The organism is Pseudoxanthomonas composti (assembly GCF_004122095.1).
Lineage (GTDB): Bacteria > Pseudomonadota > Gammaproteobacteria > Xanthomonadales > Xanthomonadaceae > Pseudoxanthomonas_A > Pseudoxanthomonas_A composti.
On sequence record NZ_SAWZ01000004.1, the window covers coordinates 55,897 to 281,883 of the forward strand.

198 protein-coding genes, 1 tRNA gene and 2 pseudogenes (2 of these 201 cut by a window edge) are annotated in these 225,987 nt (G+C 68.7%); 99 read left to right on the forward strand and 102 right to left on the reverse strand.

Features of this window, described 5'->3' with window-relative positions; translation table 11 throughout:
• Positions 1-900, reverse strand: partial view of a bifunctional 2',3'-cyclic-nucleotide 2'-phosphodiesterase/3'-nucleotidase gene (locus EPA99_RS08695; protein ID WP_129470835.1) — the 5' end (the start) only. 1,098 nt of this gene lie to the left of the window's left edge; the window shows 900 of its 1,998 coding nt (coding positions 1-900); the start codon lies at positions 898-900; its stop codon lies off the left edge, out of view.
• A 207-nt stretch (positions 901-1,107) separates the two neighbouring features.
• On the opposite strand from EPA99_RS08695, the gene fabV reads away from it, so the two are divergent.
• Complete coding sequence (gene fabV, locus EPA99_RS08700; RefSeq protein WP_129470836.1) at positions 1,108-2,313, forward strand: enoyl-ACP reductase FabV; 1,206 nt, start codon at positions 1,108-1,110, stop codon at positions 2,311-2,313.
• 89 nt (positions 2,314-2,402) lie between these two features.
• On the opposite strand, the gene EPA99_RS08705 is transcribed toward fabV, so the two are convergent.
• The 4 genes from EPA99_RS08705 to EPA99_RS08720 form a co-directional block, all read right to left on the reverse strand.
• Positions 2,403-3,287, reverse strand: coding sequence for an ABC transporter permease (locus EPA99_RS08705; RefSeq protein WP_129470837.1), 885 nt, complete (start codon positions 3,285-3,287; stop codon positions 2,403-2,405).
• Positions 3,284-4,111, reverse strand: a complete 828-nt coding sequence (locus EPA99_RS08710; protein ID WP_129470838.1) for an ABC transporter ATP-binding protein — start codon at positions 4,109-4,111, stop codon at positions 3,284-3,286. The genes EPA99_RS08705 and EPA99_RS08710 overlap by 4 nt, the downstream gene beginning before the upstream one ends.
• A 5-nt stretch (positions 4,112-4,116) precedes the next feature.
• On the reverse strand, positions 4,117-5,184 hold the full coding sequence (locus tag EPA99_RS08715; protein WP_129470839.1) for an ABC transporter substrate-binding protein: 1,068 nt from the start codon (positions 5,182-5,184) through the stop codon (positions 4,117-4,119).
• A 131-nt stretch (positions 5,185-5,315) separates the two neighbouring features.
• Positions 5,316-6,218 carry a TauD/TfdA dioxygenase family protein gene (locus tag EPA99_RS08720; protein WP_129471105.1) on the reverse strand — a complete coding sequence of 301 codons (903 nt, stop codon included), beginning with the start codon at positions 6,216-6,218 and terminating at the stop codon, positions 5,316-5,318.
• A gap of 299 nt (positions 6,219-6,517) precedes the next feature.
• Between EPA99_RS08720 and EPA99_RS08725 the strand changes: the two genes are divergently transcribed.
• Complete coding sequence (locus EPA99_RS08725; RefSeq protein ID WP_129470840.1) at positions 6,518-8,353, forward strand: family 43 glycosylhydrolase; 1,836 nt, start codon at positions 6,518-6,520, stop codon at positions 8,351-8,353.
• 13 nt (positions 8,354-8,366) lie between these two features.
• Here the strand turns inward: EPA99_RS08725 and EPA99_RS08730 are convergent, their stop codons facing one another.
• The gene (locus tag EPA99_RS08730; protein ID WP_164978611.1) at positions 8,367-9,299 is read right to left on the reverse strand and encodes a DUF3829 domain-containing protein; all 933 of its coding nucleotides are present in this window, start codon (positions 9,297-9,299) and stop codon (positions 8,367-8,369) included.
• A 427-nt stretch (positions 9,300-9,726) separates the two neighbouring features.
• Here EPA99_RS08730 and EPA99_RS08735 point away from each other — a divergent pair, with 427 nt between their 5' ends.
• Positions 9,727-10,326 (forward strand): nitroreductase family protein, encoded by a 600-nt coding sequence (locus EPA99_RS08735; protein WP_129470842.1) that lies wholly within the window; start codon positions 9,727-9,729, stop codon positions 10,324-10,326.
• A gap of 198 nt (positions 10,327-10,524) precedes the next feature.
• Here EPA99_RS08735 and EPA99_RS08740 read toward each other — a convergent pair whose 3' ends face one another.
• The gene (locus EPA99_RS08740; protein ID WP_129470843.1) at positions 10,525-10,908 is read right to left on the reverse strand and encodes a VOC family protein; all 384 of its coding nucleotides are present in this window, start codon (positions 10,906-10,908) and stop codon (positions 10,525-10,527) included.
• Positions 10,909-11,297: 389 nt separating this feature from the next.
• On the opposite strand from EPA99_RS08740, the gene EPA99_RS08745 reads away from it, so the two are divergent.
• Entirely contained in the window at positions 11,298-12,008 is a 711-nt protein-coding gene (locus tag EPA99_RS08745) for an outer membrane protein (protein WP_164978612.1), read from the forward strand.
• Between the two features lie 159 nt (positions 12,009-12,167).
• Here EPA99_RS08745 and EPA99_RS08750 read toward each other — a convergent pair whose 3' ends face one another.
• Together EPA99_RS08750 and EPA99_RS08755 are read right to left on the reverse strand one after the other, a co-directional pair.
• A complete protein-coding gene (locus EPA99_RS08750; protein WP_241688332.1) occupies positions 12,168-12,662 on the reverse strand; it encodes a hypothetical protein in 495 nt (164 codons plus the stop codon).
• 143 nt (positions 12,663-12,805) lie between these two features.
• On the reverse strand, positions 12,806-13,639 hold the full coding sequence (locus EPA99_RS08755; RefSeq protein ID WP_129470845.1) for an oxidoreductase: 834 nt from the start codon (positions 13,637-13,639) through the stop codon (positions 12,806-12,808).
• Positions 13,640-13,730: 91 nt separating this feature from the next.
• On the opposite strand from EPA99_RS08755, the gene EPA99_RS08760 reads away from it, so the two are divergent.
• A complete protein-coding gene (locus EPA99_RS08760; RefSeq protein WP_129470846.1) occupies positions 13,731-14,690 on the forward strand; it encodes an AraC family transcriptional regulator in 960 nt (319 codons plus the stop codon).
• Between the two features lie 24 nt (positions 14,691-14,714).
• On the opposite strand, the gene EPA99_RS08765 is transcribed toward EPA99_RS08760, so the two are convergent.
• Positions 14,715-15,539 (reverse strand): SDR family oxidoreductase, encoded by an 825-nt coding sequence (locus tag EPA99_RS08765; RefSeq protein ID WP_129470847.1) that lies wholly within the window; start codon positions 15,537-15,539, stop codon positions 14,715-14,717.
• A gap of 97 nt (positions 15,540-15,636) precedes the next feature.
• On the opposite strand from EPA99_RS08765, the gene EPA99_RS08770 reads away from it, so the two are divergent.
• The gene (locus tag EPA99_RS08770) at positions 15,637-16,533 is read left to right on the forward strand and encodes a LysR family transcriptional regulator (RefSeq protein WP_129470848.1); all 897 of its coding nucleotides are present in this window, start codon (positions 15,637-15,639) and stop codon (positions 16,531-16,533) included.
• Positions 16,534-16,691: 158 nt separating this feature from the next.
• Here EPA99_RS08770 and EPA99_RS08775 read toward each other — a convergent pair whose 3' ends face one another.
• Both EPA99_RS08775 and EPA99_RS08780 read right to left on the reverse strand, forming a co-directional pair.
• Positions 16,692-17,453 (reverse strand): hypothetical protein, encoded by a 762-nt coding sequence (locus EPA99_RS08775; protein WP_129470849.1) that lies wholly within the window; start codon positions 17,451-17,453, stop codon positions 16,692-16,694.
• A gap of 141 nt (positions 17,454-17,594) precedes the next feature.
• Positions 17,595-18,581, reverse strand: a complete 987-nt coding sequence (locus EPA99_RS08780; RefSeq protein WP_129471107.1) for an AI-2E family transporter — start codon at positions 18,579-18,581, stop codon at positions 17,595-17,597.
• Between the two features lie 208 nt (positions 18,582-18,789).
• Here EPA99_RS08780 and EPA99_RS08785 point away from each other — a divergent pair, with 208 nt between their 5' ends.
• From EPA99_RS08785 to EPA99_RS08805, 5 genes and pseudogenes are all read left to right on the forward strand, one after another.
• Entirely contained in the window at positions 18,790-21,300 is a 2,511-nt protein-coding gene (locus EPA99_RS08785) for a DEAD/DEAH box helicase (protein ID WP_241688333.1), read from the forward strand.
• A 175-nt stretch (positions 21,301-21,475) separates the two neighbouring features.
• Positions 21,476-22,735, forward strand: a pseudogene (locus tag EPA99_RS08790) (ribonuclease H-like domain-containing protein); the annotation flags it as partial.
• Positions 22,736-22,950: 215 nt separating this feature from the next.
• Positions 22,951-23,748, forward strand: coding sequence for a DUF4198 domain-containing protein (locus tag EPA99_RS08795; protein ID WP_129470851.1), 798 nt, complete (start codon positions 22,951-22,953; stop codon positions 23,746-23,748).
• Between the two features lie 23 nt (positions 23,749-23,771).
• The gene (locus tag EPA99_RS08800; RefSeq protein ID WP_129470852.1) at positions 23,772-24,680 is read left to right on the forward strand and encodes an EF-hand domain-containing protein; all 909 of its coding nucleotides are present in this window, start codon (positions 23,772-23,774) and stop codon (positions 24,678-24,680) included.
• 222 nt (positions 24,681-24,902) lie between these two features.
• On the forward strand, positions 24,903-27,248 hold the full coding sequence (locus EPA99_RS08805; protein WP_129470853.1) for a TonB-dependent hemoglobin/transferrin/lactoferrin family receptor: 2,346 nt from the start codon (positions 24,903-24,905) through the stop codon (positions 27,246-27,248).
• Between the two features lie 110 nt (positions 27,249-27,358).
• Here the strand turns inward: EPA99_RS08805 and EPA99_RS18940 are convergent, their stop codons facing one another.
• The 3 genes from EPA99_RS18940 to EPA99_RS08815 are packed head-to-tail and all read right to left on the reverse strand — an operon-like array spanning position 27,359 to position 30,787.
• Positions 27,359-28,474 (reverse strand): saccharopine dehydrogenase family protein, encoded by a 1,116-nt coding sequence (locus EPA99_RS18940; RefSeq protein ID WP_241688334.1) that lies wholly within the window; start codon positions 28,472-28,474, stop codon positions 27,359-27,361.
• A gap of 54 nt (positions 28,475-28,528) precedes the next feature.
• Positions 28,529-30,397: a M56 family metallopeptidase gene (locus tag EPA99_RS18945; RefSeq protein WP_241688335.1), complete on the reverse strand. Its 1,869-nt coding sequence runs from the start codon at positions 30,395-30,397 to the stop codon at positions 28,529-28,531.
• A gap of 3 nt (positions 30,398-30,400) precedes the next feature.
• Complete coding sequence (locus tag EPA99_RS08815) at positions 30,401-30,787, reverse strand: BlaI/MecI/CopY family transcriptional regulator (protein ID WP_129470854.1); 387 nt, start codon at positions 30,785-30,787, stop codon at positions 30,401-30,403.
• A 222-nt stretch (positions 30,788-31,009) separates the two neighbouring features.
• On the opposite strand from EPA99_RS08815, the gene EPA99_RS08820 reads away from it, so the two are divergent.
• Together EPA99_RS08820 and EPA99_RS08825 are read left to right on the forward strand one after the other, a co-directional pair.
• Complete coding sequence (locus EPA99_RS08820; protein ID WP_129470855.1) at positions 31,010-31,345, forward strand: hypothetical protein; 336 nt, start codon at positions 31,010-31,012, stop codon at positions 31,343-31,345.
• A 96-nt stretch (positions 31,346-31,441) separates the two neighbouring features.
• On the forward strand, positions 31,442-31,747 hold the full coding sequence (locus EPA99_RS08825; RefSeq protein WP_129471108.1) for a hypothetical protein: 306 nt from the start codon (positions 31,442-31,444) through the stop codon (positions 31,745-31,747).
• Between the two features lie 297 nt (positions 31,748-32,044).
• On the opposite strand, the gene EPA99_RS08830 is transcribed toward EPA99_RS08825, so the two are convergent.
• A complete protein-coding gene (locus EPA99_RS08830) occupies positions 32,045-33,118 on the reverse strand; it encodes a DNA topoisomerase IB (RefSeq protein WP_129470856.1) in 1,074 nt (357 codons plus the stop codon).
• Positions 33,119-33,247: 129 nt separating this feature from the next.
• On the opposite strand from EPA99_RS08830, the gene EPA99_RS08835 reads away from it, so the two are divergent.
• The 7 genes from EPA99_RS08835 to EPA99_RS08865 all read left to right on the forward strand — a co-directional run bounded on the left by EPA99_RS08835 (position 33,248) and on the right by EPA99_RS08865 (position 45,098).
• A complete protein-coding gene (locus tag EPA99_RS08835; RefSeq protein ID WP_129470857.1) occupies positions 33,248-33,625 on the forward strand; it encodes an I78 family peptidase inhibitor in 378 nt (125 codons plus the stop codon).
• Between the two features lie 209 nt (positions 33,626-33,834).
• Positions 33,835-38,292 carry a glutamate synthase large subunit gene (gltB, locus tag EPA99_RS08840; protein WP_129470858.1) on the forward strand — a complete coding sequence of 1,486 codons (4,458 nt, stop codon included), beginning with the start codon at positions 33,835-33,837 and terminating at the stop codon, positions 38,290-38,292.
• Between the two features lie 146 nt (positions 38,293-38,438).
• Positions 38,439-39,905 carry an FAD-dependent oxidoreductase gene (locus EPA99_RS08845; RefSeq protein WP_129470859.1) on the forward strand — a complete coding sequence of 489 codons (1,467 nt, stop codon included), beginning with the start codon at positions 38,439-38,441 and terminating at the stop codon, positions 39,903-39,905.
• A 141-nt stretch (positions 39,906-40,046) separates the two neighbouring features.
• Positions 40,047-41,144: an acyltransferase family protein gene (locus tag EPA99_RS08850; protein WP_164978613.1), complete on the forward strand. Its 1,098-nt coding sequence runs from the start codon at positions 40,047-40,049 to the stop codon at positions 41,142-41,144.
• A gap of 202 nt (positions 41,145-41,346) precedes the next feature.
• Positions 41,347-42,408 (forward strand): acyltransferase family protein, encoded by a 1,062-nt coding sequence (locus EPA99_RS08855; protein WP_129470861.1) that lies wholly within the window; start codon positions 41,347-41,349, stop codon positions 42,406-42,408.
• Positions 42,409-42,636: 228 nt separating this feature from the next.
• Complete coding sequence (locus tag EPA99_RS08860) at positions 42,637-43,824, forward strand: benzoate/H(+) symporter BenE family transporter (RefSeq protein WP_129470862.1); 1,188 nt, start codon at positions 42,637-42,639, stop codon at positions 43,822-43,824.
• Between the two features lie 224 nt (positions 43,825-44,048).
• Positions 44,049-45,098, forward strand: a complete 1,050-nt coding sequence (locus EPA99_RS08865; RefSeq protein ID WP_129470863.1) for a glycoside hydrolase family 5 protein — start codon at positions 44,049-44,051, stop codon at positions 45,096-45,098.
• Between the two features lie 184 nt (positions 45,099-45,282).
• Here the strand turns inward: EPA99_RS08865 and bphP are convergent, their stop codons facing one another.
• Entirely contained in the window at positions 45,283-47,172 is a 1,890-nt protein-coding gene (bphP, locus tag EPA99_RS08870; RefSeq protein ID WP_129471109.1) for a bacteriophytochrome BphP, read from the reverse strand.
• A 35-nt stretch (positions 47,173-47,207) separates the two neighbouring features.
• Positions 47,208-47,804 (reverse strand): biliverdin-producing heme oxygenase, encoded by a 597-nt coding sequence (locus EPA99_RS08875; protein ID WP_129470864.1) that lies wholly within the window; start codon positions 47,802-47,804, stop codon positions 47,208-47,210.
• A 202-nt stretch (positions 47,805-48,006) separates the two neighbouring features.
• Here EPA99_RS08875 and EPA99_RS08880 point away from each other — a divergent pair, with 202 nt between their 5' ends.
• Positions 48,007-48,450, forward strand: coding sequence for a PepSY domain-containing protein (locus EPA99_RS08880; protein WP_129470865.1), 444 nt, complete (start codon positions 48,007-48,009; stop codon positions 48,448-48,450).
• 221 nt (positions 48,451-48,671) lie between these two features.
• Here EPA99_RS08880 and EPA99_RS08885 read toward each other — a convergent pair whose 3' ends face one another.
• The 4 genes from EPA99_RS08885 to folE all read right to left on the reverse strand — a co-directional run bounded on the left by EPA99_RS08885 (position 48,672) and on the right by folE (position 52,359).
• The gene (locus EPA99_RS08885; RefSeq protein ID WP_129470866.1) at positions 48,672-49,532 is read right to left on the reverse strand and encodes a D-hexose-6-phosphate mutarotase; all 861 of its coding nucleotides are present in this window, start codon (positions 49,530-49,532) and stop codon (positions 48,672-48,674) included.
• A 16-nt stretch (positions 49,533-49,548) separates the two neighbouring features.
• Complete coding sequence (locus EPA99_RS08890; RefSeq protein WP_129470867.1) at positions 49,549-50,787, reverse strand: TCR/Tet family MFS transporter; 1,239 nt, start codon at positions 50,785-50,787, stop codon at positions 49,549-49,551.
• Between the two features lie 503 nt (positions 50,788-51,290).
• Entirely contained in the window at positions 51,291-51,716 is a 426-nt protein-coding gene (locus EPA99_RS08895) for a YchJ family protein (protein WP_129470868.1), read from the reverse strand.
• 40 nt (positions 51,717-51,756) lie between these two features.
• Positions 51,757-52,359 (reverse strand): GTP cyclohydrolase I FolE, encoded by a 603-nt coding sequence (gene folE, locus EPA99_RS08900; RefSeq protein ID WP_129470869.1) that lies wholly within the window; start codon positions 52,357-52,359, stop codon positions 51,757-51,759.
• A 251-nt stretch (positions 52,360-52,610) separates the two neighbouring features.
• Here folE and EPA99_RS08905 point away from each other — a divergent pair, with 251 nt between their 5' ends.
• A complete protein-coding gene (locus tag EPA99_RS08905) occupies positions 52,611-54,695 on the forward strand; it encodes a glycoside hydrolase domain-containing protein (protein WP_129470870.1) in 2,085 nt (694 codons plus the stop codon).
• A gap of 18 nt (positions 54,696-54,713) precedes the next feature.
• Here EPA99_RS08905 and EPA99_RS08910 read toward each other — a convergent pair whose 3' ends face one another.
• The 4 genes from EPA99_RS08910 to EPA99_RS08925 all read right to left on the reverse strand — a co-directional run bounded on the left by EPA99_RS08910 (position 54,714) and on the right by EPA99_RS08925 (position 57,071).
• Positions 54,714-55,265 carry a YdeI/OmpD-associated family protein gene (locus EPA99_RS08910; RefSeq protein ID WP_129470871.1) on the reverse strand — a complete coding sequence of 184 codons (552 nt, stop codon included), beginning with the start codon at positions 55,263-55,265 and terminating at the stop codon, positions 54,714-54,716.
• A 46-nt stretch (positions 55,266-55,311) separates the two neighbouring features.
• Entirely contained in the window at positions 55,312-55,845 is a 534-nt protein-coding gene (locus tag EPA99_RS08915) for a CcdC protein domain-containing protein (protein ID WP_129470872.1), read from the reverse strand.
• A 117-nt stretch (positions 55,846-55,962) separates the two neighbouring features.
• Complete coding sequence (locus EPA99_RS08920; protein ID WP_129470873.1) at positions 55,963-56,430, reverse strand: hypothetical protein; 468 nt, start codon at positions 56,428-56,430, stop codon at positions 55,963-55,965.
• On the reverse strand, positions 56,427-57,071 hold the full coding sequence (locus tag EPA99_RS08925; protein WP_129470874.1) for a DUF5671 domain-containing protein: 645 nt from the start codon (positions 57,069-57,071) through the stop codon (positions 56,427-56,429). The genes EPA99_RS08920 and EPA99_RS08925 overlap by 4 nt, the downstream gene beginning before the upstream one ends.
• A 210-nt stretch (positions 57,072-57,281) precedes the next feature.
• On the opposite strand from EPA99_RS08925, the gene EPA99_RS08930 reads away from it, so the two are divergent.
• From EPA99_RS08930 to EPA99_RS08940, 3 genes are all read left to right on the forward strand, one after another.
• Complete coding sequence (locus EPA99_RS08930) at positions 57,282-58,199, forward strand: type II toxin-antitoxin system RelE/ParE family toxin (RefSeq protein ID WP_129470875.1); 918 nt, start codon at positions 57,282-57,284, stop codon at positions 58,197-58,199.
• Between the two features lie 288 nt (positions 58,200-58,487).
• A complete protein-coding gene (locus EPA99_RS08935) occupies positions 58,488-59,783 on the forward strand; it encodes an aminotransferase class V-fold PLP-dependent enzyme (RefSeq protein WP_129470876.1) in 1,296 nt (431 codons plus the stop codon).
• Positions 59,784-60,503: 720 nt separating this feature from the next.
• The gene (locus tag EPA99_RS08940) at positions 60,504-61,877 is read left to right on the forward strand and encodes a hypothetical protein (RefSeq protein ID WP_129470877.1); all 1,374 of its coding nucleotides are present in this window, start codon (positions 60,504-60,506) and stop codon (positions 61,875-61,877) included.
• A 7-nt stretch (positions 61,878-61,884) separates the two neighbouring features.
• On the opposite strand, the gene EPA99_RS08945 is transcribed toward EPA99_RS08940, so the two are convergent.
• Positions 61,885-62,802 carry a pseudouridine synthase gene (locus EPA99_RS08945; RefSeq protein ID WP_129470878.1) on the reverse strand — a complete coding sequence of 306 codons (918 nt, stop codon included), beginning with the start codon at positions 62,800-62,802 and terminating at the stop codon, positions 61,885-61,887.
• 216 nt (positions 62,803-63,018) lie between these two features.
• Between EPA99_RS08945 and EPA99_RS18690 the strand changes: the two genes are divergently transcribed.
• Together EPA99_RS18690 and EPA99_RS08950 are read left to right on the forward strand one after the other, a co-directional pair.
• Positions 63,019-63,165, forward strand: a complete 147-nt coding sequence (locus tag EPA99_RS18690) for a hypothetical protein (RefSeq protein WP_164978614.1) — start codon at positions 63,019-63,021, stop codon at positions 63,163-63,165.
• A gap of 33 nt (positions 63,166-63,198) precedes the next feature.
• Positions 63,199-63,801 (forward strand): hypothetical protein, encoded by a 603-nt coding sequence (locus EPA99_RS08950; RefSeq protein ID WP_129470879.1) that lies wholly within the window; start codon positions 63,199-63,201, stop codon positions 63,799-63,801.
• A 134-nt stretch (positions 63,802-63,935) separates the two neighbouring features.
• Here the strand turns inward: EPA99_RS08950 and EPA99_RS08955 are convergent, their stop codons facing one another.
• Both EPA99_RS08955 and EPA99_RS08960 read right to left on the reverse strand, forming a co-directional pair.
• Positions 63,936-64,610 (reverse strand): DUF2306 domain-containing protein, encoded by a 675-nt coding sequence (locus tag EPA99_RS08955; protein WP_129470880.1) that lies wholly within the window; start codon positions 64,608-64,610, stop codon positions 63,936-63,938.
• Positions 64,611-64,732: 122 nt separating this feature from the next.
• Positions 64,733-65,032 (reverse strand): hypothetical protein, encoded by a 300-nt coding sequence (locus EPA99_RS08960; RefSeq protein ID WP_206733741.1) that lies wholly within the window; start codon positions 65,030-65,032, stop codon positions 64,733-64,735.
• A 111-nt stretch (positions 65,033-65,143) separates the two neighbouring features.
• Here EPA99_RS08960 and EPA99_RS08965 point away from each other — a divergent pair, with 111 nt between their 5' ends.
• The 4 genes from EPA99_RS08965 to EPA99_RS08980 all read left to right on the forward strand — a co-directional run bounded on the left by EPA99_RS08965 (position 65,144) and on the right by EPA99_RS08980 (position 67,515).
• Positions 65,144-65,389 carry a helix-turn-helix domain-containing protein gene (locus tag EPA99_RS08965; RefSeq protein WP_129470882.1) on the forward strand — a complete coding sequence of 82 codons (246 nt, stop codon included), beginning with the start codon at positions 65,144-65,146 and terminating at the stop codon, positions 65,387-65,389.
• A gap of 394 nt (positions 65,390-65,783) precedes the next feature.
• Positions 65,784-66,245 carry a DUF4265 domain-containing protein gene (locus EPA99_RS08970; protein WP_129470883.1) on the forward strand — a complete coding sequence of 154 codons (462 nt, stop codon included), beginning with the start codon at positions 65,784-65,786 and terminating at the stop codon, positions 66,243-66,245.
• Positions 66,246-66,301: 56 nt separating this feature from the next.
• Complete coding sequence (locus EPA99_RS08975; protein ID WP_129470884.1) at positions 66,302-66,724, forward strand: hypothetical protein; 423 nt, start codon at positions 66,302-66,304, stop codon at positions 66,722-66,724.
• A gap of 167 nt (positions 66,725-66,891) precedes the next feature.
• The gene (locus EPA99_RS08980) at positions 66,892-67,515 is read left to right on the forward strand and encodes a hypothetical protein (protein WP_129470885.1); all 624 of its coding nucleotides are present in this window, start codon (positions 66,892-66,894) and stop codon (positions 67,513-67,515) included.
• 19 nt (positions 67,516-67,534) lie between these two features.
• Here EPA99_RS08980 and EPA99_RS08985 read toward each other — a convergent pair whose 3' ends face one another.
• Positions 67,535-68,443, reverse strand: coding sequence for a LysR family transcriptional regulator (locus EPA99_RS08985; RefSeq protein WP_129470886.1), 909 nt, complete (start codon positions 68,441-68,443; stop codon positions 67,535-67,537).
• Positions 68,444-68,539: 96 nt separating this feature from the next.
• On the opposite strand from EPA99_RS08985, the gene EPA99_RS08990 reads away from it, so the two are divergent.
• The 3 genes and pseudogenes from EPA99_RS08990 (at position 68,540) to EPA99_RS09000 (ending at position 70,579) form a co-directional block, all read left to right on the forward strand.
• Positions 68,540-69,298, forward strand: a complete 759-nt coding sequence (locus tag EPA99_RS08990) for an SDR family oxidoreductase (RefSeq protein WP_129470887.1) — start codon at positions 68,540-68,542, stop codon at positions 69,296-69,298.
• 194 nt (positions 69,299-69,492) lie between these two features.
• Positions 69,493-70,125 (forward strand): annotated as a pseudogene (locus EPA99_RS18950) (LysE family translocator).
• Positions 70,126-70,246: 121 nt separating this feature from the next.
• The gene (locus tag EPA99_RS09000) at positions 70,247-70,579 is read left to right on the forward strand and encodes a hypothetical protein (RefSeq protein ID WP_129470888.1); all 333 of its coding nucleotides are present in this window, start codon (positions 70,247-70,249) and stop codon (positions 70,577-70,579) included.
• 497 nt (positions 70,580-71,076) lie between these two features.
• Here EPA99_RS09000 and EPA99_RS09010 read toward each other — a convergent pair whose 3' ends face one another.
• Positions 71,077-71,919 (reverse strand): endo alpha-1,4 polygalactosaminidase, encoded by an 843-nt coding sequence (locus EPA99_RS09010; protein ID WP_129470890.1) that lies wholly within the window; start codon positions 71,917-71,919, stop codon positions 71,077-71,079.
• A 303-nt stretch (positions 71,920-72,222) separates the two neighbouring features.
• Between EPA99_RS09010 and EPA99_RS09015 the strand changes: the two genes are divergently transcribed.
• Positions 72,223-72,477: a hypothetical protein gene (locus EPA99_RS09015; protein ID WP_129470891.1), complete on the forward strand. Its 255-nt coding sequence runs from the start codon at positions 72,223-72,225 to the stop codon at positions 72,475-72,477.
• 671 nt (positions 72,478-73,148) lie between these two features.
• On the opposite strand, the gene recD is transcribed toward EPA99_RS09015, so the two are convergent.
• From recD to recC, 3 genes are read right to left on the reverse strand one after another with little or no spacing between them, the layout of a single operon-like run.
• Positions 73,149-75,248 carry an exodeoxyribonuclease V subunit alpha gene (recD, locus tag EPA99_RS09020; RefSeq protein ID WP_129470892.1) on the reverse strand — a complete coding sequence of 700 codons (2,100 nt, stop codon included), beginning with the start codon at positions 75,246-75,248 and terminating at the stop codon, positions 73,149-73,151.
• Positions 75,245-79,090 carry a UvrD-helicase domain-containing protein gene (locus EPA99_RS09025; RefSeq protein ID WP_129470893.1) on the reverse strand — a complete coding sequence of 1,282 codons (3,846 nt, stop codon included), beginning with the start codon at positions 79,088-79,090 and terminating at the stop codon, positions 75,245-75,247. The genes recD and EPA99_RS09025 overlap by 4 nt, the downstream gene beginning before the upstream one ends.
• Complete coding sequence (gene recC / locus EPA99_RS09030) at positions 79,087-82,566, reverse strand: exodeoxyribonuclease V subunit gamma (protein ID WP_129470894.1); 3,480 nt, start codon at positions 82,564-82,566, stop codon at positions 79,087-79,089. Before recC ends, EPA99_RS09025 begins: the two co-directional genes overlap by 4 nt.
• Before the next feature lie 240 nt (positions 82,567-82,806).
• On the opposite strand from recC, the gene EPA99_RS09035 reads away from it, so the two are divergent.
• Genes EPA99_RS09035 through EPA99_RS09060 form a run of 6 tightly spaced genes read left to right on the forward strand, consistent with a single transcriptional unit; the run spans position 82,807 to position 86,887 of the window.
• On the forward strand, positions 82,807-83,601 hold the full coding sequence (locus tag EPA99_RS09035) for an ABC transporter ATP-binding protein (RefSeq protein WP_129470895.1): 795 nt from the start codon (positions 82,807-82,809) through the stop codon (positions 83,599-83,601).
• Complete coding sequence (locus tag EPA99_RS09040) at positions 83,601-84,353, forward strand: MlaE family lipid ABC transporter permease subunit (RefSeq protein WP_129470896.1); 753 nt, start codon at positions 83,601-83,603, stop codon at positions 84,351-84,353. Before EPA99_RS09035 ends, EPA99_RS09040 begins: the two co-directional genes overlap by 1 nt.
• A gap of 4 nt (positions 84,354-84,357) precedes the next feature.
• Complete coding sequence (mlaD, locus tag EPA99_RS09045) at positions 84,358-84,891, forward strand: outer membrane lipid asymmetry maintenance protein MlaD (RefSeq protein ID WP_129470897.1); 534 nt, start codon at positions 84,358-84,360, stop codon at positions 84,889-84,891.
• Positions 84,888-85,547, forward strand: a complete 660-nt coding sequence (locus EPA99_RS09050; protein WP_129470898.1) for an MlaC/ttg2D family ABC transporter substrate-binding protein — start codon at positions 84,888-84,890, stop codon at positions 85,545-85,547. Before mlaD ends, EPA99_RS09050 begins: the two co-directional genes overlap by 4 nt.
• Positions 85,534-85,854, forward strand: a complete 321-nt coding sequence (locus EPA99_RS09055) for an STAS domain-containing protein (protein ID WP_241688336.1) — start codon at positions 85,534-85,536, stop codon at positions 85,852-85,854. Before EPA99_RS09050 ends, EPA99_RS09055 begins: the two co-directional genes overlap by 14 nt.
• Before the next feature lie 25 nt (positions 85,855-85,879).
• Entirely contained in the window at positions 85,880-86,887 is a 1,008-nt protein-coding gene (locus EPA99_RS09060) for an MlaA family lipoprotein (protein ID WP_241688337.1), read from the forward strand.
• Positions 86,888-87,241: 354 nt separating this feature from the next.
• Here the strand turns inward: EPA99_RS09060 and EPA99_RS09065 are convergent, their stop codons facing one another.
• The 3 genes from EPA99_RS09065 to EPA99_RS09075 all read right to left on the reverse strand — a co-directional run bounded on the left by EPA99_RS09065 (position 87,242) and on the right by EPA99_RS09075 (position 90,570).
• Entirely contained in the window at positions 87,242-87,787 is a 546-nt protein-coding gene (locus EPA99_RS09065) for a glutathione peroxidase (protein ID WP_129470900.1), read from the reverse strand.
• A gap of 630 nt (positions 87,788-88,417) precedes the next feature.
• On the reverse strand, positions 88,418-88,804 hold the full coding sequence (locus tag EPA99_RS09070) for a hypothetical protein (RefSeq protein ID WP_164978615.1): 387 nt from the start codon (positions 88,802-88,804) through the stop codon (positions 88,418-88,420).
• Between the two features lie 170 nt (positions 88,805-88,974).
• Positions 88,975-90,570 (reverse strand): DNA recombination protein RmuC, encoded by a 1,596-nt coding sequence (locus EPA99_RS09075; protein WP_129470901.1) that lies wholly within the window; start codon positions 90,568-90,570, stop codon positions 88,975-88,977.
• Positions 90,571-90,650: 80 nt separating this feature from the next.
• Here EPA99_RS09075 and EPA99_RS09080 point away from each other — a divergent pair, with 80 nt between their 5' ends.
• The 4 genes from EPA99_RS09080 (at position 90,651) to EPA99_RS09095 (ending at position 94,335) form a co-directional block, all read left to right on the forward strand.
• Positions 90,651-91,274 carry a glutathione S-transferase family protein gene (locus EPA99_RS09080; protein WP_129470902.1) on the forward strand — a complete coding sequence of 208 codons (624 nt, stop codon included), beginning with the start codon at positions 90,651-90,653 and terminating at the stop codon, positions 91,272-91,274.
• Positions 91,275-91,297: 23 nt separating this feature from the next.
• The gene (locus EPA99_RS09085) at positions 91,298-91,843 is read left to right on the forward strand and encodes a nucleoside 2-deoxyribosyltransferase domain-containing protein (protein WP_129470903.1); all 546 of its coding nucleotides are present in this window, start codon (positions 91,298-91,300) and stop codon (positions 91,841-91,843) included.
• 78 nt (positions 91,844-91,921) lie between these two features.
• Positions 91,922-92,548, forward strand: coding sequence for a leucine efflux protein LeuE (gene leuE, locus EPA99_RS09090; protein ID WP_129470904.1), 627 nt, complete (start codon positions 91,922-91,924; stop codon positions 92,546-92,548).
• 347 nt (positions 92,549-92,895) lie between these two features.
• A complete protein-coding gene (locus EPA99_RS09095; protein WP_129470905.1) occupies positions 92,896-94,335 on the forward strand; it encodes an amino acid permease in 1,440 nt (479 codons plus the stop codon).
• Positions 94,336-94,550: 215 nt separating this feature from the next.
• On the opposite strand, the gene EPA99_RS09100 is transcribed toward EPA99_RS09095, so the two are convergent.
• Entirely contained in the window at positions 94,551-97,349 is a 2,799-nt protein-coding gene (locus EPA99_RS09100; protein ID WP_206733733.1) for a TonB-dependent receptor, read from the reverse strand.
• A gap of 210 nt (positions 97,350-97,559) precedes the next feature.
• Here EPA99_RS09100 and EPA99_RS09105 point away from each other — a divergent pair, with 210 nt between their 5' ends.
• Complete coding sequence (locus tag EPA99_RS09105; RefSeq protein WP_129470907.1) at positions 97,560-98,993, forward strand: glycoside hydrolase family 30 protein; 1,434 nt, start codon at positions 97,560-97,562, stop codon at positions 98,991-98,993.
• Positions 98,994-99,186: 193 nt separating this feature from the next.
• On the opposite strand, the gene EPA99_RS09110 is transcribed toward EPA99_RS09105, so the two are convergent.
• The 6 genes from EPA99_RS09110 to EPA99_RS09135 all read right to left on the reverse strand — a co-directional run bounded on the left by EPA99_RS09110 (position 99,187) and on the right by EPA99_RS09135 (position 108,127).
• Positions 99,187-101,163, reverse strand: a complete 1,977-nt coding sequence (locus EPA99_RS09110; RefSeq protein WP_129470908.1) for a S9 family peptidase — start codon at positions 101,161-101,163, stop codon at positions 99,187-99,189.
• On the reverse strand, positions 101,160-102,140 hold the full coding sequence (locus EPA99_RS09115; RefSeq protein ID WP_129470909.1) for an alpha/beta hydrolase: 981 nt from the start codon (positions 102,138-102,140) through the stop codon (positions 101,160-101,162). The genes EPA99_RS09110 and EPA99_RS09115 overlap by 4 nt, the downstream gene beginning before the upstream one ends.
• On the reverse strand, positions 102,137-102,784 hold the full coding sequence (locus tag EPA99_RS09120; RefSeq protein WP_129470910.1) for an FMN-binding negative transcriptional regulator: 648 nt from the start codon (positions 102,782-102,784) through the stop codon (positions 102,137-102,139). The genes EPA99_RS09115 and EPA99_RS09120 overlap by 4 nt, the downstream gene beginning before the upstream one ends.
• Entirely contained in the window at positions 102,784-104,247 is a 1,464-nt protein-coding gene (locus EPA99_RS09125) for an amidase family protein (protein WP_129470911.1), read from the reverse strand. Before EPA99_RS09125 ends, EPA99_RS09120 begins: the two co-directional genes overlap by 1 nt.
• On the reverse strand, positions 104,244-105,794 hold the full coding sequence (locus EPA99_RS09130; RefSeq protein WP_129470912.1) for an amino acid permease: 1,551 nt from the start codon (positions 105,792-105,794) through the stop codon (positions 104,244-104,246). Before EPA99_RS09130 ends, EPA99_RS09125 begins: the two co-directional genes overlap by 4 nt.
• Positions 105,795-105,892: 98 nt before the next feature.
• Positions 105,893-108,127, reverse strand: coding sequence for a TonB-dependent receptor (locus tag EPA99_RS09135; RefSeq protein WP_164978617.1), 2,235 nt, complete (start codon positions 108,125-108,127; stop codon positions 105,893-105,895).
• Positions 108,128-108,464: 337 nt separating this feature from the next.
• Between EPA99_RS09135 and EPA99_RS09140 the strand changes: the two genes are divergently transcribed.
• Positions 108,465-108,962 carry an Lrp/AsnC family transcriptional regulator gene (locus EPA99_RS09140; RefSeq protein ID WP_129470914.1) on the forward strand — a complete coding sequence of 166 codons (498 nt, stop codon included), beginning with the start codon at positions 108,465-108,467 and terminating at the stop codon, positions 108,960-108,962.
• Between the two features lie 292 nt (positions 108,963-109,254).
• On the forward strand, positions 109,255-110,457 hold the full coding sequence (locus EPA99_RS09145) for an MFS transporter (RefSeq protein WP_129470915.1): 1,203 nt from the start codon (positions 109,255-109,257) through the stop codon (positions 110,455-110,457).
• 6 nt (positions 110,458-110,463) lie between these two features.
• Here EPA99_RS09145 and EPA99_RS09150 read toward each other — a convergent pair whose 3' ends face one another.
• Positions 110,464-111,435 carry a threo-3-hydroxy-L-aspartate ammonia-lyase gene (locus tag EPA99_RS09150; protein ID WP_129470916.1) on the reverse strand — a complete coding sequence of 324 codons (972 nt, stop codon included), beginning with the start codon at positions 111,433-111,435 and terminating at the stop codon, positions 110,464-110,466.
• 89 nt (positions 111,436-111,524) lie between these two features.
• On the opposite strand from EPA99_RS09150, the gene EPA99_RS09155 reads away from it, so the two are divergent.
• Positions 111,525-112,484 (forward strand): LysR family transcriptional regulator, encoded by a 960-nt coding sequence (locus EPA99_RS09155; protein WP_129470917.1) that lies wholly within the window; start codon positions 111,525-111,527, stop codon positions 112,482-112,484.
• A gap of 10 nt (positions 112,485-112,494) precedes the next feature.
• Here EPA99_RS09155 and EPA99_RS09160 read toward each other — a convergent pair whose 3' ends face one another.
• On the reverse strand, positions 112,495-112,878 hold the full coding sequence (locus tag EPA99_RS09160) for a c-type cytochrome (RefSeq protein WP_129470918.1): 384 nt from the start codon (positions 112,876-112,878) through the stop codon (positions 112,495-112,497).
• A 244-nt stretch (positions 112,879-113,122) separates the two neighbouring features.
• Positions 113,123-113,425 carry an ArsR/SmtB family transcription factor gene (locus EPA99_RS09165; RefSeq protein WP_129470919.1) on the reverse strand — a complete coding sequence of 101 codons (303 nt, stop codon included), beginning with the start codon at positions 113,423-113,425 and terminating at the stop codon, positions 113,123-113,125.
• 107 nt (positions 113,426-113,532) lie between these two features.
• Here EPA99_RS09165 and EPA99_RS09170 point away from each other — a divergent pair, with 107 nt between their 5' ends.
• On the forward strand, positions 113,533-114,627 hold the full coding sequence (locus EPA99_RS09170) for an NADH:flavin oxidoreductase/NADH oxidase (RefSeq protein WP_129470920.1): 1,095 nt from the start codon (positions 113,533-113,535) through the stop codon (positions 114,625-114,627).
• Between the two features lie 335 nt (positions 114,628-114,962).
• On the opposite strand, the gene EPA99_RS09175 is transcribed toward EPA99_RS09170, so the two are convergent.
• From EPA99_RS09175 to EPA99_RS09185, 3 genes are all read right to left on the reverse strand, one after another.
• Positions 114,963-116,327 (reverse strand): Hsp70 family protein, encoded by a 1,365-nt coding sequence (locus EPA99_RS09175; protein ID WP_129470921.1) that lies wholly within the window; start codon positions 116,325-116,327, stop codon positions 114,963-114,965.
• Between the two features lie 157 nt (positions 116,328-116,484).
• On the reverse strand, positions 116,485-116,883 hold the full coding sequence (locus EPA99_RS09180) for an MAPEG family protein (protein ID WP_206733734.1): 399 nt from the start codon (positions 116,881-116,883) through the stop codon (positions 116,485-116,487).
• 109 nt (positions 116,884-116,992) lie between these two features.
• On the reverse strand, positions 116,993-119,128 hold the full coding sequence (locus EPA99_RS09185; protein WP_241688338.1) for an acylase: 2,136 nt from the start codon (positions 119,126-119,128) through the stop codon (positions 116,993-116,995).
• Positions 119,129-119,998: 870 nt separating this feature from the next.
• Here EPA99_RS09185 and EPA99_RS09190 point away from each other — a divergent pair.
• Positions 119,999-120,268, forward strand: a complete 270-nt coding sequence (locus EPA99_RS09190) for a type II toxin-antitoxin system Phd/YefM family antitoxin (protein ID WP_129470922.1) — start codon at positions 119,999-120,001, stop codon at positions 120,266-120,268.
• Positions 120,265-120,675 carry a type II toxin-antitoxin system VapC family toxin gene (locus tag EPA99_RS09195; protein ID WP_164978619.1) on the forward strand — a complete coding sequence of 137 codons (411 nt, stop codon included), beginning with the start codon at positions 120,265-120,267 and terminating at the stop codon, positions 120,673-120,675. The genes EPA99_RS09190 and EPA99_RS09195 overlap by 4 nt, the downstream gene beginning before the upstream one ends.
• Positions 120,676-120,792: 117 nt before the next feature.
• On the opposite strand, the gene EPA99_RS09200 is transcribed toward EPA99_RS09195, so the two are convergent.
• Positions 120,793-121,962: a class I SAM-dependent rRNA methyltransferase gene (locus EPA99_RS09200; RefSeq protein WP_129470924.1), complete on the reverse strand. Its 1,170-nt coding sequence runs from the start codon at positions 121,960-121,962 to the stop codon at positions 120,793-120,795.
• Between the two features lie 260 nt (positions 121,963-122,222).
• Here EPA99_RS09200 and EPA99_RS09205 point away from each other — a divergent pair, with 260 nt between their 5' ends.
• From EPA99_RS09205 to EPA99_RS09215, 3 genes are all read left to right on the forward strand, one after another.
• Positions 122,223-123,176 (forward strand): TerC family protein, encoded by a 954-nt coding sequence (locus tag EPA99_RS09205; protein WP_129470925.1) that lies wholly within the window; start codon positions 122,223-122,225, stop codon positions 123,174-123,176.
• A gap of 391 nt (positions 123,177-123,567) precedes the next feature.
• Positions 123,568-124,380 (forward strand): rhomboid family intramembrane serine protease, encoded by an 813-nt coding sequence (locus EPA99_RS09210; RefSeq protein ID WP_129471114.1) that lies wholly within the window; start codon positions 123,568-123,570, stop codon positions 124,378-124,380.
• A 229-nt stretch (positions 124,381-124,609) separates the two neighbouring features.
• A complete protein-coding gene (locus tag EPA99_RS09215) occupies positions 124,610-125,752 on the forward strand; it encodes a glycoside hydrolase family 18 protein (RefSeq protein WP_129470926.1) in 1,143 nt (380 codons plus the stop codon).
• A gap of 10 nt (positions 125,753-125,762) precedes the next feature.
• On the opposite strand, the gene EPA99_RS09220 is transcribed toward EPA99_RS09215, so the two are convergent.
• Positions 125,763-126,122, reverse strand: coding sequence for a DUF3817 domain-containing protein (locus EPA99_RS09220; protein WP_206733735.1), 360 nt, complete (start codon positions 126,120-126,122; stop codon positions 125,763-125,765).
• Between the two features lie 106 nt (positions 126,123-126,228).
• Entirely contained in the window at positions 126,229-128,490 is a 2,262-nt protein-coding gene (locus EPA99_RS09225; protein WP_129470927.1) for a TonB-dependent receptor, read from the reverse strand.
• Positions 128,491-128,679: 189 nt separating this feature from the next.
• Between EPA99_RS09225 and EPA99_RS09230 the strand changes: the two genes are divergently transcribed.
• Entirely contained in the window at positions 128,680-129,690 is a 1,011-nt protein-coding gene (locus EPA99_RS09230) for a TIGR00266 family protein (RefSeq protein ID WP_129470928.1), read from the forward strand.
• A gap of 74 nt (positions 129,691-129,764) precedes the next feature.
• On the opposite strand, the gene EPA99_RS18695 is transcribed toward EPA99_RS09230, so the two are convergent.
• Complete coding sequence (locus EPA99_RS18695) at positions 129,765-129,929, reverse strand: hypothetical protein (protein WP_164978620.1); 165 nt, start codon at positions 129,927-129,929, stop codon at positions 129,765-129,767.
• Positions 129,930-130,015: 86 nt separating this feature from the next.
• Here EPA99_RS18695 and EPA99_RS09235 point away from each other — a divergent pair, with 86 nt between their 5' ends.
• Positions 130,016-131,038, forward strand: a complete 1,023-nt coding sequence (locus EPA99_RS09235) for a patatin-like phospholipase family protein (RefSeq protein ID WP_129470929.1) — start codon at positions 130,016-130,018, stop codon at positions 131,036-131,038.
• Positions 131,039-131,398: 360 nt separating this feature from the next.
• Here EPA99_RS09235 and EPA99_RS09240 read toward each other — a convergent pair whose 3' ends face one another.
• From EPA99_RS09240 to EPA99_RS09255, 4 genes are all read right to left on the reverse strand, one after another.
• Positions 131,399-133,594: a TonB-dependent siderophore receptor gene (locus EPA99_RS09240; protein ID WP_129470930.1), complete on the reverse strand. Its 2,196-nt coding sequence runs from the start codon at positions 133,592-133,594 to the stop codon at positions 131,399-131,401.
• A gap of 443 nt (positions 133,595-134,037) precedes the next feature.
• A complete protein-coding gene (locus EPA99_RS09245) occupies positions 134,038-134,439 on the reverse strand; it encodes an NUDIX hydrolase (protein WP_129470931.1) in 402 nt (133 codons plus the stop codon).
• Between the two features lie 84 nt (positions 134,440-134,523).
• The gene (locus tag EPA99_RS09250) at positions 134,524-135,168 is read right to left on the reverse strand and encodes a Vat family streptogramin A O-acetyltransferase (protein WP_129470932.1); all 645 of its coding nucleotides are present in this window, start codon (positions 135,166-135,168) and stop codon (positions 134,524-134,526) included.
• A gap of 58 nt (positions 135,169-135,226) precedes the next feature.
• Positions 135,227-135,703, reverse strand: coding sequence for an Lrp/AsnC family transcriptional regulator (locus EPA99_RS09255; RefSeq protein WP_129470933.1), 477 nt, complete (start codon positions 135,701-135,703; stop codon positions 135,227-135,229).
• Between the two features lie 128 nt (positions 135,704-135,831).
• Here EPA99_RS09255 and phhA point away from each other — a divergent pair, with 128 nt between their 5' ends.
• A complete protein-coding gene (gene phhA / locus EPA99_RS09260; RefSeq protein ID WP_129470934.1) occupies positions 135,832-136,722 on the forward strand; it encodes a phenylalanine 4-monooxygenase in 891 nt (296 codons plus the stop codon).
• Between the two features lie 156 nt (positions 136,723-136,878).
• Positions 136,879-137,220, forward strand: coding sequence for a hypothetical protein (locus tag EPA99_RS09265; RefSeq protein WP_129470935.1), 342 nt, complete (start codon positions 136,879-136,881; stop codon positions 137,218-137,220).
• A 60-nt stretch (positions 137,221-137,280) separates the two neighbouring features.
• On the opposite strand, the gene EPA99_RS09270 is transcribed toward EPA99_RS09265, so the two are convergent.
• Positions 137,281-139,182 (reverse strand): sigma-54-dependent Fis family transcriptional regulator, encoded by a 1,902-nt coding sequence (locus tag EPA99_RS09270; RefSeq protein ID WP_129470936.1) that lies wholly within the window; start codon positions 139,180-139,182, stop codon positions 137,281-137,283.
• Between the two features lie 237 nt (positions 139,183-139,419).
• Here EPA99_RS09270 and adh point away from each other — a divergent pair, with 237 nt between their 5' ends.
• From adh to EPA99_RS09295, 5 genes are all read left to right on the forward strand, one after another.
• A complete protein-coding gene (gene adh, locus EPA99_RS09275) occupies positions 139,420-140,949 on the forward strand; it encodes an aldehyde dehydrogenase (protein WP_129470937.1) in 1,530 nt (509 codons plus the stop codon).
• A 200-nt stretch (positions 140,950-141,149) separates the two neighbouring features.
• Positions 141,150-142,178 (forward strand): alcohol dehydrogenase AdhP, encoded by a 1,029-nt coding sequence (gene adhP, locus EPA99_RS09280; protein ID WP_129470938.1) that lies wholly within the window; start codon positions 141,150-141,152, stop codon positions 142,176-142,178.
• A gap of 56 nt (positions 142,179-142,234) precedes the next feature.
• Positions 142,235-142,606: a DUF779 domain-containing protein gene (locus EPA99_RS09285; protein WP_129470939.1), complete on the forward strand. Its 372-nt coding sequence runs from the start codon at positions 142,235-142,237 to the stop codon at positions 142,604-142,606.
• A 296-nt stretch (positions 142,607-142,902) separates the two neighbouring features.
• Positions 142,903-144,105 (forward strand): amino acid aminotransferase, encoded by a 1,203-nt coding sequence (locus tag EPA99_RS09290; RefSeq protein WP_129470940.1) that lies wholly within the window; start codon positions 142,903-142,905, stop codon positions 144,103-144,105.
• A gap of 820 nt (positions 144,106-144,925) precedes the next feature.
• Complete coding sequence (locus EPA99_RS09295; protein WP_129470941.1) at positions 144,926-147,040, forward strand: TonB-dependent receptor family protein; 2,115 nt, start codon at positions 144,926-144,928, stop codon at positions 147,038-147,040.
• A 27-nt stretch (positions 147,041-147,067) separates the two neighbouring features.
• On the opposite strand, the gene lldD is transcribed toward EPA99_RS09295, so the two are convergent.
• The 4 genes from lldD to EPA99_RS09315 all read right to left on the reverse strand — a co-directional run bounded on the left by lldD (position 147,068) and on the right by EPA99_RS09315 (position 151,060).
• On the reverse strand, positions 147,068-148,204 hold the full coding sequence (gene lldD, locus EPA99_RS09300) for an FMN-dependent L-lactate dehydrogenase LldD (RefSeq protein WP_129470942.1): 1,137 nt from the start codon (positions 148,202-148,204) through the stop codon (positions 147,068-147,070).
• Positions 148,205-148,363: 159 nt separating this feature from the next.
• Positions 148,364-148,939 carry a methyltransferase family protein gene (locus tag EPA99_RS09305; RefSeq protein ID WP_129470943.1) on the reverse strand — a complete coding sequence of 192 codons (576 nt, stop codon included), beginning with the start codon at positions 148,937-148,939 and terminating at the stop codon, positions 148,364-148,366.
• A 109-nt stretch (positions 148,940-149,048) separates the two neighbouring features.
• Positions 149,049-150,584, reverse strand: a complete 1,536-nt coding sequence (locus tag EPA99_RS09310) for a carotenoid oxygenase family protein (RefSeq protein ID WP_129470944.1) — start codon at positions 150,582-150,584, stop codon at positions 149,049-149,051.
• Positions 150,585-150,604: 20 nt separating this feature from the next.
• Complete coding sequence (locus tag EPA99_RS09315; protein ID WP_241688339.1) at positions 150,605-151,060, reverse strand: DUF2141 domain-containing protein; 456 nt, start codon at positions 151,058-151,060, stop codon at positions 150,605-150,607.
• A gap of 20 nt (positions 151,061-151,080) precedes the next feature.
• On the opposite strand from EPA99_RS09315, the gene EPA99_RS09320 reads away from it, so the two are divergent.
• The 5 genes from EPA99_RS09320 to EPA99_RS09340 all read left to right on the forward strand — a co-directional run bounded on the left by EPA99_RS09320 (position 151,081) and on the right by EPA99_RS09340 (position 156,896).
• A complete protein-coding gene (locus EPA99_RS09320) occupies positions 151,081-152,271 on the forward strand; it encodes a sensor histidine kinase (RefSeq protein WP_129470945.1) in 1,191 nt (396 codons plus the stop codon).
• Positions 152,268-152,912: a response regulator transcription factor gene (locus EPA99_RS09325; protein WP_129470946.1), complete on the forward strand. Its 645-nt coding sequence runs from the start codon at positions 152,268-152,270 to the stop codon at positions 152,910-152,912. The genes EPA99_RS09320 and EPA99_RS09325 overlap by 4 nt, the downstream gene beginning before the upstream one ends.
• Positions 152,913-153,068: 156 nt before the next feature.
• On the forward strand, positions 153,069-154,079 hold the full coding sequence (locus tag EPA99_RS09330) for a class 1 fructose-bisphosphatase (protein WP_129470947.1): 1,011 nt from the start codon (positions 153,069-153,071) through the stop codon (positions 154,077-154,079).
• Positions 154,080-154,506: 427 nt separating this feature from the next.
• The gene (locus tag EPA99_RS09335) at positions 154,507-156,099 is read left to right on the forward strand and encodes an APC family permease (RefSeq protein WP_129470948.1); all 1,593 of its coding nucleotides are present in this window, start codon (positions 154,507-154,509) and stop codon (positions 156,097-156,099) included.
• An 89-nt stretch (positions 156,100-156,188) separates the two neighbouring features.
• Complete coding sequence (locus tag EPA99_RS09340) at positions 156,189-156,896, forward strand: 2OG-Fe(II) oxygenase (RefSeq protein ID WP_129470949.1); 708 nt, start codon at positions 156,189-156,191, stop codon at positions 156,894-156,896.
• 98 nt (positions 156,897-156,994) lie between these two features.
• Here the strand turns inward: EPA99_RS09340 and EPA99_RS09345 are convergent, their stop codons facing one another.
• Complete coding sequence (locus EPA99_RS09345; RefSeq protein WP_129470950.1) at positions 156,995-157,426, reverse strand: Lrp/AsnC family transcriptional regulator; 432 nt, start codon at positions 157,424-157,426, stop codon at positions 156,995-156,997.
• Positions 157,427-157,581: 155 nt separating this feature from the next.
• Between EPA99_RS09345 and EPA99_RS09350 the strand changes: the two genes are divergently transcribed.
• Positions 157,582-158,412 (forward strand): dimethylarginine dimethylaminohydrolase family protein, encoded by an 831-nt coding sequence (locus EPA99_RS09350; protein WP_129470951.1) that lies wholly within the window; start codon positions 157,582-157,584, stop codon positions 158,410-158,412.
• A 258-nt stretch (positions 158,413-158,670) separates the two neighbouring features.
• On the opposite strand, the gene EPA99_RS09355 is transcribed toward EPA99_RS09350, so the two are convergent.
• The 4 genes from EPA99_RS09355 to EPA99_RS09370 are packed head-to-tail and all read right to left on the reverse strand — an operon-like array spanning position 158,671 to position 163,437.
• Positions 158,671-159,507, reverse strand: a complete 837-nt coding sequence (locus tag EPA99_RS09355; protein WP_129470952.1) for an HpcH/HpaI aldolase/citrate lyase family protein — start codon at positions 159,505-159,507, stop codon at positions 158,671-158,673.
• Entirely contained in the window at positions 159,504-159,968 is a 465-nt protein-coding gene (locus tag EPA99_RS09360) for a MaoC family dehydratase (protein ID WP_206733736.1), read from the reverse strand. The genes EPA99_RS09355 and EPA99_RS09360 overlap by 4 nt, the downstream gene beginning before the upstream one ends.
• Entirely contained in the window at positions 159,965-161,836 is a 1,872-nt protein-coding gene (locus EPA99_RS09365) for an acetyl/propionyl/methylcrotonyl-CoA carboxylase subunit alpha (RefSeq protein WP_129470953.1), read from the reverse strand. Before EPA99_RS09365 ends, EPA99_RS09360 begins: the two co-directional genes overlap by 4 nt.
• Before the next feature lie 5 nt (positions 161,837-161,841).
• Positions 161,842-163,437, reverse strand: a complete 1,596-nt coding sequence (locus EPA99_RS09370) for a carboxyl transferase domain-containing protein (RefSeq protein ID WP_129470954.1) — start codon at positions 163,435-163,437, stop codon at positions 161,842-161,844.
• A 736-nt stretch (positions 163,438-164,173) separates the two neighbouring features.
• On the opposite strand from EPA99_RS09370, the gene EPA99_RS09375 reads away from it, so the two are divergent.
• Together EPA99_RS09375 and EPA99_RS09380 are read left to right on the forward strand one after the other, a co-directional pair.
• A complete protein-coding gene (locus EPA99_RS09375) occupies positions 164,174-164,758 on the forward strand; it encodes a TetR/AcrR family transcriptional regulator (RefSeq protein WP_129470955.1) in 585 nt (194 codons plus the stop codon).
• A 96-nt stretch (positions 164,759-164,854) separates the two neighbouring features.
• Positions 164,855-165,406: a DUF308 domain-containing protein gene (locus EPA99_RS09380; protein WP_129470956.1), complete on the forward strand. Its 552-nt coding sequence runs from the start codon at positions 164,855-164,857 to the stop codon at positions 165,404-165,406.
• Between the two features lie 16 nt (positions 165,407-165,422).
• Here the strand turns inward: EPA99_RS09380 and EPA99_RS09385 are convergent, their stop codons facing one another.
• Positions 165,423-166,499, reverse strand: coding sequence for a PA0069 family radical SAM protein (locus EPA99_RS09385; protein WP_129470957.1), 1,077 nt, complete (start codon positions 166,497-166,499; stop codon positions 165,423-165,425).
• Positions 166,500-166,556: 57 nt separating this feature from the next.
• Between EPA99_RS09385 and cls the strand changes: the two genes are divergently transcribed.
• The 3 genes from cls (at position 166,557) to EPA99_RS09400 (ending at position 169,121) form a co-directional block, all read left to right on the forward strand.
• Positions 166,557-168,008 carry a cardiolipin synthase gene (gene cls, locus EPA99_RS09390; protein ID WP_129470958.1) on the forward strand — a complete coding sequence of 484 codons (1,452 nt, stop codon included), beginning with the start codon at positions 166,557-166,559 and terminating at the stop codon, positions 168,006-168,008.
• 70 nt (positions 168,009-168,078) lie between these two features.
• On the forward strand, positions 168,079-168,348 hold the full coding sequence (locus EPA99_RS09395) for a hypothetical protein (protein ID WP_129470959.1): 270 nt from the start codon (positions 168,079-168,081) through the stop codon (positions 168,346-168,348).
• On the forward strand, positions 168,348-169,121 hold the full coding sequence (locus EPA99_RS09400) for a pyridoxine 5'-phosphate synthase (protein WP_206733737.1): 774 nt from the start codon (positions 168,348-168,350) through the stop codon (positions 169,119-169,121). The genes EPA99_RS09395 and EPA99_RS09400 overlap by 1 nt, the downstream gene beginning before the upstream one ends.
• A gap of 129 nt (positions 169,122-169,250) precedes the next feature.
• Here the strand turns inward: EPA99_RS09400 and EPA99_RS09405 are convergent, their stop codons facing one another.
• The 12 genes from EPA99_RS09405 to dnaA form a co-directional block, all read right to left on the reverse strand.
• Positions 169,251-169,649, reverse strand: a complete 399-nt coding sequence (locus tag EPA99_RS09405) for an ExbD/TolR family protein (RefSeq protein ID WP_129470961.1) — start codon at positions 169,647-169,649, stop codon at positions 169,251-169,253.
• Positions 169,650-169,832: 183 nt separating this feature from the next.
• A complete protein-coding gene (locus EPA99_RS09410; RefSeq protein WP_129470962.1) occupies positions 169,833-170,246 on the reverse strand; it encodes an ExbD/TolR family protein in 414 nt (137 codons plus the stop codon).
• A 3-nt stretch (positions 170,247-170,249) separates the two neighbouring features.
• Entirely contained in the window at positions 170,250-170,675 is a 426-nt protein-coding gene (locus EPA99_RS09415) for an ExbD/TolR family protein (protein WP_129470963.1), read from the reverse strand.
• A gap of 45 nt (positions 170,676-170,720) precedes the next feature.
• Positions 170,721-171,473: a TonB-system energizer ExbB gene (exbB, locus tag EPA99_RS09420; protein WP_129470964.1), complete on the reverse strand. Its 753-nt coding sequence runs from the start codon at positions 171,471-171,473 to the stop codon at positions 170,721-170,723.
• Between the two features lie 71 nt (positions 171,474-171,544).
• Positions 171,545-172,219, reverse strand: a complete 675-nt coding sequence (locus EPA99_RS09425; protein ID WP_129470965.1) for an energy transducer TonB — start codon at positions 172,217-172,219, stop codon at positions 171,545-171,547.
• A 159-nt stretch (positions 172,220-172,378) separates the two neighbouring features.
• Positions 172,379-173,557: a heme biosynthesis protein HemY gene (locus EPA99_RS09430; protein ID WP_129470966.1), complete on the reverse strand. Its 1,179-nt coding sequence runs from the start codon at positions 173,555-173,557 to the stop codon at positions 172,379-172,381.
• 159 nt (positions 173,558-173,716) lie between these two features.
• Positions 173,717-174,538: a M48 family metallopeptidase gene (locus EPA99_RS09435; RefSeq protein ID WP_129470967.1), complete on the reverse strand. Its 822-nt coding sequence runs from the start codon at positions 174,536-174,538 to the stop codon at positions 173,717-173,719.
• 36 nt (positions 174,539-174,574) lie between these two features.
• Entirely contained in the window at positions 174,575-175,279 is a 705-nt protein-coding gene (locus tag EPA99_RS09440) for a CPBP family intramembrane glutamic endopeptidase (RefSeq protein ID WP_241688340.1), read from the reverse strand.
• 115 nt (positions 175,280-175,394) lie between these two features.
• A complete protein-coding gene (gyrB, locus tag EPA99_RS09445; RefSeq protein WP_129470969.1) occupies positions 175,395-177,869 on the reverse strand; it encodes a DNA topoisomerase (ATP-hydrolyzing) subunit B in 2,475 nt (824 codons plus the stop codon).
• 202 nt (positions 177,870-178,071) lie between these two features.
• A complete protein-coding gene (gene recF / locus EPA99_RS09450; RefSeq protein WP_129470970.1) occupies positions 178,072-179,160 on the reverse strand; it encodes a DNA replication/repair protein RecF in 1,089 nt (362 codons plus the stop codon).
• Between the two features lie 97 nt (positions 179,161-179,257).
• Positions 179,258-180,355 (reverse strand): DNA polymerase III subunit beta, encoded by a 1,098-nt coding sequence (gene dnaN, locus EPA99_RS09455; protein ID WP_129470971.1) that lies wholly within the window; start codon positions 180,353-180,355, stop codon positions 179,258-179,260.
• Positions 180,356-180,578: 223 nt separating this feature from the next.
• Positions 180,579-181,910 (reverse strand): chromosomal replication initiator protein DnaA, encoded by a 1,332-nt coding sequence (gene dnaA, locus EPA99_RS09460; RefSeq protein ID WP_129470972.1) that lies wholly within the window; start codon positions 181,908-181,910, stop codon positions 180,579-180,581.
• 242 nt (positions 181,911-182,152) lie between these two features.
• Between dnaA and rpmH the strand changes: the two genes are divergently transcribed.
• The 5 genes from rpmH (at position 182,153) to EPA99_RS09485 (ending at position 187,470) form a co-directional block, all read left to right on the forward strand.
• Complete coding sequence (gene rpmH / locus EPA99_RS09465) at positions 182,153-182,293, forward strand: 50S ribosomal protein L34 (protein ID WP_129470973.1); 141 nt, start codon at positions 182,153-182,155, stop codon at positions 182,291-182,293.
• Positions 182,294-182,368: 75 nt separating this feature from the next.
• On the forward strand, positions 182,369-182,803 hold the full coding sequence (gene rnpA / locus EPA99_RS09470) for a ribonuclease P protein component (protein ID WP_129470974.1): 435 nt from the start codon (positions 182,369-182,371) through the stop codon (positions 182,801-182,803).
• 13 nt (positions 182,804-182,816) lie between these two features.
• Positions 182,817-184,532, forward strand: coding sequence for a membrane protein insertase YidC (yidC, locus tag EPA99_RS09475; protein ID WP_129470975.1), 1,716 nt, complete (start codon positions 182,817-182,819; stop codon positions 184,530-184,532).
• Positions 184,533-184,661: 129 nt separating this feature from the next.
• A complete protein-coding gene (gene mnmE, locus EPA99_RS09480; RefSeq protein ID WP_129470976.1) occupies positions 184,662-186,020 on the forward strand; it encodes a tRNA uridine-5-carboxymethylaminomethyl(34) synthesis GTPase MnmE in 1,359 nt (452 codons plus the stop codon).
• Between the two features lie 412 nt (positions 186,021-186,432).
• Complete coding sequence (locus tag EPA99_RS09485; protein ID WP_129470977.1) at positions 186,433-187,470, forward strand: energy transducer TonB; 1,038 nt, start codon at positions 186,433-186,435, stop codon at positions 187,468-187,470.
• Between the two features lie 1,155 nt (positions 187,471-188,625).
• Here EPA99_RS09485 and EPA99_RS09490 read toward each other — a convergent pair.
• The 4 genes from EPA99_RS09490 to EPA99_RS09505 all read right to left on the reverse strand — a co-directional run bounded on the left by EPA99_RS09490 (position 188,626) and on the right by EPA99_RS09505 (position 192,863).
• Complete coding sequence (locus tag EPA99_RS09490) at positions 188,626-189,807, reverse strand: ABC transporter permease (protein ID WP_129470978.1); 1,182 nt, start codon at positions 189,805-189,807, stop codon at positions 188,626-188,628.
• Positions 189,804-190,550, reverse strand: a complete 747-nt coding sequence (locus tag EPA99_RS09495) for an ABC transporter ATP-binding protein (protein ID WP_129470979.1) — start codon at positions 190,548-190,550, stop codon at positions 189,804-189,806. Before EPA99_RS09495 ends, EPA99_RS09490 begins: the two co-directional genes overlap by 4 nt.
• A complete protein-coding gene (locus EPA99_RS09500; RefSeq protein WP_129470980.1) occupies positions 190,547-192,010 on the reverse strand; it encodes an alpha/beta hydrolase in 1,464 nt (487 codons plus the stop codon). Before EPA99_RS09500 ends, EPA99_RS09495 begins: the two co-directional genes overlap by 4 nt.
• Before the next feature lie 100 nt (positions 192,011-192,110).
• Complete coding sequence (locus EPA99_RS09505; RefSeq protein ID WP_277751643.1) at positions 192,111-192,863, reverse strand: ferredoxin--NADP reductase; 753 nt, start codon at positions 192,861-192,863, stop codon at positions 192,111-192,113.
• Positions 192,864-192,977: 114 nt separating this feature from the next.
• Between EPA99_RS09505 and EPA99_RS09510 the strand changes: the two genes are divergently transcribed.
• The 4 genes from EPA99_RS09510 to EPA99_RS09525 all read left to right on the forward strand — a co-directional run bounded on the left by EPA99_RS09510 (position 192,978) and on the right by EPA99_RS09525 (position 196,417).
• On the forward strand, positions 192,978-194,033 hold the full coding sequence (locus tag EPA99_RS09510; RefSeq protein ID WP_129470981.1) for an ABC transporter ATP-binding protein: 1,056 nt from the start codon (positions 192,978-192,980) through the stop codon (positions 194,031-194,033).
• Entirely contained in the window at positions 194,030-194,842 is an 813-nt protein-coding gene (locus EPA99_RS09515) for an ABC transporter permease (RefSeq protein ID WP_129470982.1), read from the forward strand. Before EPA99_RS09510 ends, EPA99_RS09515 begins: the two co-directional genes overlap by 4 nt.
• A 33-nt stretch (positions 194,843-194,875) precedes the next feature.
• On the forward strand, positions 194,876-195,826 hold the full coding sequence (gene panE / locus EPA99_RS09520; protein ID WP_129470983.1) for a 2-dehydropantoate 2-reductase: 951 nt from the start codon (positions 194,876-194,878) through the stop codon (positions 195,824-195,826).
• Between the two features lie 63 nt (positions 195,827-195,889).
• Complete coding sequence (locus tag EPA99_RS09525) at positions 195,890-196,417, forward strand: hypothetical protein (protein ID WP_129470984.1); 528 nt, start codon at positions 195,890-195,892, stop codon at positions 196,415-196,417.
• 19 nt (positions 196,418-196,436) lie between these two features.
• On the opposite strand, the gene EPA99_RS09530 is transcribed toward EPA99_RS09525, so the two are convergent.
• Together EPA99_RS09530 and EPA99_RS09535 are read right to left on the reverse strand one after the other, a co-directional pair.
• Positions 196,437-196,796, reverse strand: coding sequence for a hypothetical protein (locus tag EPA99_RS09530; protein ID WP_129470985.1), 360 nt, complete (start codon positions 196,794-196,796; stop codon positions 196,437-196,439).
• Positions 196,793-197,581 carry a TatD family hydrolase gene (locus EPA99_RS09535; protein WP_129470986.1) on the reverse strand — a complete coding sequence of 263 codons (789 nt, stop codon included), beginning with the start codon at positions 197,579-197,581 and terminating at the stop codon, positions 196,793-196,795. The genes EPA99_RS09530 and EPA99_RS09535 overlap by 4 nt, the downstream gene beginning before the upstream one ends.
• A 70-nt stretch (positions 197,582-197,651) precedes the next feature.
• On the opposite strand from EPA99_RS09535, the gene hrpB reads away from it, so the two are divergent.
• Together hrpB and EPA99_RS09545 are read left to right on the forward strand one after the other, a co-directional pair.
• Positions 197,652-200,156, forward strand: a complete 2,505-nt coding sequence (gene hrpB / locus EPA99_RS09540; RefSeq protein ID WP_164978621.1) for an ATP-dependent helicase HrpB — start codon at positions 197,652-197,654, stop codon at positions 200,154-200,156.
• Positions 200,157-200,372: 216 nt separating this feature from the next.
• A complete protein-coding gene (locus EPA99_RS09545) occupies positions 200,373-200,768 on the forward strand; it encodes a hypothetical protein (protein ID WP_129470988.1) in 396 nt (131 codons plus the stop codon).
• A gap of 61 nt (positions 200,769-200,829) precedes the next feature.
• On the opposite strand, the gene EPA99_RS09550 is transcribed toward EPA99_RS09545, so the two are convergent.
• Positions 200,830-201,396, reverse strand: coding sequence for a pseudouridine synthase (locus EPA99_RS09550; protein ID WP_129470989.1), 567 nt, complete (start codon positions 201,394-201,396; stop codon positions 200,830-200,832).
• Between the two features lie 276 nt (positions 201,397-201,672).
• On the opposite strand from EPA99_RS09550, the gene EPA99_RS09555 reads away from it, so the two are divergent.
• From EPA99_RS09555 to EPA99_RS09565, 3 genes are all read left to right on the forward strand, one after another.
• A complete protein-coding gene (locus EPA99_RS09555; RefSeq protein WP_241688341.1) occupies positions 201,673-202,233 on the forward strand; it encodes a hypothetical protein in 561 nt (186 codons plus the stop codon).
• Between the two features lie 306 nt (positions 202,234-202,539).
• Positions 202,540-203,121 (forward strand): hypothetical protein, encoded by a 582-nt coding sequence (locus tag EPA99_RS09560; RefSeq protein WP_241688342.1) that lies wholly within the window; start codon positions 202,540-202,542, stop codon positions 203,119-203,121.
• Between the two features lie 12 nt (positions 203,122-203,133).
• Complete coding sequence (locus EPA99_RS09565; RefSeq protein ID WP_129470990.1) at positions 203,134-204,714, forward strand: phospholipase effector Tle1 domain-containing protein; 1,581 nt, start codon at positions 203,134-203,136, stop codon at positions 204,712-204,714.
• A 44-nt stretch (positions 204,715-204,758) separates the two neighbouring features.
• Here the strand turns inward: EPA99_RS09565 and EPA99_RS09570 are convergent, their stop codons facing one another.
• A complete protein-coding gene (locus tag EPA99_RS09570; RefSeq protein WP_129470991.1) occupies positions 204,759-205,619 on the reverse strand; it encodes a class I SAM-dependent methyltransferase in 861 nt (286 codons plus the stop codon).
• A 186-nt stretch (positions 205,620-205,805) separates the two neighbouring features.
• Between EPA99_RS09570 and EPA99_RS09575 the strand changes: the two genes are divergently transcribed.
• The 8 genes from EPA99_RS09575 (at position 205,806) to EPA99_RS09610 (ending at position 214,648) form a co-directional block, all read left to right on the forward strand.
• Positions 205,806-206,771 carry an aldo/keto reductase gene (locus EPA99_RS09575; RefSeq protein WP_129470992.1) on the forward strand — a complete coding sequence of 322 codons (966 nt, stop codon included), beginning with the start codon at positions 205,806-205,808 and terminating at the stop codon, positions 206,769-206,771.
• A 93-nt stretch (positions 206,772-206,864) separates the two neighbouring features.
• The gene (locus EPA99_RS18700; RefSeq protein WP_164978622.1) at positions 206,865-207,020 is read left to right on the forward strand and encodes a hypothetical protein; all 156 of its coding nucleotides are present in this window, start codon (positions 206,865-206,867) and stop codon (positions 207,018-207,020) included.
• 109 nt (positions 207,021-207,129) lie between these two features.
• The gene (locus EPA99_RS09580) at positions 207,130-209,313 is read left to right on the forward strand and encodes a glycoside hydrolase family 3 N-terminal domain-containing protein (protein WP_129470993.1); all 2,184 of its coding nucleotides are present in this window, start codon (positions 207,130-207,132) and stop codon (positions 209,311-209,313) included.
• A gap of 732 nt (positions 209,314-210,045) precedes the next feature.
• Positions 210,046-210,115, forward strand: a tRNA-OTHER gene (locus EPA99_RS09585).
• Between the two features lie 454 nt (positions 210,116-210,569).
• The gene (locus EPA99_RS09595) at positions 210,570-211,691 is read left to right on the forward strand and encodes a slipin family protein (protein WP_129470994.1); all 1,122 of its coding nucleotides are present in this window, start codon (positions 210,570-210,572) and stop codon (positions 211,689-211,691) included.
• A 67-nt stretch (positions 211,692-211,758) separates the two neighbouring features.
• Positions 211,759-212,976 (forward strand): RtcB family protein, encoded by a 1,218-nt coding sequence (locus EPA99_RS09600; protein ID WP_129470995.1) that lies wholly within the window; start codon positions 211,759-211,761, stop codon positions 212,974-212,976.
• A gap of 289 nt (positions 212,977-213,265) precedes the next feature.
• Entirely contained in the window at positions 213,266-213,796 is a 531-nt protein-coding gene (locus EPA99_RS09605) for a cupin domain-containing protein (RefSeq protein ID WP_129470996.1), read from the forward strand.
• Between the two features lie 54 nt (positions 213,797-213,850).
• Positions 213,851-214,648, forward strand: a complete 798-nt coding sequence (locus tag EPA99_RS09610; RefSeq protein ID WP_129470997.1) for a DUF2884 family protein — start codon at positions 213,851-213,853, stop codon at positions 214,646-214,648.
• Positions 214,649-214,716: 68 nt separating this feature from the next.
• Here the strand turns inward: EPA99_RS09610 and EPA99_RS18955 are convergent, their stop codons facing one another.
• The 7 genes from EPA99_RS18955 to EPA99_RS09645 form a co-directional block, all read right to left on the reverse strand.
• On the reverse strand, positions 214,717-215,325 hold the full coding sequence (locus EPA99_RS18955) for a M23 family metallopeptidase (RefSeq protein ID WP_338325384.1): 609 nt from the start codon (positions 215,323-215,325) through the stop codon (positions 214,717-214,719).
• Between the two features lie 22 nt (positions 215,326-215,347).
• Positions 215,348-216,337: a L,D-transpeptidase family protein gene (locus EPA99_RS09620; protein ID WP_129470999.1), complete on the reverse strand. Its 990-nt coding sequence runs from the start codon at positions 216,335-216,337 to the stop codon at positions 215,348-215,350.
• Positions 216,338-216,555: 218 nt separating this feature from the next.
• Positions 216,556-217,179, reverse strand: coding sequence for a flavin reductase family protein (locus EPA99_RS09625; protein WP_129471000.1), 624 nt, complete (start codon positions 217,177-217,179; stop codon positions 216,556-216,558).
• A 77-nt stretch (positions 217,180-217,256) separates the two neighbouring features.
• Positions 217,257-218,207 (reverse strand): diguanylate cyclase domain-containing protein, encoded by a 951-nt coding sequence (locus EPA99_RS09630; RefSeq protein ID WP_129471001.1) that lies wholly within the window; start codon positions 218,205-218,207, stop codon positions 217,257-217,259.
• Complete coding sequence (locus EPA99_RS09635; RefSeq protein ID WP_129471002.1) at positions 218,204-218,857, reverse strand: Hpt domain-containing protein; 654 nt, start codon at positions 218,855-218,857, stop codon at positions 218,204-218,206. Before EPA99_RS09635 ends, EPA99_RS09630 begins: the two co-directional genes overlap by 4 nt.
• Before the next feature lie 131 nt (positions 218,858-218,988).
• The gene (locus tag EPA99_RS09640; protein WP_129471003.1) at positions 218,989-219,744 is read right to left on the reverse strand and encodes an anti-sigma factor family protein; all 756 of its coding nucleotides are present in this window, start codon (positions 219,742-219,744) and stop codon (positions 218,989-218,991) included.
• On the reverse strand, positions 219,741-220,262 hold the full coding sequence (locus EPA99_RS09645) for an RNA polymerase sigma factor (RefSeq protein WP_129471004.1): 522 nt from the start codon (positions 220,260-220,262) through the stop codon (positions 219,741-219,743). Before EPA99_RS09645 ends, EPA99_RS09640 begins: the two co-directional genes overlap by 4 nt.
• Before the next feature lie 261 nt (positions 220,263-220,523).
• Between EPA99_RS09645 and EPA99_RS09650 the strand changes: the two genes are divergently transcribed.
• On the forward strand, positions 220,524-221,624 hold the full coding sequence (locus EPA99_RS09650; RefSeq protein WP_129471005.1) for a catalase family peroxidase: 1,101 nt from the start codon (positions 220,524-220,526) through the stop codon (positions 221,622-221,624).
• The gene (locus EPA99_RS09655) at positions 221,621-222,193 is read left to right on the forward strand and encodes a cytochrome b (RefSeq protein ID WP_129471006.1); all 573 of its coding nucleotides are present in this window, start codon (positions 221,621-221,623) and stop codon (positions 222,191-222,193) included. The genes EPA99_RS09650 and EPA99_RS09655 overlap by 4 nt, the downstream gene beginning before the upstream one ends.
• 18 nt (positions 222,194-222,211) lie before the next feature.
• On the opposite strand, the gene EPA99_RS09660 is transcribed toward EPA99_RS09655, so the two are convergent.
• The 6 genes from EPA99_RS09660 to EPA99_RS09685 all read right to left on the reverse strand — a co-directional run.
• The gene (locus tag EPA99_RS09660) at positions 222,212-222,604 is read right to left on the reverse strand and encodes a hypothetical protein (RefSeq protein ID WP_129471121.1); all 393 of its coding nucleotides are present in this window, start codon (positions 222,602-222,604) and stop codon (positions 222,212-222,214) included.
• A gap of 170 nt (positions 222,605-222,774) precedes the next feature.
• On the reverse strand, positions 222,775-223,023 hold the full coding sequence (locus tag EPA99_RS09665) for a hypothetical protein (protein WP_129471007.1): 249 nt from the start codon (positions 223,021-223,023) through the stop codon (positions 222,775-222,777).
• Between the two features lie 199 nt (positions 223,024-223,222).
• Positions 223,223-223,444 carry a hypothetical protein gene (locus EPA99_RS09670; RefSeq protein ID WP_129471008.1) on the reverse strand — a complete coding sequence of 74 codons (222 nt, stop codon included), beginning with the start codon at positions 223,442-223,444 and terminating at the stop codon, positions 223,223-223,225.
• A 44-nt stretch (positions 223,445-223,488) separates the two neighbouring features.
• A complete protein-coding gene (locus EPA99_RS09675; protein ID WP_129471009.1) occupies positions 223,489-223,812 on the reverse strand; it encodes a hypothetical protein in 324 nt (107 codons plus the stop codon).
• A 45-nt stretch (positions 223,813-223,857) separates the two neighbouring features.
• On the reverse strand, positions 223,858-224,307 hold the full coding sequence (locus tag EPA99_RS09680) for a hypothetical protein (protein ID WP_129471010.1): 450 nt from the start codon (positions 224,305-224,307) through the stop codon (positions 223,858-223,860).
• Positions 224,308-225,785: 1,478 nt separating this feature from the next.
• Positions 225,786-225,987, reverse strand: the 3' end of a protein-coding gene (locus EPA99_RS09685; RefSeq protein ID WP_241688344.1) for a VOC family protein. The gene runs 251 nt beyond the window's last position; 202 of the gene's 453 nt are visible here — the last part of the coding sequence; its start codon lies beyond the right edge, outside the window; its stop codon occupies positions 225,786-225,788.

The following is a 225,987-nucleotide window of genomic DNA, read 5'->3' on the forward strand; positions in this document are numbered from 1 at the left end:
CGGGCCGGGGAACTCGGTGTGCGAGTGGCCCAGCAGCAGCACGTCCAGGCCTTCCACGCCGGCCAGGTGCCAGCCGCCGTTTTCCATGTCCGAGGTGTACGGCGCCGCGCTCAGCCCGCCGTGCAGGATGCCGACCACTAGGTCCGGATGCTGGGCCTGGATCTGCGGCAGGTAGCGCTGCGCGGCCTCGACCACGCCGCTCACGGTGACCTTGCCGTCCAGGTTCTGCTTGTCCCAGGCCAGGATCGGCGGCGGGGTGAAGCCGATGATCGCCACCCGCAACGGCACGCGCGCCGGCCTGCCGTCGGCGCCGGTGATGGCGATGTCCTTGGTGACGATCTCCCAGGGCTTGAACAGCGGCGCCTGGTCGCGCGCGCTGTAGACATTGGACAGCACCATCGGAAAATCCGGGCCCTTGCAGCGCGCGCTGGCGCCGCCGTCGACGTTCATCGGCGTGCCGGTGACCTGCGACAGGAAGGGCAGGCCGTAGTTGAACTCGTGATTGCCCGCCGTGGCGCCGTCGTAGCCCATGGCATCGAAGGCCTGGTAGATACCGAGTTTCTCGGCGCACGACACCGGCTGCACCCGGGCCTGGAAATCGGCCAGCACCGTGCCCTGGATGGTGTCGCCGCTGTCGAACAGGAAGGTGTTGGCGAACTCGGCGCGAGCCTGGCGGATCAGCGTGGCCACGCGCTCATAGCCGACCGTGGGGTCTTCCTTCTGCTTGTAGTAGTCGTAGCTGAGGATGTTGGAATGGACGTCGGTGGTCTCCAGGATCGCCACCCGCGCCTGCGCGCCATCGGCGATGCCGCCGCGCGAGCCCGGGGCGCTGGCGCATCCGGCAAGGGCCACCACGCCGGCCAGGGTGAGCAGGGAAGGACGCAGCGACGGCAGGGACATGGCACAGCACACAGCACGAAACAGGGGCGCGCACGGTAGCAGATCGGCTTGTCCGGCCGATGTCGTGCCAACCGGACACCGTTGCAGCCCGGGCTGTGCCCGCACCCGTCGCAGACGTCGTCAAGGCCCCATACGGCCGCGAACGTGGCCCTGGCGGTGCACGGGGCTTAAGATGCCGCGCGCATCACTTTCCAAGAGGCACTCGCTTTGATCATTCATCCCAAGGTCCGCGGCTTCATCTGCACCACCACGCATCCCACCGGTTGCGAACTGAACGTGCGCGACCAGATCGCCGCCACGCGCGCGCTGGGCGTGCGCCATGACGGGCCGAAGAAGGTGCTGGTGATCGGGGCCTCCAGCGGCTACGGACTGGCCGCCCGCATCTCCGCCGCCTTCGGTTTCGGCGCGGACACCCTGGGCGTGTTCTTCGAAAAGCCGGGCAGCGAGAAGAAGGCCGGCACCGCCGGCTGGTACAACGCGGCGGCCTTCGACAAGTTCGCCAAGGCCGAAGGGCTGTACAGCCGCTCGATCAACGGCGATGCGTTCTCCGACGAGGCGCGCGCCAAGGTCATCGAGCTGATCAAGACCGAGATGGGCGGCCAGGTCGACCTGGTGGTGTATTCGCTGGCCTCGCCGGTCCGCAAGCTGCCCTCCACCGGCGAGCTCAAGCGCTCGGCGCTCAAGCCGATCGGCGCGCCGTACACCTCCAACGCCATCGACACCAACAAGGACCAGGTGATCCAGGCCACGCTGGAGCCGGCCACCGAGCAGGAGATCGAGGACACCATCACCGTGATGGGCGGCCAGGACTGGCAGCTGTGGATCGATGCGCTGGCCCAGGCCGGCGTGCTGGCGCCGGCGGCCAAGACCGTGGCCTTCAGCTACATCGGCACCGAGATCACCTGGCCGATCTACTGGCACGGCGCGCTGGGCAAGGCCAAGGCCGACCTGGATGCCACCGCGCGTCGCCTGGACGCGCAGCTGCAGGCCAGCGGCGGCAGCGCGCATGTCGCCGTGCTCAAGTCGGTGGTGACCCAGGCCAGCGCCGCCATCCCGGTGCTGCCGCTGTACATCGCCATCGTCTTCAAGGTGATGAAGGAACAGGGCCTGCACGAGGGCACCATCGAACAGCTGGACCGCCTGTTTCGCGAGCGCATGTACCGCGCCGACGGCGCACCAGCCGAGGTCGACGAGGAACACCGCCTGCGCCTGGACGACTGGGAGCTCAAGCCCGAGGTGCAGGACGCGGCCAAGTCGATCTGGCCCCAGGTCACCACCGAGAACCTGTACCAGCTGACCGACTACGCCAGCTACAAGCACGAGTTCCTCAAGCTGTTCGGCTTCGAGCGCGACGACGTGGACTACGACGCCGAGGTGGACGCGGATGTGCGGTTCGATGTGATCGAGCTGTGAGGCTGAGGAACGAGTGGAGAGGAACGAGGAACGAGTAAAGGCAAAGGCGAACCCGCTCTAACTCGTTTCTCGTTCCTCCTCACTCGTTCCTAGCCCCTCTGCATGCCCCAGCGCCGCACCGTCACCCGCTCGATGCCGGCGAACACCACCACTTCCACCAGCAGGCCCAGCACGATCACCATCGCCAGGCCGGCGAAGACCTTGTCGGTGTAGAGCTCGTTGCGGTTCTGGAAGATGTACCAGCCCAGCCCGCCCTGGCGCGAGGTGGCGCCGAACACCAGTTCGGCGGCGATCAGGGTGCGCCAGGCGAAGGCCCAGGCGACCTTGAGGCCGGACAGGATCGCCGGCAGCGCGGCCGGCACCAGCAGCTGGGTCACATAGCGCGGCCCGCGCAGGCCGATGTTGCGCCCCGCCATGCGCAGCGTGTCCGGCACCGACTGGAAGCCGGCGTAGGTGTTGAGCGCCAGCGGCCACAGCACCGAGTGCACCAGCACGAACACCAGGCTGGCATTGCCTAGGCCGAACCACAGCAGGGCCAGTGGCAGCAGGGCGATGGCCGGCAGCGGATTGAACATGGCCACCAGCGTGCCCAGCACGTCGCGGCCCAGGCGGGTGGAGGCGGCCAGGGCGGTCAGCGCGAAGGCGCCGGCCACGCCCAGCAGATAGCCCTGCGCCAGCACCAGCAGCGAGGTCGCCACCCGGCGCAGCAGTTCACCGGAGACCAGGCCGTCCCAGAAGGCGCGCGCGGTCTGCAGCGCCCCGGGCAGCAGCAGGTCGTTGCCGACCAGCCGCGCGGTCACCTCCCAGGCGATGGCCAGCACCAGCAGCACCAGCGCGCGCCGTGCACCCTCCGGCAGCGTCCAGCGGCGGGCGCTGGGAGCGGACAGCAGCGCCGGGTCGATCGGCGTCACCGGCTGCTCGTATTCCGGACGCACCGGCGGCAGGCGTCGCAGCGGGGTGGCCGCGGCGGTCATGGTGCGGCGCCCGGCTGTCCGGCGCGCCGCCGGATCGGTGCATCGACCTGCTGGTGTTCGAACAGCAGCTGATGGATGCGCTGGCTGGTCTGCTGGAAGGCCGCGCTGCCGGTGCTGTCCGCGTCAAAGGCATGGGCATTGAGTTCGGCGCGCACCTGGCCCGGGTGCGGCGACAGCAGCAGCACGCGGCTGCCCACCACCAGCGCCTCCTCGATGGAGTGGGTGACGAACAGCAGGGTAAAGCGCACCTGTTCCCACAGCGCCAGCAGCTGCGCCTGCATGCGCTGGCGGGTGAGCGCATCGAGCGCGGCGAAGGGCTCGTCCATCAGCAGGATGCGCGGCTGCATCGCCAGCGCGCGGGCGATGGCCACGCGCTGCTTCATGCCACCGGACAAGGTGTGGGGATAGGCATCGGCGAAGGCCAGCAGGCCGACCTGGTCGAGCACCTCATCGGCGCGCTCGCGCGCCTGCGCCGCGCCCAGCTTGCGTGCGCTGCGCAGGCCGAACACCACGTTCTGGCGCACGGTCTTCCACGGCGCCAGCTGATCGAACTCCTGGAACACCACGCCGCGGTCGGGCCCCGGCCCGGCCACGGCCTGGCCGTCCAGCCGGATCTGCCCCTCGCGCGGGGCGATGAAGCCGGCCACGGCCTTGAGCAGGGTGGACTTGCCGCAGCCGGAAGGCCCCAGCAGCACGAAGCGATCAGCCTCGTGCACATCGAAACTCACCCGGTGCGTGGCGCGCACCACGCGGTGCGCATCGGCGTACTCCAGGCTGAGCTTGTCCACCTGCAGCATGGGCGCGGGAAAGGGATGCACGGTCATGGCCCTCAGCTCCCCCCGGCGATCAGCGGATCGTCGAAGAAGTAGTCGCCCACCGCGGTCGGCGCCTGCTTGATCGCCCCGACCTGCTGCATGAACTTGCCCAGTCCCAAGGTGTTCTCCGGCGCGATCTTGAACTGCACCTGCTCATCGCGCAGGATCTCCAGCACCTGCGCCTTGTCGCTGCCCGGGTTGCGCTGCACGAAGAGCTCGGCGGCCTCTTCCGGGTGCGCGGTGATGAATCTGGCCGCCTCGTCCAGGCCGGCCAGGAAGGCGTGGTAGACCTTGGGATTGTCCTGGCGGAACTTGGCCGTGGCATACAGCACCGTGGCCGAGGACGGCCCGCCCAGCACCTGGTAGGAATCCAGGATCACGTGCGCCTTGCGATTGCGCGCCAACTCCTGTTGCTGGTACGGCGGCGTGGAAAAATGCGCCGTGATTTCGCTGCCGCCGGAGATGATCGCCGCGGCCGCATCCGGGTGCGGCAGGGCCACCTGCTGCGCATCGAGCTTCAGCGCCTTGTCCTGGCCCCAGCGCTGGGCCGAGGCGTACTCCAGGATGCGCGACTGCACCGACACGCCCACCGCCGGCACCGCGATGCGGTCCTGCGCGCCCAGGTCGTCGATGCTGCGCACCGTGTCCGAGGTGCTCACCAGTTGGTAGGGGAAGTTGCCCAGCGAGGCCACGCCGCGCACCTCCTGGCGGCCGCGGGTGCGGTCCCAGATGGTGAACAACGGGCCGGTGCCGGCGCCGGCGATGTCGATGGCCCCGCCCAGCAGCGCGTCGTTGATCGCCGAGCCGCCGGAGAGCTGGCGGCTCTCCACCTTCAGGTTCAGGCCCTCGGCCTTGGCCTGCTGCTCGATCAGGCCGCGCGCCTCGGCCACGTCCAGTACCAGGTAGACGATGCCGAACTGCTTGCCGATGCGCAGCGTCTGGGTCTCCTGCCCGCCCGTCGCGCCCTGCCCGGCCTCTTGCCGCTGGCAGCCGCCCAACAGCGCCGCGCTGCAGGCCAGGGCGGCCAGCAGCAGGGACGGGAGACGCGCGCGGCGTGCATGGCGGGCAGGACGTGGGTTCATGAGGTTGGCTCGTGGGGAAGGTGGAACCGGATCAGGGGCGAGGCAGATGGCGCGTCGACGGGGGCCTGGGCCGGCGGCGCGGGCAGCGGCCTTGGGCCCTGACGCCGCCCAGCGGCCAGCGCCGGCCGGCGTCAGAACGGGACATCGCCTTCGATGGTGGTGCGATAGAGCTTGCGGCGCTGGTGATCGGGAGTACCGGCGGCCAGGTGCATGACCGAGCGGTTGTCCCAGAACACCATGTCGTGGGGCTCCCAGCGATGGCGGTAGACCAGGCTGGGCAGCGTGCTCAGGGCGAACAGCTCGGCCAGCAGCGCGTCGGATTCGTCCTGCGGCAGGCCGACGATGCGCGTGGTGAAGTGCTCGCTGACGAACAGCGCGCGGCGGCCGGTTTCAGGATGGGTGCGCACGATGGGGTGCTCCACCGGCACCACCTCGGCGATCTGCTCGGCGCTCAGCGCCGGCCGCCAGGGGTTGCGCTTGCGCAGTTCCTCGTACTTGGCCAGGTAGCTGTGTTCGGCGCGCCGGCCCTCCACCGCCTTGCGCAGCGCCAGCGGCAGGCGCTCCCAGGCCAGGTGCTGGTTGGCGAACAAGGTGTCCCCGCCCTCGCCCGGCAGCTCCTGCGCGTGCAGCAGCGAGCCCAGGCTGGGCTTGTCCTTGTAGGACAGGTCCGAATGCCAGTAATGGCCGGCATCGCCCAGGCCGATCGGCTCGCCGTTCTCCTTGATGTTGGACACCACCAGCACTTCCGGCGTGCCCGGCAGCTGGAACTTGCGCAGCACGTGGATCTGCAGCGGCCCGAAGCGGCGGCTGAAGTCCACCTGCTGGGCCGGGGTGATGCGCTGGTCGCGGAACACCAGCACGTGGTGCTCCAGGTGGGCGCGATGCAGGCGCGCGAAGCTGGCCGGATCCAGCGGCCGCGCCAGGTCCAGCCCGAGCACTTCCGCGCCCAGCGGGGCGTCGAACGGCACGATGCGCAGCGGTTGCTGCGGCGGGGCGGCCGGAACGGCGGCCGGGGCGAGCGATGCGAAGGCCATGGTCGTGGGAAACGTCCAGAGGGGAGGAGCCATCGCTACCGTATTGGCGGCGCGGACGCCTTTGAAATAGCCATCGCGCATGACTCATAAACAGATGGAATATTGCGTCGGGCGGTCTGACCGCCGGTGCGCTGGTTGCCGCGCGCGCGGTCAGGATGCGATGGGCTGCATCCAGTTCCGCCGAGGGCCCGCGACCCGATCCCTGGGGCCAGTGAGAGCCGGACCGTGCTGCGGCGCACGAGGTCGGCGCCGGGCTTGCCATGCACCATGGCGGCCTGCCCCCCCTCTCAAGTTCCCGCATGCGCCTTACTGCCCTGGCTTGTCTCCTCCTGGCCTGCGCCCTGCCGCCCGGGGCCAGGGGCGAACAAGCGCCGACATCGCCGCGCAGCTACGCCAACCCGGTGGACCTGGACTACCGCTACAACTTCGAGCAGCTGCAACAGGGCATCAGTTACCGCACCGGCGCCGACCCGGTGATCGTGCGCCATGGCGATGCCTGGTACCTGTTCCTGACCATCGCCGATGGCTATTGGCGCTCGACCAACCTGCTGGACTGGACCTTCGTCCAGCCCAGCCGCTGGCCGTTCGAGGCCCTGGTCGCCCCAGCCGCGGTCTCCGATGGCGATGCGCTGGTGTTGATGCAGTCGGCCTACGCACCGCGCCCGTTGCTGGGGTCCACCGACCCGGCCAACGGGCGGCTGGAGTTCCTCACCCGGCTGCTGCCGGAACTGCCCACCGCGGTGAAGGAGAACTGGGACGCGCACGTGCCGGCCGGGCAGATCCCATCCGGGCCGTGGGACCCGGACCTGTTCATCGACGACGATGGCCAGTGGTACCTGTATTGGGGCTCCTCGGATGTGTTCCCGCTGTACGGCATCGCCCTGGACCGCAACGCACGCGGGTTCGCCTACCGCGGCACCCCCAGGCCGCTGCTGGCGCTGGACCCGGCGCACCACGGCTGGGAGCGCTTCGGCCAGGATCATCGTGGCGCGTTTTTCCCCGACGGCAAGCCGGTCGGCAATTACCTGGAAGGGGCGTGGATGACCAAGCACGCCGGGCGCTACTACCTGCAGTACGGCGCGCCGGGCACCGAGCACAACGCCTATGCCAACGGCACCTATGTCGCCGACGCGCCGCTGGGGCCGTTCACCTATGCCGAGTACAACCCCATCGCCTACAAGCCCGGCGGCTTCGTGCAGGGCGCCGGGCACGGTTCGACCTTCCAGGACGCCCACGGCAACTGGTTCAACAGCGGCACGCCCTGGATCGGCGTGAACTGGACCTTCGAGCGCCGCATCGCCGTGTTCCCCGCCGGCTTCTACGCGGACGGGCAGATGCGCGTATCAACGCGCTTCGGCGATTTCCCGCACTGGATGCCGACGCAGAAGGTGGACGACCCGGAGGCGCTGTTCACCGGCTGGATGCTGCTGTCCTATCGCAAGCCGGCCAAGGCCTCCTCCGATGACGGCGACCACCTGGCGGCCAACGTCACCGACGAGGACCCGCGCAGCTTCTGGGTAGCGCAGACCGCGCAGGCCGGTCAGACCCTCACGGTGGATCTGCAGGGCGAGAAGACCGTGCGCGCCGTGCAGGTGAACTACACCGATTACCAATCCGGGGTGTTCGCCGACGGCCCGCAGATCTACACCAGTTTCCGGCTGCAGCATTCGCGCGATGGCCGGCGCTGGGAGCCGCTGGCCGAGGTCGGCGACGATCCGGCCACCCGGCGCGACCGCCCCAATGCCTACCTGCAGCTGCCCACAGCGGTGCGCACGCGCTACATCCGCTATGTGCACGGGCATGTCGGCGCCCAGCACCTGGCCATCAGCGACCTGCGCGTGTTCGGCAATACCGATGGGCCCGCGCCACCGGCGCCTGCGCAGGTCACCGCCACGCGCGATGCCGACCGCCGCCAGGCCAGCATCCGCTGGACGCCGGTGCCCGGCGCGGTCGGCTACAACGTGCGCTGGGGCGTGGCGCCGGACCGGCTGACCCTGACCTACCAGGTCTTCGCCGACCGCGGCACGCAGCTGGAGCTGCGCGCGCTCAACACCACGCCGGGGTATGCGGTCAGCGTGGAGGCCTTCGACGAACGCGGCGTCTCGCCGCTGGGGCCGGTCGTGGAACTGCCGTAAGCGTCGTGGCGCTTCAGCGGTTCATGATCTCCAGCGTGTCCACGGCCATGTTGTAGGAGTCCACCGCGTAGTAATACTGCAGCGGGTCCTGGCGCGCGGCGCGGTAGTGGCCGACCATCGCGGTCAGGTTGGAATCGACCACGTCGTACAGGTCCACGCGCGGCAGCGGCGGATCGTTGCTGTCCAGCCGGCGCGCGTACTCGGAGCGGAAGGCCTTCAGATCGCCTTCCATGTCCGCGATCAGGCCATCGGCCTTGGCCAGCTTGCCGTCGTCCTTGAAATCGTCGGTGGTGTTGAACAGCTTCAGCGCCTGCTCGGCCAGCTCCAGCGCATCGCGGGTGTGCACTTCCATCATCAGGCCGTCGGCGCGGTACTTGGCCATGGCCGCCTCGGTGGCCACTTCCGAGGCCGAGCGGATGCGCGCCTCGAACTTCTTCACCGCCCCTTCCACCGCGTCGATGCCGGTGACATAGCCCGGCAGCATGCGTCGCCCCTTGCTGCCCTGGTCGCGCTCGTAGGCGCGCGCCTCGTTGTACTGGCGCAGTTCGCGCCAGTTGGGCAGGTGGGTATCCAGGGTGGTCAGCAACTCGGCCGCGGAAGCGTCCAGTTCACCGGCCTGCCCCGGCATCTCCAGGGTGCTGCGCAGTCCGTCCAGCTGCTCCGGGCCGAAGAAGAACCGGTCGTCGGTGCGGATCTTGGTGAAGTCGCCCTGGCGCACCTGGGCGGCCTGCTCGGCGCGGCGCCTGGCGAAGAACTCGCTGTCTTCGGAGATGAAGCCGCGCAGGTCCTCGCCGATGCGGGTATAGGCCTGGACCTTCTCGTCGGGCGCGGTCTCGGGCTTGCGCGCCGCTGCCGCGTCCGGCGTGTCCGGCAGCGGCGCGGAAGTGGCGGTGGCCGTGGCCGACGCGGTGGCCGCAGCGGGCGAAGGCGTCGGGGTCGCGGACATGCCCTCGGACGACCTGTGGCAGGCCGCGAGCGACAGGCAAGCCAATGGCCACAGGCCAAGGCGCAGGACAATCGGCGATGGCATCGCATCTCCTCGTCGTGTCAGGGCAGGTGCGGCGCTTGTCCTCCAGCGCGCTTCCTCCGGGGGGAAACCAGACACGCCAGTGCGGCGTCCACGAAAGTATGCACCAAGCGATCACGGTCACAGAAATCTTAACGCCCGCGTGACGCCGGCCCGACGCGCACAGACGGGCCGGCGTCACGCCGCAGGGCGGCGACGCTGTGAGTGTTAGCGGGGAGCGGCGGCGCGCGGCGCGCCATCGTTCCATCTTTGCGATTTCGGTAACGGATCGTCCCGCTCAGCGCGCTGTTTGCAACGATTCCAACCCTCTAGGCTGCGCACCTGTTCATCGACTGGAAGCAACGCCATGGCCAACCCGCATATCGACTCGCTCAAGCAGCGCCGCACCCAGTACGCCCTCGGCAAGTCCCTGCCGCTGTCGCAGGAGGCGGTGACCGCCCTGGTGCAGGACGCGGTCAAGCACTCGCCCTCCTCCTTCAACTCGCAGAGCTCGCGCGCGGTCATCCTCTACGGTGCGCAGAGCCTGGCGTTCTGGGATTTGGTGAAGGATGCGCTGCGCAAGGTCGTGCCGGCCGAGAACTTCGCCCAGACCGAGCAGAAGATCGACAGCTTCGCCGCCGGTGCCGGGACCATCCTGTTCTACGAGGACCAGGACGTGGTCAAGAGCCTGCAGGAAAAGTTCGCGCTGTACGCCGACAATTTCCCGGTGTGGTCCGAGCAGGCCAGCGGCATGGCCCAGTTGTCGGTGTGGACCGCCCTGGCCAACGCTGGCATCGGCGCCAGCCTGCAGCACTACAACCCGCTGCCGGACGCTGCCGCGGCCGCCAAGTGGGACCTGCCGGCCAGTTGGAAGCTGCGTGCGCAGATGCCGTTCGGCTCCAACGAGGCGCCGTTCGGCGAGAAGTCCTTCATGGACGATGCCGAGCGCTTCCGCGTCTTCTCCTGAGTTCAACAGTCGCAACAACGCCAGTCCAGGCGCGCGCCCCGGGGAGCGATCCCTCGGGGCGCTTTTGTTTGTGCCGAGTGGCTCGAGCGTCTGCCGGAGGTGGTTGCTCAGCCTGCAATTGCACTGTGGGAGCGGCACTGTGGGAGCGCAGCGCTCTGACCGATGTTGTGTCGCACGTGCCATGCAAAGGACTTACCCCTACCCAGCCTGCGCCTCGTCCCATTGCGCCAGGTGCAGCAGCACGCCCGCCGGGTCCCAGACGTAAGTCACCAGCGCGCCGTAGGGCTCATGCCGGGGCGGCGCGACACGCGCGCCGGGAAAGGCATTGCCTTCCAGCGCAGCGGCGATCTGCGCATGGCAGGCGCGGGCGTCGGCCACGGTCAGATGCAGCATCAGGTTCTCGGCCCACTCACGCACGTAGGCGCGCTGCAGGTAGAAGCGATGTTGGCCGTTGCGCATCAGCGCCAGCTGGTGGTCCAGGTAATCGGTCTGCCAGCCCAAAGCCTCGTAGAAGCCCTGCGACACCGCGAAATCCTGCGAGGGCACGAACACCCGCACGTCCTGTAGACCCAGATCGATCATCTCGCTTCCTGCCCTGGTCGATGAGGCAACGAGTATCGATGATCGTCCGCGTCGTCACCAGCCGCCCGATTGGCGCCGCACCGCTTGCCACGGGTCGCGCGCAAGACACAGCCCGCGCGCATCGCATCTGACATCCGTGCAACACACGCGCCGTTCCTGGGTCAGGCGTGTGTCACTCAACGGCAACTCCATCATGCAGGTGCGCTCACCGGCATGACTGTCGCTTGAATCCAAGCGTTAAGGCCATCTGATGCAGGAGTGAAGGTTTGGATGCGCTTCAGCCGCGCAGGTCCGTACTGCGCCGGTCGCGGAGCTTCCTGGCGCCGGCGACGGTTCTAAAACCCGGCGAGATGCGAAACGCACGCGCCCTAGTCGAAAGGTCATTCCCCATGAAGAAGATTCTCCTCCCCGCCGCAGTGGCAGCTGCCCTGCTTTCCCCTTCCGCGTTCGCCCAGGGTGCCGGCGGTGACACCTATCGGCCGGACCTGCAGGTCGGCCAGGGCAACTGGTTCGTGTCCGGCAGCGTCGGCCGTACCGATGGCGGCACCGCAGGCCGTTTCGGCAGCGGCGATTTCAATGTGTTCCAGGGCCGCGACGGTCGTCGTACCGGTTACGACGCCAGCGTGGGCTACCGCTGGAAGGTTGGCCAGCAGTGGGGCCTAGGCGTGGAAGGCGGCTATGCTGATCTCGGCAACTTCAAGGTCTCCAATGCGCTCAACAGCGATGACGTGAACCAGCGCGACAGCGAGAATGCCCTGCGCGGCTGGCACGTGGGCGGCAACGCGCGCTTCAACGTGACGCCGCAGTGGTACGTTGGCGCCCGCGGCGGTTACTTCCGCGCCTCGGACAACAACATCAACTACTACAACACCGCCGGCCAGAACCTGGGGCTGGAAAGCGGTGGCGACAGCGGTCGCAACAGCTACTACGCCGGCATCGGCACCGGCTGGAACGCCACGGAGAACTTCAGCGTCGGCCTGCACTACGACTACTTCCGGGCCAAGTCCGGCGACGTGCGCGACCCGGCCACCGGTGCCCGCTTCGACGGTCCCAAGCGCTCGACCGCCCTGCTGGGGCTGACGGCCGAATACGCGTTCTGATCGACGCAGGAAGCGTGTTCGCTGCAAGCTGCCATCCCGGATGTACCGGGATGGCAGCGCCGTCTTGGCGCTGCTCATTCTTTCGTTCGTAAACGCTGGAATTTGCCGACCATCTCGCCTGGCGCTCGGCCAAGGCGAACGTCAGGCCGCAGTGGACGCTCACGGCACCGGCATGGCCGCTGCGCACGCGTCGCCCTGCGCGCCACAGGCCCGCAACAGGCGCTGGCGCTGTTCTTCCGTCAGTTCCGGCGGCGGCCGCGCCACCGCCGACTGCACCTGGTCGCGTACGCCCGGGATCTTCTGCAGGCCCTTGGCGGCCGCGCCGATGGCCTTGTTGATCCCATACATCACATAGCCGCCGCCTTCGCTGATCTGCTTGGGCGAGGGCGGTTCGCTGAAGCGACCGCCAATCGGTCCGCCGGACTCGACCTGGACCGGATTCTTGAACCGGTACAGATCCAGGGCCTCTTCCTCCGGCGGCAAGGCATGCACTTCCTCCAGAGTCTGCACCTGGGGCCCTGCGGCCGATTCCTGCGGCGCTGGCTCGGGCGCTGGCGAGGTGGCAGGCGGCACGTCCTGCGCCCGCGCCGGTGCGCCACAGGCCAGGACCGTCAGCGTCAACGCCATGCGCAGCCTGGCTGCCTTGCTGTGCAAACACGCCTCCTCGAATGACCCCAGGGCCCGCCACGTGTCAGCGGGCTGCAACCCTGGGATCGTAGCGGCCCCACCACCGCGGCCGGTTTGTTTTTCGTTGCGGCCCGCTCCGGATTTGGGTGCACTTCAGGCGTGCCGTGGCTTCACCCGTCGGTCGAGACCGTCAGCGCCTCCCACTGGGTCAACTCGCGTTCCAGCGCCGTGAGCTTGTCGCGCACCAGCTGCAGGGCGTCGCTCCCCAGCAGCAAGTGCGCCGGCGGCGCGTGGCTGTCGATTACGGCCAACATCGCCTGCGCGGCCTTGCGCGGGTCGCCCAGTTGCCGCCCGCTGACCTCCTGCCGGCGCTGGCGGATCGGATCGAACAGCGCGTCGTAGTCGCCGATGCTGCGCGGGGTGCGCACCATCGAGCGCCCGGCCCAGTCGGTGCGGAACGAGCCCGGCGCCACCGAGGTCACGTGGATGCCCAGCGCGGCCACCTCCTTGCCGAGCACTTCGCCGATGCCCTCCAGCGCGAACTTGCTGCCGCAGTAGTAGGCGATGCCCGGCATGGTGATGAAGCCCCCCATGGAGGTGATGTTGAGGATGTGCCCGGCGCGGCGCGCGCGCATGTGCGGCAGAACCGCCTGGATCATCGCCACCGCGCCGAACACGTTGACCTCGAACTGCTGGCGCATCTGCTCCAGCGGCGACTCCTCCAGGATCCCCTCATGGCCATAGCCGGCGTTGTTGACCAGCACGTCGATCGGCCCGTGCGCCGCCTCGATGGCATCGACCGTCGGCGCGATCGCGGCGGTGTCGGTGACATCCAGCAGGCGCGCCCGGGCGCGGCCCGGCGCCAGCGCCTGGAATGCGTCGGCCGCCTGCGCGCTGCGGACGGTGCCGACCACCCGATGACCGGCGGCCAGGGCCTCCTGCGCCAGCGCGCGGCCGAAGCCACTGCTGACGCCGGTGATCAGGAGCTGTTTTGAAGCGGGCATGGGCTGACTCCGTTTGAACGACAGGACTGCACAATAGGCAAAACTGCGACCCCGCTTAAGGCCGATCCGGCTTGAATCCTTGCCCGTTCCTATGATCCAGCCTCTGCCATCGGATACCGCGCATGCTGGCCTGCTGCCGCTGGCACCGCTGGTCCAGGCCCTGGCACCTGGCCAGGGCTATACGCTCACCGCGCTGGAGGGCGTGCGCCTGCTGCGTTCGGACCGCCCGTTGGCGCGCACCCCGGTGCTGTACGACCCTGGCATCGTCATCGTGTGCCAGGGCCGCAAGCGCGGCTATTTCGGCCAGCGCACCTACGTCTACGATGCGCACCAGTACCTGGCCGTCTCGATGCCGGTTCCGTTCACCATGGAAACCGATGCCAGCGCGCAGGCGCCGCTGCTGGCGCTGTACCTGCACCTGGATTTCCCATTGGCGGCCGAGCTGATGCTGCAGATCGAGCGCCACGGCGGCCCGCCACGCACCAGCGCGCCGCAGAGCATGATGTCCAGCCCGATCGATCCGCCGCTGCATCACGCGGTGCAGCGGCTGCTGCTGGCGCTGGCTGCGCCCATGGACGCGGCCGTGCTGGGTCCACAGCTGCTGCGCGAGCTGTACTACCGTGTCCTCACCGGACCGCAGGGCCACACCCTGCGCGCGGCGCTGGCCATGCAGGGCCACTTCGGCCGCATCGGCAAGGCGCTGCAGTTGCTGCATGCGGCCTACACGCAGCCGCTGACCGTGGCGCGGCTCGCGCAGGAGGCCGGCATGAGCGCGCCCTCGTTCCACACGCACTTCAAGGCGGTCACCTGCGCCTCGCCCATGCAGTACCTCAAATCCATCCGCCTGCATCAGGCGCGGCTGCTGATGGTGCGCGAAGGCATGACCGCTGCGGCGGCCTGCCATGCCGTGGGCTATGAAAGCCCCTCGCAGTTCAATCGCGAGTTCAAGCGCCTGTTCGGCCTGACCCCGGCGCGCGAGGTGCAGCGCATGCGCTCGCACTTCGCGGTGCCGCCCAAACAGGCGGCCGGCGGCTACGTGTCATCGCATTGAGGGCACGCGCCCCATGGACCAAGCTCAGACCTTGTCCGCCGCGTAGGCCACCGCGCGCTGCGACTGCAGTTCTTCCAGACGCGCCTGCAGCACGCGCTGGATGTTGTCGAAGGCGGTGCTGCCCAGGGCCAGTCGGCGCGGCATCGTGTCGGCATCGGCGGCCTGGATCATCGCCGCGGCGGTGCGCACCGCGGCGCCCTTGATGGCGAAGCTGCCATCGGCGATCCCGCGCCTGACCTGCCCGGCCGGCGTGTCGTCGTAGACCGCCATCGGCGGGGCCTGGTCCAGTCCGGTGCCAAAGCCAGTTTCGGTCGGGCCGGGCTCGGCGATCAGCACCTCGATCCCGAACGGCGCCACTTCCTGCGCCACCGCCTCCAGGAAGCCTTCGATCCCCCACTTGCTGGCGTGGTACAGGCTGAAGTTGGGATAGGCCGCCTGCCCGCCTTCCGAGGACACCTGCAGCAGGCGCCCCCCGCCCTGCGCGCGCAGGTGTGGCAGCACCGCGCGCACCAGCTGGATGGAGGCGGTCAAGTTGGTGGAAAGCTGGCGCTCGATCTGCGCATCGCTGACCTCTTCGGCCGCACCGAACAGCCCGTAGCCCGCATTGCTGACCACCACGTCGATGCGCGCGAACGCAGCGAAGGCCGCATCCACCTCGCGTCGCAGCGCGGCCGTGTCGGTCAGGTCGAACTGCGCCACGCGCAGGCGCTCGCCATGCCGCGCCTGCAGTTCGGCCAACGGCGCCACGCGCCGCGCGCAGGCCACCACGCGGTCGCCGCGTGCCAGCAGGATACGGGTCATCTCCAGCCCCAGGCCGGAGGACGCGCCAGTGATCAGCCAGGTCTTCATGCATGAGCTCCTTCGTTGCGTTGCAACCAAGGTAGGCGCGGCCGGTGCGTATGATAAGCCTCACCAATGCGAATGAGCTGGTGAGGATTCCACACCAATGGCCGAGGTCACCCTCTCCGATCTGAAAGCCTTTGCCGCCGTGGCCCGCCACCGCAGCTTTCAGCGCGCTGCCGACAATCTTGGCGTGTCGCGGTCCTCGCTCAGTCACGCCCTGCGCGGGCTGGAGCAGCGCCTGGGCGTGCGTCTGCTGCACCGGACCACGCGCAGCGTGGCGCCCACCGAATCGGGCGAGCAGCTGCTGCAGGGCCTGACGCCGCTGCTGCATCAGCTGGACACCCTGCTGGACGCCGTCAGCCATGGCGCGGACGAGGTCGTCGGCACCCTGCGCATCAACGCCAGTACCGGCGCGGCACGCTGGCTGCTGCAGCACATGGTGCCGGCCTTCCTGCAGCGCCATCCGCGCGTGTCGCTGGACTTGGTCAGCGAGGGCCGGTTGGTGGATATCGTGGCCGAAGGCTTCGATGCCGGCGTGCGCCTGGCCGAAGCGGTCCCGAAGGACATGGTGTCCGTGCCCTTCGGCGGCGCGCTGCGTTTCATCGCCGTGGCCGCGCCCGACTATGTCGCGGCCCACGGTCGCCCGGCCACGCCCGAGGCATTGAAGGAACACCGCTGTATCCGCCAGCGCCTGCCCAGCGGCAAGCACTATCGCTGGGAGTTCGCCAAGGGCCGGCGCGAGGTCGCCATCGACGTGCCAGGCACCCTGCTGCTGGACAACAGCGACCTGATGGTCGATGCCGCCATTCAGGGCCTGGGCATCGCCTATGTCCCCGAGCCTTTCGCGCGCGCCGCCCTGGACCAGGGCCGCCTGGTCCTGCTGCTGGAGGACTGGTCGCCCGCCGACCCGGGCCTGTGCCTGTACTACGCCAGCTGGCGCCAGGTGCCGCCGCCGCTGCGGGCGTTCATCGCCTTGCTGCGTGAAGTGGCGGAGTCATAGCGGCGCGCCGTGCAGCCTCGTCCGCGATGTTTGGTCTTGGGTGTGCGAGCGACGTGCGCACCCCTGCGCGTTTGTTCTGACCCTGGACGCAGCGCGTCATCCAGAAGCCGTGACTGCCACCGCATGGCGGCCATGCCCGCATTTCCGCACCACAGCGGTCAGGGTTCGGTCCTGGCAGCAGGTTCGTCGCCTTCCCAGGCCCCGAGCGCTCGTCTTGCCTGCCCCTCATCCAGCGCCGGCGGTGGACGGGCGATGGCCGGCGTCTGCTCGGGTCGCATGTGGGTGACCTGCTTGATGCCCTCCCAGGTGCGTCGCAGGCCCTGATTGATGCCGTAGTTGACGTAGCCGTTGTAGCGGGGATCCAGCGCCATCTGCTCAGGGCTGATGCCGGTGTCGTAGGCCTGGTCGAAGCGGTTGCGCTCCAGCGTGATGGGATTCTGGAAGGCGTCCAGATCCAGCACTTCCTCTTCGGGGCGCAACGCCCGCACCGTGTCCAGCGTGGTTGGCTCGGCCGAGATTGGCGGCGCTGGCGCCGGCTCCTTCGTGGACTGTTGAGCTTGCGCCGACAGCATCGGCGGCCATGCCACCAGCACAAGCCAGCGCGCACATCGCCGACGCGTGCGGGTGCGCACCCCGATCACGCGACGACGTGTCCTCGACAAGCGCGGCATCTCCCCGTCGGTTTCGGGAACGGCCCGCGGCTCGGGGAGCAAGCGGTCACCTGCGACTTGCCGCGCGTGCATCTGCTGGGTGCGCGGGTCAGGGCGACTGCAACGGCGGCGCTGTGCGAAACGACGGTCCTGATCACGGTGACGCTCCTTGCGGTCCCGCGCGCCCACGGTGCGCGGGCAGCGATGCAGTTGCGAGCCTAGCGACGCGCTCACCTGCCTTGGTTTGTTTTTCGTTGCGCGCAGGCGCATCGATCGCAGTCCCCGGCCCGGGCGGGCGGAACCGGACACGGCGCGAGACCGCACGCGCCTGGTGTCGCCAGCCTCTGCCAATCCCGAATCCCGAATCCCGAATCTACGCGCACCGGCTGCCTCGACACCCCTCGGCAGGGCTCATGGCACCTCGGCAGCTCCATCCGCATCGCCCAGCGCGTGGCGCACATAGAGCTGCTTGACCAGCACGTACGCCACCACCGTCATCGGCGCGGCCAGCACCACGCCCAGCGGCCCGAACAGCACGCCGATGCCGAACAGCGAGAACAGCAGCAGCGCGGGCGGCAGGTCCACCGCGCGCGCCTGGATCAGCGGCTGCAGCACATGGCCTTCCAGCTGCTGCAGCACCACGAACAGGATCAACGCACCCAGCGCCGTCTCCGGGCTCACGGTGAACGCCAGCAGGATCGCCGGAATGGCTGCCAGGATGGGGCCAACGATGGGCACGAAATCCAGCAGCGCGGTCAGCAGGCCGATGCCCAGCGCCACCGGCACGCCGAGCAGCCACAGGCCCAGCCCGGTCAGCAGGCCGACCACGGCCATGGCCAGCATCTGGCCGCCCAGCCACGCGCGCAGCGCCTGGCCGCTGGCGGTCAGGGCGTTGTCGGCCAGCACGCGGCGGTCCAGCGGCAGCAGCCGCAGCAGGCCGCGCCGGTACAGCTGCGGCTGGGCGGCCAGGTAGATCCCACCGACCATCATCAGCACCGCGTCGGTGATGCCGCCACCGGCGGAGAGCAGGATGGTGCCGGCGTGGGTGGCCAGCGAGGAGGCGCCCTGGCGCAGCTGGTCGGGGATCTGCTCCAGCTGCGGCCCCAGCGGGCTGGTCTGCAGCCAGGCGTGGAACTTGTTCCAGGCCGCCGGCAGGGTGGTGCGGAAGGCATCGATCTGGCCGGCGACCTCGGCGCCGAACAGCGCCACCACCGCGGCCAGCAGCAGCACCAGCAGGACGATCACCAGACCCAGCGCGGCCCACTCGGGCACCGGCAGCCAGCGCCGCAGCAGCATGGTCAGGCCATGCAGCAACACCGCCACCACCACCGCGCCGAACACGATCAGCAGCAGTTCGGACAGCTTCCAGGCCAGCAGCGCCAGCGCACCCAGCGCCAGGACGACCAGCACGCGCGCGGCGAACGTGCGCAGGGACAGGGGGCCGGCGGCGGTGGATGGATGCATCAGGGGGGGGTCGTCCAGTGGGATGGCGCGCACGATAGCGGGGTCGCCGGTGCAGGCGGAGCGAAGGTCGGCGGGGCGCGTGTCGCACAGGCTGAGACGCCAAGGTGTTCTCCTGCCCCGCCCTGCCCCGCACGCGCCGCGCATGACGTTCTCCCTTGCCCCCCGCACCGAAGCCAGCGAGCGCGCCCTGGCCACCACCGCCGGCCTGCCCAGCCGCGACGGCGCGCTGCTGACCGAGCGCCTGGAGCGCCGCTACGCCGACCGCATCACCGGCAGCTTCACCCTGCCCGGGCGCGAGGGCCGCTACGCACCGATCCCCGAGGATGTGCCGCCGGCCCTGGCGCAGGCGCTGAAGGCGCGCGGCATCGAGCAGCTCTACAGCCACCAGGCGCAGGCCTGGGCGGCGTGCCAGCGCGGCGAGCACGTGGCCATCGTCACCCCCACCGCCAGCGGCAAGTCGCTGTGCTACACCCTGCCGGTGGTCAGCGCGGCGATGACCTCCAGGGCCAAGGCGCTGTACCTGTTCCCGACCAAGGCGCTGGCGCAGGACCAGGTGGCCGAGCTGCTGGAACTCAACCGCGCCGGCGAGCTGGGAGTGAAAGCCTTCACCTTCGATGGCGACACCCCGGGCGATGCGCGCCAGGCGATCCGCCTGCACGGGGACATCGTGGTGAGCAACCCGGACATGCTGCACCAGGCGATCCTGCCGCATCACACCAAGTGGGCGCAGTTCTTCGAGAACCTGCGCTATGTGGTGATCGACGAGGTCCATACTTACCGCGGTGTGTTCGGCAGCCATGTCACCAACGTGCTGCGGCGCTTGAAGCGCATCTGCGCCTTCTATGGCGCCAACCCGCAGTTCATCCTGTGCTCGGCCACCATCGGCAACCCGCAGGCGCATGCCGAAGCGCTGATCGAGGACCGCGTGCAGGCCATCACCGAATCGGGCGCGCCCACCGGCGACAAGCACGTGCTGCTGTGGAACCCACCGGTGGTCAACAAGGACCTGGGCCTGCGCGCCTCGGCACGTTCGCAGGCCAACCGCATCGCGCGCATCGCCATCAAGTCGGGCCTGAAGACGCTGGTGTTCGCGCAGAGCCGGTTGATGGTGGAGGTGCTGACCAAGTACCTGAAGGACATCTTCGACCACGACCCGCGCAAGCCGCCCCGCATCCGCGCCTACCGCGGCGGCTACCTGCCGACCGAACGCCGCGAGGTGGAGCGGGCCATGCGCGCGGGCAATATCGACGGCATCGTCAGCACCTCGGCGCTGGAGCTGGGCGTGGACATCGGCGCGCTGGACGTGGTGGTGCTCAACGGCTATCCCGGCAGCGTGGCCGCGACCTGGCAGCGTTTCGGCCGCGCCGGGCGCCGCCAGCAACCTGCGCTGGGCGTGCTGGTGGCCAGCTCGCAACCGCTGGACCAATACGTGGTGCGGCATCCGGACTTCTTCGCCGATGCCTCGCCCGAGCACGCGCGCACCGCGCCGGACCAGCCGCTGATCCTGTTCGACCACATCCGCTGCGCGGCCTTCGAGCTGCCGTTCAACGCCGGCGAGCCGTTCGGCCCGGTCGACCCGCTGGTGTACCTGGAAGCGCTGGCCGAGAGCGAGGTGGTGCACCAGGAGGGCGAGCGCTGGGAGTGGATCGCCGACAGCTACCCGGCCAATGCGGTCAGCCTGCGCTCGGTGGCCGACGGCAACTTCGTGGTGGTGGACAAGAGCGACGGCAAGCAGACCATCATCGCCGAGGTGGATTATTCGGCCGCCGCGCTGACGCTGTACGAAGGCGCGATCCACATGGTGCAGTCCACGCCCTACCAGGTGGAGCGGCTGGACTGGGAAGGCCGCAAGGCCTATGTCACCCGCACCCACGTGGACTACTACACCGACAGCATCGACTACACCAAGCTCAAGGTGCTGGAACGCTTCGACGGCGATGCGGCCGGCCGCGGCGATTCCCACCATGGCGAGGTGCACGTGGTGCGCCGCGTGAGCGGCTACAAGAAGATCCGCTACTACACCCACGAGAACATCGGCTACGGGCCCGTCAACCTGCCCGACCAGGAGCTGCACACCACCGCGGTGTGGTGGCAACTGCCGCAGGCCACGCTGGGCAAGGCCTTCGCCAGCAAGCAGGACGCACTGGATGGTTTCCTTGGCGCGGCCTATGCCTTGCACGTGGTCGCCACCGTGGCGGTGATGGCCGATGCCCGCGACCTGCAGAAGGCCGTGGGCAATGGCGATGGCGCCTGGTTCGCCATGGCCGACCAGAGCGGGCGCGGGCAGCTGCGCGGCGTGGAAGGCCCGGAAGGCGCGGTGCTGGAACAGGCCTTCGTCCCCACGGTGTATCTCTACGACAACTTCCCCGGCGGCGTGGGCCTGAGCGAGCCGCTGTGGCAGCGCCAGGCCGAGCTGGTGCAGCGCGCGGGCGAGCTGGTGCACGGCTGCGACTGCCAGGCCGGTTGTCCAGGCTGCGTCGGGCCGGTGCTGGCCGCGCACGAGCAGGGGCAAGGCGATTCGCCCAAGGCCTTGGCGCTGCGGGTGCTGGCCCTGCTGTCCTCGGTCCACGACCAGGCCTGGCATCCGGCCAGTCAGGACATGCACGTCGATGCGCTGGATGCGGATCGTGCCGCGCTGGATCTGTTGGCGTGAGGATGTCGTGCTTGCGCCTGCCGCTCGCGCCCTGGGTCTGCAAAAGCGCGGACATGCCGGTCGATGACTGTGCGCGGTGGCGGATGGCCGCGCGGAACGATGGTGTCGATGGGCAAGCCACTTCGCCGATGAATCGGCTCCCACATCGCGCGCTCCGGCCCCGCATGCGCCTGCTGGCGCTGGTGCGGTGGATGCATCCGGCGCCAGGAGTGCATCGGCTGCCGCAACCTGGCGTGGCTTGCGCATGAGCATCAGCGCGGATCGGCTGAGGGCGCTGCGCAGGCAGGCCGGCGATACGACGCTGCGGCAAACGCAGGAACCGCTCGTGTCCACGCCCGATGCACTGCCGTCGAACCTAGGCTTGATCGACAGAACCTCTTCCCCGCCCTGCACGCCTCCGGCCACAGCACCCGAAGCGCTGGTGTCGCCATCGGCCGAACACGCGCAGCCCGTGCCTGCGCCCGTGACACGCCAGGCCGAAGCAAGGACACGTTTGCGTGCGGGCGATGGAGTTGCGGCCAAGAGCGGCACGCGCGCTGGCGCCACACGCGAGCGCTCGATCCTGGACTGGATGGACGCACCGGCCACGCCGGCGGCCAATGAAAGCGCGCGCCCACGCCTGCAGCCGCAGAGCGTGGACGCGCTGCGGCGCCTGATCGCCACGCGGGAACGCAAGCCGGGCGCCACCTCGACGCCGGCACGCAAGCCGGCCTCGCTGGACCGCGACCTGCCCGGGCGCGAGCTGTGCCCGGGTCTGCACCTGATCGAAGCCTTCCTGCCGCAGTCCATCCCCGCGCAAACGCTGTCCCTGGCCTTCGCCAGGCGCCATGAGGAGGCCGTCGCACCGCGCGACCTGCTGTTCTTCGACACCGAGACCACCGGCCTGGCCGGCGGCACCGGCACGCGCGCCTTCATGATCGGCGCGGCGGACTGGCACGTGGACGGCACCGGCCGCCAGGGGCTGCGCGTGCGCCAACTGATGATGTCCACCATGGCCGCCGAAGGCGCGATGCTGCGCGAATTCAACGCCTGGCTGTCGCCGCGCACGGTGCTGTCCAGCTACAACGGCCGCTGCTACGACGCGCCGCTGCTCAAGACCCGCTTCCGCCTGGCACGCATGGCCGAGCCGCTGTCCGCGCTGGATCACGTGGACCTGCTGTTTCCCACGCGTCGGCGCTATCGCGGCACCTGGGAGAACTGCAGGCTGGCGACCATCGAGCGGCAGCTGCTGCGGATCGTGCGCGAGGACGACCTGCCCGGCTCGGAAGCGCCGGCCGCCTGGCTGTCCTACCTGCGCGGCGGCAGCGCGCGCAACCTGCGCCGCGTGGCCGAGCACAACCACCAGGACGTGGTGACGCTGGCCCAGCTGTTCCAGCGCCTGGTGCAGGCCGAGGCCGAGGAGCGCGAGGTGCTGGCGCTGGAACAGTCGCCCTGACGCCCGTGCGTGGCGCACACAAGGGACCACGCGGTCTGCGGGCCCTGCTGTGGGTGCAACCCGGCTTCGCCTGAGTCCATCGATCGCAAAGCAACTTCTTCCGTGCCGATACGCGGACCTCGTAGCTGAACCGGCGGCGTTTGCGATAGACTGCGCCACAGCCAGCACCGGGTCCTCCCGCTAGCGACGAACATCATCGCTTCCGGGGATTCCACATGAAGACGTTCGCAGGCCTGCTGGCCCTGCTGTTCTGCCTCGGCGCTACGCGCGCCACCGCGCATACGCCCTATCTCGCACCCACTACCTTCTCGCCGCAGCCCGGCCAGACCATCGCGGTCGATGCCGCCTTCGCCGAAGTGTTCTTCGTGCCCGAGGCCGCCTTCGACCACGCCGCGCTTTCCATCACCTCGCCCGACGGCGAACTCGCACCGCTACAGCGGGTGGTGACCCTGAAGACCCGGGTGGCGGCCGAACACACCTTGCCCAGGCTCGAAGGCACCTATCGCCTGGACAGTGGGCTGCGCCGCGGGGCGACCTTCCGGACATGGGAGATGGACGGCAAGCAGGTCACCAGCCGTGATCCAGCCACGCCCATTCCCGCCGGTGCCAAGGTGCTGTCCAACTTCCAGGCGCTGACCCGGGCCGAGGCCTATGTCACCGTCGACACGCCGGACCGCCGGGTGCTGGCTGCACGTAGGCAAGGCCTGGAGCTGGTGGTGTCCACACATCCCAACGACCTGTACGTGGGCGAGACATTCGCGTTTTCCGTGCATGACGACGGCAAGCCGCTGGCTGGCCAGCGTGTGGAAATCACCGAAGCGGTATGGAGCTCCGACCGCAAGCCCGAGGTCGTGGTGCTGACCAGCGACGCCCAGGGCCGTGTTGCGCTTGCGCTCGAGCGCGCTGGCACCTGGGTGGCGCTGGTCCGGCGCCGCACGCCGGCACCGGCCGGTGCGCCGGTGGCCGAGTACAGCAACACCTACACGCTGACGTTCCGCGTGCTGGACCCCTGATCTTCCCCACAACGGAGCCTCCCATGAAGACCCGCCTGCTGGCAGGCGCGTGCCTGTGCGCGCTGCTTTCTCCGGTGCGGTGCAATGCCCAGCGCCCCGAGCCTCCCCGTCCCCTGGTCGGCGGACACGGGGAGGATGTCGAACGTTTCATCGCCCAGCACGACGACAACGGCGATGGACGCGTGCCCTGGAAGGAGTTCGACACCTTCCGTCGTGCGCGCTTTGATGCCACCGACGCCAATGGCGACGGCGTGCTGGATGAAGCCGAGTACGTGGCCGAGTTCGTCGCACGCACCGGCCAGCATCAGGCGCAGCAGCGGCAGCGCGAACTGGAGCAGACCGAGCTTCGGTTCAAGGCGGTGGACAGCGACGGCGATGGCAGGATCAGCCGGGGCGAGTTCGACACCAGCGGCGAGCGGTCCTGGGCGGATGGGCAGCGCGCGCTGGCCGCATTGGACAACACCGGCGCATTCCCCGCGCGGGAGCGCGCCGCGCGCGGCAATCGCCGCGCCATGCCCAGCAGCCACAGCGCCGAGGGCTTCCTGGAGGTCTACGACACCGATCAGGATGGCCTGGTCGACCGGGCCGAGTTCGACCGGGTGCGGCACGCGCAGTTCACGCGCGGCGACCTCGATGGCGACGGCGCGCTGTCGGCACGAGAGTACGGCGACGAGTTCAAGGCGCGCCTGGATGCGCACCTGGCGGGTCTGCCCGTGGACGATGGTCGCCAGGCCCGCGTGCGCTTCGGCGTGCTGGATACCGACCACGACGGCCGCATGACCTTCGAGGAATACCAGGTCTCTGGCAAGCGCACGTTCGATCGGGTCGATCGCAACCATGACGACGTGGTGGATCCGGCCGATGCCGCATTGCCGGCGCCACCGCGCGAGCCACGGCCAGCGCCTGCGGCCGGCACCACCGCAATGCCCTAGCAACACGGCAATGCCCTGAGGCAGGGCGGTCCTCACCAGGCCGGATCCAGCTGGCGGCGCGCGACGCAAGCGTGCGTCGCGCCCCTTCCTCAGTGTCGATCCCTGCGCCCATGGCAACGCCATGGGCAACCCCTTCCCGCTACCGCCACGTCCCGCGCCCGCTCGCGCCGCAGCCGGAACCGCCGCAAGGCGCAACTTTCCTTCTGACTGTGGAGTAATCCCATGAAACGACCCCCATGCGTGCTGGCGATGGCCATCGCCTCGTGCATCGCCGTGCCCGCCCTGGCCATCACACCGGCCGAGTCCGACGCCCCGCAGACCCTGGACACCATCGCGGTGCGGGCCATGCGCGACAAGCAGCGTTCGGCCAACCAGAACGTGGTCCAGATGGACGCGGCGCAGCTGCAGCAGGAACAAGCCGAGAGCATGGAGGACATCGTCCGCTACGTACCGGGCGTGAGCATTGCCGACATGGGGCGCTTCGGCGAAAACGGCTTCAACATCCGCGGCATCGAAGGCGACCGCGTGGCCATGACCATCGATGGCCTGTCCATGGCCGAAGGCCTGGAGACCGCGCGCAGCTACGAATTCTTCCGCGCCGGCCGCGGCGGCGTGGATGTGGATTCGCTCAAGCGCGTGGAGATCATCAAGGGCGCAGATTCCATCAGCGCCGGCAGCGGCGCCCTGGGCGGTGCGGTGGTGTTCACCACCAAGGATCCGTACGACTACCTCAAGCCTCAGGGCAATGACACCCATCTCGGCTTCAAGGCCGGCTACACCGGCTACAACGACCAGGCGCTGGGCTCGGTGAGCTTGGCTAACCGCACCGGCCTGGTCGAGTCGATGCTCATCTACACGCGGCGCCAGGGACATCAGGCCGATGGCTGGTACGACACCACCGCGGTGCGAACCGGCAGCGCGCGTCGCACGCCCGACCCGATCGATCACGACAGCACCAATGTGCTGAGCAAGATCGACGTCGTGCTGGGCGATGCGCATCGCCTGGGCGTGGTCTACGAGCGCAACCGCGTGGAGAACCTGGTGGAGAACCTGTCGCGTGTCAGCGCGCCGGGCTACATCGAGCGCTGGGGCGATGACCACAACGATCGCGACCGCTACGGCCTGCGCTACCTGTGGACCGCCCATGGCGCCGCGTTCGACACGCTGGAGCTGCAGGCCGACCGCCAGGACACCGAAAGCCGCGGCACCACGCGCATCGTGACCGGCTCGGGCATGTCCTCCACGCCCGCGACGGCCAATAGCAGCCGTTGCACGCTCGCCGCCACCTGCTGGCGCGCGGAGGACCGCGACACCGAACAGACCCTGGACCGGGTGGCCCTGGACCTGGACAAGCAGCTCCAGAGCGGCATCGCCCAGCACCGCCTGGCCTACGGGGCGGCCTGGCAGCGACGCCAGGTCGATTTCTCCGCCATCGATTACCGCTGGAACAACGTGGGCGCACTGGACACGGCCACGGTCGACCCCTCCCAGGTGCCCAGTACCGACGCGGACAACTGGAACCTGTTCCTGCGCGACCGCATCGGCCTGGACCAGGACAGGCTGCAGCTCACCCTGGGCGCGCGCTACGACCACTACCGCTATTCGCCGCGCCTGGACGCCAGCTTCGTCGATCCCACCGGCACGGTCCGCCAGGTCAGCTTCTCCGCGCCGACCTGGCAGGCCGGCATCAGCTATGCCTTCCTGCCAGAGCACACCGTGTGGTTCCAGGCCGGGCGCGGCTTCCGCGCGCCGACCACCGGCGAGATGTATGCCCCCACCAGCACCGCCGAACTGACCGTGGTGGGGACCGGGCAGACCGTCTCGGTGCCCACCCTCGCCGCCAATCCCGACCTGGACGCGGAGAAGAGCCTGAACCTGGAACTGGGCTGGCGCTGGGAGACGCCCAAGGTGCTGTTGGGCGTGTCGGTGTTCCGCGACCGCTACGACGACTTCATCGACACCCTGGCCACCACCGTTGACGCCGGCACCCAGTACCGCAGCTGCAGCCGTGGCGCGTGCACCGTGCGCAATGGCTACAGCGTTACCTCCACGGTCAACGTCGGCCAGGCCATCATCAAGGGCGTGGAACTGGAAGGCCTGTGGCGCCTGGACGAGCGCTGGCTGCTGCGCGGCGCCTGGACCCACAACCACGGCGAGCTGGACGATGGAACGCCGCTGAACGCCATCAACCCCGACCGCGGCGTCCTGGGGCTGAGCTGGCAGGGCCTGGACGACCGCGTGCGCATCACCGGCAACCTGAGCCATTCGCTGGCCAAGAAGCGTTCGGACGTGGCCGTGGCCGACGACGTCTTCGGCAGTACGCCCGAGCCGTTCCTGAGCGATGCCTACACCGTGTTCGATCTGTTCGGCAGCTACCGCATCAACGCACGCGTGCGCCTCAACGCCGGGGTCTACAACCTCTTCGATACGCGCTATTCCCAGTGGGCGCGGATCCGCAACGTGACCCGCGGCGATTTCTACCTGTACGGCTATGCCACCGATGAAGGCATCGGCCGTTACAGCGAGCCGGGTCGCAACCTGCGCATGACGGTCTACGTGACGTTCTGAATCCCCGACTTCGGCGGGTCATGGGCCGGGTGTGCACCGCGTCGCGGTGTGAAGGCAGCACCCGGCCGGTCTGCCAATGACGGGCCTGTCGCGCGATGGACCGCTGCTTGTCAGACAGCGCTGACCGAGGTCTGGATACGCCAGGCCGCGAATTCGGCTTCGAACTCGGCCAGGCCGATCAGACCGACGCAGGCATGCGCGCCGGTGGGCAAGGCCTCACCGCGCGCGAAGCGGCGCGCCAGCAGCACCGCCGCGAAACACGGAATCTCCGGGCCGTGCAGCATCGGCGCGGTCAGCTCCCAGCGCAGCGCCTGGTCGCTGCCATCGCGCAGGCCGCGCAGTTCCACCAGCATGCCGCCGCGGTCGGTGCCGAAGCGGTCGAACCAGCGCCCCGCGCGGGCGAACACCCGCGCCAGTGCGGCCATCGGCAGCGGCACGCCGCCGGCGCGAAGGCTCGCGATGACGGCAAGGCAGCGCTGCAGGAACGGCAGCTCCAGCGCGGCACGGAACTGCACGCTGCGCGCCCCCGGATAGCGCTGCACCAGCAGGTCGTGGTCGGGCACATCGCAGGGCGAGGCCAGCCGTGGCGCCAGCCGCGCGAAGCGCACCGGCTGCGGATCGGCCCAGCCGCGGGTGGGCTGCCAGCGGCCATCGCGCCAGCACTGGAACGGCTGCCCGCAATAGGACAGCACCGCGCGCACCGTGGCCATGCCCAGCGGCGTGGCCTGCGCCGGGGCGATCACCGTGGCGATCTCGTGCAATTCGGTGAACTGTGGCCTGAGCGCGTCGACCACGGCACTGGACAGTGCGGGCAAGGTGCTCGCGCCGGTGATGGCACTGCGTCCGGCCGCCCGCGCGGCGGCATCGAGCCGTGCGGGGAAATCGCGGACGAAGTCGCGACCATCGGCCAGGTCGATGTAATGCATGCCCGCCTGCAGGCAGGCGTGGGCGACCTCATAGCCCTGGCCCTGGAAAGGCCCGGCGGTGTGCACCACCAGCTGCGCGCCGGTGGCACGCAGTTGTGCCGCCAGATCCTGTGCCCGAGTGTCCACGCGGGCGCAGATGATGCGTGCCAGGACCTGCGGGGACAGAACCGTCCTGGCCATGTCCGGGTGGCGCCCGGCCGCGATCACGTGGATACCCGGCCCATCGCTCAGTGCACGCACGATGCGTGCACCGAAGTGCCCATAGCCGCCCAGGACCAACACCCGCACCGCTGCATCCATTCCGCGTTCCGCCGTTCTGCCTGGAACGATGATGCGCGGCGATGCCGCCCTTGCTCAACCGTCGATGCGTTGGGCCAGCCCGCTCTGGATGGCTTGCTTGATCAGCGCGTTGGCCTCACGTTGCGCACGCTCGCTGGCCGCGGCCTGCTGCGCGCCCAGCTTGGCCTGCTGCTGGCCCAGCAGCGCCTGCTGTTTGGCCAGTGCCTCGATCTGCGCGCGCATGGCCGGGCTGTCCATCTCCGCGCGGACTTTCTCGGTCGCCCGGCGTGCGTCTTCCATGGCCTTCTTGGTGACCTGGTCGTCCAGTCCGGCCACGGCCAGATCAGCCTGGTGCGCGGCCAGTTCCGCCTCGCGTGCGGCCATCTCGCCGATGCGCGCACCCATCTCGCCCATGCGCTCGCCGATGCGGCCCTGCTGTTCGCCAAGGTCGCCCTGGCGCTCGCCAAGATCGCCCTGCGCCTTGCCGATCCGCGTGGTCTCGGCGTACAGGGCCTTGACGCGTGCCAGGGTGGCGGCGTCGCGGATCACATAGCGGCTGCCATCGCGCCGCACCAGCAACACGCCCTTGCCGTCATCCAGCTGCTGGGCCCGGCGCAGATCGGCCATCGAGCCGACCATCACGCTTTCATCGCCCTGCAGCAGGACATAGCCGTCCCCGCTTCCATTGCCAGTCACATTGATCCTGGTCTGGCTCTTGATGCCCGGCGCGGGCGCCGGTGGCTTGGGCGGGGCCGGAGGCGCCGGCGGGGCGGGCGGCGGCGGCGGGAAGCTGCCGGCCTTCTTGGCCGGCCGCGCCGGTGTGGCCGGCAAGGCCGGCGGTGCAGGCATGTCGCCGGCGGCCTCGGGCGCGTCGGCGGCCCCCGCCGGCCTGGGCGCGGCGGCCGGGCGTGGCGCAGCGGCGGGTTTGGCCTCCGCAGCCGGAGTGGCCTGGGCGGGCGCTGCCGCCACCAAGCGCAGCGGGACGACGCCGGCCACGGCGACGCCGGCCAGGATCAGGACCGCGCCGATGCGCGGGAAGGTGTGCGTGTTCTGCAGCATGAGCAGTCTCCGTTTGAGGCTCAGATAGGAAGGTGAGGCGCTGGCCAGCCCGGCACCGGGCCGCGGGGCTACGCCCAGACGCACCAGCAGGCGCCCGTAGTCGCCACGGCAGTGGCGGTTGCCGGCCACGACCGCGGCATCGACCGCCGCCTCGCGGGCCACGCCGTACTCGCGCACGGCGTAGTGCAGCAGCGGGTGGAAGAAGGCCACATGCTGGGCCAGGGCTGGCAGCAGGCCCCACCACAGGTCGCGGCGACGCAGGTGGAGCAGTTCGTGGGTCAGCGCCATGTCCAGGTCGTCATCGCCGATGCGTGCGGCTTCGCGCGCCGGGAGCAGCAGCACCGGCCGCAGCACCCCGACCAACTGTGGCGAGGTGATCTGGGCGGACAAGCGCAGGCCCGGCGCGTTCGGCAGACCATGGGCCTCCGACGCCAGGCGCAGTGCGCCTGCCAGTGCGGCGTCCTGGCAGGGACGCGAGGCGCGCAGCACCGCGCGGCTGGCGCGCCAGGCCACGAAGGTGCGCAAGGCCATGACCGCAACGCCGGCCAGCCACAGCGCCAGCACCAGGGTCTGCCAGGCCGGGAGCGTCCACCGTGGCGCGGATACCGGCGGCAGCACCAGCGGCGTGGCTGCGACCGCGACCTGGATCGAGGTCGGGGCCACCGCCTGGGCGACCGGCGCGGCGGGCAGCCAGGCCAGCTCCAGGGGCTCCAGCACCAGGCCGACCACCGCCTGCAGCGCCACCGTCCACCACAACCAGCACTGGGTGGAAGCGGGCAGGCGCGGCAGCGCGCGGCACAGCGCCCAGACCAGGGCCACCAGCAGGGCGGTCTGCATGCTGGTGGTGGCCAGTCGGGTCAGCAATTCCAGGGCGAAGGCTTCCATGGCTCAGCCCTCCCTGCGCTGGGACTGCAGCTTGGCCACCAGGGCTTCCAGCTCGGCCAGCTCGTCGTCGCTGACCTCGGCGCGCTGGGACATCCAGGCCACGAAGGGCGACACCGAGCCCTGCAGGGTCCTTTCAACGAAGCTGCCGACCGCGCTGCTGACCACCTCGTCCTGGGCGGCGGTGGTGGCGTAGCGGTACACGCCATCGACCTGCTCCCGGCGCAGGTAAGCCTTGCCGCGCAGGCGCTCCATCATGGTCAGCACGGTCGAGCGTGCCAGTCCGCGGGCCTCGCCGAAGTCGGCCGCGACCTCGCCGACCGAGGCGTCGCCGCGCTCGCCCACGTACTGCAGCAGTGCCAGTTCCTGATCTCCAATACTCTTGCGTCGCATGTCCCGCGCTCCGTGACTACATTTGTCGTCAAGGTATGAGTGACGACAAATGTAGTCAATAGGCCGGAAGTCCCGTTCGTCGGCTCGTCGCCGGTCCCGCGTTCCGGCCTCGACGGTCCGGCCCTCCCGGCGGCCGCCCGGGCCGGCGCCTCGGTCATCGGCAGCGGCCGGTTCCTGTGGTAGAAATCCGGCTGGATTCTTCCCCTCGCAAAGGAGTGCGCGATGCGCGTTGCCGTTCTTCCCTGCTGTCTGTTCTCCCTCGCCGCCCTGGCCGGCTGCGCCACCGGCTCCAAGACCAGCGAGGTCGCGCAGGTGCGCATGGTGTTCCCCGTGCAGGCGCCGGCCCGGCCGCAGTGCGATGCCAAGCCGCTGGAGCGCCTGGCGCTGACCGGGCAGGTGGCCTCCCAGGAACTGATCGACCAGGCCCTGCACGACAGCCGCGCCGCGCATGCGCGGGTGATGCGCGATGACCATGTCGCCGATGCCTCGATCAATCCGGCGCGCCTGAACCTGCGCGTGAGCGTGGACAACCGCATCATCAGCAGCAGCTGCGGCTGACCGACCACCGCGCCCGGCCCTTCATGTGATCACCACATGAAAGCGCCGAAGCTGCCGCTCTCCCTTCATGCCGTGAGATCGCCCATGCGCCTGTCCCTGTTCCGTGTGCTGCTGCCCGTCGCCGGCGTGCTGGCGCTGTCTTCCTGCGCCTCGGCGCCGCTGGCGTTCCAGCCGCTGGACGGCACGATTTCCGGCACCTGCCATGTGGACATGGTGCGCGGCGCGGTCGGCCTGTCCGCCTCGCAGCCCACCCTGGAGCGCATCCGCGTAGACAGCGACAGCCTGAAGCTGCTGGAGACCGATGGCCCGCTGGATGCCGCCGAAAGCGGCGGCGATACCGTGATGGTGCAGATCGGCGAGCAGAATCGCATCGGCGACATCCGCTGCGCGCAGTCGGTCTGATCGCCGCATCACCCGCATCGCGCGCTGAGTGCGCGATGCGGTCGGCCCCTGCATCGGGCCTCAGCGCCTCGGTCGCGTCGCGCCTCGCCGACCGCTGCGACTGAAGAGAATCTTTGATAGCCCCCGAAAGCACTTGTGAGAGCACCTATGGGAGCGGCTTCAGCCGCGAAGGGGCTTTACCGGGAAGGCTCCTTCGCGGTTGAAGCCGCTCCCACATTGCAACGGGCAGTTGCCCTCCCGACTTAGGGTTGGAAGCAAACTGCTCGAGGTGCTTTTAAGCCGAGCGAAGCGCGCACCTCAGCGCTGCCTGGCCACCATGCGGTGCCGACGCGCCAGGAACTTCAGCGCCGCCTGTTCCCACTGGCGCTCGCCGCGGACGTTGGCCGTGGCGCGCTGCAGGCTGCCATCGCGCCAGCCGCTGAACACCGCCGGGTCGATGTAGGCCTTGCGGCACACCGCCATGGTGTTGCCCAGCGCCTTGGCGACATCGCGGATGACCTCGTTCTGCGCGCGCACCAGCGCCCGCTCGCTGGCAGGCTCCGGCAGGGGCGTCTGCGCCAGCCGGTGGAACGCCGCCAGGGTGCCGCCCCAGGTGCGGAAGTCCTTGGCGGTGAAGTCCTCGCCCATCGCCTCGCGCAGGTAGGCGTTGACCGCCCCGGAGTCCACCGGCTGCAGGGTGCCGTCGTCGTCGTGGTACTGGAACAGGGACTGTCCGGGCAGCTGCTGCACCGCGCGGATCAGCTTGACCAGGCGCTTGTCGTCGATGCCGATGTCGTGCTCCAGCCCGCCCTTGCCGCGGAACTTCAGGCGCACCCGGTCCCGCGCGAAGGCCACGTGCCGGTTGCGCAGCGTGGTCAGACCGAAGGAGCGGTTGTCGCGCGCATAACTGGCATTGCCCACGCGCACCAGGGTCTCGGCCATCACCGCCACCACGATCGCCAGCACCTTCTCGCGCGGGAAGCCGCGCAGCGCCAGGTCCTTGCGCATGCGCCGGCGCAGCCGCGGCAGCAGCCGTCCGAACTCCACCACGCGGTCGTACTTGCCATCACCGCGCACGCTTTCCCATTCGGCGTGGTAGCGGTACTGCTTGCGCTTGCGCGCATCGCGCCCGGTGGCCTGCAGGTGGCCCTTGACGTGCTTGCAGATCCACACGTCGGTGTAGGCAGGCGGGATGGCCAGCGCGCGGATACGCGCCAGCGTGGCGGCATCGCGCACCGCCTCGCCGCTGGGCAGGCAGTAGCCGAAGCCGCGCCCGTGGCGGCGCCGGCGGATACCCGGGTCGGTGTCGCACACATAGATCAGCCCGGCTTCCAGCGCCGCGCGCGCGGCCAAGCTGGGGGCGATGTCGTTGTCGTCGGATGCGCTTGCCATGGCGCCAGCATGTCCTCGGCCCCGATGAAGCAGGCGTCAATCCATGCGCGGGGATTGCGTTTAACGCAAGTCGAATGCATGTTCCTCCATGCTTCCTTCACACCCGCGCCATCGACGACCGGATCCCGCATGCTGCAACGCCTCCTGCCGACCGCCCTGCTCACGCTCGCCCTGGCCGCCTGCAGCACGCCGCCGCCGGACGAACAGGAGCAGGCCGCGGCCGCCTCGGAACAGCGTGCCGAGGATGCCGCAAGGCCGGCCAGTGAAGGCGAAACCGCCACCGCCGCGCCGCCCACCGACGCCGGCGCCTGCGACGACGTGCAGGCGCAGTGGCTGGTCGGCAAGGCCCCGGCCGACGCCGACCTGCAGCAGGCGCAGAAGGATGCCGGCGCCAGCACCGTGCGCATGCTCAAACCGGGGCAGGTGGTCACCATGGAATTCCGCGCCGATCGCCTGAATGCGGAAGTGGACGAAAAGGGCGTGGTCAGCGCCGTGCGCTGCGGCTGAGTCGCCACGGTTTCTTTGCGTTTCGGTTGCAGCCGAAACGCCTTCAAACACCGGTTTGGCGGTTGCCCCTGAAACCGTCGAAACCCTTGCGCCACGCGTGTTGCGACACCGCAATAACTGTGGTCTGATCCCAGCACCGGTGATGCTTACGTGAGCGCCGCTTCGGCAGGTGCGGCATCGTCGTCTCTCAAGTTCACAAGGTAGCTCCCATGGCCCCCCGCACTCGCCAAGGGCTGTACGACCCCAACGACGAACGCGATGCATGCGGCTTCGGCATGGTCGCGCAGCTGGATGACCAGCCCTCGCGTTCCCTGGTCGACACCGCCATTGCCGCGCTCTCGCGCATGACCCACCGCGGTGGCGTGGCCGCCGACGGCCTGACGGGCGACGGCTGCGGCCTGCTGATCCGCAAACCCGAGCCGTTCCTGCGCGCGCTGGCGCGCGAGGCCGGCATCGAGGTCGGCGCGCGCTTTGCCGCCGGGCTGGTGTTCCTGCCGCACGATGCGGACCTGGCCGCGCAATGCCGCGCCGAGCTGGAGCAGCAGCTGGTCAAGGCCGGCGCCGCGCCCAAGGGCTGGCGCACGCCGCCGACCGACGCGCGCGTGTGCGGCCAGCTGGCCAAGGACACGCTGCCGGTGATCGAGCAGCTCTTCGTCGAGGCCGGCCAGGCCCAGGACGATGCCGCCTTCACCCTGGCGCTGTTCCTGGCCCGCCGCCGCGCCGAGCAGGCCCTGCGCGCGGTGTCGCCGGACTTCTACGTGGTGACGCTGTCCCCGCATGCCATCGGCTACAAGGGCATGGTGCTGCCGGACAAGCTGTCCACCTTCTTCCAGGACCTGCAGCGCAGCGACCTGACCTCCAGCGCGATTGTCTTCCACCAGCGCTTTTCCACCAACACCCTGCCGCGCTGGCCGCTGGCGCATCCGTTCCGCATGCTCGCCCACAACGGCGAGATCAACACCATCGAGGGCAACCGCCGCTGGGCGCAGGCGCGCAGCAAGGTGTGGAAGACCCCCAGGTTCGACATCGCCGAACTCGACCCGGTGATCTCCATGCACGGCTCGGATTCGCAGAGCCTGGACAACATGCTGGAGCTGCTAATCGCCGGCGGCATGGACCTGCTGCAGGCGCTGCGCATCCTGGTGCCGCCAGCGACGCAGTCGCTGGAGTTCAAGGATTCGGACCTGGCCGCCTTCTACGAGTTCTACGGCCTGAACACCGAGCCGTGGGACGGCCCAGCCGGCATCGTCGCCTGCGATGGCCGCTATGCGGCCTGCATGCTCGACCGCAACGGCCTGCGCCCGGCGCGCTGGATGCTGACCTCCGACCGCCATTTCCTGGTCGCCTCCGAAGCCGGCGTGTGGGAACTGCCGGCCGAGCGCATCACCCGCAAGGGCAAGCTGGGCCCGGGCGAGATGATGGCCATCGACCTAAAGCGCGGCGACCTGCTCGACTCCGACGGCATCGACCGCATCAACCGCGCGCGTGCGCCGTACAAGCAGTGGCTGCACTCGGGCGTGACCTACCTGCAGACCGAGTTGATCGACCCTTCGCTGGTGGAGGAGCCCTTCGACGAGAAGACCCTGCGCAGCTACCACAAGCTGTTCCAGCTTAGCACCGAGGAAGTGGAGCAGATCCTGCGCCCGCTGGCCGAGACCGAGCAGGAAGCCACCGGCTCGATGGGCGATGACACGCCCATGGCCGTGCTCAGCGCGCAGACGCGTCCGCTGTACGACTACTTCCGCCAGGCCTTCGCGCAGGTCACCAACCCGCCGATCGATCCGCTGCGCGAAGACTGCGTCATGTCCCTGTCCACCCAGCTCGGCAAGGAGACCAACATCTTCCACGCCGGCCCGGAGACGGTGAACCACGTCATCCTCAACTCGCCGGTGCTCAGCCAGCGCAAGCTGCGCCAGTTGCTGAAGATGGACCAGTACGTTAGCCGCAACCGCCTGATCGACCTGTCCTACTCGGTGGAGGAAGGCCTCAAGGCCGGGATCGAGCGCATCTGCGCGCAGGCCGAGGCCGCCGCGCGCGACGGCATCGTCATGCTGCTGCTGTCCGACCGCTATCCGGTCGCCGACCGGCCGATGGTGCATGCGCTGCTGGCCACCGGCGCGGTGCATCACCACCTCTCGCGGGTGGGCCTGCGCTGCGACGTCAACCTGATCATCGAGACCGGCACGGCGCGCGATCCGCACCACATGGCCTGCCTGATCGGCTTCGGCGCCACGGCGGTGTATCCCTACCTGGCCTACCAGACCCTGTTCGACCTGGGCCGTCGCGGCATCCTGCAGCTGAAGAAGGGCGGCGAAGTCGCGCAGATCGGCCGCAAGTACCGCAAGGGCATCTACAAAGGCCTGTCCAAGATCATCTCCAAGATGGGCATTGCCACCATCGCCAGCTACCGCGCCGCGCAGCTGTTCGAGATCGTCGGCCTGGACGATGACGTGGTGGCGCTGTGTTTCCCCGACACCGCCTCGCGCGTGGGCGGCGTGGGCCTGGCGCGCCTGGATACCGAGGCCCGGCAGCTGACCCGCCGCGCCTGGAACGAGCTGGTCAAGCCGGAAGTGGGCGGGCTGGTGAAGTACGTCCACGGCGGCGAGTACCACATGTACAACCCGGACGTGGTCATGACCCTGCAGCGCGCCGCGCGCACGGGCGAGATGGCCGATTGGAACAAGTACGCCGAGGTGGTCAACCAGCGCCCGGCCTCGACGCTGCGCGACCTGCTGCAGTTGAAGAAGGCGCCGGTGCCCACGCCGATGGACCAGGTGGCCGAGGCCGGCGACGTGTTGCGCCGGTTCGACACCGCCGCCATCAGCTTGGGCGCGCTCTCGCCCGAGGCGCACGAGGCGCTGGCCATCGCGATGAACCGCCTGGGCGGGCGCAGCAACTCCGGCGAAGGCGGTGAGGACCCGGCGCGCTACGGCACCGAGAAGCGCTCCAAGATCAAGCAGGTGGCCTCCGGCCGTTTCGGCGTCACCCCCGAGTACCTGGTCAACGCCGAGGTTCTGCAGATCAAGGTCGCCCAGGGCGCCAAGCCCGGCGAAGGCGGCCAGCTGCCCGGCCACAAGGTCAACGAGCTGATCGCGCGCCTGCGCTATGCCAAGCCCGGCATCGGCCTGATCAGCCCGCCGCCGCACCACGACATCTATTCGATCGAGGACCTGGCCCAGCTGATCTACGACCTCAAGCAGGTCAATCCGACCGCGCTGGTCTCGGTCAAGCTGGTCAGCCATGCCGGCGTTGGCACGATCGCCGCCGGCGTGGTCAAGGCCGGCGCCGACCTGATCACCATCTCCGGCCATGACGGCGGCACCGGCGCCTCGCCGATCAGCTCCATCCGCTACGCCGGCGTGCCGTGGGAGCTGGGCGTGGCCGAGGCCCACCACGCCCTGGTGCAGAACCAGCTGCGCGACCGCACCGTGCTGCAGACCGATGGCGGCCTGAAGACCGGCCTGGACGTGGTCAAGGCCGCGCTGCTGGGCGCGGACAGCTTCGGCTTCGGCACCGGCCCGATGATCGTGCTGGGCTGCAAGTACCTGCGCATCTGCCACCTCAACAACTGCGCCACCGGCGTTGCCACCCAGGACGAGCGCCTGCGCGCGGAGTACTTCACCGGCCTGCCCGAGCGCGTGGAGAACTACTTCCGCCTGCTCAGCGAGGAAGTGCGCCAGTGGCTGTCCTACCTGGGCGTGCGCTCGCTGGATGAGATCGTCGGCCGCACCGACCTGCTGGAGCAGGTGCAGGCCGCGCCGCGCGAAGGCGTGCGCGTGGATCTTTCGCGCCTGCTGGCCGGGGCGCAGCACGACAGCAGCAGCTGCGCGGCCCAGCGCCTGTACGAATCGCCCGACAGTCTGGCCACCCAGCTCGACGGCCTGCTGGCCGAGCCGATCCGCACCAAGGCCGGCGGCGAGCACCGCTTCCTGATCCACAACACCGACCGCTCCATCGGCACCCGCCTGTCCGGCGCCATCGCCCGCACGCACGGCAACACCGGCATGGCCGACGCGCCGCTGCAGCTGCGCTTCCGCGGCACCGCCGGGCAGAGCTTCGGGGCCTTCAACGCCGGCGGCCTGAACATGGAGCTGGAAGGCGAGGCCAACGACTACGTCGGCAAGGGCATGGCCGGTGGCCGCCTGGTGGTGCGTCCGCCGCGCGGCGCGCGCTTCGAGGCCCGCAGCACCGCCATCATCGGCAACACCTGCCTGTACGGCGCCACCGGCGGCGAGCTGTTCGCCGCCGGCCGGGCCGGCGAGCGCTTCGGCGTGCGCAACTCGGGCGCCCTGGCGGTGATCGAAGGGGCCGGCGACCACTGTTGCGAGTACATGACCGACGGCGTGGTGATGGTGCTGGGCCGCACCGGACTGAACTTCGGCGCCGGCTTCACCGGCGGGCTGGCCTACGTGCTGGACATGGACCGCGACTTCGTGGACCGCTACAACCACGAGCTGATCGACATCCATCGCATCAGCGCAGAAGGCTTCGAGAACTACCGCCAGCACATCCACATGCTGATCCAGCGCCACCGGGAACTCACCGGCAGCATCTGGGCCCAGCAGATCCTGGACGAGTTCCGCGACTACATCGGCAAGTTCTGGCTGGTGAAGCCGAAGGCGGCCAGCATCGAGTCGCTGACCGATGCGCTACGGCGCGCCGCGTGACGGCGAGGAGTAAGTGATGAGGAACGAGGAACGAGTAAAGGCACTTGCGTCACTTGTTGCCGCTCGCCATGTCCGTCCTTCACTCGTTCCTCGTTCCTCTTAACTCGTTCCTCGCTCAAAAGTCCTTCTTCGCATACCGAGTCCCTATGAGCCGCAAGCACGCCTTCCAGTTCCTCGAATTGCCCCGCCAGATGCCGCAGCGCATCCCGGTGGAGCTGCGCACCTCCGGCGACTGGGGCGAGCTGTACGGCAAGTTCGACAAGGCCGACGCGCAGTACCAGGCCGGGCGCTGCCTGGACTGCGGCAACCCGTACTGCAGCTGGAAGTGCCCGGTGCACAACGCCATCCCGCAGTGGCTGCAGCTGGTGCAGGAGAACCGCATCGAGGAAGCCGCCGCGCTGTGCCACACCACCAATCCCTTGCCGGAGGTGTGCGGGCGTGTGTGCCCGCAGGACCGCCTGTGCGAGGGCAGTTGCACGCTGGAGGAGTTCGGCGCGGTGACCATCGGCGCGGTGGAGAAGTACATCGTCGACACCGCCCTGGCCAAGGGCTGGCGCCCGGACCTGTCCAGCGTGCAGCCCACCGGCAAGCGCGTGGCGGTGATCGGCGCCGGCCCGGCCGGCCTGTCCTGTGCCGACGTGCTGGCGCGCAGCGGCATCCAGGCGGTGGTGTTCGACCGTTATGAGCAGATCGGCGGCCTGCTGCAGTTCGGCATCCCCAGCTTCAAGCTGGACAAGTCGGTCATCGCCACCCGCCGCCAGGTGCTGGAAGGCATGGGCGTGGAGTTCCGCCTGGGCGTGGAAGTGGGCCGCGATGTGACGCTGCAGGCGCTGCTTGAGGAGTTCGACGCGGTGTTCGTGGGCACCGGTGCCTACCGCTATACCGACGGCGGCCTGCCTGGGCAGGACCTGGACAACGTGCTGCCGGCGCTGCCCTTCTTGGTGCAGAACGCGCGCATCGTCACCGGCGGCGACGGCTGGGGCCGGCCGATCGCCGGCTGGGAAGACAAGATCACCCTGCCCGACCTGGGCGGCAAGCGCGTGGTGGTGCTGGGCGGCGGCGACACCGGCATGGACTGCGTGCGCAGCGCCATCCGCCTGGGCGCGGCCAAGGTCACCTGCGCCTACCGCCGCGACGAGGCCAACATGCCTGGCAGCGCCCGCGAGGTCGCCAACGCGCGCGAGGAAGGCGTGCGCTTCCTGTTCAACCGCCAGCCGCTGTCCATCGAGGCCGACGCCGAGGGCAAGCTAGTGGGCGTGCGCGTGGCCGAGACCCGCCTGGGCGAGCCGGACGCCCGTGGGCGCCGCAACGCCGAGATCATCCAGGGCAGCGAATCGCTGCTGGAGGCGGACGTGGTCATCATCGCCTTCGGCTTTTCCCCAACCCTGCCGGAGTGGCTGTCGGCGGTAGGCGTGGAAGGCCAGTCCAACGGTCGCATCGTGGCCGGCGGCGGGGACCGCCTGCCCTACCAGACCACACACCCGAAGCTGTTCGCCGGCGGCGACGCCGTCCGCGGTGCCGACCTGGTGGTCACCGCCGTGGCCGAAGGCCGCGACGCGGCCGCCAGCATCGCCGAGCTGCTGCACGTCCAGGCGCCAGCGCGCGCGGCGTGAGCTAGCGCATGGCGAGCTCTTGCGACGGGCGTCACGGTTAGCGTGTTATAAATCTTGCTGGCCTCTCAGAGGCCGGTAAGCCGGGGTGTTGTTGAACACGCTTCAGGGGGAAGCGGTGCATCCGGGCAACGGAGATGCCACGTGCAGCCTGTGCAACGCCCAAGCGCTCCGCGCCAAGCCTGGATCGATGTCCTGCGTGGCGCGAGCGTGTTGCTGGTCGTGTTGGCCCATGCCCATCATTTCGCCGTCAGCGCGGAGGGCGCCAGTGCCGCCTCGGCCCTAAGCCCGCTGTTGATCCAGGCCGTGGGCACGATCAACAAACTGTTCGCGCCGCTGCGCATGGAGTTGATGTTCCTGCTTTCGGGCCTGTTCGTGGCCCATGGTCTGACCAAGGGGCCGGCGCGCTACCTGTCCGGGAAGTTCCGGAACGTGCTGTATCCATTCTTGCTGTGGTGCCTGGTCAATTTTGTCGTGCGCGAGGGCGGCTCGGCCGTAATCAAGGGCGAACCGGTTGCCTGGCAGACCTTGATCGACCTGCTGGCTGGTATCGCGGCCCCGACCTGGTTCCTCTTCGACCTGTTCCTGTTCTTTCTCTTGATCCCGCTGCTGCGGCGCTATCCGGCGTGGATGGTGATCGCCGCAACAGTGGCGATGTCGGTGATTCTGGATGGCGCCGGTTGGTCGCACTACGGAGAGATGGCGTACTACTTCGCCTACTTCGTCGCGGGCGATCTCATTGCCCGCCGTGGCTGGAACCCGGCCACGCGCTGGGGCGGCGTCGGCGTGATTGCCTCCGCGCTCTGTCTGGGTGTGCTGGGCGTGGTGGCCCTGACCACCAGCTTGAGCAAGACCTGGTGGGGCTACCTGCCCCTGGTGCTGGCGAGCCTGCCGGCCATCGTTGCCCTGGCGATGCTTGCGGCCCGCAGCCCGCTGTCGGCGCCGCTGGCCTACGTGGGGCGCAATTCCGTCGTGTTCTATCTGGTGCACTTCACGCTGTTCATCGTCTTGACCTTCCTTGCCTCGCGCCTGATCCATGACGATGTGGTGCTGTTCTTCGTACTGCTCGCCGCCGGCATCGCGCTGCCTGCCGCGCTCAGCTGGGCGCGAGCGCAACCGTCGATGCGCATGCTGGACCTGCTGTTTTGCCTGCCGCCGTCGAAACGCACGACCGCCATGGTGCCCGCGCGCGAACGGGTCGCCTTCGAAGCTGGCCTGGCCGAAGCCGAACGCACCGGGTAATTCCGCATTGCGCTGCCGACGGCCCGGGCCCCTTCCAAGATTTCGCGCCTGATCGCACCCGGTTTGGCATGTGCAGGCTGCGTGAAATCACGCGTTATCTGTGATACGTTTCACACTCGACTCAGCAATCTGTGGCCTGGTACCAGCGCGCGCATGACGCACGAAGCCAGTCGGTGAGCGAGCGCTTCAACAGGGGACATGGATGAGCAGCGTCAACAAGGCCGCCGCGGGCGGGCGTGCCAATTGGATCGACTGGCTTCGCGGCATGAGCGTGCTGATGGTCGTCTTGTTGCACGCACACCAGTTCGCATTCCTGGCCTACCCCGAGGTCGGAGCCGGGCTTCCGACGACCCAAGGTGCGTTCGCGCGCTTGGTCCATGCACTGAATGTCGCCGTCGCCCCGCTGCGGATGGAGCTGATGTTCCTTCTCTCGGGCATGTTCGTGGCCAGTGGCCTGCGCAAGGGTCTGCGCACCTACTTGCGCGGCAAGGCCGAGCGATTGCTGTATCCCTTCATCCTGTGGTCCGTGCTGATTTTCGTGCTGCGCGAGGCCGGCTCGGTCCTCGCCAAGGGCGAGCCCATCGCATGGCGAGGCATGATGGACATCGCGCTTGGCAACACCGCGCTGACCTGGTTCCTCTACGACCTGACGCTGTATTTCGTGGCGGCCCCCTTGCTGGAACGCCTGTCCCCGCTGCTGGTTGGTGCCTGCGCATTGGTCATCTCGCAGCTGCTGCTCGAGGTGCCGGGTCGCAGCTCGGACTTCTTCTACTACTTCATCTTCTTCCACGTCGGAAGTCGGTACACCGATTTCCTGGGAGCGCTTGCCTCGCACGCTGGACGTGCGTGGCTGCTGGTGTCTTCGCTGGCGTGCTGCGCGCTGGTCGGCTGCGCGTTTCGCTTTCACTATTCGAGTACATGGCACGGTTACCTGCCGCTGGTCCTGCTCAGCATGCCGCTGCTGTTCCGCCTTGCCACGCAGGCCTGCCTGCACCGGAAGAGCTCGGACCTGATCTGCTTCGTCGGTCGAAACTCCATCGTGTTCTACCTGGTGCATTTCCCGCTTTACGTCGTGCTGGGCTACCTGCTGCGCAGGCTGGGACAGGATGGCGATCTCATGTTCCTGATGCTGCTGATGATCGGCGTGTGCGTGCCCTGGACGATCGCCTGGCTGCGCCAACGGCCGCAGATGGCCTGGTTGGAGGTGCTGTTCACTGCCCAGGCCTGGCCCACGTTGCGTCGACCCAGGCAGGTCAGCGCCTGAGCACGCACTCCGATTCGCTGCTCGCAAGCGGGTTACCGCGCCGAACGGCGGGGAGCGGTCGCAAGTGCGCTGCGGGATCGCCGTTGCGGTGCGCGCCGTGTTTTGGCAGAGCGCGCCACTTGGTCCGTAGCGGCACAGGCTTCGCGCGAGCTGGTCGCAGTTGAAACCGGATTCGGCGAAGCTGAACACAGTCGATAAGCTAACGATTCCCCACGCGAGCGGTTCACCATGTCCGCCATCTCTCCTGCGCGCCTGCTGCGCGAGCATTCGCTGTCCGCGCTGGCGGCTGGCTTCGTCACGGTGCTGGTGGGCTTTGCGAGCTCGGCGGTGATCGTGTTCCAGGCTGCGCAGGCGGTGGGGGCGAACCAAGCGCAGATCACCTCGTGGATCCTGGCGCTGGGCCTGGGCATGGGCCTGACCTGCATCGGGCTGTCGCTGCGCTACAGCGTGCCGGTGGTGACCGCATGGTCCACGCCGGCCGCGGCGATGCTCGCCGGCACCAGCAGCGGGCTGCCGCTGTCCGATGCGATCGGCGCCTTCGTGATCAGCGCGGTGCTGGTGGCCCTGGTCGGGTTCTCCGGCGTGTTCGAGCGCATGCTCGGGCGCATCCCGCTGCCGCTGGCCGCCGGCATGCTGGCCGGAGTGTTGCTGCGCTTCGGGCTGGAGGCCTTCGTGGCGGTGAAGACCCAGCCGGTGCTGGTGCTGGCCATGTTGGCCGTCTACCTGCTGGCGCGTCGGCTGCTGCCGCGCTACGCGGTCATCCTCACCTTGCTCACCGGCCTGGCCGTGGCCGCTGCCGAGGGCATCCTGCATCTGGGTACCCTGCCGCTGGCGCCGGCCGCGCCGGTGTGGGTGACCCCGACCTTCTCCCTGGCCGCCCTGCTCGGCCTGGCACTGCCGATCTTCTTCGTCACCATGGCCTCGCAGAACGTACCCGGGGTGGCGGTGATCCGCGCCTCCGGTTACCAGGTGCCGGTCTCGCCGCTGATCGGCTGGACCGGCGCGCTCAACGCGGTGCTGGCGCCGTGGGGCGCGTTCTCGCTGAACCTGGCCGCGATCACCGCCGCCATCTGCATGGGAGCGGAGGCGCACCCGGATCCGCGGCGCCGTTATGTGGCGGCGGTGTGGGCAGGTGTGTTCTACCTGATCGTCGGCGTCTTCGGCGCGACCGTGGTGGCCTTGCTGGCGGCCTTTCCGAAGGAGCTGGTGATGGCCATCGCCGGCATCGCCCTGCTGGGCACGCTGGCCAACGCGCTCAGCGGTGCGCTGCAGGACGCAGGCTGGCGCGAGCCGGCGTTGATCGCCTTTCTGGTCACCGCCTCGGGGTTGAGCCTGGCCGGCATCGGCTCGGCGTTCTGGGGCCTGCTCGCCGGCGGCGTGGCGGCGCTGGCGCTGCGTCCGCGCGCGGCGACGTGATCCACCCCACAAAGCTGACCGCTCGTTGCACGGCGCGACGTGTTGTCTTGGTGGGCTGCGCCATCGCGCAGTAACCTGGGCTACGGCAGTGAGACCTGCGTCCACGTCGCGCAGGTGAGGCACGTCCCAGGTTGTTCACGCCGGCCTAACGGGCCATCAAGTTCTGCGCCAGGCAGGCGATGTCTTCCTCGCCATCGGCACATCCCCACATTGCGGAGACCCTCATGCACGCCCGTTCCCGATCCACCGCCTGGCTGCTGGCCGGGCTCGTCCTGGTCTGGCAGGCCTTCGCCGCGCCGGCCGCCCTGGCGCAGGGCAAGCTCAAGTACGCCGGCGTGAACCTGGCCGGTGCCGAGTTCAACTCCGGCAAGAAGCCGGGCACGCTGTTCAAGGACTACACCTATCCGGGCGCGTCGGATTACGCCTATTTCGCCGGTCAGGGCATGAACATCGTGCGCCTGCCGTTCCTGTGGGAGCGCCTGCAACCGACCGCCAACGGTCCGCTGGACAACGCCCAGCTCACCCTGATCAAGCAGGCCGTGCAGCGCGCCAACGACAACGGCCTGATCGTGCTGCTGGACGTGCACAACTACGCCAAGTTCAACGGCAAGATCGTCGGTAAGGAACTGCCCGCCTCGACCCTGGCCGATCTGTGGAAGCGCCTGGCGCCGGTGTTCGCCGGCAATGCCAAGGTGATGTACGGGCTCATGAACGAGCCCAACAACATCGGCAGCAGCGAGTGGGCCCAGGTGGCCCAGGCCAGCGTCGATGCGATCCGCGCCACCGGGGCGGATAACGTCATCATGGTGCCGGGCAATGCCTGGACCGGCGCGCACAGCTGGATGAAGGCCGCCGGCGCCAGCCCCTCCAATGGCGATGCGCTGGTCGGCCTGCGCGACCCGAAGAACAAGGTCATCTACGAGGTCCATCAGTACCTGGATGCCGACTACAGCGGCACCAAGCCCGAGTGCGTCAGCGCCACCGTGGGCGCGGAGAAACTCGCCAGCTTCACCAGCTGGCTGCGCAAGAACGGCAAGGTCGGCTTCCTGGGCGAGTTCGGCGCGGCCGACAACCCCACCTGCATGGCCGCGCTGGAGAACATGCTGAAGTACATGCAGGACAACCGCGATGTCTGGGCCGGCTGGAGCTACTGGGCCGCGGGCCCGTGGTGGAACCAGAACTATCCGTTCCTGGTGCAGCCGGACAAGGCCGGCAACGCCCGCCCGCAGATGAAGGTCCTGTCCAAGTACGCCCGGCAGATCACCGGCCGCTGAGGCCCGGGGCAGCACGCAAGAGCCGGCGCATGCGCCGGCTTTTTTTCGTCGAGAACGCCAGCGTGCGAGCGGGGAGGAACGGGGGGAAGAGGAAAGAGAAACGAGAAACGAGGAACGAGTGACGGCAGGTTCTGCTTAGGTTTCAACTCGTTCCTCGTTCCCCCCTCCACTCGTTCCTCGAAGCTCAGGCCGGATCGGCGTCCTGCAGCTGCAGCAGCCAGTGCCGGGCCTCGCCCTGTCCGCTCGGCAGCGGCTCGAACTCGAAGCGGAAGGCCTGCGCCGGCCCATCCTGCACGTTGAGCCTGAGGTTGGCATAGGCGGCCAGGCCATGACGCAGCTGCGCCTGCACCTGGGCCATCTGTTCGGGCGAGGAGTCGGCGTCGTAGAGCCGCTCCAGGTCGCGTCCGATCAGCTCGGCCGCCTCCAGGCCGGTGTGCCGCGCAAAGGCGGGGTTGACGAAGGCCACCCGCAGCGGCGCCTGCTCGCCGCCGGCCTGCTCGATGATCGCCACGCCCTGGCGCAGCCGTACCAGCGAGGCCTCCAGCATGGTGAAGTCCTGCTGGTAGCGCTTGCGCTCCATCAGCTCGATCAGCACCCGCAGGCTGCGTGCGCCCTCCAGGTGCAGCGGCGACCAGGGGCGCGCGCGTCCGCGCACGGTTTCCTGCCACAGCTCGAAACTCTTGCGCGGCGACAGGCGTGCGTTGGGGATGTCACGCAGTTTGCTCAGGGTCGGGTTGCCGGCCCAGTTGATGGTCTGGATCTGCTCGCGCCGAGTCCATAGCAAGGCGCTGCGCGACTGCGCCATCAACGGAACGAAGATGAAACCGGCGGCCATCGGCGCCAGATCGGCCAGCGCGGGAAAGGTCTTGCCGATCTGATCCACGTGCAGCGCACCGACCGCACCTTCGCGCAGGTTCTTGTAGTCGTTGCGCTCGATGTGCTCGCGGATGCGGGCCAGGTCATCGGCGGGCGGCAGGATCCCATAGCGGGTGAGTTGCTCGCCGTGGAATACCGCCACCCCATCGGCATCGACCACGTCCAGCAGCTCCGGGGCCAGGTCGCCCAGCAGTTCCGGGGTCATGGTGGTGGCGTCGTTGAAGGCGGTGATCAACTTCTCGCGCACGGTGAGCAGCGCGGTTTCGTTGCGTGCGCGCTCCACCGCCTGCAGGCCACCGATGCGCCCGGCCAGGGCGCGGGTCAGCGCATCGGCGAAATCGCGCATGGCATGGCTGGCGAAATGCGGGCTGTCGTGATGGCAGGCGATCAGGCCCCACAGCGCGTCGTTGACCACGATGGAGGTCACCAGGGTGGCGCCCACGCCCATGTTGCCCAGGTACTCCACGTGGATCGGCGACACGCTGCGGATGGTGACATCGCTCAGGTCGGCCGGCTGGCCGGTGTGAGGATGCAGGGTCGGCTCGATCGGTACCGGCGTGTAGCCCACATCGGCGATCTGGCGCACGCGGTTGCGCAGGTACAGCGCGCGGGCCTGGGCAGGAATGTCGGTGGCCGGGTAGTGCAGGCCCAGGTAGGTCTCCAGCTCCGGCCGACAGGCCTCGGCGATGACATCGCCATTCCAGAACTCGTCGAAGCGATAGACCATGACGCGGTCGTAGCCGAGCGTGCCGTGGATCTCGCGGGCCACGCGGTGGCTCGCTTCCAGGATCGAGTCGTCGCGCTCGAGCAGGCGCGCGATGGGCAGCGCATCGCGCAGGCTGACTTCGATGCGGTCGGCCTCGCGCGGCTCCAGTTCCACCTGCCACTGCCCCGGGTACAGATGCCAGGCCGCCACCCAGTCCCGATCGGGCGGCGTCTGCCGCTGCGGGAAGCTCGCGCCGGCATAGCCGATCGAGGCCCCGGCCTGCTGCGCCACATCCGCAGGCTGCGGCCCCTGCACCTGCAGCAGGTCCTGCCAGGACGCGCCCAGCACCGCCTGCGGCGCCACGCCCAGCAGCGCGGCCGCATTGGCGCTGGCCTGCACGATGCGGCCACTGTCCGGGTCGATGACCAGCAGCACGCCGTAGGGCTGCACGTGGCCGGGAATGTGGATCGGCTCGCGCGCGCAGGCATCCATGGCTTCCTGGTCCATGCCTGGGCTGGTGGCGGCGCTCACTGCACGGTCTCCTGGCTCAGGTGGCGATGGAACTGACCGAACATGGCCACCGCGCCCTCCACGGCGGCCTGCCGCGCGTCGCCGTCGGTCAGCACGGTGTCAAGGCATTGCTGGAAGTGGCGCCACAGGCTTGGGTCGGCACTGCCCAGATCGAAATAGGCCAAGGCGCCGGACAGCACCGGTTGGTGCTGACGCAGCTGCCGCGCGATCACCTGGCCACCCAGCAGCGAGCCTTCCACCACATACAACATGCCCCAGCGGGTGGCCGCGCTATCGGCCAGCAGGGGGGCGGCCAGCACCGGGTCGAGCGACGCGCCCAGTTGCGCCAGATCCTGTTGCAGTGCGGGGACGCGAGGCCGGTAGGTCCAGCCCTGTGCTGGAAGGGATGACAGCCAGGCAGACTGGTCCCGCTCCCAGCGGGCCAGCAGCCCGTGATGGCGCTGCAGCGTGGTCGCATAGCCGGCGCGGTCCAGGGTGCCGGCGCTGAGCTCTTGCTGCATCGGCAGGGACTCCACCGCGCGGTGCGCCGCGTGGGTGGCCTCGCGCAGCAGCTGCGCGGCGCGGGGGGCGGTGTCGACAGGCGCTGAGATCATCGGTGCTGCGAGCGGTTCGAATCGGTGGGTGGAGGCGGCCCGGAAGCCTAGCAGTCGCGCGACACCGGGCCAACGCCGGCAGACGCTAGTGGCGCGCGCATTGTGAAGACGTGATGAGCCAGCCGTAGGCGCGCCGTGAATTCATCCGCCGCTGAGATGGCCTGTGGCAGCGTGCGCGCCACCTTCGACAGGAGACTGACCCATGCGTCACCGTCACTTCGCACCGCTGTTGCTCGCGCCGCTGATGGCGCTGACCCTGCCCGCCTTCGCGCAGACCACCAAGACCGGCAAGTCGATGACCGAGCCGCAGGTGCGCGAGCTGCTCACCAAGGCCGGCTACACCGAGATCGACGACCTGGATTTCGAGGACGGCATGTGGGAGACCGACGCCACCAGCGGCAACCGCAAGCGCGTGGATGTGCGGGTGGATCCGGCCAGCGGGCAGATCTACGCCGAGGCGCTGGTGTCCCAGCTGAGCGAGAACGACATCAAGGCCAAGCTGTCCGCCGCCGGTTACTCCAACGTGCATGACGTGGATTTCGACGACGGCCTGTGGAAGGCCGAGGCCGAGCGTGCCGACGGCAAGGACGTGGAGGTGCATCTGTCCGCCACCGACGGCAGCATCATCCACGTCGAGAATGATTAAGACCCGCCAACCGAGACCGTACGTTGGAGCGACTCCTGTGGGAGCGGCTCTAGCCGCGAAGAGGCTTCACCGATAACGCTTCTTCGCGGCTGATGGCCCTAGGCCACCTTGGCCGCCCCCCCAGTGCCTTCGGCCTTGCTTCCAGGCGCTCTGGAGCCGCCTATACAAACACCGCTGTGGCAGAGGCCCACTGCCACGAGTGCCGCACCTATCGCGGCAGGTCAGGTCTCCAGCAGCACGCGCACACGCTGGGACAATGTGTGCGATTGCCCGGGCTGCAGGGTCACCACATCCGGCATGGCGTTGGCCGCTTCGATGCACACGAAGGACGTCCAGTCCGCGTCGGCCACGTCCTTCATCGCGCGCGCGCCCTCCTCGCCCGGGTTCCAGACCACGACCGAGGCACTGCCGCCGGTGGTGATTGCCAGCTGCCTGCCCAATGCCGGATCGTGGAGCCGGTAGTCGCCGCCGGCCGGGTGATAGATGCGATCGCTGCGGCCCGGGTCGCGCGGGTCGGACAGCGACCACGCCCCCTGCTGGCGATAGCTCCGGCCATCGTATTTGTTGTCGTACTGCACACCGTCCAGACCATCCAGGCGGACACGCGTGGCATCGCCGACGCGGAAATAGGTATGCAGGGCGGCGGTGAAGCGCAGCGTCTCCGCGCCTGCGTGGGTGCTGGTCAGTTCCTGCGACAGCTCGCTGCCCAGGCGCCAGCGCTGCCGCAGGCGCATCGGCACCGCCTCGGAGATCGGCAGCGAGAGTTGCAGCTCGGCCACGCCCTCGGCATCGAGCACGGCCGCTTCCAGCTCCCACGGCGTGTTGCGCGCAAAGCCATGCTGGACGGCATCGTCCGGCTGCCCCTGGCGGGCGAAGTACGGCCAGCAGACCGGCACGCCGCCGCGAATCGCTCCGGGCGGACGCGTGGTGATGGGGGACAGCCACAGCACCTCGGAGGTACCCGCCGGCACCCAGGACAGCAGCTGGCCACCATGCAGCGAAAACGCGGCGCTGCAATGCGCGGTCTCAAGGCGCAGCACGGGCACGCCATGCAGCAGGTCTTCGGTCAGGTTCAGGCTCATCGGCAACTCGGCTCCATCAGACAGGGGAAGCAGGCGGCACGCGCGCCGCGCGCCAGGCCACCAGCCAACCGCAGGCCAGCAGCGCGCCGGCGATCAGCCAGGGCGCGCCCGGCAGGCGGATCGGCGCGGTCTCGCTGATGAACCAGCCGAACGCGCCAGCGAACAACGGCGGCCCGGCCACGCCGGCCAGGCTGACCAGGCTCATCAGCGCGCCCTGGATGCGGCCGTGCACGTCGGCACCGACGCGCGCGGTGATCAGCGACTGCGCCGCCGGACTGGCCAGGCCCCACAGGGCGCTGATCGGCAGCCCGACCAGGAACAGCGCGCCGGTCGGCGAAAGCCCGTAGATCAGGAAGCCGACCACGCCGCACCCAAGGCCGAACAGCAGCGTGCGGCGCTCACCGAAGCGCGGCGCCACCTTGCCCACCAGCAGGCCCTGCACGATCACCGTGCACACGCCCACAGCGGCCAGCACCCAACTGACCTGCATCTCGTTCCAGGCGAAGCGGTACTCGGCGAACAGCACGAAGATGCTGGGATAGACGTAGTGCGCCAGGTTGGCCAGGAACACCATCGCCGCCAGGCCGCCGACCTGCGGATAGCGCCGCAGCAGCGCCAGCGAGCCGATGGGGTTGGCGTGTGACCAGTCGAAACGCGCGCTGCGACGCTCGGGCGGCAGCGACTCGGGCAGCACGAACAGGCCGTAGCAGAAGTTCAGCAGGGCCAGGCCCGCGGCCAGCCAGAACGGCGCGCGCAGGTCCAGCGCGCCCAGTGCGCCGCCGGCCAGCGGGCCGACGATGAAGCCCAGGCCGAAGGCCGCCCCCAGCATGCCGAAGGCCTTGGCCCGGCCCTCCGGCGCGGTGACATCGGCGATGTAGGCGTTGGCCGTGCTGAAGCTGGCCGAGAACACGCCGGAAATGATGCGCGCGGCCAGCAGCCACCACAGCGAGGGCGCCAGCGCGGCCAGCACGAAATCCAGTCCCAACCCAAGACAGGACAGCAGGATCACCGGACGCCGCCCGTAGCGGTCGGACAGCGCGCCCTGGATCGGCGCGGACACGAACTGGATCGCCGCGAACAGGAAGCCGAACGCCCCCACCCAGTACGCCGCGTGCGCGTAGTCGCCGCCACTGAACTCGCGCACCAGCCCCGGCAGTACCGGGATGATCACGCCGAAGGACAGCACGTCGATCAGCACCACCACGAACACGAACATCACCGCGGCGCGGCGTTTCTCGGGCAGGACAGAGGTCATGGACGATGAGGGGTCTGCGGATGGTCAGGCGAGGGCGCGGCGATGCCCGTGTCCGGGGCCGCGGGCATTGTAGTGCGGCGGCGGGGGAGGCGAGGAGTGAGGAGTGAGGAGTGAGGAGTGAGGAGTGAGGAGTGAGGAGTGAGGAGTGAGGAGTGAGGAGTGAGGAGTGAGGAGTGAGGAGTGAGCAAGATGATGCGCCGCGATGGCTGCTGCAACACCTGTAGGAGAGCCTGGGTGAGCACTGTGGGAGCGGCTTCAGCCGCGAAGGGGCTTTACCGGGAAAGCCTCTTCGCGGCTGAAGCCGCTCCCACAAGTGGTCCCACAGGGGCTCCCACAATCTTCTGCCCAACACGTCGCTCTTTGAAGAGCAGGCCGGTGGCTACGCTGGGGAGGAGCTCTGGCCAGGACGGTACATGTCCATGAGTCCATGGCCACATCTCCACCGACACTTTGGCCTGCCGCACAGCCGAGGCCTTCTCAGGCCTGCACTAGCAACTGAGGATTCAGCCGACTTCGCCGTCCAGGTAATACCAGTGGCCGTCCTCACGGACGAAGCGGCTGCGCTCGTGCATGCGCTGGGCCGAGGCGCCGCCGATGCGGAAGCGCGCGACGAACTCGACCTCGGCGGTGTCCGCGCCGGTAACCCGGTGCGATTTGACCGACAGTCCCAGCCAGGTGGTGCCGGCGATGGCGTCATCGTCGGTGGACAGCTGCGCCGGGCGGGTGGAGGCGTGCCAGCTGCGCTGCAGGTAATCCGGCTTTTCCAGCACGTAGGCGCTGTAGCGCGAGCGCATCAACGCCTCGGCGTCGCGCGCTTCGGCGCCCTCGTGCAGCGGGCCGCAGCAGCGGGCGTAGCTGGCGCCGCTGCCGCAGGGACAGGCCTGGGCAGCGGGATCGGTCATGACCGGACGACGCAGGGATGCAGGCATGGCGGCCTCGCGGGCGTACTTTGGGGAAGGCAGGGCGGCTTCAGCGCTTGCCGCCGGCCTCGATGAAGCGCAGAAACTCGGCGCGGGTGCGCGCGTCCTCGCGGAAGGCGCCCAGCATCTTGCTGGTGACCATGCTGACCCCGCGCTTGTGCACGCCACGGGTGGTCATGCACTCGTGCGCGCCTTCCACCACCACGCCCACGCCGCGCGGCTGCAGCACGTCCTGGATGCACTGGGCGATCTGCGCGGTCATCTTCTCCTGCACCTGGAAGCGCCGGGCGTAGGCATCGACCACGCGCGCCAGCTTGCTGATGCCCACCACCTTGCCGTCGGGCAGGTAGCCCACGTGGACCCTGCCGATGATCGGCGCCATGTGGTGCTCGCAGTGGCTTTCGTACTCGATGTCGCGCAGCACGATCAGCTCGTCGTAGCCGGCCACCTCCTCGAAGGTGCGGGCCAGGTACTCGCGCGGGTCGCGCTGGTAGCCGCTGAACCAGTCGCCGTAGGCCTTGGCCACGCGCTTGGGCGTGTCCAGCAGGCCCTCGCGCTGCGGGTCTTCGCCGGCCCAGCGCAGCAGGGTGCGCACCGCCTCCTCGGCCTGGTCGCGGCTGACCCCGCCGCGGGTGTTGTCCGAATCGCTCATGCCCGAAGATCCAGCCTGGTAAGCCCGAGAGGCCGGGCATGGTACCGGACCGGCCCGCGGGCGTCTGCGCCCCGGCCATGGAACGCTTCGGTCCGCGGTCATCTGCCTGAAGCCGCCCGGCCAGCGGCGCGCCTGTGGCCAGCCGCCCGGCCCGGCGCGGCAATGCCATCGCCTGCAACAACGATCTGCGAGGATGTCGCCCCCGAGGCCGCCACCGCCGCTGGCGATGCGCCCGTCCGCAGTGAGTGCCGATGTCCCTGCCTGCCCGCAAGACCGCCCTGTTCCCGCGTGTGTCCCTGTCGCTGTGCCTGTTGTGCTGCAGCTGGCTGCCTGCCACCGGTGTCGCGGCCGCGCAGCCCTCGGCGGTGGATCTGGTCGATCCGCTGGTGGGCACCCAGGGCGACCATGGGCAGCTGACGCCAGCGGTGAGCGTGCCCTTCGGGCTGGTGCAGCTGGGCCCGGACACGCAGCCGGGCAATCACATGGGCTACGACTACGCCGATGGGCTGCTGCGTGGCTTTTCGCATACGCGCGCGGTGGGCGTGGGCTGCGGCGGTGGCGGCGGCGACCTGCTGGTGCGTGTGGACTACGCCGGCGACGAGACGCGCCCGGCGCCGATCGACAAGACCAGCGAGGTGGCAACGCCCGGCCGCTACCGCCTGCGCTATGGCCGCGACGGCATCGAGGCCGAGTTGGCCGCCACCAACGCCGCCGGCATCGCCCGCTTCACCCTGCCACGCGCCGGACGCGTGGTGGTGACCCTGGATGCCATGCACAGCTACGCCAAGCGTATCGATGCGCGCTGGGACTCCACGCAGGCCGGTGCGCTGCGTGGCGCCTTGCAGGGCGGCACCGTGTGCGATGAAGGCGTGTACCGGCTGTGGTTCGCCAGCGCCCTGCGGCACAACGGCCGCCCGCTCGGCGACCAGGCCAGCCCCGATGCCCAGCAGCGCCTGCGCTTCGCGCTGGAGGTCGCCGCCGGCGATACGGTGGAACTGCGCAGCGCGTTTTCCACTGTCGATGGCGACTCGGCCGCGCGCGTGCTGGCCAGGGAACTGGGCACACAGTCGCTGGAGCAGGTGCAGGCGGCCACGCGCCAGGCCTGGCGCCAGGCGCTGGCGCGCATCGAGATCGAGGGCGGCGATGCGCAGCGACGCGCGCTGTTCTACACCTCGCTCTTCCATGCCCTGCAGTCGCCTTCGCGTATCGACGATGTCGATGGCCGCTACCGCGCCGCCGATGGCGTGGTGCGCCAGGTGGAACGCGGCCATCACCGCTACTCGGGCTGGGCGGTGTGGGACAACTACCGCACCCAGCTGCCGCTGCTGGCGTTGATCGACCCGCAGCGCAGCGCCGACATCGCCGCCTCCCTGGCCGAGCTGTACGCCATCGGCAAGCCGCAGTGGTCCACGCGCACCGAGCCATTCATCACCGTGCGCACCGAACACGCCGGCATCGCCCTGCTGGATTTCCTGCGCAAGGGCGTGGGTGGCGTGGATGCCAAGGCGCTGCTGCCGCGCATGGCGGCCGATAGCGCCAGCCTGCAACGCACCACGCCGGACCAGATCATCGAAGCGGCCTACGACGACTGGGCGGTGTGGCAGCTGGCCAAGGATCTGGGCCAGGACCGGATCGCGCGCGACTTCGAACAGCGCGCGCTGTCCTACCGGCCGATGTGGCTGCAGGTCTTCCGCGACATCGCCCCGGATTTCGACACCGTGCGTGCGCGCGGCCTGTACCAGGGCACGCTGTGGCAATACCGCTGGGCCGGCGTGTTCGACCTGGACTGGCTGCGCGGTCAGGCCCTGGGTCCGGCGCGCTTCGATGCGCAGCTGCGGCAGTTCTTCGACGAGAACCGCTACAACATGACCAACCAGCCGGATATCCAGGTCCCGGCGATGTATGCCCTCACCACCACGCCGGCGCGCGGCCAGGCGCTGGTCGAGCGACTGCTCACCCAGCCGATCGATCACGCCTACGCCAACGAGGGCAACCGCAAGACGCCCTGGCACGGGCGCAGCTTTGCCCTGGAGCCGATGGGCTTTGCCGACGGCATGGACGACGACGCCGGCTGCATGTCGGCCTGGTATGTGTGGAACTCGCTGGGCCTGTATCCGCTGGTGCTGGGGCAGCCGCGTTACGTGGTCAGCGCGGTGCCGGCCTTCCCGCGCGTGCGCCTGCATCCGCAGCCCGGGCGCACCCTCACGATCGAGCGGCAGGGTGAGGGCACCTCGGTGAAGGCGGTGGAGATCGATGGCAAGGCCATGCCGCTACCGTGGATCGATCACGCCGCGCTGCTGCGCCAGACCACCCTGCGGATGCGCACCGGCGACTGATCGCCACTGCGCGAGCGGTCAGTCGGCCGCGGCCTTGGGTGCGCCCAGGCTGTTGCTGTACATGCCTGAGCGGTCGAAGCAGCAGGCGCGGCGCTGGCCCTTGGCCAGCTTGTCGCAGGCCACGCCGATGCGCTTGATGCGGGTCTGGGCCTTCTTGCCCGAGACGATCCAGTAAATCCAGTCGCGTCGCGCGATGGCGGTGATGTCGTGCCAGGTCGCACGCGCGGCGGCGTTGTCGTCCAGCGCCTGGCGCAGATCGGCAGGCACCTGGGGTTCGGGCTCTTCGGACACCGGCGCCATCGAAACGGCGACCGTGTCGCCGACCTCGGCCCCGGCCGTGCGGCGTAGGGTGGCGTCCACCTTCAACCAGTGGCTGCCCTGCCCGTCCGGCTCCAGCGTGGCCTGGAACGACGCGCCCGCCAGGGTGCCTTCCACGCTGACCATGCTGCGGGTGGGCAGCTTGGCGGTGGCGGCCGCCGGCAGCAGGAGGAAGCTCCAGTCGGCGTGTTCGGGCGTTGCTGGCCGCAGCAGCTTCGCCTTGAAGTTCACCTTGCCCATGGACGTGGCCATGCGGGTGTCAACGATCAGAGAGGTTCAAGGAGGCCGATGCCGGCTCTCAGGACACCGTCGTGGGTTGCGCCACGCCCGACCGCAGGCGCAGCTGGCGCATCCGCCACCATAGCCCACCGACGTGCACCAGCGAGTACACCACCAGCGTGGCGGCGATGCCCATGGTCAGCGGGCTGGCCTGGGTGCCGGACATCGCGCCGCCCCCGCCGAAGCCGCCATCGGCCCAGCGCCAGGCCAGCCGCGCCAGCAGCAGCACCATCAGGCCGGCGCCGATCCATGGATTGGGCGTGTACCAGCCACGTGCATCGGACCATTCGGCGTGGGTGTGACGCAGCGAGAACGCGCCGAGCGCAGCGCCCGCCAGCGCGCCAAGCGCGATGCCCGGGGCGACCCCCGGCAGCCCGTAGGCGGCAAAGGCCAGCAGTCCGGCCACCAGCGCCAGCAGCGCCAGGCGCAGGCCCGCGCGCACCGGCTGCCAGGGCTGGCGGCCGAAGCTGCGACGGATGCGCCGGTAGTAGATGAAGGCGATGGCGGCCACCGACAGGTACGGGGTCAGCGGCGCGATGGCGTGGGCAGGCATGGCGAACTCCCTTCAAAGGTGGTGTGCAGGATGGCGCGCCGCGCCCGGCGCGCGTAGTGCCAAGTGTCACCTTCCGCACAGGCCGGGTGGCGGGCCTGGCGCGCGACCGGGCCGGGCTCAGTAGGCGGCCGCAGCCTGATCCGCTGCGTGCTTCTCATCGCTCTCGGATTCCGGCGTCCAGCTGCGGGTGAAGCACTGCCGCCCGGCGCCATGCAGCCAATTCTCCCGGCGCGCCGGTGCCTGCTCGCTGGCCGTATCGGTGGTGAAACTGGCGCAGACCTCGAAGCGGCGCGCGTCGAGCACCTTGTAGCCGTAGGGCTGGGCCGTGTCCGGGTCGATGATGGCCAGGCGCAGCCCCGGCCTGGTCGCCAGCGTGGTGAGGTCCGCTGCCAGCGCGCCAGTCTCGTCGGCATGACTGCGCGCAGTTGCCACGATGCGCTTCAGATCCTCGGCGCGGCGCTCGTCCAGGCGCATGACGCGCTGCTGCGTGGGTGTGCCCATCACCACCACCGCGGCGATCACCGTGGCGATGATCAGCAAGGTGGCCGCCACCAGCAGGGCCTGTCCGAAGCGACGCGTGTTCATGCTTCCACCTCCTCGCGGCGCAGGTCCAGCAGGTAGTAGCTGAAGATGCCGCCGGCGATGGCGGCCACCACCACCACCTTGAGCACGAAACGCACGCTCAGCTCGCCGCCCAGCACGTTGAACACCAGCACCGCCATGTCGCTGATCAGGGTGGTCGCCGCGATGAAGAGCGTCAAATAGGTCAGCCAGCGGCGCACGGCGGACAGCCGCTTGACCGGGCTGTGCGCAAGCTCGCGCGAGAGCTTGCGCGCCACCAGCAGGAACACCGGATAGGCAATGAGAATCCAGGCCACCGACCAGCGCATGGACTGATGCCCGCGCGTCCACGGTGCGTCGTAGGTACTCGCATCTGGAAAGGCATAGTTGATCAGGTCGAACAGCAGGCTGCCGGTGTGGAAGGCCCACAGATACAGCGTGGCGAACAGCACCAGGTAGAAGAACGCCTCGCGCGCGGACAGGTACGGCCGCGGGCGCGGCACCGGCACGGGAAAGTCCACATCGGCATACGTCGACAGCGCACTGCGCACCTGTTCGGGCGGCCAGCCCGCCTGCGCGAGGATGGCCTGCACCTGCGCCCGGGACTGCCCTTGCGCCAGCGCATCGCGCACGAAACGCTCCAGGTCCTGTGTTGCAGCGGCCATGTCCAGCTCCTTGCCTCGACTGGCGCGCAGCCTAGCGCATCGGTCGCCGGCTTTGGGCGCACCCAGGTGAACCGGCCCCCGCCATCGACCGCCCCTGTCCCCGTGCAAACGGTGGGCGCGAAGGGGGACACGTTACGATGCCCGCATCCCCCCCGCCGCCCGCGCTTGTCCCCGCATGAAGTTCAACACCCCCGACGCGGTGTCGATGGCATGAGCCTGGCCTCGACCCGCGCCGAGCCCCGGGCGCCGTCCCGCGTGGAGCGGCTGCAGCGCTGGATCGCCGGCAGCGTCAGCCTGCTGCTGCATGTGCTGCTGATCCTGGTGCTGCTGTATTCGTCCAAGCCCACCGTGACCACGCCGCAGGGCGCGGCCAGCGGCAGCCGCACGCGGGTGGATTTCATCGGCGAAACCCGCGAGCCCGCCCCGCCCACCAAGCAGCCCCCCAGCCCGCCGCGCAAGCAGAAGCCCAGGACCGCCGAGCCGCCGCCGGCCGCCTCGAAGGTGCAGACCACCCTGGTGGATCAGTCCGAAGACCCGGTGCCGCCACCGGCCGAGGACACCGCCCAGGCCAAGGCGCCACCGCGCCGGCCGCGTCCGCCGCAGCCCCCGGCCGAACCGCAACCGGAGCCCACTCCGCCCACGCCTCAGGACGCCCCCCAGCCGGTGCAAGCGCAGACCCCGCCCAACCCGCCGCCGCCTTCGACCGTGCAGCGCCCGCGCACCTGGGGCAAGCCGCCGGGCTACATCGAGCAGGACGCCGCGCCGGAAAACGCCGGCCTGGCCAACAGCCCGGCCATGAGCAACGGCCGCGGCCGCGACATGACCAACGCCGGGCCGTCCATGGAGCTGGGCGGCTACCTGGTCTATTACGACGTGCTCAGCGAGGACAAGCTGCGCGCGTGGAAGCACAAGGGCATCAAGGAGCTGTCCATCCCCCTGCCCGGTACCCGCTACTACATGGTCTGCGAGCTGGAGATCGCCCTGCGCCGCGGCTCGGGCAAGTGCCGCGCGCTGGACCCTTACGATCCTGAGATGAAGTCCATCGGCGATGCCCGCGAAGTGGTGACCATGCTGCAGGTCTATAAGCAGGGCGAGTTGGTGTGGCGCGGGCCGGGGCCGTACAAGTGAGTCGGGCGTGGGTTTGGCGCGATGGATGGGGTGACAGGCTGACAGCGGTGCGCCGCTGGGTGGGGCGAGGAGTGAGTGGAGAGGAGTGAGGAGTGAGGAAAGGCGAGGGCGCTATCTCCCGCCACCTTTTGTTTTTGACTGCGGCCGTCTCCGCTGGGAGCGCTGGCTTTGGCATTTCGAATGGCGACCTTGGAGCGCGTCTGGTGCGGGGTCCCAACGCCGCTGGCGATGCTGCAGCGCAACTGCTAGCGTTACGGAATAACACTTCCACAACCGGAGATCCGTCGCATGGGCAGTCGCAGGACCTTTCTGAAGCTGTCTGCCTCGGCGGCCGCCTCCGCCGTGCTCAGCCCGCTGGCAGCGGCCGAGCTGACCGCCGGCATTCCGGCGACCACGCAGTCCCCGCAGGCGCTGGCCCGCGACGAGGCGCATTGGCAGGCCATTCGCGCGCTGTACCCAGACCAGGGCGATGTGATCAATCTGGAACACGGCTACTGGGGCAAGATGTCCACTACAGTGGAACAGGCCCTGGCCCGTAATACCCACAAGGTCAACCAGGAACTGTCCTGGTACGCGCGCCGCGATTACCCGGCCGACTTCCAGGCCGCGCGCAAGGCCACCGCCGATGCGCTGGGCGTGCAGGCCAACGAGCTGATGCTCACCCGCAACGCCACCGAATCCTTCGTCAACCTCATCACCCAGTACAGCGGCCTGCGCGCGGGCGATGCGGTGCTGTGGGCCGATGCCGACTATCCCGAGTTCAAGCGCATGATGGCCTGGCTGGCCAGCGAGCGCGGCGTGCAGGGCCACATGCTCTCGCTGCCGGCCAGGGGCACCGATGAGGACTACTACGCCGCCTACCAGCAGGCTTTCGACGACCAACCCAATCTCAAGCTGATCCTGCTGACCCACGTCAGCAACCAGCATGGCCTGGTGCTGCCGGTGCGCCGCATCGCCGCGCTCGCCAGGCAGAGGGGCATCGCGGTGATCTGCGATTGCGCCCAATCCTGGGGCCTGCTGGATTTCACCCTGCCGCAGCTCGATGTGGACTGGGCGGTGTTCAACCTGCACAAGTGGATCGGCTCGCCGGTCGGCGTGGGCGCGCTGTACATGCGTCAGGGCTCGTTGGCCGCCGTGAAGCCCTTCCCCGGCGAGCCGGCCGGCGATGACGACGTGGCCAACCGCGTGCATCTGGCCACCTCGGACTTCGCCGCCTTCCTGACCGTGCCCGAGGCCCTGGCCTTTCACCGCGCCATCGGCCCGGCCAACAAGCAGGCCCGCCTTAAATACCTGCGCGAGCTGTGGGTCGCCCCATTGGCCGATTCGCCCGACGTGGAAATCCTCGGCCCGGCCAGCATGGCCAATGCCAGCGGCATGGGCGGCTTCCGCCTGCGCGGCAAGGGCGCCAAGGCCGAGGTGAGCGCCTTGCAGGCGCGCCTGGAGAAGGAGTTCGGCATCTTCACCGTGGTGCGCAACGACCTGGCCAGCGGCGCCTGCATCCGCGTCACACCGCAGACCTTCACCCCTGCCCGCCACCTGCAGGCGCTGGTGGAGGCGGTACGGAAGATCGCCGCGACCGCTTAGCGCATACGCGCGCGGCAGCAGGCCATTTGGGAATGCCGTCGATCCGTACACCGTCGTTCGTCCGCATTGCCACAACGGCCGGGCATGGCAGCGCACCGGGCCTGCGATGGGTCGCGGGATCCCCGGTGGACAAGCTTCGCGTTGTCCACCCTACGCAAGGCGCGCCCGCGCAGCCGGTGCGACACCCTCCCAAGCCGTAGGGTGGATGACGCTCCTCCATCCACCATCGCCATCCATCAGCGCCCGCGCAATCGAACGAAAGCGCCCACGTCCACAAAGACGCGCTCCCAAATCAAGAACACCTCGCGCCGCTCCACCCGACCAGCCCCGCAAACCCAGCGATCGGGCACGGCGGCGCACAGTGGATGCAACGCGTCGCCGAATCCCCGGTGGACAAGCTTCGCGTTGTCCACCCTACGCGACACCGCCCAGCCTGGGTGACACCCTCACCCGTAGGGTGGATGACGCTCCTCCATCCACCATCGCCATCCATCAGCGCCGGCACAGTTGAAGCGAAAGCGCCGACATCCAGAGCGACCCACTTTCCGATAAAACACCGCACGCCATTCCACCCAACCAGCTCCAGAGAATGCGGCACCGCAGCGCAGCATCATCCCGACCCGCTGCCCACCGCACCCGCAGCGTGCGCCCCACGCCCGGACTGCGCCGAGCCCTGGCCAGCGGCTAGACTGCGCCCCGGGGACATACGGAAATCCAGGGATGAGCCACACCGAACCGGCCGAACCGCAAGCCGAGGGCGCCACGCCCGTGGCCACGCGCCGCATCAGCTTCGAACGCCTGCGCGAGCGCACCGACGAGCTGGAGCTGCTGATCTCCGGCCTGCTGGCCTTCGCCCTGCTGACGCTGCCGCCGCGCCTGTTCGAGGCCTGGGTCGGCAGCGAGCTGCACGCCGAAGGCGCGACCTGGTATGTGCTGCAGTTCGCCTTCAACATCGGCGTGGGCCTGTCCTATGCGCTGGGGTTCGCGTTCGTCGTGCACCTGGCCATCCGCGGTTACTGGGTGGGGCTGGTCGGCCTGAAGTCGCACTTTCCCGAAGGCATCCGCTGGGCGCGCATGCCGGCCATGGGCGAAGCGTCGCAACGCTTCTATCGCAGCGCGATCGGCGAGCTGGGCGATGTGATCGACCGCGCCGATCGCACCGCCTCGGTGCTGTTCGCCGGGACCATCCTCGTCGCGCTGACCCTGGGATGGATGGGCACGGTGGGCCTGCTGTTGCTGATCCCGGCCACGCTGGCCGGCCTGTTGTTCGAGGACAGCGAGCGCGCCACCTTCATCGCCTTCGCCGTGCCCTACGTGGGCCTGCTGATCGTCGCCATGGCGGTGTTCGTGCTGGACAAGCTGATCGGCCGGCGCCTGCAGCAGGCACAACCGGTGAACACGCTGGAGCGTCACCTGCATCGCCTGCTGCGGGTGCTCTCGGCGGTCACCCTGCAACGCCTGGGCGCGCCAGTACAGTTCGCCCTGCAGAGCAACCTGGGCCACCGCGGCTTCAGCGCGGTGTACTTCATCGTGATCTTCATCGCCCTGGTGATCGGCGGGGCGCAGATCGTGTCTTCGGCCAGCTTCTCTGTGCTCAGCCGCTACCGGGTGATGACCAGCGAGGCCGTGGACCAGGGCCTGCTGAGCGCGCACTACGAGAGCATGCGCGGCCCTGACGATGCCATGCTGCGCTATCCCATGATCCCGTCCGAACGCATCTCCGATGCGCAGCTGCGGCTGTTCATCCCGCATCGCCCGCGCCTGGACAACACCCTGGTCTCCCAGCGCTGCCCCGCACTGCCCAAGGGCCGCAACGCGGCCGAGGGCGCCACGGCTGCCATGCAGGCCGTGTCCTGCCTGTCGTCGATGTGGGCCGTGACCCTGGATGGCAAGCGCGTGGACCTGGGCGGCTTCGTCCCGGCCGAGCGCCGCGACCTGGGCATGCGCGGGCTGCTGGGCTACATCGACCTGCAAGGCTTGCCGTCAGGGCGGCACGACCTGCAGCTGCAGTGGAACGTCGGCGGTGGCGAGCACGGCGTGCGCCGCGAGCGCGATTACCGCATCCCGTTCTGGTACCTGCCCGAAGCCAAGTAAGCGCGCCTCACGGCAGCGTGTGCGCCGTCCATGGCCCTGACGGGGCCTCGGCGCCAAGCGCGAACCGCCGCGGCTCGCCGCTGACCGGGTCGTCGAAGGCCAGCGCGTGGGCGAGCAGCTGCAACGGGCGCGCTGGATCATCCGGCCCTGCTTCCCGTAGCTGTGGATAGAAGCGATCGTGCAGGATCGGCGCGCCCAGCGCCGCCATATGCACGCGCAACTGATGCTTGCGCCCGGTGACAGGCTCTAACCGATAAACCCAATGCGTGTAACCACGCGCGAGCACCTCGATCACCGTCTCGCTGTTGGGCGTGCCGTCCACTTCCTGCATGCGGAAGAAGGGCACGCCCGTCTCCAGCCGGCTGCGGTGGACGTGAGGAAACGCCAGCTGCGGCAGTGGCGGCGCCACGGCCAGGTAATGCTTGCGAATGCGGCGCTCGCGGAACAGATCGTGGTAGCGCGCCCGGCTACTCGCATTTGCCGAGAACAAGACCAGCCCGGCCGTGTCGCGATCGATGCGATGCAACGGCACCAGGTCCGGGTTGCCCAGTCGCTGCACCAGCCGCGTCAACAGTGTCTCGCGCACGTAGGCGCCAGTGGGCGCCACCGGCAGGAAGTGCGGCTTGTACGCCACCACCAGATGCGCATCGGCATGCAGCACCACTTCGGCGAACGGCACCACCGGCTCGTCCGCCACCTCGCGGAAGTACTGCACCTCCATGCCCACGCGATACGGCGCGCCCAGCTCCAGCGCCTGACCGTGTGCGTCGAGCACAAGCCCCCGCGCGAAGCGGGCCTGCCATGTCGCCGCCGCCACCTGCGGGAAGCGCGCACACAGCGCCTGGAGCACAGTCGCCCACTGCCCCGGTGGCAGCTGCAGGCGGCTGGCTGGGATGCCGTCGCGGGTGGGGCGTGGGAAGGGCATTGGTGTCGCACGCGACTGAAGTGGGCGACGATCCTACTGCCTGCGGCGCGCTGGCTGTCGTCACGCCGCTGTGGTACCACATGCACTGCCTGCGCGAGCGGCAGGCGGAGTGAGCGTCCTCCATTTCCGGAGCAAGGAAGGACGGCGACAGGGAAGCAATTTAGGCGCATCGCAATGACACTTGCCTTGTCCTTGACCGCATGTGCAGGAGGAAAGATGCACGCCGATTACATCAAGGACGCCGCTGGCCCCATCCAGCTGTCACGCCCGGCCGATGGCCAGCTGAAACTGCAGTACTCCATGCCCCGGAGAGCAAAGGCGCAGGATCTGCCCATACACACGCGGGTGCAGGCGCTTGGTTGATCGACACCCGCCCAACATCCGCAAGGCACCCTGATGACGACACAATCCCGCCCGATACTCGCAGCGCTGGTCCTTGCCGCCATCGCCATGGCGAGCGGACCACGTTCGCTGGCACAGACCGGCGCCGCGCCCTCCCAGCCAACGCCCCTGATGACGGCCGGACAAGCGCTCGGTCGGCTGCTCGAGCTGATCCGGACCACGCCCAGCGTCGCAGGGATCACGCCGGAGCGGCTGGAAGCGGTCATGGGCGCCAAGATTCTGCAGGCAGCCGATGGATCGGCACGATACGGCTTCAGTGAGCGGGTCACCCCGAGTTGGAGCTACGGCCTCGGGATCGACAAGGCATCCAATGCGCAACCCACGTTCCATTTCAACTTCAGCCCGAACCCGCCGGACGCCTCGCCTGCCATGACGGAGATCTGCCAGCTGGACGTGGCCGCGTTCTCATCACGGCTGGAGTCGATGGGCTTTTCCAAGACGCCGCATCGCGCCGAGCATGGGCGTCTACTGATGTACGTCTTCGACCGGGTGCGGGCGGGCGCCTTGGAGATGCGCATCGAGGTTTATCCCCGAGGGGAAGCCAACGAACCGAACAAGGCCGGTCACGAATGCATAGAGATGATCAGGATGTCCTGAGGTCGGTCAGCACAGATTTGCCAGACGCGGGTGCGCAATGGCTACCGACCTCAGCAGATCCGGACAGCGATGTGGCGTCCGCGCTCACCCACTGTCGCTAAACCCTGCCACCGATGGCGAAGGTCTAGTCGCGCTCATGCACCAGCGTGCCGCATGCGGCTCTGGTCCAGGTGTGCCATTGCCCACATACCCAAGCCAAGCACCAGCAACGGCAACGCCCAGCTACCCCACAGCATCCAAGCGATAAGCCCTGGCGAAGGCGCGATGCCCTGGCCCACCGCGGTGGCCAGCCCCAGGCGGAACATCGCCGGGGCCAGGGTGACCACGTAGGCGCGCAGCATCCAGCGGCGGTGCGCCTGCACATCGCGGCGCAGAATCTTCACCAGGCCCACGCCCGCGGTGACCAGCCAGGCCAGCATGGTGGCGCTGAAGGCAACGCGGATGCTCATCGGTGCCGGCGAGGTGGCGATCAGCCCAGCGGCGCCGAACACCGCCACCAACATCGCGGCGAAGTACGCCCGCCCGCACCAGCGGTGCACGCCCAAGGCACGCGGCCAGCGCTGGGTGATCAATTGCACCAGCCCCAGCACCACGCCCAGTGAGCCGCCGGCCAGGTGGCACCACAGCCAGCCGCGTCGCGCGAGGAACATCGCGTAGGCCGGCGAAGCCAGCGAGGAGTACTTCAGATAGGCCGCATGCAGGAAGTCGCCGCCCAAGACGGCCAGGGCGAGCCAAAGGACCAGGCCCGCCGCAGCGAGCACTGGCGCGAAGTGCTTTCCCTTCCCATCGGTCCGCAACGGCACAGCCATCGTCCCATTCCTTCGGCCCGGCACACCGGGCAGCGCTGCGGCGCACGCTAGCACGCAGGTCGGAGCGCAGGCAGCGGCTTCTGTCCTCGCTGCTACCCAATCGGACCTGCCCTCGCCCGCCCTCAGCTCTCGCTTGGCGTACCAGGCGAACGCAAGCGCTGCGCGTAGATCGCATCGACCAGGCCGCGCACCTCCCGCGCCGAGTCGAAGATGCTTTCGCCCAGCGTGGACAGGCTGGCGTCGTCCAGCTGCGCGCCGCTGCACACCGCCACCATGTCGCTGTGGGCGCTGATCGTGCGTAGAAGCCGATCCAGCTGGTCGATTTGGTCCAACGTGGCGCCGAAGGCGTAAGCCACTTGTCCCCGCTTCCGGCCCTCCGTAACACGTAGAGGCGGCCTCCTCCTCTCTCTTCGAGCTGTCATCGCGTACGTCCTCGCCAGTGCGGGCGACTTGGCCATCGATCAAACTTATCTGTTTTTCGGATATTTGAAAAGGGGATATAGCGTCTTGGCACCCGCGATCTTTCGAGTGCCATGTCCACTAAGTCGATCCATAAAGCGGAGTACGCGATCCTGTTGCGGCATCTGCGCGATCTACGCTTGGCCGCTGGGTTGACGCAAGTAGGCTTAAGCACCGCATTGGGCCGGCCACAGTCGTATGTGAGCGACATCGAACGGGGCGAGCGACGGATGGATCTCCTGCAACTCCGTGACTTCTGCGCTGCCTGCGGTTCCAGCCTCTCGAAGTTCGTCTCGAAATTCGAGAAGGACATAGCCTAGCTGAAGGCCGGTCGGCGAGAACGCCGCGCCTGGCGTTCACCCGGAGAGCGCTGCTCACTGCTGACAAGCCCTCAGCAGGCCGCTAAGGTGCGCGCAAGGGCCGGGGGGATTCTTGCATCGCTACGCAAGTAGAAAGTCATCGAGGCGGTTGCAGCTAAGCCGTGGCCGGTCGGGGTCGATGCCTGGCTGACCAGTTTTTTCTTCGGCGGCCTTTCATGCCCAATTTCGATGTCGACTCACCTAGGAGATGTTCCAAAGAAGTCGGCAACCTCGGTTCCGCTTAGGCGGTTAGAGACATAAAGTTGCGGCGATCGGCCCTCTGGGTGAATGAGCCTTACAAATCATCCAAACCAAAGCCGCTCAACAGTTTTTCTTAATGCAGGTGTTCTGCGACATGAGCAGTGAACCAACTGCCAAAGTACTTTTTCGGCTTCCTAGCGAAGAGGGCCGTTCGATTGTAGAGACGCTCTGGGCGGTGCCTCTCGGGAATGATCTGTATCAGCTCGATAATTCACCGTTCTACGCCTACGGCGTCTCATGGCAAGACGTGGTTACCGCACCGTTTGACCTTGAAGAGCAGATGCCCACGTTCCAGTCTGTGGCAAAGCGCTCGGGCAATCGCACCGTTAGGGTCGTGTTCGATCTTCCCTTGGCTCCAGGTAATGCATCAGAGGAGACTTTGCACGGACTCGCTGAAATCGGCTGTAGCTTCGAGCGTGCGAATTCAGGGTATGTCTCTGTCAACATCCCACCGGGCGTAGAGCTCGAACACGTCCGGTCGTACCTCATCTCGCGTGCTGCGTACTGGGAGCACGCCGATCCAACCTTTGATTCATTGTTTCCAAATGAGGCTTAGCAAATAATTTAGGTGGTGCCGCTTTGCGGCACGGATTAGCTTGGAACTAGACACGCATGACTTACATCGCAGTTATTTCGCTAGTTTTCGCGACTCTTAGCTTGATTGTGGCTCTACGAGCGGCAGTGCTCAGTTACAAGCTCCATGCTGAGGCGATTCGCAGGGATGTCGCTAACTTCGTGGAGGACAATTTAGCCCGTATAGATCGGGCAAATTTTCTTCTTGCGCATGTCAACGCATCGGGCCTTGACGCTCAAGAGCGAAGTTCCCTTGAGCTTCCATCTTTGAGTGAGATGGAAGCGTCTCTACAGGATTTCTCAGTCATGCATGGAAATCGATCAAATAGCGAGATGATCGGCATGAGAGAGACTGACTACGAATTCCTGCATTCGATTCGCGCTCCATTGTTGTTGATCGAGCGGCGTCTCGACGCATTTTCGACCATGGTTGGGCAAAGCAATGCATCTGGCACCGCCTGACACGTCATTCAAGCCGGCAGCGGCTTGCGGATCAACCGGAAAGAGGGGTCAAGTACCGCTTCATAGAAGCAGAAGGCATGGCCTTTGTGCGACGCGCCCGCTCTTTGCCAGAGCCTCACTCCGACCCCGATTTGATCCTCCTGAGTCACGTTTGAATAGAGCATCAGATGCCAGCGATATCCGTTCTACTCGAGGATGAACACCTCGCCACGGTCAACACGAGGGACTACGACGTTGTCCTCGTGAGCATTCATGGAGCCACCACCGACGACGAGTTCGCTACGCTCGACATGTCGGGCGGCACGTACCCGGAAAGCGGCGAGTCAACGCATCTCAACTGGATCGACAGCCTTGAGCTGCAGCCTGGTCAAAGGATCGAGGTCCGTCTCCAGGAGGAGGGTGATACCTCTCCCCAAGGAAAGACATTTGAAGAACTCTTTCCTGGGGAACCACTCGTCGAGAAGCCAGTGGACTTCGGGGCCACCGAAGCAATCTTCTCAGAGCTTCGTGGCAAGCCCCCACGTCGCGCGCAGTACACGTTTCGACTTCTTGTTTCCAGCGGAACCGCGTTTGCGGGCAAGACTTCGCTCACTGATCACGCCTTCGGCTTCAGCCTCGTATGGAACTCGTACCACCCCCAACGGACGAGCTGCTCGCTCTACACCTGCACCATCGATGAGCTGGTAAGCCGTGCGCCGCTGAGACACTTCGTCAGGGAATACATTCAGGCGCCGAGCTGCGTTTCTCTTGAAGTCGATGTCGAGCCAGTCGCTCAGGTGGGCCAACTCTGATCGTCAGGCAGAACTGGACTCACTGCCGCCACGGCGGACTCGCAAACATCTCGACGAAATAGTTCGCCACCGCCTCCACCTTCGCCGGTCGGTTCTGCTTGGTGGGGGTGACGAAGTACAGGCCGCCGTCCGATTGCTTCCACTGCGGCAGCAGCGCCACCAGGCGCCCGTCGCGCAGGTATTGGGCGGCCATGAACTCCGGCAGCGCCGCCACGGCGTGGCCGGCCAACAGCACGGGCAGCAGTGCTTCGGAGTTGGTGACGCGCAGGCGTCCCAGCGGGTTGAGGGTCGCCTGTTTGCGGCCGTTGCTGAAGCGCCAGGTGTCGCCGCCGGCGCGCAGGGCGAACGCCAGGCAGTGCGCCGGGTCCAGATCGCGGGGGTGGCTGGGGTTGCCGTAGCGGGCGACGTAGCTGGGCGCGGCCACGGTGTAGCGCGCGACCGGGCACAGGCGCCGCGCAGCGAGGGCAGAATCGGGCAGCGCGGCGATCCGCAACGCGGCGTCGAAGCCGTCGCCGACCACATCGACCTTGGCATCGGACAGGTGCAGGTCCAGGGACAGTTGCGGGTAGCGCTCCAGCAGCCCGGGCAGCAGCGGGGCGATCCAGTGCACGCCGAAGGTCATCGGCACGGCCAGGCGCACGGTGCCGCGCGGGGAGGCCGATTGGTCGCGGGCAATGGCCTCGGCTTCTTCGGCATCCCGATACAGCTGGCTGGCCCGCCCCAGCAGGTCCTGGCCGAAGGCCGTCAGCGCCAGGCGCCGCGAGGTGCGGTTGAACACGCGCGCGCCCAGGCGCGTCTCCAGCCTGGCGATGCCGCGCGATACGGTGGGGACCGACAGATCCAGCTCCCTGGCCGCGGCCGCGAACGAGCGGGATTCGGCCACCTTGGCGAACAGCGCCAATCCCTCGAAGTCCGGAAGCTTGGACATGACATTCCTGAAACGATGTCTTTCAGGCGATTCTATTTTTTCAGGCCAGGCGCGTCGATACGTTGATGGTCACCATCACTTGTCGAGGTTTTACCCATGTCGCTCAAGCTCAACAACAAGATCGCGCTGGTCACCGGTGGAAGCACCGGCATCGGCCTGGAAACCGCTCGCCAGTTCGCCCTGGAGGGCGCCACGGTGTACATCACCGGCCGCCGCAGGGAGCAGCTGGACGCGGCCGTGGCCGCGATTGGCCGGAATGCGAAGGGCCTGCAGGTGGACTCGGCCAGGGTCGCCGAACTGGAACACCTGGCCGACACGATCAAGGCCGAGCACGGCCGGCTGGACGTGCTGTTCGTCAATGCCGGCGGCGGCAGTTTGGTGCCACTGGGGGAGATCACCGAGGCGCACTTCGATGACACCTTCGACCGCAACGTCAAGGGCACCTTGTTCACGGTGCAGGCCATGTTGCCCATCCTGGCCGAGGGGGCTTCGGTGATCCTCACCGGCTCGACCGCGGCTTCCACAGGCACCCCGGCCTTCAGCGTCTATGGCGCGTCCAAGGCCGCGGTGCGTGCCTTCGTGCGCAACTGGATCCTGGAGGTCGACAAGGCGCGCAAGCTGCGTTTCAACATCCTGGCGCCTGGCCCGACCCGCACGCCCGGGCTGGTGGAACTGGCCGGGCCGGATGCGGCCCAACAGCAGGGCCTGCTGGCGTCCATGGCCGATCAGGTGCCGCTGGGTCGCGTCGCTGAGCCGGTCGAGGTCGCGCGCGTCGCGGTGTTCCTGGCCTCCGACGATGCCAGCTTCGTCAACGGCACCGAGCTGTTCGTCGATGGTGGCCAGGCGCAGGTGTAATCGCCGGTGTCCTGGGCGATGGGGGCGGCGTCGCTCGGCACGAAGCACAGGAGGCCGGTGCGCGGGCTTCCAAGGAGAGGGTCGAAGTGCCCGCCCTCCAGCGGGGCTTCATCACAGGCGCGTTTGGAACGCTGCCCCTGGTCGGCCGCTTGTTAAGATGACGCGCTGCTGCCACGCATCGGCAAAGGGGAATCATGATCGAGTGGTCCGTCGCATTGGTCTTCGCGGGCGCCTGCCTGGTTTTGACGCTGACGCCGGGCCCGGACATGATCCTGATCGCCTCCCGTAGCCTGAGCCAGAGCAAGGCGTCCGGCTTTTGCACCCTTGCCGGCATCCAAGTGGGCACGTATTGCCACGCCCTGGCCGCGGCCCTGGGGTTGTCGCAGTTGCTGGTCAGCGCGCCGGCAGCCTACGACGCGGTGCGCTTTCTCGGTGCGGCTTACCTGGCCTTCCTTGCCTGGAAGGCCTTCAGGTCGCCGGGCGCCGCGCTTGAGGCCAGGTAGGGTCTTGCCAGCGACTCGATGTGGCGGATCTTTCGGCAGGGCCTGACCACCAACCTGTTGAACCCGAAGATGGCCTTGTTCGTCCTGGCCCTGTTTCCCCAGTTCGTCCGGCCTTCGAGCGGGTCGCTGGTCGCGCAGATGCTCGTCCTGGCCACCATCCTGAACGCCATGGGGCTGCTGGTTAACGGCGCGGTGATTGTTCTGGTCAGCAAGCTGGGGCGCAGGCTGGCGACCAGCGCGCAGACCGGCAAGCGGCTGAACCGCGTGCTCGGCACGGTCTACCTCGGGCTGGCGTGCCGGCTGGCGTGGCCATCCGGCAGATGACGTCCCGCGGGGGATGGTTGATGCAGGGCCCCCACCCACCGCCGATGTCCAAGCGCATCTTGACCCGCCCTACATCGCCCGCCCCGCATCCTGCTCCCAGCCTCAAGCCGGAGTGAAGAAGATGATGAAGTGGATGGGTGCCGCGCTGGCCGCAACGCTGTTGCTGGCCGGCTGCGCCAAGATGCAGGGCGAGGAGTACGTGGGCCACTGGGTCAACGTGCAGACGCAGGAAGAGACGCTGGATATCGAGCGCAATGGCGAGACCTTCATGGTCCGCAGCACCACGCCGAAGTTCTTCAGCCGCAAGCCCAAGACCGAGAGCTACCCGGCGGTCTACAAGGACGGCGCGCTGCAGGTCACCAGCGACGGCGAGACGGTGAACTTCGCCATCGACAAGGCCAACGGCCACCTCAACACCGGCAGCGAGCAGTACCAGCGCGTCGGCAGCAAGTAAGCATCGGGACGGGGCCCGCGTTGCGGGCCCCGTTCGGTTCAACGTGGTCGTGACCGCGCGATGTGTCCGATCCAGGCGGGGACAAGCTGGCCTACTCGGCGCATACCCCGCCCTTCCCGCTTGCCTGCACGAACCCCCGTTGTAGTCGGCCCAGGTGGCGCAGCCCAACGGACGATGCAGGCCTTGCAGACCCCCTTCCCCCAGGCAGTACAGTGCGCAGGCCCGCCAGGCCCACGGCGGTGCAGGCCGATCACTCCATCACGTACGAGGGTGTCATGAGCAAGGGGATGGACCAGAAGAAGAACCAGAAGAAGGAGCCGACCAGGACGCTGAAGGAAAAGCGTGCGGCCAAGCAGGAAAAGAAGAACAGCAAGTAAGCGGTGCCCGCCGCGCGATGGCGGACGAGGTCAGGACATGTGCCTGACCTCGCGTTTCCAGGCGCAGGGGCGCCAGCGCGCCGGACTGGTGCCGGGTGCGACAGCGCCGATACGCCGCGATCAGCAGGACTTGTAGACGTAGCCCGGTGCGTTGCTGGGCAGCACGCCACGGTCGCGGTAGATCACCGAGATGTCCTTGCCGCGCGCCTTGCAGGCGGCGTTGTAGAAGCTGAGGGGATCGACCGGGTTGCCATCGGCGTCTTCGGTGTTGTCGTTGTATTCGATCTCGTAGACCTGCGCGCCGTAGACATCGGTGTAGTCCTCGCACTCGGACCAGACCTGGCACTCTTCGGCGATAGCGAAATCGAAGCCGATGGTGGTGGCGCCCTGCAGCGAGAGTTCCGGTGCGTTCTTCTGCGCCACGGCCAGGTTCTTGGCATGCCCGCGGGCGACGATGAGCTTGGCGAACTCCACGTTGTGCGTGCGCTTGAGGATGCCGGCCGAGCGCGTCCAGGAATCCAGGTTGTCCGGCTCGATGGCCTTGTAGCCATCGCTGGCGCAGCGGTCGATCCAGGGGCCGACGATCTGCATCAGCGCGGTGCGCTTGGCGGCGGTGGAGGTATCGAACAGCAGTTCGTCGGGCCACTCCGGGTCGATCAGGAACTGGCCATTCTTCTTGACCAGCAGGTCGGGGTGGTTCTTCTTCCACCAGGCGGTGTCGCCCGGCTGGGTCTGGAAGGCGTTGACGTAGCAGATGTTGTACTTGCCCGTCGCCGGTGCGGCACTGCGGTCGCGGTCGACGATGGCCACATCGGCCGCCGGCGTGTAGGGCACGGCAAGCTGGTAATCGAACTTGCCATTGGCCGGCGGCAGGGTGACCGCCATGCCGACCCCGGCGGTGAGAAGGGCCGTCAGGCCGAAGACCGTCGCCATCGTCTGACGTCGCACGTTGCGTCTGCTCATCTGTGTCGCTCCTTGCTGATCCATCGGGGAGTGCGCCGGAAGCGTGGGCAAAGGCCGACAGGCGCTTCAGGCGATTTCGCGCACTGGCAGAGGCAAAGGCCGCCGCTGCTGCGCACGCGGACACTAGGCAATAAACGCAACAAATAGCAATAAAACGAAACTTAATGGTGATTCGCCACCGTGGTTTTGCGATGCGTTTCGCGGTTCTGTGGCCGAAGGCTGCCTACCGTTGCTGGACCGCAGCAAACACGTGCATGGCCGCAGGGTTGGGGCTAAGGTGGCCGCCCGCCTAAGAAGCTCCCCATGAAACGCAGTTACGACCCGGCGCTGACCACCGACCCGCACGCCCCGCTCTATCGCGTGGACAAGGCGGTGCTGGCCGCCCAGAAGACGCTGGAGGCGGCGATCGACGCCAAGCGCCACCACACCCGGCACAGCCTGGCCCAGGAAGTGGTCAAGGAAGCCCGCGAGGCCCTGCGCCGTGCAGAGCACGCGCGCGCCTTGAAGGTGAAGGAGCTGGCGCAGCGGGCGGCGGAGCTGCGCGAAGCGGGCAGGTAGGCGCGGCGTCGCGTTATTGGCACGGCCGACTGCAAACGGTCATCGGGCGATAACCCGTGGTCGGACAACCCGCGATGCGAAACGGATGATCGGTGCGTACGGCGACATCCTTGATCGGGTGTCGAAGCGTTGGTGGACAAGCTTCGCGTTGTCCACCCTACCGTAGGGTGGATGACGCTTTTCTCATCCACCCTACGGTAGGGTGGATGACGCTTTTCTCATCCACCGCCGCCGCAGCGCCTCGGAACAGCGCAATCTGGATTGGCGTGTTTTGTCGCTCTGGAAGGATGTCGGCTGCGGGCGATGCCGGGGTGGACAAGCTTCGCGTTGTCCACCCTATCGTAGGGTGGATGACGCTTTTCTCATCCACCACCGCCGCAGCGCCTCGGAACAGCGCAATCTGGATTGGTGTGCTTTGTCGCTCTGGAAGGATGTCGGCTGCGGGCGATGCCGGGGTGGACAAGCTTCGCGTTGTCCACCCTACGGTAGGGTGGATGACGCTTTTCTCATCTACCATCGCCGCGGGCTTCAGAACAGCGCAATCTGGATTGGCGTGTTTTGTCGCTCTGGAAGGATGTCGGCCGCGGGCGATGCCGGGGTGGACAAGCTTCGCGTTGTCCACCCTACGGTAGGGTGGATGACGCTTTCTCATCCACCATCGCCGCGGCGCTTCAGAACAGCGCACCCTGGATCGGCGTGCTGTCTTGCGCTGGAGGGGTTTCGACTGAGGGCGATGACGGCGCCGGCTCTGCCCCGCCCAAGCGCCAGGCAAGCCCGGACATGCGCACTGCATGACGGCTCAGCGCCTCGCGCAGCACCTGGGCGCTGCCGGCCACGTGCAGGCGGCTGCGGGCGCGGGTGATGGCGGTGTAGACCAGCTCGCGCGAGAGCACGCGGCTGTCGTTGCGCGGCAGCTGAAGCCAGACCTCGTCGAACTCGCTGCCCTGGGCCTTGTGCACGGTCATGGCGAAGGCGCTTTCGTGCGCGGGCAAGGCGGCCGGATGGAAGGCGCGGACCTGGCCGGGCCCATCGCCCGGGAACCAGGCCATCAGGGGGCCGCTGGCGAGCGCTCTCGAAGCGGATGACGCTTCGCTTTGCACCGAGGAATGACTTGCTACGCTGCGCCCCGGAGAGGGACTTACCTCGCTTCGCCCTGAAAAAGGACTTGCTTCGCTTCGCCCCACGAAGGGACTCGCTTCGCTTCGAAAACAAATGCCGATGTCGCCGTTGAACAGGCGGTGGCGGTAGCTGTTCTCGGTGATCAGCAGCAGGCGGCCGTGGAAGTAGGTGGGCGTCGGGCCGGTGCGGCGGCCCGAGAGCTGTTCCTCGACGCGGGCGTTGAGACCGCGCGCACCCTGGGGGCCTTCGCGCACGGCGGTGAGCAGACGCAGGCGCTGGGCCAGGCCCAAGGCGGTGGCCGGGTCAGGGGCATCGCCCAGGCTGCGCCAGTGCGCCAGCAGGGCCTCGCCCCGGGCCTGGAAGGGGTCCAGCACGTCTTCGTGGAAGTCCACCCCGCGCAGGCTGCCGCCGCGCAGCAGCGCCAGGGCGGTGTCGGCATCGCCCCGGCGCACGGCCTCGGCCAGCGGGGCCAGGTCGAAGTCGGCGTCCTGGCGATAGCCGCGCAACAGGCGCACGCGGTGGCCGCGCAGGCCGGTGGCGGCCGCATCGACGGGCGTGCCAGGACCGAGCAGCGGCGCCAGCGCGTCGGCATCCTCCGCGCGCAGGGCATCGCCGGGCCCCGCCGCGCCGAGGATGGCCGCCAGCACGTCGCCGGCTTCCACCGAGGGCAGCTGGTCGGCATCGCCCAGCAGGATGAGCTGGGTGCCATCAGCCACCGCCTCGACCAGCTTGCACATCAACGGCAGGTCGACCATGGAGGCCTCGTCCACCACCAGCACGTCCAGCGGCAGCGGGTTGTCGGCGTGGTGGCGAAACGTGGGGCTGTCGGGGATGACGCCGAGCAGGCGATGCACCGTGCTGGCGGTCTCCGGCAGCGCGGTGCACAGGGCCGGGTCCACGCCACTTGCGAGGATGGCCGCCACGGCGCGGCGCAGGCTTTCGGCCATGCGCTCGGCGGCGCGGCCGGTGGGCGCGGCCAGGGCGATGCGCGGCGGCGGTGCGCCCATCGCGATGGCCTGGGCGATGCGCAGCACCAGCAGGCGGGTGATGGTGGTGGTCTTGCCAGTGCCGGGGCCGCCGGTGACCAGCAGCAGCGCGCGGCGCAGCGCCAGCGCGGCGGCGCGCGCCTGGCGGTCCTCGGTGATGCCCGGTGCCGAGCCAGGGTCCGGGGTTGCCTCCGCCAGGGCACTCTGCGGAAACAGCGCGCGAAACACACCGCGCACGGGCTCCAGGTCCTGGTGATGCGGTGGCTGGGCGGCGATGCGCTGCAGGCCAGACGCCAACCGCGATTCGTACTCGCGGTAGCGCCGCAGGTACAGCAGCCCTGTTGCCTGGCCGGCAGGTTCGAAGGCCAACGGTGCATCGGCGGCCGAGGGCGCCAGTGGGTCGTTGGGCTGGGCCACCCACGGCGAGGCGCGCAGCTGCGCCACCCAGGCCTCGGCCTGGGGCCAGGGCAGGTCCGCGTCCACCAGCAGACGCGGACGCGCCGGGTCGAAGCCGGCGTGCCCATGGGCCACCGCCAGCGAGGCCAGCGCGGCGGCCACCTGCACCGCCTCCGACGTCTCGGGGCGCAGGCGACGCAGGCTTTGCGCGAAGGCGTGATCCAGGGTGCGCAGGTGGCCCTTGGCGTAGAGCTCGTCGAGCAGGCTCATGCGGCAGCCTCCGTGGCCCCGGCGAACAGTGCATCCAGGGCGTGGACCAGCCCCGGCGCGAAACGGTGCGCGTACACCCCGGGCGAATCGGCGCGGGTCGCGTCCAGGCCGCGGCAGAACAGATAGCGGATGCCGCCGAAGTCGCGCGCGTAGTCGTACGCCTGGCCCAGGCGGAAGCGCAGCCAGCGATGCAAGGCCAGGGTGTAGATCAGTGCCTGCAGGTCGTACTCGCTGTGCGCCATGGCCGCCTGCAGCGTGGCCGCGTCGTAGGTCGGCAGGCGGTTGGACTTGTAGTCCAGCACGTACCAGCGGCCCTCGTGCGTGTAGGTCAGGTCGATCAAGCCGGTCATCAGCCCTTCCAGCGTGCGCCGCAGGCCGAAGCCGCGACGCTCGCGCACCACCCCATGCGCGTGCAGCAGGGCCAGCAGCGCATCGATGTCGGTGGGCTGCAGGGCGAACTGGAACTCGATCTCCGCACGGCGCGCCTGCTCCGGCACCTGGCACAGGCGCACGCCCTCGGGCAGGACCACGGTGAGCGTCTGTCCGATCAGCGCGGTGAGGACCTGCACGCCTTCGTCCAGTTCGCCCGCGGCATAGCCGCCGCCCTTCAGCGCGGTCTCGATGATGGCGCGCTCACTGGCCGGTGCGGCATCGCCGGGGCGCCAGTCGCGCCAGGCGGCGAAGTCGCCGTCTTCCAGCGCCTGGTGCAGCACCACGCCGAAGCGGTTGCCGGCAAAGCGCGGGTCGAAGGCTTCGCCTGTGGGCGTGGCTGCGGGCGCTTCCGGTTCGTCGCTGCCGCCGGCCGCGGCCACGGTGGCGCGGGTGGACAGGTCGGCGCTGCCGCTGTCGGCATTGGCCAGCTGGGTGAAGCTGTAGACCCACCAGTCCGGCGCGATCTGCCGCTGCACGTGCCGCGCAGCGGGTGCCTGGCCTTCGCGCTGCGGCGGCAGCCACGGCGAGTCGGCCGGCAGCGTACGGTCGCGCACGATGCCGGCGGTTTCGGGCAGACCCTCGACCATCGGCCACAGCGCGCCCTGCCTGGCGTTGTAGAAATCGCCGGTGGCGATCCACAACGCGTGCTCGGCGCGGGTCAGGCCCACGTACAGCAGGCGCGCGTCCTCGGCGCGGTCGGCCAGTTGCCTGCGCTCGCAGGCGGTCTTCCAGCCGGAGGTGTCGGCCTGCAGGTTCCAGTGCAGCCAGCGCCGGCCGTCGTCGTCGGCCACCACGCAGCTGCGCTCGGGTCTGCGCGCGGTGCCGCCGATGCCGACGAAGGGCAGGAACACCAGCGGATACTCCAGGCCCTTGGACTTGTGCAGGGTGACGATCTGCACGCGGCGGGCATCGGACTCCAGCCGCAGCAGCTGGGTTTCGTCGCTGGCATCGGCCTGGGCGATGCGCTGGCCCAGCCAGTCGACCAGGCCCTGCAGGCCCAGCGCGCGCGTGTCGGCTTCCTGCAGCAGCTCGCCCAGTTGCAGGTAGTTGGTCAGCCGGCGCTCGCCATCGAGCAGGCCCAGCAGCCGCTCGGCGTTGTCGGCGCACAGGTCCGAGACCAATGCCAGCGGCCCGCCGCGCTGGCAGCGCTCGCGCCAGGCCAGGGCCCTGCCCTGCCATTGCGCGTGGGCCGCGCCCTCGGTGTCCAGCGCAGCGATGCCGCCCGCATCCACGCCCAGCAGCACGGTGGCCAGGGCGGCGCGCAGGCGGGCATCGTCGGCGCTGTGCAGCAGGGCCAGCAGCAAGGTGAGCAGCTCGCGCGCCTCGGCGGTGGCGAACAGGCTCTGCTGGCCGGCAGCCACCGCGGCGATGCCGACCTCGGCCAGGGCGCGCTGGATGCGCGTGGCTTCCTTGTGGGTCCGCACCAGCACGGCGATATCGCCCGGCTGCACCGGCTTGTCGCCGAGCAGGGCATCGCCGGTGCGCGCATCGCTCAGCACGCCGTGGATGGCGGCCACACAGGCCTGGGTGGCCAGCTCGCGCGAGCGCTGCGCGCTGTGCGGCTTGCGCTTGCCCTTCTCGTCCGCCGGCGGCTCCGGGGCCTGCCACAGCGTCAGCGCCGGGGCATCGGTGCCCGCGCGTTGGTAGTCGGCATCCACGCGCTGGGTGCCGGGCAGGACCGGGTGGAAGCGGATCCTGTCATCGACGAAGGCGGCATCGCCGGCCTGTGCGTACAGCGCCTGGATCGCCGCCAGCACCGCCGGGCGCGAGCGGAAGTTGCGGTCCAGCGGCGGTGCGGCCTGCGCGTGTCGCGCCGCCTGCAGGTAGGTCTGCACGTCGCCGCCGCGAAAGCCGTAGATCGCCTGCTTGGGGTCGCCGATGAGGAACAGCGCCGGGGCCAACGCCGCGGCCCGTGTTTCCTCCGAGTCGCCGAACACGGTGCGGAAGATGTCCCATTGGCGCGCGTCGGTGTCCTGGAACTCGTCCACCAGCGCGATGGCGTACTGCGCGCGCAGCCGCTGCACCAGCGCCGCCGCGTGCGGGCCGCGCAAGGCCTGGGCCACGCCGTCGATCAGATCGTCGTAGGTCTGCACGCGCAGCTGCTGCTTGCGCCGGGCCAACCGCACGCGCGCCTCGTCGCGGATGCGGTGCAGCAGGCGCACGCGTTCGCGCTCCTGCGCCTGGGACAGGTCCTGGCTCGCAGCCAGGTAAGAGGAAATCAGCGCGCACAGTGGCGAGGCGGGCGTCTGCTTGCCCTTGTTGGTCTTCGCTTCCAGGGCGTCGGACGACAGCAGCGGCAACTTGGGGTGCGCGGGCGCGCCCCAGTCGCCTGCGGCGCACCACTGCGCCAGGTCGCGCCACAGGTCCTGGATCCATTCGGCCTTGTAGCTTTGGCCGTTGAGCTGCTTGTTCTCCACCGCGTCCAGCAGCGCGGCGCGAAAGCTGTCGCCATGTGCGGCCAAGCCCTCGGCCAGGGCCTGGCCTGCGCGGTGCAGCTCGGCTTCGATGCGGTCTGTACGCTCTGCTTCGGTGGGGCGCGGCGGCAGCAGGTCGGGCTGACGGATCAGTTCGCCCAGATCCCGCGCCAGCGCCTCCGGGCCGCGCGGCCACAGCGACATCAGCAGGGGCGCCCACTGCGCATCGGCCGCGGTGCTGCGCCACAGGTCGGCCGCCAGTTGCTCGCGCAGGTCGCGGTCGTTGGCCAGCAGCTCGGGCGGGGCGAAGGTCTGCCCGCTTTCCAGCGCATGCTCGCGCAGCACCCGCGCGCAAAACCCGTGGATGGTGAAGATGGCGGCCAGGTCGATCTCATCGGCTGCCTGCTGCAGCCGCTGCCGGAGCTGGTGGGGCGTTTCCGCGCCGGAGGCCAGGTGCGCGGCGATGATGGCGCGGCTGAGCTGGGCATCGGGTGCGTCATGACGCGAAGACTGTTGGCCCTGCCCCGCCGACGGCGGCGGGGCCTGTGACAGCGGCTCCTGCGAGAGCTGCGCTTGGAAGCGATTCCCGTGTGGGAGCCGATGCATCGGCGAAGGGCTTTCCCCTCGGACCTGATGGTGGAACAGCCCGGCTGCATCAACTTGATCTCCCAAGTCTCCAACATCGCCTGCAAGCCGCTTTGCCGATGAATCGGCTCCCACAGGTGTTCCCGCTGCCGCTGTCTCCGCCGCCATCCCCATGGCCTCGGGCACCAGCGAGGCGGCAAGCGCCAGGCGCTCGCGGATGCGCTTGCGCAGTTCCTGGGTGGCCGCCTCGGTGAAGGTGACAGCCAGGATCTGGCCGATGCGCAGGCGTTGCTCGACCACCAGCCGGGTTACCAGGGTGGCCAGGGTGAAGGTCTTGCCGGTGCCGGCGCTGGCCTCGATCAGGTGGGTGCCGGTCAGCGGCAGGGTGAGGAAGGGATCGACCGGCGTCATGCCTCGGCCTCGGTGTCGGCCTCAACGAAGAACGCGTGCGCATCGCCAAGGCCGGGGTGGATCACACCATGTTCGACCGCGTGGAAGATGGCCAGGCTGGTCTCGGCGAAGCGGCGCAGCAGCGCCGCATCGGCAAAGGGGTCGCACCCGCGCAGCGCCAGCTGGTAGGCCTCGCCATTGCCTTCGCCCCAGGTGTGGTCGCTGCCGCGCCAGCGGGCCGCGGCCGCCTTGACGGCCTTGTGCGGGTCCTCGGCGCTGAAGAACTCCCAGCCGCTGTACGGGCCGAACGGCAACGGCGCCTGCAGGCCCTCGGCGCGCAGGGACAGCAGGCGCCGCAACGCGGCCCTGGCCGAGGCCGGATCGATGGGCGCGCGCTCGAACGGGCCGACGCCGGCCTGGGCCTCATGGAAGCGCACCAGCGGCAGGTCCAGCCCGGCGGCGCTGGCCACCAGCCAGTCCAGGCCCTGGCGGATCGCGGCTGGGCCGTTCATCGCGCCCAGTCGCACGTGGGCCAGGCCCTGGTCGTAGAGGCCCTCCAGACGGCCATGCAGGCGCAGGCCGTCCAGGTCGATTTCCACCCGCTGCGTGCCGCGTTCGGCCTGGCCGCGCCACTGGTCGAACGCCAGCGCATACGGCCGCAATTGCGCGACCAGCGCGGCGAGCTGGCGATGGCCCAGCGGGCCGGAGGGCAACAGCGCACGGGCGCGCAGCTTGTCGTACAGGTCCTGCTCGCGCCCCTGCAGCAGTGCCTCGAACACCTGCTGTTGCAGCAGCGCCTTCTGCAGGCCGCGACCCGGCGCCAGCAGCGGCTCCACGTCCTCGCCCAGATCGCTGGCATCGGCCAGGCGCAGGTCCAGGCGCTGGCGCAGGAACTGCTCGGCCGGCGCGCTGAAAAAGCGCCGCAGCGCATCGAGGGAAAGCGCGTCCTCCTCGACGGTGCGGGCCGGCAGCGGCGCCGTCACCCACGGCGCCAGCGGCGCCCGCGTCCCGCCGATGCGCACCGAAGCCGGCTGCCACTGCGTGCGATAACTGAAGCGGCGCGGGTCGCCTTCGGCGCCGAAGGCGGCCGGCGCGAACGGCTGCAGCGCGTGGTGCACGGTCAGCGCCTTGGCCGCGGCGGCGGCATCGGCATGGTGGGCGGCCGCCTCGCCGATCAGCTCGGTCACCAGCACCGAGGGTTCGCGCACGCTGCCATCGCGCGCGTCGGCACCGAGGTAGCTGACGTAGAACACGTCCTGCGCCGAGGCGAACAGCTGCAGGAACAGGAAGCGGTCGTCCTCGCGGGTGGAACGGTCGCCGTAACGGCGCTTGTGGGTCCCCAGCTCGGCGGTGAGCTGGTTCAGGCCCGCGGCCGGGTCGCGTCGCGGAAAGTCGCCATCGTTCATGCCCAGCAGGCAGATCACGCGGAACGGCAGCAGGCGCATGGGCACCATGCGGCCCACGCTCAGGCCACCGGTCAGCAGCGGGGCGCGCGTGTCGGCCTCGGCCAGCACGCTGGCGAAATGCGTGCGCACCACCTCGGCCGGCACGGCGGCCTGGAAGCCGGCGCGCTCGGCCTCGCGGGCGAAGTCGTCGACCAGCTTGCGCAGGCGATCCAGCGCGCGCTGCGTGGCCGCGGCGGCGGGGGTTTCCGGCAGCAGCGCATCGAGCAGGGCCAACAGGCGCTCGCGCCACTGCGCGGGAGTCAGCGCCTGGTCCAGCCGGCGCTGGCTGCCGGCCAGCACGTGCAGCAGGCGGATCAGCGCGTCCAGCGCCTCCAGCGCACCGCCTTCCAGCGCATCGAAGGGGGCGACACCGGCGATGTCCTCGCTGCTGCCGCTGGCGTGGCCCAGCAGCAGGCGGTCCAGCGCGAAGGCCCAGGTGTAGGCGTCGTCGTGCGGGGCGCCATGCTGGGCGCGATGGGCAGCATCCAGCCCCCAGCGCGCGCCGGCGGCCTGCAGCCAGCCGTGCAGGCGCTCGAAGGCCGCCGCATCCAGCCCGGCGGCCTCCGCCAGCGGCGGACTGGCCAGCAGGTCCAGGATCTCGTTGAGGCCGAAACGCGAGACCGGCAGGTTCAACAGCCGCACGAACACCTCGGCCAGCGGCTCGCCTGCCAGCGGGCTGGTATCGGCCAGCGCATAGGGAATGCGCGAGGGAAAACCGGGGTCAGAGTGCAGTTTCCCCAGGCTCGTGGGCACACCTGTGGCAATGGAGGGGAAACTGCACTCTGACCCCGGTTTTCCCGCTGACCCCGGTTTTGCCCCCGGTTTGTCGGCGCCGAACACCGCTTCCAGATAGGGGATGTAAGGGTCGATGTCCGGCGCCAGCACCGCGATCTGCCGCGGCTGCAGCGGCGGGTCGAAGCGCGGATCTTCCAGCAGGGCGCGCAGCTGGTCGTGCAGCACCTGCAGCTCACGCAGGCGGGTATGGCAGGCATGCACCTGCAGGCTGGGGTCGGTGCGGTCCAGCGCGGCCAGCGGCGCAGGCACGGGCGGGCGCCTGCGGTGGAACAGATCGCTCTGCAGCCGCTTGAGCAGGCTGTCGCCCAGCCCGCCCTGGCGCAGTGGGCGTTGGCCCGACCCCAGCGGGTCGGCATAGACGTCGATCTCCGCGCTGGGGTGCGCCACCTCGTAGCTGCCCAGCATCGCCATGAAGTCGCGCCCGGCCGCGCCCCAGGCCTGCAGCAGGCGGTTGTCGCCGGCATCGAACAGGCTCTCGTCGACCAGGTCATCGGCGCGCGCGCGACGGCGCGGGCCCAGGGTCTGCAGATCGCCCCAATAGCCCTGCGCCGGGGTGGGCAGGTAGAAGTGCAACGTGCCCACCCGCGCCTGGGTGGCCAGCACCCGCAGCACGTCGGGCGAGACATTGAGCGTGGCGAAGGCGAACACGCGCCTGGGCAAGCCCTGCGGCAGCGCGTCTGCCTGCCCGGAGAAGCGATCCAGGTAGGCCTGGATGCGGCGGGCGCGGTACGCGCGGCCGGTCGCCAGATGGCGCCACAGCACCGCCTGCGGATCGTTCGGCGCCGCGCCGGCTTCCCAGCGCAGCAGCCAGTCGCGGCGCCAGGCCTGGTACTTCTCGAACACGCCGGCCAGCTCGCCAGCCAGCGCCCAGGGCTTGAGCGCATCCTCATCCTGCAGGTAGGTGCGCACCGCAGCCAGCGCCGGGTCGGACAGCACGGCCGGGTCGGTCAGGGCGGCGTACAGATGCCAACGCAGGCTGGCCGCATCCAGCTCATCCTGTGCCGGCCCCAGGTTCGCCTCCAGCGCGCGGGCGACGAACTCGCCGGGGGTGAGGAACTCCAGGTTGGCGGCCACCCCATGCTCGGCCGCCAGCGTGGCCTGCAGCCAGCGGCGCATGGCCACCTGCGGGATCAGCACCACCTCCGGTGTCAGGATCGACTGCCCCGGCACCGGCTGGCGCAGCTCATGGGCCAGCAGCCCGGCCAGCAGTTCCAGCGCATTGGAGGGGTAAAGACGGAAATCAGGCGCTGGCGGCATGCGACCATCTTGCCGCAGGCGGCGCTCACCGCGTGAGACTCGGGCAGGCGGCCACGATGACGGAGTCGCGTCCAGACGAGACAATGGCGCCGGTCTGAACCGCATCGTTTCAACGGCAGCCACCACAATGGCGCCGTATCGCGCGACAATACTGCACCTGCGAGTACGGTTTTATTCAGGCGCCAGCGCCGAAGCTACCGCGTTGATGTTTCGTTAACGACTTTCCGACACCTGGTCGACATGTCCCTTGAGCAAACGCCCGCCGTCCATCTGGATGCCCTGCGCCTCGTGCGCGGCGGACGCACGATCCTGCGCGAGGTCGACCTACGCGTGCCTCGCGGCAGCATCACCGCGGTGCTGGGCCCCTCGGGCAGCGGCAAATCGACCCTGTTGGCCGCGCTAACGGGCGAGCTGGTGCCGGCGGCGGGTAAGGTGGAGCTGTTCGGCCAGCCGGTACCGCGCTCCAGCCGGGCGCTGCTGGAGATGCGCAAGGGCGTGGGCGTGCTGCTGCAGGGCAATGGCCTGCTGACCGACCTGACCGTGGGCGAGAACGTGGCCCTGCCGCTGCGGGCGCACACCCGGCTGCCGGCCGCGCTGATCGAGCGCCTGGTGGCCTTCAAGCTCAATGCAGTGGGCCTGCGCACGGCAGCGGACCTGTACCCGCGCGAGCTGTCCGGCGGCATGGCCCGGCGCGTAGCGCTGGCCCGGGCGCTGGCGCTGGACCCGCCGCTGATGATCTACGACGAGCCGCTGACCGGGCTGGACCCGATCGCCTCGGGCGTGATCATGAGCCTGATCCAGCGGCTGAATCACAGCCTGGGCATGACCAGCATCATCGTCAGCCACCATGTCCACGAGACCCTGCCGGTGTGCGACCAGGCGCTGGTGATCGCCAACGGCGCGCTGGTGTTCTCCGGCACGCCGGCGCAGCTGCAGGCCAGCGACGACCCGCTGGTGCAGCAGTTCCTGCATGGCCGCCCCGATGGCCCGATCGCCTTCGATACGGCCGCCACCCGCAGGACGGAGGCCGCCTGATGGCCATGACCGATTCGATCCGCTCGCTGGGCGCGGCCGGGCTGTTCTCGCTGTCGGTGCTGCGCGCCTCGGTGCCCACCCGCGACTTCTGGGCCGAGCTGACGCGCGAGATCTACAAGATCGGCGCGCGTTCGCTGCCGATCATCGCCGTGGGCGGGGCCTTCGTGGGCCTGGTGCTGACCCTGCAGGGCTATCGCACGCTGACCACCTTCGGCGCCTCCGACGCGCTGTCCACCCTGCTGGGCCTGTCGCTGTACCGCGAGCTCGGCCCGGTGCTGACCGCGCTGCTGTTCGTCGGCCGCGCCGGCAGCTCCATCGCCGCCGAACTGGGCCTGATGCGCGCCACCGACCAGATCAAGGCGCTGGAACTGATGGCCATCGACCCGGTGGCCAAGGCCGTGGCCCCGCGCTTCTGGGCCGCGGTGCTGACCGTGCCGCTGCTGACCGGCTTCTTCTGCTCGCTGGCCATTAGCGCCAGCTACTTCGAGGCCGTACACGTGCTGGGCCTGGACAATGGCGTGTTCTGGTCGGCGCTGCAGGGCAGCGTGGACGTCTGGGACGACTTTGGCGTGGCCTTGCTGAAGTCGGCCGTGTTCGGTGGCGTCAGCGCGCTGGTCGCTTCCTATGTGGGCTTCAATGCCGAGCCCACCATCGAGGGCACCTCGGTGGCCACCACCCGCGCGGTGGTGAATGCCTCGCTGCTGGTGCTGATGTTCAATTTCGTGCTGTCCGCCCTGCTTTTCAGGAGTTGATCCCATGTCCATCCGCGGACCCCGTCTGGAACTGGCGGTTGGCGCCTTCCTGCTGCTGGCCCTGGCCTCGCTGCTGGTGCTGGCGCTGGCCTCCACCAACCGTTCCTTCGGTTTCGGTAGCCAGAGCTACGAGCTCAAGGCCCGTTTCACCAACCTGGGCCAGCTGCGCTCGCAGGCGCCGGTCAAGATCGGCGGCGTGGTGGTCGGGCAGGTGGGCAAGATTCAGCTGGATCCGGTGAAATTCGATTCCATCGTCACCCTGGATATCGACAACGCCTACAAGGACCTGCCGGACGACACCGCGGCCGGCATCTACACCAGCGGTCTGCTGGGCGAGAATTATGTCGGCCTGTCCCCTGGCGGCAGCCCCGACACGCTCAAGCCCGGCGACGAGCTGGTCTACACGCAGCCGGCGGTGGATCTGTTGCAGCTGGTCGGCAAGTACATGTTCAGCGGTGGTGGCAAGCCCGGCGAAGGCGCCGAGAACGGCGCAGCCCCGGCCCCCACCCCCGCCACCTCAGAGGAAACCACACCATGATCCGTTCCCTTCTCTCCATCGCCCTGGGTAGCGCCCTGCTGATCGGCGTGCCGGCCCTGGCACAGGCGCAGACCGCCGCGGCGGCCGCCGCGTCGGCTAGCTCGGCCGGCAAGATCGTGCAGGACAGCAGCACCCGCATCCTCAACACGCTGGAGTCGCGCCGCGCCGAGTTCCGCGGCAACCCGGCCGCGCTCAAGCAGTTCATCACCACCGAGTTCAACCGCGCCTTCGACAAGGAATACGCGGCCCGCCTGGTGCTGGGTGTGCACGGCCGCGGCGCCTCGGCGGCCGATGTCACCGCCTTCGCCAACGCACTCAGCGACAACCTGATGTCGCGCTACGGTCAGTCGCTGCTGGACTTCAACAGCAAGCTGCAGACCAAGGTGCTGAGCGAGACCGCGCTGCCGGGCAACAAGGGCATGCGCGTGTCCACGCAGATGCTGCGCCAGGGTGCCGAGCCGATCCCAGTGGATTACCTGCTGCGCCAGGTCAACGGCCAGTGGAAGATCTTCGACGTGATGATCGAAGGCATCTCCTACGTGCAGACCTTCAAGACCCAGTTCGATGCCCCGCTGCGCCAGAAGTCGCTGGCCCAGGTCACCGAGGATCTGCGCCAGGGCCGCATGCAGGCCGGTGGAAACGGTGGCCAGCGCTAAGCCCGCCAGCCTCGTCCGCCGCGACGAGGCCCTGGTGTTCGACGGCGCGCTGGACCGCGCCGCGGCCACGGCGCTGTGGCCGCAGGCCAGCCGCGCGCTGGATGGCATCCGCGCGCTGGACTTGAGCGCGGTTAGCCGCGTGGACAGCGCCGGGCTGGCGCTGCTGGCCGAGCTGCTCGCGCGCCTGCGCGCGCAGGGCGCCGCGCCCGTGTTGATCGGCCAGCCGGCCGGCCTGGCCGAATTGCGCGATGCCTACCGCCTGGGCGCGGAACTGGATTTCCCCGGCGCCGGTGCCATCGGCACCTGACGCAGCGTCACCTCTGGATGTCCCCATGAAAACCTCGATGCGCGTTACCGCCGCCCTGATCCTCACCACTGGCCTGGCTGCCTGTGCGGGGGTGAAACCGACCCAGGCACCGCCGCCGCCGGCCAGCCCGGTCGCGCCGGTCCCTGCTGCCGCCGCCACGCCGACCGAGGCGAACGCGCCGGATGCGAGCGCGTCGCCATCGGCCACCGATAACGCCACTGCGGCGGCCGCACCGGTCACCCAGGCCGAGGACGACTTCTCCGCGATCTATGGCACCGCCGCACCCGATGCCGACGATGACGGCAGCGCTGGGGCCGGCACCCCCAGCTACGATCCGTGGGAGGGCTTCAACCGTCGGGTCCACAGCTTCAACAACGTGGTCGACCGCAATGTCGCCCGGCCGCTGGCGGTGGCCTACAGCCGCACCGTGCCGCAGCCGGTACGCAAGGGCGTGACCAACTTCTTCAACAACCTCGGCCAGCCGGTCACTGCGCTGAACGCTTTGCTGCAGGGCAAGCCGTCGGAGGCGTGGGGCTCGCTGGGGCGCTTCTTGATCAACACCACCGTCGGCCTCGGCGGCGTGCTGGATCCGGCCAGCCACGACAAGGTGCCCAACAACAACGAGGATTTCGGCCAGACCCTGGCGGTCTGGGGCTGGCGCAACTCGCGCTATGTGGAGCTGCCGCTGTTCGGGCCGCGCACGGTGCGCGATACCTTCGGCCTGGTCGGCGACCTGCCGCTTTCGCCCACCCAGCGCATCGAGAACGACAAGGCACGCATCTTCCTGCAGGGCTTGCAGCTGGTGGACGTGCGCACCCAGCTGATGGCGATCGACTCGCTGCGCGATGGCGCGGTGGACGAGTACGCGCTGTTCCGCGATGGCTGGCTGCAGCGTCGCAACTACCAGATCACCGATGGCGGCCAGCGCGGCCGCGACGTCGATGGCGACGGCCTGCCGGACTACCTCAAGGACGACGACGTGCCGACGGTGCCGATGAACGCCATGCCGATGATTCCCACCGGCGGGTATTGACCACTCGGTCCGCAGAGAGGAAAGCCGCCCACCGGGCGGCTTTTTTGTACATAGGGTGGATGACGCGCTTCCATCCACCATCGCCGCGATACGAACCGGCAGGGTGTAAAGGCGCGCCAGGCTCAGCCGCAGCGGGCGCCCTGATGGACAAACTTCGCGTTGTCCACCCACGTAGGGTGGATGACGCTTTTTTCATCCACCATCGCCGAGAAACAAACCGGCAGGGTGTAAAGGCGTGCCAGGCTCAGCCGCAGCGGACGCCTCGGTGGACAAGCTTCGCGTTGTCCACCCTACGTAGGGTGGATGACGCTTTTTCATCCACCATCACCGGGCGCGTAAGGGGTAGGCGTGGCTTCAGGCAGCGAGTGCGCTGTCGATGGCCTGGCGCAGGCGCGCATCGTCCGCGGTCACATCCGGGGAGAAGCGGCCGATCACCTGCCCATCGCGGCCGATGAGGAACTTCTCGAAGTTCCACAGCACCCCCGGGGCCGGATTGGCCTCGATGCCCAGGCCGACCAGCTTCTCGCGCATCGGGCCTTCGCCGGTGGCCTCGGGCTGGGCGGCGATCAGCTGCTGGTACAGCGGATGGGTCTCGGCGCCGGTGACGGCGATCTTGGAGAACAGCGGGAAGGTCACATCGAAGGTCGCGCTGCAGAACTGCGCGATCTCCGCATCGGTGCCCGGCTCCTGGCCCTTGAAGTCGTTGGCGGGAAAGCCCAGCACTTCCAGTCCCTGCGCCTGCTTCTGACGATACAGCGCCTCCAGACCCTCGTATTGCTTGGTCAGGCCGCATTTGGAGGCCACGTTGACCACCAGCAGCACCTTGCCGGAATAGGCGCCAAGCGAGCTGTCCTGGCCTTCGATGGTCTTGAGCGGAATGTCTTGGATCGAGGTGCTCACGCGAGGTTCCTGCGATGAAGAGGGAGACCGTCGAGGATACCCTCACCGCTGCGCCGCATGCAGCGATCTCGAGTGTCTCGTCCCTTCGATCAGCCCGCGCCGTTGCTGCGTCGGGTCTGGGCACACGCAGCGCACACGCTGTGGTGGACAAGCTTCGCCCTACGTAGGGTGGATGGCGCTTTCTCATCCACCATCGCCGAGAAACGAACAGTCAGGGTGTAAGGGGTGTCATGCTCAGCCACAGCGGCCGCGCTGGTGGGCAAGCTTCGCGTTGTCCGCCCTACGTAGGGGGATGGCGCCCTTCTATCCACCATCGCCGAGAAACGAACAGGCGGGGTGTGAAGGCGTGCCAGGCTCAGCCGTAGCGGACGCCTTGGTGGACAAGCTTCGCGTTGTCCACCCTACGTTGGGAAGGCGCGCTTCCATCACCGCCGCGCGAAGACGAACGACATGGACAAGCCGTAGGGTGGATGCCGCTCTTCATCCACCATCGCCGCAAGACGGACAGCCCAGGCGTGGCGGCATCCCAGCCGGAGCCGCAGTGCCAGAGACAGGCCGGAGCCCGATCTCGATCGAGCGCGCGGGCCTGTCGCATCGAAGCGCATGCAAGCCCGCGCAATGGCGCCTGGCTCAGTCGATACAGATCGTCGGCTTGGCCACGCCCTGCTCGATCCACTGGCGGCAACCGAAGTTCTCGCGCACATCGCGCTGGCAGGTGCCGGTGGCCGCCTGACCCGCAGCGATCTCGCCGCTCGCCAGGCAGCGGCCGCTGCAGTCGGCGTCGTCCCGGCAGGCCTTGCCGGCATCGGCGTAGGGCACCACGCACTGCGGCAGGCCACGTCGCCCCAACGGCTGCACGCTGCCGCCCTGCGCGGCACAGGCCTGCGCGTCGGGCTGGCCGGATGTCGCCATGCCGGTCTGCGCCGCGGGCGCGCTCGCCGGCCCACTGCTGCAGGCGGCCAGCAGGAGGGCGAGGCTGGCCATCGTGGACAGTTTGCGCAGGGTCGAACAGGTCATCGGGTACTCCTGTGTTGAGATCAGCGAGCGCTCTGGCTTCGCTCGGGGCTTGCGTTGGATGCGGGCGAATCATTTGAGAAACGAGTGAAGAGGAAGGGAGAAACGAGTGAAGGCGAGGCTTCCGCTTTCTCTCGTTCCTCTCCGCTCGTTCCTCATTTCTCGCTCCTCAGTCAGCGCATGTCACCTTCATCCGCTCCGGTATCGTCCGCAAGATCGTCGCCCGCTTCCTCCCCACCCAGGTCGCCGAGCAGGGCCTGCGACTGCGAGTCGCCCAGGGTTTCCACGCCGCGTAGCTTGCGTTCGATGGTGCGGGTCTTGCGGCTGGCATCGCCCAGGCTCTTGCCGACGGTGTTGATCTGCTTTTCTGCGCGCTCGAGGATGCCGGCGAACTTGCCGAACTCGCCCTTGACCGCGCCCAGCAGCGCCCAGACCTCGCTGGAGCGCTGCTCGATGGCCAGGGTGCGAAAGCCCATCTGCAGGCTGTTGAGCAGGGCGGTGACGGTGGTGGGCCCGGCGATCACCACGCGGTGCTCGCGCTGCAGCAGGTCCACCAGGCCGGGGCGACGGATCACCTCGGCGTACAGGCCCTCGGTGGGCAGGAACATCACCGCAAAATCGGTGGTGTGCGGCGGGGCGATGTACTTGTCGCTGATGGACTTGGCCTGCACGCGGATGGCGCGCTCCAATTGCGCGCCGCCCAGGCGCACGGCCTCCACGTCGCCGGACTCCTGCGCATCCAGCAGGCGCTCGTAGTCTTCGTGCGGGAACTTGGAATCCAGCGGCAGCCACACCGGCGCGTCGTGGTCGCTACGTCCGGGCAGGCGTACGGCGAAGTCCACCATCTCGTTGCCGTCGTTACGCAGCTTGACCCCGCGCGCGTACTGCTCGGCGGTCAGGGTCTGCTCCAGGATGTTCTCCAGCTGCACCTCGCCCCAGCCGCCGCGCGACTTGACGTTGGTCAGCACGCGCTTGAGGTCGCCCACGCCGGTGGCCAGCTGCTGCATCTCGCCCAGCCCGCGCTGCACCTGTTCCAGGCGCTCGGAGACCAGCTTGAAGGACGAATCCAGGCGCGCGTTGAGCGTGCCCTGCAGCTTCTCGTCCACGGTCACGCGCATCTGCTCCAGGCGCGCGGCGTTGTCGGCCTGCAGGCGCTGCAGCTGCTGGTCCAGCGTGCCGCGCATCTCGGCGATGCGCGCCTCGTTGCGCTGGGTCAGCTCGGTCAGGCGCGCGCCCAGCTGCTCGTTGAAGCGGCTCAGCGACTCGCCGCTCTCGCTGCGGGTCTTGCGGCTGTCCTCGCCCAGCTGTTCGCGCAGCGCGCCCATGTGGCTGTCGCTGCGGGCGATGAGTTCGGCCAGCTGCTGGCCGAAGGCGAGGATGCGCGCCTCCTGCTGCGCGCCGAACTGCTCCAGCTGGCCGCGCATGTCCTGCAGCCGCGCGCCGAGCATGTCGGCCGTGCGCTGCTGCGACTGCGCGCCTTCCTCGCGGGCCTTGCGGGCGTCCTCGCCCAGCTGTTCGCGCAGCTGGTCCAGGCGCGCGTCGGTGCGGGTGGACAGGTCGGTGAGATTGCGGGCGAAGGTGTCCAGCCGGGCTTCCTGCTGGCGGGAGAGGGCTTCGAGCAGCTCGCGCAGTTCGCTGCGGCCGCTGCGCTGCTCTTCGCGCAGCGTGTGTTCCAGGGCGGTTGAATCGCCACGGCGAAACAGCGCCACCAGCTGCAGCACAAGGACGGCCAGCAGCAGGCCGAGCAGGATCAGGGTTTCAGGTTGCATGCGTAAAGTGTAGCGGCGCGCGTCTCATCCGCTGCGCCTGTCCAGCGGATAAGCTGTCCGCCCCCCAGCCGGCCCCCGCGATGCTCACGCTGTACGGCAAGTCCCCCTCGATCAACGTGCGCAAGGTGCTGTGGCTGCTGGACGAGCTGTCCCTGCCCTGCACCCAGCTTGATTACGGCAGCGGGTTCGCGCCGGTGGACACGCCCGAGTTTCGCGCGCTCAACCCCAATGCGCTGGTGCCGGTGCTGCGCGATGGCGCATTGACGCTGTGGGAATCCAACAGCATCTGCCGCTACCTGGCCGCGCGCGAAGGCCGCCACGACCTGCTGCCGGCCGAGCCCGCCCGCCGCGCCCTGGTGGAACAGTGGATGGACTGGCAGGCCACCGAGCTCAACAGCGCCTGGCGCTACGCGTTCATGGCTCTGGTGCGCCGCAGCCCGGCCCATGCCGACCCGACGCAGGTGGCAGCCAGTGCCGCGCAGTGGAACCGGCAGATGGCGATCCTGGACGGGCAGCTGCAACATGGCGCGGACCACGTGCTGGGCCAGGACTTCACCCTGGCCGACCTCGTGCTGGGCCTGTCCACGCAGCGCTGGCTGATGACGCCGATCGAGCGGCCCGTGCTGCCGGCGGTGCAGGCCTGGCACGGGCGGCTGTGCCAGCGCGAAGGCTTCCAGCGCTTCGGCTGCAACGGCATTCCCTGATCCGCATGACTTCAAGGCCCTCCATGTCGCATCTTCGTCCTGCCCTGCTCCTGCTTGCCGCACTTGGCGCCCTGCTGGCCATCGCGCCGGCCTGGTCGGCGCAGACCATCACCTCGCCCGCGCCGGTGCCGGCTGGCGATGGCCGGCTCAAGGTTTTCCTGGCCGGCAGCATCGAGATGGGCAAGACCGGAGACTGGCAGGCCCAGGTGCAGCAGGCGCTGGCCGATATGGACGTGCTGCTGCTCAACCCGCGCCGCGCCGACTGGGACCCGGCATGGAAGCCGCAGGCCGATGACCCCAACTTCCGCGCCCAGGTGCAGTGGGAGCTGGCCGCGCTGGAACAGGCCGACCTGGTGCTGATGTACTTCGCGCCCGGCACGCAGAGCCCGATCACGCTGCTGGAGTTCGGCCTGTACGCGCGCTCGGGCAAGTTGCTGGTGGCCGCGCCCGAAGGCTATTGGCGCAAGGGCAACCTGGACATCACCGGCGATCGCTACGGAGTCCCGCGCTACGACAGCCTGGACGCGCTGGTCGAGGCGGTGCGTGCGCGGCTGCGCGCGCCGCGCTGAGGGCCTGCGAGAGCGCTCGCCGTTGTCGGCCTGCGTGCTTACCATCAGCGGCTTGCAAGCGATGCGTGAGTGCGGGCCATGCCGTGGATGGGGATCGAGAACCTTTGGACCTTCGCCCTGGCCGTGCTGGTGTTCCTGGCCTTGCCCGGGCCGGGCACCTTCGCGCTGCTGACCGCCACCGGCAAGGCCGGCATCCGCGGCGGTTATGTCGCCCTCACCGGGCTGCTGCTGGGCGACCAGGTGCTGATGTGGCTGGCGGCGGCGGGGGTGGCGGCGCTGCTGAAGGCCAATCCGCTGGTGTTCCAGGCCGTGCAGTACGCCGGTGCGGCCTATCTGGTGTGGATCGGGATCGGGCTGTTGCGACAAAAGGGCCAGGGCGATGCGCCGGGGGTGATCCGGCTGCAGCCCGGGCACTTCTTCCGCCAGGGGCTGTTGATCACCCTGCTCAATCCGAAGGCCATCGTGTTCTACATGGCGTTCTTTCCCTTGTTCATCGACCCGGCGGCGCATCGGGGCGTGCTGACCTTCGCGGCCATGTCGGTGCTGATCGCGCTGATCTCGGTGGCGTACTGCTCGCTGTTGATCCTGATCGGCCATGCGCTGGCGCAGCGGTTGCACCGGCATCCGCGCGTCGGCCAGTGGCTGCGCCGCGCGGCCGGGGTGTTCCTGATCGGCTTCGGCATCCGGCTGGGGACCAGCAGCTAGCCTTCGCGGTTTGTGAGAGCCAATTCATCGGCGAACGGGCTTTGCCAGTAAAGCCCCTTCGCGGCTGAAGCCGCTCCCACGGGAGTTCGGGCGAGCGCCTGGCGCTGTCCTGGCAGTCCTCTGCTACGTACCAGCACCTTGCCTTCGGCTTGTGGGAGCCGATTCATCGGCGAATAGGCTTTGCCGGGAAAGCCTCTTCGCGGCTAAAGCCGCTCCCACAGGGGTTCGAGCAAGCGAGGGCCTGTGCGCGGTCCTGGCGGTCCTGCGCCGGCTTGCCGCGCTGCAGGGTTCATCGCCGCGGCGGCATCGGCGACACTGGGCGCCGGTTTTCCTTCATGAGAGACGCCATGGGTGCCTGGCTGCGCCGCAAGAATATCGATCAGGTCACCGTGCACGAGGCCGGTCGCCAGCTGGTCCCCACCCTGTCCTGGCCGCACCTGATCGCACTGGGCATCGGCGCCATCGTCGGCACCGGCATCTACACGCTGATCGGCGTGGGCGCGGACAAGGCCGGCCCCGCCGTGCTGCTGTCCTTCGTGGCCGCCGGCATCGTCTGCGCCTGCGCGGCGCTGGCCTATGCCGAGATGGCCACGATGATGCCGGCCGCCGGCAGCGCCTACACCTACAGCTACACCGCGCTGGGCGAGAGCATCGCCTGGGTGGTGGGCTGGAGCCTGATCCTGGAGTACTCGCTGGTGGTCAGCACGGTGGCGGTGGGCTGGTCGGGCTACTTCGTCGGCTTCCTGCAGTGGGCCAGCGCGAACACCGGCGTGGACATGAGCCTGCCGGCCGCCCTGACCGCCGGCCCGCATGCCGGTGGCATCGTCAACCTGCCCGCGGTGGCCATCACCTTCGTCGTGGCCGGACTGCTGATGGCCGGCACCAAGGAAAGCGCCACGCTCAACGCGGTGCTGGTGGTGCTCAAGCTGATCGCGCTGGCGGTGTTCGTGGCGGTGGCCCTGCCGGCCTTCGACCCGGCCAACCTGCATCCGTTCATGCCCTACGGCTTTTCCAAATCGGTCGATGCGCAGGGCGTGGAGCGCGGGGTCATGGCGGCGGCGGCGATCATCTTCTTCGCCTTCTACGGCTTCGATGCGATCTCCACCGCGGCCGAGGAGACCAAGAACCCGGGGCGCGATCTGTCCATCGGCATTGTCGGTTCGATGGTGGGCTGCACGCTGATCTACGTGGTGGTGGCCCTGGCCGCGGTGGGCGCGATGAGCTTTACGGTGTTCGGCAAGAGCGCCGAGCCGCTGGCGCTGATCATGCGCGAGCTGGGCAGCGCCAGGGCCGCGGCGGTGATCGGCGCGGTGGCGGTGATCGCGCTGCCGACCGTGCTGCTGGCCTTCCTGTATGGGCAGAGCCGCATCTTCTTCGTGATGTCGCGCGATGGCCTGCTGCCGCGCGGGCTGTCCAAGGTCAACCAGCGCACCGGCACGCCGGTGGCGACGACCTTGTTCACCGCCGTGCTGGTGGCGGCGCTGGCCGGGGTGGCGCGGCTGGATGAGATCGCCGCGCTGGCCAATGCCGGCACGCTGGCGGCCTTCACCGCGGTGGCCGTCTGCCTGCTGGTGCTGCGCAAGCGCGAGCCGCACCGCGCGCGCGCCTTCCGCACGCCGTTGGCCTGGATCGTCGGGCCAGTGGCGATTGGCGGTTGCCTGTATCTGTTCTGGAGCCTGCCCAGCCGCACCCAGGTGTATTTCCTGGTGTGGAACGCGATCGGGGTGATCGCCTACCTGGCTTACGGGCGTCGCCACAGCCTGCTGGGCAGGGGCGAGCAGGCCTGAGGGGTGGGTACGCGGGATTGTGCGGGTTTGTGGGGACGGCCCCCCATCCGCCCTGCGGGCACCTTCCCCCGCGCGTGGGAGAAGGGAAGGCGTCTAGGCGCTTCATGCGCTGAGGTGCTGATCCGCTCCCTTCTCCCGCGCGCGGGAGATGGTGGCGCAACGCGCCGGATGAGGGCGCTCTTGCTGGCGCGCAGACGCACGCCCCGCCGGTCGGCTTACAGCGAGTAGCGGAAGCCCAGCATGTATTGGCGGCCGTACTTGGTGTACTCCTCGGGGAAGAACAGCCCGGTGCCGGTGCTCTCGCTGACCTCGGTGCGGAAGGGCTCGTCGGTGAGGTTGTTGACCTGGAACAGCAGGGTCAGGCCTTCCATGCGGGTGCCCTTGGCGAAGTCGTAGCTCAGCTGCGCGTCCATGGTGCGCTCGCTCAGCGTGTTGCGGTACTGGCGCTGGCCGAACAGGGCGCTGTACTCGCCGCGGTAGCCGTCGCGATAGCGCTGGCTCAGGCGCGCGGAGAAGCCGTGCTTCTCGTAGTACAGCGTGGCATTGGCCACCACCTTGGACAGGCCCGGGATGGTGTCGGTGCCCGGCGAGTTGTCGTTCGGGTCCGGGTCGATGGAAGACTCGGTGTAGGAGATGTTGAACAGCGCGCCGAAGCCATCGAGCTTGTCGCTGATCAGGCCGCCGGCCAGGGCCGTGGACAGTTCCGCGCCGCGCATGTAGCCGCCGGTGCCGTTGGCCCAGGTGCTGAAGTTGCCGGTGCTGGAGATCGGCTGCAGACCATCGGGGTCGGGGGTGTAGCCGCTGAAATCCCACACCAGGTTCTGGCGATAGATGTAGGTTTCCAGGTTCTTGCGGAACAGGGCCAGGCCGACGTAACTGCCCTCGCCGAAGTACTTCTCGAAGGACAGGTCGAAGGCCAGCGCGCGATACGGTTCCAGAGTGGGGTTGCCGCCGCTGCCGCTCCACAGGCCGGCCTCGGCGCCGGTCTGGATCACCCCGGCGCTGGAATCGGCGCTGAGGTAGTTGATCGGCGGGCGCATCAGCGTCTTGCTGGCCGCCGCGCGGATCAGCCAGCCGTCGCCGAAGTCGAAGATCAGGTTCAGGCTGGGCAGGAAGTCGCTGTACTCGGCGCCCAGGGTCTGCGAGCCGACCACCGAGTCGTTGGCGGCGTTGAAGCCGGTGGAGGACTGGTCGCTCTGGATGTACTGCGCGCCGACGTTGCCGCGCACACGGATGTTATCGCTCAGGTCCATGTCGATGTTGCCGCGGATGTAGAAGGTGTTGACCTTCTCCTCGACGATGAAGTCCTTGCGCAGGTCGTCGTTGCTCTCGCTCAGGCGCACATCGTAGTAGCGGTTCAGCAGCGCGCGTGGGTTGAAGCTGAGGATGTCGCCGATGCCGACGAAATCCAGCGAGGTCGGCGCATACAGCAGCGACGGGTCCACCAGCGTCGGGGTGGTGCCCTCACCGCCTGCCGCCGGCGGCAGGAAGGCGAAGTACACGTCGGCCACCTTCTCCTTGGTGCGTTTGTTGACGTTCACGCCGAAGTCCACGCTGCGCATGATGGCGTTGTCCATCGCATGGCTCAGCTCCAGGCGTCCGGCCTTGATGGTGTCCTTCTGCTGGGAGTTCTCCAGGCGGCCGTCATGGTTGTAGTTCTGCGGGTCCCACAGGTAGACCGCGTTGGGATCGGCCAGGTTGGGCGTGGCGAACTGCGAATAGCCCGGGCTGGTGCGCAGGTCGAAATCGATGCTCTGCCCGCCCAGGCGGCCGGCGTAGAGCTCCAGCGCGGACTGGTCGCGCTTGGCCCGCGAGTAGCTGGCATCGGCGGTAAGCGTCCAGGTCTCGCCCAGGGCGAACTTGTTGTTCCACCCGGCCGAGAACAGCCGGTCCTGGCGCTGGTTGCTGTCGTTGCGGATGATGGGCTGCACGCCGTTGAGGGTGCCGCTGGTGAGCACCGGATAGCCGTCGACCAGCGTGGTCTGGGCATTGCTGTAGCTGGTGCCAGTGCCGTCGGCGCCGACGAAATCCGAGGCGTTGGACCACATGGTCCCGTGCATGGTCTCGTCCTGATCGAACTTGGAGTAGTACAGGTCCAGGATGCTGTGCCACTGCTCGCTGGGCTTGTACTCGAACACCGCCATCACGCCATCGCGTTGCAGGTCGCGCGACTTCACCCAGGCCTCCGAGCCCTGCAGGTTGATCGCATTGAGCGGACGGCCGGCCTGGTAGGGGCCATCCCAGTCCACGCGGTCCAGATCGGCCCACCACCAGGATTTGTAGTGCTCTTCCTGGAAGGGCGACTTCAGCCGCGCCACGCCCAGGGCCACGCCGAAGGTGTCGTCGGCGAACTGGTCCACGTAGGAGGCGCTGGCACGATAGCCCTTGTCCTGGCCATCGCCGCTGAGCTCGCCCAGCGAGTTGTATTCGCCCTGGCCGCTGACCACGATGCGGCGCTCGGCCAGGTCCAGCGGGCGGATGGTCTGCAGGTCCACGGTGCCGGACAGGCCCTGGCCGATCAGCGCGGCATCGGGGGTCTTGTACACGACCACGGCGTTGACCAGCTCGGACGGGTACTGGTCGAATTCCACGCCCCGGCTGTCGCCGGTGCTGACCTGCTCGCGGCCGTTGAGCAAGGTGCCAGCGAACTGCTCGGACATGCCGCGGATGTTGATCACCTGCGAGCGGCCGTCCACGCGCTGGGTGGTCAGGCCCGGCAGGCGCGAGATCGAGTCGGCGATGGACACGTCCGGCAGCTTGCCGATGTCCTCGGCGGAGATGGCCTCCACGATCGAGGTGGCCTCGCTCTTGGTCTCCACCGCGCTGGCGATCGCGCCGCGGATGCCGGTGACCTTGACCGTATCCAGCTCGGTGGCGTCCTGCGCGGGGGCGGTCTGCGCCATTGCAGACGTGGAAGCGGCGAGTGCGAGGCAGCAGGCGGCAGTGAGCAGATGGAAGCGCGGCGCGCGCGAGTTGTTCGACGCGCGACGGCGCCCTGCGGTGATCTGTGTCATGTGCCCCCTCCAGGCGAATCTGACAGCGCTGTCATAGCGACGATGTCCACACGCGTCAAATGGCGCATGACCGGCCATCTCGAACCGGGCGCGAACGATAGCCGAATCAGCCCACTGCACCCTATCGACTTTGGTCCCATGTGGCGATGCAACATGCATCGCGCGCAACGTTGCGGCCAAGATCGGTGTCCGCTCGTTGAAGGACATGTCATGCACAACCGCTTTCCGTACGCACTCGCATTGATCGGCGTGTTGTGGTGTTCGCCCGCCGTCGCAGCGCAAGCGGAGGCGATGCGCGCCTGGGTCACCAGCAACGACCACACCCTGGCATTGGCGCCTTTGCAGACCACGGCGTGGCGCACGACGCGTGGCGATCGCGCCGCCATCGACATCGCCCTGGATGCCGGCAAGCCCGACCAGGCCATGGTCGGCTTCGGCGCCTCCATCACCGATGCCTCGGCCTGGCTGATCCAGCAGCAATCGCCTGCGCAACGCGATGCGCTGCTGCGCGAGCTGTTCGGGCGCGAAGACAATGGCCTGGGCCTGAGCTTCACCCGCCTGACCATCGGTGCCTCGGATTTCTCGCGGTTCCACTACTCGCTGGACGACACGCCGGACAACGCGCCCGATCCGCAGCTGCAGCACTTCTCGATCCAGCACAATCTGGCAGACGTGGTGCCGGTGACCCAGGCAGCGCTGAAGATCAATCCGCAGCTGAAGGTCATGGCCTCGCCCTGGAGCGCACCGGCGTGGATGAAGTCCAACCGCAAGCTGGTGCAGGGCACGCTGGATCCGCAGTACCAGGACGCCTTCGCCCGCTACCTGCTGCGCTATGTCGATGCCTATGCGCAGCAGGGCATCCCGATCTGGGCGCTGACGGTGCAGAACGAGCCTGACTTCGAGCCCAAGGACTATCCGGGCATGCGCTTGAACGCGCCGGCGCGTGGCCAGTTCATCGCCCAGCATCTGGGCCCGCTGCTGAAGGCGCGCGGCAAGGACGCGCCGCTGCTGATGGATTGGGACCACAACTGGGACAAGCCGAACGAACCGATGGGCGTGCTGGGCAACGCCGATGCCGCCCAGTACGTGGACGCCATCGCCTGGCATTGCTACATGGGCACGCCCGATGCGCAGGGGCCGGTGCGCGCGGCGTTTCCCGACAAGGATGTGTACCTGACCGAATGCTCGGGTGGGAACTGGGAGCCGCTGAACACCGGCGGGCTGGTGCTGCAGGCGCGCCGCACGGTGATCCAGTCGGTGCGCCATGGCGCGCGTGGTGTGATCTTCTGGAACCTGGCGCTGGATGAGCGCAACGGCCCGCATGCCGGCGGCTGCGACACCTGCCGCGGTGTGGTGACCATCGACGCCAGGAGCGGGAAGGTGCTGGACCGGACCGACGAGTACTACGCGCTGGCGCATGTCAGCCGCTTCGTGCTGCCTGGTGCGCGGCGCGTGGCATCGCCGGACACGCAGGGGCAGGTCGACAACGTGGCCTTCGTCAATCCCGACGGCAGCCGCGTGCTGGTGGTCAGCAATTCCGGCGACGCGCCGCAGGCGCTGACCCTGGGCGAAGGCGAGCGACGCGTGCAGGCCACGCTGCCGGCCAAGAGCCTGGCAACCTTCACCTGGTCGTCGGCGAAATAGGCGGCGACCGACAGCTCCGCGTACGATCTTTCTGTGGGAGCGACATGTGTGGAAGCGGCTCCAGGTGGCCTCGGGCCATCAGCCGCTAAGAGGCTTAACCGGTCAAGCTCTTCGCGGCTAAAGCCGCTCTCAAAGATGCGATCCTCCTTCCCGGGTACTGCGGCATCCGCTCGCGAGAAATCAATAGGCCCGCTCAGCGCAGATGCCCATCCAGCCAGTCAGCCACACGCTGCTGCACGTCGCGGCCATGTTCCTGTTCGAAGAACCAGTGCGGGCCGCGCGGATAGGTCACCATCTCCACCGGCGTGCCGTGGAACTTGAGCGCGCGATACAGCATCTGCCCCTGGCTCAGCGGCACGCGCGCGTCGGCCTCGCCGTGCAGGATCAGCACCGGCGCGGTGACGCGGTCCACGTAGCGGATCGGCGAATGCGCATCGTATTCGGCGCGATTGGTCACCGGATCGCCAAAGTAACCCGGCGCGTAGGCCGGCACGTCGGTGGTCAGGGCCGCCACGCCGATGTCGATCACGCCCGCGCCGACGATGGCGGTCTTGAAGCGCTTGGACTGCGTCACCGCCCAGGCCGACATGTAGCCGCCGTAGCTCCAGCCGCCGATGCCCAGGCGCTGCGGGTCGATCACGCCCTGCGCCTGCAGCAGGTCCACGCCATCGAGGATGTCCTGGAAATCCGCGCCGCCCCAGTCGTGCCGGGCCAGCTCGGTGAAGGCATGGCCCTGGCCTTCCGAGCCACGCGGGTTGGGCAGGAACACCGCGTAGCCGCGCGTGGACAGCAGCTGCGCCCAGTCGTGCCAGGAGCCCAGCCAGCCCGACCACCAGGCCTCGGCCGGCCCGCCGTGCACTTGTACCAGGGTGGGCAGCGGCGCGTCGCCCTTCCAGCCTGGCGGGGTCACCAGCACGCCGGTGATGCGGCGGCCATCGCGCGATGAGGTCCAGTCCAGCTCGCGCACCTGGCCATGGGCCCAGCCGGCGACCTGCGGGTTGCTGTCGGTACGCACGGCGAGCCTGCCGCGCTCCAGCGTCCACACCTCACCCGGCTGGTCGTCTCGCAGGCCGAGGAAGGCGACACGGCCGCTGTCGGCGACGCTGAAGCTGGGATAGGCGGTCTTCGCCTTGGCCAGGGTGCGCCAGGCGCCGGTGGCCGCGTCCACGCGCAGGAACGCGCCGCGCACGCCGTGCAGGCCCTGGGCGATCAGGGTCTTCTCGTCCTGCCAGTGCGCCGACCACAGCGTGCCTGGCCAGTCGCGCGCCAGTTCCACCCGCGCACCGTCGGCCAGGGTGTGCACGACATGGGTGGCGACCATGCCATAAGGGGCGATGCGGCCATACAGCAGCTTGCGGCCATCGGGCGAGAACTGCAGCGGGATGGCCGATGCCGACGGCTCCAGGGGTTCGCTCAAGCTGCCATCGGCCAGCGACAGCAGCACGATGCGCGAGCGGTACCAGTAGCCGTTGAGCGTGGTGTCCTCGGACACGCGCAAGGCTAGGCGGCCGCCGGCCGGCGACCACGCCACGTCCTGCACCTGCAGCCCGGCGGGGGTGAGCGCCCGCGCCCGCGCCTGCCCACTGCGCAGGTCGCGCAGCCACAGCCGCTGGAACCGAGTGGGGTGTCCGACGTCCACCGCATCGTCCTTCGCCTCGGCCGCGGCCTTGTCCTGCGCGCCGGGTGCATCGACCGCCAGATAGGCCAGCTGCTGGCCATCGGGCGAGAACGCGTACTTGGCCACATCGCTGGCCGCCTGGGTCAGCAGCTGCGGCGCGCTGCCATCGGCACTGGCGCGCCAGAGCTGGGTCGTGCCGAGCGCGGCCGTGTCCAGCCCCTGCGGCAAGGGCCGGTCGGAGAGGAAGGCGATGCCGCCATCGGCCAGCCACTTTGGCGAGGACTCGCTCGCGTCGGCCGGCGCGGCCAGTGCTTGCGCGCTCGCCTTGCCGCTGGCCGGCACGCGCCAGAGGCGGCTCTGCGGCGGCTTGCCCTGTGGCCGCGGCGTGGCCACCGTGTAGACGATCCATGCGCCGTCGCGGCTGATCTGCGGATCGTCCACGTGCTTGAGCTGGCTGATCGCGGCGGGCGTGGGCAGGGTTTGCGCGGCGGCCGCGCTGGACACCAGCAGGCCGCCTGCCAGCAGCAGCGACAGGCGAAGCAGACGGATCATGCGGATGGGTCCTGGGTTGCGGGGTCGAACAGGTGCCTGCGCAGCCAGCGACAGCCGCGCGCGATCGCCGCACGTGCCTGATCGGAAACGGCCATGGCCTCGATGAAGCTGTGTGGGGCGCCTGCATGTTCGCAGGTCTCCACGCTCACCCCCGCCGCGCGCAGGCGCTGGGCCATGTCGCGGTTCTGTTCGGCCAGCACGTCGCGGTCGCCCCACAGCAGCAGGCTCGGGGGCAGGCCGGTCAGGTCGGCGTGGACCGGCACGGCCAGCGGGTCGCGACAGCGCAAGGCGTCCGGCCCCAGGTACGCCAGCCAGAACGCGTCCATCTCCGCAGCGCTCAGCATGTCCTCGTCGGTGCCCAGGGTGGCCGCGGCCTGCGCGGAGATCGCCGGGTCCCAGGCGCCGTAGTTCAACACCAGCGCGCGCAGGCCTGGCAGCATCCCGCGCTCGCGCAGCGCAAGCGCGGTGGCCACCGAGAGATTGCCGCCTGCCGAATCGCCGGCCAGGGCCATGCGCTGTGGGTCGATCCCGAGCGTGCCGGCCTGGTCGCGCAGCCATTGCACGGCGCACACGCATTGGTTGAGCGCGGTGGGGTACGGGTGCTCCGGGGAAAGCGCGTAGTCCACGCCCACCACCACCACGCCCGCGCCCTGCGCGTACTCGCGCATCAGCCGGTCGTGCGTGTCCAGGCTGAACATGCACCAGCCGCCTCCATGCACGTATACCAGCGCCGGGCTGGCGGGCCCGGCGCCATGCGGGCGATACACGCGCAGGCGCAGGCTTTCATCAATCCGAAGATCCTGGGTGGAAGCCATCTGCGGCCCGCCTTCGCGCCAGCGCGCGCGCGTGGCCTCGGCGATCCCTCGGCGCGCCGGCCAGTCCAGCGCACGGCCGGCGGCCAGGGCGCGGCCCTCGCTGACCACAGCGTCGATGAAGTGGCGAATCTGCGGGTCTAGCGCGTCCATCGCCGCGCTCATGCGCGCCCATCCTGGCCATCGCCGCGGGTGGAAAACGCCTGCATCCACTGCACCACCTGCGCCTCACCACTGCGGCTCAGGCCGGCCAGCAACTGGGCGAAATCGTGGTCGCGCTCGTCCTGGCCGAGCTTGAAGGTGGAGCGGGTCCTGGTGATCGCCCCACGCAGGGCGGTCACGCCCTGGGCCAGGCGCGCGTAGCGCTCGCCCATCTCCTCCAGCGTCCACGCATTGGGCCGCGCGCCTTCCATACGCGTGACCAGCGCGCGCAGTTCATCCTCGATGTCCTGGGGCTCCTCGCTCAGGCTGACCTCCAGCTCGAACACCGCCGCGGCGTAGTTCCACGACGGCGCCTGGGTGCGGTCGTCCAGCCAGCTCGGCGAGACATAGGCGTGCGGGCCCATCACCAGCGCCTGCGCGATGGGATCGCGGCGCAGCCGCGCAACGTGCGGGTTGCGCCGCGCCAGGTGCCCCTGCAGGGCGACCAGGCGGCCCTGGGCATCCAGCGCCGCGCGCAGCGGCAACGGGGTGAATGCGGCATCCTCGCCACCGGCCGACACCAGCCAGGCCATGGGCTGGGCGTCCAGCAGCTTCAGCACGTCGTCCTGCGAACGGGCGGCGTACAGCGCATCGCGGGCGTGTCCCATCAGCGTGTCTCCAGGGTGGCGACCGAATGCATCGGCCAGCGGTCGTGCCAGGGCGCGGCCGCCTCGAGTTGGTAGGCCAGGCCCAGCAGCAGGTCTTCGTCGCCGCGGTTGGCGGCGAACTGCACGCCCAGCGGCAGGCCATCGTCGTCGTGGGCCAGCGGCAGCGAGATCGCGGCGGTGCCGGCCAGGTTCTGCAAGGGCGTGTAGGAGCACCACTCGAAGAAGGCGGCCAGCAGCTCCTCCACCGGGCGCTCCGGCGAAAGCTCGCCCAGCACGGGCGGCGCGCGATGCAGGGTGGGCGTGAGCAGCACGTCGTAGCGCTGGTGGAAGGCATCGAAGGCCGGCGGCAGCGCGGCCAGCTGGGCATAGGCGTGCTCCAGCTGCGCGATGCCGCAATGCTGGCGGTTCCACTGCGCCAGGTCGCGTGTCCACGGTTCCAGCGCGCCCTGCGTGGCCTCCACGCCCAGCGCGGCGACCGTCAGATCCACGCAATCGGCCGCGGTATGCGACCACAGCGTGGTCATCGCGCGCAGCACCTGCGCACCGTCGACCGGCCAGGGCGCCAGTTCCACGTGATGGCCCAGCTGCTCGCACAGGCGCGCGGCCTGCGCGGTGGCGTCCTGCAAGGCGGCCGGTGCGGCCTGGCCGTGCAGGTTGCCTTCCACCAGCGCGATGCGCAGCCGTCGGTCCGGGGCCTGGCGCACCATCGGCCGGCCCTGCGGTGAGGTCGCGGCAAAGGCCCAGGCGCTATCGCGCACGCTGCGCGACATCAGGCTGTCGCTGACGATCAGGTCCTCGATGGGGTGACGCTCGCGCACCCGCACCACGCCGCCACGCCCGGGCTTGAGCCCGACCACGCCGCAGCAGGAAGCGGGAATGCGGATCGAGCCCGCCCCGTCGCTGCCATGGGCCAGCGGCACCAGCCCCGCGGCCAGCGCGGCGCCGGCACCGCCGCTGGAGCCGCCCGGCGAGCGGTCCAGGTTCCAGGGGTTACGCGTGACCGGTCCCAGCAGCGGCTCGGTGGACGGCAGCAGGCCGAACTCGGGCATGGCCGTCTTGCCCAGCGGCACCAGCGCCTGCGCCTCCAGCCGTTGCGCGAAGGCATGGGCATGGGTGGCCAGCACGTTGTTGCGGCTACGCGAGCCACCGCGCGTGGGCATGCCTGGCCAGGCCAGCGAATCCTTCAGCAGCAGCGGCACGCCGGCCATCGCCGGGCGCTCGGCGCCCATGGCATCGACCTGCGCCGCACGTGCGCGCCCCAGGTCGAAGGCCTGGTGGCTCAGTGCGCCCAGCGCCGGGTCCAGCGCCTGGATACGGACGATGGCCGCCTCGGTCAGCTCGGCCGCCGAGAGTTCACCGCGCGCGATCAGCGCGGCCTGGTCGTGGGCATCCAGGCGCCCCAGCGCCAGGGCATCGGCCACGCGCGGGGCCGGCGTTGCAGCGCGCGTTGAAGACAGACTCATCGATCGGTTCCATCACCTGCTGATGCCTGCCGGCGCGAACGCCGCAGGCCATATCCGAAATACAGCGCGGCACCGGCCACGCAATACACCACCAGGATCAGCGCCGGCAGCGCATCGCCGCGCACGACCTGCAAGGCCATGTCGGTCAGCACCGGCGCCATCATCCCCAGACACATCACGATGCCCAGCACCGGCACCACGCCGATCCACACCCGCCCGACCCACACCCCGCCCAGCGGCACGCGGAAGGCGCCGGCCATGTCCGGGCGGAACGAGCGCAGCCACATCACCGCGATGCACACCACGATGAAGGCCGAGGCGATGCCCAGGCAGGCCAGGTCGCCGAGGATGTTGATCGGCAGCAGCGCCGCGCAGGTCGCCGCGATCCCGCCCAGCACCAGGTTGCCCCGCCACGGCGTGGCAAAGCGCGGATGCAGGCGCTGGAACAGACTGGGCAGCAGCCCATCGCGCGAGATCGCCAGGGCGATGCGCGAATGGCCATAGGCGTTGGCCAGCAGCACCGAGCCCAGCCCGGTGAGCGCGCCCAGCTTGATCACCCCGGCAAAGCCCGGCCAGCCGATGCGGTCCACCGCCAGCGCGATCGGGTCGGGCACGCCCAGCTCGCGGAACGGCACCAGCCCGGTGAGCACCGCGCCGGCGGCCATGTACAGCACCGTGCACACCACCAGCGCGCCGAGAATGCCGAAGGGCACGTCGCGCCGCGGGTTGCGCGCCTCGGCCGCGGCGGTCGACACGGTCTCAAAGCCCAGATAGGCGAAGAACAGCATCGCCGCCGCACGCAGCACGCCCGGCCAGCCATAGGCGAAGCCGCCTTCGTTGGGCGGCAGGAACGGCACCCAGTGCTGGGCCTGCACGAACTGCGCGCCCACCGCGATGAACACCACCAGCACCCCGACCTTGATCAGCACCAGCACGGTGTTGGCCATGGCCGAACGGCTGACCCCGAACATCATCGTCAGCGCCGCGGCCAGAGCCGACAGCGCCGCGACCACGTTGACGCTGCCGGTGAAGCGCAGCGCGGTGTGTCCGCCTTCCTGGCTGGCGGCGATCAGCGGCGTGGACAGCAGCGCCGGCACAGCGATGCCCAGATCGCCGATGAAGCTGACCAGGTACCCGGCAAAGCCCACCGACACCGCCGCGGCGGCCAGCGTGTATTCCAGCATCACCAGCCAGGCCAGCGCCCAGGCCGCGCCCTCGCCCAGGGTGACGTAGCAATAGCTGTAGGCCGCCCCCGGGAGCGGGATGGCCGAGGACAGCTCGGCATAGCACAGGCCGGTGAAGCCGCAGGCCAGCGCGGCGATGACGAAGGACAGCATCACCGCAGGGCCCGCGAACTCGGCCGCCGCCGTGCCGGTCATCACGTAGATGCCGGCGCCCAGGATGTTGGCCACCCCCAGCACCAGCAGGCTCCAGCCGCCCAGGCGCCGCCGCAGGCCCACCGCCTCGGTCTCGGCCACGGCCTGGTCGATCGGCTTGCGGTAGGCCGCCTGCCGGGCGCGGCTCAGCGGGGCTGGGTCAGGGCGCATGGGCGTGGTTCCTCATGGTCGGCAGGCGCATCGATCGCGCGCGCCGGCAGCACCGGCGTGGAGATCGCTGCCGTGGGCGACGGTTCAAGCCAACGGCCTCAATAGCGCCAATGCACGGTCACGCCCACCGTGCGCGGGCGCACGATGCCCTCGCCGATGCCGTTGGTTTCCGGCACCGTGCGCGTCACCCCACGCTTGTCGGTGAGGTTGCTGCCGAACACGGTCACATCGGTCCTGCCGAAGCTCATGCGATAGCGCAGGTCGAACAGGTTGTAGTTGCCCTGCGTGTTGGGGGCGATGCCCGGCACGGCCGAGTTGAGGTCGCTGATGCCGCTGGACAGGAACTGGTGGGACAGCATCACCGTCGGCGCGAAGTTGCCGTCGAACTGGTAGCTGAGCGTGTTGTTGATCGACCACTCCGCCGAACCCGGCAGCTGCGACCCCTTGGGCGCGGTGCCGTAGTAGAGGATGAACAGGTCTTCGTCCAACTTGGCCTGCTGCCAGGTCGCCGTGCCGGTCCAGTTGAAGCCGGCGAACGGGCGCCACTGCGCGGACAGTTCCACGCCGCGGCTGTAGGCCTTGCCGCCGTTGCTGGCGTAGTTGTAGAAGTCCGGCGTCTGCAGGCGCAGCTGGATGTCCTTCCAGTCCACGTAGAACAGCGTGGCATCCAGCAGGAAGCTGCCGCCAGCCCAGCTGGTGCGCGTGCCCAGCTCGTAGTTGACCAGCTCATCGCTGCGCGAGCCGGCCGGCACCGGATAGGCGCTCAGCCCTGCCGTATTCGGCGTGCCGAAGCGGAAGCCCTCCGAGGCCAGCGCGTAGAACATCACCTGCTCGTTCGGCGTGTAGCTCAGCGAGAGCTTGGGGTTGAAGCCGCTCTCCTCGTTGCTGGACGGGGTGACGATGGGATCGCCTGGATAGGTCGAGAAGCCTTCCTGCACCGAGGTGGTGCGGATGCGCGTGCGGAACAGGCGCCCACCGGCGGTCAGCTTCCACTGCGGGTTGAACCACACCGAGGCCTCGCCGAACAGCGCGGCCTCCGAGCCATGGGTGCGACTGGTGAAGGCATTGAAGATCTGCCCGTCCGGGGCAATCACCGCGCCGGCGCCGGGTCCGTACAGCGAGGAGTTGTCGAAGGCCGCCGCCGCGCCTTGCGCCCCGATGGCCTCGTACAGGTCCTTCTCGGTGTCGAAGAACATGCCGCCCAGCAGCCACTCGAAGCGGCCGTTGGACGGATTGGACAGGCGCAGCTCGATGCTGCGGCCTTCGCTCTCACCGCCCGAGTCGATGTACAGCGGATTGGTCAGGTCCAGGTCCAGGTCGGCGTTGTAGGCGCTGCGGATCGGGGTGTAGTCGAAGCGCCAGTCCTGCTGCTTCTTCTGGTAGGCCAGCAGCGCGGTGAAGTCGGCAAAGCCCAGGTTCTGGTCCAGACGCAGGCTGTGCACGTCGACCTTGGTGTTGGTGAACTCGGGGATGGCGGTGTTGCGCTGCAGGTCGCCCAGGCCGCGGATCTGGTAGGCGTTGTCGTCCGAGTCGGTGTTCTGCAGCAGGCTCAGCCAGGTCAGCGTGGTGTCCTGGCTGGGCGTGAGCACCACCGAGAAGCGCCCGCCGGCCAGCTGGGTGGTGTTGGCCCCGTCCTTGCCGGTGCCAAGGTTGTCGATGTAGCCGGGGTCGTCGCGATACTGGGCCACCGCGCGGAAGGCCAGCAGGTCCTGCTTGACCGGCACGTTGACCATGGCCTTGGCGCCGAAGCCGACATCGGCGTTCCTGGTCTGGCTGACAGTGGCCTCGGCCGCGGCATCGAAGGCGCCGGCGTCGGCGACATTGGCGATGTAGTTGACCGCACCGCCCATCGAGGCCGAGCCGAACAGCGTGCCCTGCGGCCCGCGCAGCACTTCCACCCGGTTGAGGTCGAAGGCGTCCACGTCCGGTACCACGATGGTCCAGCCCGGCTCGGTCAGCGGCACGTCGTTGAGGAAATAGCCGGTGGTGGTCTGGCCCTGCACGTTGCCCGCGCTGGTGGCGATGCCGCGGATGACCACGTGGGAGACGCCCGGCTGGTAGCTGTTGAACACCACGCCCGGCGTGCGCTGGATGTAGTCGGCCAGGCCCTGGGCGCCCAGATCCTCCAGCTGCTGCCCGGTCACGGCCGAAACACTGCCGGCGACCTCGCGGATGGACTCATCGCGCTTGCTGGCGGTCACGGTGATGGTGTCCAGCTCGGTGGCGTTGCGCTGGCTGCTGTCCTGAGCGCCGGCGGTGGCGCTGGCCAGGGCACAACACAGGCAACCGAAACGGATGGCGCGGGTCAGGCGGGATGTGGCGAACGGCTGCATCGGAAGAATCCCCTTGCGACGAAGTGACGGTGGGCAACACGGCGTGGGTCGCCTGCGTTGCCAGGACGCATGGCCGCGCAGGGGACCTGTGGCAGGAGCGCAGCGCATGCCTTCCCTCCTGGCCGTCCCTGACCGGCGCGCGTGCCGCCTGCCCGGTGAGTAATAGGTGACAGGCGCTAGCGGCGTCCAGCAGAATCAGCGGCAGGCCCCTGCTCGCCAAGTTGCTGTATCGCAAGGGTTTCCCGCACGGATGTCCGCAGGTGGTGCTGTCTGGCCGGCGAACATCCGCAGAATCTGCCGCTGGCACCCCACAATTCCGTCGAACCTGCACACCCCGATGAACCCCAAAGCCCCGGACCGTATCGATCTGAAGATCCTGGACGTGCTGCAGCAGGATGCGCGGATCAGCAACCAGGCCCTGGCCGACCGCGTGGCGCTTTCGCCCAGCGCCTGCCTGGCGCGCGTGCGCTCGCTGGAGACCCGCGGCCTGATCCGCAGCTACCGCGCGCACGTGGCGGTGGATCGCATCCGATCGGCCACCATCGTGCTGGCCCAGGTGAGCTTCAAGCAGCACGCACTGGAGGAGTTCACCGATTTCGACCGGCGCATCCTGGCCATGCCGGAAGTGGTCGAAGCCAGCCGCATCTCCGGCGCCTCGGACTACCTGCTGCGCGTGATCGTGCGCGACGTGCACCACTGGAAGGACATCGCCCGCGGCCTGCTGGGCGGCGGCTACGGCGTGGAGAAGATCGTCTCGCAGTTCCTGATGGACGAGGTCAAGCCGTTCTCGGGCTATCCGCTGTCGGTGGAGGAAGGGCGGCGGGGGAAGGGTTGAGCCGAGTTGGCGAGCGCGGGCTCGCTTGACGCTGGGGAGAAACGAGTGGAGAGAAACGAGGAACGAGTGAGAGCGGACGCTGCGGCTTTCACTCGTTCCTCGTTTCTCGTTTCTCGTTCCTAGCCTTCCCGCAACCCTGCATTCCGCCCATCGTCATGCGCCTGCCGCCGATCGCTGCGATACTGCACCCCTCCTCGTTCACCGCCCGCGCGCCAGAGTCGCTCTGATCGCGCGTGCTCCTGTTGGGAGTGTCCTCGCCACCGCGGGGACGGGCCGCCACCGCAGATCCCCCATGTCCCCGCACGCCTCCACCCTGACCGAGCTGACCGCCGGCCAGCGCAACATCATCATTCTCGCCCTGGCCCTGGGCGGGTTCTCCATCGGTGTCAGCGAGTTTTCCAGCATGGGCCTGCTGCTGGAAATCAGCCGTGGCCTGCGCATCACCGAAACCCAGGTCGGCCACCTGATCAGCACCTACGCGCTGGGCGTGGTGGTCGGCGCGCCGGTGCTGGCCTTCGTCGGCGCGCGCCTGAAGCGCAAGACCCTGCTGCTTGCGCTGGCCCTGTTCTACGCGGTGGCCAATGTCGCCAGCGCGCTGGCGCCGGGCTATCACACGATGATGGCCGCGCGCTTCCTGTCCGGCCTGCCGCATGGGGCCTACTTCGGCGTGGCCATGCTGGTGGCCGCCTCGATCAGCCCGCCCGGACAGCGCGGGGTGGCCGTGTCCAAGGTGCTGATGGGCCTGTCGGTGTCCATCCTGGTCGGCAACCCGGTGGCCACCTGGCTGGGCCAGCAGGTCAGCTGGCGCGTGGCCTTTGCCATGGTCGGACTGCTGTCCATCGCCACCGTGCTGCTGATCGCGCGCACCCTGCCGCAGGACCCGCACGAGAAGACCGTCAGCCCGCTGCAGGAGCTGGTGGCCTTCAACCGCACCCAGGTCTGGCTGGCGCTGCTGATCGGCTCGATCGGGTTCGCCGGCATGTTCTGCGTCTTTACGTATCTGGGCCCGATCGTGGTCAAGGTCACCCGCGTGTCCGAGGCGTGGATGCCGCTGATCGTGGCCGCCTTTGGCATCGGCGCGGTGCTGGGCAACATCGCCGGCGGCCGCCTGGTCGATCGCCTGCAGTTCCGCGCCACCGGCATCGTGCTGCTGTGGTCGATCCTGGTGCTGGCGCTGTTTCCGCTGGCGGCCACCTCGCTGTGGAGCCTGCTGCTGGGCGTGATCGGCCTGGGCACCATGGGCGCGCTGGCGGTGGCCTTGCAGACCCGCCTGATGGATGTGGCCGGCGATGCGCAGACCCTGGCCGCCGCCTCCAACCACGCCGCCTTCAACACCGCCAATGCGCTGGGCCCCTGGCTGGGCGGCCTGGCCATCGACGCCGGCTACGGCCTGACCTCCACCAGCCAGATCGGCATGCTGGCCGCGCTGGCGGGCCTGGTGTTCTGGTGCCTGGCGGTGCTGCTGGAGCGGCGCAAGCCGGCCATGGCCGGCTGAGCGCCGCTACACCGCGTTCGTCATCAGCCGGGCCAGCACCTCCAGGTCCACGTTGCCGCCGCTGAGCACCAGGCCCACGCGTTGTCCGCGCACGTCCAGCTTGCCGGCCATCAGGGCGGCCAGGCCCAGGCAGGCGGTGGGCTCGACGATCAACTTCATGCGCTCGGCCAGAAAGCGCATCGCCACCACCAGCTCGGCATCGGTGACCGTCAGGATGTCGCGCACGCCGCGCTGGATGATGGGGAAGGTGTGCTCGCCCAGGTGGGTGGGGATGGCGCCATCGGCGATCGAGCGCGGCTGGGCGATGGTGACGATATGGCCCACGCGCAAGGATTGCTGGCCATCGTTGCCCGCTTCCGGCTCCACGCCATAGACCTGGCCACCCGGCATGAGCGCGCCGGCCGACAGCAGCGAGCCGGCCAGCAAGCCGCCGCCGCCCAGGCCGACCAGCAGCGTGTCCATCGCCCCGTGCTCCTGGATGAGCTCGCGCACGCAGGTGCCCTGGCCGGCGATCACCTGCGGGTGATCGTAGGGCGGGATCAGGGCATAGCCGTGTTCGGCGGCGAGCGCGGCGCTGATCTCCTCGCGCGGCTCGGTGTAGCGGTCGTGGAAGCGGATCTGCGCGCCATAGCCACGCGTGGCGGCGATCTTCGCGTCCGGGGCGTCGTGCGGCATCACGATGGTCGCCTGGGTGCCGAACTCACGCGCGGCCAGCGCCAGCGCCTGGGCGTGATTGCCCGAGGAGTGCGTGACCACGCCCCGGGCGCGCGCCTGCGGCGAGAGCGCGGCGATGGCGTTGCAGGCGCCGCGGAACTTGAAGGCCCCGCCCCGTTGCAGCTGCTCGGCCTTGAGGAAGACCTGCGCCCCCAGCTGCGCATCCAGCGTACGCGAGGTGAACACGGGGGTGCGGTGGGCATGCGGAGCGATGCGCTCGGCCGCGTGCAGGACATCGTCGAAGGTGGGCAGGGACAGGGCCATGGCGGGACTCGATCGAGGCGGGACAGGTCGCTCACGCTACGGCCGCGGGCCTAGAATGGTTGCAACGCCACGTTGCAGGATCTGCAAGCATGCCCCGGCACGTCCCCGGCCCTGGCCAGCTGCGCATCGCCGATCTGGAGGCCTTCTGCGCCGTGGCCGAGCGCTTGAGCTATGTCGCGGCCGCCCGCGGCACGGGCATGAGCCCCAGTGGGGTGACCCGCGCGGTGCAGGCGGTGGAAGCGGCGATGGGCCACGAGCTGCTCACCCGCAGCCATCGCAACGTGTCCCTGACCCCGGCCGGGGAGGCCTATTACGACCTGGCCCGCGCCGCCCTGCGCCAGCTAGCCGATGCCGGCCAGGTGCTGGCGCGCAGTGCCTCGGAGCTGCAGGGCCTGGTGCGCTTTTCGGCGCCCTCGGTGCTGGAGTCGCGCATCCTGCCGGCCGCACTGGCAGCGCTGTCGGTTTCGCACCCGGGCCTGCGCGTGGACGTGACCTACACCGATGTCCATCTCGACCCGGCCCAGGCCGGCCTGGATTTCGCCATCCGCGGCGCCTACCCGGCAGACAGCGAGCTGATCGGGCAGACGCTGTGGCGCTATGAGCGCTACCTGTGCGCCGCGCCGGCCTATGTCGCGCACCATGGCCTGCCGGCCACGCCCGAGGATCTGGCCGGCCATCGCTTCGTGCTGCACACCGGGCCGCGCCAGCTGCGCAGCTGGTATCTCTACGACGGGCGCCAGTCGCTGCGCATCCCGCTTGGCGTCAGCCACCGCGTGACCTCCGGCTCGGGCCTGGTCGAGCTGCTGCTGGCGGGCGTGGGCATCGGCCGGCTGGCCAGCTGGGTGGCCCAGCCGCTGATCGAGCAAGGCCGGCTGGTGCGCCTGTGCCCGCACCACACCGTGGTGTCCAGGACCGGCACGCTGATGGAGATGCATGCGGTCTACCATGGCCGCCTGTCCACCCCCAGCCGCAGCGTGATCGCGGCCATCCGCAAGGCCTGGGAGCAGCACGGTGGGCCCTTCGTCGCGCCACGCCGGCAGCGCCGCTGAGGCCCTGCGCTCAGCGGTCGTCGGTGGTTTCCAGATAGGCCAGCAGGTCGGCCACCTTCTGCCGGTCGCTCAGGCCCCAGAAATACATCTTGGTGCCGGGGACCGCGTCCGAGGGCGCGGCCAGATAGGCCTGCAGCCGCGCCTGGTCCCAGGCGAAGTCCGCCTGCCGCATCGCCGGCGAGTACGCATAGCCCTCCACGCTGCCGGCGCGCCGGCCGATCACGCCGTTGAGCTGCGGGCCGAAGGCATTGCGCGCGCGGGGCCCGGCCTTGTGGCAGCTGCTGCAGAGCTGTGCGAAGACCTGCTCGCCCCTGGCCGCATCGGCGACGATGGGGCCGGCCTGCTCGGGCTGGCCGCAGCTGGCCAGGGCTAGCACCAGCAGCGCTGGCGCCATCACGCGGTGGAGCCGAGACGAGCCAGCGGCACGCGCGGCGTATGAAGGAAGGACTGCCATCAGGGCGCCTCGCATGGTCCTGATGCATCTCACTGTGGAAGCGGCTCGGGGTGGCCTCGGGCCATTAGCCGCGAAGGGGCTTTGTCGGTAAAGCCGCTTCGCGGCTGAAGCCGCTCCCACAAGACCACTGAGCATTCGGGTGGATCGAGGCGAAAACACGCAGTTTGAGCGGCCCATCAGCAGCTCAACGGTCCTGCTTCAGCACGGCCTCGAGCAAGCCGGGAAAACGCGCTTCCAGCTCCTGGCGGCGCAGGCGGTTCAGGTGCGTGGTCCCGGCGATCTGCGTGCACACCAGCCCGGCCTCGCGCAGGATCCGGAAGTGGTGGGACATGCTGGACTTGGGCCGGCCGAACTCCAGCTCGCCGCAGGTCGCCTGCGCCACTGCCCCCAGATGGCGCACGATCTCCAGCCGCGCCGGGTCGCTCAGGGCGTGGAAGATCCGCTCCAGGGTGAAGGTGGACGGATCGGGATGCTTGTACGGACGCATGGGCCGATCTTACCCGGCATGGCGATTGATCGATAGTTCGACTATTATCGAATCAATGGCGACAGGGGTTGTCGCCTCCTTATCCAGACCGGCCCAACAGGATCCCTATGTCCGCGCTTTTCCAACCCTTCACCTTGAAGGACCTCACCCTGCGCAACCGCGTGGCGGTGCCGCCCATGTGCCAGTACCAGGCCATCGACGGCCTGGCCAACGACTGGCACCACGTGCATCTGGCCGGCCTGGCGCGCGGCGGCGCCGGCCTGGTGATCGTGGAGGCCACCGCGGTCTCGCCCGAAGGCCGCATCACCCCCAACTGCCTGGGCCTGTGGAACGACCAGCAGGCGCAGGCGCTGGCGCCGATGGCCGCGGCCATCAAGGCCGCTGGCGCGGTGCCCGGCATCCAGATCGGCCACGCCGGCCGCAAGGCCAATGCCAATCGCCCCTGGGAAGGCGATGACCACATCGCCGCCGACGATCCGCGCTACTGGGAGACCCTGGGGCCCTCGGCCATCGCCTTCGGGCATCACCTGCCGCGCGTGCCCCGGGCGATGAGCGTGGAGGACATCGCGCGCGTGCAGCAGGATTTCGTGGCCGCCGCCCAGCGTGCGCTGGAGGCCGGCTTCGAATGGCTGGAGCTGCACTTCGCCCATGGCTACCTGGCGCAGAGCTTCTTCTCCGCGCACGCCAACCAGCGCGAGGACCGCTACGGCGGCAGCGCCGAGAACCGCGGACGTTTCCTGCGCGAAACGCTGGCGGCCGTGCGCAAGGTCTGGCCCGAGCACCTGCCGCTGACCGCGCGCTTCGGGGTGATCGAATACGACGGCCGCGACGATCAGACCCTGGCCGAATCCATCGCGCTGGTGCAGGACTTCAAGCGCGAAGGGCTGGACATGCTCAGCGTCAGCGTCGGCTTCACCATCGCCGAGACCCAGATCCCGTGGGGTCCGTCGTTCCTCGCCCCCATCGCCAGGCGCGTGCGCGAGGAGACCGGCCTGCCGGTGTCCTCGGCCTGGGGCTTCGGCACCGCCGAGGCCGCCGAAGCGGCCGTGGCCAGCCAGGCGCTGGACCTGGTGATGGTGGGCCGCTCGCACCTGGCCGACCCGCACTGGACCTTCGCCGCGGCCAAGCAGCTGGGCGTGTCCAAGCCCTCCTGGACGCTGCCGGCGCCCTACGCGCACTGGCTGGAGCGTTACGCGGCCTGAGGGCGGCATCCGCGCGCCTGCATGGCAGGCGCGCGGGGGATGCGGTGGTCACCGCCGCGAGCGTTGACAGCGCCGGTAGCATCCCACTGCCTACGTAGCGCTCAGAGGCCTATGCAGGTGAAATGCTTCGATGAGTTACTTGACCGTTTGCTGGCCTCTAAAGCTGTTTCCCGCCGCGTAGACAACCTATCCTCGCCACACCCGAACTGATTCGAGCGAGCCGGATGCATGTCGCTCTGTGGGAGCGGCTTCAGCCGCGAAGAGGCTTTCCCGGTAAAGCCCCTTCGCGGCTGAAGCCGCTCCCACACGAGGCTTTCAGAAGCGCGCCCCAGCGCTCAGCCCAATCCGCCGCTGGCCGCCAGCGCCAGGCCCTGGACCACGCCGAACGAAGGATCGCCATGCACCAGCCTCGCGCGCGGGAAGGCCTCGCGCACGACCTGCTGCACATAGGGCGCACGCGACATGCCGCCGGTGAGGAACACCGCATCGGGGTCGTGGCCGATGTCGGCCGCCACCTGCGCCAGCAGCTCGCGCATCTGTCCGAGGAAGCTTTCGGCGGCCTGGGTCAGTCCGGCCGCCTGCAGCGTCACCGACAGCGCCGGCTCGATGTAGTCCAGCGTATCGGTATGCTGGGCCGCGCCGCTGAGCACGATCTTGCTGCGCTCCACCCCGCGCGCCAGGCGCGCGGTGTTGCCGGTGTCCTGCAGCGCCTGCAGGCGCGGGCCGTAGGGCGCATCGACGCTGTCGTACTTGTGCAGGCGAAACTCGCGCTGGCGGGTCAGGTCGTGGACGGTGGCCGCCTCGGCATAGTGATGGTTGGGCACGCGGGTGATGCCGCGGCCGAACAGCGGCATGTAGCCGGCCAGGCTCAGCGCCAGATCCACGTCGGTGCCGCCGCGGGCGATACCCCAGGCGCGGCGCACGGCCGGCGGCAGCGCGCCGCCGACATCGGCGTGGGCCACATCGGTGGTGCCGCCGCCGATATCCACCACCACCACTTCATGGCGGGTGTCGCTGGCGGCATGGTGGCGCATGGCCGCAGCCGAGGGTTCCTCCAGGAAGCGCACGCGGTCGAAGCCGGCCGCGGTCGCCGCCGCCTGCAGGATCTCCAGGGCCTGGTCGTTGCCGGCCTCACCCATCGAGCTGCGGAACTGCACCGGCCGCCCCAGCACGGCCTCGCGCACCGGCGTGTCGAACTGGCGCTGCGCGGTGAGGCGGATGTGCTCGAGGATATGCGTGGCGATGCCGGTGATGGTCTGCCTGGCGCGCGGGTGCAGGTTGTAGCCCAGCATCGACTTTGGGCTCTGCACCAAGTTGCCCTCGCCCTCGGCGAAGTAGGCATCCAGCGCGTCCTCGCCATAGACCGCGTTCTGCAGCAGCGCGGCCGACGTGCGCGGCTGGCGCATCTGTTCTTCCATCCAGTCCCGGCGCACCGCGCGCAGGGCCTCGCGCCGCAGCGCCTGCGCCGGACGCTCCTGGCCGGCCGCCTGCGCCTGCCGGCGCGCGGCGTCGACCAGCTGCTGCAGCTGGTGCTCCTGGGCGTCGTTGGGCACGAAATCATCGACCTCGCGCATCACCTCCGGGAAATACACCGAGGTGCGGAACTGCGCCTGCTCGCCGAACTGCACCGGCACCACGGCGCCATCGATCACCGCCGCGGCGGCCGAGTTGCTGGTGCCAAAGTCGATGCCGAGTCTCATGGCCGGTGCAGCGCCTGCGCGAAGGGGCCGCGCACTGTGCCGCAAGGGCTCCTGGGGTGCAACGACGGCGCCCGCGGCCGCTCCCAAAAATCCATGCCATGCCTTCGATTCGGATGCGCCGGCGCGCGGGCCGGCAGCGCCCGTCACGCAACGACGGTCATGGCAACAGCAATAGCGCCCACAGCGCCAGCACTGCCAGGAAGTTCACGGTGAACACCAGCCCGCGCAGACGCACGTTGCCGGTGAACACCTGCACCGCGCTGTGCAGCACGCGGCCGGCCACGAACACCCAGGCCAGCCCGATCACCAACGGTCCGGTCGCACCCTGCAGCAACAGCAGCACGCAGGCCACGTGGAAGAACAGCGGCCATTCGAATTGATTGGACAGGTTCGCGCCGATGCGCGGCTCCAAGGCAGCGAACGGGTTGCTGCCGTCGCCGCGCCGCCCCAGGCCCCAGACCGCAGGCGCTCGCGCCACCGTCAGGGCGACGTACAGCAGTGCGCACAGCGCCACGTGGGCGGCCATGGGCAGGATCGGCGAAGCGGCCATGGACATGTCGGTGCGTGATCCTTGGGCTGAGGGCACAACAGCTGGGCGGGCGCGGACGCGCAAGGACGCCCACGCCCTCAGCCGATCATGCCATGCGCGCCGGCGCGCGCAGGCATCAGAACCCCGTGCGCGCTTCCAGGTGCTGTTCCACCTCGGCGCGCGTGGTCCACAGGGTGCGGAACTCACCCCTGGACAGCAACTCCAGCTGGTCGCTGATGTGGGGCGAGCCGGGCTGGCTGGCGTTGCCATAACTCATCAGGCCCTTGGCCTTGATCGGCGTGCTGAACTCCACCATCGACACCCAGGTCTCGCCGTGCTGGGGCAGGCGCTCGCCATCGGCGTTGAGCGGATCCCAGGTGATGACATCGAACGCGCCGAGATTGCCGAAGCCGCCGCGGCCGGGCAGGTTCACCTGGCCCAGGTGGAAGCGCGAGACCTCGCCGTAGGGGCGGTCGATCGCGCCGTAGAGCTCCCGGGTTTTGGCCACGGCCTGCTTGAGCTGGCGCACGGCCAGCGCCGGGTCCTTCAGGCCGCTGGGCGTGGTCAGCGGCGCCTCCAGCGACCACGGCGTGGCATAGCCGGCCTGCGAGGCATACCTGGCATCGCCGGTGAACAACCGCGCCCACTGCTCGAACAGCAGCGCGCCGCGACTGTCGGCTTCGAAATGACGGTCCCAGCCCTTGAGCACCTGCAGCGCGGCGAGGATGTCCGGGTCGCTGCTGCCTTCGGCGGCGGCGTACAGCTGCGGCAGGGTGCGGTCGGCGGCCAGCGCCTGCGCGGTGCGCTTGAGCGCGATGAACTGGTCCAAGTCGATCCGCTCGTGCTCGGCCAGCATCTTCACCGAGTTCTGCGCGCGCAGGGACATCGGCCCCAGCGGCGCGGTGTAGGCCGGGAAGGCCTCGGGATCCAGCGCGCGCGGCCAGCTGGCCAGCCACGGCGGATCGTTGGTGTTCTGCACGAAGCCGCCGGCCGGGTTGATGACCTTGGGCAGATCCTCGTAGCCGTGCACCTGCGTCCACAGCGTGCTGGAGGTGTCGCCCGGCACCAGGGCGCTCCAGTATTTCAGATCGCCCTGCGCATGTTTGGGCAGGATGCCGTTGTCCAGGAACATCACGTTGCCGGCCTTGTCGGCATAGACGATGTTGAACATCGGCACCTGCAGCTGCTTCAGCGCGGCCTGGAACTGGCTGAAGTCGGTGGCCTTGCCCATATCCCAGTACTGCTTGAGCATGTGCGGGCGGTCCAGGCCGGCCACGCGCAGCGCCACGGTGGCGCCGTCGTAGCGCTGAAATACCGGACCGTGCACGGTGTGCCGCACCTGGAGCGCCTCGGTCTTCAGCGCGCCATCGGGCTGGCGGATCTTCAGCGTTTTCTCTTCCACCTCGAACGGGCGCACCTTGCCATCCAGCAGGTAGCCATCGCCGGACAGGGCGAGCTTGTAGGTGGTCTGGCCCAGCATCGTGTTGACCGTGTTGGTAAAGCCCAGGTCCTTGTTGAAGCCGAAGCGCAGGATCGGCAGCCCCACCTGGGTGGCGCCGTACAGGTCCAGGCCCGGCCCGTTGAGATGGGCCTCGTAGTAGGTGTAGTAGCCGGTGCCCCAGGGCAGGTGCGGATTGGCCAGCAGCATGGCGTGGCCATCGCGGGTCTTGCGCGGCATCAGCGCCCAGGCATTGGATCCATCGCGTGCCTGCGCGTCCTTGGGCGCCTCGCCCAGCACCTTGGCCGGCGAGGCGATGTAGATGTAGTTCATCAGCCGGTGCGCGTGCGCCACCACGTCCACGCCTGTCAGCGGCAGCACCACCTTCAGCTCTTCCTGGACCGCGTCCGGGTTGGCGGCGACATAGGCGTTGATGCCCTGGGCGAAGGCATCCAGGTCGGCGCGGAAGCCCGGATCCTGCTGCCGGTACCACTGCTGCGCGCGGGAGTAGACGTCGTTGGCCGCCATCCAGCGGTCCTGCTCGGCGTACTTCTCGCCCCAGTATTCGGCCGCACGTCCCCGCGCCTCGCCGTACAGCCGCAACAGCACATTGCCGTGGCTCTGGGTCTGCGCCCAGCCGAAGCCGTAGAACACCCCGGCCTCGGTCCTGGCGTACACGTGCGGCACGCCGTAGCGGTCCCACAGGATCTCGCCACCGCCAGCACTGGTCGGCGCGGCGCTGGCCGGCGACACGATGACCAGCGCGGCCAGCAGCAGCCCGGCGCTCTTGAGGATCGCGCCCGCGCGGGCGCCGAAGGGGATTGGATCGGCCACTGCACACTCCTTGGGGGAAGGTGGCCTCGAGCTTGGTGCACCTGACGCCCCAGGTAAACCCATCGGAGCACGCAGCAGCCCGCACCGTAGCGGGCACGGCTCTCGGCGCCGGAATCTGGTGGACAAGCTCCGCGTTGTCCACCCTACGCCGAGTAGGGTGGATGACGCTCCTCCATCCACCACCGCAGCGAACGGACCGGCGCGCGACGCCTCATCCTCCATCGGGCGCCCCACCTCGGCGGACAAGCTTCGCGTTGTCCTTCCCACGCCGACCGTAGGGTGGATGGCGCTCCTCCATCCACCACCGCAGCGAACGGACCGGCGCGCGACGGCTCATCCTCCATCGTGCGCCCCACCTCGGCGGACAAGCTTCGCGTTGTCCGCCCTACGCCGACCGTAGGGTGGATGACGCTCCTCCATCCACCACCGCAGCGAACGGACCGGCGCGCGACGCCTCATCCTCCATCGGGCGCCCCACCTCTGCGGACAAGCTTCGCGTTGTCCGCCCTACGCCGACCGTCGCCCCACGCCGACCGTAGGGTGGATGACGCCCCTCCATCCACCACCGCCGCAAACGGACCAGCGGGGACGCGTCTGCTCAGACTCGTTCCTGCGTCCCTGCGCGCGTTGGCTTTGCGCAGGGACGCAGGAACGAGTGAAAAGCGAAGCATTGACTTGCGCTCACTCGCTTCTCGTTCCCCCAACGCGTTCCTCGCTCTTCGTCCCTGACTCGGTCTCGCTTCAGCGCTGCAACCGGCCGATCCACTTGCATAACCGAGCGGGGTCGCGCGGCGACATGGACGTTCAATCGCAAAAAAGTACCGAAAACGGTACCATTCGAGCGGGAAACGTATCGGAGTCCGTGCCGCCATGGGCAACACCATCACCATCGCTGAGATCAAACGCCGTGGAATGGCTGCGATCGAGGAAGGACTGCGGCAGGGCCCTGTCCGCATCATCAAGCGCAACAAATCGGCCGCGGTTGTGCTCTCGGAGGAAGAGTATCTGCGCCTGACCGACGGGCCGCCGCCGGCTAGACAAGGCCTGACCGCGCTGGAGTGGCTGCTGTCGCAGCCGGCCTCCGGCACGCGCAGCAAGGCGGAGATCGACGCAGCATTGGCCAAAGCGCGCGGCTGGTGATCGCCTTCTTCGATGCCAGTGCCTTGATCTACCTGATCGAGGGCAACGAGCCTTTCGCAGGGCGCGTGCGCAGGGAATTGGCCGCAGTGTCGCAGGCGCATCCCAACCTTGGAACCGCGGTCAGTCGCCTGTCGTGGCTGGAATGCAGGGTCGGTCCGATCAAGCATGACAATGCTGCTGCCCTGGCGCTGTTCGATGCGTTCTTCACCCGACCGGATCTGCTCTGGATCGAGCTGGATCGCGACGTCGTAGAGCTCGCCACGGCGATCCGTGTCCGGCACGGGCTGCGTACCCCGGACGCCCTGCAGGCAGCCAGTTGCCTGCAGCTAGGCGCCGATCACCTGTTGCTGACGGGCGACGCCTCGTTCAAGCGTGTCCACGGCCTGAAGGTGACAGTACTTGCCTGAGCCCTGGAAGAGATAACGAGTGAAGAGGAACGAGGAACGAGTAGGAGCGGCTGGATGGCCTTGCCTTCCACTCGTTCCTCGTTCCTCTCAACTCGTTCCTCGCCCTACGCTCCCCCCTCAATCCACCACGCGGCAGAACACCGCCTTCAGATACCGCGATTCCTGCACGTGGGCCATGAACGGGTGGTCCGGGCCGGCGCCGGACACCTTGAGGATCTGGATGGTGCGGCCGGAGAAGTAGGAGGCCCGGCGCAGCATGTCCAGGAACTCGTGCTCGGCCACCAGCCCGGTGCAGGAGAAGGTCGCGAACAGGCCGCCGGGCTTGACCACGCCCAGGGCCAGCTTGTTCATGTCCAGGTACTTCTTCAGCGCCGGGATCACCTGGTCGCGGTCGCGGGTCATCTTGGCCGGGTCCAGGATCACCACGTCGTACTGCTCGCCGCGGTTGGCCGCATCGCGAAGGTAGGGAAAGATGTCGGCCTGCACGAAGCGCGGGCGCACGTTGTTGAGCTTGGCGTTGCCCTTGGCGATGGCGATCACGTCCTGGTCGATGTCCACGCCCAGTACGTCGCTGGCCCCGCGCGCGGCGGCGTAGACCGCAAAGCCGCCGGTGTTGCAGCACAGGTCCAGCACGGTCTTGCCTTCCACCTGCTGGCTCAGCCACTGCCGGTTCTCGCGCTGGTCGGCGAAGAAGCCAGTCTTGTGCGCGCCGGCCGGGTCGGCGCGGAAGCGGATGCCGTACTCGGTGATGATCTCGGCCTCGGTGCCCGAGGTGCTGTGGAAGTCGAAGCTCTCCTGCTTCTGCACGTGCTCGTCGGCGAAGCTGTGGAAGCGGCAGCCGGGGAACTGCGCGCGCAGGGCCTCGTAGATCCAGTCGCGGTGGCGGAACATGCCGGCGGCGAAGAACTCCACCACGATCAGGTCGCCATAGCGATCCACCACCAGGCCGGACAGGCCATCGCCCTCGCTGTGCACCACGCGCCAGGCGTCGGAGACCGCATCGAGCTTGAGCCAGTCCCGGCGCAGCGACACGGCCGCGGCGATCTTGCGCTGGAACCAGGCCTCATCCACGGCCACGTCCGGGTCGGTCTCCAGGATGCGTACGGCGATGCGCGAATGGCCGTTGTAGAAGCCGCGGCCGATCCATTCGCCATCCACCCCGAACACGTCCACCAGGCTGCCCGGCTTGGGCTTCTGCGGCGGCTTTTCGACGAGTTTCTGGAAGATCCAGGGATGGGAGGAACGCCAGGCGTTCTTGAGGCGGACGGCGGGGAGCTGAATGGTCATCGGCCTATTCTACGTGGCCGCGTTGACGCGGCCGCGGCCAGCTGCGCAGAATCTGCGCAGAAGGGGAGTAGCTCCCACGCGTTGTCGCCGTCAAGTCGGGCCGCATTGGCCCCGGTGCAACGGCAACCGGTCCACCGCCGGTTGTGAGCGAGACCTTCGCCGCATCGGCGAAGGCGTCCCGGTTCACGAGTCCATCCGTCCCCGCGCGACATCCTGACCTGGTCCGGTCCGGTTTCCCCCTCACGCGACGGAGAATGACGATGCAGACGATTGCCAACCCCTGGCTCTGGGGCGGATTTGCGGTGGTGGTGATCGCCGCGCTGCTGGCCGACCTGGTGCTGATGCGCCACGGCGGGCCGCACAAGGTGACCTTCAAGGAAGCGACCTGGTGGTCCATCGGCTGGATCGTGCTGGCGCTGCTGTTCAACGCCGGCCTGTGGTGGTACCTGCGCGGCACCCTGGACACGGCCGAGGCCAACCGCATCGGCCTGGAGTTCCTGACCGGCTATCTGGTCGAGAAATCCCTGGCGGTGGACAACATCTTCGTGTTCCTGATGGTGATGAGCTACTTCGCCGTGCCGGAGGAAGAGCGGCAGAAGGTGCTGGTGATCGGCGTGCTGGGCGCGATCGTGCTGCGCGCGGTGATGATCTTCGCCGGCGCCGCGCTGCTGACCAAGTTTCACTGGCTGCTGTACGTGTTCGGCGCGTTCCTGCTGTTCACCGGCATCAAGATGTGGTTCTCCGCGGGCAAGGAACCGGACCTGGAATCCAACCCGGCGCTGCGCTGGATGCGCAGCCATTTGCGCCTGACCGACGGGTATCACGGCCATGCCCTGAGCGTGATGCGCGAGGGCAAGCGCTGGTTCACGCCGCTGTTCGTGGTGCTGATCCTGATCGCGGTGACCGACGTGATCTTCGCGGTGGATTCGATCCCGGCGATCTTCGCCATCACCACCGACCCGTTCATCGTGCTGACCTCCAACGTGTTCGCGGTGCTGGGCCTGCGCGCGATGTTCTTCCTGCTGGCCGGCATGGCCGACCGCTTCCACCTGCTGCCCTACGGCCTGGCCGTGGTGCTGGTCTACATCGGCGCAAAGATGCTGCTGATCGATGTGGTGAAGATCCCGGTGCTGGTCTCGTTGGGGGTGGTGTTTGGCATCCTGGCGGTGACGGTGTGGCTGAGCCTGGTACGGCCTGCCAAGGGCACTGACTGAGGGCTGGGGAGCTGGTGAGTGAGGAACGAGTGTTGAGGAACGAGGAACGAGTGTGAGCAGTGCCGCTCGCTCCATGCCGCTCACCTCGCAACTCTCCACCCGCCCCCCTTGTCGCCGAGGCTCCGTACTTCCCTGTGGGAGCGGATTCAGCCGCGAAGAGGCTTTACCGGTAATGCCTCTTCGCGGCTGAAGCCGCTCCCACAGACCCCCCGGGCTTCGCGCGTACCCGCCCTCTCTGCCCCGGCTTTTCCGCTCACTCCTCACTCCTCACTCCTCGCCTCATCCCTCACTCCTCCCCCCAACTCCTTCCTCGTTCCTCCCCACTCGTTCCTCAACACGGGACACAGAATCCCGCTTGCATTCCACCCCCGCCACCGCCATCGAGGCAGGCATGGACAGCCATCACCCCGACGATCCGCGCTTCGATGCGCAAGCCCAGGGCCGCTTCGACCGCCGCCGCCTGCTGCGCGCGCTCAATGCCAGCCTGGTGTTCGTGCTGCTGCTGGTGCTGGTGTATTCGGCCCAGGGCAGCTTCGACTGGCGGCCGTGGGCGGTGGCGCCGCACGCGCTGGAGGGCCTGAAGGGGCTGCTGACCGCGCCGCTGCTGCATGGCTCGGTTGATCACATCGCCGCCAATGCGGTGGCGCTGCTGATGCTGGGCACGCTGGCCGGCAGCGTCTATCCCAAGGCCACCGTGCGCGCGCTGCCGCTGCTGTGGCTGGGCTCGGGCCTGGGCGCCTGGCTGCTGGGCGATGCCGGCTCGCGGCACCTGGGCGCCAGCGGCGTCGGCCATGGCCTGATGTTCCTGGTGTTCGGGCTGGGCCTGCTGCGCCGCGACCGCGCGGCCATCGCCACCAGCATGATCGCCTTCCTGTTCTACGGCAGCATGCTGGTGACCGTGCTGCCGCACGAGCCCGGCGTGTCCTGGCAGGCGCACATGGGCGGGGCCATCGGCGGACTGGTGGCGGCGCTGCTGTTCCGCCGCGCCGATCCGGCCCTGCCGCGCAAGCGCTACAGCTGGGAGGACGAGGAGGAGGCGCAGGCGCTGGCCGAGGACCCGGATGGCCTGGAGCTGCCGATGCCGCGCGAGGTCCCGGTGCTGTGGCATCCGGCGCCGCCGACGCGGGTGGTGCTGCCGTTTCCCGCGCCGCGTCCGCCTTCTCCGGATCTGCCCCCAACCGCGCCCGGTCGGGGCCAGCCCTGATCGCCGCGCGCGGCGCCGGCCCACGCTGAGGCTGCACAGTCTCGATGGAGTCTCAAACAACCCCGAAAGCATCCCGTGGGAGCGGCTTCAGCCGCTAAGGGGCTTTGGCGGGCCAGCCCCTTCGCGGCTAAAGCCGCTTCCACGGGGCGACAGGCGGCGCGGTCATGGCGAAGCGTGGCGATGCGAGGTTCCCCTTAGACTCGGGGGCCCGTTGTGCCTGGAGTGGTCCATGTTCCCGAAGCGTCTCCTGCTCTGCCTGCTGCTGCTTGGCTGCATGACCGCGCCTGCCTTGGCCGAGCCCGCGGTTCAGGCCGCCGCGCGTCCGCGCGTCGTCGGCTACGTGGCCAATGGCGAGCAGCTGCCGGACATCGACCCGCGCAAGCTGGATGTGATCAATTTCGCCTTCACCGTGGTTGGCCCGGACCACCGCGTGCGCTTTCCCGACGCCCTGGGGCCGCGCACGGTCGATGGACTGGTCGCCCTGCGCAAGCGCAACCCCGACCTGAAGGTCGTGCTGTCCATCGGCGGCTGGGGCGCGGGCCACTTCTCCGAGGCCGCCGCCACCCCGGCCGCGCGCCAGGCCTTCACCGACAGTGCGATGGCGCTGCTGCGCCGGCACGACGTCGATGGCCTGGACGTGGACTGGGAATACCCCACCGTGGGCGATGCCGGGATCAGCGCCAGCCCGGCGGACCGGGACAACTTCACCGCGCTGTTGAAGTCCCTGCGCCAGGCGCTGGAGGCCCAAGGCAAGGTCACCCAGCGGCATTACCTGCTGACCATCGCCGCGGCCGAGGGGCGCTTTGCCGCCGGGCTGGACCTGCCGCGCATCGCGCCGCTGCTGGACTGGATCAACCTGATGACCTACGACTTCTACGGCAGCGCCACGCCCACCACCGGCCATTCCGGCGCGCTATACCCTTCGGCCCAGCGCAGGGGCGAGGGCCGCAGTGCCGACGAGGCAGTGCGTTACTTCACCCAGGCCGGCGTGCCGGCCGCCAAGCTGCACCTGGGCATGGCCTTCTACGGGCGTCGTTTTGGCGACGTGCAAGCGGACCAGCACGGCCTGCTGCAGCGCTATGCCAGCGATGGCGGCTTCATTTCCTACCGCCGCATCGTCGATGAGCGACTGACCGAGCACGGCTTCGAGCGGCACTGGGACGACAGCGCCCAGGCGGCCTGGCTGTGGAACCCCAGCACCGCGCAGATGATCAGCTACGACGACCCGCAGGCCTTACGGGCCAAGGTGGCCTACGTGCGCCGCCACGGCCTGGGCGGGGTGATGTTCTGGGAGTACCGCGAGGACCACGACGAGGACCTGCTGGACGTGGTGGGCGAGGCCCTGGACGCGCCCATGGAGACCGGCAGCTGACCGGTCCGGATCATCCGGCCTGAAGCCTGGCGGCCTTGGCCTGTGCGTGCGCGAGCTGCCGACGATGTAGGTAAGGGTCGTTGACGAAGGTGCCGAACGGAATCAGCGCGGCCAACGCCGTGCGCAGCCAGCCCACGATGCCGAAACCGCGCATCGGCAAGGTGACCAGCATCACCGCGATGTAGGCGATGAACGCCACGCCATGGGCCATGCCCAGCGGCGGCACCAGCACCGGGTTGTGCCAGAAGTACTTCAGCGGCATGGCGATGAGGAACAGGCCGATGGTGGTGATGCCCTCGATGAGGGCGATGAAGCGGAAGAAGCGGATCATGGGCAGTGCGGCAGCGGCGTCGGCGGCATTGTGCGGCATCGCGCCTGCGCCCGAGGGACGTCTTGCCTGATCGTCATGTCGCCGCAGACGACAACGCCACGCGACCTGCATCGCGCGGCGTTGTCGCAGGAACCGAGTACGACGGTCAGAACTTGGCCGTGAACTCCACCCCGTAGGTGCGCGGCTCGTTGAGGAAGCCGGTCAGGTTGTTGAAGTCGATCGCGCCCACCACGCGCTCCTGGTCGGTGATGTTGCGGCCATACAGCGCCACTTCGTAGTCGCCGTAGTGCCAGGCATAGCCCAGGCGCAGGCCGCCTTCCAGGGTCGACTTGCCGGTGAACTCGATCGACTCGTACAGGAAGAAGTCCACCTCGCTGCGATAGGCCCAGTCGGTGTAGACATAGAACTCGCTGCCCTCGGCCAGCGGGATGCCCCAGCGCGCGGTCAGGTTGTGGGTCCACTTGGGCGCCTGCGGCAACGCGTTGCCGTCGATCAGCGCGCGGCCCTGGGCGTCGAGCGGGTCGGTGACCGTGCATTGCGCGCATACCGCCACCGCCAGGCCCGGGTCCTTGATCTCGGTGTCGTTGTAGCTGCTGCCCAGGGTGACCAGAAAGTTGTCGGCCAGGTAGGCCTGCAGGTCCAGCTCGAAGCCCTGGCCCACGCTCTTGTCGGCGTTGAGCAGGATGTTGGCGTTGGCCGCGCCACCCACGGCGGTGAGCTGCTGGTCCTTGACCTCGTAGTAGAAGACGTTGGCGCTCAGGCGCGCGCGCTTGCCCCAGAAGTCGCTCTTGATGCCGAACTCGTAGGAGGTGGAAGTCTCCGGCTTGGCCACCGACTTGCCGTTGAAGTCGCCCGCGGCCTGGATGCTGCTGCCGCGATAGCCGGTGGCCACGCGCGCGAACAGGTTGGTGTCGTCGCTGAGCTTGTAGACGCCGGACAGGTCCCAGCTGAGCTTCTTGTCCTCCGGGGAGGCCGACAGGTTGCCATCGGGCTCGCCGGCGGCCAGTTCGGCCAGGCCGCCCTTCACGCCCTGGTAGGCCTGCACGGTCAGGTCCTTCTCATCGACCGTGTAGCGCAGGCCGGCGCGCAGCTCCAGCGCGTCGGTGGCCTGCCAGGTGGCCGCGCCGAAGGCGGCCCAGGACTTGTTGGTCTGGCGGATGCGCTCATAGCCGCTCTGCGCACCGGCCGCGAACAAGGTGTCGTAGCTGAAGCTCTCGACCTGGTAGTCCTCGTCGAAATAGAACAGGCCGGCCTGCCAGTTCCACGGGCCATCGAAGGCCGACTCGATGCGGAATTCCTGCGTGTACTGCTTGTGCTCGGGGATGCCGTCGGCGGTTTCCGACGCGAAGGGGATGAACCCCGGGCCGGAGGGCGGGGCGTAGACCGCGCCGTAGCCGCCATCGATGTCGCCGCGGTTGATCGTCTCCACCGACTCGTAGCCGGTGATCGAGTACAGCTTGTAGTCGCCCAGGTCCCAGCTCAGGCGCGCATTGGCGCCCTGCGAGTCCAGCTCGGAGTAGTTCAGGCCGTCCTGGGTGACCTTGGTGCGGTCGAAGCCCGGCACCAGGTCGTTGGTTCCGGGCTGGATGATGTTGGCGCGGAACAGCCGCGCGGTGCCGTTGAGGTGGCGCGCATGCGCGCCCAGCAGGGCCTCGAAGCCATCGCCCTCGTAGAGGAACTGCACGCGCGCGGCGGTCTCGTCATAGCCCTCGAAGCCATCGTTCGGACCCGGGTAGGCGTTGTCCACCCAGTCGTCGCGCCGCTGGTACAGCATCGAGGCGCGCGCGGACCAGCGCTCGCTCAGCGCACCGCCCACCGCGCCTTCCAGGTTCCACTGGTTGTAGCGGCCGTAGCCGATCTTGGCGTAGCCGTCGGTCTCCTGCGAGGGGCGCACCGAGTCGAACTTCACCACGCCGGCCGGGCTGTTGCGGCCGAACAGCGAGCCCTGCGGGCCGCGCAGCACTTCCACCCCGGCCAGGTCGAACAGTGGGAAGCCCTTGAGGATGGGGTTCTCCTGCACCACGTCGTCGTACACCAGCGACACCGGCTGGGAGGTGTTGAGACGGAAATCGGTGTTGCCGTAACCGCGGATGTAGAAGCGCGGGAAGGCGCGGCCGAAGGAGGACTCGATGTTCAGGCTGGGCACGCGACCGGACAGGTAGCGCACGTCCTGGCCGCCGGAGGCCAGCACCTGCAGCTGCTCGGCATCGATGGCCGAGATGGAGACCGGCACGTCCTGGATATTTTCCACGCGGCGCTGGGCGGTGACCTGCACCGTGTCCAGGGTGGAGGCCGTCGGCTGGCTGGTGCTGCTGTCCTGGGCCAGCACGGGCGCGCCGGGCAGGGCCAGGGCAATGGCGAGGGCAAGGCGGCGCGTATTCACGCGCGGCTGCGGCGATCGGGACATGGCGGGTTTCCGTGGGTGGTGGGGCGCGGCCCGGTCGGGCCTCGGCAGGCGCATGTTGCAGGACGATGACGCCGGCGGCAAACGCCCGCCATGCATGACCTTATGCAGGGCCGTGGGCGCATCGCGGCGGCTAGACTCGGCGCGTTCCTTCCGCGGTTGTTTCCCCTTGCCCAGACACGGATGCAGACCATGAGCCAGTGGTATTTCCTGACCGGCGCCGAGCAGACCCGCTCGGGCCCCTTCGACGACGCCGGCGCGCAGGCCTTCGTGCGCAGTAATCCCGCTGCGCTGGCCTGGCGCGAAGGCCTGGCCGGCTGGCAGCCGGCCGCCTCGCTGCCCGAGTTCGGCGGCAGCGCCGCGCCACCGCACATGCCGCCCCCGCCGGGTGCGGGCATGCGCGCGGACGATATCGATTTCCGCATCGTCGGCCATGACATGCAGTTCGTCGAAGTCGAGCTGGACCCGGGCGAAAGCGCGGTGGCCGAGGCCGGCGCGCTGATGTTCAAGGATTCCAGCGTGCAGATGGACACGGTGTTCGGCGATGGCCGCACCAGCGGCGCCGGTGGCGGCTTCATGGACAAGCTGCTGGCCGCCGGCAAGCGCGTGGTCACCGGGGAGAGCCTGTTCACCACCGTGTACACGCACACCGGCCAGGGCAAGGCCAAGGTCGCCTTCGCCGCACCGTTCCCCGGCACGGTGATCGCGCTGAAGCTGTCCGAGCACGGCGGCCGCCTGATCTGCCAGAAGGACAGTTTCCTGGCCGGCGCGCGCGGCGTGCAGCTGGGCATCGCCTTCCAGCGCAAGATCCTCACCGGCCTGTTCGGCGGCGAGGGCTTCATCATGCAGAAGCTCGAGGGCGACGGCTGGGTGTTCGTGCACGCTGGCGGCACCGTGGTCGAGCGCGAGCTGGCCGCGGGCGAGCGCATCGACGTGGACACCGGCTGCGTGGTGGCCTACCACGGCGGCGTGGACATGGACGTGCGCCGGGTGGCCGGCATCAAGAGCATGTTCTTCGGCGGCGAAGGCGTGTTCCTGGCCACCCTGACCGGCCCGGGCAAGGTGTGGCTGCAGTCGCTGCCGTTCTCGCGCCTGGCCGGGCGCATGCTGCAGGCCGCGCCGCAGGCCGGCGGCCAGAGCCGCGGCGAAGGCTCGGTGCTGGGCGGGCTGGGCCGCATCCTGGATGGGGACAACAACTTCTAGGACGGACGCATTGCGCGGGCTAACGCAAGGACTGGATCATGGAGCGCATCGCGTAGATGTCGATGCGCTTCTGATTACGACGTTGGCCGCTGGCGTATGTGTTGAGCCCGACGGTCGTGGTCGCGGTCATCGCTGCGCTTGCGGCGGCTGTCTTCGCCGTTCTTGCCAGAAAGGCTCTGTTCCTGGTGGCTGCGCTCGTGGTGTTCGACGATTTTGCTCATGACGGTGATCCAGTTCATGCGTTAGCCGAACCGTTGGCCCAAGTTGCCCACGGTTTGGTCTTGGCTGGCTAAGCTGCGCATCTTCCTCATTCAATCCTCGTCCCATGTCCGCTTCACGCCTGTCCTGCCTGCTGTTGACCGCCTGCGTGACCTTGCTTTCGGCCTGCGGCGGGGAGGCGGTGAAGCCAACGCCGCCGACACCGGCGGTGGTCACGCCGATCAAGCCGGTGCGCCCGGTGGTGGTGGGCATCGCCCTGGGCGGTGGTGCGGCCAAGGGCTTTGCGCATATCGGCGTGATCAAGATGCTGGAAGCCAACGGCATCAAGCCGGACGTGGTGGCCGGAACCAGCGCCGGCAGCGTGGTCGGCGCGCTCTACGCCAGCGGCATGGATGTGTTCCAGATGCAGGAAAAGGCCGTGGCGCTGGATGAATCCTCCATTCGCGACGTGCGCCTGTTCTCCGGCGGGCTGGTGCAGGGCCGCGCCCTGCAGGACTACGTCAACGCCCAGGTCGACAACCGGCCGCTGCAGAAGATGAAGAAACCTTTCATCGCCGTGGCCACGCGGTTGGAGGATGGCGAGCGCACCTTGTTCAACAAGGGCGACACCGGCCAGGCGGTGCGCGCCTCCTCCAGCGTGCCGGGGGTGTTCGAGCCGGTGGTGATCGGCAAGTACCACTATGTCGATGGCGGCGTGGTCAGCCCGGTGCCGGTGGATGCGGCCCGACAGCTGGGCGCGGATTTCGTCATCGCCGTGGACATCTCCACCAAGGCCAGCGGCGTGGCCCCGGGTGGCCTGCTGGGCACGGTCAACCAGTCCATCGCCATCATGGGCCAGCGCGCCGGCCAGCAGGAGCTGGCGCGCGCGGACGTCGTGATCCGCCCCAAGGTCAATGATTTCGGCGCGGCCGATTTCAGCCGCCGCAGCGCCGCGCTGCTGGAAGGCGAAAAGGCCGCGCTGGCGGTGATGCCGCAGATCAAGGCCAAGCTGGAACAGCTGCGCCACGAGCGCGCCGCGGCGGCCGCCGCGGCAGCCAAGCCCAAGGCGCCGCCCTGTGTGGAGCCCTCGCGCATGGCACGGCTGATGGGCCGCGGCGAGCCCTGCCCGCCGGGTTCGGCCGCGCCCTGACCCGCACCACGACCGTAGCCGATGGATTGGCTGGGAGGCTGTCCTGGTGCGCGCCCCTTCGCCGATGAATCGGCTCCCACAGGGAGCGAACCCGAGCTGCGCGGGCGCTGGCCGAGGCTCAGGCGCGTAGGGCGGATCGCGATCCGCCATCGCCCAAATGCTGTGCCGACGACGTAGCTGGGGGCGACGACATCGCTTGCATACGTGCTAGCCGCGGACCAGCTTGTGCAAAAGCTCCACAATCGCGTCGCCGGATCAGGGTCCCACCTCCTCACTGTTGTGGGAGCCGATTCATCGGCGAAGGGCTTTCCCGGCCAGGCCTCTTCGCCGATGAATTGGCTCCCACAGGGCCGGTAAGCCTCAGTAGTGCCAGCGCAGGCTGAAGGACACGAAGCGCGGTTCGCCGTAGTTCTGGTAGTCCAGGTTGGCCCAGTAGGTCTTGTCCAGCGCGTTGCGCACGGCCAGGGTCGCGGTCCAGTCCTCGTTGATGCGGTAGCTGGCATTGAAGTTGGCCAGCACGTAGGCGTCCTGGGTGACCGTGACCGGCGTGGTGGTGCCATCGCCATTGGGCCGGGCGATGTTGAAGCCCTGCACCTTGCTCTGCCAGCTCAGGCCGCCGCCGATGCTCAGGCGGTCCCAGCGACCGGGCAGGCGGTACTGGGTGGACAGCTGCAGGTAATCCTCCGGCAGGTTGGCGTAGATCAGGTTGGTCGGCGCGCGGGTGACCTTGACGTGGGTGTAGCCGGCGCTGAGCGTCCAGCCCGGCAGCAGCTGACCGTTGTAGTCCACCTCCCAGCCGCGGCTCTTGGTGCCGTCCACGCCGATGAAGGCCGAGGTGCCGTCGGGCAGCGTGCCTTCCGGCACGCTGGCATCGCGCACGGCAAAGTTGTCCTGCTTGGCCTCGAACACCGCCGCACTCACCAGCGCGGCGCCATCGAGCAGGCTGGCCTTGATGCCGGCCTCCAGGTTGGAACCTTCCACTGGCGCCAGCAGGTTGTTGTCCTTGTCGCGATAGTTCTGCGGGTTGAAGATCTCGGTGTAGCTGGCATAGAGCGAGACGTCCGGCACCAGGTCGTAGACCAGGCCCGCGTAGGGGGTGACCTCGTCCTGGACGTCGTAGCGCCCGCTGGTGCCGATGAATCGCCCCGTGGTGTCGAAGGCCTGCGTGCGCGTCTCCCAGGCGCTCAGGCGGGCGCCGGCGATCAGCGACAGCGGCTCGGCCAGGCGCAGGCGCGTGGAGGCGTATACGCCGCGCTGGGTGGTGCGCCCCATCCGCCAGCTGCCGGTGCGCGCGTAGGTCAACTCGGGGATGTCGCCGTCCCAGGCGTAGAGGTTGGGAATGTCATAGCGCCAGCCGGTCGTGGAGGTCAGCCCGGGGGTGAAGGTTTCCAGGTCCTGCCAACTGCCGCCGATCACCACATCGTGGTCGCGACCGAACAGGCGGTACTTGCCGGATAGATACACATCCACCGCGTCGCGACGGTCCTCGGTCTCGCCTGCGCTGGCCAGCAGCCAGATGCCCGCGCCGGTGCTCCGGTCCGGATAGCCCGAGCCGTACACGCGCAGGCTCTGCACCTGACCCTTGGTGCGCGCGACATTGACCTTCAGCAGCCAGTCCTCGCCGAAGGTCTGCTCCAGGTTGGCGAACAGCGTGCTGCTCTGGCGCTGCCAGCGCGCCCACTTGGGCGCCATGTTGGTCGAGCGCGGCAGGTGGGCGTAGGAACCGTCGGCGGCGAAGAACGGCACGGTGCCCCAGGTCGAGCCGACCGGGTTGTTGTCCTGGGTCTGGTAGCCCAGCGTGACCGTGGTGCTGTCGGTCACATCGCCCTCCAGCACGGCCATGCCGGACATTTTGTTCTCGCGGTAGCGGTCGTAGTAGGAGTCGCGGTCCTGCCAGGCGGCGACCCAGCGGCTGCGGAAGCGGCCGTCGGACGTCAGCGGCGCGGTGACATCGGTCTGCAGGCGGCGGAAATCCCAGCTGCCCACGCTGGCCGAGAACGAGGCGTCGAACTCCGTGCCCGGCCGCTTGCGCAGCATGTTGACCGTGGCCGAGGGAATGCCGGCGCCGCTGAGCAGGCCGTTGGCGCCGCGGATGACCTCGATGCGGTCGTAGAAGGCGGTGTCGTATTCCTGGTTGGTCGAGCCGCTGTAGGTGGGCAGGCTGTCGACCTGGAAGTCGGTGATCTGGAAGCCACGCGCGAAGTACAGCGGGCGTTGGGTGTCGTAGAAGGACACGTTGACGCCGGTGATGTTGCGCATCACGTCGTTGATGCTGAAAAGCGACTCGTCTTCCAGCCGCTGCAGGCCGATCACGCTCACCGACTGCGGGGTCTCCTGCAGGCTGATCGGCAGGCGCGTGGTGGTGGAGGGCTGGCGGCGCGTGCCACTGACGCTGACACCATCAAGGGTCTTGGCATCGCGCGCATCGGCGGCATCAGCGGCAGGCGCGTCGGCGGCCTGCACGGTGGTGGCGGCCACTGCGAGCGCGGCGAGCAGCGCCAGGGACAGGGGACGGCGCAGCGGCGCGCAGGCGCGGGACGACACAACAGCAGACATGGGCTTCCTCGAAGGACATGGGCGCGCCTGCCGCGCCGGGCATCCTTCCGACGGGCAATCGCAAACAGGTTGGGGGCTGGCCCTGGCGGGTTGGCGTGGCCCGATCCGGGCCGACAAGCAGCGGCGCACGAGCGGCCGACTGTGGCGCGCAAATGTAAATGAGTCTCAACAAAGGTACAACAGGCACCGGCGTCGCCGCGCTTGCCAGGATGCCGGCCGCAAGGATCGCCCGGTCTCTCTTTGAGGAGCAGCGCACGTGCACCAACTGCTACGCGCTGGCACGCGTAGAGCGCCTTGGGGAAACCTCCAACAGCCCGGCAGCATCCCGTGGGAGCGGCTTAGCCGCGAAGAGGCCTTCCCGGGAGCACCCCGTCGAGGCTAATGGTCCGAGACCACCCCGAACCGCTCCCACCCAACGCGCTGAGGACGACCCGGGCCTACCTTCAGTCGATCCGCTCGATGGTCTTGAGGTGATCCAGGATCAGCCTGACCACGGCCGAGCACTGCGCGCGTTGCGCGCAGCCGATCCAGCCCAGCTCGGCGATTTCGGCATGCGGCTGGGGATCGTCCACGTCCTGGCTCTCGTAGCAGGTCATCTTCACCAGCACCCCCTCGGGCTTGTTGTCGGCCTGGGCGCGGAACACGCCGGCGAACACCAGCGCCTCGGGGTCCAGGGTCACGCCGAGTTCCTCACTGACCTCGCGCACCAGGGCCTGCTCGTCGCTTTCGCCCGGCTCGCGCTTGCCGCCCGGCAGGTACCAGCGCTCGCGCCCGTGCGAACGGGCGGCCAGCAGCCGGCGCTCGCGGACGTGGATCAATGCCAGCTTGTCGATCTCCTGCAGCATGCTCGCCCTGCCCTCTCCCGTGGACCGCCGCACAGCCTAGCAGCGCCGGTGGCGTCATCGAAGGGCCCCTGCCGTGCGCCAGGCTCAGCGCGCCGCCGCGGCCGCGCGTTGCAGTGCGGCGATATCGCCACCCACGATCAGCGGCAGGCAGGCGGTGATGCGCTCGATCGGCCAGTCCCACCAGGCCAGCGCCTGTAGCGCCTGGACCTGCTCCGGGTCGAAACGCGCCTTGATCGGCCGCGCCGGGTTGCCGCCGACGATGGTGTAGGGCGCCACGTCTGCTGTGACCACCGAACGCGCCGACACGATGGCGCCATTGCCGATGCGCACCCCCGGCATGATCAGCGCCTCGTAGCCGATCCACACGTCGTGGCCGATCACCGTGTCGCCCTTGTACGGCAGCTCGCCGGGCCCCGGCATCACCGTCTCCCAGCCGTTGCCGAAGATCTGAAACGGATAGGTGGAAAGGCCGGCGAGCTTGTGGTTGGCGCCATTCATGATGAACTTGGCACCGCGTGCGATGGCGCAGAAGCGTCCGATCACCAGCCGGTCGCCGATGAAGGGAAAGTGGTAGAGCACGTTGCGCTCGAAGCCTTCCGAATCCTCCGGGTCATCGTAGTAGCTGTACTCGCCGACTTGGATCAGCGGGTTGCGCACGGTGTTGCGGATGAAGCACACCTGCGGAAAGCCTTCCATCGGATGCGGGTTGTCCGGGCTGGGTCCATGCATCGGCTGCACCTGGTGGCTGAAGGAATCGCCCCAGCCTAGCAAGGGCCTGGCGGCGCGCTCACCCCACCAGGGGGACGCCGCGGTCCTGCTTGACCACGCGCAGCACGAAGCTTGAGTTCACATCGGACACGCCGGTGGCATTGAGCAGGCGATCCAGCAGAAAGCGCGAGAAGTGCTCCAGGTCGCGCACCAGGATGTGCAGCAGGTAGTCCATGTCGCCGGTGAGCGCGTAGCAGGCCACCACCTCGTCCCACTGGCCGATGCGCTCGGCGAAATGCTCGATATCGCCCTGGCCGTGCTTTTCCAGCTGCACGCGCACGAAGGCGCGCAGGCCCAGGCCCAGCGCCTTGGCATCCAGGCGCGCGCCATAGCCGGCGATGATGCCGGCCTCCTCCAGTCGCTGGGTGCGGCGTAGGCAGGCCGAGGGCGACAGGCGGATCTGTGTGGCCAGCTCGGCATTGCTGCTGCGCCCCTGGGTCTGCAGCAGCGCCAGCAGGCGCAGGTCCGTGCGGTCCAGCGCGATGGTAGCGTCCATGTGTTGCTCCGCAGCAGCCAATGACGCAACAACATTGCGCCAATGCGCCCTGTGCGCGCAACTTCGCAAGCCTGTTGCGTGCGCCCCGCGCTACGGTGGTGGCCTGCCGATTCCGCCAGGACCTGCCGATGAACGCCGTGCCGCGCCGCGTGGAGAACCAGCTGACCGACAAGGGCTACGTGCCGGTCTACACCACCGCCGTGGTGGAGCAGCCGTGGGACCAGTACGCCGAGGAGGACCACGCCACCTGGGGCACCCTGTTCGAGCGCCAGCGCGCGCTGCTGGTGGGGCGGGCCTGCGATGAGTTCCTGGCCGCGCAGGATGCGATGGGCATGACCCCAGGGCAGATCCCGCGATTCGACCAGCTCAACCAGGCGCTGGGCGCGGCCACGGGCTGGCAACTGGTGGGGGTGGAGGGCCTGCTGCCCGAGCTGGAGTTCTTCGAGCACCTGGCGCATCGGCGCTTTCCGGTGACCTGGTGGATCCGTCGCCCGGACCAGATCGACTACATCGCCGAGCCGGACCTGTTCCACGACCTGTTCGGCCACGTGCCGCTGCTGATGAACCCGCTGTTCGCCGACTACATGGCTGCCTATGGCCGCGGTGGCGTCAAGGCCCACGGGATCGGCCCGGAGGCGCTGGCGGCATTGACGCGCCTGTATTGGTACACGGTGGAATTCGGCCTGATCCGCACCCCGCAGGGGTTGCGCATCTACGGGGCCGGCATCGTCTCGTCCAAGGGCGAGTCGCTGTACTCGCTGGAGAGCGATGCGCCCAACCGCCTGGGCTTCGACCTGGAGCGAGTGATGCGCACGCGCTACCGCATCGATACCTTCCAGAAGACCTACTTCGTCATCGATAGCTTCGAGCAGCTGATCCAGGTCACCGCACCGGACTTCACCCCTATCTACGCGCGCCTTGCCACGCTGGCCACGCTTCCGGCGGGTCAGGTGCAGCCGAACGACCGCGTCGATCATCGCGGGACAGGCCTGGGCTGGGCCGACGGCGGCGATGTCTGAACAGGCGCGCATGCACGCCTGGCCGGGTCATCGGCGCGTTTCCGATCCGTTGACACCCAGAGCCACACAGACTCACCCAGTCCTCACAAGCGCCCCCGGATAGTTCTCTCCGCGCAGCGTCTCAGGCTGCGATACGCACGCCCGGATACTGCCTGCATGGACTTCTCTGCCGACGAACTGTTCGAACAACTCGCCCTGCTCGATGAGACGCTGGCGGCCGTGCGTCAGCACGCCGGACACGGGGAACACCCCGAGCTCCATCGGCAGATGCAGAGCCACGCCCGCGCCCTGCGGATGATGCTCGGCACCGGGGTCGGCCCCCTGGCGGCGGACCTGGTGGAATCGGTGACACGGGTGCTGGAAGCCGGCGACCCGCAGGCGCCGTTGCTGTCCATGAGCCTGCAGCGCGATACGGTAGCGGCCATCGTGCGCCGCCAGGCGGCCAGCGCATCGTTCCCGTCGATCAGCACGCTCGACCCGATGATGGCGGTGCGCTGAGGCGCGAACGTCACACGCCGGCGCGACAGGCGCCGCTGCCGAACCCTCTACGCGTTGCGATTACGCGTGCCTGCCGTGCGCGCCCTGGCCCAGGCGCCGATACAGGGTGCTGCGGCTGATGCCGAGCTTGCGTGCGGCCTGCGACACGTTGCCTCCGCAATCGGCCACGGCCTGGCGCATGGCCGCTTCGGCCATGGCCTCCAGGCTGGCGGCCGGCGTCTGCTTGCCTACCGCCGATGACGTCGGCGCCAGCGGGCGCACATCATGCAGGTACGAAGGCAGCAGCTCCACGCCGATCACCGCGCTCGGTTCGCTCAGGGCCACCAGCGTGCGCAGGCAGGCGCCGAGCTGGCGCAGGTTGCCAGGCCAGTCGTAGGCGGCCAGCTGCGCCTGTGCATCGGGCATGAGCTGGCGGCCCTGACCCAGCTGCTGCCACAGCGACCGTACCAGCGTGGCGCGATCGGCGTGCGCGCGCAGGGGCGCCATGCGCACGGTGTGGTGGGCGATGCGGTAGTACAGGTCCGGGCGGAAGCGCCCTTCGCCCAGGGCCGCCTCCAGCTCGCGATGGGTGGCGCAGATCAAGGCGAAGTCCAGCTTGACCGGTTTGCCGCCGCCCAGGGGCGAGAGCTCGCGCTCCTGCAGCACCCGCAGCAGGCGCGGCTGCAGCGCCAGCGGCATGTCGCCGATCTCATCCAGGAACAACACCCCGCCGTCGGCCTGCCGCAGCAGGCCGGGGTTGCCATGCTTGCGCGCGCCGGTAAAGGCGCCGTCCTCGTAGCCGAACAGCTCGGCCTCGATCAGCCCTTCCGGCAACGCGGCGCAGTTGACCGCCACGAATGGCTTGCCCGCGCGCGTGCAGCGGCGATGCAACTCGCGCGCGAACACCTCCTTGCCGGTGCCGGTCTCGCCCTGCACCAGCACCGGCAGTCCGGCGTCGAGCACGCGGCGGGCGCGTCCGAGTTCGGCTTCGAGCAGCGCATCGAACAGCGGCGCGTCGGCCGACGGCGGCGCCACCGCGGAGGAGACGGTGATCGGTGGACGCGCGGCCGGGCGCTTGGGCCGGGCCTGGCCGTCTTCAACGCGGCCGTACAGCGCGCGGCCCTGGCGGTCCAGCAGCACGCCGTCATCGCGCAGCTTGCCCAGCGCATCCTCGAACAAGGCCGTGTACGCCGCGCGCCCCAGCTCGCTGCGCTCCAGGCCAAACAGCTGCAGCCCGGCCTGGTTTGCGGCGATCAGGCGGCCGCCGCGGAAGGCCAGCAGGCCTTCGCGCGCGGTGCCCAGCAAGGCCGGATCGCGATGCAGGCGCAGCAGCTCGGCATCGGGGATGCCCTCGTCGAAATAGCGGTGCTCGATGTTCGCCACGGCCAGGCGCGCCAGCCCCAGCGCGTGCATGTGCCGCACCGTGGAGTCTCCGGAGATATCCAGCACGCCGACCTGCAGCCCGTACGGGTCGAACACCGGGCAGGCCGAACAGCTCAGGATGCCGTGCGGCGCCAGGTAGTGCTCGCCGCCATGGACGACCACCGAGCGGCCCTCGACGATCGCCGTGCCGATGGCGTTGGTGCCGACCTGCGCCTCGTTCCAGCACGCACCTGGCATCAGCGCCACGCGGCCGGCGCGGTCGAGGAAACTGGCGCTGCCTTCGGCGTCCAGGATCCAGCCGTCCTCGTCGGTGAGGATGACGATGCTGCCGGTGGCGGCCGCGTCGGACGACAGCAGTTCCAGTTCGGCGCGCGCCAGGCGCCAGAGCTTTTCGTGGCGCTCGCGCATTTCCTTCAGGCGCGCGGCCGGCACCGGCTCGATGTGCGGCGCGGACTCGGCGGCAAGGCCCGAGCGTTGGCAGCGCAGCCAAGAGCGCAGGATGGTATCGGGCACCTTGCCCACCGGTGCCCCGCCCTGCTCGAAGAAGGCACGGCGGGCCTGGCCCAGGTGCCGGTCCGACTGCGATTGCTGCTGTGCCATGGTCCCTCCAGGTGTCGCATCTTGCGACACCGCAACAGTGCGCTGTCCCAATAAACATCACAGCCGCGGCCACTGCGCAACCGCGTTGCGTGACGCGGCGCAGCAGGTTCGAGCGGGGGCGCCAACCCACACGCGCGCAGGGCGCGTGATGCGGCGCAGCAGCGGATTTTTGGCATCGACCTTGCGCTGTCGAGCGGACCCAACCGGGCGACACCGACCCCGTACCAGGAGATCCGCATGAACGCCGTGACCAGCTCCAACCCGAAGGCCACCGACCCGCAGGCCATCTTCAAGCAGCGCTATGCCAACTTCATTGGCGGACAGTGGGTGGCGCCCAGGAGCGGGCAGTACTTCGACAACCTCACGCCAGTGACGGGCAAGGTGTTCACCTCGATCCCGCGTTCAAACGCAGAGGACATCGAGGCCGCGCTGGATGCCGCGCACGCGGCCAAGGCGGCGTGGGGTTCGGCCTCCACGACCGAGCGCGCCAACGTGCTGCTGAAGATCGCCGACCGCATCGAGCAGAACCTCGAGCTGTTGGCCTACGCCGAGACCTGGGACAACGGCAAGCCGGTGCGCGAGACGCTCAACGCCGACGTGCCGCTGTGCGTGGACCACTTCCGCTATTTCGCCGGTGCCCTGCGCGCGCAGGAAGGATCGATCTCCGAGATCGACAAGGACACCATCGCCTATCACTTCCACGAGCCGCTGGGCGTGGTCGGCCAGATCATCCCGTGGAACTTCCCGCTGCTGATGGCCTGCTGGAAGCTGGCCCCGGCGCTGGCCGCGGGCAACTGCGTGGTGATGAAGCCGGCCGAGCAGACCCCGGCCTCGATCCTGGTGCTGCTGGAAGTCATCGGCGACCTGTTGCCGCCGGGCGTGCTCAACGTGGTCAACGGCTTCGGCCTGGAGGCGGGCAAGCCGCTGGCCTCCAACCCGCGCATCGCCAAGATCGCCTTCACCGGCGAGACCACCACCGGTCGGCTGATCATGCAGTACGCCTCGCAGAACCTGATCCCGGTGACGCTGGAGCTGGGCGGCAAGTCGCCCAACATCTTCTTCGCCGACATCATGGCCGAGGACGACGATTTCCTGGACAAGGCGGTGGAAGGCTTCGTGCTGTTCGCCTTCAACCAGGGCGAGGTCTGCACCTGTCCTTCGCGCGCGCTGATCCAGGAGTCGATCTACGACAGGTTCATGGAAAAGGTCATCGCCCGGGTGGCGGCGATCAAGCAGGGCAATCCGCTGGACCCCAACACCATGGTTGGCGCCCAGGCCTCTGGCGAGCAGCTGGAGAAGATCCTGTCCTACATCGACATCGGCAAGCAGGAAGGGGCCGAGGTGTTGATCGGCGGTGAGCAGAACACCCTGGATGGCGAGCTGTCCGGCGGCTTCTACGTCAAGCCGACGGTGTTCAAAGGCCACAACAGGATGCGCATCTTCCAGGAAGAGATCTTCGGGCCGGTGGTGTCGGTGACGACCTTCAAGGACGAGGCCGAAGCGCTGGCCATCGCCAACGACACGCTCTACGGCCTGGGCGCCGGGGTGTGGAGCCGCGACGCCGCCCGCCTGTACCGCATGGGCCGGGCGATCCAGGCCGGCCGGGTGTGGACCAACTGCTACCACGCCTATCCGGCGCACGCGGCCTTCGGCGGCTACAAGCAGTCGGGCATCGGCCGGGAGAACCACAAGATGATGCTGGACCACTACCAGCAGACCAAGAACCTGCTGGTGAGCTATTCGCCCAAGGCGCTGGGCTTCTTCTGACGGCGCCTTGCGTCGGCGCGTGGCCCGCCTGCGCCGACGGCCAGTGCCTTGCCAGACCTGCGCCCTGCCCGCCCCGGTCCGATGCCTGCGGACCGGACCGCGGGGGCCGGTGCCGCGCCTTGCGCCTGATCAATGAACCGTGCGCGGCAGGGGCCCACCCTGGTCGCACATCCGATTCCCCAAGAAAAGCCTGAGACCCCATGAACAACACGATGAAAGCCGCCGTCGTCCGCCAATTCGGCAAACCCCTGGCGATCGAGGAAGTGCCGGTGCCGCGCCCGGGCGCCGGGGACATCCTGGTCAAGATCGAGGCCTGCGGTGTCTGCCATACCGACCTGCATGCCGCCGAGGGCGACTGGCCGGTCAAGCCCAACCCGCCCTTCATCCCCGGCCACGAAGGCGTTGGCCACGTGGTGGCCGTTGGCGCGGGGGTGAGCCACGTCAAGGAAGGCGACCGCGTCGGCGTGCCGTGGCTGTACTCGGCCTGCGGTCATTGCGAACACTGCATGGGCGGGTGGGAAACGCTGTGCGAGACCCAGCAGAACACCGGCTACTCGGTCAACGGTGGCTTCGCCGAGTACGCGCTGGCCAACGCCGGCTATGTCGGCCACCTGCCCAAGAACGTGGGCTTCGTCGAGGTCGCCCCGATCCTGTGCGCCGGCGTGACCGTCTACAAGGGGCTGAAGGTCACCGACACCAGGCCCGGCAACTGGGTGGTGATTTCCGGCATCGGCGGGTTGGGCCACATGGCGGTGCAATACGCCAAGGCGATGGGGCTGAACGTGGCCGCGGTGGACGTGGACGATGCCAAGCTCGCGCTGGCCAGCCGCCTGGGCGCGACGGTCACGGTCAATGCCAAAACCACCGACCCGGTCGCCTACCTGAAGAAGGAGATCGGCGGCGCCCACGGCGCACTGGTCACGGCGGTATCGCCCAAGGCCTTCGAGCAGGCCGTGGGCATGGTGCGGCGTGGCGGTACAGTCTCGCTCAACGGCCTGCCGCCGGGCGCCTTCCCGCTGGACATCTTCGGGCTGGTGCTCAACGGCGTGACCGTGCGCGGCTCGATCGTGGGCACGCGGCTGGACCTGCAGGAGTCGCTGGAGTTCGCCGAGCAGGGCAAGGTGAGCGCCACCGTGGCCACCGACCGGCTGGAGAACATCAACGAGGTCTTCTCGCGCATGCACGCCGGCAAGATCGAGGGCCGCGTGGTGCTGGACCTGGCGGCGTAGTCTCCAACCGATGGCGCGCGCCGGCGCAGGCGCCATCTTCTTGCGAAGGAGGGTGCATGGATACCCGACAGGTCGTGCCGACCCTGGCCGCGCTGCAGCTGATCGACAAGCTGCGCGCGCGCCATGGACCGCTGCTGTTCCACCAGTCCGGCGGTTGCTGCGATGGCTCTTCGCCGATGTGCTTTGCCACCGGCGACTTCATCGTCGGCGACCGCGACGTGCAGCTGGGCGAGATCGGCGGCGCGGCGTTCTACATCAGCCCCTCGCAGTTCGAGTACTGGAAGCACACGCAGTTGATCATCGACGTGGTCGAAGGCCGCGGCGGCATGTTCTCGCTGGAGAACGGCGAGGGCGTGCGCTTTTTGGTGCGCTCGCGGCTGTTCACCGACGAGGAGTTCGCGGCGCTGCAGGCGCAGGGGCGCGTGTGACCGAAGCATTGCGTGGAAGCGTCGCTAGGTGGCCTAGGGCCATGAGCCGCGAAGGGCCTTTCCCGGGAAAGCCTTTTCGCGGCCGAAGCCGCTCCCACTTCTGCGCTCCCACACGCGCTGATGGAGGGCGGTGGCCAGACCCGGCCGATTCCCCGCCGTCCATCGCCGATCCAGGGTTTCGGCTGCAACCAGCCGGGGCGCGGCGGCCCCCGGCTGGTACGATTGCGCTGTTTTGCCGCCGCCCATCGGCGATGCCGGCAGGACCTGACCCCCTTCCCTTCGCAACGAGTACTGCCGTGTCTTCCTTTGCTTCCGTAGAACAGGTTCCAGGCGACCCCATCCTGGGCCTGACCGAGGCCTACAACGCCGACACCCGCCCCGGCAAGGTCAATCTGGGCGTGGGCATCTATTACGACGAGTCCGGCCGCATCCCGCTGCTCAAGGCCGTGGCCAAGGTCGAAGACGCGCTGGCGCGCGAAGCCAAACCGCGCGGTTACCTGCCGATCGACGGGCTGCCGGCCTACACCCAGGCCACGCGCGAGCTGCTGTTCGGCAAGGACTCGCCGCTGCTGAAGGACGGCCGCGTGGCCACCACCCAGACCGTGGGCGGCAGCGGCGCGCTGCGCGTGGGCGCCGAGGTGCTGCGCAAGCTGCTGCCGCACGCCACGCTGGCGCTGAGCCGGCCCTCCTGGGAGAACCATCGCGCCGTGTTCGAAGCGGCCGGCTTCGAGGTCGGCGAGTACACCTATTTCGATCCGGCCCGCCATGGCGTGGATTTCGAGGGCATGCTGGCCGACCTGAAGGCGCTCAAGCCCAAGACCACGGTGTTGCTGCATGCCTGCTGCCACAACCCCACCGGCGCGGACCTGACCGTGGAGCAGTGGAAGCAGGTGGCCCAGGTGCTGAAGGCCGGCGACCTGTTCCCCTTCATCGACATGGCCTACCAGGGCTTTGACAAGGGCATCCGCGAGGATTCGGCCGCCATCCAGATCGTGGTCGATGCCGGCATCAGCGATTTCATCGTCGCCAGCTCCTACTCCAAGTCGTTCTCGCTGTATGGCGAGCGCGTGGGCGCGCTGTCCATCGTGGCCGCCACCGCCGAGCAGACCAAGGCGGTGCAGTCGCACGTCAAGCGCATCATCCGCACCATCTACTCCAGTCCGTCCACCCACGGCGCGGCGCTGGTGGCCGGCGTGCTCAACACCCCGGAGCTGCGCCAGGAATGGGAGCTGGAACTGACCGCCATGCGCGAGCGCATCCACGCCCTGCGGGCGGGCCTGGTGCAGAAGCTGGCCGAAGCCGGCGCCGGCGATTTCAGCTTCATCAGCCAGCAGGCCGGCATGTTCTCGTATTCCGGGCTGACCAAGGCCCAGGTCGACCGCCTGCGCGAAGAGCACGCCATCTACGCGGTGGGCTCGGGCCGGATCTGCGTGGCCGCGCTGAGCCAGGACAACCTGGACCGCGTGGCCGCCGCCATTGCCGCGGTGGTCAAGGGCTGAGGCAAGCCGGGCCCATGCGCTGACCCGCATGTGCGATCGAACCCGTCGATGCGTGGCATCGGCGGGTTTTATCTTCTCCAGATCGAGAAGAGCGAGAGGCGACGCGTTTGCGTACCGCTGCGTCGGAAGGCGACGGCGCTCCCCCGCCAGGACAGCCTGTCTCGCTCGCCGCAGCGACCACCGGCCATCGCGCTGCTGCACGCCTCAGGCGCGTTGGCTTCGGATTGAAAACCTCGTGATCCATCAGCTGCCGGGCCTGGCCCTGAGTCGGGGATGGCGCAGAGCGGGCCATGGATGGCCCGCGGCGGCGAGTTAGCCATGGATGGCTGACCGAGCCGAGGAGCCATGCCCGGCTCAGGGCCAGGCAGGTTGGCGGAGTCAGCTCTTCGCGTGTATCCACGGGCCATCCAGACATCTCAACCGTGGTGCACTTCGGTCACGATCCTCTTTGGATTGAAGACTTCACGATCCATCAGCTGCCGGGCCTGGCCCTGAGTCGGGGATGGCGCAAAGCGGGCCATGGATGGCCCGCGTCGGCGAGTCAGCCATGGATGGCTGACCGAGCCGAGGAGCCATGCCCGGCTCAGGGCAAGGCAGGTTGGCGGAGTCGGCTTTTCGCGTGTATCCACAGGCCATCCAGAAATCTCCACCGTGGTGCACTTCGGTCACGATCCTCTTTGGTGCGCACTACTTCTGCTTGCAACGCGCGCATGGACACGCGGTCTTGCAGGCACTGCGGGCATGATGCGTGCGCGTCGCTCCGGCGCCGATCCATCCACTGCCCGGGTGCGTACCTCGGCACCAGCGAGAACACACCCGCATGCGCTTATCCCCCCTGGCCCTTGGCCTGACCCTGGCCACCGCGTCGGCTTCCGCGCAGGAAGCGGCGTTTTCCGCCATGGACGCGGTCACCCTGGACAAGGTCCAGGTGCAGGCCACGCGCGTGCGCGGGGTGGCGCCCTTCGACCTGCCGGCCTCGCTCACCGTGGTCGGCACCACGGCCAATCGTCCGGGCGTGCAGCTCTCGGAGATGACCCAGACCATTCCCGGCCTGGTCGCGCGCGACCGCCAGAACTACGCGCAGGACACGCAGCTGTCCCTGCGTGGCTTCGGCGCGCGCTCCACCTTCGGCGTGCGCGGCGTGCGCCTGTACACCGACGGCATCCCCGCCTCCATGCCCGATGGCCAGGGCCAGGCCTCGCATTTCAACCTGCTGGGCGGGGATCGCATCGAAGTGCTGCGCGGGCCGTTCTCTGCGCTGTACGGCAACTCCTCCGGTGGCGTGGTGCAGCTGTGGAGCCAGGACGGCACCGATACGCCGCAGCTGCGGGCCGAAGGCTCGGCCGGCCCTGACCATGCCTGGACCGCTGGCGCGCGCGTGCTCGGCAGGCAGGGGACGGTGGGCTACAACCTGTCGGTGTCACGCTTCGAAACAGACGGCGTGCGCGCGCACAGCGCCGCGCGCCGCGATTCGGCCAACCTGAAGCTGGATATCGACCTCGGTACCGGCGGCCGGCTGGACCTGGTCGGCAACTTCCTGGACATGCCGCAGGCGCAGGACCCGCTTGGCCTGAGCTGGGCGCAGGTGCAGGACGATCCCACCCAGGCCACGCCGCAGGCGGCCGCCTTCAACACCCGCAAGTCGGTGCGCCAGTCGCAGGCCGGCGCGGTGTGGACCCAGGACCTCACCGACGCGCAGCAGCTGCGGGTGATGGCCTATGGCGGGCAGCGCGAGGTCATCCAGTTCCTGGCCATCCCCGCGGCCACCCAGGCCAATCCGCTGCATGCCGGTGGCGTGATCGACCTGGACAGCGGGTACGGCGGCGCCGATGCGCGCTGGTCGTGGAAAGGCCAGATCGCCGGCAAGCCGCTGGACATCACCGTGGGCGGCAACCTGGACCGCCAGCGCCAGCATCGCACCGGCTACGACAACTTCGTGGGCAGCACGCTGGGCGTGCGCGGCAACCTGCGCCGCGACGAGCGCAACGCGGTGGAGAACCTCGACGGCTTCGCCCAGGCGTACTGGAAGTTCGCCCCGCGCTGGTCGCTGCTGGCCGGGTTGCGCTACAGCACGGTGGAGTTCACCTCGCGCGATCGCTACATCGTCGGCCGCAATCCCGACGACAGCGGCCGCGCGCGCTACCACGACACCACGCCGGTGGCCGGCCTGGTGTTCGCGCCGAACGACACGCTGCGCCTGCATGTCTCGGCCGGCCGCGGGTTCGAGACCCCGACCTTCAACGAGCTGGGCTATCGCGCCGATGGCGGTGCGGGCCTGGCCTTCGAGCTCCAGCCGGCGATCAGCCAGAACCTGGAGCTGGGCATGAAGTGGCGCGCGCAGGCCGGGCATACGCTGGAGGCCGCGCTGTTCCGCGCCGATACGGATGACGAGCTGGCCGTGGCCACCAACAGCGGTGGGCGCAGCACCTACCGCAACGTCGGCCAGGCCCGGCGCCAGGGCGCGGAGGTGGCCAGCCATCTGGCGCTGGCGCAGGACTGGACGCTGGATGCGGCCTACACCTGGATCGATGCCAGCTTCCGCAGCGATTTCCTGGCCTGCAGCGGCACGCCCTGCAGCGTGCCGTCCACGCCGATCCGTGCCGGCACGCGCATTCCCGGCATTCCCGCGCAGCAGCTGTTCACCCGCCTGCAATGGCAGCCGGGTGCGTGGAGCACCGCGGTCGAAGCCATCGGCATGTCCTCGGTGACGGTGAACGACCAGGGCAGCGAGCGCGCCCCGGGCTACGGCCTGATCAACCTGGAGCTGGCCCACACCTGGCGCCTGGGCGAGGGCACGCTGCGCGCGTGGACCCGGCTGGAGAACGCCCTGGACCGCCGCTACATCGGCTCGGTCATCGTCAACGATGGCAACGGCCGCTACTACGAACCCGGCCCGGACCGTGGGCTGTGGGTGGGCGTGCGCTTCACCCGCTGACCGGCGCCGCGACGTGCGGTCAGCGGCCTAGCCCCGCACCAGCGCATCGCCGGTGATGTCGGCGATCGTGCGCGAGCTGGTCAGGGTCATCGCCACGCGCATTTCCTTCTCGATCAGCTCCAGCAGATGCTCCACCCCGGCACCGCCGGCTGCGGCCAGCGCATAGACCCAGGCGCGCCCCAGCATCACCGCGTCGGCGCCCAGGGCGATCATGCGCACCACGTCCAGGCCGTTGCGGATGCCAGAGTCGGCCATCACGGTGATATCGCCCTTCACCGCATCGGCGATGTCCGGCAGCGCACGCGCACTGGACAGCACGCCATCGAGCTGGCGGCCGCCATGGTTGGACACCACGATGCCGTCGGCGCCGAAGCGCACCGCATCGCGCGCATCCTCCGCATCCAGGATGCCTTTGATGATCATCGGCCCCTTCCAGAACGCGCGGATCCACTCCAGGTCTTTCCAGGAAATGGCCGGATCGAAGTTGGCGCCAAGCCAGCCGATGTAGTCCTCCAGCCCGGTGGGCTTGCCCAGGTAGCGGGAGACGTTGCCCAGGTCGTGCGGGCGGCCGCGCACGCCGACATCCCAGGCCCAGCGCGGGTGGGTCAGGGACTGCCAGTAGCGGCGCATGGCCGCGTTCGGCCCGCTCATGCCCGAGTGCAGGTCGCGATAGCGCGCGCCCGGCACCGGCATGTCCACGGTGAACACCAGCGTGCGCACGCCCGCGGCCTGCGCGCGCTCCAGCGCGTGGCGCATGAAGCCGCGGTCGCGCAGCACGTACAGCTGGAACCACATCGGCCGCGGCAGCGCCGGGGCGACTTCCTCGATCGGGCACACCGACACCGTGGACAGGGTGAAGGGCACGCCCTTGCGGGCCGCGGCCTGCGCGGCCTGCACCTCGCCCCGGCGGGCGTACATGCCGGTCAGCCCCACCGGCGCCAGCACCACCGGCAGCGCGAGCCGCTCGCCGAGCAGCGTGGTGGACAGGTCCAGCTGCGACATGTCCTTGAGCACGCGCTGGCGCAGGGCGATGTCGGCCAGGTCCGAGACGTTGCGCGCCAGCGTGCGCTCGGCGTAGGCGCCGCCATCGATGTAATGGAACAGGAACGGCGGCAGCCGGCGCTGTGCGGCGGCACGGTAATCGGTGGAGGAGGCAACGATCATGGGCTCACACGCGGATGCGGGCGGGGGACCCAATGCGCGGGCACGGCGTTCTGCGCGGCGCAACGGGTCATGCCAAATAGTGCCCCACCCGAGCCGATGCGTCGCTTGGGGCGCGCGCCGCCTCGATCCTGCCGTGCTCACCGAGGATCGTGCGAGCCATCACCACACGCCCGGCAAGACCTTCCACGTCCGGCGGGCATGCGCCTCCCAGGCCGCGCCGAAGGCCTGGGCCAGCACGGCTTCTTCCACCCGCATGCGGCGTGCGAACGCGGCCGTGGCCGCCAGGGCGATCACCCCCAACGAGGTCCAGCTGCCCAGCCCGAGCCCCAGGCCGTAGAAGCACGCCAGCACCCCGGTGTAGGACGGGTGGCGCAGCCAGCGGTACGGTCCTGCAGTGATCAGCGCATGGCCAGGCTGGATGCCCACGTCCACCGTGAACTGCCGCCCCAGCACCGCGATGGCCCAGAGACGGAACGCCAGCCCGCCGGCCACCAGCGCCGTGCCGGTCCACAGCAGCGGCAGGCGTGCGGCCGGCGGCCAGCGGCCGATGCCCAGCACGCTCAGGGCCACGGACACGATGATCGCCCCATACAGCACGGTCCACAGCATGCGCAGCGTGCCGCCGTCGCGCGCCGGATCGTCCTGGCTGCGGCGCCGACGGCCGATGAACACCTCCACCGCCCACCACGCGGCGCAGGCGATCCAGAACAGCAGTTGCGGCAGGTCCAGGTTCATGGCGTGCCCTCCAGATGCAGCGCGGGATCGCGCGATAGGTCCAGTGTGCGCCGCGCCCGCGTCAGCGCCAGTTGTCGGCGGTCACCACTGCGACCTGCCGGTCGTCACCTCAGCCATGCGCCCTCTGCCTCGCGAAACAACCGTGGAAGCCGAGCGGCACCGCATCCGGCAGCCAGGCCTGGGCCAGCGGACCGCGGTCGACATGGCGCGCATCGAGGACGGCAATCCCGCTGCGCCCGCGCGCTGCGTCCAGCAGGGTGCCAACCAGCCAGCCCTCGTCCGCGCGCGCGCTGTCCGGGCGTGGGACGAAGACGTGTTCCTCGGCCAGGACGTGGGGACCGTAGTCGTGTACCACGCGCCGTCCGCGCGCGACATCGAAGGCGGCCACCGCGTTGAAGTACGGCGCATCGTGCCGGCCAGCCGTGGTCGGCGCGTACAGCAGGGCGCCGCGCCCGGCGCCGGTGCGCGGGTCGAACACCGGGAACTCCAGGCCCGACAGGCCAGTCGGCTCCCACCGCGCGCCTCCCCGCGCCAGGTCCAGTCGCAGCGTGAGCAACTGGGTCGCGGCGCCGCGCTGGCCGGCGCCATCGCCATGCATCGCCGCGCCCATGGGCGAGCGCGCCTGCTCCGGGTCGTCGTGGCCCACGGCCCGCACCCAGAGCTCCCCGTTGCGCTCGAAAGCATCGCCGAAGTGATAGATCGCCGCGAACGGCGCCTCGAACCAGCGCGCCTGCCCGGGCCGGTCCTTGTCCACCACCGCGATGCGGCACGGCTGGTTGGATGTGAACTGCATGCGCTCGAAAAAGCTGGCCCCGGCCGCCGGATCGAACGCATAAGGCATCAGCACGAACACCAGCCGGCCCCGGGTCTGGCTGAAGGCGTGCAGATAGCCACGGGCCGGGGGCCGCACGATGTCGGCCGACAGCAGCCGGCCATCCGCGCCCAGGTGCCAGATCAGCAACCCGCTGCCGCCGATCAGGTCGATCGAGCCGAAGTTCCACACGCTGCCATCGGCATCGCGCAGCGGGTGCGCCGAGAACGGCATCGCCGCCAGGTCCTCGCGCCAGGTCACCGGGCCCAGCGTGGTGAGCTGGTCCGGGTCCAGTTCGAAGGCCGAGCCGGACTCGCACAGCGCGAACAGACGGCCGTCGATCAGAGTGACCGAGGTATTGGCGGTGTTGGCGCCATCGTTGTTGCGCACCGGCTGCGCATCGGGCACCGAGGTGCCGGCGGCCATGTACAGGAAGCGGCCGGCCTCCTGTTCGCGCGTGAACTTGGGGGTGGCCACCATGCGTGCCTGATGGGTCAGGGTGCCGTCGCCGTTGAAACGCCAGCGATGCACCATGCCGTCGCCGTCGAACCAATGGTCGTAACGGAAGCCGGCACGCTCGGTCCAGGCCGGCCCGTTGCGGTACAGGCTGCCGGCGAACCCTGCCGGCAGGCGGCCCTGCACCTGCACCGTCCTCGGTCCCAGCTGCGCGGCCTGCACGCTGCGCCAGCCCGCCAGCCAGGGATGCGCTGCAAGGCCCTTGGCGAAGGCCGCCGCCTCCCCGGCCAGCGCGCTGGCGGGGCGCAGCGCCAGGCCGCCGATCGCGGCGACTGTGGCACTGCCCAACAGGGAAGACAGGAAGCGACGACGGTCCATGGCGTGTTCTCCAGGTCCGCTCAGCGCAGTGTGATGACGATGGCGGTGCCCTGCTCGGGCAGTTCGAAGGCCGCCTCATCGAAGGTCGGCTTGCGCATTACCCTCGGGTTGTTGCTGAAGCCGTAGCCCTCGGTCGGCATGCCGATGATGTTGGTATCCAGGCGGCCGTTGCCGTTCTCATCGTGCATGACCTGGACCGCGTAGCGGCCGGCGGGAAGATCGCGGAAGACCACCTGCTGCTGGCGGCCGCTGGGCGAGAGCATCTGCGCGGCGGCGGGGGGGGCCTTGCCCTCCCAGCCCTCGGCCGAGACCGCCGCGATCTTAAGCCGTCCACCCGCCGCATGGAGGTCCTGCAGATCGATGGTGAGGTCTGCCGCGGCGGCGGGCAGGGTGAGCAACAGCAGCAGCGAAGCGGCAGAGACGATGAGTTTCATGGCGAAGGCCTCGTAGTGCGGTGGGTGTGCCGCCAGTCTCACGCGCCGCTCCCGCGCCTTGAATGGCGGTTGGTCATCAATGCGACCTGCCGGAAGTCACGACTTGCCGCCGGCCCATTGCCCAGCGCGCGAGGACGGGGGAGCATCGCCGCATGCGACCGACCCTGCGCGAAGTCTTCGAGCCGCTCAACATCGCCGGCCTGATCACCGTGGCCGCGGTGGCGCTGTCCTTCGGCTTCGAAGCCGACGGCAGCGCGCTGCGCTGGTGGCTGTTGGGCGGCTTTGCCGCGCTGTTCGTCGGCTACGACTGGATGAAGGGGCGGGCGTTGCTGCGCGACGCGGCGCTGTGCGTGCAGGCGGTGCTGGCGCTGTGGCTGGTCTCGCTGGAGCCGCGCGCCGGCACCGCGCCGGTGCTGCTGGTCATGCTGGTGGCGCACGTGGCCATGTGCTGGCGGCCAGTGGTGGTGCTGGCCTTCGGCCTGGCGATCAATCTCGGCCTGTATCTGACCCTGGACGCGGTGGGCTTCAAGCGGCAGTGGTTGATGGTGGTCATCTACGCCAGTTTCCAGGCGTTCTCGGCACTGGTGGCCTATTACGCACGCAATGCCGAGCGTGCCCGCGATGCGCTGGCCCTGGTCAACGCCGACCTGCTGGCCACGCGCGCGCTGCTGGCCGACAGCGCGCGCGATGCCGAGCGTTTGCGCGTGGCGCGCGAGCTGCACGACGTGGCCGGGCACAAGCTCACTGCGATGAAGCTCAACCTGCGCGCGCTGGCGGGCGACCCGGCCCTGGCCGAACGCAGCGAGGTGCGCATCGCCCAGCAGCTGTCCAGCGAACTGCTGGACGACATCCGCAGCGTGGTCCAGGCCCTGCGCGACACCCGTGGGCTGGACCTGCATACCGCGCTGCGCGCGCTGGCCGCGCCACTGCCGCGCCCGGCGCTGGCGCTGGACATCGCCGCCGATGCCACCGTCACCGACCCGGCCCTGGCCGAGACTCTGCTGCGCGTCGTGCAGGAGGCCCTGACCAACGCCGCCCGGCACACCGATGCGCAAACGCTGCACGTTCGGCTGGCACGGGAGGGCACGGTGCTGCTGCTACAGATCGAGGACGACGGCCGGCGCGGCGTGCGCCTGCACGAGGGCAACGGCCTGTCGGGCATGCGCGAGCGCATCGCGGCCGTGCACGGCACCTTGCAACTGGACACCAACCCGCGCGGCGCGCTGCGCATCACCGCAAGGATTCCCGCATGACCGCTCCCTCATCGCCCATCACGGTGGCCCTGGCCGATGACCAGGTGCTGGTGCGTGCCGGCCTGCGCGCCCTGCTGCAGGCACAGGGCATCCAGGTGGCCTTCGAGGCCGATGACGGCCAGGCGCTGCTGGACCAGCTGGCGCGGACCCCGGTGGACGTGGTGCTCAGCGACATCCGCATGCCGGGCCTGGACGGCATCGGGGCGCTGGAGGCCCTGCGCGCGCGCGGCGATCGCACGCCCGTGCTGCTGCTGACCACCTTCGACGATGCCGACCTGCTGCTGCGCGCCACCGAGGCCGGGGCGCAGGGTTTCCTGCTCAAGGACGCCGCGCCGGAGGACCTGCGCGAGGCCATCGCCCGCGTGGCCGCCGGCGAGACCCTGCTGCAGCCGGTCAGCACCGACCCGGTGCGCGCGCGCTACCAGTTCCACCAACAGGACACACCGCGCGAGACCTTCAGCGAGAAGGAAGTGGCGATCCTGCGCCTGCTGGCCGGCGGCTACTCCAACAAGGAGATCGCCCGCAGCATCTTCCTGGCCGAGGGCACGGTGAAGAACTACGTCTCCACCATCCTGGAAAAGCTCGGCACCCGCGACCGCACCCGCGCCGTGCTCAAGGCCATCACCCTGCGGATCATCTGACGGCCCAGAACACCGCAACGCCGCGCGCGACATCGGCGATGCGCACTGGCCCGGTACGACAAAACCGTTTCCAGTGCACTGCGGCTGGTGCCGGTTCGATCCTGCCGCCGCAAATCCTGTGACAATGCGCTCCCCCACGTCACAAGGCCCCCCACGATGCAGCCTGTCACCCTTACCCGCTACCTGGTCGAAGAACAGCGCGCCGGTCGCATCGGCGCCGAGCTGCGCCAGACCATCTCGGTCGTCATGCGCGCCTGCACCAGCATCTCCGTGGCGGTCAGCAAGGGCGCGCTGGGCGGTGTGCTGGGCGAGGCCGGCACCGGCAACGTGCAGGGCGAGGCGCAGAAGAAGCTGGATGTGATCAGCAACGACATCCTGCTGGAGGCCAACGCCTGGGGCGGCCACCTGGCCGCCTGCGCCTCGGAGGAGATGGATCACGCCGTGCCGGTGCCGGACGAGTATCCCAAGGGCGACTTCCTGCTGTTGTTCGACCCGCTCGATGGCAGCTCCAACATCGATGTCAACGTCTCGGTCGGCACCATCTTCTCGGTGCTGCGCTGCCCCGAAGGCCATCGTGAAACCCCGACCGATGCCGATTTCCTGCAGCCGGGCCGCCAGCAGGTCGCCGCCGGCTACTGCATCTACGGGCCGCAGACCATGCTGGTACTGACCATCGGCCACGGCACCCACGGCTTCACCCTGGACCGCGAACAGGGCGTGTTCGTGCTGACCCAGCGCGACATGCGCATCCCGGCCAGCACCCAGGAGTTCGCCGTCAACATGTCCAACCAGCGCCACTGGGAACCGCAGATGCAGGCCTACGTGGGCGACCTGCTGGCCGGCAAGGAGGGCGCGCGCGGCAAGGATTTCAACATGCGCTGGATCGCCTCGATGGTGGCCGACGTGCACCGCATCCTCACCCGCGGCGGCATCTTTATCTACCCCTGGGACAGGAAGGACCCGGACAAGGCCGGCAAGCTGCGCCTGATGTACGAGGCCAACCCCATGGGCCTTCTGGTGGAACAGGCCGGCGGCCTGGCCAGCACCGGCCGCGCGCGCATCCTCGACCTCCAGCCCGAGCACCTGCACCAGCGCGTGCCGGTGTTCCTGGGCTCGAAGGACGAAGTGGAAGCCGCCGAGGCCTACCACGCCAAGACCGGCGCCTGAGGCGCGGCAAGCGCCGCGGGGCAGGCAGACAAGAAGAGCCTGACCCGTCGGCGGCTTCGCTCCGCTCCAGCGCAACCGCGTAGGGTGGATGACGCTCCTTCATCCACCATCGCCTGGAGAAGGTCATGTGTGGGAAGCGGCGTTTCGCGCCTGATGGCCGAAGGTCACCTCGAGCCGCTCACACACCAGCGCTTCCAGATCCCTGCGCTCGATTGGGGACCCCCATCAGTGCTCACAATTTGGCGCTGCAAGATGGGTGCTCACCATCGTGGTGCCACGCCCCCGCAACTCGCCTTCCTGTGCCCAGCCGCCAGGGTCGATCGCCCTCGGGCATCGGGACAAGACCGCCAAGCTGACGGAAATGTCAGCTTCTTGAGACAATCGCCGCTTTGTTGCCGCGCCTGCGGCGTCACAAAGGCCGTTGCCGATGTCCTCTTCCCCGCTGCGCCGCGAAGTCGGCCCATTCGCCCTGATGCTGACCGGGCTTGGCTCGATCATCGGCTCGGGCTGGTTGTTCGGTGCCTGGCGTGCGGCCGGGCTGGCCGGCCCGGGCGCGATCTGGGCCTGGGTCCTGGGCGCGGCCATCATCACCACCATCGCCCTGGCCTATGCCGAACTGGGGGCGATGTTCCCCGAATCCGGCGGCATGGTGCGCTACAGCCACTACTCGCACGGCTCGCTGGTCGGCTTCATCGCCGGCTGGGCCAACTGGATCGCCATCGTCTCGGTCATCCCGGTCGAGGCCGAGGCCTCGGTGCAGTACATGGCGTCCTGGCCCTGGCCCTGGGCCCAGTCGCTGTACGTGGAGCAGGCCGGCGGCCTGGGGGAACTGAGCGTGCCCGGGCTGCTGATCGCCGCGGTGCTGGTGATCGTCTACTTCCTGCTGAACTTCTGGAGCGTCAAGCTGTTCGCGCACTCCAACACGCTGATCACCGTGTTCAAGCTGGTCGTGCCGGCGGCCACGGGCCTGGCGCTGATCGCCAGCGGCTTCCACGCCGGTAATTTCGACGTCGGCATCCATGGCGATGCGCACCGCGTGGATTTCGCCGCGGTGCTGACAGCCGTGGCCACGGCCGGCATCGTCTTCAGCTTCAACGGCTTCCAGAGCCCGGTGAACCTGGCCGGCGAGGCGCGCAACCCCGGGCGCAGCATTCCCTTCGCGGTGCTCGGCTCGATCGCCCTGGCCACGGTGGTCTACGTGATCCTGCAGGTCGCCTACCTGGGTGCGGTGCCGCCTGAGCTGCTGGCCAAGGCCGGCTGGCACGGCATCGATTTCCGCTCCCCGTTCGCCCAGCTGGCCATCCTCGTCAACCTGCACTGGCTGGCGATGCTGCTGTACGTGGACGCCTTCGTCAGCCCCAGCGGTACCGGCATCACCTACACGGCCACCACCTCGCGCATGCTTTACGGCATGCAGCGCAACGGCACCCTGCCGGCGGTGCTGGGCAGGCTGCACCCGCGCTGGGGCGTGCCGCGCAATGCCATGTGGTTCAACCTGCTGGTGTCCTACCTGTTCCTGTTCTTCTTCCGCGGCTGGGGCACGCTGGCGGCGGTGATCTCGGTGGCCACCATCATTTCCTACCTGACCGGGCCGGTCAGCGCGATGGCCCTGCGCCGCAGCGCGCCGGAGCTGCCGCGTCCGTTCCGCCTGGTCGGCCTGCCGGTGCTGGCCGGCGTGGCCTTCGTGATGGCCACCGAGCTGCTGTACTGGGCGCGCTGGCCGCTGACTGGGCAGATCATCCTGCTGATGGCCATTGCCCTGCCCGTCTACGCCTACTACCAGTGGCAACGTGCATGGAAGGATTTCGGCCGGCACCTGCGCGGGGCGGCCTGGCTGCTGGTGTACCTGCCGGTGGTGGCGCTGCTGTCCTGGGCGGGCAGTACCACCTTCGGTGGCCGCGGCTATCTGTCCTATGGCGCCGATCTGGTGGTGGTGGCGGTCGTCGGCGCGGTGTTCTACGTCTGGGGCGTGCGCGCCGGCTGGCGCACGCCGGGTCTGGAAGAGGCGCGCCACGGCTGAGCCACGCGTGCCGGGCTCGCAAGGCCGGCCGCCACGCCGGCACGCCGTGCCGTCGGCGCCGCCCTGGCGCGCTGCTAAGGTGTATGCCCATGAGCGCGCACGATCACGATTTCATTGAGGTCACTGCCGGGGCCGTGTCCAGGGAGCAGTGCCGGAGCATCATCGAACGCTTCGAGGCCAGCGGCCAGCAACGACCCGGCCTGGTCGGCGGCGGCCACTTCCCCGACCTCAAGCACAGCAGCGATATCAGCATCAGCGGCCAGCCCGGCTGGGCCGACGTTGAGCAGCTGCTCAACCAGGCCGTGTTCGGCGCGATGCTGCAATACCTGCGGCGCTACCCCTACGCACTGATCGCGCCGGTGATGCTGCAGTACACCCCTCCTGGCGGCAGCCCCCGGCGCATCGCCAGCGAGGACCTGCCCGGCATGAGCGATGCCGAGCTCTCGCAGCTGCTGATGGCGGTGTTCCGCCCGGGCCAGATCAACCTGCAGCGCTACCGCGCCGGCGAGGGCGGCTATCCCTACTGGCATTGCGAGCTGTATCCGAAGGACCGCGGCGGCGGCACCCTGCATCGGCACCTGCTGTGGACGCTGTACCTCAACGACGACTTCCAGGCCGGCGAGACCGAGTTCTTCCACCAGCAGCGCAAGATTATCCCGGCCACCGGCAGCCTGCTGATCGCCCCCACCGCCTTCACCCACACCCACCGCGGCAACCGCCCGCAGGGCGGGGACAAGTACATCGCCACCAGCTGGGTGCTGTTCCAGAGCGCGGAGAAGCTCTACGGCCTGGGCTGATCGCTGAGCGCCGGCACGTCCCGAGTCTTTCTTGCAGCTTCCGATCGAAATGCGGTTCGACTGAGCCGCTCACACGGGGTGCGCCTGCGGCGGCGCTGTCAGCGGTGCTCGGCCAGCAGCAGGCTGGTCTCCGACGCGGCGATGCCTTCCACATCGCGCAGCTGGCGCAGGGTCTGGTCGAAGCCGGCCAGGTCCTCGGTGCGGATCTCGGCCACCAGGTCCCAGCGGCCGTTGGTGGAATAGATCTTCACCACCTCCGGCAGGCGCCGCAGCGCGGCCACCACGCGGTCCCCAGCCCCGCCGCGCACCTCGATCTGGGTGATCGCCCGGACCCCGCCGGTGGCCATGTCGGTGCGCAGGCGCACGGTGAAGCCCAGCAGCAGGCCGCTGCGCTGCAGGCGGGCGATGCGGTTCTGCACGGTGCTGCGCGAAACCTTCAGCTGCTTGGCCAGCAGCGCCGCCGGCATGCGGCTGTCATGCCGCAGTAGCGCGATCAGGTCACGATCCAGCGCGTCGGTCGCCTCGGCCATCCGGTCTTCGTCCCATGTTGCTGCGGTGCATTGGCCAATCGCCACAACAGGCTGTCGATTCGCTCGATTCATCCCGAAAGCAGGCGATCTGCCGGCTTCAGGCTGGTTTTCGCCGGCCCTAGCATGACCTTACGCCAACATGGAGCACGCCGCCAATGATCGCCCCTTCCCGCCCCCGCATCCTGATGTGCCCGCCCACGCATTTCTCCGTGGACTACGACATCAATCCCTGGATGACCGGCAACCGCGACCGCATCGACCAGGCGCGTGCGCAGCAGCAATGGGAAGACCTGTACCGCCACATCAGCCACGCTGCCCAGGTGGAACTGATCGAACATGTCCCCGGCCTGCCCGACATGGTGTTCACCGCCAATGCCGGTCTGGTCTACCGCGACACCGCCGTGCCCAGCCGCTTCCGCCACGAGGAACGCGCGGGCGAAGAGACGCACTTCACCCGTTGGTTCAGCGGCAACGCATTCGCGGTGGACGCCCTGGACGGCATGTCCTTCGAGGGCGCCGGCGATGCCCTGCTCGATCGCGGCCAGCCGCTGCTGTGGGTCGGCTACGGCCATCGCAGCGATGGCCACGCGGCCGTGGCGTTGCAGCGCCTGCTCGGTGTGGAAACCGTGCCCCTGCAGCTGGTGGACCCGCGCTTCTATCACCTGGACACCTGCCTGTGCCCGCTGTCCGGCGGTGAGCTGATGTACTACCCGGCCGCCTTCGATGCCGCCTCCCAGGCAGCCATCGCCGCACGCGTGCCAGAGGACAAGCGCATCGTCGTCTCCGAAGAAGACGCCCTGGCCTTCGCCTGCAATGCGGTCAATCTGGATGACCTGGTGATCCTCAACCGCGCCAGCCCGGCCCTGCGCCAGCGGCTGGGCCAGGCGGGCTACCGCGTGCAGGAGACGCCGCTGGACGAGTTCCTCAAGGCCGGCGGTTCGGCCAAGTGCCTGACCCTGCGCCTGGATGAGCCCGGGTTGAACTAAGGCCTTGGATGCGACGCCCCGGGGCGTCCGGGCGTTGCGACGGCACGCTGGCGGTTCACGCCGCCGGCGCCGAGGCGGGCAAGGACACCGGGGCGCCAGGTGCGTCCAGCCCTGGCCCCCTGCTCGCCCACCCGTGCTGTGCGGCAATAGTCACCACGCCCGTGCGTACACCGATGGCCAGGCGCGGGGGTACCGCCCCGGTCCAGGCCACCGACCGCGGCGGTCATGCCCTCGTAGACTCCGCCCGCGGCGGCGCTGTCACAGCGCTCCGGCCTGCGCGAGGATGCGGCGGGCCTGCTTGAGGTGCGGCGCATCGACCATGCGACCGTCCACCTGAAGCGCGCCGGCGCCCGGCGCGGCGGCGAACGCGTCGACGATGCGCCGCGCATGCGCCACGGCCTGCGCATCGGGGGTGAAGGCGGCATTGATGATCGGCACCTGCGCCGGGTGCAGGGCCAGCATGCCGGTGAAGCCGTCGCGCGCTGCGCGCGCGGCGTAGGCGGCCAGGCCGGCTTGGTCCTTCAGCGCAGGATAGACCGTGTCGATGGCGGCCACCCCGGCGGCATGCGCGGCGAACAGCGCCAGCGCGCGCACGGTCTGGTAAGGCGGGGTGTACTGACCATCTGCCTCGCGGCTGGTGGCCGCGCCGATGGCCGCCGGCAGATCCTCCGCGCCCCAGGTCAGCCCGACCAGGTGCTCGGCGACCTGCGCATAGCTGCCCAGCTGGAAGATGGCCGCGGGCGTCTCGGTGGCGATCGGCAGGACCGGCACGGGCGCATCGCCCAGGTGCGCCGCCAGCGCGCGCACCGTGTTCGCGCCTTCGGCCTTGGGCAACACCAGCGCATCGGCGCCGCGCGCGGCGGCCAGATCGCGCGCCAGGGCGTCACCATCGATGGGGTTGATCCGCACCAGCACCGTGCCGCCTGGCGCGCGTGCGTGCAGGAATGCGGCCACGGCCGCGCGCGCGGCGTCCTTGTGCTCCGGCGCGACGGCGTCCTCCAGGTCCAGGATGATCGCGTCGGCGCCACTGGCCTGCGCCTTGGCAAAGCGCTCCGGGCGGTCGCCGGGCACGAACAGCAGCGAGCGCAGCCTCATGCCGGCGCTTGCCCCGAGCGCGTCAGCAGCGCGGTGCGCAGGCATTCGCACACCACTTCCTCGCGCTGGTTGAGCATGCGGTGGCGGAAGGTCACCAGCCCCGCCTCGGGCCGCGAGCGGCTGGGTCGCAGGTCCACCACCTCGGTCTGCGCGCGCAGCGTGTCGCCGATGAACACCGGCTTGGGCATCACGACCTTGTCGTAGCCCAGGTTGGCCACCAGCGTACCCAGCGTGGTGTCGCCCACCGACAGCCCGATCATCAGGGCGAAGGTGAAGGTGCCATTGACCAGGATCTGGCCGAACTCGCTGGCGCGCGCGGCCTCGGCGTCCAGGTGCAGCGGCTGCGGGTTGTGGGTCATGGTGGAAAACAGCAGGTTGTCGGTCTCGGTGACCGTCCTGCGCATCAGGTGCTCGATGCGATCGCCGATCGCCCACTGCTCAAAGTGCCGTCCGCCGCTCACGCCGCCTGCTCCTGTTCGATCACCAGCAACACCTTGCCTTCGCTCACCTGCGCGCCCACCTGCACGTTCAGCTCGCGCACCGTGCCGGCGAAGGGCGCCTGCAGGGTCTGCTCCATCTTCATCGCCTCCAGCACCACCAGCGCCTGCCCGCGCGCGACCGGCTCGCCCTGCGCCACCTGGACCGCCACGATGCGTCCGGGCATCGGCGCCAGCAGCGCGCCATCGCCGGTCTCGCCTGCCGCGCCCGCCTCCCCGAGGGTGGGCACCGACACCGGCCAGGCCTGGCCGGCGTCGAACAACAGCTGCGTGCCTTCCACGTTCACCAGCGCCGGCGCCGGGCCGGCCTGCCATTGCGCCAGGTGGACCGCCTCGCCCACGCGCACCGCAGCGCGCGGGTCGAGTGGCGCATTGACGCGGAAGCCGCGCAGCGCCGTCCACGGGCTGCCGTCGGCCGCCGGCAGCAGCGCGCTGGCGGCCTGGTCCAGCAGCGCCGGCGGCGGCGCGGCCGGTGGCAACAGCGCCTCCAGGTGCCGCGCGATGAAGCCGGTATCGACCTGCCCGGCCACGAACTGCGGGTGCGCCGCGGTGCGGGCCAGGAATGCCGCGTTGGTGCGCACCGGCCACACCTGCACCTGGGCGCAGGCCTGCGCCAGGCGCCGTGCGGCCTGCGCGCGCGTAGGCGCATGGGCGATGAGCTTGGCGATCATCGGGTCGTAGAACGGGCTGACCTCGCCGCCCTCCTCCACCCCGCTGTCCACGCGGATCCCCTCGGGCAGGCGCAGACGCTCGAGCGGGCCGGTGGATGGCAGGAAGCCGGTGGATGGATTCTCCGCGTACAACCGCGCCTCCATCGCCCAGCCATCGATCGCCAGCTGCTCCTGCGCCAGCGGCAGCGCCTGGCCCGAGGCCACGCGCAGCTGCCACTCCACCAGGTCCTGGCCGGTGATCGACTCGGTCACCGGGTGCTCCACCTGCAGCCGGGTGTTCATTTCCATGAACCAGATCGCGTCCGCACGCAGCCCCTGCGAGCCGTCGGCGATGAACTCGATGGTGCCGGCACCCACATAGTCCACCGCGCGCGCGGCCTTCACCGCCGCCGCGCACAGCGCCTGGCGCGTGGCCGCGTCCATGCCCGGCGCTGGCGCTTCCTCGATCACCTTCTGGTGGCGCCGCTGCAGCGAGCAGTCGCGTTCGAACAGGTGCACCACGTTGCCGTGCGTATCGCCGAACACCTGCACCTCGATATGGCGCGGGTTGTTGACGTACTTCTCCAGCAGCACGCGGTCATCGCCAAAGGCCGCGGCGGCCTCGCGCCGGCAGCTGTCCAGCGCGGCGGCGAAGTCGGCTGCGGCATCGACCTTGCGCATGCCCTTGCCGCCGCCGCCGGACACGGCCTTGATCAGCACCGGGTAACCGATGGCATCGGCCTCGCGCTGCAGGCGCGGCATCGACTGGTCTTCGCCCAGATAACCCGGCGTGACCGGCACGCCGGCCGCCTGCATGCGCGCCTTGGCTGCGTCCTTGCGCCCCATCGCGCGGATCGCTTCCGGCGGCGCGCCCACCCAGACCAGGCCGGCGGCGATCACCGCCTCGGCGAACTCGGCGTTCTCCGACAGGAAGCCGTAGCCGGGATGGATCGCGGCCGCGCCGGTCTGGCGCGCCGCGGCGAGCAGCTTGTCGGCGGACAGATAGCTCTCGCGCGCCGGCGCCGGGCCGATGCACACGGCCTGGTCGGCCTCGCGCACGAACGGCAGGCCGGCATCGGCTTCGGAATACACCGCGATGGTGCGCACGCCCAGGCGCTGGGCGGTGCGGATGATGCGGCGGGCGATCTCGCCGCGGTTGGCGATCAGCAGGCTCTCGATCATGGCAGTCACATCCGGAACACGCCGAATCGGGGCGCTTGTGGAATCGGTGCGTTCAAGGTGGCCGAAAACGCCAGCCCCAGCACGTCGCGGGTCTGCGCCGGGTCGATGATGCCGTCGTCCCACAGCCGCGCGGTGGCGAAGTAGGGATTGCCCTCGCGCTCGTAGACCTCGCGCATCGGGGTCTTGAAGGCCTCCAGCTGCTCGGGCGTCCAGCTGCCCGCGTCGCGGTGCACGGTGGCCAGCACCGAGGCGGCCTGCTCGCCGCCCATCACCGAGATGCGCGCGTTGGGCCAGGTGAACAGGAAGCGCGGGCTGTAGGCGCGCCCGCACATGCCGTAGTTGCCCGCGCCGAAGCTGCCACCGATCAGCACGGTGATCTTGGGCACGCTGGCGGTGGCCACCGCGGTGACCAGCTTGGCGCCGTGCTTGGCGATGCCCTCGGCCTCGTACTTGCCGCCGACCATGAAGCCGGAAATGTTCTGCAGGAACAGCAGCGGCACCCGGCGCTGGCAGGCCAGTTCGATGAAGTGCGCGCCCTTCTGCGCGCTCTCTGAGAACAGCACGCCGTTGTTGGCCAGGATCGCCACCGGGATGCCCCAGATGCGCGCGAAGCCGCACACCAGCGTGGTGCCGTACAGCGGCTTGAACTCGTGCAGCTCCGAGCCATCGACCAGGCGCGCGATCACCTCGTGCACGTCGTAGGGCGCGCGCACGTCCTGCGGAATGATCGAGTACAGGTCCTCGGCCGGCAGGCGCGGCGGCCGCGGCGGCTGCAGGTCGATGTCCACCGTCTTGGGATGGTTGAGGGTGGCCACGATCTGGCGCACCAGCAGCAGCGCGTGCGTATCGTCCTCGGCGACGTGGTCGACCACGCCCGAGCGCCGGCCGTGGGTGTCCGCACCGCCCAGCTCCTCGGCCGAGATCTCCTCGCCGGTGGCCGCCTTCACCAGCGGCGGGCCGGCCAGGAAGATCGTGCCCTGCCCGCGCACGATGATGGTCTCATCGCTCATCGCCGGCACGTAGGCGCCGCCGGCGGTGCAGCTGCCCATCACGCAGGCGATCTGGGCGATGCCCTTGGAGGACATCTGCGCCTGGTTGTAGAAGATGCGGCCGAAGTGCTCGCGGTCGGGAAACACCTCGGACTGGTGCGGCAGGTTGGCGCCGCCCGAATCGACCAGGTAGATGCACGGCAGGTGATTCTCCAGCGCGATCTCCTGCGCGCGCAGGTGCTTCTTGACCGTCATCGGGAAGTAGGCGCCGCCCTTCACCGTCGAGTCGTTGGCCAGGATCATCACCTCGCGCCCGCTGACCCGGCCGATGCCGCCGATCACCCCGGCGCCGGGCGCGCTGTCCTCGTACATGCCGTTGGCCGCCAGCGCCCCGATCTCCAGGAAGGGCGAGCCCGGGTCGAGCAGGCGGTTGACCCGCTCGCGCGGCAGCAGCTTGCCGCGCGCCAGATGGCGCTCGCGCGCCTGCGCCGAGCCGCCCTGCGCGGCGGTGGCCACGCGCTCGCGCAGCTGCTGGGCCAGGGCGCGGTTGTGCTGGGCGTTGGCTTGGCTGGAGGCGGCGTCCAGGTCGATCAGGCTGGTCAGAACAGTCACATCGCGTCTCGTGTTGCGTACGTGCGGGCAAGCGCAGGGTGGCAGCGGCGCGATGCAAGACGCATCGCGCACTGCACAACGAGCGGGGCCATCCCGGCCGGCGGGCGAGGCGCGCGGCTGCGTTCGGGCAGCCTCGCGCCTCTCGCCGTCGGCCTGTGCACGCTGCATGGCCAGGATGCAGCGCAGTGTATCGGCCAGGCCCTTTCCTGTTTTCGATATCGATCCAGGACTGCTTGCCGCCCGCCGAAGATCTCCTGCGCGGCAGAGGTCGATCCCGTGGACCCACTCCATGCCGACATCGATGCGCCCGCCCCCGGGTCGCGGCACCAGATCGAGCGCGCAGGCGGTCTGCCATGTCGCCACGCGCGCGACCAACGCGTCCACGGCCCTGAACTTCCGCGGTGGCGGCATCGGGTCCGGGCTCTCCCGGCCCACCTCGCTACGGTCGGCGCGGGTTGTCGATTCGCGGTCGCGGCAGCGCCTTCCCAGGCTGACGATGCCCGGCCCGCAGTCGTCCAGACACCCAGCCCCGTGCCGCCGGAGGCCCGTGCCCAGTGCGTCTTCGGGCAGGCCTCGCGCGCGGGACCGCCCCGCTGGAGACGGGGGGCAGGATCTTCGAGGTGCTCAGCTCGGTGGTGCCGCCAGCCCTGGGTGTCATCACGATCCAGCTGAACCCTTCGGTTCAAAGCCAGGGCGACGCCTTGCGTATCTACCTACTAGTAGGTAGATTGGTCGCATGACGAACACGGCCTCTACCGCACACCAGATCCTGGACCAGGCCCGCAGCCTGATCGCCAGCGGCGGCTACAGCGGTTTCAGCTATGCCGACATCGCCAGCCGGGTCGGCATCCGCAAGCCCAGCATCCACCACCATTTCCCCACCAAGGCCGAGCTGGTCCAGGTCCTGCTGGCGCAGTACCGCGGCCAGGCCCGTGAGGGGCTTGCCGCGCTTCAGACCCACACCGCCGATCCGCAGGCCCAGCTGCGGCAATACATCGGCTACTGGGAAGGCTGCATCAGCGATGCCAGCGCCCCGATCTGCCTGTGCGCCCTGCTCTCGGCCGAACTGCCAGTGCTGCCCGAGGCGGTGGCCGCCGAGGTCACCGCCCACTTCCGCGACCTGTCCACGTGGCTGGCCGCGGTGTTCGCGCAGGGCCAGCAGCAGGGCGTGTTCCAACTGCCGGCCACGCCCGAGCAAGAGGCGCAGGCCTTCATGGCCACCGTGCACGGCGCCATGCTCTCGGCGCGTGCCTACGGCGATCCCGCGCTGTTCGGGCACATCATGCAGCCCTTGCTGGAGCGGCTCTCGCCCAGCGGCTGACCCGCCCCACGTCGCTCTATTTCTGGCCTCCGCCTGGCGACCTCATGGTCCGCCAGCGGCCGCTTGCACCTCCAAATACACAAGGACCCGCTTCCCATGACCTCACTCGCCCTGCAACCGCAATGGCTCAAGCGCTACTACGCGCTGCGCGCCGCCTTTTCCCTGGCCTGGGTCGCCGCCGCCTTCGGCCTGGCCCTGTCGAACCCGACCCTGGCAAGCGTGCTGCTGGTGCTCTACCCCGCCTGGGACGCCGTGGCCAACTTCATCGACGCCAGGCGCAGCGGCGGACTGGCGCGCAACAAGGCCCAGGCCATCAACGTCGCGGTCAGCACCGCGGCCGCGCTCGCGGTACTGGTCGCGCTTGCGGCCGGGCTGTCGGCGGTGCTCGGCGTCTACGGGGCCTGGGCCATCGCGGCCGGTCTGTTGCAGCTGCGCACGGCCCTGCTGCGGCGCAGGCAGGTCGGCGCGCAGTGGGCCATGATCCTCAGCGGCGCCCAGTCGGCGCTGGCCGGTACCTTCTTCCTGCTGCAATCAATCAAATCCGGTGCCACGTCCATCGCCCCCATCGCCGGGTATGCCGCCATGGGCGCCATCTACTTCCTGCTCTCGGCGCTGTGGCTGACCCTGCGCCGACGGCGCACGGCCTGAGCCGCGCAAGCGGCTTTTAGAACAGCTCGCCCTGCGGTGAGGGTTTGCGTGGAGCCACGAAGCGGCTGCAATCCAGCTGCGGCCAGCCACTGCGGTCGAACCCCAGGCGCTTGCTGGCCAGGGCGAAGCGACGCTCCAGCAGGTCCGCATACACCCCCTGCCCGCGCATGCGGCTGCCGAAACGGCTGTCGTAGTCCTTGCCGCCGCGCAGCTGCTGCACCGTGCTCATCACATGCGCGGCCCGGTCCGGCACGTGCGTCTGCAGCCAGTCGCGGAACAGCGGCGCGACCTCGTGCGGCAGGCGCAGCAGCACGTACCCGGCCGAGCCGGCCCCGGCCTGGCGTGCGGCCTCCAGCACGCCTTCCAGGTGCGCGTCGTTCACCCAGGGAATGGCCGGGGCGAACATCACCCCGACCGGCACGCCGGCATCGCTCAGGGCCTTCATCGCCCGCAGGCGCGCCAGCGGGGCCGAAGCCCGCGGTTCCAGCCTGGCCGAGAGCCGGTTGTCCAGCGAGGTGATCGACAGCGCCACGTGCACCAGGCCCTGCGCGGCCAGCGGTGCCAGCAGGTCCAGGTCGCGCTCGATCAGCGCGTTCTTGGTGATCAGCGTGAACGGATGCCGCGTTTCGGCGAAGACCTCGATCAGCCGCCGCGTCAGCTGCATGCGCCGCTCCAGCGGCTGGTAGGCATCGGTGTTGATGCCCAGTGTGATCGGGCTGACCCGATAGCCGGGCTTGGCCAACTCCGCGCGCAGCAGCTCCACCGCATTGGTCTTGGCGTACAGCCGGGTTTCGAAGTCCAGGCCAGGGGACAGGTCCAGGTAGCTGTGCGTGGGCCGGGCGAAGCAATAGCTGCAGCCATGCTCGCAGCCGCGGTAGGGATTGACCGACTGCGAAAAGGAGATATCCGGCGAGCTGTTGCGGCTGATGATGCTGCGCGCGCGCTCCTCGGTGACCTGGGTGCGCGGCAGCAGGTCCGCCTCGCCCTCGTCCTGGCGCGCATGCCAGCCATCGTCGAACGCCTCGGGCACGGTCTTGGCAAAACGTCCGGGCAGCCAGCCCGTCGAACCCCTGCCTTTGATCGCCTCGCCCATCCGGCCAGCCTGCCTGGGCGGTGTCTCAGCTGCTGCGACGCAGCCTAGAATTCGCGCATGCTCGCCTTCCTCGAATCGGCCTGGACCACGGTGTGGGACATCCCGCATCTGCACCTGTTCCTCACCCTGGCCTGGGTCGCCTACATCCTGCACGTCATCGGGCTGGTGATCCTGCAGAAGCGCGAGCCCGTGGCCACGCTGAGCTGGGTCCTGTGCCTGGCCGCGCTGCCCTACCTGGGCTACCTGATCTACTTCCTGCTGGGCCCGCAGAAGGTCAAGCGCCAGCGGCTGCGGCGCCATCGTTCGCGCTCGGGGCTGGAGGCCTACCAGGCCATCTGCCCGCCCGATGCCGAGTGCACCGAACTGGCCATGATCGGCCAGGCCACCACCGGCCTGCCGCCGTCCTCGGCCACCGAGGTGCGGCTGCTGGTGGATGGCGCGGCCACCTACACCGCGCTGCTGGAGGCCATCGCCGGTGCGCGCAACCACGTGCACGTGGAGTACTACATCTTCGAGCCCGACGGCATCGGCACGCGCCTGCGCGATGCCCTGGTCGAGCGCGCCCGTGCCGGGGTCAAGGTGCGCCTGCTGCTGGATGCGATGGGCGCCTCGCGGGTCAACAAGCGCTTCCTCAAGCCGCTGCTCGATGCCGGCGGCCGGTTCGCCTGGTTCCATCCCACCCGCATCCTGCGCTTCCGTCGTCCCTGGGTGAACCTGCGCACCCACCGCAAGCTGGTGGTGGTCGATGGCCGCATCGCGCTCACCGGCGGCATCAACATCACCGACGAGGAGGACGAGCGCGCGCGCAGCGATGCCTACCGCGACCTGCACCTGTCCCTGCGTGGCGAGGTGGTGCGCAGCATGCAGCAGGTCTTCGTCGAGGACTGGGTCTATGCCACCGGCGATAACCGCGAGGACTTCCGCGGCACCGTGCTGTGGCCGGGCGCTGGACCCGAGGCCGGGACGATCCCGGTCCAGGCCATCGCCTCCGGGCCGGATTCGAACTGGGAAGCCATCCACCGCGTGCACGTCTCGGCCATCCACGATGCGCGCCAGCGCGTGTGGCTGGTGACGCCCTACTTCGTCCCCGGCGAGGCCGCGCGCATGGCGCTGACCTCCTCGGCCCTGGGCGGCCTGGACGTGCGCCTGCTGGTGCCCAAGCTCAGCGATTCGCGCCTGGTCACCTGGGCCGCGCGCTCGTACTTCGATGAACTGCTGGCGGCCGGGGTGAAGATCTACGAGTACGGGCCCCGCCTGCTGCACACCAAGGCGATGCTGTGCGACGACGCGCTCGGCATCGTCGGCAGCGCCAACTTCGACCACCGCAGCTTCCGGCTCAACTTCGAGCTGTCGGTGCTGTTCCGCGACCCGGGGCTGGTGGCAGAGCTGGCCGAGCTGATGCAGGGCGAGTTCGCCAGTGCGCAGCCGGTGCGCAACGACCGTAACCGCTCGCTGTGGCGCCATCGCCTGCCCGAGGCTTTCGCCCGCCTGTTCTCGCCACTGCTGTGAGACGCCGCGCCACCAACGCCTCGTTTCCGAAGGCGTAGAATCCGCACGATCCGATCCGCGGGGATGTCCCATGCATTGGCTGTTTCTCCTGTTGTCGCTGGGGGCGCTGTTCCTGGCCTTCCGCACCACCTCGGTGGCGCTGATGCTGGTCAGCCTGCTGGTCGCTTTTGCCCTGATCGTGGCCTGGGCCATCGCCTGGTACCAGGCGCGCATGGGCGGCAGCGACCGCAGTGCCCAGCTGATCGACCCGGCCGAGCTGCATCGCCTGCGCCAGGTCGCCGAAGCGCGCCGCACCGCCAAGGCCGCCGGCCAGGACACCACGCCGCCGCCGGCACCGTGATGCAGGACCCCCGAGTGACCGCGCTCAGCGTCAACGTCAACAAGATCGCCGTGCTGCGCAACTCGCGCGGTGGCGCCGAGCCTGACGTGGTGCGCGCCGCCCGCACTTGCCTGGACGCCGGTGCGCAGGGCATCACCGTGCATCCGCGGCCGGACCAGCGGCATATCCGCCACGACGACGTGATCGCCCTGTCGGCACTGACGCGCGAGCGCGGCGTGGAGTTCAACATCGAGGGCAATCCGTTCGCCCCGCCGCGACCGGGCTATCCGGGCCTGCTGGAGCTGTGCGCGTCGACGCGACCGGCGCAGGTCACGCTGGTGCCGGATGGGGACGGCCAGATCACCTCCGACCATGGCTTTGATTTCATCGCCGATCACGCGCGCCTGCGGCCGCTGGTGACCGAGTTCAAGGCGCTGGGCTGCCGGGTCAGCCTGTTTGCCGATGCTGGCTGTGCGGGCCTGGCGCAGGCCGCCGAGCTCGGCGCCGACCGCATCGAGCTCTATACCGGCCCTTACGCCGAGGCGTTCGCGGCAGGCACGCCGGATGCCGCGTTGGACGCCTGCATCGCCACCGCACGCCAGGCCCAGGCCCTGGGCCTGGGCGTCAATGCCGGCCACGACCTGTCGCAGGACAATCTCGGACTGTTCGCCCAACGCGTGCCCGCGCTGCTGGAAGTCTCCATCGGCCATGCGCTGATCGGCGAGGCCTTGTACGCCGGGCTGACCGACACCGTCCAGGCTTATGTGCGGCTGCTGACGGCGGCCCGGTCCTGAGGGGGGCGCCCCGGCGGACTAAGCGCCGCGCGCTCGCCGCCATGGGCTTGACCCACGGCGACGGGTGTCCCAAGCGGTGACCGGTCCGCTCGCAAGCCCGCGATGCGGCCACGGCTCACGCTGAGCCGATCAGGGTAAGACGGCGACCTGGGTGATCTCGGCCTGTCGCACCAAGGAGAGCGCTTCGGCCATGGCCTGGTAGCTGGCCGAGGCATCGGCGTGGATGCTGACCTGGACGCGGTCATCCGCAGCACGCGCATCGGCCAGGCGCTCAGCCAACGTGCCCATGTCCAGGGGACGCCCGTCCAGTTGCACGCTGCCGTCCGCACGGACCTCGAGCAGCAGCTTGGCCGATTCGATCCGCGCAGGCGAGGCGGCGCTGGACTGGGGCAGGGCGGCATCGAGCTGACGCGGCAGCACCGGCGCGGTGACGATGAAGATGATCAGCAGCACCAACATCACGTCGATCAACGGGGTGATGTTCATCTCCGACAGCGCGGAGGGACGAGCGGACACGGACAGCGACATGCTGGAACTCCTTGTGGTGGCTCGCCTCCGACGCTACGCCGCCCCTGAGGCGTTGGCAAGCGAGCGGGGGGCCTTGCCCGCGTGGCCCGCATGTCGCGCCTGGAGAACCCGTGGCCGCACATCTGGCCGACAAAGAAAAAGCCGCCCGAAGGCGGCTCTCTCTTAGGTTCCAAACGAACCGTTTTACTGGTTCATGAAACCGATCTTCTGCATCTGCGCGTTGCGCGCAGCCGCCAGGACCTGAGCCATCACCTGGTACTGCGCATCGGGATTCGCATCGATGTTCAGTGCCGGCTGGTTGGTCGGATCACGCTGGACTTCCTCTTCCATCTTCTGCTGCAGGGCGTCGATGGGGGTCGGACTGTTGTTCCAGTACACCGTGCCGGAAGCATCGATCCGCAGATCGATCGGCGGCGGCGGATCCTTCATCTGCGGCGGCGGGTTGATCACACGCTGCGGCAGATTGACGTCGATGGGATAGGTCGTGATCGGCGCGGTCACGATGAAGATGATCAGCAGCACGAGCATCACGTCGATCAACGGGGTGACGTTGATCTCCGACATGGCGCCCTTGCCACCACCGCTACTGAAAGCCATGGGTCACCGATCCTTCTGCTGCATGGAGACGAAGCCGATGTCCAGCATGCCCTGGTTCTGCGCGATCTTCGTGATCTCGTTGATCGTCGACATACGCGTCGTGCGATCGCCACGAAGATTGAGCGGGGGCTGCGGGGTCATCTGCGCGGCGCTGGACAGACGCGATTCCAGCACCTCCTTGCTCACCGGCTCATCGTTGTAATAGATGGAGCCGTCTTCCGTGACTGCCAGCGTGATCGGGTTCGGCCGCTTTTCGTTCGCATCGGCCTCCGGCTGGAACTTCGTTTCGGGAAGTTCCACCTTCACCTTCTGCGACATCAAGGGGGTGGTGATGATGAAGATGATCAGCAGCACCAGCATCACGTCCACGAGGGGCGTGACGTTGATGTCCACCATCGGACCACCGCTGTTACCGGAACTGAAAGCCATGAGGGGCTCCGTCTATCTAGGCGTTGACGTTCTTGCTTCTTGCGATCAGCGCACGCGGGCGCCGGTGGCGAAGAAGTCGTGCAGGTCGTGCGCGAACGCATCGAACTTGGCGATCGTCGAGCTGTTGATCTTGCTGAAGAAGTTGAAGGCGAACACGGCCGGGATCGCGACGAACAGACCGATGGCGGTCATGATCAGCGCCTCACCCACCGGGCCGGCCACCGCTTCGATACCGGCGTTGCCCGAGGCACCGATCTGGATCAGCGCACCGTAGATGCCCCACACCGTACCCAGCAGACCCACGAACGGCGCGGTCGCACCGACGGTGGCCAGCAGGATCATGCCGCCCTGGATCTTGCCGCTCTCGCGGGCCACGGCCTGACGCAGGGCGCGGTCGACGAACTCCGAACGGCTCAGGGTCTCGGCGGCGGTGGAGCCTTCGGCGCGCTGGTGGTGCGCAGCGGCCTGGGCGGCGTCCAGGGCGATCTTCGAGAAGGGCTCGTTCTTCGGCTGCTCTTCCATGGCGCGGATGGCGTCCTGGGCGTTCGGGGTCTCCCAGAAAGCGCTGGTGACGCGGTCAGCCTGCGACTTCAGGCGCATGCTCTTGATGATGTTGATGACCGTCCAGTACCAGGACATGGCCGACATGACCACCAGGGTCAGCAGCACGGCCCAGGAGACCGCGAACTTGCTCGGCTGGCTGGTCATTTCGGTGATGAGGTGCTCGAAGCCCATCTGGTTCAGAGCAGCGGCGGCGTTGGCGCCCCCGGCAGCGGCGATCAAGGTTTCCTGCAGCATGACGCTTACCTTTCTTTAAAGAGTGGAGTTGGAAGTGACGCTTGTTTGTGTTGAGGAGCGTGGGCGCTGGATCAGCCGCCCATGCTGAAGTCGACCGGGACGCGCACGCGCCCTGCGACCTTGTTTCCGCCCGACTGGCCGGGGTTGAAGCGCCACTTGCGTGCTGCTTCCATCGCCGCGCGGTCGAGGTCGCGATTGCGACTGGACTTCTCGACGGACACGTTGGTGACGTTGCCGTTGGCATCGACATCGATGATCAGGATGACCTGGCCCTGGATACCTGCGCGGGCGGCTGCCGGCGGATAACGCGGGGGGTTCATGTTCTTCGAGGAGATGTCCACGCTGGCGCTCACGTCGGGCGTCGGGGCCGGCGGCGACGGCGGGGCCGGCGGCGTCACGATGTCCGTCGGGCGCGGCTCCGGCACGTCCACCGGCGGAGCTTCCGGCGGCGGCGGGGTCGGGGTGGGCTTGGGTGGTGCCAGGGTCTTCACCGGCGGCGGCGGCTTGTCTTCCGGCGGCGGCGGCGGCGGCGGCGGAGGCGGAGGCGGCGGCGCGTCGACGATCGTCACGAGCGTCTTGCGTTCCTCTTCCTTCTTTTCCTTCGGTGCGACGGCGGGAATCAGCAGCAGCAGGAACACTGCCACGTGAAGCGCCATCACGAACGCCATGCCGATGATGCGCGGCCAATTCAGGCCGCTCGGCGTGTCGTCTTCGCGATGTCGGTTGATGACGAGTTGTTCAGCCATGCGCCATTTGACTCAAAAGCGGGCCGCGAACGCGTCGCGCGCCCTTGTGGGGAGTGAGGATTCCGACCGTCCCAGTCAGGGGGGTGGAACCTTGAGCTTATACCAAAGCCGCGTGCCGATACCACGGTTTCACGCGGCTTTTTGACCGCTTTTGGGCGGTCAGGGTGCAGCGATGATCTTCTTCGCGTCTTCCGGCTTCTTGACGCCCTTTTCGAGCGCGGATTTCGCTGCCTGCTTGGCTTCCGGCTTCTTGCCTTCCTGGTACAGCACCTTGGCGAGGTTGAGGTAGGTCTCGCCGTCCTTGGCCAACGGGGCGGCCTTCTGCCACGCCTCGATCGCCTGAGGAATCTGATCGGAGTAGTAGTACGACTGCGCCAGCGCGGTGTAGACCTCGGCGTTGGGCTTGAGGATGTTCTTCTGCAGGCCGTCGTTGATGACCGCGATGACTTCCTTCTCCTTGCCATCCATGTTCGCGTAGGTGGCGTAGAGCTGGCGGTAGTCCTTTTCCTCATTGAGCTGGCCCGAGGCGCGCAGCTTCTCCAGCACCGCGGAGGCCTTGTCCATCTGGTCGGCCTGCATGTACATGGCCGCCAGGTTCATCTGCGCCTTCTTGTCGTTCGGCGCCTTGGCCGCGATCTTCTCGGCCAGGGCGGTGGCTTCGGCGCCCTGGTTGTTCTCGGCGTAGGAAGCCATCAGCAGCTGCACCCAGCTGTCCTTGGCATCGGGCGTGGCGTCGATGACTGGCTTGAGCACGGCGATCGCTTCGGGATAGCGCTGCATCTGGTACAGCGCCTGGCCCTTGAGCACCTGGTCTTCCGGCTTGGTCGACTTGGTCTCGGTCAGGTACTTGTCCAGCGTGGCCAGGCCCTCGTTGTACTGGTCGTCCTGCAGCTGCAGCTGGGCGAGCATGAACATCGACTGGTAATGGCCGTTGTTGTCCAGGCCATTGAAGTCGATCGCCTGCTGCAGGTAAGCCTTGGCTGCGGCCGAATCATCGGTGCTGTAGGCCGACTGCGCGGCGATCTGCGCGGCGAGGGCCTTGTCCGCTTCGTTGGCATTGCCGTCGGCAAGGATGGCGTCGGCCTGCGTGCGCGCTTCGGCGAACTCATCCTTGTTGAAGGTGTCGATCATCTTCTGCAGCTTGGAGCCCATCTTGGACGAGCTCTTGGCCTTGGGCGCTTCACGCGTCGCGTTGGGATACAGCACTTCCTGCTTCTGCTTGGACTGGCGCTCGGACCGGTCGCGGCCCTGGGCCTGCGCATCGGCCATGACGCCCGTTCCCAGCAAGCCGGCGATGGCGAGGGACAGCAAGGCAGTACGGGTATGACGCAACAACATTGATTCACCTCAGGTCTTGCAGGAGGGTGGAAAGAGCGTCACGGCGAGGGATCGCGACGGCCGATGAACGTAGCAGAAACCCATGACAAAAATGTAGGGATTTCGTTGTTTGCAACGATTTAATTGAACAAGCGCGGTTTCACTGGAAACCGCTTACCTTCATCCGCAGGTCGGCTTCCTGCCAGCGGCCCGGGCCTGCGCGTAGACAGGTTCCAGCGAGGCCGCGCGTGACTGCAGTTCGCGGATGCGCGAGCTTGGGTCGGGGTGGGTGGACAGCCACTGCGGGGGGCGCTCGCCGCCGGCGCTGATCATGTTCTGCCACAGGTTCACCGCCTGGGCCGGGTCGAAGCCGGCCTGCGCCATCAGGCGCTGTCCGACCACGTCGGCCTCGCTCTCCTGCGCACGCGAACCCGGCAGCAGAAAGCCGGTCTGCGCCAGCAGACTGCCGCCCTGCGAGGCCAGCTGGCCATAGTCGCCCGCCAGGGCGCCGAGCAGCGAGACCGCGCCGGACGCGCCCATCTGGCGGGTAATGCGCTCGTCGTGGTGGCGCTCGACCACGTGGCCGATTTCGTGCGCCAGCACTGCCGCCAGCTGATCCTGGGTCTTGGCCACCTTGAAGATGCCGGTGTAGACGCCGACCTTGCCGCCGGGCAGGGCAAAGGCATTAGGCTCATCGTTCTGGAACAGCGCCGTTTCCCAGGCCACCGCCCGCTGCTGGGCCGGCAGCTGGGCCACCAAGTCGTTCACCACGCAGCGCACATAAGCGTTCTGGCGGGCGTCCTGGCTGAGCTTTTCCTTCTGCTTGGTCTCGGCGAAGGCCTTGGTGCCGAGCTGGTCCAGCTCTTGCTGGGACACGCCGCCCACGTACTGACGGCGGCCGGTGGAAGAGGTGGTGGTGGCGCAGCCGACGATGGCCAGCGAGACGATCAGCAGGACGCCAACCAGGGGGCGGCGCCAGCGCGAAGAGGAAGATGAATTCATGGCTCTGAGCATCCGCAGATTGTGCTTAATTTCCCGTCAACCGTGACCCTGCAGTGCAGCAATTGCCAGGGCCAGGCCATTGTTGAGGGCATGGGCCAGGATGGAGGCCCACAAGGTGCCGGTCTTGCGATAGAGCGCGGCGAACACCAGCCCCATCGCGCCGTAGGCCGCCCACAGCAGCAGGGTGCGCGCCTGGTGCCCATCGAGGGTGGGCAGTTCATGCAGCAGGGCGAACAGGGCCGCGGTCAGGGCCATGCCCAGCCGCGGGTAGCCGGCCTTCCACAGCTGGCCGAACAACACGCGCCTGAACAGCAGCTCCTCATAGGCCGGAGCGATCAGCACTGCGAACAGCGCCAGCGCCCACGGCGCATCGCGGAATCCGCCGTCGACCAGGGACTGGTTGGTGGGATTGAGCGGGACGTCCAGCCACTGGCCGATCACGCTGATGCTGCTGCTGCAGGCGAACACGGCGACGGCGGCCAGCGCGATCCAGGCCCAGGTGACGGGCTTGGCTAGCCTGACCCAGGCCTGTCGCCGCTCGGCCGCGGTGGCGCGGTGGCCACGCAGTGCGTAGACCAGCAGGGCGGCACCGCCGGTGCTGAGCCCAGCGATCAACATCAGTCCCAGGGTGCCGGGCTGCTGCACCAGGTGGGCGATATCCGCCTTCTGCCCGGCAAGGCCGGCACGAAACCCTGCCAGCACGGCCAGCCCGAAGCCGACGAGCAACGAGAGCAGCAGCATCGCCGCCGTCGCGATCGCCACATCGACCGCAAAGTGCGCCAGCGTCCGCCCAAGCGGGCGGGGGGCCGCAGGCGGAGCGGCTGCGGCGGGCAGGGGTTCGGGCGTCAAGGCCGCCTCAGATGTCGAGGTTGGTGACCTTCAGGGCGTTGGCGTCGATGAACTCACGGCGCGGCTCGACCACATCGCCCATCAACGTGCTGAAGATCTCGTCGGCTGCCACCGCGTCCTCGATCCGCACCTGCAGCATGCGACGGGTGTCCGGGTTCACCGTGGTGTCCCACAGCTGCTCCGGGTTCATCTCGCCCAGGCCCTTGAAGCGCTGGACCTGCCGGCCCTTCTTGGCCTCCTCCAGCAGCCAGGCCTGGGCCTGGGCGAAGCTGCGGATCTCCTGGCTGCGGGTGCCACGCTGGATCTGCGCGCCTTCACGCACCAGGCCGTGCAATTGCGCGGCGACCTCGCGCACGGCGCGCAGCTCGCCGGTCTCGAAGGCGGACAGCGGCAGCACCTGGGTCAGCTCCTCACCCATGTGGCGGCGATGGGAGAGCAGGGCGGCCGGACGCTGCTCGGTGGCCGGCTGCAGCTCCAGAGCGTAACGGGGACTACCGATGCTACTGCTGTTGAGCGTCGCTTCCAGCTTGGCCAGCTCGCTGCGCAGGGCCTCGCCGGACAAGCCGACCAAGGCATCGACCGGGGCGGCATCGATCAGCGCCTCCAGCAGCGCCGGATCGAAGCGGTGGGCGTTGCGGCCGATCGATTCGCGCGCATTGGCGTACAGGATCAGCAGCTTTTCCAGGACCTCGCCGGCAATCGGCGGCTCGCCGGCGGCCGGGACCAGGGAGGCACCTTCGACTGCGCTATTGGCCAGGTAGGCATTGAGCGCCGCATCGTCCTTCAGGTACAGCTCCTGCTTGCCCTGCTTGAGCTTGTACAGCGGCGGCAGGCCGATGTAGACGTGGCCACGCTCGATCAGCTCCGGCATCTGCCGGTAGAAGAAGGTCAGCAGCAGGGTGCGGATGTGCGCACCGTCCACGTCCGCGTCGGTCATGATGATGATGCGGTGGTAGCGCAGCTTGTCCGGGTTGTACTCGTCCTTGCCGATGCCGGTGCCCAGCGCGGTGATCAGGGTACCCACCTGGTCGGAAGACAGCATGCGGTCGAAGCGCGCGCGTTCCACGTTGAGGATCTTGCCGCGCAGCGGCAGCACCGCCTGGTTCTTGCGGTTGCGCCCTTGCTTGGCCGAGCCACCGGCCGAGTCGCCCTCGACGATGAACAGCTCCGACAGCGCCGGATCCTTCTCCTGGCAGTCAGCCAGCTTCCCAGGCAGGCCGGCAATGTCCAGGGCGCCCTTGCGACGGGTGAGGTCGCGGGCCTTGCGCGCGGCTTCGCGGGCGCGGGCGGCATCGACGATCTTGCCGGCGATGGCCTTGGCTTCGTTCGGGTTCTCCTGCAGGAACTCCTCCAGGCGGGCACCGAAGGCGTTCTCCACGGCCGGACGCACGTCCGAGCTGACCAGCTTCTCCTTGGTCTGGCTGGAGAAGCTGGGGTCGGGCACCTTGACCGACAGCACCGCGATCATGCCTTCGCGCATGTCATCGCCGGTCAGGCTGATCTTGGCCTGTTTGGCGATGCCGTTCTGCTCGATGTAGTTGTTCAGCACCCGGGTCAGCGCGCCGCGGAAGCCGGCCAGGTGGGTACCGCCGTCCTTCTGCGGGATGTTGTTGGTGAAGCAGTACATCGTCTCCTGGTAGGAGTCGGTCCACTGCAGCGCCACTTCCACGGTGATGTTGTTGTGCTCGCCGGTGACGGCGATGACGTTGGGATGCAACGGGGTCTTCAGCTGCGCCAGGTGCTCCACGAAGCTGCGGATGCCGCCTTCGTAGTGGAAGTCGTCGCGACGCCCGTCGCCGCGCTCGTCGGCCAGCACGATCTTGACGCCGGAATTGAGGAAGGAGAGCTCACGCAGGCGGCGGGCGAGGATGTCGTAGTGGAACTCGGTATTGCCGTGGAAGGCGACCTCCGAGGGCCAGAAGCGCACCGTGGTGCCGCGTTTGCTGGTCTCGCCCAGCTGCTTGAGCGGGGCAACCGCCGCGCCGTTGCTGAATTCCTGCTGGTAATGCGCGCCGCCCTGGAACACATCCAGCAACAGCTTTTCCGACAGCGCATTGACCACGCTGACGCCGACGCCGTGCAGGCCGCCGGACACCTTGTAGCTGTTGTCGTCGAACTTGCCGCCGGCGTGCAGCACGGTCATGACCACTTCCGCCGCCGAGACCTCGCGGCCGAGCTTGGCGCTCATCTGCGCATGCTTGCCGACCGGAATACCGCGACCGTTGTCCGAGACCGAGACCGAACCATCGGCATGGATGGTCACCGTGACCGCATCGGCGTGGCCGGCCAGGGCCTCGTCGATGGAGTTGTCCACGACTTCGAACACCATGTGGTGCAGGCCGGTGCCATCGTGCACGTCGCCGATGTACATGCCGGGACGCTTGCGGACCGCTTCCAGGCCTTCCAGGGCGGTGATGCTGTTGGCGTCGTAGTTGCCGTTCTGCGGAGTCGGGGTGGAGCCGGTCTGGTGTTCGTCGCTCATTCGGGTCCGTCAGCTGCAGCCCTCAGCGCCATCCGGTGCGATCGCGCCGGGCGCTGGAACGGGCGGTAAGGTGTTGATCCGATTATAGCACCCGGGGCGGGCAGGGCTGGCCGCGGGGGCTGAGGGGAGCCACGTGGGGGGTGTGTTCCACGTGGAACAGGGAGCCACCAGTGCATTGGGAGGCCGACGTTGCCTCGTGAGATCACTCAGGCCTGCCGACCGATCCATGTTCCACGTGGAACCGCGTGAAGCGCCAATCCGCGGTCGACAAAGGGGAGGGGAGCTCGGTACCCGTGATCACAACCTGGGCCGGCGAACCGGCTAGCCGCCCCAACACGCGCTCCTGATGCCCGCGATCCAGCTCGGAAGCGAGGTCATCCAGCGCCACCACTGGCCATTCCCCCTGGCGGGCCGCAAAATCCTGCGCCTGTGCAAGCAGGCACGACAACGCGGTCAGCTTGGCCTGACCACGAGAAAGCGGCTCGCGGTTGGGCAGCGCGGGGAAGTCGATCCGCCAGTCGGCGCGATGCGGGCCGGCATGCGTATACCCGGTCATGCGATCACGCTCACGCGAGAGCAGCAGCGCGTCTGCGAGCGAGACCTCGGACCGGCGCCAGCCCGGCAAGAAGGAGACGGACGGCGTGCCCAAGGAGGGGACGAGCTCAGTGGCGACCTCGGCCAGATGCGCCTCGAGCGCATCCAGATATCCTCCACGGTGCAGCGTAAGCTGTTCGCCACTGTCCGCCAGCTCAGCCTCCCAAGGCTCCAGGTCGCGGGGACCGCCATGCTGCTTCAAAAGGGCATTGCGTTGCTTGAGCGCCCGCGCATAGCGCCGCCACAGCGGGAGGAAGCCAGGTTCCACGTGGAACAGGCCCCAATCCAGGTAGCGACGACGGGCTTCTGCGCTGCCTGTCACCAGCGCGTGACTCCCTGGTTCGAAGGTCACCACCGCAAAGGCGGCGCACAGATCGCCCAGCTGCGCCACGTTCTGGCCGTCCAGTCGCCCCTCCCATTGCTGCCCTGAGTGCCGCAGGCCCGCGCGGCGCTGACGCCCCAGCCGCTGCTCTTCCCATTCAACGAAGATCTCCAGCGCGTCCGCGTGGCTGCGGATCAGCCCGTCACGGACACGCCCCCGGAAACTGCGCCCGTAAGCCATGACGTGCAGCGCCTCCAGCACCGTGGTCTTGCCAGCACCGTTCTCCCCGGTGATCACATTCAGCCCAGGGCCCAGCTCAAGCTGAAATCCTGCGAATCTGCGGATCTGCGAGCCTGTGAGGCGGGTTACCAGCACGAAGAGACCTCGCGACCCGCCCGTGAAGCAGATACGACAACGCCCGGATCACCCGGGCGTCGTGCAGCGCGTTCCACGTGGAACATCGTCCCAACCGTCACAGACGCAGCGGCATCACCACGTGGCGACACTTCTCGCTGGAGGCCTCACGCACCAAGGCCGACGAGTTGGCATCGCGCAGCTGCAGCACGATGAACTCATCCTTCAGCGCAGAGAGCGCATCCAGGAGGTAATTCACGTTGAAGCCGATCGCCAGGTCGTCGACCTTGGTGTCGGCTTCGATCTCTTCCTGCGCTTCTTCCTGCTCGGGGTTGTGCGCGCTGATCTTCAACTGGCCAGGCGACACTTCCACGCGCACGCCGCGGTACTTCTCGTTGGACAGGATGGCCGCACGCTGCAGCGCCGCGCGCAGCACCTCGCGGTCGAGCTTGACTTCGCGGTCCGCGCCGATCGGGATCACTGCCTCGTAATCCGGGAAACGGCCATCGATCAGCTTGCTGGTGAAGGTGACATCGTCGCGCTTCATGCGGATGTGGCTGCGACCGATTTCCAGTTCAACCACGCGCTCGCCACCTTCCAGCAGGCGCTGCAGCTCGGTCACGCCCTTGCGCGGCACGATGATCTGGCGCTTGCCGGTGCTGCCTTCCAGCGACGCCTCGCACAGCGCCAAGCGGTGACCATCGGTGGCCACACAACGAAGACCGCTATCGCGCAGGTCGAACAACAGCCCGTTGAGGTAGTAGCGCACGTCCTGCTGGGCCATCGCGAACGCGGTGCGCTCGATCAGCTCCTTCAAGGTGGCTTCAGGCACGTGCACGCGTTCGGTGGCTTCCACCTCATCCACCGACGGGAAATCGTTCGCGGGCAGGGTGGCCAGGGTGAAACGGCTCCGGCCGGCCTGCACGGTGACCTTGTCACCGGTCTGGGAGACGGTGACGCGGCTGCCATCGGGCAGGGCGCGAATGATGTCGAACAACTTGCGTGCCGGAATGGTGGTTTCCCCATCCTGCGCATCGTCCACTGCGCTGCGCGACACCATCTCCACTTCCAGGTCGGTGCCGGTCAGCGAGAGCTGGCCGTTGCTGACCTGGACCAGGAAGTTGGCCAGCACCGGCAAGGTCTGGCGCCGTTCCACGACATTGACCACTTGCGCCAGGGGTTTGAGGAGAGCTTCTCGTTGGAGGCTGAAACGCATCTGGTCTAGGTCCCTATGCCGTAGATTTAATTGTGGAAATAAATAAAAAGCTGGTGGTGGTGGTAGCGCGCAAAATCGCCTGAAACTACTTCAACCCTTTGAATCTGAAGCGAATTTCCGAACTACAACCCGGTGGACAAGCGGCGGCGCGCTTCTGGGAAAAGCTGTGGATAAAAACGCGGCTGCGTTCGACGCACATCTTATCCACAACTGCGGCAGGGGCTTACTCACTGAGCTTGCGTATAAGTTTGTCCCAATCCTCGCGCAGCTTGCCATCGGTCTCCATCAGGTTGCGGATCTGGCGGCAGGCATGCAGCACGGTGGTGTGATCGCGCCCGGCGAAGGCATCGCCGATCTCGGGCAGGCTGTGCTCGGTCAGTTCCTTGGCCAGGGCCATGGCCACCTGCCGCGGACGGGCCAGCGAGCGCGTCCGGCGCTTGGACAGCAGGTCCTTGATCTGCAGGCCGTAGTAGTCGGCCACGGTCTTCTGGATGTTGGCGATGGAAATGGCCTGCTGCTGGGCCCGCAGCAGGTCGCGCAGGGTTTCCTGGGCGAACTCCGGGGTGATCGCCCGGCCGGTGAAGTTGGCGCGGGCGGCCAGCGTGTTGAGGGCGCCTTCCAGATCGCGCACGTTGGAGCGCATCTTCTTGGCCAACAGGAAGGCCACATCGTCGGGGATCTCCGCGCCGCGCTCGCGCGCCTTGGCCAGCACGATGGCCGCGCGGGTCTCGAAGTCCGGCGGGTCGATGGCCACCGACAGGCCCCAGGCCAGGCGCGACTTCAGCCGCGGCTCCAGGCCTTCGACCTCGCGCGGGTAGCGGTCGCAGGTCAGGATGATCTGCTGGCGTCCGTCGAACAGCGCGTTGAAGGTGTGGAAGAACTCCTCTTGCGTGCGGTCCTTGCCGGCGAAGAACTGGATGTCGTCGATCAGCAGCGCATCGACCTGCTGGAAGCGGCGCTTGAACTGGTCCATCGATTTTTCGATCAGTGCCTTGGTCATGGCGCTGAAGAACTGTTCCGAGCGCAGGTACAGCACGCGCGCCTCGGGCCGGGCACGCAGCATCTCGTTGCCGGCGGCGAACATCAGGTGGGTCTTGCCCAGGCCGGTGCCGCCGTACAGCAGCAGGGGGTTGTGCGCACGGTCGCCAGGCTTCTGCGCGGCCTGCCAGGCCGCCGCGCGCGCCAGCTGGTTGCTGCGACCCTCGACGAAGTTGTCGAAGGTGTAGTGGTTGTCCATGTTGCCCGCGTAGGGCTCGGCGGCCAGCGCGGTGGCCGTGGCCGAGGTGGACAGCGTGGACGCGCTCGGCGCCGGCGCGGCGGCCCGACGCGAGCCGATCTCCAGCGAGACATCGCCATGCCCGGCGAAGTAGGTCAGCAGTTCGCGGATGCGCGAGAGGTAGCGCTCGCGCACCTGGTCGACGATGAAGGCATTGGGCGCGTACAGCACCATCGCGTCGCTGCGCTGGTCGGCTTGCAGCGGCTTGAGCCAGGTGTGTACGTCTTCGGCTGGAAACTCGGCTTCCAGACGTTCAAGGCAGCGGGGCCAGGCATCCATCAAATCGTTCAACGTGTGCTTGGGCAACGGCGCACGGAAAAGCGCACGATGCGTGGGAATTCGGCAGAGCAGCCGGCCGGTCAGACTACCACCGGGACCCGGTGCCGCAAAGGAGTTATGCACAGGCCCGCCCACAGACTTGTCCACGGCCGTGCAAGAAAAAGTCAAGCAGGACTTGACCTTGCGGCATACACCTCTCTAGAATTTCCGGTTCTTTCCGTCCACCATCATTCGAGGCCCCCATGGCCACCAAGCGCACCTATCAACCCAGCAACCTCAAGCGCAAGCGCGACCATGGTTTCCGTGCCCGCATGAAGACCGCCGACGGCCGCAAGATCCTGGCCCGTCGTCGCGCCAAGGGTCGCGCGCGTCTCAGCGCCTGATCCTGATTCATCGGCCTGCCACGCGCACGGCCGATGAGGCTTGGGTCCGCCCCTCTCGGCGGACCAGATCCCACGATGTCCCTGACGTTCCCGCGAAGCTCGCGGGTCCGCACGCGCGGTGACTACACCCGTGCGTTCGACCGTGCGCGCCGCACCGCCGATCCGCTGATGGTCCTGCACTGGGCGCGCGAGACGGCGAGCGAACCCCGCCTCGGTCTGGCGGTCTCGCGCAAGGTCGATCCGAATGCCGTCGGCCGCAACCGCATCAAGCGCGTGCTGCGCGAGCAGTTCCGTCAGCTGCGTGCGCAGCTGCCCGCCGGCGACTATGTCGTGGTCGCCCGTCACGTGGCCCGCCAAGCTACCAACACCGCGCTGCGCGAGGCGTTCTGCCGCCTGCTCCAGCGCTCCGGCGCGTTGCCGCCTGCGGCGGTGGGCGGCACAATGCCCGCGCCTGCCGCTCCGGCACCGACCTCCTCTTCCCTGTCCGCGTCGCCGTCGGGCGACGCCTGAGATTGCCTGTCCGATGAACCAGACCCGTGTCTTCCTGATCCTCGCCTGGCTGATGGTGGCGACCCTGCTGTGGATGGAATGGAGCCGCCAGCACAGCGCGCCCACGCCATCCACGCCCGCCGCCGCCACGGCAGGGACGACCGAAGGGGTGACCGCGCCGGGCAATGGCGCCGATCCGGGCGTGATCCCCAACACCGACGGGCTGGCACTGCCGAGCACCTCGCCACAGCTCGCCGGTCCCGCCCCGGCCCAGCAGGGCGCGGCCGCGCGCGTGCGCGTGAGCACCGACGTGCTGCAGGTCGAACTGGACGGCAGCCGCGTGCTGCAGGCCGATCTGCTGAAGTTCCCGCAGAGCAAGGACGCGGGCAGCCCGCCGGTGCGTCTGTTCAACGATGTCCCCGGCACCTACTACACCGCGGGCATCGCCTGGGTGGGCGGCAATGGCACGGCGCTGCCGGCGCAGTTCGTGCCCGAGCAAGGCAACGCGCCGGCGGTGTTGGAGCAGGGCCAGGACACGCTGGTGGTGCCCTTCGTGTGGAAGGGACCCAATGGCGTCAGCATCCGCCGCACTTTCACCTTCAAGCGCGGCCAGTACGCGGTGGACGTGGCCGACCAGGTGCTCAACACCGGCAGCGCGCCGTTCCAGGGCGTGGTGTACCGCCAGCTCGAGCGCGTGCCGCCCGAGGTCAAGAGCGGCATGACCAACCCGGAATCCTTCAGCCTGCTGGGCTCGGCCTGGTACAGCAAGGACGTGGGCTACCAGCGCCGCAAGTTCAAGGACTACCTGGATGATGGCCGGGTCGACCAGCAGATGACCGGCGGCTGGATCGCCATGCTGCAGCACCACTTCATGAGCGGCTGGATCCCGCAGGCCGACGACAAGGTCAAGGTGTCGCTGGCCGAGCGCAAGGTGGCCGGGACCCAGCGCTACCTGATCAGCGAGGCCGGCCCGGGCGTCAACGTGCCGCCGGGCCAGCAGAGCACGACCTCCGCGCGCCTGTGGGTAGGTCCCAAGCTGGTGGCCAGCATCGCCACCGCGCAGGTGCCGGGCCTGGACCGCGCCATCGACTACAGCCAGTTCTCCATCTTCGCGGTGATCGGCTCGGGCCTGTTCTGGATCCTCAGCCACATCCACGACCTGGTCGGCAACTGGGGCTGGTCGATCATCGGCCTGGTAGTGGTGGTCAAGCTGGTGCTGTTCCCGCTGGCCAACGCGCAATACCGCAGCGCCGCCAAGATGCGCCAGTTCCAGCCGCGCCTGGCGCAGCTGAAGGAGCGCTATGGCGATGATCGCCAGAAGTACCAGCAGGCGATGATGGACCTGTACAAGAAGGAGAAGATCAACCCGATGGGCGGCTGCCTGCCGGTGCTGGTGCAGATGCCGATCTGGCTGTCGCTGTACTGGGTGCTCAACGAGTCGGTGGAACTGCGCCAGGCGCCATGGGCGTTCTGGATCCACGACCTGACCGCGCGCGATCCTTACTTCATCCTGCCGGTGCTGAACGTGGCGATCATGTTCTTCACCCAGCGCCTGAACCCCGCGCCGGGCATGGACCCAACCCAGCAGAAGATCATGATGTACATGCCGCTGGCCTTCGGCGTGATGATGGCGCTGTTCCCGTCCGGCCTGGTGCTGTACTGGGTGACCAACGGCGCGCTGGGCCTGGCGCAGCAGTGGTGGATGACGCGCAAGTACAGCGCGCCCAGCCCAGCCAAGGCGGCCAAGTAGGTCGAGCACGAAGCCCGCCGCAAGGCGGGCTTCGCGCATGCGGGCCGCACGTCGCAACGCGCTCGCCAGTGGACCTCACCGAGCGGGACTGGCGGTGCTCATCCACGTCTCAGCCAGCCCGATCCTGCTATGGGAGAAGCCGTGAACCTCCAGCCCCAAGACACCATCGCCGCGATCGCCACCGCCCCGGGTGCCGGGGGCGTGGGCATCGTGCGCCTGTCCGGACCGCAGGCCCTGTCCATCGCCGCGCGCATCTGCCGGTGCCCGCTGCAGCCGCGGCGCGCGCACTACGCAAGATTCCGCGACGAGCAGGCGCAGCTGCTGGACGACGGCATCGCCCTGGCGTTTCCGGCGCCGCGGAGCTTCACCGGCGAGGACGTGGTGGAACTGCAGGCGCACGGCAGCCCTGTGGTGCTGCGCCAGCTGGTGGCGCTGGCCTGTCGCCTGGGCGCGCGCCACGCACGCCCAGGTGAGTTCAGCGAGCGGGCGTTTCTCAATGGCAAGTTCGACCTGACCCAGGCCGAGGCCATCGCCGACCTGATCGCCGCGGCGGACGTGCGCTCGGCGCGGGCGGCGCGGCGCGCACTGGACGGGGCGTTCTCCACGCGCGTCCACGGCGTGGCCGACCAGGTGCTGGCGCTGCGGGTGCATGTGGAGGCGGCGATCGATTTCGCCGACGAGCCGCTGGACACGCTGGGCGGGGCCGCTGTCAGGCAGGGGCTGGAAGTGGCGCAGACGGCCTTGCTGGGTTTGATCGCCGACGCGCAGCGCGGGCGGCGCCTGCGCGATGGCCTGCATGCGGTGATCGTCGGGCCGCCCAATGCCGGCAAGAGTTCGCTGCTCAACGCACTGGCCGGCAGCGAGCGCGCCATCGTCACCGATATCGCCGGCACCACGCGCGACGTGCTGCGCGAAAGCGTGCACCTGGACGGACTGGAACTGACGCTGGTGGATACCGCCGGCCTGCGCGAGGGCGGCGATGCCATCGAACGCGAGGGCATGCGCCGGGCGCGCGCGGAATTGCAGCGCGCCGACATCGCCCTGGTGGTGCTGGACGCCACCGCGCTCCAAGCCGGCCGTGCGGCCGTGGCCGATGCGATCGCCGAGGTGCCCAAACGCCTGTGGATCCACAACAAGGCCGACCTGCTGGACACGGCCACCGTCACCGACACCGACGACACCGTGCATGTCTCGGCCATGCATGGCCAGGGCCTGCAGCGCCTGCAGCGCACCTTGCATGCGCTGGTGGGCATGAACGCACCGGAAGGCGGCGAAGGCGAATTCACCGCGCGCGCGCGCCACGTCACCGCGCTGGAGCTGGCAGCGACGCACCTGGCCCTGGGCCTGGACTGCGTGCGCCATGAGCGCCTGGAGCTGGCGGCCGAGGAGCTGAGGCTGAGCCACGACGCGCTGGGCGAGATCACCGGCGTGGTCACACCCGATGCCTTGCTTGGCCATATCTTTTCCACCTTCTGCATCGGCAAGTAGCAAAAGGGGGGGCAGGCCGTCGCCCAGACCCTGCCGCAGACCGACAAGCGCCTCCGGGATGCGGTGTGCGGATCAGGTTGCTCAGGGGAAAGGCCGAGCATTGGCCTGTACCAGCGACGAGGCGTGCAGCGACCTTGGGCGCTGCCGAGAGTGGTGGCTGGCATGCGGACCTCGACGTCCCGCCGCCACCAGAGGCTTGCTGCCGAGATTGGCAGGCATCCTGCATCATGGTTTGGTGACGCCGGTCACAATGACCCCGTGGCGGGCGACGGGTCGGCGCACATAAGATCATGACGTCCGTACGAGGAACCCGGCGCGCCGCACTGCCGGGCCATTAGAAGGAGACCCGCTCCAGGCGGGTCCGCACACCGCAGGCCACGGACGCCTGCGGCGGCAACTGGGGAAAACGTACATGTCGCACGACCCGATTTCGGCGAAATCGCGCCTGCTTGTGCCTGCACTGCTGGTGCTGGCCATCGCGGCCTGCTCCAAGAACGAGGCCGATGCGCCCGCGCCCGCCGAGGCGCCCGCGACCCAGGCTGCCGCCACGCAAACCCCGGCGGTGACGGCTGAAACGGCGGTCGCGCCCGGCGTGAAGGCCATGGGCGCCGAGCAACTGCGCGAGGCCGCCAGCAAGGCCCTGGCCGAGAACCGCATCTACTCGCCGGGCGGCAACAACGCCATGGAGTACTACCTGTCGCTGCGCGACAAGGAAGCCAACGACCCGGCGGTCAACAGTGCACTGACCGACCTGTTGCCGTACACGCTGATCGCCGCCGAGCAATCGCTGGCGCGCGAGGACCTGGCCGAAGCCCAGCGACTGGCCGCGCTGATCGAAAAGACCGATGCCAACGCCCCGGCGCTGCCGCGCCTGAAGCAGAGCCTGGCCGCGGCCGAGCGCAGCATCGCCCAGCGCGAGGTCAATGCCGAGGCCACGGCCAAGGCCGAGGCGGACAAGAAGAAGAAAGAGGCCGAACGCGTGGCCGCCCAGGCCGCCGAGCAGAAGCAGGCGGCCGAGGCGCTGGCCGCCCAGCAGCAACGCGAGCAGGCCAGCCGCGCGGCTGAAGCCGAGCGCAGCGCAGCGCAGCCGCGCCCGGCCGCCACTGAGGCGCCCACGCCCACGCCCGCGCCGGCCACGCCCGCCCCGTCACCCGCACCGCGGACGGTCAGTGCGCCGGCCACGCCGACCCTGCGCGTGGTGGCGGCCCCCGCGCCGCGCTATCCGGCCGACGCGTTGCGCTCGGGCACCTCCGGCGAGGTGCTGGTGGAGATCACCGTGGGCGTGGATGGTTCGGTGACCAACGCCCGCGTGGTGCGCGCTCAGCCGATCCGCGTGTTCGATCGCGAGGCGCTCAACGCGGTGCGTCGCTGGAAGTTCGAGCCGGTGGACGCCCCGGTCACCACCCGCCGCACCATCGCCTTCAATTCCGGCGGCGGCAGCGGCGATTGAGGGTGCACGCGGCCACGCCACCCTGTGTGCGTGGCCGCGAAGGTGGGTGGGGGCGTGTCATCCACACACGTAGGGTGGACAACGCGAAGCTTGTCCACCAGCGCGGCGGCTGCGGAAAGATCACGAGAACGCCGCGACGGCTGGCTTCGTCGTGGAACGGCGACACGGCTCCGCACGTCCGCGTTGTTCGATTCGCGGCGGTGGTGGATGGAAGAGCGTCATCCACCCTACGTAAGGTGGACAACGCGAAGCTTGTCTACCAGCGCGATGGCTGCGGAATGATCGCGAGAAAGCCGCGACGGCTGGCTTCGTCGTGAAACGGCGACACGGCTCCGCACATCCGCGTTGTTCGTTTCGCGGCGGTGGTGGATGGAAGAGCGTTCTCCACCCTACGTAGGGTGGACAACGCGAAGCTTGTCTACCAGCGCGACGGCTGCGGAATGATCGCGAGAAAGCGGCGATGGCTACCTTCGTCGTGAAACGGCGACACGGCTCCGCACGTCCGCGTTGTTCGATTCGCGGCGGTGGTGGATGGAAGAGCGCCATCCACCCTACGTAGGGTGGACAACGCGAAGCTTGTCCACCAGGGCGACGGCTGCGGAAAGGTCGCGAGAAAGCCGCGACGGCTGGCTTCGTTGTGGAACGGCGACACGGCTCCGCACATCCGCGTTGTTCGTTTCGCGGCGGTGGTGGATGGAAGAGCGTTGTCCACCCTATGTAGGGTGGACAACGCGAAGCTTGTCCACCAGCGCGATGGCTGCGGAATGATCGCGAGAAAGCCGCGACGGCTGGCTTCGTCGTGGGAGAGGCGATGCGACTCCGCACATCCGCGTCGTTCATTTCGCGGCGGTGGTGGATGAAGGAGCGTCATCCACCCTACGTAGGGTGGACAACGCGAAGCTTGTCCACCAGGGCGACGGCCGCGGAAAGATCGCGAGAAAGCCGCGACGGCTGGCTTCATCGTGGGAGAGGCGACACGACTCCGCACATCCGCGTTGTTCGTTTCGCGGCGGTGGTGGATGAAGGAGCGTCGTCCACCCTACGTGGGGTGGATGACGCGATGCTTGTCCACCGTGCGGCGCGCTGCGCTGAGACTCGGGGCCTCGCGCTCCACGCGCGAGCCTTTCCTTCATCGAACGCAGCGTCGCGTCGGCCTCAACCGGAGATGGCCAGCTGTTCGTTGTGGTAGCGCCGCACCGCGCCGAACCAGAGCAGGGCGCCCAGGGTCAGTGCGCAGCCCAGGTAGACGCCCCACTGCTGTGCGGTGACCAGCTCGCCGCGCACGATCTTGAGGATCAGCTGGTTCTGCGCCAGGAACGGCACGGAGAACTGCCACAGCTCGGTCTTGAGCGGATTGACCATCAGCACGATGCTGGGAATCATCGGCAGCAGCATCAGCCAGCCAAGATGGCTCTGGGCTTCCTTCATGCTCTTGGCCGAGGCGGCCAGGAAGGTCAGCAGCGAGGTGCCGATCACCGCCATCGGCAGCAGCACCGCCAGCAGCTGGGCCATGGCGCCGAAGCCCACCGACATCTGCCGGCCGACCGTGGGCGAGAACTGCGCGGTCAGCTTGAACGACAGCAGGGTCAGCACGATGCCCAGCATCGACACCGCGCAGGCCGCGGCCAGCTTGCCGCTGACGATGCCGCTGCGCGGGGCGGGCGTGGCCAGCAGGGGCTCGAGCGACTGCCGCTCGCGCTCGCCGGCGGTGCTGTCGAACACCACGTGCGCACCGCCGATGAACACCGACAGGATCAGGAAGTACGGCAGGAACGCGGCGGCAAAACGTCCACGCTGCGCTTCCGGCGTGGACAGGTCCACCCGCTGCACCTGCACGGCGGCCATCGCCCCGGGGTTCACGCCGCGGGCGAACAGGCGCAGGGCGCCGACCTGCGCGCCATAGCCATTGAGCAGGCCCTGCAGGCGTTGCACCGGCACCTGCGCATCCTGGCGCGTGCTGTCGAACAGGATCTCCACCGCCGCCGGCTCGCTGGCGCGCCACTTGTCGCCGTAGTCGGCGGGAATACGCAGCACCAGGTCTTCGGCCTGGCTGGCGATGGCCGCCGGGATGTCCTTCGGCGGGTCCTTGATGGTGACGTTCTGGCCTTCCAGCCAGGCGATCAGGTTGGGCGCGTGCGCCTTGCCCACCACCGGCAGGTCCAGCGGCTTCTCGGTCAGGTCCTTGACCCGCTTCTCGCCCAGGGTGCCGATGCCCAGCAGCAGCAGCGGCATCAGGATCGGGCCAAGGCCGATGGTCAACAGCAGCGTGCGGCGGTCGCGGAACAGGTCCAGCAGTTCCTTGCGCATCACGATCCACAGACTCTTCATCGTGCTCATGCGTGCAGGCCCTCCTCCGACCCGATGGCCTTGACGAAGGCATCCTCAAGATTGTCCTCGCCGGTCTGCGCGCGCAGCTCGTCGGCCGTGCCCTGGGCCACCACCGTGCCCTTGGCGATGATCACGATGCGATCGCACAGCGCGGCGACCTCCTGCATGATGTGGCTGGAAAACACCACGCAGCGGCCCTCGCCGCGCAGCTGCTTGAGGAATTCGCGCAGCCCGCGGGTGGTCATCACGTCCAGGCCGTTGGTGGGCTCGTCCAGCACCACGTTGCGCGGATCGTGCACCAGCGCACGGGCGATGGCGGTCTTGGTGCGCTGGCCCTGGCTGAAGCCTTCGGTGCGGCGGTCCAGGAAGTCCTCCATGTTCAGCGCCTTGGCGAGGCGCTGAGTGCGCTCGGCGATGGTGGCCGCGTCCAGCCCATGCAGCGTGCCGAAGTAGGCGATGTTCTCGCGCGCGGTCAGGCGCTTGTAGACGCCGCGGGCATCGGGCAGCACGCCCAGGGCGCGGCGCGCGGCCTCGGCCTGGGTGGCCACGTCCAGCCCATCGACCACCACCCGGCCGCTGTCCGGCTGCATCAGGGTGTAGAGCATGCGCAGCGTGGTGGTCTTGCCGGCGCCGTTGGGACCGAGCAGGCCGGTGATCTCGCCGTCGCGCGCGGTGAAGCCCACCCCGTCCACGGCCTTCACCGTGGCGGCCTTGGTCTTGAAGGTCTTATGCAAATCCTGCAGCTCGATCATGGGTCCCATCCGTAGAAGCCGGTGAACGGCGGGGTGTAGGGCAGCCTGGCCAGGCACTGCGCGTCCAGCGCCTTGGCATTGGTGGTATCGAGGAAGCTGCCCAGCAGGCGCGGCATGCAGCCCACGCCGATGACGTTGTGGCCCTGGCCGCGCAGCACCAGGTGCCGCGCATTGGGCAGGGTCTTGGCCACCGCATCGCCGTAGCGCGGCGGGGTGACCGGATCGAACTCGCCGGACACCAGCAGCGCCGGCACCTGGCCGGTCAGCGGCTTGCGGAAACTCGCCGCGCGCGTGCCCTTCGGCCAGACCTTGCACTGGGCGCTGAGGAACTCGGCGAAGTCGTTGCCCAGCAGGGTGTCGGCGTCGGCCGGATCGGGTCTGAGCTCGTCCCCGTCCTCGGCGCAGATCACCGACAGCTGCATGCCCATGGTGATGCTGTCGGAGAGCTCGCCAGTGATCATCTTGGAGGCGGCCATCAGGCTGTCGTAGCGGCCCTGCGCGGCTTCCTCGAACTGCAAGGGCAGGATCGAGGACATCATCGGCAGGTAGGCCGACATGCGCACCAGGGCCACCACGTGGCCGGCAGTCAGACGTTCCTCGGCCTGCTGGCCGCTGCGCGGGTCGCGGTAGCGCACCAGCGGCGGGTCGGTCTTCAGCTTTTGCATCAGCGCCGCCAGCTTCTGCCGCGGGTCGCCCAGCTTGCGCGTGCAGTCTGGCGTCTTGGCGCAGCGCGCGAACTGCAGGTCCAGCGCGTTCTCCAGGTTGCGGGCGAAGTCGGCGCCCAGCACCAGCGAGTTGGGCGCCACCCCGTCCAGCACCAGGCTGCGCGTGCTGTCCGGGTAGGTGGCCGCGTACTGCTGGGCCACGCGGGTGCCGTAGGAGATGCCGACCAGGTTGATCCTGGCCGCGCCGATGGCCTTGCGCACCGTCTCCAGGTCGCCGATCGCCTCGCCAGTGGTGTAGTAGCGCGGGTCGGCGTGGTGCGAGACCTCGGCCAGGCAGCGGCGGGTGTAGGCGCTGGCGGCCTGCGCGGTGGGCGTGGTGCTCTCGTCCATCGCCTCCTTGCAGGCGAGCTTGTTGGAGCCGCCGGTGCCGCGCTGGTCCACCAGCAGCACATGGCGCTTCTTGTTGATCTCGGCGAAGGCGGGCGCGACCTGGCCGTAGCTGTCCAGCGCGGACTGGCCGGGGCCGCCGGCGATCATGAAGACCGGGTCGGGCTCGGCCGCGTCGTCGCGCTCGGCCGGCACCCAGCCGATGCGCAGGCCGATCTTGCGGCCGTTCGGGGCCGCGGGATTTTCCGGTACCTGCAGGGTGGCGCACTGGGCCTCCACGGGCGTGCCGCCCAGCGGCGAGCTCAGCGAGCAGGGTTTGAAGTCCAGCGACCCCAGCGTTCGGGCCTGCGCGGCGGGGGCGCCGGCGGCCGCGATCAGCAGCAGGGTCAGTAATCGTCGATGACGCATTGAGGCTTCCTTGACGCGGCCAAATCCGCCGCCATGCTGCCATGACGTCGCCACCGGGCGAATGTGACCGAAGGCAGGGGCGATGGTGCCGTTGGCGCCTCTAGCGGCTGCTGACGTACTTCTCGCGGCGCAGCTGGGCGGGCGTCAGCCCCCTGGCCTTGAGCGCCTCGAAGCCGGCATCGACCATGTCCGGGTTGCCGCACAGATACGCGATGTCGCGCGCCGGGTCCGGGGCCAGTTCCTCCAGGAACTGCTGCACGTAGCCATGACGCATGTCCGCATGCGGGCTGGCCGGCAGGCCGCGCGAGAGGCAGGGCAGGTAGCGAAAGGGCGGATGGGCCTGGGCAAAGCTGCGGAATTCCTCGCCGTACAGCAATTCCTCCACGGTGCGTGCGCCTTGCAGCAGCACCACCTCGACTGCTCGCTGCTCCATCAGCCGCGCCAGCGTCGGCAGCATGGCGCGGTAGGGGGTGACCCCGGTGCCCGTGGCCAGCAGCAGGTAGCGCGCGTTGACATCCCCAGGCTGTAGGGTGAAGCGCCCGAAGGGTCCGCTGGCCTGGACACTCTGGCCGATCTCTAGCGCCTCGAACAGCGCGGTGGCCGCCCCACCCGGCACGTAGCTCACCGCGATCTCGACGGTCCCGCCCGCGTGCAGGGGCCCGCTGTGCCGGCTGGCCAGCGAATAGCTGCGGCGGGTGGCGGTGCCGTCGGCGTAATCGAAGTGCACCTGCAGGAACTGCCCAGGCGTGAAGTCCAGGGCCTGGCCGTCACCGCGCACGAAGCTCAGGTGGGCCACGCTGGGTGCCAGCATGCGCCGGCCGGTCAGCTGCAGGGGGAAGGTGACAATGGCCAAGGCGGTGGAACGCTCTGTCTGCGCCGGGCCATTCCGGCGGGGGGAATATAATAGGCGGCTGATCGCCGAGACATCCGACGCCGCCCCCTGGGCGTCCTCCACTCCGGGAATTCCATGACGTCCGCTTCCCAGGCCGCACCCGTGCCGGCCCTGTCCATCCAGCAGCTCACCAAGACCTACGACAATGGCGTGCAGGCCGTGCGCGGCCTGTCCCTTGATGTGATGCCGGGCGACTTCTTCGCCCTGCTGGGCCCCAATGGCGCCGGCAAGTCCACCACCATCGGCATCGTCAGTTCGCTGGTCAACCTCACCGCCGGCAGCGTGCGGGTGTTCGGCGTGGACCTGAGCGCCGACCGTGCCGCGGCCATGCGCCTGATCGGTCTGGTGCCGCAGGAGATCAACTTCAACCTGTTCGAGAAGCCCTTCGACATCCTGGTCAACTACGCCGGCTTCTACGGCGTGGAGCGCAAGGAAGCCGAACGCCGCGCCGAGGAGGAGCTGCGCCGCGCCCAGCTGTGGGACAAGGCGCAGATGATGAGCCGCACCCTGTCCGGCGGCATGAAGCGCCGGCTGATGATCGCCCGGGCGATGATGACCCGCCCGCGCCTGCTGATCCTGGACGAGCCCACCGCCGGGGTGGACATCGAAATCCGTCGCGGCATGTGGAAGACGCTGACCGAGATCAACGCGGCCGGCACCACCATCATCCTCACCACCCATTACCTGGAAGAAGCCGAGAGCCTGTGCCGCAACCTGGCCATCATCGACCGCGGCCGCATCGTCGAGCAGGGCCCGATGAAGGCGCTGCTGGCCAAGCTGGACGTGGAAGGCTTCCTGCTGGACATCGACGGCGCGCTGCCGGACCTGCTGCCGGCCATCGAAGGCGTGCTGCTGGTGCGCGCCGATGCGCACACGCTGGATATCGAGATGCCGCGGGCGATGGACCTCAACGGCATCTTCGCCCGGCTGGACCAGGCCGGCATCCGCGTGCGCTCCATGCGCACCAAGTCCAACCGCCTGGAAGAGCTTTTCGTGCGCCTGACCGGGCCTGGCGACGCGAGCTCGGCGGACGCCATCGAGGCGTCTGCCGCGTCGCCTGGCGCCCGGCCAGGGATGGCCGGGCAGGAGCCTCCGAAGCCGACGTCGTCGCGCCAGGGAGGGCAGTCATGAGCCATATCGAAAAGGCGCAAGGCGTGAACGAACAAACAAACCTGCAGTCGCACCTGGTCGCGCTGGGCACCATCGTGCGCCGCGAGGTCAAGCGCATCCTGCGCATCTGGGGCCAGACCCTGGTGCCGCCGGCGATCACCATGACCCTGTACTTCCTGATCTTCGGCGGGCTGATCGGCTCGCGCGTGGGCGACATGGGCGGCTACAGCTACATGCAGTTCATCGTGCCGGGCCTGGTGATGATGAGCGTGATCCAGAACAGCTACGGCAACATCAGCTCCAGCTTCTTCGGCGCCAAGTTCGGCCGTCATGTGGAGGAGCTGCTGGTCAGCCCGATGCCCAACTGGGTGATCCTGTGGGGCTACGTGGCCGGCGCGGTGCTGCGCGGGCTGATGGTCGGGGTGATCGTGCTGATCATCGCCATGTTCTTCACCCCCGTGCGCATCCCGCACCCGCTGGTGACCCTGGCCACGGTGCTGCTGGGCGCGACGATCTTCTCCCTGGCCGGCTTCATCAATGCCGTCTACGCCAAGAAGTTCGACGACGTGGCCATCGTGCCGACCTTCATCCTGACCCCGCTGACCTACCTGGGCGGTGTGTTCTATTCGGTCAAGCTGCTGCCGGGCTGGGCCGAGGCGGCCACCCACGCCAACCCGATCTTTTACATGGTCAACGCCTTCCGCTACGGCCTGCTGGGCAGCTCGGACGTGCCGCTGTGGGTGGCCTTCGCGCTGATGATCGGCTTCGTGGTGGCGCTGAGCGCGCTGGGGCTGTGGCTGCTCAAGCGTGGTGTAGGCCTGCGCAGCTGAGCGCGGAGTTTCCTCGATGCCGGACGACATGACATGCGCATCCTGATCCTCGGTGCCGGCGGAACCGGCGGTTACTTCGGCGGGCGCCTGGCCCAGGGCGGGGCGGACGTGACCTTTCTGGTGCGCGCCGGCCGGGCCGAGCAGCTCAAGGCGCATGGCCTGCAGATCCGCAGCGCCCTGGGAGATGCCGACCTGCCGGTGCAGTTCGTGGTGGCCCAGGCGCTGCCCGCCCAGGCGCAGGCGCGGCCGTTCGATCTGGTGCTGCTCAGCTGCAAGGCCTACGACCTGGACAGCTCGATCGCCGCCATCGCCCCGGCGGTGGGCGCAGGGACCACGGTACTGCCGATCCTCAACGGCCTGGCGCACTACGCCGCGCTGGATGCGGCCTTCGGCGCGCCACGCGTGCTGGGCGGGCTGTGCTTCATCAGCGCGATGAAAGGACCCAACGGCGAGGTGCAGCATTTCGGCAAGGCCGCGTCCATGACCTTCGGCGAGCGCGACACCGCCGCGCTCACCGACCGCGTCACCGCCCTGGCTGCCCTGTGCCAACAGGCCGGCATCCAGCACCTGGCCAGCACCCAGATGGCCACCGAGCAGTGGACCAAGTACAGCTTCCTGTGCGCGCTGGCCGCCGTGACCTGCCTGATGCGGGCGCCGGTGGGGCAGGTCGTGGCGGCCGAGGGCGGCCAGGCCTTCATTGAGGCGACCTACGCCGAGACCCTGGCCGTGGCCGAGGCCGCCGGGCACCCGGTGCCGCTGGACAAGCAGCAGGCCATGCGCGGGATCCTGACCGAGCCAGGCTCCAAGCTGACCGCCTCGATGCTGCGCGACCTTCAGGCCGGCCAGGCCGTGGAAGGGGCGCACATCGTCGGTGACATGGTCCACCGCGCCGCCCCGGCCGGCATCGCCACGCCCTGCCTGCAGGCGGCCTGGATCCACCTGCAGGCCTACAGCGCCGGGCGCCAGGCCGAAGCCGCCGCCTGATTCTTCGCGCGGCCGCGACGCGGCCCTGCGCACGCTATGCGGGCCCCGCTGCGAGTGCCGGTCATGAAGTGGTTCGAGAAAATCTTCCTGTCCGGTCACATCATCGTGATCGCCCTGTTCGTGGCCTGCGGCCTGTCGCTGATGTGGCTCAGTGCCAGCGAGCTATGGCACAGCTTCGTGCATGCCGCCCCGGAAGCCACCGTGCGCGTGCGCTTCAACACCATCCTGGAGTGCATCGGCCTGCTGACCATCGCCCTGGTATCGATGGAGCTGGGCCAGACCATCTTCGAGGAAGAGGTGCAGCGCGACGTCAAGGTCAGCAACCCCACGCGGGTGCGCCGCTACCTGTCGCGCTTCATGGTGGTTGTGGTGATCGCGCTGTCGATCGAAACCCTGATCTCGGTGTTCGAACTGGTCCATGAAAGCCCGGAGCAGTTGCCGTATGCGGCCTCGGTGGGCGGCGCGGCGGCGGCGCTGCTGATCGCCTGGGGCCTCTTCGTGCGGCTCAACAAGGGGGCCGAGGAGCTGGAGCCGGAAGCCATGCAGGAAACCAAGGCCGAGGACGCCGAGGTCGAAGCCGAATCGGAGTGAAGCGCAAGGCCGGCCGCGCTCAGGGCGCGCCGCTGACTTCCGCCTGCAGCTGCACACGTTCGCCCAGCACCCAGGTGTCGTAGACCTGGCCATCGCGCGCCCGGTAACGCACCTGCATCCAGCCATTCCATTGGCGGTGCACCGTGAGCGCGTCACCGCGGATCACGAACGAGTCCTTGCTTCGACAGCTGGCATCCGGTCCGCTGTGGAAGGCGGTGCGACCGGCAGCGATCACCACGGCCGCCCGTGGCGTTGGCAGCGCGGGCTGGATGTCCTGCGCATGCTGATGCAGCCGCGCGCAGTCCGGTTGCGCCAACGCGGGCGTGCCCCAGGCCAGGACGAGCAGCAGCACAGTGGTGGCCGCTGCGCGCGGGCTCACGGCAGACCGAAGAACGCGCGCGCCGTGGCGGTGGTGGTCGCGGCGGTGGCGGCAACCTCCTCGCCGCGGTCGCGCGCGACTTCCTCGGCGATATGCGCCAGGAACGCCGGCTCGTTGCGGCGATCCTTGGGCATGGGCTTGAGCGTGCGCGGCAGCAGGTAGGGCGCGTCGGTCTCGATCATCAGGCGGTCGGAGGGGATGTGCGGCACCAGCTCGCGCAGGTGCGCGCCGCGGCGCTCGTCGCACAGCCAGCCGGTGATGCCGATGTGCCAGTCCTGGTCCAGGTAATCGAACAATTCCTCGCGCGTGCCGGTGAAGCAATGCACCACCGCGGCGGCAAGCTGCCCGTCGAACTGCTTCATGATCGCCATGAAATCCGCATGCGCATCGCGCTGGTGCAGGAACAGCGGCTTGCCTGTGTCCACCGCGCTCTGCAGCTGGCGCTCGAAGGCCCGGCGCTGGGCTGGGCGCGGGGAGAAGTCGCGGTTGTAGTCCAGCCCGCATTCGCCCACGGCCACCACTTCGGGCTGGGCGAGCAGGGCGCGCATTTCGGCATCGCACTCCTCGGTGTACTCGACCGCGTGGTGCGGGTGTACACCGGCGGTGGCGAACAGGAACCCGGGATGCGCGCGCGCCAGCGCCAGCGCCCTGGGCGAATGTTCGCGGCTGGCGCCGGTGATCACCAGCTGCGACACGCCGGCCGCACGAGCGCGCTGCAGCACCGCCTCGCGGTCGCGGTCGAAGGAATCGTGGGTGAGGTTGGCGCCGATATCGATGAGCTGCATGGACTGCGGGAGGTGACGTGGGTGGCCAATTGTAGGGGGGCTGGGTCGGCGCCCCTTATCCTTGTGTGCAATGTCCACGCCGTCCTTTCCCATCACCGCGTTGCTGCCGCAGATCGGCGCGTCGCTGGCCCAACATCCCCGCCTGGTGCTGGAGGCGCCGCCCGGCGCCGGCAAGACCACCCAGGTGCCGCTGGCGCTGCTGGATGCGCCGTGGCTGCAGGGCCGCAGGATCGTGATGCTGGAGCCGCGCAGGGTGGCCGCCCGCGCGGCGGCCGGGTTCATGGCCAGCCAGCTGGGCCAGGCCTGCGGGGAGACCGTCGGCTATCGCATCCGTTTCGAGAACCGGATCTCCGCGCGCACCCGCATCGAGGTCGTCACCGAGGGCATCCTGACCCGCATGCTGCAGGACGATCCGCTGCTGGAGCAGGTCGGCGCGCTGCTGTTCGACGAATTCCACGAGCGCCACCTGGCCGGCGACCTGGGCCTGGCCCTGGCGCTGGACGTGCAGTCGGGCCTGCGCGAGGACCTGCGCCTGGTGGTGATGTCGGCCACCCTGGATGGCGAGCGCCTGTCGCAGTGGCTGGACGCGCCGCGCCTGACCAGCCAGGGCCGCAGCTTTCCGGTGACCGTCTCGCATTTTCCCGCGCGCCGCGAAGAGGCCCTGGAATCGCAGGTGCGTCGCGCGGTCGAACAGGCCCTGGCCGAACAGCCGGGCGATCTGCTGGTGTTCCTGCCCGGACAGCGGGAGATCGCCCGCGTCGAGGCCGCGCTGGGTCACAGCCACGCCCTGGGCAGCACACGGGTCCTGGCCCTGCACGGCGAGCTGCCGGTCGAGCGCCAGTCCGAGGTGCTGCAGCCCGATCCGGACGGCCGCCGCCGGGTGGTGCTGGCCACCAACGTGGCCGAGTCCTCGGTCACCCTGCCGGGGGTGCGCGTGGTGATCGACAGCGGCCTGGCACGCGAGCCTCGCTTCGATCCCAACAGCGGTTTCTCGCGGCTGGAGGTGGTCAACATCGCCCAGGCCTCGGCCGACCAGCGCGCCGGTCGCGCCGGTCGCGTGGCCGAGGGCGTTGCCTGGCGGCTATGGCCGGCCTCGCAGCGGCTGGAGCCGCAGCGTCGCCCCGAGATGGCGCAGGTCGAGCTGGCTTCGCTGGCGCTGGAGCTGGCGGCCTGGGGCAGCGACGACTTGCGCTTCCCCGATGCGCCACCGCCCGGCGCCCTGGCCGCCGCGCGCGACCTGTTGCGCAAGCTCGGCGCACTGACCGATGCCGGCGCGATCACCGAAGCCGGCCGCGGGATGCTGCGCCTGGGCACGCATCCGCGGCTGGCGGCGATGCTGCAGGCTGCGCCGGCCGGCCCACTGCGTGCGGTGGCCTGCGACCTGGCGGCACTGGTCGAAGCGCGCGACCCGCTGCGCCAGGCCGGCGACGGCCTCGCCGCGCGCTGGCGTGCACTGGCGGCCTTTCGCCACGGCCGGGTGCCGGGCGATGCCCATCGCGGCGGGCTGGCGGCCATCGACGCCGCCGCCCGGCAATGGCGCCGGCGCGTGCGCGAGGACGCCAGCGCCCCGCCCGAGCTGGAAGCCCACGTGCTGGGCGACCTGCTGGCGCACGCCTTTCCCGACCGCATCGGCTATCGCCATGCCAGCGACCCGCTGCGCTACGCCTTGAGCAACGGCCGCACCGCGCGCGTGTTCGAGGACAGCAGCCTGCGTGGCGAGCCGTGGATCGTGGCCAGCGAGATGCGCTTGGAATCGCGCGATGGCCTGATCCTGCGCGGCGCCCCGGTCGATGAAACCGCCCTTCGGCAGGCATTTCCCACGCGCTTTTCCACCGCCGACCATGTGCGTTGGGATGCCGAGCGTCGCGCGCTGGTGGCGCAGCGCGAGACCCGTTTCGACGCCATCGTGCTGGACGCGCGTCCGGCCGGCCGCGTCGACCCGGCGCAGGCCGCCGCCGCGCTGACCGAGGCGGTGCGCGATCTGGGCCTAGGCGCGCTGCCGTGGACCGACAACCTGCGCCAGTGGCATGCCCGCGTGCAGAATCTGCGCGCGTGGATGCCGGAACTGGGCCTGCCGGATCTGTCAGAGGCTGCGCTGATGGAGTCTCTGGAAACCTGGCTGACCCCGGCGTTCAGCGGCAAGACCCGGCTGGATGCACTGGACGAGTCCGCGCTGGGCGAGGCGCTGAAATCGGGCCTGGACTGGTCGCTGCGCCAGCGTATCGATGCGTGGGCGCCCACCCGCATCCAGGTGCCTTCCGGCCTGGAGCGCCGCATCGACTACAGCGTGGAGCATGACGGCAGTCCGCGCGCGCCGGTGCTGGCGGTGAAGCTGCAGGAGCTGTTCGGCCTGGGCGATACGCCGCGAGTGGCCGATGGCCGCGTGCCCCTGACCCTGCACCTGCTCTCGCCGGGCGGCAAGCCGCTGCAGGTCACCCAGGACCTGCGCAGCTTTTGGGCCAACACCTATGCCGAGGTGCGCAAGGAGATGAAGGGGCGCTACCCGCGCCATCCATGGCCGGACGACCCGTGGAACGCCACGGCGACCCATCGCGCCAAGCCGCGCGGCACGTAGGTAACGATCTTCGATAGCAGGGTGCAGGATCATGCGCGACCTCCACGCCGCTGCCCGGTTCCACAAGCCAGGCGACGGCGCGCGGTCGCGGCGCGGTCATGCCCCGCGCCGTCGTCCCGTTCAGCCCGCGTCAAAACAGCAGTGACCGTGCACACACGCCCTAGACGCCCCGATCGAGACACTGCGTCGTGTCTCCCCATCACCACAGGAATCGCCATGAGCAGGATCACGGATCTCAGCGACCGTGCGCTGGAACAGGCGCTGGAACTCATCCATCAGGCCGGCAGCGGCCTGCGGACCGCCGGCCACAGCATCAAGGATGCCGGCAGTAGTGCAGGTCATCTGCTGCAGACCGGTGCGGCGCTGGGTGCGGTCAAGACCGGCACGCGCGTGGCAGGCAAGTTCGCTCGCCGCAATCCGGCGGCCGTGGCCGCTGCCGCCGTCGCCGGCGCGGGCCTGATCGCCTATGCGGTCTACCGCAAGCGCAAGAAGGAACAGGAAGGCACGATCGACGGTGAGGTCGAGCGCCTGCAGCGTCGTGAGCGCAGCAATGCCGCACGTCGCGCCCGCGCGCCGAAGAAAGTGGCGATCACGCCGACCGACGAAGGCTGAGTGCGACGCAGTGACTGAAAGCGAAAGGCCGGCGATTCGCCGGCCTTTCGCATTTGCGCCGTCAGGGTCCGGCCACGCGGTCGTTGGGTGCCTGGACGATGCGCCATTGGCCGGGCTGCAGATCCTCCAGCCCGATCCCTCCCATCCACGCACGTACCAGGCGCAGCGTCGGCAGGCCCACCGCGGCCGTCATGCGCCGCACCTGCCGGTTGCGGCCCTCGCGCAGGGTCATGGCCAGCCAGGTATCGGGCACCGATTTGCGGAAGCGCACCGGCGGTTCGCGCTCCCACAATGTGGGTGTCTGCGCCAAAACCTCGACCTGCAACGGCCGCGTGGGGCCATCGTTCAACGTAGGCCCCGCACGCAGCGCCTGCAGCTGCGCTTGCGTAGGCGTGCCTTCCACCTGCACCCAGTAGCGCTTGGACTGCTTATGCCGCGGATCGGTCAGCCGATGCGCCAGCCCACCATCGTCGGTGAGCAGCAGCAGGCCCTCGCTGTCGTAGTCCAGGCGCCCGGCCGCATACACCGCCTTGGGCAACCCGAACTCGGCCAGCGTCCGCCGCGGCGGAACGCTGCGATCGGTGAACTGGCACAGCACGTTGAAGGGTTTGTTGAAGGCGATGAGCACGTCGGCGAACGTGGGAAACGAGGCGCCATTATGCCGTCGCAGGAAGGCCGTGATTCCTACCTCTTTCGACGTTCGCACAGCGATTGACGGGCTGGCATCGAACACTCAAGTTCGGGCACAGGTTGGAGCCGAAGCGCAGCTCACCCAGTCCCGACGAGCGACGAGATGGCGCGCCATCCATGGAGCTTGGAGATTTCTATGCCGCACCAACGCCCGCCCCTGGCTGTGTCTGCCAGCACCAGCAGGCAAGGCGTTCTTCTCAGTTGGATCGCTTGGGTGGTCCTGCTCATCGCGTGGACTCAAGCGGCCACATGTGGTGAAGCGTCTGCGGCGGCGACTGGGCGCGACCCGGACACCTACCCGTTGCGTTTCAAAAAGCACAACTTTGAGGCGCTTTGCTACAACACGCTGGATTGCCAGGTCATCTACGACCACACGAACCACACACTGTATGGCACCGGGAAGCCATCGCCGCCACCGCCTTCGGATGACTACAAGAAAAAGTGGGGCGGCGCTTCCTACTTGGGTGTCCGAAATTTCCCTGGTCCTGTACGGATCGACTGGACCTCCAAAGACGGTCACTCGCATCGTGCCCAGATCGACCTGAGCGAGATTTTCAAGGACGAACTGATTCTTCATCGAACACCCATTGAAGCGATTCCCGAAAAGGCCTTCAAAGGACCCGCCGGTGAACCCGAGATCTTCGTTGAGGTGAATAATAGGACCGTCACCGTTTACATGAAGATGTTCATCCCCACCAAGGAGCCTCAGATCGCCGGAAACAGTCGCAGCCACTTTCGCGATGATCTGATCGAGGCGTGGCGCCAGACTTACTAGACGGAACCTTGGACCTAAAGCCAGCCGCGAGCCTTATCAGCAGCTAGTTGAAGATCATTCACTGCAATGCGCATCGCGCAAATGAGCGGTTGCCTAGCGGGAGAAGTCGTCTCTCGCATGCGCAGGACGTGTTGCAAGTTGACGCGCCTCAAGCGAGCGCCTACCGTAACCATTCAGCCGGGCCGGGATAGGGTCCAATCCACTCCAAGCGGAGTGTGTGCAACATGCCGTCCATGGAATCTGGAGACTCCTATGCCGTGTACTCCCCGGCGTTCAGCTGCGCCCACAAGCACCAGGGCACGTGGCTTGCCAATTTTTCTCGCCGCTTCCGTTTTCCTCATTGCAGGTTGCCAGACCGCCATGTCAAATCAAGCGACAGCCAGCGTATCCACGCGCGACCCTGAAACCTATCCACTGCGTTTCAAGCAGCATAATTTCGAGGCCCACTGCTACAACACCCTCGATTGCCATGTGCTCTACAACGGCGCTAATACGACCCGCACCGCGGTAAGTCGGGCGACGCCCGCGCCAGTGGGCGCTGACTACAAGCAGAACTGGGGTGGCGCACCGTTCATTGGAATCCGCAATTTCCCGGGTCCCGTGGAGATCCAATGGAAAGCCAAATCCGGTGCGGACCTAACTGCTGAAGTCGATCTGTCCGAGATATTCAAGAACGAGCTCGTCCTGCACTCGACACCGCTTGATGAGATTCCGGAGAAAGCCTTCAAGGGACCCGCAGGCGAGCCGCTGATCATCGTGGAAGTGAACGACAGGACCGTGTCGGTTTACATGCAGATGCTTATCCCAACCAAGAGCGAGCAGATCCCCGGGAACCCCAACAGCCATTTTAGGGACGATATCGTTCTGGCTTGGAGCAAGACCTACTAAGGAGAGCACCCCGTGGGCGGAACAAGGAAGGATGGCGAACCGCACAAGCCGGAGAAAGACGGCCTACTCGCTGATGGCGTCTCCTACTATGCCGCGGACCAGGCACAGCTCGATTCGTATCGGCAAGCGGCTGGGCAGTTGGGGAGATTCAGCGCGCCGGTACTGATCGAGTTGGACAAGCCCAATCAGCGCATGTTCGTTGCTGCGTTCGATGGCACTGGAAATGACGCGGACAAGGACCCCGAGCACGCTACCAACGTTGCCAAGTTCAGGGATCAGATCGAACGGCGGAACGAGGACGGCCTCACCAACATCAGGGTCGGCTATGTTCCTGGTCCCGGGACACAGGATGACTTTGTTGCACGAACACTCGATGGCGCTCGTGGGCACACCTATGACCAACGCCTGGAGCAGATGTACAAAGTCTTTATCGACCAGGCCGCCAGGTGGCAGCGCAGCAATCCTGACGTGGAGATCTCCGTGACAACGGTGGGCTTCAGCCGCGGCGCGGAACAAGCGGCAGGCTTCGCCCGATTGCTCCACGAACGTGGAATCCAGAAACCGGAAGCCGTCGAGTACAGGCGAGATCGCGAAGGCAACATCATCGGGTCACCGACTTTCAACCCCGACATCCCGCCCCTCGTGCCCCCCGGCCAGATCCCGCAGGCGGTGGCGCTGTTCGATCCGGTGGGCACCGGCGTGCCGGTCAACGAGAAGGACCGGCGCCTGCCGCCCTCGGTGATTTCAGGGGTGCAGATCATCGCGGCCGACGAGCATCGCGGCCTGTTCAAGTCCACCCACATCATCGACCCCGGCGCCAGCGAGGACGGCCGTTTCCTGGGCGTCGTGGTGGCGGGCGCGCATTCGGATGTCGGCGGCAGCTACCACCGCGATGGACTGGCCATTCGCAGCGGCAACCTGATGACCGATTACCTCAATTCCCTGAGCGACCGGCCCTTCCTGGAAAAGCGCGCCGAGCCGCTGGAACCGGGCCGCAATGTCGTGCACCGCTCCGAGGAGGGGATGCTGCTCTATCGGCTCGGCAGCAAGGTGGACCGCCAATCCGAGGATGGCTATATCCAGCGCCTGGTGCCCAAGGACAGAGTCGACAAGGTTGTGGATGCCTATAACGCCGAACCCGTCGATCCGGCGATGAAGGCGCGCTTCGAGTATCGCCCTGTGAAGATCGGGGAGGCGCCGCCAGGCCAGCCCGCGGATCGGCTTGCGCAACAGTCGGAAATCTCCGCACCCACGCCGTCGTTGAGCGGCAAGGACTGGGCACTGCACGATGCGCTGCGCGAACGCATGCCGCCGCAACATGCCGGGGATGATCGCCTGATGCAGCTGACCTTGAGCGCGCGCCAGGCCGGCATCGAGGCGGAGAGCCTGAAGGGGGTGCAGGAAGCGAACGGCAAGCTCTGGGTCGTTGGTCAAACGCCGGGCTTTCGCGCCGCGGTGGATCTGTCGCAGCCAGCCCCAGCGGTACAGGAGTCAGCGCGCGGACTCAACGAATTCGAGCGCGCACGCCAACAGGATGCTGCTGTCCAGTCGCGCCAACAGGAACATGCGCCGCCGCAGCAGCGCATGCAGTAGGGCAACGCATTCCCTGCCGACTCCTCGGCACAGAACGCCTTGTCTCAGGAAGCCGGCTTCACGAACTTCAAGGTCATGCGGTCGCTTTCGCCGATGCCCTGGTATTTGGCGTTGTCCACCGCGTCGTGGCGGTTGGTCGGCGGCAGGGTCCACACGCCACCGGGGTAGTCCTTCGTATCGCGCGGATTGGCGTTGACCTCGCTCTTGCCGGCCAGCTTGAAGCCAGCGGCTTCGGCCAGCGCCTGCACCTGCTGCTCGCTGACGTAGCCGCTCTTGTCGTCATCGTCCACGTCGCGGTTGGCGCGGTGTTCGACCACGCCCAGGGTGCCGCCGGGCTTGAGCACGTCGAAGAAGGCCTTGAACATCGTCTCGGCCTTGCCGGCCATGCGCCAGTTGTGCACGTTCCGGAAGGTCAGCACTGCATCGGCTGAGTTCTTCGGGCCCAGCACCGGCGCGTTGGAGGCATAGGCCACGATGGCGGTCTTGGCGTATTGCTGCGGCTCGGCGGCGTACTTCTTCTCCAGCATGGCGCGTGCACGTGCCGGATAGTCGCGCTTTCCTTCCGGCTCGGCGGCCGGGTCCACCACCGCGGCGATGTAGCGACCATCCTTGGCCAGGTAGGGCGCCAGGATCTCGCTGTACCAGCCATTGCCGGGCGTGATCTCCACCACGGTGTCGGTGGGCTTGATGCCGAAGAAGGCCAGCGTCGGGCCAGGGTGCCGGTAGCGGTCGCGCGCCACATTGGCCGGCTCGCGCCAGCTGCCGGCGATGGCACGTTGCAGCGCCTCGGGCACGGCGGCTTCGGCGGCGACCGCGCTGCCGGTTTCGGCTTCGGACGACTGCGCACCGGCGACTCCAGACCAGGCCAGGGTGGCCCACAGGCTCAAGCGAAGCGAACGACGCATGGCGACACTCCCAGTAGAGGAGGCCGGAGCCTAGCACGTGGCCAGCGGCCGGCATTCGACCAAGGTGGCACACGCGGCAAGGAAACCGCCGCACCCGTCATCGAAGGCGATTGCGCGGTACGCAGGACCTTAACCGCTGGCGCCTAAGCTGGTGCTCCAGTTCGATGCAGATCCAAGGAGCATGCGATGTCATCCCCCTCCTACCGCGCGCTGGGCCGAAGCGGCCTGTCGATCGCACCGCTGGTGTTCGGTGCCAATGTCTTCGGCTGGTCGGTCAAGGAACCAGCCGAAGTGGCGGCGCTGCTGGACGCTTTCGTCGATGGCGGATTCAACATGATCGACACCGCGGATATGTACTCGTCCTGGGTGCCGGGCAACCAGGGCGGCGAGTCGGAAGCGCTGATCGGCCAGTGGCTGAAGCAGCGCGGCGGCAAGCGCGATCAGGTGCTGATCGCGACCAAGGTGGGCAAGTGGGCCGAGCGTCCGGGGCTGTCGCCGGACAACATCGAAGCGGCGGTGGATGCCTCGCTGCAGCGGCTGGGCATCGACACCATCGATCTCTACCAGGCCCACGAGGACGACCCTTCGATCCCGTTGGAGGCCACGCTGGGCGCCTTGGCGCGGCTGGTCGAGAAGGGCAAGGTGCGCGCCATCGGCGCCTCGAACTATCAGGCGCGCCGGCTGGCCGACGCGCTGGGAGCCTCGGGCACGCAGGCGCTGCCGCGTTACGAGTCGCTGCAACCCGAGTACAACCTCTATGACCGCGCCGGCTACGAGGCCGAGCTGGAGCCGCTGGTCCAGCGCGAGGGCCTGGGCGTGATCAGTTACTACTCCCTGGCCAGCGGCTTTTTGAGTGGCAAGTACCGCACCGACGCCGACGCGGGCAAGAGCGGCGCGCGCGGCGAGCAGGTGGTCCAGCGCTACCTCAACCCGCGCGGCCAGCGCATCCTGGCGGCGCTGGACCAGGTGGCCGCCGCGCAGTCGGCCAGCCCGGCGCAGGTGGCATTGGCCTGGCTGATCGCAAGGCCCTCGGTGACCGCCCCGATCGTCAGCGCCACCACGCCGGCCCAGCTGCGGGAGATCCTGGGCGCGGCCCGCCTGCGCCTGAGCGAGGCGGACATCGCCGCCCTGGATGACGCCAGCGCGCCGTGAGCCCGATGTCTGTCACGGGCGCTTAGCGGCTCGGGCGGGACGCTGCCGCCAGCTCTGCACAGCGGGCCCCGGCACGGGCCACCGGAGGACGGCATGAACATCCAGCGCTTGCACCGGGACGTGGCGCCCACACCGCCCCAGGACGAGGAGAGCTGGCCGCCCACCGCGCCCGGTGAGCGTGTTTCCGAGGCCCAGGCCGGCGACCCGGCGCCGCGGCGGGACGAGGAGATCCCGGCCCAACTGGGCTAAAAGTCGAAATGCACTCGACATCCGGCGGCGTCGCGGGCAGCCTTGCCTCTTTGCAAAGCGCCACGTTACATGGCGTAGAATGCATGTAAACGTTTACACGGCAGGCCGGATGGCAACTTCTGAACGGATCGAGGCCCTCATCGCACAGATGACGGTCGAGGAAAAAGTAGGGCAACTGGGCATCTTCGCCGACGCGGTACGGCCGTTCATCCCGGACATCAATCCGGAGGTCAACGCGCAGGGCGCCGCCGAGGTGCTGGACCAGATCCGCGCCGGCCGCGTGGGGTCGCTGTTCAACGGCGTGGGCGCCGCCGAGGGCCGCGAGGCCCAGCGCGTGGCGGTGGAGGAGAGCCGCCTGGGCATCCCGCTGCTGCTGGCTGCGGACGTCATCCATGGCATGCGCACGGTGTTTCCGATCCCGCTGGGCGAAGCGGCCAGCTTCGAACCGGAGCTCGCGCGGCGGACCGCGCGCGCCACTGCCGTGGAGGCCACGGCCGCCGGCCTGCACTGGACCTTCGCCCCGGCCATCGACATCGCCCGCGATCAGCGCTGGGGCCGCGGGGCCGAGGGCGCCGGTGAGGACGTGGTGCTCGGTTGCGCCTTTGCCGTCGCGCGCGTACGCGGCTTCCAGGGCGATGACCTCACCGCCGACGATGCCCTGCTGGCCACGCCCAAGCACTTCGCCGCCTATGGCGCGGTGGCCGGTGGCATGGAATACAACACGGTGGACATCTCCGAGCAGACCCTGCGCGATGTGCACCTGCCGCCGTTCAAGGCCGCGCTGGAAGCCGGCGCGATCACGGTGATGAGCTCGTTCAACGACATCAACGGCGTGCCTGCCAGCGCCAACCGCTGGCTGATGACCGACTTGCTGCGTGGGCAGTGGCAGTTCCCCGGCCTGGTGGTGTCCGACTACACCGCCGACATGGAGCTGGTCGCGCACGGTTACGCCGAAGACGACCGCGATGCCACCCGCAAGGCGTTCACCGCCGGCCTGGACATCAGCATGCAGAGCCGTTTCTACGACGAGCACCTGCCCTCGCTGGTGCAAAGCGGCGAGGTGCCGATGGCCACGCTGGATGAAGGCGTGCGCCGTGTACTGTGGGTCAAGGAGCAGATCGGGTTGTTCGACAACCCGTACCGCTCGCTCGACCCGGCGCGTGAGGCCGACCAATCCCACCTGCCCGCGCACGAGGCGCTGGCGCGCGAGGCCGCGCGACGCTCCATCGTGCTGTTGAAGAACGACGGTCAGCTGCTGCCGCTGAAGAAGCAGGGCCAGAAGATCGCCCTGATCGGCCCCTTCGCCACCGACCGCGACAACATCGAAGGGTGCTGGACGCTCTTCGGCGACAAGACCCGCTACCAGCCGCTGGATCGCGCCTTCACCGACGCGCTGGCCGACCCGGCGGCGCTGACCATCGTGCCCGGCTGCGAACTGGAGGCGCCGATCGAAGGCGGGCTGGAGGCAGCGGTGCAGGCCGCGCGCGCGGCCGACGTGGTGGTGCTGGCCATCGGCGAGCCGCAGCGCTACAGCGGCGAGGCCCAGTCCCGCACGCAGATCGTCGTGCCCGACGCGCAGCAGGCCCTGGCCGAGGCGGTGGCCGCGACCGGCACGCCCGTGGTGGTGCTGCTGCGCAATGGCCGCGCGCTGGCCTTGAAGGGCGCGGTGCGCGATGCGCAGGCCATCCTGGTGACCTGGTTCCTTGGCAGCCAGACCGGTCCGGCGGTGGCCGATGTGGTGTTCGGCGACTACAACCCCTCCGCGCGCCTGCCGGTGAGTTTCCCGCAGGACTCGGGCCAGCAGCCGTACTTCTACAACCATCCGCGCACCGGGCGCCCGGAAACGCCGGAGATGCGCGAGTTCAAGTCGCGCTGGCGCGAGTTCACCCACGAGGCGCTGTACGCCTTCGGGCATGGCCTGAGCTATACGCAGTTCGAGTACGGCACCCCCAGGCTGAGCACAGCGCAGCTCGGATGGGACGACACCCTGACCGTCAGCGTCATGCTGAGCAATCGTGGCGCGGTGGCGGGCGAGGAAGTGGTGCAGCTGTACGTGCACGACCGCGTCGCCAGCCGCGTGCGTCCGGTGCGCGAACTCAAGGGCTTCCGCAAGGTCGCGCTGCAGCCGGGCGAGTCGGTGGAAGTGGCTTTCCAGCTGGACCGCCATCTGCTGGCCTTCACCGGCACGGACATGGTGTTCGGCGCCGAGCCGGGGCTGTTCGACGTATGGGTGTGCGCGTCCTCGGTCAGCGGCCAGGCCGCGCAATTCACACTGCTGCCGCCCGCCGACTGAGAGCCCACCTGCGCCGCCGCAGACCTGCGGCCGGGGCGGCGCGATTAACTTCCTGGCGAATCTTGCGCAAGAAAATGCTTGCGCAAGTAAATCGGCGTGTGTATCGTGCGCAGCCATTGCAGGGCCGACCTGCCATTTTCGACAAAGACGCTATCCCCATGAACCGCTATCCAAGCCATCACGAAGGACGCCCCGCGCAGCTGCTGCGCGCGCTGCTGCCGTGCATGCGCGATGGCGGCAACGCCATCGGCAAGGCGGCCTTCGTCTAGCGGTCGATGCTCCCCTGGGAGGTCGGCCACCCCGATCTCCCGAGGCAACGCGAATGCCCTCGGGTCCTTGAAAACCCGGGGGTTTTTCTTTTTTCGGCATTCGCAAAGGCCTGGCGTGAGCGCACGCACGCGCACTGAAAACCCTTTTTCGATCCGGAACCGACAGGTTCTGCCCTGGAGCATCCGGGGCGTGCTGGCGCACGCCCTGAGGCAGGGGCACGGCTGCAGACCGGCGCATGTGCGCCGCGTGGTGATGCTCCAACGCGGGCAGCGCGGAACGGTAATTCACATTAACTCGTCCGATTAACAGGATCGGACGCACCACATTATCCGCGTTGGCTCGCGGGTAATCGGGGTCGTATTGCCCGATGTTTCCAACGGTCCGGATTGTCATTCCGGCCGGTGCGCGCGGCGTTGCCGTGGCGTATGCCGGAAGCACGCGCGGCTGCGGCCACGGCGACACGGGCGGTAGCTCACCTGGAGAGAGCGCCGGCATGTACGGAGGGTCCGGTTCGAGTCCGGAACGCCCACCACTGGATAGCTCAGTTGGGTAGAGCGACAGAAGTTGATTCTGTTTGTCGCGGGTTCGAATCCCGCTCCACGCGCGCAAGCGCAATGGCCTGTAACGCCACCGGGACGCAAGTCCCCCCCAGGAAACACCCCGTGCGCAAGCGGGTCGCATCGGCGATGGAATGCCGGGCGACAGGCGCAGCGCAGCGGCGATCGCACCGGGCCGGGGCCCGCGTGGGTCGCGGCAGCGGAGCTTCGGACAAGTGCATCGCAGTTCATCGCGGTGCGCGCTCCCAGGCGCCGCCGCCCCGGCACATCGCGCGCCTCATGCTACGTGCGGCCGACGTGCAGGGGTGTTTCCACCCTCTTCCGTGCCTGCGGCGTGTTGCCGCAGGTGTTGGCCGCGCGCCTTCGTCGATCCTGCGCGCGGACCTGAGCTTCCGGATCGACGACACCAGACCACAAGGAGAAAGTGCCATGTTCTGGACCAAGCGGGTCGTGATCGGTGACGGTGAGCGCGGCCTGATGTTTTCCAATCGTCAGTTCCAGCGGGTGCTCGACCCGGGCGTGTATCGCCTGTTAGACCCCTCCGACAAGATCGAGGTGCGCGTGCATTCGACCGTGCCGGCCGAATACGCCGGCAAGGACACCGAGGTGCTGATCGCCGCGCTGGGCGCGCGCCTTTCGGAGATCTTCGTGCTGGCCAACCTGGGCGCGGAGGAGGTCGGCCTGGTGATGAAGAACGGCAAGCTCGAAGACGTCCTGCCGCCCGGCACGCGCAAGCTGTACTGGCGCGGTCCGGTCGAGGTGGAAGTGCGCGCGCTGCCGCTGACCGCGGATCTGGAAGTCCCGCTCCAGGTCATGCGGCGCCTGCGTCAGCTCGGCGTGCTCTCCCGGCAGGCGGTGGTCGCCGACGTGCCGGCCGAGTTCGCCGGCCTGGTGTTCATCGACGGCAAGCTGGCGCGCACCCTGGCGCCGGGCAGCACCGCCTTCTGGAACTTCCAGAAGAACGTGGTCCTGGACCTGGTGGATCTGCGCGTGCAGGCCATCGAGGTGCAGGGCCAGGAGCTGCTGACCTGCGACAAGGTGTCCCTGCGCGTCAACCTGGCCGCCAGCGTGCGCGTGACCGACCCGGTCGCTGCGCGCACCAAGGTCGCCAAGTACGGTGACCAGCTGTACCGCGAGCTGCAGTACGGCCTGCGCAAGGCGGTCTCGTCCAAGACCCTGGACGAGCTGCTAGGCGACAAGGCCGGGCTGGATGCGGAGATCTTCGCCGCCGTGCGCGGCAAGCTCGATGCGTTCGGCGTGGAGGTGCTGGGCGTGGGGATCAAGGACGTGATCCTGCCGGGTGAGATGCGGCAGATCCTCAACGCCGTGGTGCAGGCGGACAAGCAGGCGCAGGCCAATGTCATCCGTCGTCGCGAGGAGGCCAACGCCACGCGCTCGTTGCTCAACACCGCCAGGCTGGTGGAGGAGAGCCCGGTGCTGATGCGCCTGAAGGAGCTGGAAGCATTGGAGAAGGTGACCGAGAAGATCGATCGCCTGACCGTGTTCGGTGGCCTGGACGGCGTGCTCAAGCAGCTGGTCACGCTGAAGTAGCAATCCCCCGCGCGCCTCGCTTCGATGCGAGGCGCGCGGTTTCGAACCAAGGATCAAGGTGAAACAGATGAGTACCCATTACGAACTGCTGCATGCCGAGGGCAGCGCCACGCCGATCAAGGGCTGGGTGCGCGGCGTGCCGCTGGAAGCACAGGCCCATGCGCAGTTGCGCAACATCGCGGCCATGCCTTTCGTGGGGCCGTGGGTGGCGGTGATGCCCGACGTGCACCTGGGCAAGGGGGCCACGGTCGGGTCGGTGATCCCCACACGCGGCGCGATCATTCCGGCTGCGGTCGGCGTGGACATCGGCTGCGGCATGGCCGCGGTGCGCACCACGCTGCGGGCCGAGGACCTGCCCGACAGTCTGGCGCAGCTGCGCAACAGCATCGAGCGCAGCGTGCCGGTCGGCAATGGCCGCGGCGGCGAGCATCACAAGCTGCCCGACAGCATCCACACCCGCGTGGCGCAGTCCGGGCTGGTGGCGCGGCTGGAGGCGATCAAGGCCAGGCACCGCAAGATCCGCACCGACAAGCTCGATGGGCAGCTGGGCACGTTGGGCGGTGGCAACCACTTCATCGAGCTGTGCCTGGACGAGGCCGGCGCGGTGTGGGTGATGCTGCACAGCGGCTCGCGCGGCACCGGCAACCTGATCGGCACGTATTTCATCGAGCGCGCGCGCGAGCAGCTGGCGCACCGTGTGCTGGGCTACCACGTGCCGGACAAGGACCTGGCCTTCTTCATGGAAGGCGAGCCCTTGTTCGAGGACTACGTCGAGGCGGTCTCCTGGGCGCAGGACTATGCCCGCGAGAACCGTGAGGCGATGATGGCGCGCGTGCTGGCCGAGCTGCGCCACCGGCTGCCGAAGTTCCAGCTGGACCGGATGGCGGTGAACTGCCACCACAACTACGTGCAGAAGGAGACGCACGCCGGGCAGGAACTGCTGGTGACCCGCAAGGGCGCGGTGAGCGCACGCGCGGGTGAGCTGGGGATCATTCCTGGCAGCATGGGCACGCGCAGCTACATCGTGCGGGGCCTGGGCAATGGCGAGAGCTTCCACAGCTGCAGCCACGGCGCCGGCCGCGTCATGAGCCGGACCCAGGCGCGCGCCAGCATCACCCTGGCCGAGCACCGCCAGGCCACCGCGCACGTGGAGTGCCGCAAGGATGCGGCGGTGATCGACGAATCGCCGGCCGCCTACAAGGACATCGATGCGGTGATGGCCGCGCAGACCGATCTGGTGGAAGTGGTCCACACGCTGCGGCAGGTGTTGTGCATCAAGGGGTGAAAGCCCGTTGAGAGCCGCCGTCCTTCGGGGCGGCGGCTTTTTGCTTCACATCTCCAGCTAGAACAATCCCTTTGATCATGCTGTGGGAGCGGCTTCAGCCGCGAACGGGCTTTCCCGGTAAAGCCTCTTCGCGGCTGAAGCCGCTCCCACAAGGTGCTGTGCATGCGACCTGCTCGCTGAGGCTGGAAGCCACTTCTACACGCGCGCGTGACACTGCAGATCACAGGCTTTTTATGTGTCTGTCCTTTCTAGAGTCTCGCTGGAAGACCTGCGCACGGGAGTCTGAAACATGCGAACAGAATCGTTCCTGCTGCCGCCACACGACTGGGTGCCCAACAACCCCCACCTACCCGTGGTGGTGCATCGTGGCGTCAGCGATGCTCAGGGCAGCGCACTGCAGGCCGATGCCCTGGAGGCCTTGTTCGCCCGTCACGGCTGGCCGCCGCAGTGGCGCGACGGTGTCTATGATTACCACCACTACCATTCCACCGCGCATGAGGTGCTCGGCGTGTTCGCTGGCAGCGCCGCGCTCCTGCTGGGCGGGCCGGGCGGCCGCCAGATCGAAGTCCACGCTGGCGATGTGCTGGTGCTGCCCGCAGGCACCGGGCACTGCTGCCTGGAACACCGCGATGGCTTCCAGGTGGTCGGCGCCTATCCGCAGGGCCAGGACTGGGATGTCCAGCGCGGTGCGGCCGATGCCGCCATCCTGCAGCGGATCGCACGGCTCCCGGATCCACCCAATGATCCGGTGACCGGGCAGGGCCTATCCCGGCGAGTGAGCATGCGCATGACCAAGGTCACGGTGACTTCCCGGACATGAAGTCCGGCGAGCGCGAGCAGATGCTGCACCCATCGCCACGCCAAGGACCGCGTCATGCGCCATGCCTCGCTGCTGTTGTTGACCCTCGCCCTTGCGCCCGTGCTGGCGCAGGCCGGGGACCATGAGAAGGGCATCAACCTGTCCTCCGACCAGTGCGGCTTTTCCACGCCGTTTGACGTGCGCATCAATGCGGCAGGATTGGAACTGACCCGCAAGGACGATCGCCCGCGCACGGTGTTCATGCACGACGGCGCGCTGCGCGTGGACGGGCAACCGGTCCAGGTCAGCCAGGCCGACGCCGAGCGCCTGCGCGGAATCGAGGCGACCTCGCGGCAGATGCTGCCGCAGATCGACCTGATCGCGCGCGAGTCGGTCGGCATCAGCTTCGACGCACTTGCCGGGGCCATGGAGGTGGTGACCGGCAACACCCGCAAGACCAAGCAGCTGGAAGGCTATCGCAAGCGCGCCCTGGCGCACCTGGACCAGACCCTGGCGCGCGGCGTCTGGGAGCAGGCCGCCTTCGAAAAGCAGTTCGAGGCGGAGATCGAGCAGGCGGCCGAGGAGATGGCCGGTGCGATGACCCGCGGAGTGCTGTGGACGGTGTTCACCGGTGGCGCCGGACGCATGGAGCGCCGGGCCGACAAGCTGGAGGAAGCGCTAGACGCCCGCATCGAAGCGCGCTCCAAGGTGCTGGAAGCCCAGGCCCAGGCCTTGTGCGGAAAGGTGCAGACGCTTGACAGCCTGCAGCGCGCCCTGGATGTGCGCGTACAGGGCCAGCGGCTGGAACTGATGAAGCTGCAGGCTCCCAAGACGGACGGCGAGGACGCAGGGCAGCGCCTGACCTCGCGCTGACGCCGGCGTTCGCATCGACTCGCGTCATCGCCGATCCAGCGCGCGCAAGCAACGGCGTCAGCGCGCGCCTACTGCGATTGACTGAGCACGGGATAAGGATTGATCGCCGTGCCCTTCCACCACTGGCGCTCGGGGCCGAGTTCGAAGATGGAAAAGTGCAGGTGCGGGGCGTCGGGGCTGGCGTTGCCGGTGCTGCCGACGAAGCCGATGACCTGGCCACGGCGCACGGTCTGCTTCTCGGCCAGTCCGTCCGCATAGCGGTCCAGGTGCGCGTAGTAATACGCATAACGGCCGCTGGGCTCGAACTGATAGATGGTCAGGCCGCCGGGCTTGCTGGTGAACAGCTTTTCGATGTGTCCGTTGGCCACTGCCAGCACCGGGGTGCCGCGGGCGGCCATGATGTCGATGGCATCGTGCTCACGCCCCTGGGCGCGCGCATCGCCGAAGGTATCGCTGAGCTGGGAAGCCGCAACACCCTGCACCGGGATCAGCAGTGGGCCCGCCGATGCCGGCGAGGGTGTGGCAGGTCCCGACGTCTTGGCCGGTGCAGAAGCTGTCGAAAGCTGCGGCTCGGCGGAGGTCTCCACGGGCGCGGGCTGCTGCGATGCCGTGCACGCGCCAACCGCGATGCAAAGCAGGACAGCGAGCATTACGCGCTGGACCGACCGGACGGGCATATGGCCCACAGGCGACATGCGTCTACTCCTGCAGGATGGCCGGCGTGCCCGGCTTGACCGCACTGGCCAGCGCGGCGGCATCCCAGTTGGTCAGGCGGATGCAGCCATGGGACTCGGTCTTGCCGATGTGACCGGGTTCGGGTGTGCCATGGATGCCGTAGTGCGGCTTGTCCAGGTCCACCCACACGATGCCGACCGGGTTGTTCGGCCCGGGCGCAATCTTGGCCTTGGCATGGCGGGGGTCGGCGTCCCAGAACAGCTTGGGGTTGTATTGAAAATGCGGGTCGCGCGCCACGCCCTTGATTTTCCAGCGGCCCAGCGGCAGTGGGTCGTGCTCGCTGCCGGTGGAAGCGGGATAGCGCGCGTACACCTGGCCCTTGTCATCGCGCAGCGTGACGGACAGGTCGGATTTGTCGACCACCACCGAGGCCGCCTTGGCGGGCGTGGCGGCCTTCACGTTCGGCACCCACAGCGCGGTGCCCTCATGGCCCAGGTCCGCACCGGGATTGAGCGCCTGCAGCAACGCAGGACTGGCGTGGAAGCGCTCGCCCAGTTCCTCCAGCAACGACCCATAGCCCAGCTGCGGCAGCTTGGCCTGCGCCATCATGTCCTCCGGGACCGCGGTGTAGGTCTTGCCTATGTCCTGCGCGGTCAATCGATACTCCATCAGCACCGGCGCGGCGTCCTGATTGAGCGCGGTCCAGGTCGCCTCATCGATCGCGCCGCTGGGCTTGAGTTGGCGCGCATCCTGGTACGCGGCGATGGCGCGCTCGGTGTTGCTGCCCCAGCGCGCATCGATCTCGCCGGTGCCGAACTGCGCGCGGTCCAGCAGGACCTGCAGGCGCAGCCTGGCCGGGGCGCTGTCCGGGCTTTTCAGGTCGGCGGGCAGGGCCGTGGCCTCGTTGGCCTGCGTCAACGCCGGCGCGGCGGACGTGGCGTTCTGGGCGTGCGTACCCAGGGGTGCAAGCAGCGCGATGAGGAAGGCGGCCGGGGAATTGGAGCGCATGGACATCCTGCAGAGCGAAGATGGCCGCATCCTGCTTCGGCGGTTGCGCTGGCGATGTGAACGAGGCGGGCCAGGCTCGGTCAGGTCATCGTGCGGTCGGCACCGCGCCACAGGTCGCGTGGACGACACCGCTGGGCGAACAGGTCAGCGCGCCGTTCGTACTGGCAGCACACACGCACTCGGCGCGTCCTGCGATTCCCTGCGCAGGCACCTGCCGGACTCGCTCAGGCCTGCGTCGGCCGCGTCATCTTGAAGAGCGCCTGGGGACCGATCTGGAAGTAGTCGGCGGTCCCGCCAGCGCGCTGGATCGGCATGGCCGCGGCGGTGTCCCAGACGCCATCGACCACGTACTGCAGGTCCAGGTGCACCCCGACCACCTCGCCCATCACCAGCCAGCTGCGGCTGGGCGAGCCGTCGGCCAGCTGCAGGTGGATGATCTGGGTGACCTTGCATTCGAAGCTGGCCGGGCTTTCGGCCACGCGCGGCGCCTTGACCGCCTGGCAGGGCGCGGCGGTCAGGCCGGCGCGGACGAACTCGTCGACCTCCGGCGCGAACGGCGCCGAGGAGATGTTCATGTGCTCGGCCAGCGGCCGGGTGGCCAGGTTGTAGACGAACTCGCCGCTGTCGCGGATGTTGCGCAGGCTGTCCTTCTCGGTCTCGCTGGCGAAACCGATCAGCGGCGGCATGCTGCCGAAGCAGTTGAAGAAGCTGTAGGGCGCCAGGTTCGGCACGCCATCGGCCGAGAGGCTGGAGATCCAGCCGATCGGGCGCGGGGCGATGATGGACTTGAACGGGTCGTGCGCCAGGCCATGGCCTTCGCGCGGGCGGTAGAAATGCGTTTGCGGCATGGCGAGGGATCGAAGCCGGGCGAGACGAAGACGGCCAGTTTAAGGCGTGCACACACCCACGCCGTTGCGCGCTGCGATCACTCCGCCGCCAGCGCCCGCGCGCGCCCGGCGGTCTTGGCCGCGTACAGCGCCACATCGGCGCGCCCGACCAGGCTTTCGGCCCGGGCTTGGTCCTCGCGGCTGGGGTGGCCGGTGGCGTAGCCGACGCTGACCGTGACCACGCCGCCTTCGCCATCGGCATGGGCGATCTGCAGGGCCCGGATGTCCGCCTCCAGCCGCTCGGCCACCACACGCGCGCCCTCGCGCTCGATCTCCGGCAGCATCAGCACGAACTCCTCTCCGCCCAGGCGCACGGGCAGGTCGCCGGGGCGCCGGGCCGCGCCGCGCACGGCTTCGGCGACACGACGCAGGGTGTCATCGCCGGCCAGGTGACCGTAGCGATCGTTGTAGCGCTTGAAGTGGTCGATATCGATCACCAGCAGCGACATGGCGCACCCGGCGCGCTGGCAACGCAACCACTCCTTCTCCAGGCGCTCGTCGAACTGGCGGCGGTTGGCCAGGCCGGTGAGCCCATCGAGCCAGGCGGTCTGGCGCAGCAGGTCGGACTGCTGCTTGAGCAGCAGGTGCGCGCGCACGCGGTTGCGCATGGTGGTGATGTTGACCGGCTTGGTGATGAAGTCCACGCAGCCCACTTCCCAGCAGCGGTTCTCCTCGTCCTGCGTGCTCAGGCCGGTGACGAAGATCACCGGGATGTGCTCGGTGGCCGGATCGTCCTTGAGCGCACGGCAGACTTCCAGGCCGTTCATGCCCGGCATCAGCACGTCCATCAGGATCAGGTCCGGCGGCGTGGCGCGGCAGAACTCCAGGGCCTGCGGGCCGCTGGTGGCCATGCAGATCTCATGCTCGTTGCGGAACACGCGATGCATGGCGTGGATGTTCAACGGCTGGTCGTCCACCACCAGGATGCGCGAAGGCGCGGGGGCGGGCAGTCCGCTGGGGATGGCAGGTGTCTGGGGCAGGGCGCTCATCGGGCGCCTCCTCGGGCAAGCGTGTCGCAGTGACGCAGGGCATCGGCGAAATCCAATCGCTGCAGCGCCTGGCACAGGGCAAGGTGGGTGTCGGGATCACGCTGGCCCAGCGCCGGGTCCAGGCGCAGGAACACATCGAGGGCATCGAGGTTGGAGCGCTGCAGCAGCTGCCGCAGCTCGTCCAGGGTGGCGTTGCCGCCAGCGGGCGCCGCCGGGTCGGAGGCCTGCAGCCACTGCACGAGCTGTTCGGCATCGTGGGCGGCCTGGTACACCAGCTGCTGCAGGTGCGCCTGCTCTTGGGCCGAGACCGGCAAGGGCTGGTCTTCCGGCGCCGCGCGCGTGCGCAGTTCCAGGGTCTGGCTCAGCGTGCCCAGCGCTTCGGCGCCGAAGGTACGGCTGGTGCCCTTGAGCGTATGCAGGCAGCGGATGGCGGTGGCGCGGTCCTGCGCCTGCAGGGCCGTGGCCAGGGCGCTCAACAGATCGAACATCGCCTGCGGAAAGCCACCGAGCAGCTGCACGAAGCCGGGCAGGTCGCCGCCCATGCGCGCCAGCGCCGGCTGCCACGCCAGGCCCGTTGCAGCGGCGGCCTGGGCGGCGGGCTCGGACTCGGGCGCGGGGGAAGACGGGGCGGGTGGCGCGCTGGAATCCATCGAACGGTCACAGGGTGACGGCGGCGCCGGGGGTCGCGGCAAGTGGCGACACTCTAGCGTTTCGTGGGGCCGGGGCAACAGGGGCCGCCGAAGGCACGATTGATGCCGTCGACAGGCCCGGCGGGGCCGCCTCAGCCGTCCCGTGCCACGTGCCGGGCCAGTGCGCGCGCCCGGCTGTCGCTGGCGGCGCTGACCACCGCGAAGCTGGTCTGTCCGCGCGACCAGTACTGCGCCAGCAAGGGGCCATCGGTGCGCTCGCCCGGCTGGCGGAAGTAGCCGCCCGGTCGCAGGTAGACACCGATGCGGGCGCCGTCGGCGGCGTCGTACAGCAACAGCGCGGCCGGCCCCTGCTCGGTGCTGACCAGGCGCGCGCCCTGCAGCGAAAACCCCTGCGTCTGCAGGTCCGGCACGCTGCCGGCCTGGCCGAAGTGCGTGCTCAGCCAGCGCTGCAGGGCGGCGTGGTCGTCGGCCGGAAAGTCCGGGGCTGGCGCCCCCTGCGTGGCGAACAGGCGGTAGGCGGCCACCGCATCGGCCATGGGCAGGCGCGCCTGCGCAGCTTGTGGTGCCTGCAGGGTGCGCATCTGCCAGCCCCCCATGCCGCCTACCGCCACGGCCAGCACCAACGCGGCGGCCACGCCCAGCCGGGTGCGTCGGCGCGCCCGCAGCTGGCGGCGCACGCGCGCCGGGTCCAGCTGCGCCGGCGCCTGGACGCGCGTTTCCACCAGGGCCACGCGCAACTGCTCGGCGCCCAGCTTCCAGGCCTGCACCTGCTCGGCATGGTGCGGGTGATGGGCCAGCCAGTCCTCCACCTCGCCGCGGCGCTGCGGGTCCAGTTGGTCATCGACCAGGGCGTGCAGTTCGTCCTCGCTGGGGGGAAGAGCGTTCATCGCAGGATCCTCAAGGTGGGGCGTGCCGGCGGCGCATCCACCTGCTGACGCAGGGCCGCGCGGGCACGCGAGAGCCGCGACATCACCGTGCCGATGGGAATCTCCAGGGTCTGGGCCACCTGCAGGTAGCTGAAGCCTTCCACGCTGATCATCACCAGCAACGCGCGCTGATCCGGCGGCAGGGTGTCGAAGGCGGCCAGCGCCATGCGGCTCTCCAGGACGGTCTCGGCCGAAGGCGCGGCCTCCTCGGCTTCACCGGTGAACAGGCTCGCCAGCCGGCGCCAGCGCTGGCTGCGACGGGTGCCGTCGATGAAACGTCGATACAGCACCGAGAACAGCCACGCCTGCAGCGCCTCGTCCTTGCGCCGGGTATGGCCGTGGGTCAGGGCGCGCTCCAGCGTGGCCTGCACCAGGTCGTCGGCGGCGGCGGGCTCCTGGGCCAGCGAGCGCGCAAACCGCCGCAGGCGCGGGATCAGCTCGCGCAGGGTGGCGTCGTCGAGATCGGTGGGCGTGGGCATGGCGGCCTGGCAGGGGCGGTGGCAAGGGTGGGACGCACGAAACGGCAGGGTATTCCCGCACCCGAACATCGGCGTGAGCGGTCGCGCGGGACGGCGTGCCACGCGGGGCTGCGCATACAACAAGTGCACAAGCCCCGGCATCACCGAGCGGAATCACTCCGGGGCGCAGGATCTCGCCGCGGGCTGCGGCTGGTCGGCACGGCCGGGAATAAACCTGCAGCCCGCACGTCACACCCTCGAACCCGCCCGCCAGGAAGCCGCATGTCCCAGCCCACGCCCGCCAATCCGCCGCCGCGCAAGCGCAGTCCCGTGCCCGCGCTGCTGGGCATCGCCGCCATCGTGGCGGCCATCGCCGGGGCCTTCGCCTGGGTCGGTGGCTGGTTCGGCGAGCGGCTCACCCCGCAACGGATGACCGACACCATCGAGGCCGGCAAGCCCCACCCCGGCTACCGCCGCGCCCACACCAAGGGCGTGTGCGTGGCCGGGACCTTCGCGCCCAGCGCGCAGGCACCGGGGCTGTCCAAGGCGCGGGTGTTCACCCAGGCGAGCACGCCGATCCTGGGCCGCCTATCCATCGGCGGGGGCGACCCGCACGGCGCCGACGCCCAGGCGCGGGTGCGCAGCGTGGCCCTGCTGCTCAAGACCGACGACGGCCAGGAATGGCGCATGGCGATGAACAGCTTCCCGTTCTTCGTGGTCGCCACGCCCGAGGCCTTCCAGGCGCAGAACATCGCCTCGGCGCCCGACCCGGCCACCGGCAAGCCGGACCCGGCCAGGATGGCGGCCTTCCTGGAGCAGTATCCGGAAGCCAAGAAGTTCCTGGCCTGGGCCAAGTCCGCGCCGTGGTCCAACAGCTGGGCCAACACCCAGTTCAACGGCGTCAACAGCTTCTGGTTCACCGATGCGCAAGGACAGCGCCGCGCGGTGCGCTGGTCGCTGCGTCCGCAGGCGCCGTTCGAAGCGCTCAGCGAAGCCCAGCGCAAGCAGTCCGATGCGGATTTCCTCAGCGAGGAGTTCGACGCGCGCCTGGCCAAGACCGGCCCGGTGAAGTGGGACCTGGTGGTGACCGAAGCCAAGGACGGCGACCCCATCGACGACCCGTCCCAGCCCTGGCCGCAAGACCGCCCCCAGGTCGTGGCGGGCACCGTGAGCTTCACCGCCACCTCGCCCCAGGCCACCGGCGGCTGCCGCGACATCAACTATGACCCGACCGTGGTGCCCGACGGCATCGAGCCATCCAAGGACCCGATCCTGGCCGCGCGCTCGGCGGTGTACTCGGTCTCCTTCAACCGACGCCAGCATGAGATCGGGGCCGGCCAGGCGCCCGAGGCCACCGGCGCGGCCAAGGGAGAAGCCAAATGAATCGTCATGGACACTTCGATGTGCTGGCGCGCGCGCTGCACTGGCTGATGGCGGCGATGATCCTGGCGATGCTGTTCATCGGCGCCGGCATGGTGGTCTCGCTGGCCTGGCGGCCGACGCTGCTGGACCTGCATCGGCCGCTGGGCATCGCCATCCTGCTGCTGGTCATCGTGCGGCTGGTCAATCGCCTGCGCAGCCCGCCACCGCCGCTGCCCACCGACCTGCCGGCGATCCAGAAGCTGGCCGCGCACGCCTCGCACTGGCTGCTGTACGCGCTCTTGTTCGCCATGCCACTGATCGGCTGGGCGATGCTGTCGGCCGGGGGCTATCCCATCGTGTTGTTCAGCGGCGTGCACCTGCCTGCCATCGCGCCGCACAGCGCGGGACTCTACGCGCTACTGCGCCCGGCGCACACAGTCTTGGCCTACATCCTGTTCGCCACGGTGCTGGCGCATCTGGCCGCCGCGCTCTATCACGGTTGGGTACGACGCGATGGCGTGCTGGACAGCATGCTGCGCAGCGGTGCGGGCGCCGGGCACCCGCCACGCGATGTGCCGGAAGCCGAATAGACCGGCGGGCCCGCGCTGTCACATCCTCGGCGTGGCGCCGTGCTTGGGTCGTGCATTGATGTAGAGGCGATGCACGCCAAAGGCCAACGCCAGGCCGACGATGCCGGCGAAGATCTGCGACCAGTCGATACCGCGCGGCGCGGCGCCGCCCAGCGTGTGGCCCCAGCCGTTGAGCAGGAACAGCGCCACCGCGGTCAGCGCGATGCCGATCCAGAACGAGACCCGGTTCGCACCGAGCGCATAGATCAGGAACGGCCCGCCCAGTCCAACCAGGAAATGCACCGGAAAGAAATATGCCGCCCCGTAAGGGCGCATCAGCACCCACACCACGGCGGCAGCCACGGCGACGAAGGCGAAGAACGACAGGGACAGCAGGCGCGTCTTGTTCGGCCCAAAGGTCTGTGGGGTCATCTGCATGGGCTCGGCACGGGCCTTCGATGCTAGCCGCGCGAAGGTCACCATCGGGTCAACACGATGTGCCGAAGGTGTGTAGACGCTCCCATCATCGCCAGATCCGCCCCGTACAAGCAGGCGCAGTCCTGTACCGCGCCGCAGCTGCGAAGCGGCATCGCCCTGGTTCGCTATTCGAAGTCGTACACCTTATGAATGTAGAGCTTCTCCGCATGCGGGCGAATGCCCAGAAGGTACGCGGCCCCGCAGCGACGACAGACGGCCGGGTGCTCCTCATCCCAGCCCCGTTGATTCTCCAAGGCCACCGCCAGCACAGGCCCGCGGCAGGTGAAGCAGCAGAAGGCCAGGTTGCTCCCCTGCGGATCGGCCAGAATCTGGTCGCCTTCCCAGTCCATGATCAGAAAATCAGTGATGTCCATGGGTCAGTTTTCAGGCTTGATGCGTGAGTGGCGCCGCGATGCGAGGAGACATCGACTCAATGGGTCGTGATGCCTCGTACCCGGCTATCGGTAGGGCGGCAACGGCAACGAGGCATCGCAGGACCAGCCGGTCGAGCTGCTTGATCTTAGTGCTGCCGGATCAAACTTGGCCGCACAGCGCGCCCGCTTGGACGAGCGCCTAGGGTCCTGCCCCGAGGGACGCCAAGATGCCGGCGTGGTACTCAGGATCCTTGTCGCTGAACTCAAGAACGCCAGCAGCAAGATCGATATTGATGAATGCCTCGCCATAGTGTTCTTCAGCACCATGCTCGAAGAACACCTTGAGAGTGAGTTTCCCCGCATTCGGTGCCCGCGGATCGCCATCGAGGCAGGCAACGGTCACTGGAACGCGCTGGGTCATTGCCTTTGCATCGGGTTGCAGACCATACGCTCCAGCCAGCAGTGTCAGAAAGGCGTCACTCTCCGGGCCAACCGAGCGGACACTGCCCGCGCCCACAGGAGGGTAAGGTCCACACCCTCGACGAGCTGCTTCTTCCATTCCGGTCCGAGGTCCACTGCCAGTGCGACCGTTCGACCATCGACCGTGCCGCGCCCGACCACCGCGAGCGACCTGTCGCCCGAGGTCTTGGAGCTGGCGATGGGGAGTTCGACATCCACGAATCCATCTTCCTGCGACAGGCGTCCCGCCGGCGGCTCTGATGCGAACGAGAGCCCGAAGATGCTGGCCACGATGCCCAAGAGCACGATTCCGATCGCAAGATACTTCATGCAGGCAGCTCAAGGCGCGCCGAGGGGCATTGGTTTAATGAAATGCTAGGGGCTGTCGAAGTACAAGACGACGTAGTAGTAGTTCTCACCGTTCACCTCACGCCGCATGTAGCTTGAGAATACGGCTTTGTCCTCTGGCTGAGCCAGTGGCGCCATCTGAGTCTTGCCGGAACCATCAACCATTTCCAACGCCTTGGCCTCGAACGAAGCGGCGGCCGCCTCACTGGCGGCAGGCGAAAAATTACCCGGCGTCTCCAGGGGTCCGAAGAATCTGGTCATGGTGCCGTGAAGCGCAAGCCACACCTTCGCTCCAACCTTGGGGTCCTGGCCCTCGTACAGATAGACGCCGATCCTGCGGAGTCGCTTCTCCGAGAAGAAGAACTGGAAATTCTCCTCCTTACCGTCGAAGACACCACTGAACGTTTCCAGATCGCCGTTGGAAAAGGACTTGTAAGGGCCGCATTCGGCCACAGCCAGGACCTCCTCCTGCGCCATGCCGAATTTCCATGACGATGGGTCACACCCGGCAGAAGCGGGTCCAGCGATGAACCAGATTGACAGAACGCACAGGACGAGGAATCGCATGTTCAAGCTAACAAGGAGTGGACTAAGCCGAAACGCAAAAGGTGGTGCGGCTGACATGATCTGTTAGGGCGCGCGCCGCTGGAACCACAGCTCCTGATCTCCATCAGGATCACTGAGGCTACGCGTGCACGATGCTCTATTGAGGTTGTCATAGTCGTGGTGCGGTACGCAGTACAGCATCTGCCCAGGCTCGAATGAAATCTGCAGCTGTCGGACCTGATCAGGTCCGCAGCGGACGTACCGCGCGGCGCCTTTGCGGGGCAAGCCATGAACTACGCCTGAGACGCCGAGGACCTCAGAATCTTCGTCTCCGGACAAGGTGAGCTGGCCGGTATATGGCTGGCCGCTGCGCGAGCCAAGCACTCCGTAGTCCCCTCGAAGCCACGTGACGATCCTGGCATCGTCCCCGGCCGCGGCGGCGCAGATAGCAGCGGAGGGCGACTCTGGAGGTAGGGTGCCGCTCGACAACGCCATCAGTACGGCCAGCGATATGTCCATAGCGTCTCAAGGGTTGGATTGAGTCGAACCGCGAAAGCGGGCACAGCGTCGATGAGTGTTAGGCGCCAACCGAACCGCGCGGCACCACGGCGGACGTACCAAACGTTACAGCGGAGAGCTTGGTCGCTGCAGGCAGCACCTGCAGCGGATCAGGGAGGCCGCAGAGAACTAATGGAGTCTTCGTGCGACTCTGCAACTCATACCTACCCAAGCGGTGGCGGGTCGTGCGATGCACGCCCGACCCATCATAGGCGAAGAGACCTCGCTTGGGGAAAGCGACAAAGTCTTCTGGTCGAGGAAGCGTCACGAGCAGGTCAATGCTGGAAGCTTCCGGCACTGAAAGCACAAGATCCTCAACGACATCTGCTGAACCCCGCGCCGGATTCGGAATCGGCCCTTCGCCACTGGTTGAGTAGATGGCCACATGCCAAGGCCACAGACGGCAAGCCAGGCAGCACCAGTGCCCTGAGGATCGTTCGGGACATCCATGACAACTGGCGTCTGCATCAGCTGGAGCCGCGAGGCCGAGGCCTGGGTGACTTGTCAGGCGCCAACTTGGACCATAGCCACGCGAGCACTCCACCGTAGAGAAGCCACTGAACACTTCCGATGGCGAGCAGAGTCCAGACCGAAGGAGCGTTCCTTCCAGGAAACCCCGCCATTGCCACAAGCACGGTCGGAAGGTTCACCGCCGACACGATGTTAGTGACCATCGGCAGCGACGCCACCCACTCGGTCAGTGGCGAAGCTCCCGAGAGCACCGCAGCGCTAGACAGTAGCCCACCAAGCGCAATTGAAAGGCTTCTCTTGATCAAGCGCGACATGTCAACCTGCGAAACCTAATGCTGGAATTGAGCGACGAGCGAAGCGAGTTCGGCTTGGATGAGTTGTTAGGCTGCATTCTCGCGAATCTGGAAGATGTTGCCCTCTGGGTCAACCGCGTTGCAGACGCGGAACCCTGACCCCAGCCACTGTTCCGGCAAGACCTCACCGCCCAAGGCGGGTGCCTTCGCCGTTGCTTCCGCAATGCTGGGAACCGTGAAGAAGAACTTGAGAGCAGCGTCCTCCCGCCTGTCCGGAGGGCTGGAAATG

Excerpts from the sequence above, each read along its gene's own strand:
- EPA99_RS09215 (WP_129470926.1), top strand. The coding sequence starts at position 124,610 with ATGTTCCCGAAGCGTCTCCTGCTCTGCCTGCTGCTGCTTGGCTGCATG.
- EPA99_RS08865 (WP_129470863.1), top strand. The coding sequence starts at position 44,049 with ATGCACGCCCGTTCCCGATCCACCGCCTGGCTGCTGGCCGGGCTCGTC.
- EPA99_RS09380 (WP_129470956.1), top strand. The coding sequence starts at position 164,855 with ATGACCTCACTCGCCCTGCAACCGCAATGGCTCAAGCGCTACTACGCG.
- EPA99_RS08765 (WP_129470847.1), bottom strand. The coding sequence starts at position 15,539 with ATGAAGACCTGGCTGATCACTGGCGCGTCCTCCGGCCTGGGGCTGGAG.
- EPA99_RS09350 (WP_129470951.1), top strand. The coding sequence starts at position 157,582 with ATGATCGCCCCTTCCCGCCCCCGCATCCTGATGTGCCCGCCCACGCAT.
- EPA99_RS09610 (WP_129470997.1), top strand. The coding sequence starts at position 213,851 with ATGCGCCATGCCTCGCTGCTGTTGTTGACCCTCGCCCTTGCGCCCGTG.
- EPA99_RS09340 (WP_129470949.1), top strand. The coding sequence starts at position 156,189 with ATGAGCGCGCACGATCACGATTTCATTGAGGTCACTGCCGGGGCCGTG.
- EPA99_RS09415 (WP_129470963.1), bottom strand. The coding sequence starts at position 170,675 with ATGGCTTTCAGTTCCGGTAACAGCGGTGGTCCGATGGTGGACATCAAC.
- EPA99_RS09085 (WP_129470903.1), top strand. The coding sequence starts at position 91,298 with ATGTCGCATCTTCGTCCTGCCCTGCTCCTGCTTGCCGCACTTGGCGCC.
- EPA99_RS08745 (WP_164978612.1), top strand. The coding sequence starts at position 11,298 with ATGAAGAAGATTCTCCTCCCCGCCGCAGTGGCAGCTGCCCTGCTTTCC.
- exbB (WP_129470964.1), bottom strand. The coding sequence starts at position 171,473 with ATGCTGCAGGAAACCTTGATCGCCGCTGCCGGGGGCGCCAACGCCGCC.
- EPA99_RS09120 (WP_129470910.1), bottom strand. The coding sequence starts at position 102,784 with ATGGGACACGCCCGCGATGCGCTGTACGCCGCCCGTTCGCAGGACGAC.
- EPA99_RS08800 (WP_129470852.1), top strand. The coding sequence starts at position 23,772 with ATGAAGACCCGCCTGCTGGCAGGCGCGTGCCTGTGCGCGCTGCTTTCT.
- EPA99_RS08860 (WP_129470862.1), top strand. The coding sequence starts at position 42,637 with ATGTCCGCCATCTCTCCTGCGCGCCTGCTGCGCGAGCATTCGCTGTCC.
- EPA99_RS09545 (WP_129470988.1), top strand. The coding sequence starts at position 200,373 with ATGAGCAGGATCACGGATCTCAGCGACCGTGCGCTGGAACAGGCGCTG.
- EPA99_RS09330 (WP_129470947.1), top strand. The coding sequence starts at position 153,069 with ATGCAGCCTGTCACCCTTACCCGCTACCTGGTCGAAGAACAGCGCGCC.
- EPA99_RS09135 (WP_164978617.1), bottom strand. The coding sequence starts at position 108,127 with ATGCAGCCGTTCGCCACATCCCGCCTGACCCGCGCCATCCGTTTCGGT.
- EPA99_RS09510 (WP_129470981.1), top strand. The coding sequence starts at position 192,978 with ATGACGTCCGCTTCCCAGGCCGCACCCGTGCCGGCCCTGTCCATCCAG.
- EPA99_RS08950 (WP_129470879.1), top strand. The coding sequence starts at position 63,199 with ATGACGACACAATCCCGCCCGATACTCGCAGCGCTGGTCCTTGCCGCC.
- EPA99_RS09095 (WP_129470905.1), top strand. The coding sequence starts at position 92,896 with ATGGGTGCCTGGCTGCGCCGCAAGAATATCGATCAGGTCACCGTGCAC.
- EPA99_RS09230 (WP_129470928.1), top strand. The coding sequence starts at position 128,680 with ATGAGCCAGTGGTATTTCCTGACCGGCGCCGAGCAGACCCGCTCGGGC.
- EPA99_RS08755 (WP_129470845.1), bottom strand. The coding sequence starts at position 13,639 with ATGCCCGCTTCAAAACAGCTCCTGATCACCGGCGTCAGCAGTGGCTTC.
- EPA99_RS09630 (WP_129471001.1), bottom strand. The coding sequence starts at position 218,207 with ATGAGCGCCCTGCCCCAGACACCTGCCATCCCCAGCGGACTGCCCGCC.
- EPA99_RS09105 (WP_129470907.1), top strand. The coding sequence starts at position 97,560 with ATGCACAACCGCTTTCCGTACGCACTCGCATTGATCGGCGTGTTGTGG.
- EPA99_RS09305 (WP_129470943.1), bottom strand. The coding sequence starts at position 148,939 with ATGAACCTGGACCTGCCGCAACTGCTGTTCTGGATCGCCTGCGCCGCG.
- EPA99_RS09175 (WP_129470921.1), bottom strand. The coding sequence starts at position 116,327 with ATGAGACTCGGCATCGACTTTGGCACCAGCAACTCGGCCGCCGCGGCG.
- gltB (WP_129470858.1), top strand. The coding sequence starts at position 33,835 with ATGGCCCCCCGCACTCGCCAAGGGCTGTACGACCCCAACGACGAACGC.
- EPA99_RS08785 (WP_241688333.1), top strand. The coding sequence starts at position 18,790 with ATGACGTTCTCCCTTGCCCCCCGCACCGAAGCCAGCGAGCGCGCCCTG.
- hrpB (WP_164978621.1), top strand. The coding sequence starts at position 197,652 with ATGTCCACGCCGTCCTTTCCCATCACCGCGTTGCTGCCGCAGATCGGC.
- EPA99_RS09635 (WP_129471002.1), bottom strand. The coding sequence starts at position 218,857 with ATGGATTCCAGCGCGCCACCCGCCCCGTCTTCCCCCGCGCCCGAGTCC.
- lldD (WP_129470942.1), bottom strand. The coding sequence starts at position 148,204 with ATGATCGTTGCCTCCTCCACCGATTACCGTGCCGCCGCACAGCGCCGG.
- EPA99_RS08710 (WP_129470838.1), bottom strand. The coding sequence starts at position 4,111 with ATGACCGTGCATCCCTTTCCCGCGCCCATGCTGCAGGTGGACAAGCTC.
- EPA99_RS09035 (WP_129470895.1), top strand. The coding sequence starts at position 82,807 with ATGTCCCTTGAGCAAACGCCCGCCGTCCATCTGGATGCCCTGCGCCTC.
- EPA99_RS08945 (WP_129470878.1), bottom strand. The coding sequence starts at position 62,802 with ATGCCCTTCCCACGCCCCACCCGCGACGGCATCCCAGCCAGCCGCCTG.
- EPA99_RS09640 (WP_129471003.1), bottom strand. The coding sequence starts at position 219,744 with ATGAACGCTCTTCCCCCCAGCGAGGACGAACTGCACGCCCTGGTCGAT.
- EPA99_RS09140 (WP_129470914.1), top strand. The coding sequence starts at position 108,465 with ATGAACCCCAAAGCCCCGGACCGTATCGATCTGAAGATCCTGGACGTG.
- EPA99_RS09200 (WP_129470924.1), bottom strand. The coding sequence starts at position 121,962 with ATGACCATTCAGCTCCCCGCCGTCCGCCTCAAGAACGCCTGGCGTTCC.
- EPA99_RS09595 (WP_129470994.1), top strand. The coding sequence starts at position 210,570 with ATGTTCTGGACCAAGCGGGTCGTGATCGGTGACGGTGAGCGCGGCCTG.
- EPA99_RS09375 (WP_129470955.1), top strand. The coding sequence starts at position 164,174 with ATGACGAACACGGCCTCTACCGCACACCAGATCCTGGACCAGGCCCGC.
- EPA99_RS09115 (WP_129470909.1), bottom strand. The coding sequence starts at position 102,140 with ATGAGCGCGGCGATGGACGCGCTAGACCCGCAGATTCGCCACTTCATC.
- EPA99_RS09040 (WP_129470896.1), top strand. The coding sequence starts at position 83,601 with ATGGCCATGACCGATTCGATCCGCTCGCTGGGCGCGGCCGGGCTGTTC.
- yidC (WP_129470975.1), top strand. The coding sequence starts at position 182,817 with ATGAACCAGACCCGTGTCTTCCTGATCCTCGCCTGGCTGATGGTGGCG.
- EPA99_RS08920 (WP_129470873.1), bottom strand. The coding sequence starts at position 56,430 with ATGAACACGCGTCGCTTCGGACAGGCCCTGCTGGTGGCGGCCACCTTG.
- EPA99_RS08705 (WP_129470837.1), bottom strand. The coding sequence starts at position 3,287 with ATGACCGCCGCGGCCACCCCGCTGCGACGCCTGCCGCCGGTGCGTCCG.
- EPA99_RS08915 (WP_129470872.1), bottom strand. The coding sequence starts at position 55,845 with ATGCCTGCCCACGCCATCGCGCCGCTGACCCCGTACCTGTCGGTGGCC.
- EPA99_RS09010 (WP_129470890.1), bottom strand. The coding sequence starts at position 71,919 with ATGAGCAGACGCAACGTGCGACGTCAGACGATGGCGACGGTCTTCGGC.
- EPA99_RS09180 (WP_206733734.1), bottom strand. The coding sequence starts at position 116,883 with ATGTCCATGGCCGCTTCGCCGATCCTGCCCATGGCCGCCCACGTGGCG.
- EPA99_RS09495 (WP_129470979.1), bottom strand. The coding sequence starts at position 190,550 with ATGATCGAGCTGCAGGATTTGCATAAGACCTTCAAGACCAAGGCCGCC.
- EPA99_RS09265 (WP_129470935.1), top strand. The coding sequence starts at position 136,879 with ATGGACTTCTCTGCCGACGAACTGTTCGAACAACTCGCCCTGCTCGAT.
- EPA99_RS09285 (WP_129470939.1), top strand. The coding sequence starts at position 142,235 with ATGGATACCCGACAGGTCGTGCCGACCCTGGCCGCGCTGCAGCTGATC.
- EPA99_RS08925 (WP_129470874.1), bottom strand. The coding sequence starts at position 57,071 with ATGGCCGCTGCAACACAGGACCTGGAGCGTTTCGTGCGCGATGCGCTG.
- EPA99_RS09490 (WP_129470978.1), bottom strand. The coding sequence starts at position 189,807 with ATGAGCACGATGAAGAGTCTGTGGATCGTGATGCGCAAGGAACTGCTG.
- folE (WP_129470869.1), bottom strand. The coding sequence starts at position 52,359 with ATGAGCGATTCGGACAACACCCGCGGCGGGGTCAGCCGCGACCAGGCC.
- EPA99_RS08855 (WP_129470861.1), top strand. The coding sequence starts at position 41,347 with ATGAGCAGCGTCAACAAGGCCGCCGCGGGCGGGCGTGCCAATTGGATC.
- rnpA (WP_129470974.1), top strand. The coding sequence starts at position 182,369 with ATGTCCCTGACGTTCCCGCGAAGCTCGCGGGTCCGCACGCGCGGTGAC.
- EPA99_RS08795 (WP_129470851.1), top strand. The coding sequence starts at position 22,951 with ATGAAGACGTTCGCAGGCCTGCTGGCCCTGCTGTTCTGCCTCGGCGCT.
- EPA99_RS09660 (WP_129471121.1), bottom strand. The coding sequence starts at position 222,604 with ATGACCCCACAGACCTTTGGGCCGAACAAGACGCGCCTGCTGTCCCTG.
- EPA99_RS08875 (WP_129470864.1), bottom strand. The coding sequence starts at position 47,804 with ATGATCTCAGCGCCTGTCGACACCGCCCCCCGCGCCGCGCAGCTGCTG.
- EPA99_RS09205 (WP_129470925.1), top strand. The coding sequence starts at position 122,223 with ATGCAGACGATTGCCAACCCCTGGCTCTGGGGCGGATTTGCGGTGGTG.
- EPA99_RS09655 (WP_129471006.1), top strand. The coding sequence starts at position 221,621 with ATGAATCGTCATGGACACTTCGATGTGCTGGCGCGCGCGCTGCACTGG.
- EPA99_RS09060 (WP_241688337.1), top strand. The coding sequence starts at position 85,880 with ATGAAAACCTCGATGCGCGTTACCGCCGCCCTGATCCTCACCACTGGC.
- EPA99_RS09620 (WP_129470999.1), bottom strand. The coding sequence starts at position 216,337 with ATGTCCATGCGCTCCAATTCCCCGGCCGCCTTCCTCATCGCGCTGCTT.
- phhA (WP_129470934.1), top strand. The coding sequence starts at position 135,832 with ATGAACGCCGTGCCGCGCCGCGTGGAGAACCAGCTGACCGACAAGGGC.
- EPA99_RS09125 (WP_129470911.1), bottom strand. The coding sequence starts at position 104,247 with ATGAGTCTGTCTTCAACGCGCGCTGCAACGCCGGCCCCGCGCGTGGCC.
- cls (WP_129470958.1), top strand. The coding sequence starts at position 166,557 with ATGCTCGCCTTCCTCGAATCGGCCTGGACCACGGTGTGGGACATCCCG.
- EPA99_RS08930 (WP_129470875.1), top strand. The coding sequence starts at position 57,282 with ATGAGCCTGGCCTCGACCCGCGCCGAGCCCCGGGCGCCGTCCCGCGTG.
- EPA99_RS09145 (WP_129470915.1), top strand. The coding sequence starts at position 109,255 with ATGTCCCCGCACGCCTCCACCCTGACCGAGCTGACCGCCGGCCAGCGC.
- EPA99_RS08955 (WP_129470880.1), bottom strand. The coding sequence starts at position 64,610 with ATGGCTGTGCCGTTGCGGACCGATGGGAAGGGAAAGCACTTCGCGCCA.
- EPA99_RS09500 (WP_129470980.1), bottom strand. The coding sequence starts at position 192,010 with ATGCGTCATCGACGATTACTGACCCTGCTGCTGATCGCGGCCGCCGGC.
- EPA99_RS09190 (WP_129470922.1), top strand. The coding sequence starts at position 119,999 with ATGGGCAACACCATCACCATCGCTGAGATCAAACGCCGTGGAATGGCT.
- EPA99_RS08940 (WP_129470877.1), top strand. The coding sequence starts at position 60,504 with ATGAGCCACACCGAACCGGCCGAACCGCAAGCCGAGGGCGCCACGCCC.
- EPA99_RS09385 (WP_129470957.1), bottom strand. The coding sequence starts at position 166,499 with ATGGGCGAGGCGATCAAAGGCAGGGGTTCGACGGGCTGGCTGCCCGGA.
- EPA99_RS08820 (WP_129470855.1), top strand. The coding sequence starts at position 31,010 with ATGCGCGTTGCCGTTCTTCCCTGCTGTCTGTTCTCCCTCGCCGCCCTG.
- EPA99_RS09235 (WP_129470929.1), top strand. The coding sequence starts at position 130,016 with ATGTCCGCTTCACGCCTGTCCTGCCTGCTGTTGACCGCCTGCGTGACC.
- EPA99_RS09210 (WP_129471114.1), top strand. The coding sequence starts at position 123,568 with ATGGACAGCCATCACCCCGACGATCCGCGCTTCGATGCGCAAGCCCAG.
- EPA99_RS18955 (WP_338325384.1), bottom strand. The coding sequence starts at position 215,325 with ATGCCCGTCCGGTCGGTCCAGCGCGTAATGCTCGCTGTCCTGCTTTGC.
- EPA99_RS08905 (WP_129470870.1), top strand. The coding sequence starts at position 52,611 with ATGTCCCTGCCTGCCCGCAAGACCGCCCTGTTCCCGCGTGTGTCCCTG.
- EPA99_RS09240 (WP_129470930.1), bottom strand. The coding sequence starts at position 133,594 with ATGTCTGCTGTTGTGTCGTCCCGCGCCTGCGCGCCGCTGCGCCGTCCC.
- adhP (WP_129470938.1), top strand. The coding sequence starts at position 141,150 with ATGAACAACACGATGAAAGCCGCCGTCGTCCGCCAATTCGGCAAACCC.
- EPA99_RS09570 (WP_129470991.1), bottom strand. The coding sequence starts at position 205,619 with ATGCGTCGTTCGCTTCGCTTGAGCCTGTGGGCCACCCTGGCCTGGTCT.
- rpmH (WP_129470973.1), top strand. The coding sequence starts at position 182,153 with ATGGCCACCAAGCGCACCTATCAACCCAGCAACCTCAAGCGCAAGCGC.
- EPA99_RS08895 (WP_129470868.1), bottom strand. The coding sequence starts at position 51,716 with ATGCCTGCATCCCTGCGTCGTCCGGTCATGACCGATCCCGCTGCCCAG.
- EPA99_RS18945 (WP_241688335.1), bottom strand. The coding sequence starts at position 30,397 with ATGGAAGCCTTCGCCCTGGAATTGCTGACCCGACTGGCCACCACCAGC.
- EPA99_RS09670 (WP_129471008.1), bottom strand. The coding sequence starts at position 223,444 with ATGACCCAGCGCGTTCCAGTGACCGTTGCCTGCCTCGATGGCGATCCG.
- EPA99_RS08805 (WP_129470853.1), top strand. The coding sequence starts at position 24,903 with ATGAAACGACCCCCATGCGTGCTGGCGATGGCCATCGCCTCGTGCATC.
- EPA99_RS09515 (WP_129470982.1), top strand. The coding sequence starts at position 194,030 with ATGAGCCATATCGAAAAGGCGCAAGGCGTGAACGAACAAACAAACCTG.
- EPA99_RS09645 (WP_129471004.1), bottom strand. The coding sequence starts at position 220,262 with ATGCCCACGCCCACCGATCTCGACGACGCCACCCTGCGCGAGCTGATC.
- EPA99_RS09435 (WP_129470967.1), bottom strand. The coding sequence starts at position 174,538 with ATGAATTCATCTTCCTCTTCGCGCTGGCGCCGCCCCCTGGTTGGCGTC.
- EPA99_RS09665 (WP_129471007.1), bottom strand. The coding sequence starts at position 223,023 with ATGGACATCACTGATTTTCTGATCATGGACTGGGAAGGCGACCAGATT.
- EPA99_RS09410 (WP_129470962.1), bottom strand. The coding sequence starts at position 170,246 with ATGGCTTTCAGTAGCGGTGGTGGCAAGGGCGCCATGTCGGAGATCAAC.
- EPA99_RS09535 (WP_129470986.1), bottom strand. The coding sequence starts at position 197,581 with ATGCAGCTCATCGATATCGGCGCCAACCTCACCCACGATTCCTTCGAC.
- EPA99_RS08740 (WP_129470843.1), bottom strand. The coding sequence starts at position 10,908 with ATGATCGATCTGGGTCTACAGGACGTGCGGGTGTTCGTGCCCTCGCAG.
- EPA99_RS09025 (WP_129470893.1), bottom strand. The coding sequence starts at position 79,090 with ATGACGCCGGTCGATCCCTTCCTCACCCTGCCGCTGACCGGCACCCAC.
- EPA99_RS18940 (WP_241688334.1), bottom strand. The coding sequence starts at position 28,474 with ATGGATGCAGCGGTGCGGGTGTTGGTCCTGGGCGGCTATGGGCACTTC.
- EPA99_RS09295 (WP_129470941.1), top strand. The coding sequence starts at position 144,926 with ATGCGCTTATCCCCCCTGGCCCTTGGCCTGACCCTGGCCACCGCGTCG.
- EPA99_RS08725 (WP_129470840.1), top strand. The coding sequence starts at position 6,518 with ATGCGCCTTACTGCCCTGGCTTGTCTCCTCCTGGCCTGCGCCCTGCCG.
- EPA99_RS09485 (WP_129470977.1), top strand. The coding sequence starts at position 186,433 with ATGTCGCACGACCCGATTTCGGCGAAATCGCGCCTGCTTGTGCCTGCA.
- EPA99_RS18700 (WP_164978622.1), top strand. The coding sequence starts at position 206,865 with ATGAACATCCAGCGCTTGCACCGGGACGTGGCGCCCACACCGCCCCAG.
- EPA99_RS09525 (WP_129470984.1), top strand. The coding sequence starts at position 195,890 with ATGAAGTGGTTCGAGAAAATCTTCCTGTCCGGTCACATCATCGTGATC.
- EPA99_RS09600 (WP_129470995.1), top strand. The coding sequence starts at position 211,759 with ATGAGTACCCATTACGAACTGCTGCATGCCGAGGGCAGCGCCACGCCG.
- EPA99_RS09310 (WP_129470944.1), bottom strand. The coding sequence starts at position 150,584 with ATGGACCGTCGTCGCTTCCTGTCTTCCCTGTTGGGCAGTGCCACAGTC.
- EPA99_RS09345 (WP_129470950.1), bottom strand. The coding sequence starts at position 157,426 with ATGGCCGAGGCGACCGACGCGCTGGATCGTGACCTGATCGCGCTACTG.
- EPA99_RS08845 (WP_129470859.1), top strand. The coding sequence starts at position 38,439 with ATGAGCCGCAAGCACGCCTTCCAGTTCCTCGAATTGCCCCGCCAGATG.
- EPA99_RS09250 (WP_129470932.1), bottom strand. The coding sequence starts at position 135,168 with ATGCATGGACCCAGCCCGGACAACCCGCATCCGATGGAAGGCTTTCCG.
- EPA99_RS09245 (WP_129470931.1), bottom strand. The coding sequence starts at position 134,439 with ATGCTGCAGGAGATCGACAAGCTGGCATTGATCCACGTCCGCGAGCGC.
- EPA99_RS08830 (WP_129470856.1), bottom strand. The coding sequence starts at position 33,118 with ATGGCAAGCGCATCCGACGACAACGACATCGCCCCCAGCTTGGCCGCG.
- EPA99_RS09015 (WP_129470891.1), top strand. The coding sequence starts at position 72,223 with ATGAAACGCAGTTACGACCCGGCGCTGACCACCGACCCGCACGCCCCG.
- bphP (WP_129471109.1), bottom strand. The coding sequence starts at position 47,172 with ATGGATGCCTGCGCGCGCGAGCCGATCCACATTCCCGGCCACGTGCAG.
- leuE (WP_129470904.1), top strand. The coding sequence starts at position 91,922 with ATGCCGTGGATGGGGATCGAGAACCTTTGGACCTTCGCCCTGGCCGTG.
- EPA99_RS09150 (WP_129470916.1), bottom strand. The coding sequence starts at position 111,435 with ATGGCCCTGTCCCTGCCCACCTTCGACGATGTCCTGCACGCGGCCGAG.
- EPA99_RS08730 (WP_164978611.1), bottom strand. The coding sequence starts at position 9,299 with ATGTCCGCGACCCCGACGCCTTCGCCCGCTGCGGCCACCGCGTCGGCC.
- EPA99_RS08980 (WP_129470885.1), top strand. The coding sequence starts at position 66,892 with ATGCCAGCGATATCCGTTCTACTCGAGGATGAACACCTCGCCACGGTC.
- EPA99_RS09160 (WP_129470918.1), bottom strand. The coding sequence starts at position 112,878 with ATGGCGCCAGCGCTGCTGGTGCTAGCCCTGGCCAGCTGCGGCCAGCCC.
- EPA99_RS08960 (WP_206733741.1), bottom strand. The coding sequence starts at position 65,032 with ATGACAGCTCGAAGAGAGAGGAGGAGGCCGCCTCTACGTGTTACGGAG.
- EPA99_RS09355 (WP_129470952.1), bottom strand. The coding sequence starts at position 159,507 with ATGAGGCTGCGCTCGCTGCTGTTCGTGCCCGGCGACCGCCCGGAGCGC.
- EPA99_RS08890 (WP_129470867.1), bottom strand. The coding sequence starts at position 50,787 with ATGACCTCTGTCCTGCCCGAGAAACGCCGCGCCGCGGTGATGTTCGTG.
- mnmE (WP_129470976.1), top strand. The coding sequence starts at position 184,662 with ATGGGAGAAGCCGTGAACCTCCAGCCCCAAGACACCATCGCCGCGATC.
- EPA99_RS09680 (WP_129471010.1), bottom strand. The coding sequence starts at position 224,307 with ATGGCGCAGGAGGAGGTCCTGGCTGTGGCCGAATGCGGCCCTTACAAG.
- EPA99_RS08965 (WP_129470882.1), top strand. The coding sequence starts at position 65,144 with ATGTCCACTAAGTCGATCCATAAAGCGGAGTACGCGATCCTGTTGCGG.
- EPA99_RS08760 (WP_129470846.1), top strand. The coding sequence starts at position 13,731 with ATGATCCAGCCTCTGCCATCGGATACCGCGCATGCTGGCCTGCTGCCG.
- EPA99_RS09000 (WP_129470888.1), top strand. The coding sequence starts at position 70,247 with ATGATGAAGTGGATGGGTGCCGCGCTGGCCGCAACGCTGTTGCTGGCC.
- EPA99_RS09405 (WP_129470961.1), bottom strand. The coding sequence starts at position 169,649 with ATGTCGCTGTCCGTGTCCGCTCGTCCCTCCGCGCTGTCGGAGATGAAC.
- gyrB (WP_129470969.1), bottom strand. The coding sequence starts at position 177,869 with ATGAGCGACGAACACCAGACCGGCTCCACCCCGACTCCGCAGAACGGC.
- EPA99_RS09575 (WP_129470992.1), top strand. The coding sequence starts at position 205,806 with ATGTCATCCCCCTCCTACCGCGCGCTGGGCCGAAGCGGCCTGTCGATC.
- EPA99_RS09430 (WP_129470966.1), bottom strand. The coding sequence starts at position 173,557 with ATGTTGTTGCGTCATACCCGTACTGCCTTGCTGTCCCTCGCCATCGCC.
- EPA99_RS09080 (WP_129470902.1), top strand. The coding sequence starts at position 90,651 with ATGCTCACGCTGTACGGCAAGTCCCCCTCGATCAACGTGCGCAAGGTG.
- EPA99_RS09165 (WP_129470919.1), bottom strand. The coding sequence starts at position 113,425 with ATGCGTCCGTACAAGCATCCCGATCCGTCCACCTTCACCCTGGAGCGG.
- EPA99_RS09075 (WP_129470901.1), bottom strand. The coding sequence starts at position 90,570 with ATGCAACCTGAAACCCTGATCCTGCTCGGCCTGCTGCTGGCCGTCCTT.
- EPA99_RS09050 (WP_129470898.1), top strand. The coding sequence starts at position 84,888 with ATGATCCGTTCCCTTCTCTCCATCGCCCTGGGTAGCGCCCTGCTGATC.
- EPA99_RS09675 (WP_129471009.1), bottom strand. The coding sequence starts at position 223,812 with ATGAAGTATCTTGCGATCGGAATCGTGCTCTTGGGCATCGTGGCCAGC.
- EPA99_RS09155 (WP_129470917.1), top strand. The coding sequence starts at position 111,525 with ATGCCCCGGCACGTCCCCGGCCCTGGCCAGCTGCGCATCGCCGATCTG.
- EPA99_RS08815 (WP_129470854.1), bottom strand. The coding sequence starts at position 30,787 with ATGCGACGCAAGAGTATTGGAGATCAGGAACTGGCACTGCTGCAGTAC.
- EPA99_RS09335 (WP_129470948.1), top strand. The coding sequence starts at position 154,507 with ATGTCCTCTTCCCCGCTGCGCCGCGAAGTCGGCCCATTCGCCCTGATG.
- EPA99_RS08735 (WP_129470842.1), top strand. The coding sequence starts at position 9,727 with ATGGCCAACCCGCATATCGACTCGCTCAAGCAGCGCCGCACCCAGTAC.
- EPA99_RS08720 (WP_129471105.1), bottom strand. The coding sequence starts at position 6,218 with ATGGCCTTCGCATCGCTCGCCCCGGCCGCCGTTCCGGCCGCCCCGCCG.
- EPA99_RS09325 (WP_129470946.1), top strand. The coding sequence starts at position 152,268 with ATGACCGCTCCCTCATCGCCCATCACGGTGGCCCTGGCCGATGACCAG.
- EPA99_RS09400 (WP_206733737.1), top strand. The coding sequence starts at position 168,348 with ATGCAGGACCCCCGAGTGACCGCGCTCAGCGTCAACGTCAACAAGATC.
- EPA99_RS09625 (WP_129471000.1), bottom strand. The coding sequence starts at position 217,179 with ATGCCGCAAACGCATTTCTACCGCCCGCGCGAAGGCCATGGCCTGGCG.
- adh (WP_129470937.1), top strand. The coding sequence starts at position 139,420 with ATGAACGCCGTGACCAGCTCCAACCCGAAGGCCACCGACCCGCAGGCC.
- EPA99_RS09580 (WP_129470993.1), top strand. The coding sequence starts at position 207,130 with ATGGCAACTTCTGAACGGATCGAGGCCCTCATCGCACAGATGACGGTC.
- recC (WP_129470894.1), bottom strand. The coding sequence starts at position 82,566 with ATGCCGCCAGCGCCTGATTTCCGTCTTTACCCCTCCAATGCGCTGGAA.
- EPA99_RS09650 (WP_129471005.1), top strand. The coding sequence starts at position 220,524 with ATGTCCCAGCCCACGCCCGCCAATCCGCCGCCGCGCAAGCGCAGTCCC.
- EPA99_RS09070 (WP_164978615.1), bottom strand. The coding sequence starts at position 88,804 with ATGACCTGTTCGACCCTGCGCAAACTGTCCACGATGGCCAGCCTCGCC.
- recD (WP_129470892.1), bottom strand. The coding sequence starts at position 75,248 with ATGAGCCTGCTCGACGAGCTCTACGCCAAGGGCCACCTGCGCACCCTG.
- EPA99_RS09220 (WP_206733735.1), bottom strand. The coding sequence starts at position 126,122 with ATGCCGCACAATGCCGCCGACGCCGCTGCCGCACTGCCCATGATCCGC.
- EPA99_RS09255 (WP_129470933.1), bottom strand. The coding sequence starts at position 135,703 with ATGGACGCTACCATCGCGCTGGACCGCACGGACCTGCGCCTGCTGGCG.
- EPA99_RS09605 (WP_129470996.1), top strand. The coding sequence starts at position 213,266 with ATGCGAACAGAATCGTTCCTGCTGCCGCCACACGACTGGGTGCCCAAC.
- EPA99_RS18690 (WP_164978614.1), top strand. The coding sequence starts at position 63,019 with ATGCACGCCGATTACATCAAGGACGCCGCTGGCCCCATCCAGCTGTCA.
- EPA99_RS09100 (WP_206733733.1), bottom strand. The coding sequence starts at position 97,349 with ATGACACAGATCACCGCAGGGCGCCGTCGCGCGTCGAACAACTCGCGC.
- EPA99_RS09170 (WP_129470920.1), top strand. The coding sequence starts at position 113,533 with ATGTCCGCGCTTTTCCAACCCTTCACCTTGAAGGACCTCACCCTGCGC.
- EPA99_RS08990 (WP_129470887.1), top strand. The coding sequence starts at position 68,540 with ATGTCGCTCAAGCTCAACAACAAGATCGCGCTGGTCACCGGTGGAAGC.
- EPA99_RS08970 (WP_129470883.1), top strand. The coding sequence starts at position 65,784 with ATGAGCAGTGAACCAACTGCCAAAGTACTTTTTCGGCTTCCTAGCGAA.
- EPA99_RS09395 (WP_129470959.1), top strand. The coding sequence starts at position 168,079 with ATGCATTGGCTGTTTCTCCTGTTGTCGCTGGGGGCGCTGTTCCTGGCC.
- panE (WP_129470983.1), top strand. The coding sequence starts at position 194,876 with ATGCGCATCCTGATCCTCGGTGCCGGCGGAACCGGCGGTTACTTCGGC.
- EPA99_RS08880 (WP_129470865.1), top strand. The coding sequence starts at position 48,007 with ATGCGTCACCGTCACTTCGCACCGCTGTTGCTCGCGCCGCTGATGGCG.
- EPA99_RS08935 (WP_129470876.1), top strand. The coding sequence starts at position 58,488 with ATGGGCAGTCGCAGGACCTTTCTGAAGCTGTCTGCCTCGGCGGCCGCC.
- EPA99_RS09425 (WP_129470965.1), bottom strand. The coding sequence starts at position 172,219 with ATGGCTGAACAACTCGTCATCAACCGACATCGCGAAGACGACACGCCG.
- EPA99_RS09365 (WP_129470953.1), bottom strand. The coding sequence starts at position 161,836 with ATGATCGAGAGCCTGCTGATCGCCAACCGCGGCGAGATCGCCCGCCGC.
- EPA99_RS08715 (WP_129470839.1), bottom strand. The coding sequence starts at position 5,184 with ATGAACCCACGTCCTGCCCGCCATGCACGCCGCGCGCGTCTCCCGTCC.
- EPA99_RS09130 (WP_129470912.1), bottom strand. The coding sequence starts at position 105,794 with ATGCGCCCTGACCCAGCCCCGCTGAGCCGCGCCCGGCAGGCGGCCTAC.
- EPA99_RS08775 (WP_129470849.1), bottom strand. The coding sequence starts at position 17,453 with ATGCGCCTGCGCGCAACGAAAAACAAACCAAGGCAGGTGAGCGCGTCG.
- EPA99_RS09320 (WP_129470945.1), top strand. The coding sequence starts at position 151,081 with ATGGCGGTTGGTCATCAATGCGACCTGCCGGAAGTCACGACTTGCCGC.
- EPA99_RS08910 (WP_129470871.1), bottom strand. The coding sequence starts at position 55,265 with ATGGCCACGTCCATGGGCAAGGTGAACTTCAAGGCGAAGCTGCTGCGG.
- EPA99_RS08835 (WP_129470857.1), top strand. The coding sequence starts at position 33,248 with ATGCTGCAACGCCTCCTGCCGACCGCCCTGCTCACGCTCGCCCTGGCC.
- EPA99_RS18695 (WP_164978620.1), bottom strand. The coding sequence starts at position 129,929 with ATGAACTGGATCACCGTCATGAGCAAAATCGTCGAACACCACGAGCGC.
- EPA99_RS08770 (WP_129470848.1), top strand. The coding sequence starts at position 15,637 with ATGGCCGAGGTCACCCTCTCCGATCTGAAAGCCTTTGCCGCCGTGGCC.
- dnaN (WP_129470971.1), bottom strand. The coding sequence starts at position 180,355 with ATGCGTTTCAGCCTCCAACGAGAAGCTCTCCTCAAACCCCTGGCGCAA.
- EPA99_RS09270 (WP_129470936.1), bottom strand. The coding sequence starts at position 139,182 with ATGGCACAGCAGCAATCGCAGTCGGACCGGCACCTGGGCCAGGCCCGC.
- mlaD (WP_129470897.1), top strand. The coding sequence starts at position 84,358 with ATGTCCATCCGCGGACCCCGTCTGGAACTGGCGGTTGGCGCCTTCCTG.
- EPA99_RS08985 (WP_129470886.1), bottom strand. The coding sequence starts at position 68,443 with ATGTCCAAGCTTCCGGACTTCGAGGGATTGGCGCTGTTCGCCAAGGTG.
- dnaA (WP_129470972.1), bottom strand. The coding sequence starts at position 181,910 with ATGGATGCCTGGCCCCGCTGCCTTGAACGTCTGGAAGCCGAGTTTCCA.
- EPA99_RS09440 (WP_241688340.1), bottom strand. The coding sequence starts at position 175,279 with ATGCTGCTGCTCTCGTTGCTCGTCGGCTTCGGGCTGGCCGTGCTGGCA.
- EPA99_RS08885 (WP_129470866.1), bottom strand. The coding sequence starts at position 49,532 with ATGAGCCTGAACCTGACCGAAGACCTGCTGCATGGCGTGCCCGTGCTG.
- EPA99_RS08975 (WP_129470884.1), top strand. The coding sequence starts at position 66,302 with ATGACTTACATCGCAGTTATTTCGCTAGTTTTCGCGACTCTTAGCTTG.
- EPA99_RS09110 (WP_129470908.1), bottom strand. The coding sequence starts at position 101,163 with ATGATCCGTCTGCTTCGCCTGTCGCTGCTGCTGGCAGGCGGCCTGCTG.
- EPA99_RS09225 (WP_129470927.1), bottom strand. The coding sequence starts at position 128,490 with ATGTCCCGATCGCCGCAGCCGCGCGTGAATACGCGCCGCCTTGCCCTC.